Annotated in this window: 189 protein-coding genes and 4 tRNA genes (2 of these 193 only partly in view); 91 read left to right on the top strand and 102 right to left on the bottom strand. The window is 45.3% G+C overall.

What is annotated here, in order from left to right; translation table 11 throughout:
• Nucleotides 1-1,023, top strand: the end of a protein-coding gene (locus tag F3I09_RS28960) for a BamA/TamA family outer membrane protein (RefSeq protein WP_149698543.1). 2,649 nt of this gene lie to the left of the window's left edge; the window shows 1,023 of its 3,672 coding nt (coding positions 2,650-3,672); the start codon falls outside the window, past its left edge; its stop codon occupies nt 1,021-1,023.
• A 73-nt stretch (nt 1,024-1,096) separates the two neighbouring features.
• Here F3I09_RS28960 and F3I09_RS28955 read toward each other — a convergent pair whose 3' ends face one another.
• The 4 genes from F3I09_RS28955 to F3I09_RS28940 all read right to left on the bottom strand — a co-directional run bounded on the left by F3I09_RS28955 (nt 1,097) and on the right by F3I09_RS28940 (nt 6,816).
• Nucleotides 1,097-3,433 carry a GAF domain-containing protein gene (locus F3I09_RS28955; RefSeq protein WP_149698542.1) on the bottom strand — a complete coding sequence of 779 codons (2,337 nt, stop codon included), beginning with the start codon at nt 3,431-3,433 and terminating at the stop codon, nt 1,097-1,099.
• A 222-nt stretch (nt 3,434-3,655) separates the two neighbouring features.
• Complete coding sequence (gene lysA, locus F3I09_RS28950; protein WP_149698541.1) at nt 3,656-4,876, bottom strand: diaminopimelate decarboxylase; 1,221 nt, start codon at nt 4,874-4,876, stop codon at nt 3,656-3,658.
• A gap of 98 nt (nt 4,877-4,974) precedes the next feature.
• Nucleotides 4,975-5,370, bottom strand: a complete 396-nt coding sequence (locus F3I09_RS28945) for an RNA-binding S4 domain-containing protein (protein WP_149698540.1) — start codon at nt 5,368-5,370, stop codon at nt 4,975-4,977.
• 75 nt (nt 5,371-5,445) lie between these two features.
• Complete coding sequence (locus tag F3I09_RS28940) at nt 5,446-6,816, bottom strand: dipeptidase (protein WP_149698539.1); 1,371 nt, start codon at nt 6,814-6,816, stop codon at nt 5,446-5,448.
• Between the two features lie 175 nt (nt 6,817-6,991).
• Here F3I09_RS28940 and F3I09_RS28935 point away from each other — a divergent pair, with 175 nt between their 5' ends.
• The gene (locus F3I09_RS28935; RefSeq protein ID WP_149698538.1) at nt 6,992-7,348 is read left to right on the top strand and encodes a hypothetical protein; all 357 of its coding nucleotides are present in this window, start codon (nt 6,992-6,994) and stop codon (nt 7,346-7,348) included.
• Between the two features lie 56 nt (nt 7,349-7,404).
• A complete protein-coding gene (locus F3I09_RS28930) occupies nt 7,405-8,640 on the top strand; it encodes a FecR family protein (protein WP_149698537.1) in 1,236 nt (411 codons plus the stop codon).
• Nucleotides 8,641-8,652: 12 nt separating this feature from the next.
• Here F3I09_RS28930 and F3I09_RS28925 read toward each other — a convergent pair whose 3' ends face one another.
• Nucleotides 8,653-9,117: a response regulator gene (locus F3I09_RS28925; RefSeq protein ID WP_149698536.1), complete on the bottom strand. Its 465-nt coding sequence runs from the start codon at nt 9,115-9,117 to the stop codon at nt 8,653-8,655.
• Between the two features lie 426 nt (nt 9,118-9,543).
• Between F3I09_RS28925 and F3I09_RS28920 the strand changes: the two genes are divergently transcribed.
• Genes F3I09_RS28920 through F3I09_RS28910 form a run of 3 tightly spaced genes read left to right on the top strand, consistent with a single transcriptional unit; the run spans nt 9,544 to nt 11,437 of the window.
• Nucleotides 9,544-10,134 carry a LemA family protein gene (locus tag F3I09_RS28920; protein ID WP_149698535.1) on the top strand — a complete coding sequence of 197 codons (591 nt, stop codon included), beginning with the start codon at nt 9,544-9,546 and terminating at the stop codon, nt 10,132-10,134.
• 12 nt (nt 10,135-10,146) lie between these two features.
• Entirely contained in the window at nt 10,147-10,602 is a 456-nt protein-coding gene (locus F3I09_RS28915; protein ID WP_149698534.1) for a TPM domain-containing protein, read from the top strand.
• A gap of 37 nt (nt 10,603-10,639) precedes the next feature.
• The gene (locus F3I09_RS28910; protein ID WP_149698533.1) at nt 10,640-11,437 is read left to right on the top strand and encodes a YgcG family protein; all 798 of its coding nucleotides are present in this window, start codon (nt 10,640-10,642) and stop codon (nt 11,435-11,437) included.
• A gap of 61 nt (nt 11,438-11,498) precedes the next feature.
• Here F3I09_RS28910 and F3I09_RS28905 read toward each other — a convergent pair whose 3' ends face one another.
• The 4 genes from F3I09_RS28905 to gap form a co-directional block, all read right to left on the bottom strand.
• Nucleotides 11,499-14,654, bottom strand: coding sequence for a two-component regulator propeller domain-containing protein (locus F3I09_RS28905; protein WP_149698532.1), 3,156 nt, complete (start codon nt 14,652-14,654; stop codon nt 11,499-11,501).
• Nucleotides 14,655-14,666: 12 nt separating this feature from the next.
• Nucleotides 14,667-15,929, bottom strand: coding sequence for a C4-dicarboxylate transporter DctA (gene dctA / locus F3I09_RS28900; protein WP_149698531.1), 1,263 nt, complete (start codon nt 15,927-15,929; stop codon nt 14,667-14,669).
• An 84-nt stretch (nt 15,930-16,013) separates the two neighbouring features.
• Nucleotides 16,014-17,210, bottom strand: a complete 1,197-nt coding sequence (gene pgk, locus F3I09_RS28895) for a phosphoglycerate kinase (protein WP_149698530.1) — start codon at nt 17,208-17,210, stop codon at nt 16,014-16,016.
• A gap of 114 nt (nt 17,211-17,324) precedes the next feature.
• On the bottom strand, nt 17,325-18,341 hold the full coding sequence (gene gap / locus F3I09_RS28890; protein WP_149698529.1) for a type I glyceraldehyde-3-phosphate dehydrogenase: 1,017 nt from the start codon (nt 18,339-18,341) through the stop codon (nt 17,325-17,327).
• Between the two features lie 167 nt (nt 18,342-18,508).
• Between gap and F3I09_RS28885 the strand changes: the two genes are divergently transcribed.
• The 7 genes from F3I09_RS28885 to F3I09_RS28855 all read left to right on the top strand — a co-directional run bounded on the left by F3I09_RS28885 (nt 18,509) and on the right by F3I09_RS28855 (nt 24,062).
• Nucleotides 18,509-18,583, top strand: a tRNA-Glu gene (locus F3I09_RS28885).
• 105 nt (nt 18,584-18,688) lie between these two features.
• Nucleotides 18,689-19,234, top strand: a complete 546-nt coding sequence (locus F3I09_RS28880) for a hypothetical protein (protein ID WP_149698528.1) — start codon at nt 18,689-18,691, stop codon at nt 19,232-19,234.
• 120 nt (nt 19,235-19,354) lie between these two features.
• The gene (locus F3I09_RS28875; RefSeq protein ID WP_149698527.1) at nt 19,355-20,524 is read left to right on the top strand and encodes an ATP-binding protein; all 1,170 of its coding nucleotides are present in this window, start codon (nt 19,355-19,357) and stop codon (nt 20,522-20,524) included.
• A gap of 214 nt (nt 20,525-20,738) precedes the next feature.
• Nucleotides 20,739-20,813, top strand: a complete 75-nt coding sequence (locus F3I09_RS34845; protein WP_149698561.1) for a helix-turn-helix domain-containing protein — start codon at nt 20,739-20,741, stop codon at nt 20,811-20,813.
• 601 nt (nt 20,814-21,414) lie between these two features.
• Nucleotides 21,415-22,005: a hypothetical protein gene (locus tag F3I09_RS28865; protein WP_149698526.1), complete on the top strand. Its 591-nt coding sequence runs from the start codon at nt 21,415-21,417 to the stop codon at nt 22,003-22,005.
• A 331-nt stretch (nt 22,006-22,336) separates the two neighbouring features.
• Entirely contained in the window at nt 22,337-23,482 is a 1,146-nt protein-coding gene (locus F3I09_RS28860) for a papain-like cysteine protease family protein (protein ID WP_149698525.1), read from the top strand.
• Between the two features lie 70 nt (nt 23,483-23,552).
• Complete coding sequence (locus F3I09_RS28855) at nt 23,553-24,062, top strand: hypothetical protein (RefSeq protein ID WP_149698524.1); 510 nt, start codon at nt 23,553-23,555, stop codon at nt 24,060-24,062.
• A gap of 16 nt (nt 24,063-24,078) precedes the next feature.
• Here the strand turns inward: F3I09_RS28855 and F3I09_RS28850 are convergent, their stop codons facing one another.
• Together F3I09_RS28850 and F3I09_RS28845 are read right to left on the bottom strand one after the other, a co-directional pair.
• Nucleotides 24,079-25,674 carry an RICIN domain-containing protein gene (locus tag F3I09_RS28850; protein ID WP_223233425.1) on the bottom strand — a complete coding sequence of 532 codons (1,596 nt, stop codon included), beginning with the start codon at nt 25,672-25,674 and terminating at the stop codon, nt 24,079-24,081.
• Nucleotides 25,675-25,855: 181 nt separating this feature from the next.
• Entirely contained in the window at nt 25,856-26,632 is a 777-nt protein-coding gene (locus tag F3I09_RS28845) for a type 1 glutamine amidotransferase domain-containing protein (protein WP_149698522.1), read from the bottom strand.
• Nucleotides 26,633-26,760: 128 nt separating this feature from the next.
• Here F3I09_RS28845 and F3I09_RS28840 point away from each other — a divergent pair, with 128 nt between their 5' ends.
• From F3I09_RS28840 to F3I09_RS28825, 4 genes are all read left to right on the top strand, one after another.
• Nucleotides 26,761-27,324, top strand: coding sequence for a Crp/Fnr family transcriptional regulator (locus F3I09_RS28840; protein ID WP_149698521.1), 564 nt, complete (start codon nt 26,761-26,763; stop codon nt 27,322-27,324).
• 362 nt (nt 27,325-27,686) lie between these two features.
• Nucleotides 27,687-28,463: a glycoside hydrolase family 16 protein gene (locus F3I09_RS28835; protein WP_149698520.1), complete on the top strand. Its 777-nt coding sequence runs from the start codon at nt 27,687-27,689 to the stop codon at nt 28,461-28,463.
• A 69-nt stretch (nt 28,464-28,532) separates the two neighbouring features.
• Nucleotides 28,533-28,916 (top strand): DUF5995 family protein, encoded by a 384-nt coding sequence (locus F3I09_RS28830; RefSeq protein WP_149698519.1) that lies wholly within the window; start codon nt 28,533-28,535, stop codon nt 28,914-28,916.
• Nucleotides 28,917-29,167: 251 nt separating this feature from the next.
• On the top strand, nt 29,168-29,572 hold the full coding sequence (locus tag F3I09_RS28825; RefSeq protein WP_149698518.1) for a response regulator: 405 nt from the start codon (nt 29,168-29,170) through the stop codon (nt 29,570-29,572).
• Nucleotides 29,573-29,576: 4 nt separating this feature from the next.
• On the opposite strand, the gene F3I09_RS28820 is transcribed toward F3I09_RS28825, so the two are convergent.
• Entirely contained in the window at nt 29,577-31,184 is a 1,608-nt protein-coding gene (locus F3I09_RS28820) for a PAS domain S-box protein (RefSeq protein ID WP_149698517.1), read from the bottom strand.
• A gap of 147 nt (nt 31,185-31,331) precedes the next feature.
• Between F3I09_RS28820 and F3I09_RS28815 the strand changes: the two genes are divergently transcribed.
• A complete protein-coding gene (locus F3I09_RS28815; RefSeq protein WP_149698516.1) occupies nt 31,332-32,174 on the top strand; it encodes a dienelactone hydrolase family protein in 843 nt (280 codons plus the stop codon).
• Between the two features lie 86 nt (nt 32,175-32,260).
• Here F3I09_RS28815 and F3I09_RS28810 read toward each other — a convergent pair whose 3' ends face one another.
• Together F3I09_RS28810 and F3I09_RS28805 are read right to left on the bottom strand one after the other, a co-directional pair.
• Nucleotides 32,261-33,559, bottom strand: a complete 1,299-nt coding sequence (locus F3I09_RS28810; RefSeq protein WP_149698515.1) for a hypothetical protein — start codon at nt 33,557-33,559, stop codon at nt 32,261-32,263.
• Between the two features lie 525 nt (nt 33,560-34,084).
• A complete protein-coding gene (locus tag F3I09_RS28805; RefSeq protein WP_149698514.1) occupies nt 34,085-34,471 on the bottom strand; it encodes a response regulator in 387 nt (128 codons plus the stop codon).
• 100 nt (nt 34,472-34,571) lie between these two features.
• On the opposite strand from F3I09_RS28805, the gene F3I09_RS28800 reads away from it, so the two are divergent.
• Nucleotides 34,572-34,643 (top strand) — tRNA-Glu (locus tag F3I09_RS28800).
• A gap of 78 nt (nt 34,644-34,721) precedes the next feature.
• Here the strand turns inward: F3I09_RS28800 and F3I09_RS28795 are convergent.
• The 3 genes from F3I09_RS28795 to F3I09_RS28785 form a co-directional block, all read right to left on the bottom strand.
• A complete protein-coding gene (locus tag F3I09_RS28795) occupies nt 34,722-35,927 on the bottom strand; it encodes an ATP-binding protein (protein WP_149698513.1) in 1,206 nt (401 codons plus the stop codon).
• Between the two features lie 417 nt (nt 35,928-36,344).
• Nucleotides 36,345-37,250 carry an AraC family transcriptional regulator gene (locus tag F3I09_RS28790; RefSeq protein WP_149698512.1) on the bottom strand — a complete coding sequence of 302 codons (906 nt, stop codon included), beginning with the start codon at nt 37,248-37,250 and terminating at the stop codon, nt 36,345-36,347.
• 63 nt (nt 37,251-37,313) lie between these two features.
• Nucleotides 37,314-38,120: an SDR family oxidoreductase gene (locus tag F3I09_RS28785; RefSeq protein WP_149698511.1), complete on the bottom strand. Its 807-nt coding sequence runs from the start codon at nt 38,118-38,120 to the stop codon at nt 37,314-37,316.
• A 357-nt stretch (nt 38,121-38,477) separates the two neighbouring features.
• Between F3I09_RS28785 and F3I09_RS28780 the strand changes: the two genes are divergently transcribed.
• The gene (locus F3I09_RS28780) at nt 38,478-39,083 is read left to right on the top strand and encodes a TMEM175 family protein (protein ID WP_149698510.1); all 606 of its coding nucleotides are present in this window, start codon (nt 38,478-38,480) and stop codon (nt 39,081-39,083) included.
• Between the two features lie 216 nt (nt 39,084-39,299).
• Here the strand turns inward: F3I09_RS28780 and F3I09_RS28775 are convergent, their stop codons facing one another.
• Complete coding sequence (locus F3I09_RS28775) at nt 39,300-40,061, bottom strand: porin family protein (protein WP_149698509.1); 762 nt, start codon at nt 40,059-40,061, stop codon at nt 39,300-39,302.
• A gap of 229 nt (nt 40,062-40,290) precedes the next feature.
• Nucleotides 40,291-40,881: a Crp/Fnr family transcriptional regulator gene (locus F3I09_RS28770; protein WP_223233424.1), complete on the bottom strand. Its 591-nt coding sequence runs from the start codon at nt 40,879-40,881 to the stop codon at nt 40,291-40,293.
• Nucleotides 40,882-41,072: 191 nt separating this feature from the next.
• On the opposite strand from F3I09_RS28770, the gene F3I09_RS28765 reads away from it, so the two are divergent.
• The 10 genes from F3I09_RS28765 (at nt 41,073) to F3I09_RS28720 (ending at nt 53,240) form a co-directional block, all read left to right on the top strand.
• The gene (locus F3I09_RS28765) at nt 41,073-42,965 is read left to right on the top strand and encodes a chloride channel protein (RefSeq protein ID WP_149698507.1); all 1,893 of its coding nucleotides are present in this window, start codon (nt 41,073-41,075) and stop codon (nt 42,963-42,965) included.
• 302 nt (nt 42,966-43,267) lie between these two features.
• Complete coding sequence (locus F3I09_RS28760; protein ID WP_149698506.1) at nt 43,268-44,938, top strand: thiamine pyrophosphate-binding protein; 1,671 nt, start codon at nt 43,268-43,270, stop codon at nt 44,936-44,938.
• Nucleotides 44,883-46,436, top strand: coding sequence for an AMP-binding protein (locus F3I09_RS28755; protein ID WP_149698505.1), 1,554 nt, complete (start codon nt 44,883-44,885; stop codon nt 46,434-46,436). Before F3I09_RS28760 ends, F3I09_RS28755 begins: the two co-directional genes overlap by 56 nt.
• Nucleotides 46,426-47,625 carry a citrate/2-methylcitrate synthase gene (locus tag F3I09_RS28750; RefSeq protein ID WP_149698504.1) on the top strand — a complete coding sequence of 400 codons (1,200 nt, stop codon included), beginning with the start codon at nt 46,426-46,428 and terminating at the stop codon, nt 47,623-47,625. Before F3I09_RS28755 ends, F3I09_RS28750 begins: the two co-directional genes overlap by 11 nt.
• Nucleotide 47,626: 1 nt before the next feature.
• Entirely contained in the window at nt 47,627-49,015 is a 1,389-nt protein-coding gene (locus tag F3I09_RS28745; RefSeq protein ID WP_188133993.1) for a Gfo/Idh/MocA family oxidoreductase, read from the top strand.
• The gene (locus F3I09_RS28740) at nt 49,008-50,147 is read left to right on the top strand and encodes a MalY/PatB family protein (RefSeq protein WP_188133992.1); all 1,140 of its coding nucleotides are present in this window, start codon (nt 49,008-49,010) and stop codon (nt 50,145-50,147) included. The genes F3I09_RS28745 and F3I09_RS28740 overlap by 8 nt, the downstream gene beginning before the upstream one ends.
• Nucleotides 50,144-50,698, top strand: a complete 555-nt coding sequence (locus F3I09_RS28735; protein ID WP_149698501.1) for an adenylate kinase — start codon at nt 50,144-50,146, stop codon at nt 50,696-50,698. Before F3I09_RS28740 ends, F3I09_RS28735 begins: the two co-directional genes overlap by 4 nt.
• A complete protein-coding gene (locus tag F3I09_RS28730) occupies nt 50,695-51,927 on the top strand; it encodes an MFS transporter (protein ID WP_188133991.1) in 1,233 nt (410 codons plus the stop codon). Before F3I09_RS28735 ends, F3I09_RS28730 begins: the two co-directional genes overlap by 4 nt.
• Complete coding sequence (locus F3I09_RS28725; RefSeq protein WP_149698499.1) at nt 51,924-52,379, top strand: hypothetical protein; 456 nt, start codon at nt 51,924-51,926, stop codon at nt 52,377-52,379. The genes F3I09_RS28730 and F3I09_RS28725 overlap by 4 nt, the downstream gene beginning before the upstream one ends.
• Before the next feature lie 210 nt (nt 52,380-52,589).
• Nucleotides 52,590-53,240, top strand: a complete 651-nt coding sequence (locus F3I09_RS28720) for a response regulator transcription factor (protein WP_149698498.1) — start codon at nt 52,590-52,592, stop codon at nt 53,238-53,240.
• 11 nt (nt 53,241-53,251) lie between these two features.
• Here the strand turns inward: F3I09_RS28720 and F3I09_RS28715 are convergent, their stop codons facing one another.
• The gene (locus F3I09_RS28715; protein WP_149698497.1) at nt 53,252-54,022 is read right to left on the bottom strand and encodes a CHAD domain-containing protein; all 771 of its coding nucleotides are present in this window, start codon (nt 54,020-54,022) and stop codon (nt 53,252-53,254) included.
• Between the two features lie 201 nt (nt 54,023-54,223).
• Here F3I09_RS28715 and F3I09_RS28710 point away from each other — a divergent pair, with 201 nt between their 5' ends.
• The 4 genes from F3I09_RS28710 (at nt 54,224) to F3I09_RS28695 (ending at nt 58,773) form a co-directional block, all read left to right on the top strand.
• A complete protein-coding gene (locus tag F3I09_RS28710; protein ID WP_149698496.1) occupies nt 54,224-55,561 on the top strand; it encodes a Gfo/Idh/MocA family protein in 1,338 nt (445 codons plus the stop codon).
• A gap of 101 nt (nt 55,562-55,662) precedes the next feature.
• A complete protein-coding gene (locus F3I09_RS28705) occupies nt 55,663-56,217 on the top strand; it encodes an RNA polymerase sigma-70 factor (RefSeq protein ID WP_149698495.1) in 555 nt (184 codons plus the stop codon).
• A gap of 26 nt (nt 56,218-56,243) precedes the next feature.
• Nucleotides 56,244-57,248 (top strand): FecR family protein, encoded by a 1,005-nt coding sequence (locus tag F3I09_RS28700; RefSeq protein WP_149698494.1) that lies wholly within the window; start codon nt 56,244-56,246, stop codon nt 57,246-57,248.
• A 25-nt stretch (nt 57,249-57,273) separates the two neighbouring features.
• Nucleotides 57,274-58,773 carry a porin family protein gene (locus F3I09_RS28695; protein ID WP_149698493.1) on the top strand — a complete coding sequence of 500 codons (1,500 nt, stop codon included), beginning with the start codon at nt 57,274-57,276 and terminating at the stop codon, nt 58,771-58,773.
• On the opposite strand, the gene F3I09_RS28690 is transcribed toward F3I09_RS28695, so the two are convergent.
• The 3 genes from F3I09_RS28690 to F3I09_RS28680 all read right to left on the bottom strand — a co-directional run bounded on the left by F3I09_RS28690 (nt 58,761) and on the right by F3I09_RS28680 (nt 63,474).
• Nucleotides 58,761-59,807, bottom strand: coding sequence for a Gfo/Idh/MocA family protein (locus F3I09_RS28690; RefSeq protein WP_149698492.1), 1,047 nt, complete (start codon nt 59,805-59,807; stop codon nt 58,761-58,763). The genes F3I09_RS28695 and F3I09_RS28690 overlap by 13 nt on opposite strands.
• 3 nt (nt 59,808-59,810) lie before the next feature.
• Nucleotides 59,811-60,887, bottom strand: coding sequence for a radical SAM protein (locus F3I09_RS28685; protein ID WP_223233423.1), 1,077 nt, complete (start codon nt 60,885-60,887; stop codon nt 59,811-59,813).
• A 295-nt stretch (nt 60,888-61,182) separates the two neighbouring features.
• Nucleotides 61,183-63,474 carry a sigma 54-interacting transcriptional regulator gene (locus tag F3I09_RS28680; protein WP_223233422.1) on the bottom strand — a complete coding sequence of 764 codons (2,292 nt, stop codon included), beginning with the start codon at nt 63,472-63,474 and terminating at the stop codon, nt 61,183-61,185.
• 258 nt (nt 63,475-63,732) lie between these two features.
• On the opposite strand from F3I09_RS28680, the gene F3I09_RS28675 reads away from it, so the two are divergent.
• The 5 genes from F3I09_RS28675 to F3I09_RS28655 all read left to right on the top strand — a co-directional run bounded on the left by F3I09_RS28675 (nt 63,733) and on the right by F3I09_RS28655 (nt 71,517).
• Nucleotides 63,733-64,638: an AraC family transcriptional regulator gene (locus tag F3I09_RS28675; RefSeq protein ID WP_149698490.1), complete on the top strand. Its 906-nt coding sequence runs from the start codon at nt 63,733-63,735 to the stop codon at nt 64,636-64,638.
• 129 nt (nt 64,639-64,767) lie between these two features.
• Complete coding sequence (locus tag F3I09_RS28670) at nt 64,768-65,772, top strand: alpha/beta hydrolase (RefSeq protein WP_149698489.1); 1,005 nt, start codon at nt 64,768-64,770, stop codon at nt 65,770-65,772.
• A 425-nt stretch (nt 65,773-66,197) separates the two neighbouring features.
• Complete coding sequence (locus F3I09_RS28665; RefSeq protein ID WP_149698488.1) at nt 66,198-67,604, top strand: ATP-binding protein; 1,407 nt, start codon at nt 66,198-66,200, stop codon at nt 67,602-67,604.
• 55 nt (nt 67,605-67,659) lie between these two features.
• A complete protein-coding gene (locus F3I09_RS34690; protein ID WP_149698487.1) occupies nt 67,660-69,330 on the top strand; it encodes an FAD-dependent oxidoreductase in 1,671 nt (556 codons plus the stop codon).
• Nucleotides 69,331-69,375: 45 nt separating this feature from the next.
• Nucleotides 69,376-71,517, top strand: coding sequence for a DNA topoisomerase 3 (locus F3I09_RS28655; protein WP_149698486.1), 2,142 nt, complete (start codon nt 69,376-69,378; stop codon nt 71,515-71,517).
• 3 nt (nt 71,518-71,520) lie between these two features.
• On the opposite strand, the gene F3I09_RS28650 is transcribed toward F3I09_RS28655, so the two are convergent.
• The gene (locus F3I09_RS28650) at nt 71,521-72,801 is read right to left on the bottom strand and encodes an acetyl-CoA C-acetyltransferase (protein WP_149698485.1); all 1,281 of its coding nucleotides are present in this window, start codon (nt 72,799-72,801) and stop codon (nt 71,521-71,523) included.
• A gap of 64 nt (nt 72,802-72,865) precedes the next feature.
• Between F3I09_RS28650 and F3I09_RS28645 the strand changes: the two genes are divergently transcribed.
• Entirely contained in the window at nt 72,866-73,756 is an 891-nt protein-coding gene (locus tag F3I09_RS28645; RefSeq protein ID WP_223233421.1) for a DUF4349 domain-containing protein, read from the top strand.
• A gap of 109 nt (nt 73,757-73,865) precedes the next feature.
• The gene (locus F3I09_RS28640; protein ID WP_149698484.1) at nt 73,866-74,291 is read left to right on the top strand and encodes a SufE family protein; all 426 of its coding nucleotides are present in this window, start codon (nt 73,866-73,868) and stop codon (nt 74,289-74,291) included.
• A 53-nt stretch (nt 74,292-74,344) separates the two neighbouring features.
• Here F3I09_RS28640 and F3I09_RS28635 read toward each other — a convergent pair whose 3' ends face one another.
• On the bottom strand, nt 74,345-75,061 hold the full coding sequence (locus F3I09_RS28635) for a 3-ketoacyl-ACP reductase (RefSeq protein ID WP_149698483.1): 717 nt from the start codon (nt 75,059-75,061) through the stop codon (nt 74,345-74,347).
• Nucleotides 75,062-75,102: 41 nt separating this feature from the next.
• Nucleotides 75,103-77,637: a phosphocholine-specific phospholipase C gene (locus F3I09_RS28630; RefSeq protein WP_149698482.1), complete on the bottom strand. Its 2,535-nt coding sequence runs from the start codon at nt 77,635-77,637 to the stop codon at nt 75,103-75,105.
• A 133-nt stretch (nt 77,638-77,770) separates the two neighbouring features.
• On the opposite strand from F3I09_RS28630, the gene F3I09_RS28625 reads away from it, so the two are divergent.
• The gene (locus tag F3I09_RS28625) at nt 77,771-79,204 is read left to right on the top strand and encodes a cation:proton antiporter (protein WP_149698481.1); all 1,434 of its coding nucleotides are present in this window, start codon (nt 77,771-77,773) and stop codon (nt 79,202-79,204) included.
• A gap of 58 nt (nt 79,205-79,262) precedes the next feature.
• Here the strand turns inward: F3I09_RS28625 and F3I09_RS28620 are convergent, their stop codons facing one another.
• The 11 genes from F3I09_RS28620 to F3I09_RS28570 form a co-directional block, all read right to left on the bottom strand.
• On the bottom strand, nt 79,263-80,135 hold the full coding sequence (locus F3I09_RS28620) for an SdpI family protein (protein ID WP_188133990.1): 873 nt from the start codon (nt 80,133-80,135) through the stop codon (nt 79,263-79,265).
• Entirely contained in the window at nt 80,122-80,424 is a 303-nt protein-coding gene (locus F3I09_RS28615; protein ID WP_149698479.1) for an autorepressor SdpR family transcription factor, read from the bottom strand. Before F3I09_RS28615 ends, F3I09_RS28620 begins: the two co-directional genes overlap by 14 nt.
• Nucleotides 80,425-80,520: 96 nt before the next feature.
• Nucleotides 80,521-81,867 (bottom strand): lytic transglycosylase domain-containing protein, encoded by a 1,347-nt coding sequence (locus F3I09_RS28610; RefSeq protein ID WP_188133989.1) that lies wholly within the window; start codon nt 81,865-81,867, stop codon nt 80,521-80,523.
• A 13-nt stretch (nt 81,868-81,880) separates the two neighbouring features.
• Nucleotides 81,881-83,320, bottom strand: a complete 1,440-nt coding sequence (gatA, locus tag F3I09_RS28605; protein ID WP_149698477.1) for an Asp-tRNA(Asn)/Glu-tRNA(Gln) amidotransferase subunit GatA — start codon at nt 83,318-83,320, stop codon at nt 81,881-81,883.
• A gap of 199 nt (nt 83,321-83,519) precedes the next feature.
• A complete protein-coding gene (locus F3I09_RS28600) occupies nt 83,520-83,756 on the bottom strand; it encodes a twin-arginine translocase TatA/TatE family subunit (protein WP_089834277.1) in 237 nt (78 codons plus the stop codon).
• A 191-nt stretch (nt 83,757-83,947) separates the two neighbouring features.
• On the bottom strand, nt 83,948-84,295 hold the full coding sequence (gene rplS, locus F3I09_RS28595) for a 50S ribosomal protein L19 (RefSeq protein ID WP_149698476.1): 348 nt from the start codon (nt 84,293-84,295) through the stop codon (nt 83,948-83,950).
• A 110-nt stretch (nt 84,296-84,405) separates the two neighbouring features.
• Nucleotides 84,406-85,077: a tRNA (guanosine(37)-N1)-methyltransferase TrmD gene (gene trmD / locus F3I09_RS28590; RefSeq protein ID WP_149698475.1), complete on the bottom strand. Its 672-nt coding sequence runs from the start codon at nt 85,075-85,077 to the stop codon at nt 84,406-84,408.
• Nucleotides 85,078-85,133: 56 nt separating this feature from the next.
• Entirely contained in the window at nt 85,134-85,655 is a 522-nt protein-coding gene (gene rimM / locus F3I09_RS28585; protein ID WP_149698474.1) for a ribosome maturation factor RimM, read from the bottom strand.
• Between the two features lie 77 nt (nt 85,656-85,732).
• Nucleotides 85,733-86,173 (bottom strand): 30S ribosomal protein S16, encoded by a 441-nt coding sequence (rpsP, locus tag F3I09_RS34685; RefSeq protein WP_089834281.1) that lies wholly within the window; start codon nt 86,171-86,173, stop codon nt 85,733-85,735.
• Between the two features lie 131 nt (nt 86,174-86,304).
• Nucleotides 86,305-87,630: a signal recognition particle protein gene (gene ffh, locus F3I09_RS28575; RefSeq protein WP_149698473.1), complete on the bottom strand. Its 1,326-nt coding sequence runs from the start codon at nt 87,628-87,630 to the stop codon at nt 86,305-86,307.
• 207 nt (nt 87,631-87,837) lie between these two features.
• Entirely contained in the window at nt 87,838-88,707 is an 870-nt protein-coding gene (locus tag F3I09_RS28570; protein ID WP_044218015.1) for an RNA polymerase sigma factor RpoD/SigA, read from the bottom strand.
• A 369-nt stretch (nt 88,708-89,076) separates the two neighbouring features.
• Between F3I09_RS28570 and F3I09_RS28565 the strand changes: the two genes are divergently transcribed.
• On the top strand, nt 89,077-89,457 hold the full coding sequence (locus F3I09_RS28565; protein WP_012788999.1) for an START-like domain-containing protein: 381 nt from the start codon (nt 89,077-89,079) through the stop codon (nt 89,455-89,457).
• Between the two features lie 4 nt (nt 89,458-89,461).
• Here F3I09_RS28565 and F3I09_RS28560 read toward each other — a convergent pair whose 3' ends face one another.
• The gene (locus tag F3I09_RS28560; RefSeq protein ID WP_149698472.1) at nt 89,462-90,073 is read right to left on the bottom strand and encodes a hypothetical protein; all 612 of its coding nucleotides are present in this window, start codon (nt 90,071-90,073) and stop codon (nt 89,462-89,464) included.
• Between the two features lie 150 nt (nt 90,074-90,223).
• Here F3I09_RS28560 and F3I09_RS28555 point away from each other — a divergent pair, with 150 nt between their 5' ends.
• From F3I09_RS28555 to F3I09_RS28545, 3 genes are all read left to right on the top strand, one after another.
• Nucleotides 90,224-91,666 (top strand): LptF/LptG family permease, encoded by a 1,443-nt coding sequence (locus F3I09_RS28555; RefSeq protein ID WP_149698471.1) that lies wholly within the window; start codon nt 90,224-90,226, stop codon nt 91,664-91,666.
• A 159-nt stretch (nt 91,667-91,825) separates the two neighbouring features.
• Nucleotides 91,826-92,488, top strand: a complete 663-nt coding sequence (locus F3I09_RS28550; protein ID WP_149698470.1) for a phosphatase PAP2 family protein — start codon at nt 91,826-91,828, stop codon at nt 92,486-92,488.
• 30 nt (nt 92,489-92,518) lie between these two features.
• Nucleotides 92,519-94,144, top strand: a complete 1,626-nt coding sequence (locus F3I09_RS28545) for a glycosyltransferase family 39 protein (RefSeq protein WP_149698469.1) — start codon at nt 92,519-92,521, stop codon at nt 94,142-94,144.
• A gap of 76 nt (nt 94,145-94,220) precedes the next feature.
• Here F3I09_RS28545 and F3I09_RS28540 read toward each other — a convergent pair whose 3' ends face one another.
• Nucleotides 94,221-94,958, bottom strand: coding sequence for a superoxide dismutase (locus F3I09_RS28540; protein ID WP_149698468.1), 738 nt, complete (start codon nt 94,956-94,958; stop codon nt 94,221-94,223).
• A gap of 415 nt (nt 94,959-95,373) precedes the next feature.
• On the opposite strand from F3I09_RS28540, the gene F3I09_RS28535 reads away from it, so the two are divergent.
• From F3I09_RS28535 to F3I09_RS28515, 5 genes are all read left to right on the top strand, one after another.
• A complete protein-coding gene (locus F3I09_RS28535) occupies nt 95,374-96,477 on the top strand; it encodes a ThiF family adenylyltransferase (protein ID WP_223233420.1) in 1,104 nt (367 codons plus the stop codon).
• Between the two features lie 107 nt (nt 96,478-96,584).
• Nucleotides 96,585-97,295: a hypothetical protein gene (locus tag F3I09_RS28530; RefSeq protein WP_149698466.1), complete on the top strand. Its 711-nt coding sequence runs from the start codon at nt 96,585-96,587 to the stop codon at nt 97,293-97,295.
• Between the two features lie 20 nt (nt 97,296-97,315).
• On the top strand, nt 97,316-99,442 hold the full coding sequence (locus tag F3I09_RS28525; RefSeq protein ID WP_149698465.1) for a 7TM diverse intracellular signaling domain-containing protein: 2,127 nt from the start codon (nt 97,316-97,318) through the stop codon (nt 99,440-99,442).
• A gap of 67 nt (nt 99,443-99,509) precedes the next feature.
• A complete protein-coding gene (locus F3I09_RS28520; RefSeq protein ID WP_149698464.1) occupies nt 99,510-100,607 on the top strand; it encodes a hybrid sensor histidine kinase/response regulator in 1,098 nt (365 codons plus the stop codon).
• Complete coding sequence (locus F3I09_RS28515; protein ID WP_149698463.1) at nt 100,591-101,007, top strand: two-component system response regulator; 417 nt, start codon at nt 100,591-100,593, stop codon at nt 101,005-101,007. Before F3I09_RS28520 ends, F3I09_RS28515 begins: the two co-directional genes overlap by 17 nt.
• Before the next feature lie 57 nt (nt 101,008-101,064).
• Here the strand turns inward: F3I09_RS28515 and F3I09_RS28510 are convergent, their stop codons facing one another.
• A complete protein-coding gene (locus F3I09_RS28510) occupies nt 101,065-101,799 on the bottom strand; it encodes an SDR family NAD(P)-dependent oxidoreductase (protein WP_149698462.1) in 735 nt (244 codons plus the stop codon).
• A 175-nt stretch (nt 101,800-101,974) separates the two neighbouring features.
• Here F3I09_RS28510 and F3I09_RS28505 point away from each other — a divergent pair, with 175 nt between their 5' ends.
• Nucleotides 101,975-102,337 (top strand): helix-turn-helix domain-containing protein, encoded by a 363-nt coding sequence (locus F3I09_RS28505; RefSeq protein WP_149698461.1) that lies wholly within the window; start codon nt 101,975-101,977, stop codon nt 102,335-102,337.
• A gap of 183 nt (nt 102,338-102,520) precedes the next feature.
• Here the strand turns inward: F3I09_RS28505 and F3I09_RS28500 are convergent, their stop codons facing one another.
• Together F3I09_RS28500 and F3I09_RS28495 are read right to left on the bottom strand one after the other, a co-directional pair.
• Nucleotides 102,521-104,812 (bottom strand): histidine kinase dimerization/phosphoacceptor domain -containing protein, encoded by a 2,292-nt coding sequence (locus tag F3I09_RS28500; protein WP_149698460.1) that lies wholly within the window; start codon nt 104,810-104,812, stop codon nt 102,521-102,523.
• A gap of 685 nt (nt 104,813-105,497) precedes the next feature.
• Nucleotides 105,498-107,930 carry a CshA/CshB family fibrillar adhesin-related protein gene (locus tag F3I09_RS28495; protein ID WP_188133988.1) on the bottom strand — a complete coding sequence of 811 codons (2,433 nt, stop codon included), beginning with the start codon at nt 107,928-107,930 and terminating at the stop codon, nt 105,498-105,500.
• An 821-nt stretch (nt 107,931-108,751) separates the two neighbouring features.
• On the opposite strand from F3I09_RS28495, the gene F3I09_RS28490 reads away from it, so the two are divergent.
• Nucleotides 108,752-109,060 carry a hypothetical protein gene (locus F3I09_RS28490; protein ID WP_149698458.1) on the top strand — a complete coding sequence of 103 codons (309 nt, stop codon included), beginning with the start codon at nt 108,752-108,754 and terminating at the stop codon, nt 109,058-109,060.
• A gap of 271 nt (nt 109,061-109,331) precedes the next feature.
• Here F3I09_RS28490 and F3I09_RS28485 read toward each other — a convergent pair.
• Nucleotides 109,332-109,405, bottom strand: a tRNA-Ala gene (locus tag F3I09_RS28485).
• Between the two features lie 156 nt (nt 109,406-109,561).
• On the opposite strand from F3I09_RS28485, the gene F3I09_RS28480 reads away from it, so the two are divergent.
• From F3I09_RS28480 to F3I09_RS28470, 3 genes are all read left to right on the top strand, one after another.
• On the top strand, nt 109,562-110,119 hold the full coding sequence (locus F3I09_RS28480; protein WP_149698457.1) for a GNAT family N-acetyltransferase: 558 nt from the start codon (nt 109,562-109,564) through the stop codon (nt 110,117-110,119).
• A gap of 33 nt (nt 110,120-110,152) precedes the next feature.
• The gene (locus F3I09_RS28475; RefSeq protein ID WP_149698456.1) at nt 110,153-111,481 is read left to right on the top strand and encodes an amino acid permease; all 1,329 of its coding nucleotides are present in this window, start codon (nt 110,153-110,155) and stop codon (nt 111,479-111,481) included.
• A gap of 261 nt (nt 111,482-111,742) precedes the next feature.
• On the top strand, nt 111,743-115,060 hold the full coding sequence (locus F3I09_RS28470; protein ID WP_149698455.1) for a carboxypeptidase regulatory-like domain-containing protein: 3,318 nt from the start codon (nt 111,743-111,745) through the stop codon (nt 115,058-115,060).
• Between the two features lie 321 nt (nt 115,061-115,381).
• On the opposite strand, the gene F3I09_RS28465 is transcribed toward F3I09_RS28470, so the two are convergent.
• Nucleotides 115,382-117,313, bottom strand: a complete 1,932-nt coding sequence (locus tag F3I09_RS28465) for a gamma-glutamyltransferase family protein (RefSeq protein WP_149698454.1) — start codon at nt 117,311-117,313, stop codon at nt 115,382-115,384.
• A 183-nt stretch (nt 117,314-117,496) separates the two neighbouring features.
• Here F3I09_RS28465 and F3I09_RS28460 point away from each other — a divergent pair, with 183 nt between their 5' ends.
• Complete coding sequence (locus F3I09_RS28460; protein ID WP_149698453.1) at nt 117,497-117,979, top strand: hypothetical protein; 483 nt, start codon at nt 117,497-117,499, stop codon at nt 117,977-117,979.
• Nucleotides 117,980-118,095: 116 nt separating this feature from the next.
• Here F3I09_RS28460 and F3I09_RS28455 read toward each other — a convergent pair whose 3' ends face one another.
• Entirely contained in the window at nt 118,096-118,455 is a 360-nt protein-coding gene (locus tag F3I09_RS28455) for a SnoaL-like domain-containing protein (RefSeq protein WP_149698452.1), read from the bottom strand.
• 424 nt (nt 118,456-118,879) lie between these two features.
• On the opposite strand from F3I09_RS28455, the gene F3I09_RS28450 reads away from it, so the two are divergent.
• The 9 genes from F3I09_RS28450 to F3I09_RS28410 all read left to right on the top strand — a co-directional run bounded on the left by F3I09_RS28450 (nt 118,880) and on the right by F3I09_RS28410 (nt 127,664).
• Nucleotides 118,880-119,884, top strand: coding sequence for a helix-turn-helix domain-containing protein (locus F3I09_RS28450; protein ID WP_149698451.1), 1,005 nt, complete (start codon nt 118,880-118,882; stop codon nt 119,882-119,884).
• Nucleotides 119,885-119,900: 16 nt separating this feature from the next.
• Nucleotides 119,901-121,070: a M20 family metallopeptidase gene (locus F3I09_RS28445; RefSeq protein ID WP_149698450.1), complete on the top strand. Its 1,170-nt coding sequence runs from the start codon at nt 119,901-119,903 to the stop codon at nt 121,068-121,070.
• A gap of 36 nt (nt 121,071-121,106) precedes the next feature.
• Nucleotides 121,107-122,306 (top strand): MFS transporter, encoded by a 1,200-nt coding sequence (locus F3I09_RS28440; RefSeq protein ID WP_223233419.1) that lies wholly within the window; start codon nt 121,107-121,109, stop codon nt 122,304-122,306.
• A gap of 377 nt (nt 122,307-122,683) precedes the next feature.
• Nucleotides 122,684-123,601 (top strand): arginase family protein, encoded by a 918-nt coding sequence (locus tag F3I09_RS28435; protein WP_149698449.1) that lies wholly within the window; start codon nt 122,684-122,686, stop codon nt 123,599-123,601.
• Between the two features lie 105 nt (nt 123,602-123,706).
• A tRNA-Leu gene (locus F3I09_RS28430) sits at nt 123,707-123,788 on the top strand.
• Nucleotides 123,789-124,021: 233 nt separating this feature from the next.
• The gene (locus F3I09_RS28425) at nt 124,022-125,398 is read left to right on the top strand and encodes a trigger factor (RefSeq protein ID WP_149698448.1); all 1,377 of its coding nucleotides are present in this window, start codon (nt 124,022-124,024) and stop codon (nt 125,396-125,398) included.
• Nucleotides 125,388-126,089, top strand: coding sequence for an ATP-dependent Clp endopeptidase proteolytic subunit ClpP (gene clpP, locus F3I09_RS28420; RefSeq protein ID WP_149698447.1), 702 nt, complete (start codon nt 125,388-125,390; stop codon nt 126,087-126,089). The genes F3I09_RS28425 and clpP overlap by 11 nt, the downstream gene beginning before the upstream one ends.
• 108 nt (nt 126,090-126,197) lie before the next feature.
• Complete coding sequence (clpX, locus tag F3I09_RS28415) at nt 126,198-127,433, top strand: ATP-dependent Clp protease ATP-binding subunit ClpX (protein ID WP_149698446.1); 1,236 nt, start codon at nt 126,198-126,200, stop codon at nt 127,431-127,433.
• 21 nt (nt 127,434-127,454) lie between these two features.
• Nucleotides 127,455-127,664, top strand: a complete 210-nt coding sequence (locus F3I09_RS28410; protein WP_149698445.1) for a hypothetical protein — start codon at nt 127,455-127,457, stop codon at nt 127,662-127,664.
• A 405-nt stretch (nt 127,665-128,069) separates the two neighbouring features.
• Here F3I09_RS28410 and F3I09_RS28405 read toward each other — a convergent pair whose 3' ends face one another.
• The 9 genes from F3I09_RS28405 to F3I09_RS28370 form a co-directional block, all read right to left on the bottom strand.
• Nucleotides 128,070-129,695, bottom strand: a complete 1,626-nt coding sequence (locus F3I09_RS28405; RefSeq protein WP_149698444.1) for an NADP-dependent glyceraldehyde-3-phosphate dehydrogenase — start codon at nt 129,693-129,695, stop codon at nt 128,070-128,072.
• Between the two features lie 266 nt (nt 129,696-129,961).
• Nucleotides 129,962-131,101, bottom strand: coding sequence for an acyl-CoA dehydrogenase family protein (locus F3I09_RS28400; protein WP_149698443.1), 1,140 nt, complete (start codon nt 131,099-131,101; stop codon nt 129,962-129,964).
• Nucleotides 131,098-132,093 (bottom strand): helix-hairpin-helix domain-containing protein, encoded by a 996-nt coding sequence (locus F3I09_RS28395; protein ID WP_149698442.1) that lies wholly within the window; start codon nt 132,091-132,093, stop codon nt 131,098-131,100. The genes F3I09_RS28400 and F3I09_RS28395 overlap by 4 nt, the downstream gene beginning before the upstream one ends.
• A gap of 137 nt (nt 132,094-132,230) precedes the next feature.
• Nucleotides 132,231-132,386, bottom strand: a complete 156-nt coding sequence (locus F3I09_RS34225; RefSeq protein WP_188133987.1) for a hypothetical protein — start codon at nt 132,384-132,386, stop codon at nt 132,231-132,233.
• 152 nt (nt 132,387-132,538) lie between these two features.
• The gene (locus F3I09_RS28390) at nt 132,539-132,901 is read right to left on the bottom strand and encodes a hypothetical protein (RefSeq protein ID WP_149698441.1); all 363 of its coding nucleotides are present in this window, start codon (nt 132,899-132,901) and stop codon (nt 132,539-132,541) included.
• A gap of 16 nt (nt 132,902-132,917) precedes the next feature.
• The gene (locus F3I09_RS28385; protein ID WP_149698440.1) at nt 132,918-133,274 is read right to left on the bottom strand and encodes a hypothetical protein; all 357 of its coding nucleotides are present in this window, start codon (nt 133,272-133,274) and stop codon (nt 132,918-132,920) included.
• A 40-nt stretch (nt 133,275-133,314) separates the two neighbouring features.
• The gene (locus F3I09_RS28380) at nt 133,315-134,079 is read right to left on the bottom strand and encodes an MBL fold metallo-hydrolase (protein WP_149698439.1); all 765 of its coding nucleotides are present in this window, start codon (nt 134,077-134,079) and stop codon (nt 133,315-133,317) included.
• Nucleotides 134,076-134,423 (bottom strand): hypothetical protein, encoded by a 348-nt coding sequence (locus tag F3I09_RS28375; protein WP_149698438.1) that lies wholly within the window; start codon nt 134,421-134,423, stop codon nt 134,076-134,078. The genes F3I09_RS28380 and F3I09_RS28375 overlap by 4 nt, the downstream gene beginning before the upstream one ends.
• Nucleotides 134,424-134,454: 31 nt before the next feature.
• Nucleotides 134,455-136,008, bottom strand: coding sequence for a response regulator (locus F3I09_RS28370; RefSeq protein ID WP_149698437.1), 1,554 nt, complete (start codon nt 136,006-136,008; stop codon nt 134,455-134,457).
• A 294-nt stretch (nt 136,009-136,302) separates the two neighbouring features.
• Between F3I09_RS28370 and F3I09_RS28365 the strand changes: the two genes are divergently transcribed.
• The 10 genes from F3I09_RS28365 (at nt 136,303) to F3I09_RS28320 (ending at nt 147,069) form a co-directional block, all read left to right on the top strand.
• Entirely contained in the window at nt 136,303-137,529 is a 1,227-nt protein-coding gene (locus F3I09_RS28365; protein WP_149698436.1) for an HD domain-containing protein, read from the top strand.
• 100 nt (nt 137,530-137,629) lie between these two features.
• Nucleotides 137,630-138,679, top strand: a complete 1,050-nt coding sequence (gene lpxD, locus F3I09_RS28360; RefSeq protein WP_149698435.1) for a UDP-3-O-(3-hydroxymyristoyl)glucosamine N-acyltransferase — start codon at nt 137,630-137,632, stop codon at nt 138,677-138,679.
• A gap of 33 nt (nt 138,680-138,712) precedes the next feature.
• Nucleotides 138,713-140,128, top strand: coding sequence for a bifunctional UDP-3-O-[3-hydroxymyristoyl] N-acetylglucosamine deacetylase/3-hydroxyacyl-ACP dehydratase (locus F3I09_RS28355; RefSeq protein ID WP_149698434.1), 1,416 nt, complete (start codon nt 138,713-138,715; stop codon nt 140,126-140,128).
• A gap of 9 nt (nt 140,129-140,137) precedes the next feature.
• The gene (lpxA, locus tag F3I09_RS28350) at nt 140,138-140,932 is read left to right on the top strand and encodes an acyl-ACP--UDP-N-acetylglucosamine O-acyltransferase (protein ID WP_149698433.1); all 795 of its coding nucleotides are present in this window, start codon (nt 140,138-140,140) and stop codon (nt 140,930-140,932) included.
• Nucleotides 140,929-141,546: an ATP-binding cassette domain-containing protein gene (locus F3I09_RS28345; protein ID WP_149698432.1), complete on the top strand. Its 618-nt coding sequence runs from the start codon at nt 140,929-140,931 to the stop codon at nt 141,544-141,546. Before lpxA ends, F3I09_RS28345 begins: the two co-directional genes overlap by 4 nt.
• Before the next feature lie 80 nt (nt 141,547-141,626).
• Entirely contained in the window at nt 141,627-142,928 is a 1,302-nt protein-coding gene (locus F3I09_RS28340; RefSeq protein WP_149698431.1) for an MFS transporter, read from the top strand.
• Nucleotides 142,929-142,963: 35 nt separating this feature from the next.
• Nucleotides 142,964-143,803, top strand: a complete 840-nt coding sequence (locus F3I09_RS28335; protein WP_149698430.1) for an MBL fold metallo-hydrolase — start codon at nt 142,964-142,966, stop codon at nt 143,801-143,803.
• A gap of 100 nt (nt 143,804-143,903) precedes the next feature.
• On the top strand, nt 143,904-144,254 hold the full coding sequence (locus tag F3I09_RS28330; RefSeq protein WP_223233418.1) for a co-chaperone GroES family protein: 351 nt from the start codon (nt 143,904-143,906) through the stop codon (nt 144,252-144,254).
• Between the two features lie 151 nt (nt 144,255-144,405).
• A complete protein-coding gene (locus F3I09_RS28325; protein WP_149698429.1) occupies nt 144,406-145,968 on the top strand; it encodes a helicase HerA-like domain-containing protein in 1,563 nt (520 codons plus the stop codon).
• 54 nt (nt 145,969-146,022) lie between these two features.
• A complete protein-coding gene (locus F3I09_RS28320; RefSeq protein ID WP_149698428.1) occupies nt 146,023-147,069 on the top strand; it encodes a Gfo/Idh/MocA family oxidoreductase in 1,047 nt (348 codons plus the stop codon).
• A 69-nt stretch (nt 147,070-147,138) separates the two neighbouring features.
• Here F3I09_RS28320 and F3I09_RS28315 read toward each other — a convergent pair whose 3' ends face one another.
• Together F3I09_RS28315 and F3I09_RS28310 are read right to left on the bottom strand one after the other, a co-directional pair.
• The gene (locus F3I09_RS28315) at nt 147,139-149,043 is read right to left on the bottom strand and encodes an ATP-dependent DNA helicase RecQ (protein WP_149698427.1); all 1,905 of its coding nucleotides are present in this window, start codon (nt 149,041-149,043) and stop codon (nt 147,139-147,141) included.
• 52 nt (nt 149,044-149,095) lie between these two features.
• Complete coding sequence (locus F3I09_RS28310) at nt 149,096-151,201, bottom strand: cation-translocating P-type ATPase (protein ID WP_149698426.1); 2,106 nt, start codon at nt 151,199-151,201, stop codon at nt 149,096-149,098.
• Nucleotides 151,202-151,396: 195 nt separating this feature from the next.
• On the opposite strand from F3I09_RS28310, the gene tsaE reads away from it, so the two are divergent.
• Together tsaE and F3I09_RS28300 are read left to right on the top strand one after the other, a co-directional pair.
• Nucleotides 151,397-151,819, top strand: a complete 423-nt coding sequence (gene tsaE, locus F3I09_RS28305) for a tRNA (adenosine(37)-N6)-threonylcarbamoyltransferase complex ATPase subunit type 1 TsaE (RefSeq protein WP_149698425.1) — start codon at nt 151,397-151,399, stop codon at nt 151,817-151,819.
• A gap of 67 nt (nt 151,820-151,886) precedes the next feature.
• On the top strand, nt 151,887-153,104 hold the full coding sequence (locus F3I09_RS28300) for an alanine dehydrogenase (RefSeq protein WP_149698424.1): 1,218 nt from the start codon (nt 151,887-151,889) through the stop codon (nt 153,102-153,104).
• Here F3I09_RS28300 and F3I09_RS28295 read toward each other — a convergent pair.
• From F3I09_RS28295 to F3I09_RS28280, 4 genes are all read right to left on the bottom strand, one after another.
• A complete protein-coding gene (locus F3I09_RS28295; RefSeq protein ID WP_149698423.1) occupies nt 153,101-154,348 on the bottom strand; it encodes an outer membrane beta-barrel protein in 1,248 nt (415 codons plus the stop codon). The genes F3I09_RS28300 and F3I09_RS28295 overlap by 4 nt on opposite strands.
• 73 nt (nt 154,349-154,421) lie before the next feature.
• Nucleotides 154,422-155,222, bottom strand: a complete 801-nt coding sequence (locus F3I09_RS28290) for an undecaprenyl-diphosphate phosphatase (RefSeq protein WP_149698422.1) — start codon at nt 155,220-155,222, stop codon at nt 154,422-154,424.
• 96 nt (nt 155,223-155,318) lie between these two features.
• Nucleotides 155,319-155,585: a DUF3098 domain-containing protein gene (locus F3I09_RS28285; RefSeq protein WP_149698421.1), complete on the bottom strand. Its 267-nt coding sequence runs from the start codon at nt 155,583-155,585 to the stop codon at nt 155,319-155,321.
• Between the two features lie 25 nt (nt 155,586-155,610).
• Complete coding sequence (locus F3I09_RS28280) at nt 155,611-156,486, bottom strand: ABC transporter permease (RefSeq protein WP_149698420.1); 876 nt, start codon at nt 156,484-156,486, stop codon at nt 155,611-155,613.
• 139 nt (nt 156,487-156,625) lie between these two features.
• Between F3I09_RS28280 and leuS the strand changes: the two genes are divergently transcribed.
• A complete protein-coding gene (gene leuS / locus F3I09_RS28275; RefSeq protein ID WP_149698419.1) occupies nt 156,626-159,397 on the top strand; it encodes a leucine--tRNA ligase in 2,772 nt (923 codons plus the stop codon).
• Between the two features lie 76 nt (nt 159,398-159,473).
• The gene (locus tag F3I09_RS28270) at nt 159,474-160,148 is read left to right on the top strand and encodes a peptidoglycan DD-metalloendopeptidase family protein (protein WP_149698418.1); all 675 of its coding nucleotides are present in this window, start codon (nt 159,474-159,476) and stop codon (nt 160,146-160,148) included.
• Nucleotides 160,149-160,150: 2 nt separating this feature from the next.
• On the opposite strand, the gene F3I09_RS28265 is transcribed toward F3I09_RS28270, so the two are convergent.
• Nucleotides 160,151-161,452, bottom strand: coding sequence for a M28 family metallopeptidase (locus F3I09_RS28265; RefSeq protein WP_149698417.1), 1,302 nt, complete (start codon nt 161,450-161,452; stop codon nt 160,151-160,153).
• A gap of 101 nt (nt 161,453-161,553) precedes the next feature.
• On the opposite strand from F3I09_RS28265, the gene ruvB reads away from it, so the two are divergent.
• Entirely contained in the window at nt 161,554-162,579 is a 1,026-nt protein-coding gene (gene ruvB, locus F3I09_RS28260) for a Holliday junction branch migration DNA helicase RuvB (RefSeq protein WP_149698416.1), read from the top strand.
• A 197-nt stretch (nt 162,580-162,776) separates the two neighbouring features.
• On the opposite strand, the gene F3I09_RS28255 is transcribed toward ruvB, so the two are convergent.
• From F3I09_RS28255 to F3I09_RS28225, 7 genes are all read right to left on the bottom strand, one after another.
• Nucleotides 162,777-163,688: a bestrophin family protein gene (locus F3I09_RS28255; RefSeq protein WP_149698415.1), complete on the bottom strand. Its 912-nt coding sequence runs from the start codon at nt 163,686-163,688 to the stop codon at nt 162,777-162,779.
• A gap of 20 nt (nt 163,689-163,708) precedes the next feature.
• A complete protein-coding gene (locus F3I09_RS28250) occupies nt 163,709-164,188 on the bottom strand; it encodes a hypothetical protein (RefSeq protein WP_149698414.1) in 480 nt (159 codons plus the stop codon).
• A gap of 159 nt (nt 164,189-164,347) precedes the next feature.
• Nucleotides 164,348-165,721, bottom strand: a complete 1,374-nt coding sequence (locus F3I09_RS28245) for an ATP-binding protein (RefSeq protein WP_149698413.1) — start codon at nt 165,719-165,721, stop codon at nt 164,348-164,350.
• Nucleotides 165,718-166,422, bottom strand: a complete 705-nt coding sequence (locus tag F3I09_RS28240; protein ID WP_149698412.1) for a response regulator transcription factor — start codon at nt 166,420-166,422, stop codon at nt 165,718-165,720. Before F3I09_RS28240 ends, F3I09_RS28245 begins: the two co-directional genes overlap by 4 nt.
• A gap of 101 nt (nt 166,423-166,523) precedes the next feature.
• A complete protein-coding gene (locus tag F3I09_RS28235) occupies nt 166,524-167,225 on the bottom strand; it encodes a response regulator transcription factor (RefSeq protein ID WP_149698411.1) in 702 nt (233 codons plus the stop codon).
• A 121-nt stretch (nt 167,226-167,346) separates the two neighbouring features.
• Nucleotides 167,347-168,135 carry a DUF3108 domain-containing protein gene (locus F3I09_RS28230; protein ID WP_149698410.1) on the bottom strand — a complete coding sequence of 263 codons (789 nt, stop codon included), beginning with the start codon at nt 168,133-168,135 and terminating at the stop codon, nt 167,347-167,349.
• A 9-nt stretch (nt 168,136-168,144) separates the two neighbouring features.
• Complete coding sequence (locus F3I09_RS28225) at nt 168,145-169,104, bottom strand: lysylphosphatidylglycerol synthase domain-containing protein (RefSeq protein ID WP_223233427.1); 960 nt, start codon at nt 169,102-169,104, stop codon at nt 168,145-168,147.
• A 64-nt stretch (nt 169,105-169,168) separates the two neighbouring features.
• Between F3I09_RS28225 and ruvC the strand changes: the two genes are divergently transcribed.
• Both ruvC and F3I09_RS28215 read left to right on the top strand, forming a co-directional pair.
• On the top strand, nt 169,169-169,729 hold the full coding sequence (gene ruvC / locus F3I09_RS28220) for a crossover junction endodeoxyribonuclease RuvC (RefSeq protein WP_223233417.1): 561 nt from the start codon (nt 169,169-169,171) through the stop codon (nt 169,727-169,729).
• A gap of 156 nt (nt 169,730-169,885) precedes the next feature.
• Nucleotides 169,886-170,590 (top strand): response regulator transcription factor, encoded by a 705-nt coding sequence (locus tag F3I09_RS28215; protein ID WP_149698407.1) that lies wholly within the window; start codon nt 169,886-169,888, stop codon nt 170,588-170,590.
• Here F3I09_RS28215 and F3I09_RS28210 read toward each other — a convergent pair.
• The 4 genes from F3I09_RS28210 to rsmA all read right to left on the bottom strand — a co-directional run bounded on the left by F3I09_RS28210 (nt 170,568) and on the right by rsmA (nt 173,380).
• Nucleotides 170,568-170,963: an HIT family protein gene (locus F3I09_RS28210; RefSeq protein WP_149698406.1), complete on the bottom strand. Its 396-nt coding sequence runs from the start codon at nt 170,961-170,963 to the stop codon at nt 170,568-170,570. The two genes, F3I09_RS28215 and F3I09_RS28210, sit on opposite strands and share 23 nt — an antisense overlap.
• A gap of 91 nt (nt 170,964-171,054) precedes the next feature.
• Nucleotides 171,055-171,528, bottom strand: coding sequence for a transcription elongation factor GreA (gene greA / locus F3I09_RS28205; RefSeq protein WP_149698405.1), 474 nt, complete (start codon nt 171,526-171,528; stop codon nt 171,055-171,057).
• Between the two features lie 176 nt (nt 171,529-171,704).
• Entirely contained in the window at nt 171,705-172,634 is a 930-nt protein-coding gene (locus tag F3I09_RS28200; RefSeq protein ID WP_149698404.1) for an NAD(P)-dependent oxidoreductase, read from the bottom strand.
• Nucleotides 172,631-173,380 carry a 16S rRNA (adenine(1518)-N(6)/adenine(1519)-N(6))-dimethyltransferase RsmA gene (gene rsmA, locus F3I09_RS28195; protein ID WP_149698403.1) on the bottom strand — a complete coding sequence of 250 codons (750 nt, stop codon included), beginning with the start codon at nt 173,378-173,380 and terminating at the stop codon, nt 172,631-172,633. The genes F3I09_RS28200 and rsmA overlap by 4 nt, the downstream gene beginning before the upstream one ends.
• A gap of 113 nt (nt 173,381-173,493) precedes the next feature.
• Here rsmA and pdxA point away from each other — a divergent pair, with 113 nt between their 5' ends.
• Nucleotides 173,494-174,567 carry a 4-hydroxythreonine-4-phosphate dehydrogenase PdxA gene (pdxA, locus tag F3I09_RS28190; RefSeq protein ID WP_149698402.1) on the top strand — a complete coding sequence of 358 codons (1,074 nt, stop codon included), beginning with the start codon at nt 173,494-173,496 and terminating at the stop codon, nt 174,565-174,567.
• Nucleotides 174,568-174,634: 67 nt separating this feature from the next.
• Here pdxA and F3I09_RS28185 read toward each other — a convergent pair whose 3' ends face one another.
• From F3I09_RS28185 to F3I09_RS28135, 11 genes are all read right to left on the bottom strand, one after another.
• On the bottom strand, nt 174,635-175,486 hold the full coding sequence (locus F3I09_RS28185) for a class I SAM-dependent methyltransferase (protein ID WP_149698401.1): 852 nt from the start codon (nt 175,484-175,486) through the stop codon (nt 174,635-174,637).
• 183 nt (nt 175,487-175,669) lie between these two features.
• A complete protein-coding gene (locus tag F3I09_RS28180) occupies nt 175,670-176,233 on the bottom strand; it encodes a hypothetical protein (protein ID WP_149698400.1) in 564 nt (187 codons plus the stop codon).
• A 138-nt stretch (nt 176,234-176,371) separates the two neighbouring features.
• Complete coding sequence (locus F3I09_RS28175) at nt 176,372-178,522, bottom strand: carboxypeptidase-like regulatory domain-containing protein (RefSeq protein ID WP_149698399.1); 2,151 nt, start codon at nt 178,520-178,522, stop codon at nt 176,372-176,374.
• 187 nt (nt 178,523-178,709) lie between these two features.
• On the bottom strand, nt 178,710-180,287 hold the full coding sequence (gene atpA / locus F3I09_RS28170; RefSeq protein WP_149698398.1) for a F0F1 ATP synthase subunit alpha: 1,578 nt from the start codon (nt 180,285-180,287) through the stop codon (nt 178,710-178,712).
• 87 nt (nt 180,288-180,374) lie between these two features.
• Complete coding sequence (atpH, locus tag F3I09_RS28165) at nt 180,375-180,935, bottom strand: ATP synthase F1 subunit delta (protein WP_149698397.1); 561 nt, start codon at nt 180,933-180,935, stop codon at nt 180,375-180,377.
• Between the two features lie 96 nt (nt 180,936-181,031).
• Nucleotides 181,032-181,526: a F0F1 ATP synthase subunit B gene (gene atpF, locus F3I09_RS28160; RefSeq protein ID WP_149698396.1), complete on the bottom strand. Its 495-nt coding sequence runs from the start codon at nt 181,524-181,526 to the stop codon at nt 181,032-181,034.
• A gap of 116 nt (nt 181,527-181,642) precedes the next feature.
• On the bottom strand, nt 181,643-181,924 hold the full coding sequence (gene atpE, locus F3I09_RS28155) for an ATP synthase F0 subunit C (RefSeq protein WP_012788904.1): 282 nt from the start codon (nt 181,922-181,924) through the stop codon (nt 181,643-181,645).
• 48 nt (nt 181,925-181,972) lie between these two features.
• Nucleotides 181,973-183,109: a F0F1 ATP synthase subunit A gene (gene atpB / locus F3I09_RS28150; RefSeq protein WP_149698395.1), complete on the bottom strand. Its 1,137-nt coding sequence runs from the start codon at nt 183,107-183,109 to the stop codon at nt 181,973-181,975.
• A gap of 127 nt (nt 183,110-183,236) precedes the next feature.
• Nucleotides 183,237-187,004, bottom strand: coding sequence for a DUF3857 domain-containing protein (locus F3I09_RS28145; RefSeq protein ID WP_149698394.1), 3,768 nt, complete (start codon nt 187,002-187,004; stop codon nt 183,237-183,239).
• A gap of 52 nt (nt 187,005-187,056) precedes the next feature.
• A complete protein-coding gene (locus tag F3I09_RS28140) occupies nt 187,057-188,730 on the bottom strand; it encodes an ABC transporter ATP-binding protein (RefSeq protein ID WP_223233416.1) in 1,674 nt (557 codons plus the stop codon).
• A gap of 161 nt (nt 188,731-188,891) precedes the next feature.
• Nucleotides 188,892-191,087, bottom strand: a complete 2,196-nt coding sequence (locus tag F3I09_RS28135; RefSeq protein WP_149698392.1) for a hypothetical protein — start codon at nt 191,085-191,087, stop codon at nt 188,892-188,894.
• Between the two features lie 125 nt (nt 191,088-191,212).
• On the opposite strand from F3I09_RS28135, the gene F3I09_RS28130 reads away from it, so the two are divergent.
• The 3 genes from F3I09_RS28130 to F3I09_RS28120 all read left to right on the top strand — a co-directional run bounded on the left by F3I09_RS28130 (nt 191,213) and on the right by F3I09_RS28120 (nt 194,011).
• Entirely contained in the window at nt 191,213-191,959 is a 747-nt protein-coding gene (locus F3I09_RS28130; RefSeq protein WP_149698391.1) for a DUF1003 domain-containing protein, read from the top strand.
• Nucleotides 191,960-192,130: 171 nt separating this feature from the next.
• On the top strand, nt 192,131-192,814 hold the full coding sequence (locus F3I09_RS28125; protein WP_106600547.1) for a response regulator transcription factor: 684 nt from the start codon (nt 192,131-192,133) through the stop codon (nt 192,812-192,814).
• A gap of 150 nt (nt 192,815-192,964) precedes the next feature.
• A complete protein-coding gene (locus F3I09_RS28120; protein ID WP_188133985.1) occupies nt 192,965-194,011 on the top strand; it encodes a cell wall metabolism sensor histidine kinase WalK in 1,047 nt (348 codons plus the stop codon).
• A gap of 3 nt (nt 194,012-194,014) precedes the next feature.
• Here F3I09_RS28120 and F3I09_RS28115 read toward each other — a convergent pair whose 3' ends face one another.
• The 17 genes from F3I09_RS28115 to F3I09_RS28035 all read right to left on the bottom strand — a co-directional run bounded on the left by F3I09_RS28115 (nt 194,015) and on the right by F3I09_RS28035 (nt 221,730).
• Nucleotides 194,015-195,322: a porin gene (locus tag F3I09_RS28115; protein WP_188133984.1), complete on the bottom strand. Its 1,308-nt coding sequence runs from the start codon at nt 195,320-195,322 to the stop codon at nt 194,015-194,017.
• Nucleotides 195,323-195,394: 72 nt separating this feature from the next.
• Nucleotides 195,395-196,879 (bottom strand): MBOAT family protein, encoded by a 1,485-nt coding sequence (locus F3I09_RS28110; protein ID WP_149698389.1) that lies wholly within the window; start codon nt 196,877-196,879, stop codon nt 195,395-195,397.
• On the bottom strand, nt 196,876-198,150 hold the full coding sequence (locus F3I09_RS28105) for a GDSL-type esterase/lipase family protein (RefSeq protein ID WP_149698388.1): 1,275 nt from the start codon (nt 198,148-198,150) through the stop codon (nt 196,876-196,878). Before F3I09_RS28105 ends, F3I09_RS28110 begins: the two co-directional genes overlap by 4 nt.
• On the bottom strand, nt 198,122-199,549 hold the full coding sequence (locus F3I09_RS28100) for a hypothetical protein (RefSeq protein ID WP_149698387.1): 1,428 nt from the start codon (nt 199,547-199,549) through the stop codon (nt 198,122-198,124). The genes F3I09_RS28105 and F3I09_RS28100 overlap by 29 nt, the downstream gene beginning before the upstream one ends.
• A 44-nt stretch (nt 199,550-199,593) precedes the next feature.
• A complete protein-coding gene (locus F3I09_RS28095) occupies nt 199,594-200,124 on the bottom strand; it encodes a glucosaminidase domain-containing protein (RefSeq protein ID WP_149698386.1) in 531 nt (176 codons plus the stop codon).
• Between the two features lie 210 nt (nt 200,125-200,334).
• Nucleotides 200,335-202,083: an aspartate--tRNA ligase gene (gene aspS, locus F3I09_RS28090; RefSeq protein ID WP_149698385.1), complete on the bottom strand. Its 1,749-nt coding sequence runs from the start codon at nt 202,081-202,083 to the stop codon at nt 200,335-200,337.
• Nucleotides 202,084-202,170: 87 nt separating this feature from the next.
• Nucleotides 202,171-203,226 carry an FAD-binding oxidoreductase gene (locus F3I09_RS28085; RefSeq protein WP_149698384.1) on the bottom strand — a complete coding sequence of 352 codons (1,056 nt, stop codon included), beginning with the start codon at nt 203,224-203,226 and terminating at the stop codon, nt 202,171-202,173.
• A gap of 27 nt (nt 203,227-203,253) precedes the next feature.
• Entirely contained in the window at nt 203,254-205,626 is a 2,373-nt protein-coding gene (locus F3I09_RS28080; protein WP_149698383.1) for an ABC transporter permease, read from the bottom strand.
• A 4-nt stretch (nt 205,627-205,630) separates the two neighbouring features.
• Nucleotides 205,631-207,025 carry an alpha/beta hydrolase-fold protein gene (locus F3I09_RS28075; RefSeq protein ID WP_149698382.1) on the bottom strand — a complete coding sequence of 465 codons (1,395 nt, stop codon included), beginning with the start codon at nt 207,023-207,025 and terminating at the stop codon, nt 205,631-205,633.
• A 194-nt stretch (nt 207,026-207,219) separates the two neighbouring features.
• Nucleotides 207,220-207,936 carry an HNH endonuclease gene (locus tag F3I09_RS28070; protein ID WP_149698381.1) on the bottom strand — a complete coding sequence of 239 codons (717 nt, stop codon included), beginning with the start codon at nt 207,934-207,936 and terminating at the stop codon, nt 207,220-207,222.
• A complete protein-coding gene (locus tag F3I09_RS28065; RefSeq protein WP_149698380.1) occupies nt 207,933-209,240 on the bottom strand; it encodes an AAA family ATPase in 1,308 nt (435 codons plus the stop codon). Before F3I09_RS28065 ends, F3I09_RS28070 begins: the two co-directional genes overlap by 4 nt.
• Before the next feature lie 98 nt (nt 209,241-209,338).
• Nucleotides 209,339-215,458 (bottom strand): alpha-2-macroglobulin, encoded by a 6,120-nt coding sequence (locus F3I09_RS28060; protein WP_188133983.1) that lies wholly within the window; start codon nt 215,456-215,458, stop codon nt 209,339-209,341.
• Between the two features lie 220 nt (nt 215,459-215,678).
• Nucleotides 215,679-216,560: a succinate--CoA ligase subunit alpha gene (gene sucD, locus F3I09_RS28055; protein WP_149698378.1), complete on the bottom strand. Its 882-nt coding sequence runs from the start codon at nt 216,558-216,560 to the stop codon at nt 215,679-215,681.
• Nucleotides 216,561-216,624: 64 nt separating this feature from the next.
• Nucleotides 216,625-217,428 carry an ABC transporter ATP-binding protein gene (locus tag F3I09_RS28050; RefSeq protein ID WP_149698377.1) on the bottom strand — a complete coding sequence of 268 codons (804 nt, stop codon included), beginning with the start codon at nt 217,426-217,428 and terminating at the stop codon, nt 216,625-216,627.
• Between the two features lie 77 nt (nt 217,429-217,505).
• A complete protein-coding gene (locus F3I09_RS28045) occupies nt 217,506-218,249 on the bottom strand; it encodes an ABC transporter permease (RefSeq protein ID WP_149698376.1) in 744 nt (247 codons plus the stop codon).
• Nucleotides 218,250-218,305: 56 nt separating this feature from the next.
• Nucleotides 218,306-219,337: a hypothetical protein gene (locus tag F3I09_RS28040; RefSeq protein ID WP_149698375.1), complete on the bottom strand. Its 1,032-nt coding sequence runs from the start codon at nt 219,335-219,337 to the stop codon at nt 218,306-218,308.
• A gap of 110 nt (nt 219,338-219,447) precedes the next feature.
• Nucleotides 219,448-221,730, bottom strand: coding sequence for an NADP-dependent malic enzyme (locus F3I09_RS28035; protein ID WP_149698374.1), 2,283 nt, complete (start codon nt 221,728-221,730; stop codon nt 219,448-219,450).
• A gap of 121 nt (nt 221,731-221,851) precedes the next feature.
• Between F3I09_RS28035 and F3I09_RS28030 the strand changes: the two genes are divergently transcribed.
• Nucleotides 221,852-222,292 carry a DUF4293 domain-containing protein gene (locus F3I09_RS28030; RefSeq protein ID WP_149698373.1) on the top strand — a complete coding sequence of 147 codons (441 nt, stop codon included), beginning with the start codon at nt 221,852-221,854 and terminating at the stop codon, nt 222,290-222,292.
• A 110-nt stretch (nt 222,293-222,402) separates the two neighbouring features.
• Here the strand turns inward: F3I09_RS28030 and uvrA are convergent, their stop codons facing one another.
• On the bottom strand, nt 222,403-225,219 hold the full coding sequence (gene uvrA, locus F3I09_RS28025) for an excinuclease ABC subunit UvrA (protein ID WP_223233415.1): 2,817 nt from the start codon (nt 225,217-225,219) through the stop codon (nt 222,403-222,405).
• Between the two features lie 311 nt (nt 225,220-225,530).
• On the opposite strand from uvrA, the gene F3I09_RS28020 reads away from it, so the two are divergent.
• Nucleotides 225,531-226,112 carry a sigma-70 family RNA polymerase sigma factor gene (locus F3I09_RS28020; RefSeq protein ID WP_170117377.1) on the top strand — a complete coding sequence of 194 codons (582 nt, stop codon included), beginning with the start codon at nt 225,531-225,533 and terminating at the stop codon, nt 226,110-226,112.
• A gap of 272 nt (nt 226,113-226,384) precedes the next feature.
• Here the strand turns inward: F3I09_RS28020 and F3I09_RS28015 are convergent, their stop codons facing one another.
• Nucleotides 226,385-227,587 (bottom strand): acetyl-CoA C-acyltransferase, encoded by a 1,203-nt coding sequence (locus F3I09_RS28015; protein ID WP_149698372.1) that lies wholly within the window; start codon nt 227,585-227,587, stop codon nt 226,385-226,387.
• A 685-nt stretch (nt 227,588-228,272) separates the two neighbouring features.
• Between F3I09_RS28015 and rlmN the strand changes: the two genes are divergently transcribed.
• Together rlmN and F3I09_RS34490 are read left to right on the top strand one after the other, a co-directional pair.
• Nucleotides 228,273-229,316 carry a 23S rRNA (adenine(2503)-C(2))-methyltransferase RlmN gene (gene rlmN / locus F3I09_RS28010; RefSeq protein WP_149698371.1) on the top strand — a complete coding sequence of 348 codons (1,044 nt, stop codon included), beginning with the start codon at nt 228,273-228,275 and terminating at the stop codon, nt 229,314-229,316.
• 34 nt (nt 229,317-229,350) lie between these two features.
• Nucleotides 229,351-230,686 carry the 5' portion of a pseudouridine synthase gene (locus tag F3I09_RS34490; protein ID WP_223233414.1) on the top strand. 275 nt of this gene lie beyond the right edge of the window, so only the first 1,336 of its 1,611 coding nucleotides appear in the window; it begins with the start codon at nt 229,351-229,353; the stop codon falls past the right edge of the window.

The raw sequence follows: 230,686 nt of genomic DNA, 5'->3' as shown, positions 1-230,686 counted from the left end.
TTTAACGCGGATGATGGCCTGTCGCTTGGCGCCGGCTTCCAGTATACTACACAGGGCTTCCGTAAACGCCCGTTTGCAACAAGGCATACCGTGCTGGCAGGTCACTCGCTGGGTACCGATGCATGGCAGTTCCGTTATCTGGGTGAGTTCACCGATGCCATCGGCAATTCTGATCTCACGATCACAGCCAATGCAAAAGCGCCCAATAATACGATCAACTTCTTCGGCTTCGGTAACGAATCAGTTTTCGATAAGTCACGGACTATCCGTTACTACCGCACCCGTTTCGCACTGTTCAACATTGAGCCTTTACTGAATACCAAATTATCACGGAATGTAGAGCTGTATTATGGACCCTCACTTACCTATTATAGTCTTGATAAAGATGAAACAGCAGGACGTATTATTTCAGATTTCCCGCACAATGGACTGGACTCAGTGTCCGTTTACCGGCCAAAGTCTTATGCCGGTCTGCGCCTGGGATTAAGGATAGACACCCGTGACAATGCCCTGATACCGACAAGAGGTATCAGCTGGAATACTTCCGTGTATGGCAGCCAGGGACTGAATGAAGAGAAACGTAATTACCTGCAGGCGCAAACAGACCTGAGCATCTATACCAACTTCCATGTGCCTACCAGTGTTGTACTGGTAACCCGTTTCGGAGCGAATAAGATCTGGGGCAACTATGAATACTTCCAGGCAGCGGCGATCGGTGGTGTGCAGAATCTCAGGGGGTATCGTAATTACCGTTTTACCGGTAATGCAGCCGTGTACAACAATGTTGAGCTGCGCATTAAACTGTTTGATTTCCGTTCCTACCTTTTCCCAGCCAGTGTGGGTCTGCTTGCCTTCAATGATGTGGGCCGGGTATGGTTTCCCAGCCAAAAGTCAGCTATATGGCACGATGGCTATGGTGGAGGTATTTATTTCACCCCTGCTAATCTCGTAGTACTGTCAGCAATAGTAGGCCGTTCTGATGAAGGTGTGCTACCATATATTACTTTCGGATTCAGGTTCTGATATCCGGACAAATAACAAAGGCCCGCTCTCATGATAAGAGCGGGCCTTCTTTCTTATATTAAATCCTACAGTCCTAATCCATATTCACCTTCACACGTACCGCCCTCAGACCGCTTACCCCTTGCAGGTCTTCCAGGTCCAGCATTTCCACTTCAGATGCTAATATTCCTTTATTCTGCAGGAAGGTGATATACTTCAGGTATTCTTCCATTTCTTTCGCATAGGCATATACGATAGAAATAGTACCGGGTTGCGTCAGGCGTTTACCAGTCTGGCGGATATGTACTTTATCAATCCGTTTCTTCATGATCTCATAACGGATGTTATAAGCGCCCTCCACATCAAATCGGCGTTCATCCTGACGGAAGCTGATATCTATCGGATTGCTGTGCACCAGGATCAGCTGTGTGGTCTGTAAAGGCACTTTCAATGTGTCTTTCAGTTTATTCGTCATCTTCGCGATCTCTGCCATGGAAGAAAGTTGCCACAGACGGAGGTTACGCAGGTACAGCAGATCGAACTTACGGTTCTGGGCAATAGCCTGTCCTATATAGATATTGTACTCCACACCATCAGTACGGTACTTCTCAAAATAACAAGGGAAAGAATGCTGAATGTTCTCTTTCTCCTTATCCAGGTATTTATTGATCTTGGCATTGATCTTCGCCAGGCTCTCTTCATATTCCTGACGGTGATGCAGGATATGACCTTCTGAAGTATCTACCAGGGAGAAATACCGTTCCAACACCGGCTGCAACTCAGAATGACTTTCATGCAGATGACGGAACAATGGTCCGATCTCTTCATCCAGATAGTTGTTGGTCTTCAGCTCATCTTCTGACAGCATGCCACTGGTGATACCGGTGATCAGCTCATCGTTTTTGAACTTCAGTTCCTCCAGCAATGGCAGATAGATCGTATTGCCGATATAGTCAAGTGTTTCCCTGATCAGCAGTAACTGTTCCCGCAGGTCTTCATGGATCGCATTGCTGCGTTCTGTAGAAGAGTTCCTGATGTCAACAGCACCGTATAAAGGATAGACATCTTCAAAAGAAATGTTCCCGATGTCCTTACGATCCTCTTTTGGTGTATGCAGATAATGCCAGGCGGCATCTGTAAACTTCCACTCTACCGCAGACTGGAGGGCGGTGAACTGCTCCTTGATAACCTGGACGATGCGGTTATTCACGATATCGGCCCCTCTTGTCAGTAGCATCATCACCTGCTGATGCGCAGGATACGCTCTGCCAATAGTTTCTGCAGTGATCTTATTCGGCTGGGAAGACGCTATTTCGACAATACCCAGCAGTTGACCTTCATACCATATAGGCGCCATCAGATAGCTCCTGATACCTTTCAGTGGCAGGTAACGCAGGAAAGGATAAGATAGCAAAGTAGCATCTGTCACTTCCGGGATCAGCAAAGGATCTTTCTGTAACATCAGATGTTCCAGCAGTTGCTGAAATAATTGCTGCTGTTGTTTGCCATTATTGATCACGCCCAGCATGATGCCGCTTTCGCAAAGCTCACACTCGAGCACATACTTACCATTGATCTTAGGGATGGGAACAATATGCACGCTGACATCTTCCTGCTGTATCAGCGACTCCAATTCCTCTTCCGTCCGGCGGTAGGTTTGTTGTTCATTGCCGTCGTGCATGTTGAGGATCAGGTTCTTCATGGTGTTCTGCACCTCATCCTTTGTAACATCCTGTATGGTCCAGATCACAAAACCTTCCAGCGCAAAATTGCTCAGCGGCAGCAGTTCCTGTAAAGTTTCAAGTGAGAAATGCTGCTGACAGATATTATCATATCTCAGGTTGGGGATTTCTCCTTTTACTTTTACATCTACGAAGCGGGCATCAATATGCAATTTCACATACTTCTTCAACCCGTTACTTTCAGGCAGGGTTACATGATGGATGATCTCATTCTGATAATCCATCGGGAACCCATAGACTTTTTCAAGTAAGAGCTTGTATAACCATTCCAGTTTGTCTCTTTTTACTTTCTCAACAGAGATGCCATCCGGCACAGCCAAAAGCTTATCGCCGTTAGCGGCAAAGAGCTTCTTAAACAGGTCGGAGTAGTAAAAGATGGCAAACTTGTGCGGAACGCCTATGCCATATATATCCTTATCCATGTCAACAGTGACAGGGAAAATGGTGGCGATAACGAGGTCGAGATACTCCTGGTAAGCAGACAGATCGTCCGCACCGGCGATGGGGCCCAATAAAGCAGGGTTACCTTCAAACTGTTTCACTATCTTCTGATAGTAAGCAGCACGCGCATCCGATGTCTTAGCAGCCTTTTCTTTCAGAAACTTAACGTAAGGTCCAAATGAGATATGGCTGTCTATCATTACTTCCTCTTCCCTGAACACCTCGGAGTTAGCAGATAAAACTTTCATAAACTATAATGTGTAAAAAATACTCATCCTATACTTATATAACAGACGAATGGGATAATAAAATATTTTATGGCTAGCAGAATAGACAGTGTGCAGGTAAAAGCAGGATCATAGCGAATGATTCTGCAAATTTATGTTAAAACTTGTTACAACACTTCAAAAAAAATGCAGATTTGCTTATACAAATCTGCATTAGTAAGTTAAGTATTAACTATTTAGCTATTATAACTCAATCTGGTTACGCAGCAGGTCTTCCAGCGTGTCCCGTTTACGGATCAGCTGTGCTTTGCCGTCCTGCACCAGTACTTCGGCCGGTTTCAGGCGGGAATTAAAGTTGGAGGACATTTCAAAGCCATAGGCGCCGGCATTGTAAAATACCAGGTAATCTCCTTCTTTCACCTCATTTATTTTACGGTCCCAGCCGAAAGTGTCTGTTTCACAGATATTTCCCACCACGGTATAGATGCGCTCCGTTCCTTTTGGATTGGAAATATTACGGATCAGGTGGAAAGCGTCGTAAAACATTGGCCTGATCAGGTGATTAAAGCCTGAATTCACCCCGACGAACACGGTAGCTGTTGTCTGCTTGATGATGTTGGCTTTCACGATGAAATAGCCGCACTGGCTTACCAGGAACTTGCCTGGCTCAAACCATACCTGTAAAGGACGACTATAGGTCTGGCTGAATTTATTGAAGGCGTCTGACAGCTTTCTGCCCAGCTGGTTAATATCTGTTTCCGGATCACCGGCCTGATAAGCCACTTTAAAGCCGCTACCCAGGTCAATGAATTCCAGGTCAGGGAAATGTACGGCCTGTTCGAACATGATCTCCACGCCGCGCAGGAATACGTCCACATCCTTGATCTCAGAACCGGTATGCATGTGCAGGCCCGTCACTTTCAGCTTGGTACTTTTCACGATACGCTCGATATGGCGCAACTGGTGAATGGAGATACCGAACTTGCTGTCCACGTGCCCGGTAGAGATCTTATAGTTCCCACCAGCCATGATATGCGGATTCAGGCGGATACAGATAGGATAAGTATCACCGAAACGATTTCCAAACTGTTCCAGGATAGAGATATTGTCTATATTGATATGAACGCCCAGTTCTTTTGCAGCGATGATCTCGTCCAGGTCCACACAGTTGGGGGTGAAGATGATGTTATCGGGTGTAAACCCGGCTTTCAGCCCCAGCAACACTTCCTGGATGGATACGGTATCCAGTCCGCAACCCAGAGAGTTGATATACTTCAGGATGTTGATATTGGTAAGTGCTTTACAGGCGTAGAAAAAGCGGGCATCCGTTTTATGGAAAGCGCCTTGCAGCTTTTCGTACTGGATCTTTATTTTTTCAGCATGGTATACATACACCGGTGTTCCAAATTCTTCTGCCACTTTCACGAGGAAGTCGGCTGAGAGAAGATCGCTTTGCTTAGACATTTATGGATAATGATTTACAAATTTTCACATGCAGACAGCTGGTTTTCTGCAAAGGCTGCCTGAAAAGTCTGCGAATTTACTACTGAAACCGGAGATTTTTATAAATCTTCTTCTCCGCCCATGAAGTCGTCCAGCTCGCGGCGTTCCTTTTTGGTCGGACGGCCGATCTTGCTGGGACGCTTACCTGTCTGGAACACAGAGGCCTCGCGTTGCTGCTGCTTATCTTCTTCAGGGGTGATATCATTGTAATACTTTATCGCTTCTGTGAATTGTACACGGTTAGCCAGCAGGCCGGTCACCTGTATCACCCACTTACGGCCTTCCGTTCTGATCTCGTAAACGTCGTTTATGGCTACGGAACGGGCAGCTTTTACCGCTGCTCCATGCATTTTCACCCGGCCTGATTCACAGCCTGCAGAGGCCAGAGAGCGGGTCTTAAAGATCCTGATAGACCAGAGGTACTTGTCAATACGTACTTTTTCTACTTCTTTCATCTTTGAGATATGTATAAGGCCGGCCCGTTAGTAACGAGCCGGCCTTCAAATTTATCAATAAATAGCGTTATCAGGCTATTTGCTCATTTCTGCGAAATACTTGTGGAAGTATGGGATGGTCTCAATTCCTTTGTAGAAGTTGGCCAGGCCATACTTTTCGTTTGGTGAGTGCAGGTTATCACTGTCCAGACCAAAGCCCATGAGGATGGTTTTCAGGCCCAGTTCCTTCTCAAACAGCGCTACGATAGGAATACTTCCACCGCCGCGCATTGGGATAGGACCTTTACCGAAGGTGGACCTGATAGCTTCGCTGGCTGCCTTGAAAGCAACATGATCTGTAGGGGTTACGTAAGGGCTGCCACCATGATGGGTGGTAACCTTTACTTTCACGCTTTTCGGAGCGATCTTTTCAAAGTGCGCCTGGAACATTGCGGAGATCTCTTTCCAGTCCTGATTTGGCACCAGGCGCATGGAGATCTTGGCAGAAGCCTTGGATGGCAGTACTGTTTTAGAACCTTCTCCGGTGTAACCACCCCAGATACCGTTCACTTCCAGGGTAGGACGGATGCCGGTACGCTCGATAGTGGTATATCCTTTTTCACCCCACAGTTCATCCACACCCAGGTCAGCTTTATATTCCGCTTCGTCAAAAGGAGCGGCGTTCAGTGCTGCACGTTCTTCTTTTGTCAGCTCCTGCACTTTGTCATAAAAGCCGGGGATGGTGATGTGATTATTTTCGTCGTGCATGGAAGCAATCATCTTACACAGAATGGTGGCCGGATTGGCTACCGCACCTCCGTAAACACCGCTGTGCAGGTCACGGTTAGGACCGGTCACTTCCACTTCCATATAGGAGAGACCACGCAGACCGGTATCCAGTGAAGGATTTTCCAGGCTGAGCATGGCAGTATCGGAGATCAGCACTACGTCTGCCTTCAGTCGCTCTTTATTCTCCTTGATGAAGATGCCCAGGTTAGCAGATCCAACTTCCTCTTCTCCTTCTATCATGAATTTGATATTGCAGGGTAGGGTATTGGTTTTGGACATCGTTTCAAATGCCTTCACGTGCATGTAAAACTGTCCTTTATCATCCGCGCTGCCGCGTGCATAGATCTTTTCGTCTTTTATAACGGGTTCAAAAGGCCCGCTATGCCAGAGTTCCAGCGGATCTGCAGGCTGTACGTCATAGTGTCCATATACCAATACGGTAGGCAGTGCAGGATCTATGATCTTTTCTCCGTATACTATAGGATGGCCCGCAGTAGGGCAAATCTCCACTTTCTCGGCGCCGGCTTCCTGCAGGCGCAGTTTCACAGCTTCCGCACAGGCTTTAACATCCGGGCTGAATGAGGAGTCAGCACTAACAGAAGGGATGCGCAGCAATTCCAGCAGTTCTTCGAGGAAACGATCTTTGTGTGTAACCTGGTAATCTTTCCAAACTTGCATGTTCCAGTAAATTAACTTTTAGAAAGGTGCAATTTAAGGGAAAGTCGGAAATATTGATTTGTCTGTTTCAGCTGATCAATTTGAACACATTAACACCGCATTAACAATTTTGTTGAACTTTTGATCGAACTTAACTATATCAAAACCGGTATACACTACACCAATCCCAAATAGTATGCAAATCAGCGAGGACATTACAATGTTATCTGCCCTCCAGAAAGATAACAGAATTGAGGCTTATCAATACTTCTTCATGAAATACTATAAGCCCCTTTGTTTTAAAGCCTGCCAGATGCTGGGGAACCAGGAGCGTGCGACAGAGGTAGTGCAGGAATTATTCATCGAAGTATGGAAAAAAAAGATCTACAGGCAAATAGCCCATTCTCCCGGAGGATTCTTTTACCAGTTGTTATATGAACGATGCCAGAGGATACAACAGGCAGCACCCAGTACTTGTCCGCCCTGCCGGACGGGACCTGCTCTTGTACCCCAGGCATTATCCTCGCAACTGGCAGTATTACTCGACTCGTGACCCATTATTTTCAGAACACAACTATATATCACCCTCAATAATCCTCTCAGCACAAGATGAAATACGACCAAGAGTATATATACACATTACTCCTGCGTAAGCAACTGGGCGAATTAAGTGAAGTGGAAGATACGTTGCTGCAAAATGTCATACACACCGATGAACAGGTTCGTAAATGTTATTATGAACAGGAAGAAGCTAAGCTATATACTGACAATGCTTTTCTCGACGATCTGCGGATAGAACATGACTGGTGTAAAGTAGCAGCTATCCTGGCCCCTAAACCCTTACACACGAGAATCTTTTTGTTTGCAAAACGGCATAGCGCTGTTGCAGCAGCCTTTATTACGGGTGTTGCATGTACAGGCAGCTGGCTGGCCTACCAACAGGGCTACTTCCAGGCGCCGACCGAAGCGCCGGCGTATGCCTCCATGGTATATCATCAGGCGCCACCGGTAGTAAAGAAAACAGCACCGGCTGCCCAGGTATTACCGGCTGACACCACCGTTTGCGTTACAGCTAACCCTGTACTTATTGCCGGTAATATGCCAGCAGTAACCGATGAAGATACCGCGGCCGCCGCCGCAGGCATACATCTGGTGGGCAAACAGATCACGCACGACAGCATCTACCAGAGCAGTACCATTGAGTGGAACACACTAACGGTGCCGCCCAGAACCGATTACAGGATAGAACTATCCGACGGAACGGAAGTACACCTGAATGCCAGTTCCTCCCTACGGTTCCCGTTCATATTCCCTGGCAGGACCCGGGAGGTTTACCTGGAAGGAGAGGCATTCTTCACCGTAGCGCATGATCCAAAGCACCCTTTTATTGTGCATACGGGTACCACTTCCGTAATCGCGCTGGGCACGGAGTTTAACGTAAATTCTTACGATCATAACATCATCACAACCTCCCTTGTCACGGGCAGTGTGGTAACAGATGTAGGTGATAGTCTGGATGTAACCCTGAAACCGGGTTATGAGGCCATTTACAAGCCGGGCGAACGTTTTAAGGTAAAACGTTTTGACGAGAATGTTACCCTGGGCTGGAGAGACGGGATCTTCCGCTTTCAAAATAAACCGCTGGAAGATATAATTCCGGTCATGAAACGCTGGTTTGGCCTGAAGGTATCATTTGCAGCACCTGGTATGGCCGACCTGCTTATTTCCGGTGATCTTGATAAGGATAAACCCGTTGCTGACTTTCTGAACGCAATCTGCCGGGAAAGAGGTCTTGACTGCAAGATCTATGACGGCACCATTCACTTTACCGTCCAGAAACAATAGGCGGAGAACAAATCAGGAAATCAGTTTCTGCCGTAGCAGGAATTCAAGTTTCTCGTTCACATCCAGCAACTTGGCTGTTAGCTCTTTATTCTCTTTCCGGAGAGAGTAAACTTCGTATGCCTTATCTATATTCTGCTTCAGCTCATCATCGTTCCAGGGCTTAGAGAAGTATTTGTATACCTGCCCTTTATTGATGGCATCTATTACAGCATTGATATCAGCATAACCGGTTAACAACATCCGGATCGGTTCCGGATATTTATCGAGAATGGATTCGAAGAATTCTATTCCCGTCATTTTGGGCATCCGCTGATCAGAAATGATGATTTGTATTTCCTGCTTGGCCAGCACCTCTTCCGCCTCCTCTGCCGAAGTAGCCGTAAACACTGTGTAGAGCCTACGGAAGGATGCCTTAAAAGCATTTAAATTGTGTATCTCATCATCAACATACAGGATATGGATGTGTTGTGCACTCATTGACGCTGCCTTGGATTTCAAATAATTAAAAAAACGCGTTACAAACGAATGAAAGAAGGATAGACACTGAAAAACAAGCGCTTATATTGGACCCATCATGGATAACTTCTTTAGATACAAGCTGTTCCGTACCTTGCTACCGTGAAATATTAGTAAAATTATAGAGAAACGCACACACCGCTGCCGTTTTTTTTGACAATGACGATATCTTTTCTGTGAAAGTGAAATAACGCCGTTTTATCGTTTCCCACTACGCCCTTGAAGATTAAAAAAAAGCAACTATGTTTGCTCTTGCTATCCAGTTTATTTCATGGAGGTCTGACCGGATGCCCCCAAATTGCATTCTAAGTTACGATAAACCAAAGTGATATAGTACTGTTGTATTTTAAACTGCAAACCATAGATTAAACTTAAATCCTTATTGACATGAAAAAAAACACGCTTGTTATCTTAATTATCATAGCCGTAATCGTAATACTCGGCGGTTGTGGTGTTTCTAAATATAACAGTATCGTGGGACTGGATGAATCTGTAAAAACATCCTGGGGTACCGTGCAGAGCCAGTATCAGCGCAGATCAGACCTTATCCCGAATCTTGTTGCAACTGTAAAAGGTGCTGCCAACTTTGAGCAGGAGACACTGACCCGGGTGGTAGAAGCACGTGCCAAGGCTACATCCATCAACGTGAATCCGGAAGATCTTACTCCTGAAAAAATGCAGCAGTTCCAGCAGGCGCAGGGTCAACTCAGCACCGCGCTGGGAAGATTACTGATGGTAACCGAAAACTATCCTACCCTGCAGGCTAACCAGAACTTCCGTGACCTGCAGGCACAGATAGAAGGTACAGAAAACCGTATCGCTGTTGCCCGCAAAGACTTCAATGAAACTGCAAGAGTATATAACAGCACCATCCGTACTTTCCCGAACAATATCGTGGCAGGCTTCGGCGGCTTCCGGCAGAGACCTTATTTCGAGGCACAGGCAGGTGCAGAGAATGCTCCTAAAGTGCAATTCTAAACACAATCCTGTATGAGCATATTCCCATTCAAAAAAAAGGAACTCCTGACAGAAGCTGAAAAACAACAACTGGTGCAGGCTATACGTGATTCCGAAAGGCTTACCAGCGGAGAAATCAGGCTGTATGTGGAAAGCCGTTGCAAGTACGTCAGCCCCATGGACCGTGCACAGGAAATATTCCTGCAGCTGGGCATGGACAAGACCAAACGCAGTAACGGTGTGATTGTGTACATCGCTATGAAAGACCGCCAGTTTGCCATCCTGGGAGACCGGGGCATTCACGAGAAAGTAGGCGGCGACTTCTGGGTAAAAGAAGGAGAACTACTGGTCAGCCATTTCCAAAAGAATGACTACGTTGGCGGTATTGAAGCCTGTATCAGGGAAATAGGAGAATCGCTTTGCAAGTATTTTCCTTTTGAAGGGGACGATGACAATGAATTACCCGACGACATAGTGATTGGAAGATAAGCGGCGGGTGATAATCCTCCGCACTGAAAAATTTTATATGATGAGGAAAATATGCTGGTTATGGCTGGTTATACTGTTGTTCACCGGATGGCATGTACAGGGGCAGGATATTCCGCCCCGTCCTAATCCTCCACGGCTGGTAAATGACCTGGCAGGCGTATTGTTGGGCGACGAAGCAGAAACGCTGGAGCATAAGCTCCGCGCCTATTATGATAGTACCTCTACACAGATCGCGATCGTAACGATGAACACCATCGGCGACTACGAAAGCAGTGAAGTGGGTTTAAAGATCCTGCGTGATTGGGGTATCGGTACCAAAGGCAAGGACAATGGTATCCTGATACTGGCTGTCATACAGGACAGGAAGGTACGTATCGAGACCGGCTATGGCATGGAAGGCGTAGTGCCTGACGCTATCGCCAACCGTATCATAGACGAAGCGCTCAAACCTAATTTCCGTCAGCAGCACTACTACCAGGGCTTTGACGAAGCAACAGACAAGATCATTGCAGCTGCTGCAGGAGAATACAAAGCAAGTCCCGGCAGCCGCGGAGGCAAAGGGAAAGGCAGCAATGCGCTGTTCATGATCATCTTTGTTATTATCATCATTATCCTTATCATGAGAAACCGCGGTGGTGGTGGCGGCACTACCATCAGCAGAAGAGGTTCCGGCGGCTGGATAGGCCCTATAGGAGGCCTTGGCGGCCTGGGAGGCTTTGGCGGTTTCGGTGGAGGTGGAAGTTCCGGCGGTGGCTGGGGCGGTGGTGATAGCGGAGGCTTCGGTGGCTTTGGCGGTGGCTCCGGAGGTGGAGGTGGCGCCAGTGGAAATTGGTAACAACATTAAATACCTTATAAAGAAAGAGGCTGTCCGTTGTAAGTGCGACAGCCTCTTTCTTTTATACCTCTGTCAGCGGGAACCAGACACTCACCCGCGTACCACAGGGTTGCCCGGCTTCGTCGTACCGGTCTTCTATATCAAATGTGGCATCCAGGTTAAAGCGCCTGTTATACAGCGCCAGCCTGTCTCTTGTGATCTGTAGTCCGCGGGAATGATGTTCATTTCCCTGCTGCCGCTGTGCAGCGGCTTTCTCCCTGCCAATGCCATTGTCTTCTATCACACACAACAGGCTCCCCTCCCGCTGATAGAAAGTGATAGACAGGCGGCCATCTCCTTTTTTATGTAGCAACCCATGCCAGATGGCATTCTCCACAAAGGGTTGTAAGATCATGGTGGGAATATCTGTAAAATCGGGATCCAGCCCATCATCTACCGTAATAGTATAACTGAACTGATCTCCAAACCGCAACTTCTCCAGTTCCAGGTAGTTTTCCAGCATCTTCAGCTCCTTCGATATAGGAATGCTGTTTAGCTGTGAATTGTCCAGTACATTCCTGATCAGTCTTGCAAAACGGCTCAGATAAGACAATGCCTGCTCCGTTTCCCGCTTCATCATGAAGGTCTGGATAGAGTTCAGGGCATTAAAGATAAAGTGAGGATTCATCTGCGCACGCAGCGCTTTCATTTCCAGCTGTGCTATCTGCTGCTGGATGACCGTCCGCCGGCGGGCTTCCTTCTTAATAGCGTTCACCCGGAGTTTAAAATAGATGTAGATCAGCACTATGATCAGCAGTGTGCATAGTATCCGGAACCAGGCCGTTTGCCAGAAAGCGGGTAATATATTGATCGTAAGGGTGGTAATACCGGTTGAAAATGTTCCGGCGGCATTCACGCTACGCACCTTGAACCGGTAACTGCCAGGCGGCAAATTGGTATATCTTGCCACCAGCAATCCTTCTGCTTTTACCCATTCTTCGTCAACCCCTTCCATCTGATACAGGTACCCGACCGATTCATGATGATACTGCAGGCTTTTGAATTCAATACTGATAAAGTTCTGCCGGTGCGACAAGGTTAACGGCGAATACCGGCCACGTTCCGCTCCTATATTTATCACACTGTCCATGGCCCGGAAACTGAGGATAGTCACATCCGGCGGAGGTGGCGCCACCTCCAGCGCCCCCGGGTCAAATATTACAAAATGATCCGAAGCACCGACCATCAGCCGGCCATCCCGTAACTGGCTCACGGAACGGCGCACCTTCCTGTTATTATCTATGATATCTCCCGACTGTACGAATGTTTCAATGGTTCCCTGCTGCCGGTTGAAGCGGTAAAAACCATACTGGGTAGTGAACCAGACACCTATCCTGCCAATCACCTGCAGGTTCAGCACCCATTCATCGAAAAGAGCGCCATTGATCATTAAGGGTCTTCCCTTTGCGTTGATGGTATTATAGATCCAGAGACCGTGATCTGTTCCCGCTATCAGCGTACTATCGTCCAGGAATTCAATACAGGTGATATTGCTGACCGTTAGTTTATCCTGCAGGAAAAGCGTGGAACTGCTTACCTTCCCTGTTTTAATATTAAACCTGATCAGACCCGCGTCGCTGGTAGCCATCCACAACAGTGAATCATGCTGCCGGGCTATATCCATTACAGTTATAGGCCGTCTTACATACTCCAGCAGCCCGGGGTAAGGCATAAATTCATTCGTACGGGTGTCCCATCTGACCAATCCTCTCTTATACAATCCTATCCAGACGGCAGTATCTTTTTCCGGCAGCATCGTCATTAGGGTCTGCTCTCCAAACGTCGGGGAGTGATAGTGACTTACAAACATGCCTTTCTCCGGATCAAATACGGAGAGATGGCCATTCTCCTGTCCTATCAGTACTTTTCCATCCTGCATTTCAGCAAAACTCCAGACAAGACTCCGCTCTTCCGGCAATTGGTAAGCGGGGCTCCTGGCATTATGCAGGAATTGACCCTTCAGTTCCAGCGAGGGATTTAACCAGCTAAAGCCTTTTCCCCAGTATCCGGCATATACATTCCCCCTGCTGTCCTGGAATAGTCCGGTCACTTCCGCCCTGGGTAAACGTTCAGGAGCGCCCTTGAACTGGGTGCGGTGGTCCATGATCCGAAAAGAATTGTCCGGCATATTTAAGATGTTAATACCCAGATCCGTTCCTACCCACAGGCGACCGTTTCGGTCGTTCAGGAAACAATTCACCTCAAAATCATAGTGCAGGCTCTGATCGTCTTCGTTATTGGCGCGGATGTTTGTGGTGAATTTACCGGTGCTTTCATTAAACCTGTAAATACCTCCGATTTCGGTGGATACCCAGATATTCATCCCCTTGTCTGCCACTATATCCGTCACCATATTCCCATCGCCTGCAGGCAATGAAAAAGAAAAGGCCTTCAGCTCGCGGGTATCAGGACAATATTGATAAAGTGTATCTCCTCCCCTGGCGGCCACCCAGATGCGTTGCTGGCGGTCTATATAAAATCTTTTGATGCTGCTTCTGATAGCGAGCAAGGGGTTACGATGGGGATTATTTGCATGATAATAGAGGTGCTTTCGGGGAGGATCGAACATATAGATGCCATTACGTCCGCTGATCCACAAGTTACCTTTTGCGTCTTCAATGATCGTGCTGTACAGGTCTTCCCGTATGGCCTCGGGGATATTGGCGGGTTTGATGAAGTGGCGGTGCGCCTCATCATACTGCAACAGCCCTTCCTGCGTAGTGGCCCAGATCACACCGGCATGGTCCTGTATGATACGGCTGCAATGCAGACTGCCGTGTAAAGAGGGAGGGATATCGATCTTCAGTACAGATACCGCTGATGCAGCGGGGTCATAATACCGGATATTATCCGGAGCGCCCATCCAGATCCGCCCTTTGTTGTCTTCACACAGGCAGATATCATCATAATAGATAGATCCGGGTACCTTATCAAAACTGGCGATGGTCACCAGGTTAATACCATCATAACGCTGTAGTGCGGTACTCGCGATCCATATAAAACCTTTGCTGTCCTGCAGGATGGCGGAAACGTGATTGCTGGCCAGGCCATCTTTACGGTCGAGGTGTGAGAAAGTATAAGCGGTGCCTTGTGCCTGCATATCCGAACAGTACAATGCCATCAGCCATAGCAGCAGGACTGAGACAGATAAGTATTTCGATAAATGCAGTTTCTTCAAGTCGTGAAAGCATTAAATTGTTTTTTGTCCCCTGGCAATACCGACAGCAGCCTGGTATTTACCTTCATCAAAAGCATTTTCACTTTTAGCCATCACGATGGTGGCTACGCCGTTCCCGATAAGATTAGTAATAGCTCGCGCTTCGGACATAAAGCGGTCTACACCGATCAGAATGCCCAATCCTTCGATGGGGATTACCTTAATAGCTGTAAGAGTAGATGCCAGTACAATAAATCCGCTGCCAGTAATACCGGCAGCTCCTTTTGAGGTTATCATCAATATGCCGATGATGGTCAACTCCTGCCAGATGTCCAAATTTACACCATAGACCTGAGCCAGGAATATCACCGCCATAGAAAGGTAAATACTTGTGCCATCGAGGTTGAAAGAATAGCCGGCCGGTACCACCAGGCCTACTACCTGGCGGGCGCATCCCAGTTCTTCCAGCCGCGCCATCAAACCTGGCAGTGCGGATTCAGAAGAGGAAGTACCCAATACGATCAGTATTTCATTGCGGATAAATTTAAGATAATGCCACAAACTGAAACGATAAATACGCGCAATGCCCGCCAGCACTACGCCTATGAACAACAACATGGTAAGATAAACGCAGCCCATCAGCTTCAGCATGGGGTATAAAGAAGCCAGTCCGAAGCTGCCTACCGTATAAGCCATTCCACCAAAGGCGCCCAGCGGGGCCAGTCGCATGATAAATTTGAGGATGTTGAAAAACACTTCGGATAATTTCTCGAAAGTAGCCAGCAGCGAATTACCGACGCCATTCATTTTGGTAACGCCGTAACCAAACAATACGGCAAAGATCAGTACCTGCAGGATATCTCCTTTTGCAAAAGAATCCACCACATTGGAAGGAACGATATGCATGAGAAACTCCGACCACTTAAACTCCTGGGCCTGTTCCTGGTATTTCGCCACAGCGGCAGTGTTTATATTCTCAAACGCCCTTCCCACGCCAGGCTTCAGCCCGTTGGCCACTATCAATCCTATGGCGATGGCCAGGGTGGTAATGATCTCAAAGTATAGTATGGCTTTCCCTCCTACGCGACCCACTTTCTTCATGTCTCCCATGCGGGCAATACCCAGCACGATGGTCAGGAAGATGATAGGTGCGATCAGCATTTTGATGAGGTTAATGAAGACTTCACTCATTAACTTACCTGTAGCAGCGATGGAAGGGAATAGGGCGCCGGCGAGTATGCCAAGGATAATTGCAACGACTACCTGGAAGTACAAATGCCTGAAAAGTTTGCTCATACAGTCAAGATACAAAAAAACGCTTAACGCTGCATGCTATTTACATACATCGTCAAGCGTTTTATAATATAATGATATTTACGATTATCCTTTGATAGCGGCAATACCAGGAAGGGTTTTACCTTCAAAGAATTCCAGCATAGCACCGCCACCGGTAGATACGTAACTTACTTTTTCAGCCAGGCCAAACTGGTTCACCGCAGCTACGGAGTCACCACCACCTACCAGGGAGAATGCACCCTGTGCGGTAGCAGCCACGATAGCATCAGCTACGGCTTTGGTACCATTCTGGAAAGCTTTCATTTCAAAAACCCCCATAGGACCATTCCACAGGATAGTTTTTGACTGTTGGATTGTTTCGCTGAACAGTGCCACAGATTTCTCACCTATGTCCAGTCCCATCCATCCGGCAGGGATGTTGTCGTTGCTTACGATCTGGGTGTTGGCATCGGCAGCAAATTTATCAGCAGCAACTGAATCCACAGGCAGGATCAGCTGTACACCTTTCGTTTTTGCCTTAGCCAGCAGTTCCAGCGCCAGTTCCAGCTTATCATTTTCGCAGAGGGAGTTACCGATCTCTTTACCCTGCGCCTTCAGGAAGGTATAAGCCATACCGCCACCGATGATGATGTTGTTGGCTTTTTCCATCAGGTTTTCAATGATCAGGATCTTGTCGCTCACTTTAGCACCACCCAGGATAGCGGTGAAAGGTTTACCAGCGCCGTTCAGCACTTTCTCAGCGTTACCTACTTCTGCTTCCATCAGCAGACCGAACATACGTCTGTTTGCAGGATAGAATTCAGCAATAACAGCTGTGGAAGCGTGTGCGCGGTGAGCGGTACCGAAAGCGTCGTTCACGTATACGTCGCCGAGTTTGGACAATTTTTCTGCAAAGGCTTTATCACCTTTTTCTTCTTCTTTATAGAAACGCAGGTTTTCCAGCAGGAGCACTTCTCCGGCCTGCAGGCTAGCGGCTGCGGATTCTGCCACAGGACCGATACAGTCTTCAGCAAATTTCACTGTAACGCCATCCAGCAGTTTTACCAGGTGGTAAACCAGGTGTTTCAGGGAATACTTCTCGGTAGGACCATCTTTCGGACGCCCCAGGTGAGACATCAGGATCACGCTACCGCCATCTTTCAGGATTTTCCTGATAGTTGGCACGGCAGCCGTCATACGGGTATCGTCAGTGATCTCGTATTTATCATTGAGCGGCACGTTAAAATCAACACGTACCACTGCCTTATGGCCGTTGAAATTGAAGTCGGAGAATTGACTCATTTGCAATTATTTTAAAGATGCAGAAGTAATCTGAGAATAAAATGTAAGTGGTGAACAGTGAATGGTGTGTATAATCACCATTTACCATTCACCACTTACAATATAGCAATAAGCTTATTTGCTGATCAGACCGGCGAAGTACTTAACTGTACGTACCAGCTGAGATACATAGCTCATTTCGTTATCGTACCAGGATACAGTTTTAACCAGTTGTTTGTCGCCCACAGCAACGATCTTGGTCTGTGTAGCATCAAACAGGGAACCGTAAGTGATACCAATGATATCGCTGCTCACGATTTCGTCTTCAGTATAACCGAAAGACTCGCTGGAAGCAGCTTTCATAGCGGCGTTGATTTCATCAACAGACACTTTCTTCTTCAGAATGGTTACCAGTTCAGTCAGAGAGCCGGTGATAGTTGGAACACGCTGTGCACTACCGTCCAGTTTACCTTTCAGGCCAGGCAGTACCAGACCGATTGCTTTAGCAGCACCGGTGCTGTTAGGAACGATATTAGCGGCAGCAGCACGGGCACGGCGCAGGTCACCTTTCGGGTGAGGAGCGTCCAGTGTATTCTGGTCGTTGGTGTAAGCGTGGATAGTGGTCATAGTACCCAGTTCGATACCATAAGCATCATCCAGTACTTTAGCCATTGGAGCCAGACAGTTAGTAGTACATGAAGCGCAGGAAATGATGGTTTCGCTACCATCCAGAATATCGTGGTTCACATTGAAAACTACTGTTTTCAGATCGCCGGTAGCAGGAGCAGAGATTACCACTCTTTTAGCACCAGCAGTCAGGTGAGCGGCTGCTTTATCTTTGTCTGCAAAGAAACCTGTAGATTCAATCACCACATCAATACCATGCTCTTTCCAGGGAATTTGTGAAGGATCTCTCTGTGCGTATATTTTTACTTCATTTCCGTCAACTGTGATGGCGTTTTCAGAATGTTTAACTTCTGAATCGAAACGACCCTGAGCAGAATCGTACTTCAACAGGTGAGCTAATACAGCGGGACTTGTAAGGTCATTAATAGCTACCACGTCTATACCTGGCATCTTGTAGATCTGACGGTATACTAAGCGGCCAATACGACCAAAACCATTAATACCGATTTTTAGAGTAGTTCCCATTTTACACTGAGTTTGTTGAGATTGAAAAAAATTGAGTAGCGAATTTACAAGCTATAGCGGGATAAAGCAATATAAATTTAAGTTAAGCAAGTTTTTTTTGAAAATATCAAAATTGAGATTACCTTTGCAGTCCTCTAAACATGGAGATCATGTCAAAGAGGGGATTAGCCGCGTTGGTCAATCGGCTAAGACGCCTCCCTTTCACGGAGGAATGACGGGTTCGACTCCCGTACGCGGTACCAAAGAAAGGAACATCGAATGATGTTCCTTTTTTATTTTTATGCCTCCCCAAATTTTTCTATATTAGAAATAGTTAACCATATTGTTTTACCCAAACTCCATGTCTTATGAATGACCAGCAAATGTTTGACAGAAACCTAAACATTTTTGCGAGGATAGCTATATGGCTATTTAAAGCCCTTGTTTATTGCCCGCTTATTTTCACTTCATTCTATATTGTATTTTCATTTATGAAGGAAGAAACCTCTAGCCTCATGGGATTAGGACTTGTTATTCTTGTTAGTTTTATATTATACTTCATCGTCTATTTCCTAAAAGGAGTGATCATCTGCTTAAAAGGCAATAATAGAATACTTTGGATGCTGCCATTTATCATTTGTGTTGCATTTACCTGTATTTTACCTGTCTATATTGTTCTTGACCCTATAGGCAATTTGGTAAAAAGTTCCAGCCATTCTCAAACAGAACATAGTACAATCAAATGGATTTTTTCAATAGCATTTGGTGTATATGTATACTTTAGATATGACTTCCTTACTAACATTGCTCCGTCTATTGCATTTCCTGCATATCAGGCCGGAATCGATTTTACAACAACTATACTAAAGCACTCGTATCGTGTTAAAGCGCAAAAATCTAATGAATCGATTTAAAACAGCCAATATATAAACATATTAATGCAATCAAATTAATACAAACATTATCAATTACTTACGATAAAAATCAGAAAAATCATCCTTGCAAATCGAACACTTAATATTACATTTGCAAGGATGATACCACGTATAGCACAATATGAAACGATTCAATTATTAGAGGAATTCCCGGCGGTTGCCGTTTTGGGTCCAAGACAGGTAGGTAAAACTACATTAGCTGAAGCCATAGGCTCTTCAATATCAACAGCGCCAATTTACCTGGACCTGGAAAGCCCTTCTGATAGAGCAAAGCTGAATGAACCTGAAGCTTACTTTGAATTACATAAAGGGAAGCTTATAATTCTTGACGAAATTCAACGCGTTCCTGAATTATTTCAAATTTTACGAGGAGTTATAGACAAACATCGCAGACAAGGCCATAAAAATGGGCAATTCCTGATTTTGGGCTCTGCATCCCTTGATCTTTTGAAGCAATCATCTGAATCACTTGCGGGCCGCATTGCATACAAAGAGCTATCAGGTATACTTATTTCCGAAATAGATCGCTCAGCCCAGGATCAGCTATGGCTTCGGGGTGGTTTCCCTGACAGTTTTCTTGCCAGAAATGATCAGGCTAGTATACGATGGCGAGTGAATTTTATAGCTACATACCTTGAAAGAGATGTACCTCAATTTGGGCCACGAATCCCGGCTACTACTTTAAGGTTACTCTGGACTATGCTAGCTCACAGTCAGGGAGGGCAACTAAATACAGCTCAAATCGGAGCAAACCTTGGTGTAGCACCCCCTACTGCAAAACGTTATATTGAATTACTGGAGGATCTGCTACTGGTCCGTACATTAAGACCGTGGTCAGGAAACCTTGGCAAACGGCTGGTAAAAGCGCCGAAGATATATATACGCGATAGCGGACTAACACATGCCTTATTAAATATAACATCCATTGACGACCTTTTAGGGCATCCCATTGTAGGCGCTAGCTGGGAAGGATTTATTATTGAAAATATTTTATCGTGCATCCCAATAGGGGCATCCACCTGGTTTTATCGTACATCTGCAGGAGCTGAAATAGATCTTGTAATTGAGTTAGGCTCAAATAAAAGGTACGCGATTGAAATCAAACGTTCGCTGGCACCAACACTATCAAAAGGTTTTCATTTAGGATGTGAAGACATTCAAGTTACTGATAAATTCATTGTTTATCCTGGGAAGGAACGTTATCCTGCAGCTCACGATGTGACTGTAATACCTCTAGTAGATATGATGAATGAATTGAAAAATTCGTGAAATCTTCCATCCAATAGTTCGACATCTGTCCCCTTCCCTGTACTTAACGAAATGTTAATAATTTTAACATTTAGAATAAAAAAAGCTCATCTTACAGATGGGCTTTTTTTTATTGGTTTACAGCTAGTTATTCGGTTCGAAACCTATAGATGGCTACCCTTTTATATTGCTGAAATCATTTTCATTTCCATCCCCAATCGTATAATGTCTTGTATTGAAATTTCAGCTTGGTTCAATTTGCAAAGTGCTGGATTGTCAGCCAGGTGATATTCTGGAATATCGGGAGTAGATAATACATATAGTCTTAAAATCCCCACCCAAAAGTTCGACACTTGTCCGCCCCGTTGTACCAACGGAAATAAAAAAGGGGTTGCTCATTGAGCGACCCTTCTTTATTTTACAGGCCTCCTACATCTGTTCCATACATCTACTTTTTATCATTTCGCGCTCCCCACAATAGTGAATAGAACGGATTGTCAGGCATTTCCACCTTTTCTCCTTTTGCTTCCTCCGGCATTTCCTGGGTCGGCGTTTTTAAAGAGTTCACCCTGATTCCTTTTTTAAGATCCATTATTGCCCCACAGGAGCATGATCAATAAGCGCTTTTGCTGTCCTTTCTTTTTTGTTCACTTATTTGTTTCCTTGTGTTTCCCATCAACACGTTCCAGACCTCCGGTTCCCTGTTTGACAATACCACCACTCCTGACATTGGTGTCCTTATTTACAAGGATAATATCTGCCTGGTTGTATGTGACCTTACCTTAACCCGACCATCTGTTTGTTACAGCAGTGGTGTCACCGGCAATTTTCAGATCAGCAGAGTCGGCTGGGCAGCACATGTCACACATTCAGATATATTATTATCTTCACATATCAATTCCCTAACTAACATGAAAAAACTCTTCTGGTTTATGCTTTTACAACTTGCAGCAGTGCAGGTTTTTTCTCAATCAATGATCTATCAAATAGAAAACGGCAATGGTGAGGATAGAACAATGATGTTCCGTCTTCAGATACAAGACGCAGAGTTTTGTGCAAAAGGAAAATTATCGTTTAAAAAAGCATCTTATCTCAAGTTCAGCCCAAGCAGCAACATCAATTTAGACAGTCTGGACAAGGCTGCTATTCCATTCAGCCGGGCCTTTCCAAAAAATTATTGGAGTGAAGGTGCTTCGGTTATCCACATGAATACAAAACCCAATGAGGACGGACATATCTGGTTTGAATATGTTTATGTTGAAGAAAAAAAAGAGAACGATATCAAACCAGTAGCAGCCTTTAAGGTGGTCTTTGAAGGCAGCAATGCTGAAAAGGAAAGAGTATCTCCAAAGATCCAGGAAATCATCATGACTTCAGATCCAACAGCACTTAAAAAATATATTGCTGTTATTAAACGATTGAAGCGCGAAAACAACGTTAAATCTGCAGATGTTATTAAGGCGAAAGCTGATGGTCCGCCACCACCTATACGGAATCTGTAAAAATTGTTCACACAACAGACCTGAACAGGCTATTCAAATCCGCACGGCAACTGCACTATATTATACTAAGGAAATGGGAACAATACATCTGTGTTACTCCCGTTTTCATTTTCAGCCAGTACCTTCCGGCTCGTACCTCTATGTTTTGCTGCGGAGTCAGGCATTCATCATTTGCTGGTCTGATAACTCTGCCAGCACAATGAGGATCATAACGTTCTGCCTGGCATAAATCAGGTATTTCTACGCTTTTCAAAAATTATTGAAGCAGGTAATTTTGCTCTTACAATTCCACAACGAGCTGCTGATTTTTCAACCCCAAACATTATACATCATGAATTTCACAAATCTTCAGGAGCAGGTTATTCAAAAACCTTTCATAGACGAATTGATCATCTGGAATCGATTTTACTCAAGTACAGTGCTTAACTTTAACATGGAAGCGCAGACACAGTCCAACTGGTGCTGGGCGGCGACTTCCAAAAGTGTGTCCTTTTTCTATTCAGCACTGCTAAATCCCTGGACACAATGTAAAATCGCATCTTCAGAACTCGGACAGACCTGCTGTACATCACCCGTTCCCGGCCCTTGTAATGTACCCTGGTACCTTGACAAGGCACTTACCCGCACCAAGAACTTTGTTGAACTAAGAAGTGGTACGATGACCTGGGAAGCTGTTAAAGAGCAAATCGATGCCGGCCTCGTGGTAGGTACCCGCATAGGCTGGTCTGGCGGTGGCGGACATTTTATGGCTATCTACGGTGTGTCAAAAATATTTAACACAAAGTATTTCCATATTGACGACCCCATCTATGGCAAGAGCGTACTCACCGTTAGCCAGTTTTCCACCAACTATCAGGGCAGCGGTTCCTGGACACATAGCTACATCACAAAAAAACATTTTTACTTTATGTGGATCAAAGACCTCGTATTCAAACCGGAATTACTCAAGCCAATCCCTGAAGTTCGTCCGCTGATTCGCTTACAGCGTCCTAATCTAAAGGCTGACAAGAGCGCTGCCGAGCTGGAACTGAGCTTTGCACATCACGCATATGTCATCGGACTAAAAGACATCGATAAGGATATTACGATTCCTGAAAGACCTAGTTCCCTGCGCGTGATAGAACTGGATCAGAAGAAACCTGTAGCACTCTATGACCTTGCTACCACAGAAGACGATCCGCAGGTATTACAGGTAAGTACTGACGACGATTACCTCAATCGTATCGAGAATGGCATGGAAAAAATAAAATCCAGCTTACGGGAAAAAGAGATAGAAGGAGAAATGAGAGTGCTGAAATTCCCTGCGCTGAACCTGGAAGCACTTTGGTTGCGTACAGAGAATAAAGAAAATGACCGCTACTACCTGCTCCGCCATTTTGGCCAGGAAGATAACGTACTCAATGAAGGCAATTTCAAAGAGTTGGTATTCAGACAGAAAGCTGTCACAGAAAAACAAGACGACCTTATGGGCGCCTAATGTGGTAAATCGCCAGCCTGAAACGGGCTGGCGATTATATTTTATCACGCCCTTTGCTTATTTTTAGAGTATGCTTATCCCTATCCTGCCAACCCTGATCCTAGCCTATAGCATCTCTACCGTATGCTTCCTCGTGATGTCTATCTTCAATAGACATTTAAGAAAAATGAGGCCCGGGTATTTATCCACGGCAAATATCATTGTCGCACTTGCTGGTTTTCTAATGCTCGTATTCCTGGTCATTGACGTTCGCAAAGCCTGGCAAATGGATGCAGACAAATACCGTAGCGCCAGTTTTCTGCAAATCATTATTTTCCAGCTGGCAGCCTGCCTGTTAACACTTTCCCGTAAACTGCGACGATCTGTTCTCTTTACATTGATACTGGTTGTGATTTATTGCTTTTTCATTTTTAAAGAAGCCATATACCACTTTTTTACAAGTTATTCCAGGGATACACTGCCTTCCAGCTGGCCTTATTACCACAGTACTTCAGATCTATACATCCTTGTTTATGCAGCGGTCTATTTAGCCATTTGCTATTTCATTGCTGCAAAACCAAGCTCCGCCCGGCGTCGGTAAAGATCAGGAGACGGCGTTAAAGACCAATCTTTGAATATGGCACCCTTATCCCCTTCACCCGGTAGTAATACGGATCCAGGTATTCCCCATCACAGGACTCCAGCCTACACGCTGAAAAGTTCAGACAGTAAGTCAGCAGCAGCTCATTCCTGCCATTGTCAAATACGGGATGAACAACAGGTGTATAGTACCGTGCATATTGTCCTTTAAAATATTCCTTTATTGTATAAACCAGCGTTTGCCCAGAAAACGGCCCTATGGGGGAACTAGCTGTGGCGATGTAAATATTCCTGGCGGTATCACAATCAAAACCCTGATCCATAGTCATCAGGATATATTTCCCATTCAGATAGGCAATACTCACAGTTCCTCTCCCATCCGCAATCTTAGCAGCATTACCGGGGCTCGGACTACTGGTCCACGCACTGCCATTGTAATATTCCCATTGCAATGGGTTAGCCTCCCGGAACCTGGCTACATGCACATAACTGGCATAATTGAAACTTACGCCCTCCTTGCCAAAAACATACACATATCCATCTCCAGGTTTAACCATACCACAGGAATAAGTGATGACCTTCTGGCTATCCAGTCCGTTGGGCAGTGCACGCTCTGCCCTCCATTCAGTACCTGTGCTTTGCGTCAGGCGATAAAGCGACTGACCGGTAATATCCAGGCCCTGCCCTTCCCCGCAATGCACATACACTTTGTCGCCAAGCTCAATACCAGGGCCAGCCCAACTCCATGAAGTGCCTGATTGTATGTTGAAAACCTGTCTGGGCTTGCCGGAAGTACTATTATTGATCGTCATATTTGGCGCATGTTCAGGATCCCAATTCGTTTTTGCCGGCTGAATCAACACTGAATTACTATACCGGTGAAAATCACCGCATTTGAACATTTTGTTAGACTGCAACTGAACCCCATCCCACGCATCCTGCGTTACCCAAAGCACTTTTCCATTATTAGCACTCCAGGTGAGAGGAATACTATTCCCCTGATCAAAGGCAGCTGAACCTTGTGTAGTATTATTCCGGTTAAAGAAACGCACTACCGCATCATCACGATAAGTATCGTCAGGAATCACGTTGAGCATCCAGGACTGTCTGCCATCATTCGCTATTCTATCGAGGATCACTTTCACGCCGTTGCCTGTCGCACCTCCTTCAAGCGATAGCGCCAATCCACTTCCTTTATTATATATCCTGTATTGTCCGTTGCCCTTATCCTCTAATTTCCATAGCTGCCCGTCACCTGGTTGCGGAAGCGCCGCAATCTGCTGCACAATGGTCCCATTTGCATCGATCAGTTTACCACTGTGTAGGTTCCGGATATAGTAATACCTAACACCATTAGCAGTAGCATAATAGATCACATGCCATTTCTGCCAGCGGTCCATTTCACCGCGTGAGGTCGAGAGCTCCCATTGCTGCAAGGCAATACTGTCTTTGTATTTTTCGTTCTGAAAAGGATTTCCACTTACCTCCATGTACTTATTGCTCTTTACATTTCTGAGCGTAACAGTAACATAATCCGGAAGCATCTGCATTTTTGCCATTGCCAGATGCAGGTTACAAAACAAAATGGATAGCAATACAATGAGTGTTTTCATGATACGTGGCATTTTGAGCAGGGTCAATTATATACCAATATATAAAACAAAAGCCATCATTTCTGATAGCCTTTTGTCCACACACGATCTAATCTATGTTCCACCCTTTCTGCAATACATGCCAGGTTACTGGCATTCTCATCTACTGACCTGCAGACATTCCGGAACACGGTAAAAATGGTTACTTAGCATTAAGAGCAGCCACCAATTTTTCAGCTGTAGCCTCAGATGAAGCCGGATTTTCACCTGTTATCAGCAAACCGTCCTGGACTGCAAAAGAAGTCCATTTTTCAGAAGCTTTCTTATAATCCGCACCTCGTCCCTTCAGCATATCCTCCAGCGAGAAAGGAGCCTTGTTAGATGTTTGTCCTGCTATTTCTTCATCGTTGGAATATCCGGTTACAGTTTTACCCTTCAGCAGATATTCCCCGTTTTTGGTCTTTACATTTTTCAATGCTGCAGCGGAATGGCACACAAATGCAGTTGGTTTCTGCTGTTCCACAAATGACTGGATCAATGCAATAGATGCAGTATTATCAGGCATATCCCAGAGTGGACCATGGCCTCCCGGATAAAACACCGCGTCGTAATCCTTAGCTTTTACAGTACTCAGTTTAATAGTATTGTCAAGTTTACCCTTGCCTTCAGGATCGCTCAGGAGTCTTTTGGAAGCAGGTGTAATGAATTGTTCATTGATGCTTGCAGGATCTATAGGTGTTTTTCCACCTTTGGGAGATGCTATTGTCACCTGTACGCCGTGTTCTACCAGATAATAATAAGGAGCAGCAAATTCCTCCATCCAAAGTCCTGTTTTAATATCTGCGCTCACTGTTTCGAAAGAGGTTACTACGATCAGCACCTTCTTTGCTTTTTTGGTCTGGGCGCTTACTGTCATGCCGGAAAAAGCCAATGCTATCAAAGCCATCAATGCCGTCACATATTTGATCTTCGTTTTCATATATTTGTTTTTTGTTTCACAAAGCTAGGCTCATACAGGCCCTCAGCCCAAGGACCTGGCTCACACATTTGATGTGATGTAGATCACACCATATTTTTCATTAAGTTTGAAGCATTTAAGAGATCTGTATGCATCCAGCGCTTAGAAAACACTTTGAGGAATTAGTCAAACTGACCGATGCAGAATATGAGCGTATAGCCCCCTGTTACCATCTCAAGAAATTTAAAAAACACTCTATCCTCCTTCAACCCGGAGATATTGTCAACCATGAATATTTTGTTTTAAAAGGACTACTGAAAACATTCACAATTGACGACAGCGGGAAAGAACACATTCTGCAGTTTTCTATGGAGAACTGGTGGGTGTCTGATTATATGGCACTGCATACCGGCGGAAAATCATCCTTTATCATTCAGTGCCTGGAAGATGTAGAACTGCTATATATATCATACGCCGACAGGCAGCGATTATGCGATGAGATACATCAGTTCGAACGTTTCTGCAGATTAAAGATCACCTCAGGATTTGTCAGCATGCAGAAAAGAGTGATGGCATTAATGAAGAATGACGCTCAATCCAGGTACCAGCAATTATTGGAACAATACCCCTCCCTCTTCCAGCGTGTACCTAAAGCTATGATAGCTGCATATTTAGGTGTTTCAAGAGAGACGTTAAGCAGGTTGCATGTTTAATATTCCGGAGAATACTCATCTCCGGATGTATCCTCAATAACAGCTGTAAAAACAGCACCTGCATTGGCGGTACACTACCCTCCAGGATGTTTTACCCGGTAAATTCCATAAAGAGACTGATAACTGGTTCAACCTTCAGAAACTAAAAATCAGGAGCGTAGCTATCAGGCATCAGCACGAACTTATCATGCAATCTATTCCTGAAGGGTACATTCCTGGTCTCTCATTTCTAACCCATTGTAAATGAGCCCCTTTATTTTTTTCCAAAAAAAATATCTCTTTCCCATCAAAGTCCCCCCTCTCCTCAGTTGTCATTATACTGGCTAGCCAAAATTTTTGATCCTTCAAGTAAACCATTATTTATGCAAAAACTCACAATCATCATTGCGGCACTAGCCATTTTTACCAGCTGCAGCAAAGAAACTGCAACAAAAACAGATACCCCTTCGACAACTATCGCCACGGATGGCGGCGCCCGTAAAGCGGCTGCCACAACCATCAGTTTCAGCGGTTATACATGGGAAGTAAGAGATCAGGGTTCTTCCGGTCCCGGCCCTAACTACTGGAGTTCCAGCAATGTATGGGTAGACAGCGAAGGTCACCTGCATCTGAAGATCAGGAAAGATGCCGCTACCGGCAGATGGTTATGCGCTGAAGTAACTTCCCTGCAAACTTTCGGATACGGTTCTTATATTTGGAAAGTAGAAGGTGCTGTAGATAAATTGGACAAAAACATCGTATTGGGCCTGTTCAATTATAAAGCCGGTGATGACGGCCACCATGAAGTAGACATCGAGTTTGCCCGCTGGGGAAACAATGCATGGCCTAACTTCAATTATACTGTATACCCTGCTTCCGGTTCCGGCAGTGTATCACAGACCAATGAGCTGGCATTGAACGGCACTTATACTTCTTATAAATTCGTTCGCAACAGCACTTCAGTGTCTTACAAAGGCTACCATGGTCACGGCCTGGATGAAGCTAATTCCTTCTTCCCATGGACAACCCCGGCAGGCTTCAATGTGAGCACATTATCTTTACCAGTACACATGAACCTCTGGCTGTTTAACGGTAATGCACCGTCTAACCTGCAGGAAGTTGAAATCATTATACACTCATTCACATTTACCGCTGCGTAAGTGTTGTAAGTCTTGTAATGGAGAGGGTTACGCCAGGAAGGTTTCTACCTTCCGGTTAACCCTTTTCTTATGAAAATATTTTACATTTACGGCCTACTATCCCAAAATGCTTATATGGCCGCCGACACGATCAATGAAGTCATTCAGCAACCGGAAGAAATTATCAACTCCGTTATAGATACCGGCAACAGGATTGGCTACTTCGCAGCCCTCTACCACAAAGTCACCGTCAGGGTAAAAGAAGGCATCCTCAATAATGAATTTGAAAACGGTTCCTGTATGGAAAAGCCGGACGTCGTCTTTGCCAAACGCTACCTGGAAGCCGTCACACAATACAAACACGAGCGCCCCAGCGGCTCCTGGCTTACTGCTTTTGAAGGTACAAAGAAGGTATCCGTACTGGTACTGCAGCACCTCCTCAGGGTTCACTGTATGGGTCATTCACCTATTTGAATGGAAAAATCCACGGAAGATTGTTGCAACGCTATACAAGTCAAAAAAGGCTTACATACGTATATCACCTCAACTGCAACCGGCATAAGCCGTCGGGGCGCCGGACTCTACGAGGCAGAAAGCACGGCTGTCGTACGGTCAGAGCACAGTACATTCATTATCATGACATTTCCCGCAAACAATCTTGCCCGAAAGAACTTTATGTTAAAAAGAATCTATAATTTAAGTACTGTAAAACTGTAATAAAGAATATGGATAGTAAGGCTAAAATTATTTTTTTAGCAGACGATGATCCTGAAGACCAGGAAATTCTGAAAGATGCGATTTTAAGCTTAGATCCCACAGCAGACATTCATTCGGTAGTAAATGGTCAGCAAGCCATTGAATATCTACTCAATTGCCCGGATAACTGTTTACCGGCGCTTCTCATTTTGGATTATAAAATGCCTATTTACAACGCAATAGAGATATTGGAAAAAATCCAGAATGTGCCGCGCCTGAAATCCATCCCCAAGGTGGTATGGAGCACATCCAACCTGGCAGAACACGTCAGGAGCTGTATCGAGAAAGGCGCCCTTCAGTATTTTGTAAAGCCTACCAGAACGGAGGAATTAAACAACATCGCCAGGCAAATGCTGGACGCGATTGATAACTGAGATCTTATTCACATGGAATATAGATATCAAATCTGGCGCCCTGCCCGGGGGTTCCGTGTGCTTTAATGACGCCATGGTGATTCAGTACGATCTTCTTGCAGATAGCAAGTCCTATTCCCGAACCAACAACGCCGGGTTGGCTATGTAATCGTTGGAAAAGCTCAAACAATTTATCTGCGTAATCGGGTTCAAAACCGATACCATTGTCAATTATAGAGAGCCTGTAATAACAGACTTCAGTAAGGTCTGCATTTCTGCCGTTAGGAGGCCCTGCTATTTTCTCAGCATTAATGATAATATGCGGCTGACGTTCCGGATGCCGGTATTTCAGGGCATTTCCCAGCAGGTTATCAAACAGCTGAGCGAACTGGAAGGGAATAACACGCATGGTGGGGAGCTTATCCACATCAATCACCACATCATTTTTCTCAATGGTGTCATGATGTGAAGAGATCACCTCACTGATCACAGCATTCAAGTCTGTGTTCACCATTTCCTGTGAGAAGGAAGACGCCTGGGAATAAGTCAGCAGATCATCAATGAGTCCACGCATCCTGGAGGCTGCGCTAATGGACCGGGTTAAATATTCCTGCGCTTTTTCCGGCAATAGCTGCCCGGTATTTTCGGAAATATAATTATTGTAAAACTGGATCTTCCGGAGCGGCTCTTTCATGTCGTGTGCAGCTGCGTAAGCGAATTGTTCCAGTTCTTTGTTCTGAAACTCCAGTTCATTAGCATATTGTCTGATCTTGTCTTCCGCCAACTTTTTTTCCGTCAGGTCACGCGTTACTTTCGAAAAGCCAATAATGTGAAATTCTGCATCATGCAGCGCTGTTATAACAATACTTCCCCAGAACCGGCTGCCATCTTTGCGTACCCGCCAGCCTTCGTGTGCCGCTTTCCCCGTCCGGGTAGCTTCTGCAATCAACCTGTCGGGAAGATGTTTCGCCCGGTCTTCCGGCAAATAGAAAATACTAAAATGCTTTCCGATGATCTCTGACTCGTGATATCCCTTGATCTTTTCCGCACCTTTATTCCAGTTCTGGATCATGCCCGACCTGTCCAGCAACAGGATTGCATAATCTTCCACCTCTTCGATCATTTTATGATAGCGCTCTTCGCTCCTTTTCAGCTCTTCATTCAGCTTTTTATAACGGGCAATATGTTCGTCTATTTCCTGCAAAGAGGCACTGGTCCCCGCAACTTCCTGAAAACAATGAAGAACAGCGACCGTGACACCAAATTTATCTTTCAAAGGAAGAAGGTTTCCTTTAATAAGCACCCTTGATTTGTCAGGACGTTCCAGCACCGCCTGCCAGTCATGGCAGGGCGCGCCTTCTTTTATCAATGCTGTAAGCGTAGCCGCGTCGTGCGATAAATATATCCCATCTGCCGTGTAACACGGAGAAGCTGCATCATAAACATCATCAGCCTGCATTAACGCCGGGTTTCTTCCCCATAAACTGGTAGCAGCTTCATTGTAGACCATCATTCCTCCGCTGCCATTATATATGCAGGCAGCTATTGGCAGCAACTGCAGGAGATCCAGTTGTAATATTCCTGCATCTGTGAGAAAAGCGTTTGATATGGCTGTATTAAATCCACGATCCATTCCTTGAAATTAGGTAATAGTAAGCTAATTTTAGTACGATATACCAGAGGTACATTATTTGATAGGCGGCCACCAGCCTAAACCGTATAATGTCTACCTTTATCTCCTTATATGTATCTCCATTATAACTAACTCAATAACTATCACATGAAATTCAACTTTGCAACAATTATCGCGCCTGCTGCTATTGCACTCTGTATGACAGCCTGCAACAATCAGCCATCAACATCCGGGCACGCGTCCGACAGCACTGCCGCACAGCCAACCATTACAGAAGAAACTGTTGCCATCCAGGCAGACAGTGTAACAATGAACAGTATTGTTGCTTTCAGCGATGACACCACTGCTAAAAAGCCGATCGTACTAATCGTACCTGAATGGTGGGGCCTTGATGATTATATCAAAGGCAGGGCCAAACAGTTTGCCGAACTGGGTTATCTGGCTATTGGCATAGACATGTACGGTGGTAGCAAACACGCCGACAATCCGGACCAGGCTAAAGCGTATGCAACACCATTCTACAATAATCCACAACTGGGTTTCAGCCGACTGCAGGCGGCGCTGGCAAAAGCCAAGACTTATCCTCAGGCAGATACTACCCGTATTGCAGCGATTGGTTACTGCTTCGGCGGTTCTATGGTGCTGAATGCCGCCAAACTGGGTCTTCCTGTAAACGGTGTGGTAAGCTTTCACGGCGGACTGCAAGGTGTACCTCCTGTAAAGGGCCTGACTAAAGCGCAGATCCTGGTATGTCAGGGTGGAGCTGATCCATTCGTACCTGCTCAGGATGTTGCTACTTTCAGAAAGCAGCTTGATTCTCTGAATATTCCTTACACATTCAAGGAATATGCTGGCGCTACCCATGCATTCACCAATCCGGCATCTACTGCAAATGGCAAAAAATTCAACCTGCCAATCGCATACAATCCTGCAGCTGATACTGCATCGTGGAACGATATGCGCGCCTTTTTCGGCGTAATATTCAAGTAATATTTAAACATAAAAATAAAAGGAGCGTCCCGGTAAGAGACGCTCCTTTTATTTTTTTATACATTATCCGATCGGCAACAGGCAGCTTAATAACCGTAGCCTAATTTATCAGAACGTCTTTCTCCCAATACTTTATAGTCCATTTTGTCCAGCGCTTCAACCACTTTAGCCCTGTCTTTATACAGTGACCTGTGCTGGAAATTAAAGATACCCAGACCGATGTGGAAGAAGATGCCACTGATGATAATGATCCGCAGCAATTTCATGACGAATACCTTCTTTGACACCAGCCACTCATAACAATAGAACGAGTAGATCATCGGCAATGGCAACAGCATGCAGAAAGTATGCGAGGATGGTCCTTTGATCGAGAAAAAGAAGCTGGCAAATACCAGCAGGAACGTGAACAGGTTCAGCCATCTCATTTTCTTCCACTCTTCATTATCTGTTTTGATGAAATAAGAAAGAATGAACAGTCCCACCTGCGCAAATCCAACTATCAGCAGGAAAAACAGGAATGGTACAACCCACATCTGTTCTTTCATCAGCTGCCACTTTTCCTCAGAATTACCTACTACATAGGGAACCTCAAAAGAAGCGAAAGACCAGTACCTTGTCAGGATGGTCACAATATTTTTGATATTCTCCCAGTTGAATACAACATTGGCTCCTACCCTACCCGCTTCAGGATCGGGGTGCAGCCAGGTGGGGATGAGCGTCAGGGCCCCTACGATCAATCCTGCCAGGTATACCATCACGCGTACGGCAGTACTTTTTATTCCTGCCAGCCGGTAAGAGAACAGCAATGCTACTCCGGCATATGGCAACAACAGCACCCAGGATAGATGTAACTGCATGATCATAGTGGTAGTGAGCCCCATTACGAAGAAAGCCAGTCCGGGAGGGATAAACTTGTCCTTACTCATGGGCAATACCTCCAGCAGGCAGATAAAGAAAGGAATAGCCAGCGCCATTGTGTAGGAGGGGTTCACTACCCTGGTGGGGTAGTACATGGCCCATGGAGTGGTCATACATAACACCCAGACCATCCAGGCGGGAATCCCCTTTATCCGGCGGGTAATATAGTAAGCCAGTAATGAAAGGCTGGCAAAAGATAAAATATTCAGTATGAGTGTAGGCATCTCTGGCAGCTTCGCAATATAAAAACCGGCGCTGACCAGCAATCCCTGTAGGGCTCCGGGGATCTGTGTATTGGTATATACGACATCCGGGCCATAAGTCGGCCAGGTACCAGTGGTATAGGACTTCAGTCCGATCAGGTAGATCTGTAATTCATCAGGGAACCAGAATTCCGAGCACAATCCATAAATAACCCGGAATATAAAAAGAGCTAAAAGAAGCAGAAATAGGTTCTTCCTATTCATAAGTAATCGTTTGTTAATTGAGGAGGGGCCAAATTACATAACTTTCTCAATTGTTCGCCCTGGATTTACGCGAAGGCCACGGCATGATCTCTGGCAACGTGTTCTCCACCAACGCACCTCATATAGCGTTTATTCTCATACGATCCAACCATATAACATTATTACCTACTATAAAATAACGTCTTAACTAATCTATAATACAATAGGCATTCTAATATAGCATTGTAAAGGCGCTACTACGGTGCATTCCCGGAGATAACCCATATATAACCCATATATAAGCCATATATGACCCATATATAACCCATATTTGAGAGGTATGGGTTATATATGGGTTATATATGGCTAGCTTATGGTTTGTGTATGAGTTACAGTAAATAGACGACCAAGATCTCACCCCGTTTTGAGGCGGATATAGGCAACAAAAAAGCCATGACTTGGATGTCATGGCTGAATGCAGTTAGTATAAAAGTATTGAACGCCAACCCGGAAGGAGTTGGCTAGCAGTGTGGCATGTGGAATGAATTATTCCCCGAGTAACAGGTCATACAGTTCTTTGGCCATTTTCTGGTAGCCAGGCGCGTTATCAGGCTTGATGAAGTGTTTTAAAGCGCCCATTTGCTGGCACTTCTCCTCCTCGCTACCGCTATCGAAGGCAGAGTAGGTTACTACCGGAATTTCCCGGAAAGCATCACTTCTTTTAATGTAATACAGGACATCATAGCCATGTCCTGCAGCTGACAGGATCACATCCGGGAACAGGATATCGGATTCCTCCATGATATCTTTCAGGATCTTTCCATCTTCTGCCACCGCCACCACATTAAATAGCCCTGTATCGGCAAATGATTCCTGTATCAGGACCTTACCATTTGCATCGTTTTCTGCTATAAGTATGTTTAGTTTTCCCATAGTATTACAAAGGTGGGGTATTCTCTGCTTTTTGAAAATATTTAAAAAAAATTTTGCTGAATAAACAATTTTCCTACCTTTGCAATCCCAAACGGGAAAGGCCGCGTTGGTCAATCGGCTAAGACGCCTCCCTTTCACGGAGGAATGACGGGTTCGACTCCCGTACGCGGTACGAAAAAAGGAACATCGAATGATGTTCCTTTTTTATTTTAAGCCAATTCCCTTACCGGCCTGATATCTTACCTTTATTTTAAAGCTCACTTGTTAAAAAGTCCATCAGGTTTTTTTGAATTATTCCATCATTATCTTGACCAATTAACACATCATTTAACGTAATTACATACTTGGGATAATTATCTTCGATTTTCAGCAGATTACCAAATTCTCTGTTGGCCGTGTTTTCATCATTGATAGTAAGGCAAACTTGAACATAGATTTTGGCCCCGTTCTTATCTGCAACAAAATCTATCTCCTTATCACCTAACTTCCCTACAAAGACTTTATAGTTTTGCTGTTTTAAATATAAGTAAACAGCATTCTCCATAAGCTTATGAATGTCTGCACGCTGATTAAAGCCAACGATTGCATTACGCAGACCAAGATCTTCAAAATAATATTTCTCCCCGATTTCAAATATTTTCAGTCCTCCAATTTCTGATCTTACCACTTTGTGTACAAAGAAAGTGTTGCATAAAGCTCGTAGGTAGTTAATAGTGAGCTGCGGGGAGATATCAACCCTTTGGGATTTAAGATACTTGCTGATATTGCTGGCCGAAAACAAACCGCCTGTATTGTCTGCGAGATAAGTTACCAGATTTTCTAAAAATGAAACATTCCGAATATTTTCCCGGGCCACAACATCTTTTAATAAAATAGTGGAGTAAACATTGCGCAGATACTCATATGGCAGATCATCCTGCAGTCCGATATTACTCAAAAACGGCATACCGCCATACCTGAGATAAAGTACGAGCGATTCAAATTTATTTTCAAGCTGGTGAAATTGCAAAAATTCCTGGTAACTGAGACTATGGATATTAAATACCAAATATCTGCCAGATAAAAACGTAGCCAATTCACCGGATAACATATTGGCATTACTGCCAGTACAGTAAATATCGCAGATTCCCTTTGCCAGTAAACTGCGCAGGGTTCTTTCGAATTCCTGTACCTCCTGCACTTCATCTATAAAGAAATAATTGTTCTTATCTTCAACGAACTTATCTTCAATGTAAGCACTTAAATCTGTATGCGTTTTAATATGGATATAATTATCCAATTCCATATTAATATAAACAATGTTGGCGTTCTGATCAGTATTGCGGATATGTTCCATCAATTGAAGCATCACATAGCTTTTACCGACCCTCCTTTGCCCAGTCAGCACCTTAATTACCTGCTTATTAATAAACGGAATTACCCTTTCAGTATATAATGGTCTTTGTATAAGTTTCATGTATATCGTAAACTTTACTTAAAGATAGCAAAGTTTCATGTATATCGTAAACTTAATTCGTTGGTATAGATTTAATGCTTTGGCCTTGTATGACCGTATAATTATTCAAGTATTAGCCTTATCATATTAAAATCACAGACCCAAATGTTCGACATCTGTCCGGCCCGTTGTACACGAAATATAAAGCCTTGTAAATGAAAGTACGTGGCTTTTTTAATCTCCTGATGGGTAAATCGAACCTGGGATCTTTACAATATTAACTACTATTCCTTAGCAGCATATAAATAATATTACGCGCATCAGGGTTCAATTCAATCAAATCTTCTTCAAAGACAGATCCATCCCTCAGTTGAGCAATTAGTATCAGCAGATAAGTTGATCCTTTCACATTATCATATCGTGTGCTATGTGGTTTTGTTAATTAAACGTTTGCCGGAACTCTAAAGGCGATATACTGGTTTTTCTTTTAAACAGCTTATTAAAAGATTGCGGATACTCGAAGCCTAAATGATAAGCGATTTCGGCAACTGACAGACTGGTTACCGATAAATATTCCTTCGCTTTTTCGATTAATCTTTCCTGAATATGTTGCTGTGCGCTTTGGCCGGTAAGTGAACGTAAAAGATCGCTTAGATAATGTGGTGAAAGATTCAACTGATTCCCTAAGAACTCAACCGTAGGAAGTCCGGTCTTTTGGGTTTGGTCCCCATCAAGATACTCGGTTAACAGCTGGTCCACCTTTGACAATATATCGTGATTAACAGCCTTCCTGGTGATAAATTGTCTTTCATAAAAACGATTACTATAATTCAATAACAAATCGATCTGGGAAAGAATGATATTCTGTGTATGCTTGTCTATATGCTGATACTCCTGATCAATCTTCAGAAAAATATCCTCAATATCTTTTTCCTCCTTTTCTGAAAGATGCAGCGCTTCATTAATGGCGTAGGAAAAGAACCCATAATTTTTGATAGTAGCTGCAAGCGGATGTTTGTAAAGAAAATCAGGGTGGATCAGCAACGCATACCCTGATGCTGGGTTAAGTATATCAGTTTGCGAAGCATCAAGTGACATGATTTGCCTGGGAGCAATGAAAGTCATTACACCTTTATCGTAGTCGTAATATTTCTGGCCGTATTTCGTTTTTCCGCCAATATTTTTTTTCAGTGATATGCAGTAAAAATTCACTGAAAAGTTTTGCCATACAGCAGGATCTGTAAAACGTATATCCGAAATGCGGATGACACTTACCAACGGGTGCAATGGCTCTGGCAAAGATAACAGGCGATGTTTTTCGGATATGGAATTGATAACCTTCATTTGACTTATTTTACAAATTTACAACCGGCAACCGGCTTTTCGGTGAGTTGCCGGTGTTTTAAATCAATAACCTAAGAATTGCTTTCTGATCTCTTTTCTGAATTCTTCACTTCCAAGCTCCAAACGGCGTGTGTAAATCGCTTTTGAATCTTCCCCTGCAATATATCGAATCTGGTCCTTACCATCTGTGGCAGCTTCATAAACGATCTCTGCAATTTGTTCGGGAGATGCCGCCGCATGCATCATTGAATCGGTCATAGCGAATAACTTATCCTCTAAACTTTTATAGGCCGGGTGTAAGTTCCTGTCAAGGGATCTGTTTAAAAAATCAGTTGCGATACCGCCCGGAGCAACTGTTTTGATGCCAATATTATGCAAACCCAGTTCAAACGACATGCTTTCAGACCAGCCTTCAATTCCAAACTTGGTAGCATGGTAAATGGAATGTAAAGGAAATCCCAAAAATCCGCCCATGGAGGTTGTACTGATAAATAATCCGCTTTTCTTTTCCCTTAAATGAGGGATAAAAGCATGTGTTACCCGTATTACACCCAACAAGTTAGTGTTGATTTGCCTTAAAATCTGTTCATCGCTAAATGCCTCCATGGCGCCCATTAAACCGTAACCTGCGTTATTAAACACTACATCAATCGCATATAATGAAACGGCTTTTGCAACGGTGCTGTTGATTTGCTCAAGGTTAGTCACGTCCAGCGGTAAAAGTGTTATATTTTCAAACTGACTAAGCTCAGTTTCTTTTTCCGGATTTCGCATAGTTGCGATAACATTCCAACCTCTTGATTGAAATAGTTTGGCAGTAGCTTTACCCAAACCTGCTGAAGCGCCTGTTATAAATATGGTTTTGTTCATTTTCGCAGTATATATTTACATTGCAAAAATCCGGCAATTATCATCGGGGTGTGTTTCCAAACCGGGTATAGTTGTATCCAAATTGCAGGTTGTTATTTATATTGACTTCTAAACGGAACATCTGTTGCATGTACGTGGCGGGAGACCATTAAGTATTCTTAACTAAGAGGATTGGCTGGAGGGAACTGCCATAAGACGTGCACTATAAAACTCAATCTCCCCCAAAAAATTCGACAGTTGTCCGGTCCGTTGTACCAAAGAAAGAATCCCAGGCTGAAAAGTCTGGGATTTTTGATTTTGGAGAAACAATCTCATTATATTTTGCTTAGCTTTCCTGAACTAACATTAAATTTTATAATGAAAAAAGCAAGATTAGAAGCATTTAGCGACGGTGTACTGGCCATCATTATTACTATTATGGTGCTGGAAATAAAAGTGCCCCACGGTGAACAGTTTTCCGATCTGAAAGGGATTATTCCTATTTTTCTGAGCTATGCATTAAGCTTCCTTTACATTGGTATCTACTGGAATAATCATCATCATATGGTGTCTACCGTTCACCTGGTTTCTGGCGACATACTCTGGGCAAATTTGCATCTCCTGTTTTGGTTGTCATTGGTACCCTTTGCAACCGGATGGATAGGCGAAAACCATTTTTCTGCAGCTCCTATGTCCCTATATGGGTTTATTCTTTTAATGGCGGGCATCGCCTATTACATTTTACAAAGCCTGATCATTAAGAATGAAGGCAAGGATTCGCTGCTAAAAAAGGCTATCGGTAAAGATTTAAAAGGAAAGATTTCGCCTTTCCTGTATATCGCAGCCATTGGCTTTTCCTGGCTGAATCCTATTATTGCAGGTTTAATTTACGTTATTGCTGCTTTGATATGGCTTATACCTGACAAGCGCATTGAAAGACTTCTCCGCCAAAATAAAGAAGCAACTACCACAAACGATTTTTAAAGTGTTATTCCCATTTTAAATTGTACATCATTCGATGATCGCTCCTGTTCTGCAGGAATAGGCTCGGCATTTGTTCTACACGTTGCACAAGGAAAGGTTGCTCAGATGAGCTACCGTTTTTATTGGCTTTTCCAACCAGCATCAGGCAAGGGTGATAGTTTTACAGAGAAATTTGTTGATCCCCTACGCAAGGGGCATCCTAATTTGCTTAGTCGTTCACAGGCGAAAGGCATACCCCAACACCACAACTGCTGCACCCGTTTTATTTGAGCCATTCACATTATCTTTCTGGATGTTAATAAAACCATAGTTACCGCCGCCCTCAATAAACACATTGCCTTTAGCTAAGTTATAGGCCAATCCTATATGACCGTTGATACCAGCATTGAAACGATGCAGGTCATCCTTTATGTTCTCTGTATTATCAAAAGACTGCGCGCCAATAGGTAATGCCTGTTGATGCCCGCTGTCCAGATAAACTTCACTTGTACCACTGGTTTCATTTTTAGCAGATACGACTACACTTGCAAAAGGACCTGCCGCGATATAAAGGTCCCAGCGTGATGGCAGATGAAAATGATACTTAGCTAGTATTGGCAACATCAGATAGTTAATCTTAGCCTCGCTTTTATAGTTGGCGTATAAGTATTGTGGCACCTGCCCTGGTGGAAATAATGCTTCCATTTCCGCAGGCACGGCAAATGCCTGATTTCCATTTTTTTTACCACCCTGGGAAGAATACTCGAATTGTGGCTGGATTGAGAAGCGCTTTGAAAGATGGAATTCAGCGTGTACAGCCACATCTGGCCCTAACCGGGAACCATAACCTCTATTGATAGGATTATCTCCATCACCCGAAGTCAAATTTGGAATACTTAATCCTGCCTTAATCCCTAAATCAATATGGGTTTGAGCAAAAGAATTATGCATGAGAAAAAATGGAATGCAAAGCACAAGCTGGTTGATAACTCTTTTCATCCTTGTTTTTTTAAAGTTTATAGTAAACTATACAGACCCATTAAAGTAATGTATGGAGTATATCGGGATTAAATGTCTGTAGTTGATTGGAAATTTTAAGTACCTGAAGATAAGCAAAAGCCTGGCATTCCGCACCATTTTTTGGGGATATCCTCAGCATTCACGTTACAATATATTATGATTAGTCACATTTAGAGATCTGCATGTGAAGATTTCCGCCTGCCTGTTACTACCCCTTCTTTATAATTGAAGATAATTTCTCCCTGTTCTTAATAATGATCGTTTTTCCTGAAAGCTCAATGATATGATCGCCCGTGAACTCGTTCATTACCTTAAATATTGTTTCATACGTTGTTCCTGCATAAGATGCAAGATCCTGCCTGGTTAGTGTACCTTTAATAGTTCCATCTTTATCGCAACCAAATACTTCTGCGATTTTTAGTATGGTATCCGCAATACGGCTTTTTACATCCATGTGCACCATATTACGCATCCCCTTTTCAGCCTCCTGTAAATCGTGGGCATAATAAAGCATTAACTGATAAGTAAGTTCAGGATTTATTCTGAGCGTAGTTTTAAGAAACTCTGTGGAAATAAAACAAACAGATGCATCTTCTATGGCAGTAGCAGAGACAGGATAATGCTGATTTGCACCTATCCCCCTGTGCCCAAGTACATCACCTTCTTTTGCCAATTTGATGATGAGTTCCTTATCATCGCCCCACCTTTTATGTATTTTAACCTTTCCTTCATGCAGAAAATAAAATCCTGTAACAGGATCATCCTCCCGGAATATTGTCTGCCCTTTCTTGAAATTCAACAGCTTTGAATTATTGTCAATAGCAACTTCCCATTCAGGTAAAGCATACTTTTTTAGAAAGCAATTGGTATGTTGGTGCATAATCAAAGATAGAAAAACATTGCCTATGCAATGTTTTTAAAGTATTTTTGATAAATAAATTTAATAAAATATTGTTTTCGCAATACTTTTGTAAAAGAAAACGACATTTTATGTACAATAAAGATACTGACGAGTCTATTTCAATAGCACCGTCCCTCGACCTTATTATTGATAAGGAACAGGAAGAGAACCGGCCGCCGGTTTCCAAAAGGATTTTATACCTGAGCATTCAGGTAATATTTAATGCCATTATAATAGGTTTTATCGCAAAGGCACTGGTCGCTTTGATCAGCCTTATCACGAATCTTTCATTTTACGGAAAGTTTTCGATTGAAGAAAGTAGTCCGGTACACAATCAACTTGGCTGGCTGGTAATCATTATACCGGTAATGGGCGGTCTTGTGGTTGGTATCATGGCGCGTATCGGGTCTTCAGCCATACGTGGACATGGCATACCAGAGGCTATGGAACAGGTGCTTATAAATAAAAGCCGTATAAAGCCCATCATTACCTTATTAAAGCCGCTTTCTGCGGCTATTTCGATAGGCACTGGCGGTCCCTTTGGTGCGGAAGGCCCTATCATTTCTACCGGTGGTGCATTTGGTTCACTGACGGGACAGATCATGCACATTTCCCCCAATGAACGGAAAATTATGCTGACCGCAGGCGCCACAGCTGGTATGGCCGCTATTTTCGGCACTCCGGTAGCAGCAGTATTACTTGCTATCGAATTGCTGCTGTTTGAGTTTTCGCCCCGTTCTATTATACCTGTAGCTTTGGGCTGCGCAACAGGCGCGGCCATGCATTATGCTCTTTTCAGTGATGCTCCCGTGTTTTCGATGCCCGCTATTCCTCCTGCAGGGTCAGAGGCGATGATCTGTTATGTAGCTATGGGGGCAGTTATAGGTCTGATTGCGGCTTTTGTAACCAAAAGTATCTACTTCATTGAAGACCTGTTTGAAAAACTTCCTGTGCACTGGATGTGGTGGCCGGCAATAGGCTCTCTTGCCGTGGGTATAACAGGTTATTTCGCTCCATACACCATGGGTGTCGGTTATAGCAATATCTCTCAGCTGCTGAGTGGCAACATCAGCGTTCAGCTTATACTTGGACTCTGTTTTCTTAAATTTATTTCCTGGTCAGTTTCTTTAGGAAGTGGCACTTCAGGAGGAACACTTGCCCCACTGTTAACTATCGGCGGAGCTACCGGTCTGGGGCTTGGCATTATTGTGACATCGCTGTTTCCGCAGATTAACATCAGTCTGCCTACCTGCGCGCTCATAGGCATGGCCGCTATGTTTGCAGGATCAGCAAGAGCGCTGCTTACTTCGATAGTTTTTGCCTTCGAAACTACCTTACAACCACATGGCTTATTACCATTACTGGGTGCATGCACCGCTTCCTACTTTGTTTCCTTCTTTATGATGAAAAGCTCTATCATGACGGAGAAAATTAACCGCAGGGGTGTGCCAACACCTGATGCCTATGAACCGGATATTTTACGGGAACTGAATGTGGAAGAGGTAATGGATAAAAATATTCCGGCTGTAAGGTTGGATGAAAGTATCAAAGATGTATTAGAAGCATCAGACGCAAAAATACAAAACGGATATGGCGCAATTATTCTTGACAAAGAGGATAAGGTATGCGGAACAATAAATTTAAAAGTTCTGTATCAGGGAGTATTAAAAGGACATACTACTATGTCTGAGTTAAAATATGAAAAGGTTTTTGTGTTCCCCAACAGCACTTTACTTGCTGCCATTATATTAATGGAAGAGCGTAAATTGGACCTACTGCCCGTAGTTTCCAGGCAAAACAAGGAAAAAGTGCTTGGTGTTATCACAAAAAATCTGATCCTTTCCACTTATCGCAGAAGACGCGAGGATAGTGATGAACATCAACGGGAAATTTCAATAAAGCGAAGCGGCTACAAACTCCTGGCTAGAACGAAAAGGTTGAGACAGGAACAGTCTAAAAGATTTTTCAGAGGAACAAGGTAACCCCTCCATACCGGGGATTGACGGCAGCAGTACAGATGTATTGCTGCCGTTTTTTGTATTAGTAATTTCCCCGCCAGTGCTGTCAATGCTTCGTGCAGACAAGGCTAAATCAGACGCTAACTGAAGGTGTGATCGGGAAATGCTTCGATATGATAACCCTGCTATTATATCTATTTCCCCCATTGCGTATTTCCGCAAAATAATTTGGTAGCTGCCGCAACATAATTTGATGTTCTTGCTAATTACCGGCCGGGGCTTTCCTTCTACATTTACGGCAAATTGATCCACCAAACATTCAAAAGATGAAAGCCTCAAAGTTATTTTTAAAATCAGTTGCTAAATTAGGAATCAGAAAAGTATTCGGCATAGTAGGCGGAGAAGCGCAGGCAATGCAGTTCGATGAAGAAGCATCCCTGGACTTTTATCTCACCCGCCACGAATTTGCCGCCGGTATTATGGCGGATGTATTTGGCCGCATGACAGGAGAACCACAGATGTGCTATTCCACTTTTGGTCCCGGACTATCCAATCTGTCTACCGGTATCGTTTCTGCTATTCTTGACAGATCCCCGATGCTGGCAGTGTCAGCACAGATCCCAAGGGCAGAAGTTCACTTTAACCAGACCCACCAGTGCATAGACAACGTATCCATGATGCGCCCTATCACCAAATTTGCGGCGCAGATAGAAAACATCCTCGAAATACCTGAACTGCTTAAAACAGCGCTTGAAATAGCAGTTAACGATATTCCCGGTCCTGTGTACCTGAGTTTCCCTACTGATGTAATGGAACAGGAAATGCCTGATGAAGAAGCAGAAGCCCTGCTGCAAACCCTTTCCCCGGTAAAAAGAAAATCTGCTCCTCTTCCAGACTTCCGTCAGTTAGACACAGTGCTCAGCAAAATAAAAGACGCCAAAAAGCCGCTGGTCATTGTTGGCAATCAGCTGATCAGAGACAATTGCTGCGAAGAACTGTTAGCATTTATAGACGCACTTAACATACCCGTTATCTCCACGCTGGCATCAAAAGGTATTGTTCCTGAAGATCATCCATTGTTCATTACTCCCTGCAATAAGTACATAGACAAAATATATCATGAAGAGCTTGTATCCCAGATCTTTGATAACAGTGATCTTCTGTTACTGATCGGTTACGACTTCGGAGAAGACCTGAAGTCCAGCCTGTGGAAAAATAAGAAGGAGACCATTGTTATCAATACCCATTATAATGATATGGGTAAGGTATTTCAACCGGATATCCTTTTCACCGGCGATCTGAAACAGGTACTCCCTTATATCATGCAACAGGGAATAACTCCTAAAGAAGACAACGAAGCATTGCTTGAATTAAAACAACTTTTCGATAAAAGAGCTCCTTTTGTAAGTGAAGAGTTTTCAAATATTCCGCTGATCATTCAGTCTGTCAGGAATGCATTAGGTGAATCAGGAGTGCTGTGCAGTGATATCGGATTACACAAACAATATGCAGGATTACTGAGCAAAACCTATGAACCGGATACTTTTATGTGCTCAAATGTATGTGGTACATTCGGCTTTGGTCTGCCTGCAGGCATGGGCGCTAAACTGGCCAGGCCTGCTGAAAGAGTAGCCGTTATCTGCGGAGATGGAGGATTCCACTCTACCAGCCAGGACCTTGAAACAGCTGTCCGTTACAATATCCCTATTGTGATCGTTGTGCTGAAAGACAATGCCTTTGGTCTGATCAAATACTACCAGTTCCTTGAAAGAGATGAGATCTTTAAGCGTAGCGTTGAATTTGGTAACGTAGACTTCGTAAAACTGGCAGAAGCGAATGGTATGAAAAGCATACAGCTGGAAGCACCCGAGCAGCTGGAATCAATGATGGAAGTGGCATTTTCCACCAACAAACCTATGCTGATTGAAATTCCTATTGTATATGACTACAGATTCAGAGAAGTTGCAGTACCTGAAGAAATGGAAATCAATGACTAAGTATATTGCCAATTATAGCCCCCTCACTCCCCTATTGTTCCTCGAAAGAGCTGCTGCCTTTTATAAAGATAAAACAGCCGTTGTACAGGACAATATCAGAAAAACATATGGAGCATTGTACAATGATTGTACCTGCACTGCCATGCGTTTCAGGGAACTGGGGGTGCAACCCGGGGACCGCATAGCTTACATCAGCAGGAATAATCACCAGCTGCTGGAAGCACATTATGCGGTTCCCATGTGCGGGGCCATCCTTGTTCCCATTAACTACCGGCTGAATGAAAGGGAAATCAGCTATATCCTGAAACATGCAGCCGTAAAGATCCTCGTTTCCGAAGAACAGTACTATCACGAATCTTACAGCGATATCGTTGAAGTGCATATGTTCATCAACAGTGAAGATCTTTATAAAAACGAATCGATCTACAAATATAAAGCCCCGCGGATCAGCGAAGACGACACCATCTCTCTGAACTACACCAGCGGTACAACCGGGCACCCGAAGGGAGTAATGTACTCTCACCGGAGTACCTATCTGAATACGCTCGGAGAATGCATCACGGCTTCGCTCACAGCCGACTGTAATTACCTGTGGATACTTCCCATGTTCCATTGTAACGGATGGTGTTATACCTGGGCTGTGACAGCGATAGGAGGAACACATTTCTTTATAGACAGTTTTGACCCTGAATATATTGTCTCCTATATCACCAGTCAGCAAATCACGCATCTGTGTGCCGCACCTACCGTGCTTATACAGCTGCAACAGGCCATTAACTTTTCTCTGCTGGGAAGCTATGGTAAACTAACCATCATCACGGCAGGCTCCGCACCCGCGCCTGATACCATCAGAAGATTTGAAGAAAATGATGTAAAGATCATTCATGTATATGGCCTGACGGAAACACATGGTCCTCATTCCGTTTGTGAAACCAGCGACAGGTCAAGACAAGGCATTGCCAGTGTACATGCGGTGTTCATGAACGTTGTAGACGATCAGCAGCGTTCTGTAGCGTGGGATGGTAAAACGATCGGAGAAGTGGTGGTACGCGGTAACAATATTATGCAGGGGTATTATAAGGATATAAAATTAACCCGCCAGGCGTTCAAAGGCGGCTGGTTTCATACAGGCGATCTTGCTGTGATCCATCAGGATGGACATGCCGAAATAGTAGACAGGAAGAAAGATCTTATTATCAGTGGTGGAGAAAATATCTCATCTATTGAAGTGGAGAACGTACTGTATCAACACCCTGATATCCTGTTGGCCGCCGTCATCCCCGTACATGATCACAAATGGGGGGAGATACCCCAAGCTGTCATTGAACTAAAAAAGGGAAGGATCGTTTCGGATAAAGAGATCATTGCATTCTGCAGAGATAAACTGGCACACTACAAATGCCCCAAAGCTGTCATCTTCGATACAATCCCCAGGACCAATACAGGCAAAGTGCAGAAAAACAAGTTAAAAGAAAAATATTACTATCATGGAAAATAACACCCTTCAAACACAACTTACGGATCTTTTTAACATTACCGGCAACAGTACTCACCAGGTACTGGAATTTAAAAAAGGCATCAATAACGTTATTGTATTTGACCCCGGCGCTAACCACACCAGCTTCTGTAAAAGCAGTATCAGCCGTATTGATGGCAAAACAGGCCAGTTATTCTATGGCGCCACCCCCATTGAAGAAAAGATCAGCGAAACGGACTTCGAGGGACTCGCATTCCAGTTAATTACACAAAGTGATAATAATCCCTCCGGAGAGCTACAGTTCAGCAGAGGTATGCACCGCTATTTTGTATTAGACGCAGAGATACAGACAGTACTGCAACATTTACCCTCATCCATACATCCTATGGATTTTCTGCTGGTGGGTGTAACCGCCCTGTCAGGCATTGAAGAGAAATACCTTCCCGGCAATGAAGATCCGCTGGTACAGGCACAGTTCATTATCGCCCAGCTTTTTGTGATCGCAGCATATTATTATCAGTTGCAAAATAAGATTACGTGGAACAGCAGCACATCAGAGCAACCTGTTTATCATCGTTTTTTACAACAGGTATCTCCCGAAAAAGCTGACCTGTATGCGCCGCTCTTTAATATCATCCTGATGTTGCATGCGGAACATGGGCAAAACTGTTCTACAGCAACCGTTCGTAATATCGCCAGTGCAGGAGGAGATATTTATACAGCGATAGCCAGTGGCATTGCAGCATTTAAAGGTAGGTTACATGGTGGCGCCAGTCAGTATGTATCACAGATGTATAACGAGATCATCCAAAGAGATATCAGCGCCAGCGAGTTTATTGCCGAAAAGATGAGTCGCAGGGAAGTGATCTATGGTTTCGGACACCGCATCTATAAAAACTGGGACCCAAGAGCAAGGATCATGTATAATATGTTACAGTCTGATGATCCTGTATATGCCAGCGTAGATGTGATCAGAAGATTAGCTTTTGAACTGACAGATCATGTAAGCAACGATACCTATTTCAGCAGCAGGTTCATCTTCCCTAATCCGGACCTGTTCAATAATGTATTCTATACATTGTTCGGCATGCCTTCTTCTATGAACACAGTAATGCTATCACTCAGCAGAGTAGCCGGCTGGATCGCACATTATTATGAGAACCTGTCCGACCGTCTCCCTATTATCAGACCACAGGAATTATACAAATAACGTGAGCAGAAAAATACAGCATATTATAGTAGTAGGATGCGGGCTGCATTTCAGAGAGCGATACTATTCTGTACTGCAGCAGCAAGCGGGAATAAAGATCAGTATGGTGATAGATCTTGAGGCGGAAGAAGAGCGCATCCGGCATTTCTTTTCAGGCAAATCACTGCTTCCTGAACAGTATCTTTTTCTTCCCGATCAGTATCGTAACGATCTTACTCCTGAAGAACTGGATAAACTGTTATGCGGCAGGATAAATAAAAAATTAATAGATGCGGTGATCATCTGTACAGAACCCAAGGCCCATAAAGCGTATGCTATATGGGCTGTCAGGAATAACATACATGTGTTCACAGACAAACCGCTGACCGCTTTTTCGTCAAGACAACCATCGGAATCGCTGTTGCAGGACTTCTATGATATTACGGGAGAGATCCGGAATGACCAGCTGAACTTTGTTATCTCCTGTGAACGGCGTGCACATACCGGTTATAATTATGTCAGACAGTTTCTTTCAGAGCTGATCAGTACTTACCGTGTGCCGATCACATTTATAGATATCCATTTCGGCGGAGGTATGTGGAATATGCCGGATGAACTTTTCTATCGGGAAAATCATCCATATAAATACGGATACGGTGTAATGCTGCATTCAGGCTATCATTATATTGACCTGTTGTTCAGCCTGATGTCGCTCAACAAAGTCCTCTATCCTGATATGCATGCATCCACTCTTCATGCGTTAGAGATCTCTCCTGCCGATCATCTTGGGATGATCGATCAGGCAGTATATGAAAGATGTCTGCATACAGACCGGTTCAGCGAATACTTTCAACCTGAAAATATCAGCCGCCTGCATGATTTCGGAGAGACGGATGTTACGCTGACAGGAGATTTCAAAAGTAACGGTAAACGGATCTCTCATTATTGTCTTAAGCTGATGGAAACCTCTGCCTCAAACAGGGGCTGGCATCAGCTGCCCGAGAATACGTATATCAGCAATGGCCGGCTCAGACAGGAATCTATAATTATACATGTGGGTCCTCTCTGTTCTGTTCACATCAGCAGTCATTCGTTGTCCAAACAGCAGTCGGCAGATAAAACAGAACATTTTACAATAGAGATCATCAACAATACAAATGTTACAGGTCATGCCGGTTACATACAGCTAAACAGGCAGGATATTAGTGAGATGTACCCGGAAATGCCGTTGAATAAAGGCATGAATGTAGCTGCCCGCCAATGGCAGCTGCAAAACTTCCTGCAGGGTGGTGATGCACATTCTTCATTGTTATCTCACAGGGAAAGTATTGCCTTTATAGATAAAGTTTACAGACAGCTTCAAACAAATATGGAATATGATAATGCCGCAAACGAACGGATACATGTTTGATACAGTATACGACAGACGGTTTACGGATTCCCATAAATGGGATAAAATACCGGAATACAGCTTATCGATGTGGCTGGCCGATATGGATTTCAGAACACCAGCCCCTATACTGGATGCCCTCCGGCAAAAAGTATCCACAGGCTTTCTCGGTTATCCTGCAATCAATGAACAGTATATGGAAACAGTGTTAAACTGGTTCACAGCTTTTCATCACTATAATACAGAAGGGATCAGCATAAGCCCTGTAACCGGTATTATCCCTGCCCTATCTGCCATTATACAGCGATACACTTCCGAAGGTGCTGAAATTATTATCCAGGCGCCGGCTTATTACAGGTTCATGGAAATCACACAGAACCGGACCATTTTATTCAACCCTTTAAAAATTGATGAAGACGGTCAGTACCAGATGGATTTTGAACAGCTGGACTCCCTTTTACCTTTGCAGCCACAGATCTTCGTGCTCTGCTCTCCACATAACCCTGTAGGCAGAGTATGGAGTTATGAAGATCTGCTGCGCATTGCGGAATATTGCCTTGAAAATGAGATCCTGCTGATTGCTGATGAGATACATTGTGATCTCGTATTACCAGGTTATCATTTCACGTCGGTAGCCACCTTGCCAACACGTTATTTACAGAATACCATTATCCTTCATTCTTCCACAAAAACTTTTAATATTGCAGGGCTGAGAGGCGGGCATGTAGTTGTATTTAATCAACGGATGCAAAGGGAACTATCAAAGGTTTTTGATCTTTATGGTATCAATAAAGTGAATACTGCTTTTCTTACAGCAACAATGGCAGGTTACACCCATTGCCGCGATTGGACGATCTCATTAAATAAATATATTGCCAATAATTATCATTACGTCCGGACATTCATACAGGAGCATATTCCGCAGTTAAAAACATTTCAGCAGGAAGCCACGTACCTGATGTGGATTGACTACCGTGCATTACAGATCAGCGAAGATGATTTCTTCTCCACACTGGACCGGGAGCTTATTGTATCAAAAGGAACAATATTCAGTGAATATGGAAAAGGCTTTTTCAGAATGAACATTGCCTGTCCACTGGACATTATAAAAAAGGCAATGCAGATATTACACACTCAAATACACCATTTATGAAGATCCATATTGTAGGAGCATCCTGCTCGGGTGTTACCAGCCTCGGAGAATATCTTTCAACAACACTCAATGTGCCATACTTTGATACGGACGAATATTTCTGGGAGAAAAGCGATCCCCCTTTTACTGTAAGAAGAGATCCGGCAGTACGGAATAATATGATATTACAGGAGCTCAATCAACATAAGAGCTGGCTACTGGGAGGTTCTGTTATCAACTGGCAGCTGGATACCGCATTTGATCTGATCGTTTTCCTGTGGCTGCCGCAGGATATCAGGATCAGCCGGCTGAAAGCACGGGAACTGGAAAGATATGGAGATGTTATCTATACTGATGCTGACAGGAATAAACAATTTAATGAGTTTATTGACTGGGCATCGGGATACGATGATAATACGGCCCGCGGCAGAACCTTAGAGGCGCATCAGCAATGGCTGGCAGCCTCTCCGTTTCCGGTACTGGAACTGAAAGGAGATCTGTCCATCCAGGAGCGCACAGCAAAGGTGATGGAGAAATTATCCGCCATACAGCAAGAGATGTCTTCGAAATGAATACAACTTATCTTGCAAAGACATTCTCCAGCCTGATCCGGCACAGGAATTACAGACTGCTTTTTTTCAGCCTCAGTATATCTCAGATAGGCACCAGTATACAGGACATTGCACAGTCATGGTTAATTCTTGAAAAAACGCATTCTGCACAGGCTATTGCCTTGCTCACTGCCTGCCTGTTCATGCCCTATGCCCTATTGGGTCTGATCAGTGCACCATTGCTGGAGAAGTTAAACCCACGGATAACGATGATCATCTGTCAGTCTTTATCCATGTTATCTGCCATTGTATTGTCGCTGCTCTGCTTTACAGGCCAGATCGAATTGTTCCATCTTTACCTGTTGGCCCTGCTGAGAGGATTTATTGTCGTCATTAATAACCCTGTACGTCAGTTGCTGATCCGTCAGTGTGTGGAAAGGTCGCAGGTACCCAATGCCATTGCCCTGAATACTTCGGTGTTTAACCTTGCCAAGGTGCTTGGCCCAGCTATAGGGGGACTACTACTGGCAGGTATGGGTGCGGCCTATTGTTTCCTGTTCAACGCAGTGTCTTTTGCATTTGTTATACACAGTCTCTTTATCATGCAGGAGCAGGAGCTGTATCCTTATGCAAACAATAAAACAAAACAGTCGCTGTTGAGCCGTATCAGAAACGCTTTGGGCTATGTTATCAGCAACCGGCAACTGTCTGTACCCTTTGCTGTACTTTTCCTGGTGTCCCTGCTCTGTATTAATTTTTCTGTTATCCTTCCCATCATTTCAGGCATGTTACTACAGACAAATGCGAAAGAGTTTGGCTATATCAATGCCCTATTCGGACTGGGTGCATTTGCGGGCGCCATTGTCTCGGCTTATCTGTCAAAGGTAAACTTTAATTTTATGATGGTCTCCGCAGCAGGATTAGGAATGATGTTCATACTGCTTGCCTTGGCTGGTAATATCTGGCTGACGGGCAGCCTGCTGATCATCACCGGTTATTTTTATACGACCTATACAACTGTGACCAGTGCCTATATTCAACTTCGTTCAGAAGAAGAATACCAGGTCAATACCATTGCATTGTATACCTATATTCTCACAGGCATCAATCCTGCGGGAGCTTTCCTGATAGGTTTTCTTGAAAAGACCGGAGGTGCGGCCACAGCGCTGATCATCCCCGGCATTGTTGCCCTGGTGTCATCCTTCTGCGGATATCTTGCCAATAAATCAACGGTGTTGCGCTTCCCATGAGAGATATCAATCGTACGTTCGAGTTAACAGGTATGGCAGGCAGAAGAAATTACTTCTATTATGAAGCGGATACCGCTCGGCAAATACTTCATCTTCACAACAAAAATCCATTAAACAAAAAAGCAGGTATTACCAGCAACTCATTCTACCTTGCAGGTGGCCGCAAACATATTGTACACGATACGATGACCGTCATTCCCGATATTATCAGGAATGAAATAAATGGTATAGATAAAAGAGCGCAGTCATGGCGCAGGCAGAAACATATCCTGCTGGAATATGCCAATGCACAGCCGGGAGAAGATATGACATTACGCTATACTACTAAAGACGGATCAAGGATTATTATGACAGGTGTTACCCGCTACAGAGACTCCCTTTATATTGTTCTGGACAAAGTAGAAAAACATTACCTGCTTACGGAAAGTTCACTAAACGCCGGCAATTATTAGACAATTAAATTACCATTAAATTGAACAGCTCATCTTGCCTGAAAAAAAATTTCAGGCTATATTACATGTATAAATAATTTACTTTAACCCGTAAATTCCTGTTATAATTGTGTTGCCCGTTAATCCAGAAACAGCACACCCCTCAAGCTAAAATACCACAAAACTCTAAGCCTGTAATTTAAACAATACTCATCCTTAGTTCTTATTTTTATGCCAGCGACACACATTAAATTAGCCATTTTAGATAACTATACTCTATTTATCAAAACATTAAAAAGTTATCTCTCAGAAAGAAAAAATATTACCGTTGCTATTCAGTCGTCCAATGAATATGACCTGCTGCAACAACTAAAACATACGCAGATAGATGCGTTACTGGTAGATATACTAATGCCTACACTCACAGATACCATTATATTGATCCGCCAGGAATATCCCCGTATAAAAATACTGCTGCTTGGAACCGACAAAGATATTCATCTCATGTGCGACCTGCTGGAACTGGGGATATATGGCTTCATTTCCAAATCAGGAGATCCTGAGGATCTGTTGCAGGCAATAGATGCTGTAAAAGAAAACAGGGTTTACAGGAACAGGTTATTTACCGATGTATTGTATGAAAATACGCAGCATTTGAATGGTCGTAATAAAACAAAAAACGAGGCCACGCTGAATGAGAGAGAGAAAAAGATCCTTCAGTTGTTATGGGACGAAAAAAGTAATAAGGATATAGCTGCTCAGTTGTTTGTAAGCATCCGGACAGTAGAGAAGACGCGACAGGACTTGAAGGATAAGTTAGGGGTGAGGTCTACTGTGGGGATTCTAAAGTATGCGATAAAAAACAAGATAATTGTGAATTAGTTTGGTACATATCAATCCTGCTTAACAACTTTATCCCAAAAACCATCACTCATTTTATGAATAGCGTTACCAGCTTTATCCTGCTCTTTTTGCAGCCTGGTAATCTTTGTCTTATTCCCGGAATTATGAGCAGCCAGCAGTTCAGCGGCTACCGCTGTATCATGCCATTTACCTATGGCATCCTGCATCTGATCCAGATAGTCGATATTTAATGTCAATGAAGAGACTAAGGGTTTGTTAAGTATACCGTGAACATATACGAGGTTTTTTATTCTCTTGCGGGCTTCATGAAGTTGATCTGTGGATGTTGTAGTTACAACAATGGCTATTTTTTTTAACTGCCGGTTAACCCAATGTTTAATGTCGCTATTGCGAACAGGGTGTAATGATTTAAGAAAGGAGCTCATTGCATTCCTGACATCGTCATTATAGTCGGTTTTATGTAAACGGAACTTCGCTGTTTCTTTCCGGATCGTATCAGTTGCTTCGGCGTTAAATGCCGGATGATGAATATCAAACTGCTTTATCATTTGCAGATTAATATTGGCATCCCTGATAACTCCTGCGCGGTGAAATATTCTCTTTATATTTTTTTTAATAGTAACCTCATGCTCCCCCTTATATAATTCTGTCATTTTTGAAAAAGCTTTCAGCTTTTTGATCTCCACGCGTAGTTTATGCAATGCTTCCTGGCTTCCGGATGCAGCAAAAGTTTGCAACTGGTCTCGCAGTTCCAGACACCGTTTAACGAGGTATTTCCGTTGTCTTTTCCTCTTAAGCATACCCACTACTTTATAGTTAAAGTTACCACTAATTCCCCACTGGTGCGTCCTCTGCTATTGTTCGGGAGCTTCAAAAAATTCCGCCGCCCTTTTCACTCATCAAAAATTCTATAAACCCCATATTTATTTTTTTACATTAGGCAGCCCATTCTAAACTTCTATCTGCAAAAAATATTAAATCTATAAACAGGTCACATCGTTATGAAAAGGAGAGATTTTATTAAAACCGGTGGTCTTGCTGGCGTAGGGGCAGGCTTAACCATCCTCAACTTCCCGGTATTCGGGAAAAACGCCCCCAGCAATAAACTGGTATTAGGTGTAATGGGTGTCAATTCCCGGGGGAACTGGCTGGCACAGTGTGCAGCTAAACTGCCAGGTGCAGAGATAGGTTATATCTGCGACGTGGAAGACGGCGCTATTGCCAAAGGGTTAAAGGCTGTTGCCAGCGCCCAGGACCGTAAACCTACTGTTATTAAAGACATCCGTCAGCTGCTGGAGCGTAAAGATTTTGATGCGCTGTTTGTTGCGACCCCGGACCATTGGCATGCACCAGCGGCAATAATGGCCACAGCGGCAGGTAAGCACGTATATGTGGAAAAACCCTGCGCCCACAATCCGGCAGAAGGGGAATTACTGATTGCAGCAGCAAAGAAATATAACCGTCTGGTACAGATGGGGAGCCAGCGCCGTTCCTGGCCCAATATGCAACAGGCTATAAAAGAAGTCAGGGAACAACAGGTGCTGGGTAAGATATACTATGGAAAAAGCTGGTATACCAATAACCGTCAGCCTATTGGTATTGGTAAGAAAATAGCCGTGCCGGATACCCTGAACTGGGATTTATGGCAGGGGCCAGCTCCACGCCGCGACTACCTGGACAATATCGTTCACTATAACTGGCACTGGCGCTGGCACTGGGGTACCTCAGAGACCTGTAACAACGGTACCCACGAACTGGATTGCCTGCGTTGGTTCATGGACCTGGAATTTCCTACCAAAGTGACCTCTGCCGGCGGGCGCTATGCCTATCCGAAAGACGACTGGGAAACACCAGACACTCAGACCCTCAATTTTGAATTTGAAGGTGGCAAAGCTATCTCCTGGGAAGGACGCAGCTGCAGTTCATTCAACCTGGAAGGCAGCGACCGCGGCTTTGCCATTTTCGGAGATAATGGCACCCTGTACAACTCCGGAGGCGACAGCTACAAGCTAGTAGACACCAAAGGCAAGACCGTTAAAGAGGTGAAACAGGCTACCAATACCAATCAGAGTGCCGTTAACACGGTTAGCCCTGCCGGCGAGTACTACGATGCAATACATATCAATAACTTCCTCGAAAGCATCCGGGGCAATGCCAAACTCAATGCTGAAATAAATGTCGCCTTCCGCAGTACACTGCTTCCCTTGCTCGGCAATATTGCCCAGCGCACAGGCAAGGTATTACATACTGATCCTTCCAATGGACACATCCTCAATGATGCCGAAGCCATGAAATTGTGGAAAAGAGAGTACGAAAAAGGATGGGCTCCAAAAGCCTGAAAAAGGGATTGAAAACTTTTTTGACGTTCGCGTAAGGGTATATTCGACCCTTCGTGTTATACTATTGTATCATTGTGCCAACAAGCGGGTAATTAACGGTATTGAAGAAACGAGATAAATCTGAACTGTTCCTGCATCTTTTTCATAGCTGCCATGAAAAGTTGCACCGGTATGCCTATACATTACTAAGGGACAGCGATGAGGCCAATGATATTGTACAAACTGTATTTGCCCGGCTGTGGGAAAAACGGGAAACCGTTGTCTTTGAAGAAGATATAAAAGGCTATCTGTATCGTTCTGTTCACAACCTCTGCATGAATAATATCCGGAAAGACAGCGCCCGGGACAGGTACCTGTCCTACAGAACCGGAGACAGGGATAACTTCATGCAGGGTGGAACAGAACAGCAAACGCTGGCCAGAGAGCTTGAAAAACACATAGCACAGGCTACCGGCGCCTTACCAGAGCAGTGCAGGGTCATATTCCTGAAAAGCCGGGAAGAAGGTAAGAAGTATGCCGAAATAGCGGCGGAACTGGACATTTCAATTAAAACGGTGGAAGCACAGATGAGCAAGGCGTTAAAACTGATGCGGGAAAAGCTGGCCGATTACCTCCTCACAATTTTGTTGATATTGCATATAAATCATCTTTTGTAAAAGCCGGCATGAAATAACTGTTACCATTGAGCAAACAACAAAACATAGCGATATCTGAAGCACTGCTGATAAAATACCTGGCAGGAGAAGCGAGCCCGGAAGAAGCGATCGCCATTGATGAATGGGTAGAGCAGACTCCGGACAACAACCGGCTGCTGCAGCAATATCTGCAGTTATGGTCGCATGCCGGCAAAGAAGGAGCTTATCATGCACCGGATCTTCAGGAGGAGCTGCGCCGGCTCAATATCGATGCTTCTCTTCCAGCTGAGAATCGCAAAACACCTTTACTACGCACACTATTCATCCGCCGGGCAGTGGCGGCTATATTCATTTTAGTCCCCGGTGCGGCCCTTCTGGCCTTCCTCCATCCCTGGAGAACCACAAAAGTCCCTGCCGTACTGGCGCTTACATCATCGCATGATATTCTCCGTGATACTTTGCCCGATCATTCAGTTGTAACATTAGTACCAGGTAGCCGGCTGGAACGCTCCGCTTCATTTGATGGCCCTGACAGAACTGTAAAATTGCAGGGGGAAGCCTATTTTTCCATTGCACCTGATGCAGACAAACCTTTCATTGTACATGCAGGAGCTGCAGATATTAAGGTGATCGGTACTGCATTCAATGTTAGGGCCAATAAAGATAGTGTTACCGTACAGGTGGATAATGGTGCTGTACTTTTCTTTGACAGTCATGACAGTGTCCATCTAAAAGGGGGCATGGAGGGTATATACCTGGTGGATACACCTCACTTCTCCGTAACAAAGATGGAAGGCGCCAATGACTATGCCTATGCCACCAAAACATTCCGGTTCCAGGCTACCCGACTGGAATCAGTGGTTAAGGTCCTGGAAAAAGCCTACAACGTAAAGATCGTACTGGAAAATAAAAAACTGGCTGACTGCACAATCACGACCTCATTTACCGATATGCCAATTCAATATGTAATGGAGGTTATCACAGCATCCTTATCTATTCAGTACCGCATGGAAGGGTCTACCATTTATATGAAAGGGAATGAATGTAATTGAGTTATTTAGGAAAGCATGCCTCACAATGATATGTGTATTGTTGTCTACAGGCGTGAAGGCACAGACAAACCCGCCATCATTGGACAAACAGGTGCGTGTACCGTTGAAGGAAGTGAATATTACTACACTGGGGGATATGATAACAGCCCAGACAGGCTTCATACTTTCCTTTAATGCACAAACAATAATAGCCCAGAAACAGCTGCTGCTCCGGCATCCATCCTATTCCATCCACCAATTGCTCACAATCATCAAGGAAGCGACGAGCTCCGAGTATACCATCATCCAGGACCATGTTATCTTTCGCCGGGTAAAAAACAAAGGGGTTGTTACCAGAACGGCGACAACCAGTCATACTACTAAACAGGAAATTGGGCAGCGCCTGGCAGGTATAAACAGGCCGCCTGTTGCCACCGCAGGCAAACAGATCCACATAACAGTAACCCCAAAAGCCGGTCATATTGCTTATCATCACAATACTACACCTCTCCCACATATGGGCCGTACGGCCGGCCAGACGAAGAATCGCACAGGACTGAAGGCCGCTGTACCATCGGGCAGATCATCTAATAAAAACAATAATATTCACCAGAATATTATTACAAATAAAGAAACAGGTATTAAAACAGACAATACTTCTAGTGCGCCAACAACAGCGCCTACAACAGATATTACAGTGCAGCTTATACCTGATACTACAAGGGCTGTAACTAAAACTGGTATTGTAATGGAGCTTATACCTGATAACATGAGCGCTGCAAATAATACTGGCATCACAGCGGATGCTACAACAGGTACCACATCTGCAGCACCAATAAATGTCATTGCAGGTAACAGTAAAGCCGCCGGCAATTCATTGGCGTACATAGGACCATTAAGGATTACCATTCCTACTATAAAGCCTGCAGCGCCAGCATTACTACAGGTTACTCCACCGGCAAAGCGACAAAAAGAGCGATATGTATATGAAAAGCCAGGTCTTTTCAAACCATTTGTACAGGCAGGCTTTGCTGCAGACGAAGCGCTTTATGCCAACCTGCAGGCAAAAGCAGGCATAACGTTGGCATACGGCATTGTGTCCTGGAGCACTAATTTTTCCGTATCAGGCTTTCGCTATGGAGCGGGCATCAGCTATCCTTTAAATAATGGCTGGCTGATAGAGCTGGAAGCTACGACCGGTAAGCTCTTTAAAGAAACCCCTGTACGCATGAATGATGACACTACCACAACCAAGCCTCCTCTTTATGCGAACAGCCGGTTACAAAGGATCAGTCTTTTTGCGCAGAAAAGTATCGGCCCACACTTGTCAGTATATGCCGGCCCTGTATTCAATCATCTGAAAAGTACTTATCAACTGAGAACCTGGCCCTTAAATCTGGCCAGCCTCAGAGTGATAGTATCAACCCCGGAAGAAGATTATGTGACTATCAGCCCCCTTTATACACTCCATAGGTCTCCAGCGGAAGAAACGGAAGATATCATGACATGGATTGGTTTTCAGATTGGCATAAGTTACCGGCTCTGACTCATCGCCAGTTTCAATTCATCCAGCAAACGGAACGTATCGGCAAATGTCCCGGGCGCTGCCCGATGCAACATTTTACCTTGTTGTACCTGTGTTACGAAATAATGAATCTCATCGCGGTAACCATATTGCACTACAGGATTATTCTCCGCTACCGGTGTTGCAGTTGTATAGCTACTTTCACTCATTTGACGCCGGCTGTTAAAGATCTTATCAAACGGCACTCCTGCAAACTGCCTGCCCAATGGCGTGATACGGAAACTACCCGGATAGTTTATTTCAATTACATCACGGGGAGTAAGGCACTGCAGTGTATCGGCAAACAATGACCAGGAATAACAGCTGGACAGTTCCAGCATACCGGTTGCCTGCCGGTGTTTCACCAGCAATTGCAGATGTATGCCTCCATTCATACCCGAATGATGTAACAGGGAATATTGCTCAACCGGTCCAAAGAACTCTAATATATTATTGATGGGATGGCAGAATAACTCCATTACGGCATCTCCTTCCGGATAGGCCCCTGTAATATAACGGGCCTGATAACTATAGGCATCAGCAATAGTCTTCTTCAATTGCCGGTTCAAAGGACTGAAACGCTTATTGAACGCGATCATACATTTATCTGCATGAGGATGACCCATCAGTTGCTGCAGGGCTGCATAACTGTTAACAGCCGGCTTCTCCACAAACACGTATTTGTCTGCATCCAGACAATCCTTTACCAGCGGGAACTGGTGTTCATTTTTCATACAGATAAAAACACCCTGTACTGCCGGATCTTTTAATATAACAGATAGCTCTGACACACCTGTGCATCCGGGGAAAAGACGCGCCGTTTGTGTGGCAACCTGTAACTGACGGGAGTAAAGGTATTTGATGCGGACTCCCATATTTAATATTACGGGATATAAATTGTCAATACTATGCTGCCCTACCCCTATAAAAGCGAAGGACGGGCCGTCGCTAAATAGCCCGTCTAACATCTTCATTCTTCGCCATTGTTTATATGCATTGATAACCAGTTCCAACATGTGCTACACTTTAGCCATTACAGTTTTAAAAGTCTCTTTTTGTTTATTCCATTGATAGTCTCCAAACAATTTCTCTGTGATCAGGTTACCCAGTAACCGTTCTGATTGCCGGAGCAACGTAATATCGTATTTACGATGGAAGTTGATCCAGCAACCATTACAGTTATGACAGTGATGCTTTTGTGCAGCGTTGGTAGCGGCATCATTAAAGATATGATCGAGTGAATGGTTATAGATATTTCCCAGCTTCAGGTCCAGATTCTGACAAATGGGAACATCTCCGTTTGGCAGTACTACAAGGCTATCGAAAATAGAATAACAAGGCATTTTCAATTCACCCTGCTGCCAGTATTTATACAGTTGTAGGAAATCAAGGTTCTCGTCAAATCTCTGCAGGCTGTGAATAATATCCACTGGTATTTCAAGGCGGTCGGCAGTAGCAGCAGATACTTCACTGGCTATGACATTTTCAGTGTGCGCTGTTTCTACTGTATCGAAGTAAGAGATATTATTGTAAATGCCAATCCGAAGATCTGTTCCATATTCAGCACACACCTGCATTACATGGCGCAGGTCGTCAAAACTGTTATAAGGTGACAATGTGAACATTACGGAAATATCCTGCTCTTTATGCAGCTCTTTGATCACACGTAACACTTTATCATAGCCGTCCTTACCCCGCATGAACTGATACGTTTCTTTGTTACCATCCAGGGAAATGAACAAGCGTTTGGGGGCATATTCTTTTGCCGCTTTAATTACTTTTGCGGGGTCCAGGCAATTTGATAAAAGATCATATGAAGGATGAAATCTGCTGAACCAGTGTAAAATCTCAAAAGCCTGCGGATGCAGCAGGAATTCGCCTCCTTCCAGGCCTATATTGGTAGATTTGCTGATACAGTCACTCTGCATGATTTCCACAATCTTCTCCATCGGAAGATGTACAACCGGTCTCTTTGCCCATATCAGGCAATGCTTGCAGCGTGACTGGCATAGATCTGTAGCATAGAGCATCAGGGTAGATAACTTCTTCGAAGTAGGCTGTAGCTGGTTGCGCACGAACCTTGTGGCCCGTGACATATAGTCGGCAGTGGTATACATGAATGTTGCTTAAGAGAGCGAATAAATAAGAATAGCTATGATTGCGATAAACATAAAACTTAAAAAAGGCAGCACCAGGTAGCACAGCATTTTTGCAAGTATCTCATGCTTCTGATGTTCTTCATATTCCATAGGTCAGTCATTAAATAGTAATTAACACGCAGTCTTTACTATAACAACACAATGGGTGATGTATACCCTTATGCGGGAGAGAAAAAAATAAAAGCCGCCCTGTGACCGGACGGCTGCAGCTTTATCAGATTTGTAATGCTGTTTAGTGCTGTGACACTTTTATAAAATACTTATGCTCTTTGTGAATACCCAATTTCCTGATCCGGTGGTTCAGGGTTGATACGTGCAGTCCTAATATCTCTGCCGCACCTCCTGGCCCGAATACTTTTCCGCTGCACTTATTCAGTACTCCCAGGATATAATCCCGTTCAACTTCCATTAGCTTTCTGCTGTAATCCTCATCTGCTTTTGTTCTATTTTCTGCCCCCGCTTGTGGAGAGGATAAATGAACTTCCCTGATAATATTGCCCTGCATGAGCAATATGCTTCTTTCCAGCACATGTTCCAGCTCGCGGACATTACCCGGCCAGTTATATGCTTGCAGTTGCTTCATGGCCGTACTCGATAAGCGAACATTTTTCTTACCGGCAGTACGGGCGAAACGGTCAATAAAATGAGCCACCAGTAATGGTATGTCTTCTTTCCGTTCCCGGAGTGGAGGCAATACTATGGGGAATACATTCAGCCGGTAGAACAGATCGCTCCGAAAACGACCTTCCGCCACTTCTTTCTGTAGATTACGGTTTGTTGCGGCAATGATCCTGACATCTATCTTAATAGTATTCTTGCCTCCTACCCTTTCAATCTCTTTTTCCTGTATAGCGCGCAACAGTTTTACCTGAAGTCCCGGAGGTAATTCACCTATTTCATCCAGAAACAAGGTGCCATGATTAGCCAGTTCAAATTTTCCAATCCTGCGTTCAAGGGCACCGGTAAAGCTACCTTTTTCATGTCCGAACAATTCACTCTCGATAAGGTTAGGTGGCAATGTCGCACAGTTGACTTTTACCATCAGTTGATCTCTGCGAGGGGAGGAATTATGAATGGCTCGCGCGATCAATTCCTTTCCGGTGCCTGTTTCTCCAAGTATTAACACGGTACTCTGGGAAACAGACACCTGGGATAACATATAGAATACCTGTTGCATCTCCGGTCCTGCACCTATAATATCCCTGTAAGTATACCCGCTGCTAATTTCCTCCTGCAGGTACAACTTCTCCTCTTCCAGTTTCTCTTTATATCCTTTGATTTCCTTCAACTGTTGTTTTATCCTTTCATCAGCGAGGATATTGGCCAATGCTACCGCCAGCTGATCTGAGATCCCCTGCAATAAACGCAGGTCTGTATCCCGGAAAGCATTCCTTTCTTCAGAAAGTATCATTAAAAAACCTATTTCCTCATTCTGATTCACCAGCTTTACACCGGCTAACTCTTTAATGCCGTGTTCATAAATGAATTGAAAACCGGCATGTTTAATGGGACAATCCATGAGCACTTGCCCAACATCAAAGACCTGAGGGCTGTCTGAGGCCAGCAGTATATCATGAACACCATCAGCCACAGGGTATTCTGCGAAAACGAGCCCCTGGTAAGCAGGATGGGATGAACGTATCTCTGCTGTGTCTTCTACTATCACTTTAAAGTGGTCTTTGTCGCTGCCAAGGAGACTAATAGTAATATCATTGAAATGAAAGATACTTTTCAGCCTGTGTCGCAGAACAGTGATCAGATCACCCATTCCTCTCATTCTGGCGATGTCCGCACTAAGCGAAAGCAGAATTTCCTTTTCTTTTTCCCGCTGCCGGATAGCCTCATTGGTGAGTATATTTGCCAGGGAGCCTGAGAGGTGATAGGAGAAACGCTCTATCTGGCGCAGATCTTCCTTAGAAAATGAATCCGGAGTTTCTGATAAGAGCGCCATTCCTGCAAACACCTCATTGTTATGCATGAGCCGTATACCTGCTATTTCCGCAATACCTGCTGCATGGAGGAAATCGAATTGGATAGCTCCCTGCTTTTGCAGCTCAGGCACGGAAAATAGTACAGCCGTTTCCGATTGCATCAGCACATTGTGCAATCCATCTCCCAGCGGATACTCCCCGGAGGCCATCATCTCAAAATCATCGTGTTGCCGGACCTTTTCACAATCCTCCAGGAAAACCTTATAAACATATTTCCTAAGATCATACTGGACAATAGCGATATCAGAGAACCGGAGGAAGGTTTGTAAAGATTTCTTAATAATGTGGATGAGTTTTTGCTTTTCTTCAGGGCTGGCTATTGTATGACTGACAGAGAGCAACCTGGCTATATCTGTAGTAAGTGATAACAGTACTCTTGTCAGCATAATATCGTCTCTGCCAGATATTTCCACGATATCTGGCAACTCCTGTGGCATGTCAGATTTTTGCAGGCCCATAATTATAGTTGGCTTTGTGAGGGTGAAAAACGGCATGGTGAACTCAGCAAGTGGTGTACCATTCTCATAAAACATTGACGCATACTCCGTTAATTAACAAAAAGCTCATACAATTGTTCATATATGAACAACCCGGCAAAGGAATCAGCGATATATGAGCAGGCCTCTAAGCAGCTGTAGACTGGCGAATCCTGAAATAACAATAATAGACCGGTCAATTAGTCATATATGACTAAGAATTTTAGGCGCCTAATCATATAATAACATACGATTCAACAACTTATAGCATGGCACCAGATTAGCACACTATCAATTGAACTGAAACCTCATTTTATGAACGCCACTACATACGTGTTACCCGATGCATCCCTGCATGTCAAGGCCGAAAGGAACAGTTATTTTGAGATACATACACTGGAAGAAATGAAACGTAAGGGGCTCTGCCTGAATGAACAACCTGAGAGACTGCAACATTTTGAGATCATCTGGTTCAAGACAGGAAAAGGGCAGATCACTATCGATACTGTTCAGCATTCTGTCGGGCATAATATGATCTACTGTCTTACTCCGGGGCAGGTGAGGATCTGCCGGCTGCCGGGAGCTGCTGAAGGATATTATATTTCCTTTTCGCAGGATTTTATCTATCGCTGGGCCACCTATACAATAAACAGCGCCTGGCTGGATACCAACATTTATGGCATGAGTATACCGGCCATAAAAGCCGATGACGAAATGAAGGATGAAATGGAAGACCTGATGGAGAAAATGGAAAAGGAATATACACATCATTATCTTTTACGTTCGGAAATACTGGCGGGACTGCTGAATATACTGGTGATCTATATCACCCGCAAACTGCAACTCAGGGTATATGAACAGGCCCAATCCAAGGAAATTGAGCTGGTACAGAAATTCATCGCCCTGGTAAAAGTGCATTTCAGGACCATGAAATTTGTGGCGGATTATGCCGGAGAACTTTTTGTGACGGCCAATCACCTGAACCGTATTGTTAAAAAGATTACGGGCACACCAGCCAGTTCACATATCCAACAGCATATTATCATGGAGGCCAAAAGACAGGCGCTGCATTCAAATGTGAGTATGAAAGAAATTGCTTATCTGCTCGGGTTTGAGGATCATTCTCATTTCAGTAAATACTTCAAGAATAACTCTGGTATGAACTTCTCCAGTTTCAAGAAAGGGCTGATAACAGATCTTGTTGCTGCAGCGCACGACTGAGTACCCTGCTCATCCATTCTTTTACCCGTAATTATACAACGGACGCCGTCATTCTGCCATTGACGCCAGTATATCTATGCGATAGATTTGTGGGTACCCGTATTATTAAACCCATAAAAAGATAACTATATGACCGAACATTTAATTGCTGTTGGCGACACTATTGCTGTGTTAGACCCTGCTATCGACCCGGCTATTGATACACGCATCAAAGCCTTTTTAAATGTGTTAAACAGTGCCGGCGGTGATCCTATGGAAACAATGACGCCTGGCGATGCCCGTAAAGTACTGGAAGGAGCTCAAAAATCCGTGGAAGTGGATCTTTCCGGAGTGGAAGTAACTGAAAAAACGATCAGTGAGGACGGATTGAGTGTAAAACTGTTCATCGTACGTCCGGCGGGACAGACCGGCGTACTACCTGCTTTCATGTTCATTCATGGAGGTGGCTGGGTATTGGGAGATTTTCCTACGCACCAGCGTTTTGTCAGGGACCTGGTGGTTCATTCCGGACTTGTTGCCGTATTTGTGGAATACACCCGTTCTCCTGAAGCGAAATATCCTCAAGCGCTCAATGAAGCCTATGCTGCTACAAAATGGATCGCTGCGCATGGGGCGGAACTGAATATTGATGGAAAACGCCTGGCGGTGGTAGGTAATAGCGTCGGCGGTAATCTGACTGCGGCCACTGTATTAATGGCGAAGAACAAAAAAGGTCCTGAGATCAAATTCCAGGTACTTTTCTGGCCAGTGACCGACGCGAACTTCGATACTGTTTCCTACCATCAGTATGCGACTTCCCGTTTCCTGACAAGGAATATGATGATCTGGTTCTGGGATAATTATATGCCCGACGGACCACAGCGTAAAGAGATCTATGCGTCTCCTTTACAGGCGGGTGTGGAAGAATTGAAGGGATTGCCGCCTACATTGGTGCAGACAGCGGAAAATGATGTGCTGAGGGATGAGGGCGAAGCGTATGCGCGGAAAATGGATGAGGCAGGGGTGCCGGTTACGCTTGTTCGTGTTCAGGGCATGATTCACGATTACGGTTTGCTGAATCCGATCGCGGATGTGCCGGCGGTGCAGTCTGCTTTGAGGTATGCGGCGAGTGAGTTAAAGAATGCGTTGAAGTAGTTTTTTTTACAGCGGTTTTGCAGGTGGGACCACTGGCTATAGTTCTTTGAAGTTCCTTGCTATATAGCATTAGGATGGCGTGTTGAGCATTGGTATATTTATTTAACCCCTACCAGGGCGCGTCAGCATACTTCAATAGCTAAAGCCAGTGGTTTCCACCTGCAAACCGCTGATACTTCCGGATGTCCTATTGGAGGCACACCGGCTTCCCGTTTTAGAGACAGCAGTTATATTAATCAGGCATTATTTATAATGCTCGTTGGATGTTATTACCAGATCCGTTGAATGATCTGTTTTTTGAGAACCATGTTTATAGTGCCTCACCGTTTTGAGTATTTAAACCTATTTAGACATAAATCCGACAACTATCACTGTGGGAAGGTAGCCGAATTATAAGTATCTTTCTGGCCAATAATCATCCTTCCATGACTAATATTACCGTTGAATGGATGCGCTCCATTGAGACACTTCAGGGCGTTCCCGACAACCAGTTGCAATGGTTCATAGACAATAGCGAGCGGAAAGAATACCCTGCCGGTACTTATATGTTCAAAGTCGATGACATGATGCAAGGCACCCAGCTGATTGTATCCGGCCTTGTGAGAATATGCCAGATGCAGCATAATGAGCTACGTGAATTGCTTATAGTAGAACCTGGCAAAATAGTAGGCTATCTCCCTTTTTCCAGAGGAACTGTATACCAGGTTGCAGGAGAAGTAATTGAAGATACGGTAGTCCTCAATCTGCCCATTGAGAAAATACAGGAACTGATCCGCAACCATTTTGAGCTGACACAGGCCCTCGTACATATTATGACTAACCGTGTGAGGGACTATACTTCTTTCCTGCGGCAAAGTGAAAAAATGATGGCGTTGGGTAAATTGTCTGCAGGGTTGGCCCATGAGCTGAATAATCCGGCGGCTGCCGTTGTAAGGGGCGCTCATTCCATGAAAAAACACCTGCAGTTGCAGCCGGAGTTCTTCAAGCGGATCATGGAGATCCGAATGGATGCAGCCGCTATTGATCTTGTCAAGGAGAAAATGTTTGAAGTGCTTTCACAACACAAGTCACAGCAATCCACGTTGACACTTGTACAGCGCTCTCAGAAAGAAGATGAATTAACGGAGTGGCTGGATGAACTCAATGTGGAAAACAGCATGGAACTGGCAGAGAATTTTGTGGAATTTGGGTTTACCAAAGACCGTCTCGATGAGTTCAGACAGCAACTGGGCGCCAATGATATTTCTCCTGTGTTCAACTGGATCAATAATAATTTGGTTACGGAAAAAATTGTATCTGATATTGAGGAGGCATCTAAACGTATTGCAGACCTGGTAGGTTCCGTAAAATCATTCACCCACATGGATAAGGGCTATGACAAACAACTTACCAATATCCATGATGGCATCCGGAATACACTTTCCATTCTACAGTATAAGTTGCGCAAAGGAAATATCGAACTGGTAGAACAATATGATACCACGCTGCCTCCCCTTCGCGCACTGATCGGGGAACTGAACCAGGTGTGGACCAATCTGATCGATAATGCGCTGGATGCTATGGAGGAAAATAAGAGAGGAAAACTCATTATCAAAACTGAACGTGACAAGGACTGTCTGAAAGTCATCATTATCGATGATGGCCCCGGTATACCAGAAGATATTATTGCCAAAATATACGATCCGTTCTTTACAACAAAAGATCCGGGTAAAGGCACAGGACTGGGACTGGATATTGTATCGCAGATCGTCCGTCAGCATAAAGGTTATCTGAATGTAGAATCGAAACCGGGAGAGACCCGTTTTATCGTGTCGCTTCCCATTCATGGATAATCGTATTTATAAGTTAATTTTGAATTGACTTATGCCATTCTAAGAACAGAACAATATGAATCACAATCCGCCTTTTATTCTCTGTATAGACGACGATGCACAAGTGTTACGTGCCATTGTGAGAGATCTCAAACACCAATACCGCGATAACTATAAAATAATAAGCACGACCGTAGTTAGTGAAGCACTGGAATCTTTACTGGAGCTGAAGAATAAAGGTGAAACGGTGGCCATGTTCATTTCAGATCAGCGTATGCCTGAAATGGAAGGTGTGGAATTCCTGGAGAAAGCGATGGAATTTTATCCGGATGCAAGACGTGTACTGCTGACTGCCTATTCTGATACAGATGCTGCCATCAGGGCCATTAACTCCGTGCAACTGGACTATTACCTGGTGAAACCATGGAGTCCTCCAGAAGAGAAATTGTACCCTATCATCGATGATCTGCTGGGTAACTGGCAGGCAATATACCGTCCGGATTTTAAGGGCATCAAGGTACTGGGGTATCAGTTCTCGCCAAAGTCACACGCTATCAAAGATTTCCTGGCAGGTAATCTTATTCCCTATCAGTGGCTGGATGTACAGGCATCAGAAGAAGCTGCGCGCCTGCTGAATGTCAATAACCTTTCCATCAAAGACCTGCCCGTGGTCATCTTTGATGATGGCGGTTGTCTTTCCTGTCCGTCGATCATTGACATAGCCCGCAAAGCTGGTCTGAATCCACAGGTGAAGCTGGATGTTTATGATGTCGTGATTATCGGTGCAGGTCCGGCGGGCCTTGCGGCAGGCGTCTATGGTGCTTCCGAGGGATTGAAAACATTGCTGATTGAAAAACGGGCTCCCGGCGGACAGGCAGGTACCAGCTCACGTATTGAGAACTACCTGGGTTTCCCAAGCGGGCTAAGCGGCGCTGAACTAACGCGACGTGCTATTGCACAGGCCACCAGGCTGGGAACGGAGTTCATTACACCACAGTCGGTAAAAGATATTAAACAGAAAGACGGCTATAAAAAGATTGTACTGGAAGACGGTACAGAGATCAATACACGCAGTGTGATCATTACTACCGGCGTGGATTATCGTCAGCTGGAAACCAAAGGGGTGTCAGACTTCACCGGCGCAGGCATTTACTATGGCGCTGCAACCACTGAAGCAGCAGCCTGCAAAGATAAAGAGGTATACGTTGTGGGCGGAGGTAATTCAGCCGGACAAGCTGCCATGTACCTGTCTAAATTTGCAAAGAATATTTATATCATCATCCGCAGAGAGGACCTGACCAGCACCATGTCTGCCTACCTCATAGAGCAGATTGCCGGTACGCCTAATATTACTGTATTGCCGAAGACGGAAATTGCCGAGGCAATGGGTGAAGAAAAACTGCAACAACTCTGTCTCTGCAACATCGATACAAAAGAGCGGAGACAGGTGAATGCCGATGCCCTTTATATATTCATAGGTGCTAAACCATTCACTGACTGGATTGAGCTGGACATCATAAAAGATGATAAAGGCTTTATTGAAACCGGCAGGGACCTCAAAAGCTACGACTCATTCAATAAGGTCTGGAAACAGGACCGTGATCCTTACCTGCTGGAAACCAGCTGTCCCGGCATCTTTGCCGCCGGAGATGTACGCGCCCATGCCATGAACAGGGTGGCCGCGGCAGTAGGCGAAGGCTCTATGGCTATCAGCTTTGTGCATAAATACCTGGCAGAAGTTAAGTAGCTTTCTGTCTATTTATACGACATTTGCCTCCCTGTTTAATTAACTATGAAGGTTTGCATTGCTGAAAAGCCAAGCGTAGCCAGAGATATCGCAGAGATTATCGGCGCTAAACAACGTAAGGATGGATATTACGAAGGCAATGGGTACCAGGTAACCTGGACCTTCGGGCATTTCTGTACCCTGAAGGAACCACATGACTATACAGAACAATGGAAGTTCTGGCGGTTGGAAGACCTTCCCATCATCCCATCCAGCTTTGGCATCAAACTCATAAATAACAATGGTGTAGAGAGACAATTCAAGGTCATAGAACAACTGGTACAGCAATGTGAAGAAGTGATCAACTGCGGGGATGCCGGGCAGGAAGGGGAACTTATCCAGCGCTGGGTATTGCTCAAAGCACAATGCACCGCTCCTGTTAAAAGATTATGGATCTCCTCCCTGACAGAAGAAGCCATCCGTGAAGGTTTCCAGAAACTGAAAGATGCTGACCAGTATAATAACCTCTATGCCGCCGGTAGCGCCAGGGCTATCGGGGACTGGCTGCTGGGCATGAACGCTACCCGGCTGTTCACCAAGAAATTCGCGATGGGGAAAACGGTACTCTCTATCGGAAGAGTACAAACCCCTACCCTGGCTATGATCGTAGCCAGGCAGAAAGAGATCAATGCCTTTGTGTCTGAAGAGTACTGGGAGTTAAAAACTGTGTACCGGGAAACCGAGTTTACCGCGACCATCGACCGTATCAAGGTACTTGACAGGGCGCAAAAGGGATTGGCTTATCTGAAAGAACATCCTTTTGAGATCACTTCCTTTGAGAAAAAAGAAGGTAAAGAGGGTAATCCCCGCCTGTTTGACCTCACGGCATTACAGGTAGAGGCTAATAAGAAATATGCTTATTCTGCGGACGATACGCTGAAATATATTCAGAATCTTTATGAGAAAAAGCTGGTCACTTATCCAAGGGTGGACACCACTTATCTCTCGGAAGACCTGCATCCTAAAATTGCGGGCATCCTGCAGGATATGACGCCTTATGCAGCATTAACAGCACCTGTTCTCGCCAAGCCTATTCCTAAACTAAAGACCGTCTTTGATGATAAGAAGGTAACAGATCACCATGCCATCATTCCGACAGGCGTATATCCGGCCAACCTGGGCATGGAAGAAAAACGTATTTACGACCTGGTGGCAAGGCGTTTCATTGCAGCCTTTTATCCGGAGTGTAAGATCTCCAATACTACCGTATTGGGTAAAGTGGGACAGGTAGAGTTTAAAGTGACCGGCAAGCAGATCCTGGAGCCCGGCTGGAAGGAAGTTTATGCCAATGATGTTGCGCCTAAAAAAGAGGGCGAGGAAGAAGAAAAGGTCCTGCCGGTATTTGTGGTAGGAGAAAGTGGTCCTCATACTCCCAGGATACATCAGGGGAAAACTTCACCTCCAAAGGCCTTTACAGAAGCGACCTTATTACGTGCGATGGAAACTGCGGGCAAGCAGGTGGATGATGAGGAAATGCGTGAGCTATTGAAAGATAACGGTATTGGCCGTCCGTCCACACGTGCGAATATTATAGAAACCCTCTTTCGCAGGAAATATATAGAGAAACGTAAGAAGAATATTTATGCTACGCAAACCGGCATAGACCTCATAGATACTATTCAGACAGAAATGCTGAAAAGCCCGGAGCTGACAGGTATATGGGAGCGTAAGTTGCGCCTCATTGAGAAGGGCGAGTATACCATGGAAACGTTCAAGCAGGAACTGATCCAGATGGTAATAGATCTGACCAAAGAGGTGAAGACGGCCAATTATAAGGTGATTACCATAGCTCCTGATCAACCGGCGGAAAAAGAGAAAGAGAAGGAGAAAGAGGAAAAGCCGAAAAAAGAGGCAAAACCTAAAGAGCCGAAAAAGGCTGTTGTTATAGAAGAACAGCAGTGTCCAAAATGTAAAGCACATCTGCTGAAGAAGGGTAATACAGCCTATGGCTGTGCCAATTTCAAAGTATGCGGATTTAAGGTGCCTTTTGAAGTATTTGGTAAAAAGCTGACAGATAAGCAGATTGCAGACCTCTTAACCAAGGGGAAAACCGGTAAAATAAAAGGTTGGAAACTGACAGGCGCTGAAAGTGAAACAGAAGGTAAACTGATCCTGAATACCGCTTTTGAACTGGCAATAGAGCAATAGGGCTTACTTTTCCATGATGAGGGTAACGCCTTGTCCGCCGGCTGCGCAAACAGATACCAATCCCCTGCCCGATCCTTTTTCGTTCAACAGCTTAGCCATTGTGGCGATTACCCGGGCGCCGGTAGCAGCGAAGGGATGACCAGCAGCCAGGCTGCTGCCATTTACATTCAATTTAGACAGATCTATACTGCCCAATGCTTTGTCGTACCCAAACTCTTTCATCAGTTCAGGACTTTCCCATATTTTCAGTAAAGCCAGTACCTGTGCGGCGAAGGCTTCATGGATCTCGTAAAAATCGAAGTCCTGCAGTTGCAGTCCTGCTTTCTGCAACATTCTTACTGAAGCATAGACAGGTGCCAGCAGCAGGTTATGCTGATGCTGAACATATTCAATTGCTGCAGTTTCGGCAAAGGTAATGTAGGCTAATACCGGCAATCCCTGTTGTTTTGCCCAGTCTTCACTCGCCAGCAATATACAGGAAGCACCGTCTGTCAGCGGAGAGGAATTGCCTGCTGTCAGTGAGCCGTTCACTTTGTCAAAAGCAGGTTTCAGTTTAGCCAGTTTTTCCAGGCTGGTGTCCCTTCTTAGATTATTATCCAGTTCCAGCCCGGCAAAAGGCGTCAGCATATCATCAAAGAAGCCATTATCATATGCCCGGGCCATTTTCTGATGGCTTTCCAGGGCATACCTGTCCTGTTCTTCTCTTGATATCTTATAATATTTGGCAGTGATTTCTGTATGCCCTCCCATCGAAAGTCCGGTGCGGGGCTCCATGTTCATTGGGGCTACTGGTGTCAGGTCTTTGAGCCTGATCTTTGCCAGCTCTTTGAAGCGCTGTCCGAAGGTTTTCGCCCTGCGGGCTGCCAACAGACGCTTACGCAACCCTTCTCCCAATACCAGGGGTACATCGCTGGAAGAATCCACTCCGCCGGCAATACCCGCCTCTATTTGTCCCAGTGCTATTTTATGAGCGATGTACAGAGATGCCGCAATACCGGTATTACAGGCCTGCTGGATATCACAGGCAGCGGTGGCATGATCGAGGGATGATCCCAATACACATTCCCTCATCAGGTTAATCTCCCGGCTATGTTTGATCACGGCGCCACCTGCCACTTCGCCCAGCAGCATACCACGCAGGTGGTAGCGGTCTATAAGGCCATTGAGGGCAGCCGTCATCATATCCTGGTTACCCTTGTCAGTATAGAAGGTATTCTGCCTGGCGAAAGGGATCCGGTTGTAGCCTACAACAGCTACCCTGCATGATTGTTGGTCGGAAAGCATGTACTAAATATACAACTATCCGTCACCAAAATGTTTTATCTTACATACATAATTTATACCCTATATGATGAAAAGTTTTAAAGCCCGCATCTGGGGACTGGTGCGTTTGGCGACCCTTGTTTTCCTCGTGCTGTTCATTTTCAGGTTCATTTATGGCTATGTTGCTCCCGATGGCCGCCAGTCTGGCGACTACAGCAATGACTTCTTTGAGAGCATCGGCAATCTCCGGAAAAACTATGCTTCTGAAAAGATGCAATACAAAGGCGAAGCCAGTCAGCATCAGCCAGACATGGCCATTTCTCCAAGCCAGAAATACGAGAAAACCGCCTCTGTTAAAACGAAGTCTTCCCACTTTGAGCAGGACAATAAACAGATCGCTGCACAGACAGAAGCCTTCAAAGCCATCGTGCAATATGAACAGGCGCTGGGGCTGAAAGGCAGCAGGGAATTACACCTGATGATCGGTGTGAACCCGGAAGCATTTGATTCTTTTTATCTCGCTGTTCAGAAAATAGGTGTGATCAAGGCTACCCAGATCACCAAAGTGGATAAGACCAATGAGTATCGTCAGCTGAACGCACAAAAAGCATCTCTGCTGAAAACACTGGAATCGCTCAATGAACTAAAATCTAAACCAGGGCCGATTACTGACCTTGTAGCGTTGCATGACAAAATCCTTGAGACAGAAGGCAAACTACAGGATTTAGGTGTAGAACTGGGCAATTTCGATACAGAGAACGAGTTCTGTACAGTGAAGCTGTCATTGTATGAAGGCGCAACAGAAAAGAAGATCAGTCTTATACACAGAGTGAGAATAGCATTGGAATGGACGATACATTATTTTACTTATCTGGTGTTTGCAGCATTGGGTGTGTTGTGCGCGGCGTTTGTGTTGCTGGTGATTATTGACAGGTTGAAAGTGATCAGTAAGATTGCGAAAAAACTGGAGGAGTAATTGGTCTATAAGCTTTGCTTTCTGTCACCTTAACAACATTTTCCGTTTTGGAGTTTTCATCCTCGGCATATATTCTTAATTTCATATTGTCACCTTAAAACGAGAGTCTATGTCAATAAATGAAGCACAGGATAAACTGATCGAGGACGTTCTCCTTTTGGAAGATGAAGAAAGCCGCCAGCATTATATAGAGAATGTTGCCAAATCACTACCGTTGATAGAAGATAAATATAAACACGATCATTATCGTGTACAGGGCTGGATTTCCGATATGTGGGTGCGTGCCGTCTATATCAAAGAAAAAGTATGGTTTACTGCATGGTCCAGTGATAAAGATAGTAATGGCCTGCTGGCCATGTTCAGCCGGATATTGTCCGGCAATCATCCTAAGGATATTGCTGACGCCGATATTTATTTCATGAACGAGATATCCGGACTTTTCCAGCCATTCTTATCTGTCCAATGGCCATTAATATTACGCAAGATGAAATCGCAGGCGGTTGCCTACCAGATACAGTTATTGCAACATATGTAAAAATAAAAGGTCCCGCAGAAAGCGGGACCTTTTAAACAATATGATAAGATTAATCACGGGTTGGTAGACCATAAACCGGCCTCCTTCACAAACGTCCGCCTGTTCAGTTTTAACTGCATTACGATCAGCTCTGCGAAATCTTCGGGCTGCATTACCTTTTCAGGATTACCGTCTGTCAGTTTCAGCTCTATCGCCATATCGGTTGCAATTGTACTGGGCGTTAATGTAGTTACCCTTATATTGGATTTACGTACTTCCTGCATCAGCGATTCGGACATACCTATCAGTCCGAATTTAGATGCACTATAAGCACTGGTCACCGGTGCTCCTCTCTGTCCTGCAGTAGAAGATATATTCACAATGTCACCGCTCTGACGGGACAACATACCTGGCAATACCGCACGTATTACATAATAGGCGCCAAACAGGTTCACCTTTATTACCTGCTCCCATTCCTCGGGTTCCAATTCCAGGAACTTGGCAAACTTTCCAATACCTGCATTATTGATCAGGATATCAATACTGCCAAGTGCTGTGCTCATTTTCTCTATTGCTGCTTCTACTGCTTCTCGGTCAGCTACATCAGCAACAGCATATACCACTTTTACACCTGTTCCTTTCAACTCATCTGCAACGGCTTGCAGATCTTTTTCAGTGCGTGCCAGCAAAGCCAGGTTCACGCCTTCTGCTGCCAGTTGTTTTGCTACTGCCCTTCCTATTCCCTTTCCTGCGCCTGTTACCAGCGCATTTTTACCTTTTATTGATTCCATGTTTACGTATTTGTGGTTTCGCTTGCAAAGGTACGGTTCTGTTATAACTTAACTCTGCCCATCGCAGGGTCACTAAATGTGACTTTCCCATTTTCCACATGTCCGGCGTATCTTCTTTCAAATGTCTTATTGCCAGTGATCCGGACGCTGAAATCGTACCAGCCGTAGCTTTTGCTGAGGTCGAGCACTATTGAAGATTTCCCTCCGGTAGTCAGCACCTTTTTATGGTCACCACTTTTATATGCGTGATCATTGATCTCTACAGTATATACATGTGTATTATCAAGATTGTTTAACTGTAGAGAAACATTGCCTGTAAACGCTTTGCCTTTCCGTTCATATCCACATTCGATATCTACCAGCGGATCCTTGTCATCTCCCATGAATTCCCTGTAAAAGCCATTGGGCCCATATACCCGTAGATGATACAGCCCGTTTTCAAATGATGCTAAGGGCCATTTGTCAGTCAGGCTATCGCCTGCTTTTACTGCATAAGCCCATGTTTTTACAGCTTCAAAAGTACCTTTATCTGCAGACAGGTACTTGCCAGGTGCATATACATTAAATGGTACACCGGCAGACCGTTTGCCTGCCAGTTCAGTACCGGCGGTGAATTTTATTTCGAAGGATTTCCTGTCACTGCCAGGTTTCCCATCTACGTATAACTCGTATGGCAATGCACATGCCGGACGAACGCCTTCTTCCTGTCTCGCCATATGAGGAGCAGTAGTATCCTTGTTAATAGCTGCAATTTCTGCCGCTGTCAGCTTTTTAAAGCCAGAAGGCACTTCTTTAAACTGTGCCTTGTGGATACTTTCAATAAAAGCGTCTTTGTCGCCAAACGCAGGCAGGGGTATTTTCTCCCCGTTATATGGACGGAATACGGAGGTCAGGTCACCACACACGGTACGGCGCCAATCGGTGATGTTGCTTTCAACGATAGACTTACCGGTTTTATGAGTCAGGAAATGTTCCATGAACTGCAATACAGATGTGTGGTCAAATACCTCTGAACAGGCCATGCCTCCGCGACTCCACGGAGAAGCAATGATCAGTGGTACGCGGTATCCCAGACCAATGGGACTTTCTCTCACATCTTCTTCATTCATGCCTTTTTTCCTGAGTTCCTGCTCACGAGTCACATATTCCACGCCGGTATCTATGCCGGCAGAGGCGAGTCCGGTGCCAGGCCCGTGCGGTGGTACAAAAGGCGGCACGTGGTCAAAGTCTCCGTCATTCTCATCATACGCAAGAATAAAAATCGTTTTCTTCCATACCTCCGGATTCTGTGTCAGGATATCCATTACCTCCGCAAGATACCATGCACCATACCAGGGAGCTCCCGGGTGATCAGAGAAATTCTCCGGCGCCACTAGCCAGGATACGGTAGGCAGTTCTCCCTTTTTTACATCGTCCCTGAACTGATAAAGAACATCGCCTTTAGGCACGTTCATAGTACGTTCCGTATTACCATCATGATACTGCAGAGTAGTTAGCTGATGATAATCCGCATCCTTTTCGTTGGTGACAAATGCTTTTCTGTGTATGTTCTTTTCCTTTTCGGAAAGCAGTTCAAATTTCTCAGGACGCCATTTAACTTCTTCCTCTTTGTACCTGTCTAGCTGCGCCCGCTTCTCCTCCAATTCTTTACTCAACTCTGCAGTATTATTGCCAGCCGTGATTTTGCCTTCCAGTGTTTTGATAGCGCCTGTTAGACGGGGGATGCTTTGTTGTAAATGCTTATAGTGAGCTATCGAAAACTGAGGTCTGTACTGTGAGAAGAATTCAAGCGGATTATCAGTAAAATTAGCCAGCCAGGCATCTTCTTCACCATTGAAACCAACACCTACACTCAGTTCGTTCTGATATACTTTCCAGCTGATGCCATGCTCTTCCAATCTTTCAGGAAAGGTGGGCCAGTTGGCGGGAACAGGATAATCCACTTCTGAATTACGCACATTAGGTGCAGCATCCGGACTTTGCTTTTCACGGATGGTTCCAGTCCAGAAGTATAGCCTGTTTGGAGTTGTGCCAGTCAGAGATGAGCAGAAATTCTGATCACACACTGTAAATGCGTCTGCCAGGGCATAATAGAAGGGAATATCTTCCCTTGTGTAGTACCCCATTGTAAGAGGCAGGTCTTTATATTCTTTATTGCCGGATTGTTTTACATCCAGCCACCTATCATACTTTCCATCATTGCGGGCATCTACCTGGTTTTCCCAGGAATGCGGGAGGGAACTCATCCAGGTAACTTTCGAATCCTTAATATCCAAACGGAAAGGAGCATACGTTTCTCCTGCAGCATTTGACTGCAACCATACAAGATTTTTGTTGGGCAATGTAATCGCACGCGGATCATTAAAACCACGTACCCCTCTCAATGTGCCAAGCGCATGATCGAAGGATCTGTTTTCCTGCATTAGTAACACGACATGTTCTGCATCCAGAAAGGTGCTTCCTGCAGCGGGATTAATAGCCAGTGCCCGTTGAATGGATGCGGGCAATACCCCTGCCAGTCCTGTACCACCTGATAATAAAGCGGCCTTTTTGATAAAGTCTCTCCTTGTATCCATAGTGCCAACAATATACATAACCTCTGTCAAGCTGATGCTATATCACCATAACTTTCAAAGTAATTTAATACTACATTAGTGTGATGTACCCAGATATTATTATTATCTTTCGTGCAACCAACCGGTATTAATTATGAATAAGAGACTGTTGTTTTATCCGCTGATTATCGGCTTTTTCGGATGTCTGATCTGGTTTATTATCAGACAGGGTAACCATCTGACAATAGATCCAACTTCACAGACAAATAAGGTTGCAGTAACTGCAACACCGGCACCTGCTGCCTCAGCAGAAGGTATATGGACGTCGCTTGTACATAATGTACAACATCCTTTAGCATTGCTATTGTTACAGATCATACTGATATTGCTGACAGCCAGATTATTTGGATGGCTGGCGAACAAAATCGGGCAGCCATCAGTTGTTGGCGAAATAGTAGCCGGAATCTGCCTTGGGCCTTCGTTATTTGGTATGATCTGGCCCAGTGGAAGTGCGTTCATTTTCCCTACAGAAGGTTTTAAGAACTTACAGTTCCTTAGCCAGATAGGATTGGCGTTCTTCATGTTTGTAGTAGGCATGGAGCTGGATACACATAAGATGAAGAACAAGGCACATGACGCTGTGATGATTAGTCATGCCAGCATTATTTTCCCTTTCTTCCTCGGCGTATTACTGGCATATCATATTTATCCACAGTTTTCACCAGCCAATGTAAACTTCCTGTCTTTCGCTTTATTTATGGGTATTGCTATGAGTATAACAGCTTTTCCCGTACTGGCGCGTATCGTACAGGAAAGAAAACTGAGTGGCACTCCACTTGGTTTATTGGCCATCACCTGTGCTGCTGCTGATGATGTGACTGCATGGTGTATCCTCGCCGTAGTGATTGCCATCGTAAAGGCCGCCAGTTTGTGGAGCGCAGTTATCACAATGGTGATGGCAATTGCATTTCTCGGCGCTATGTTATATCTGCTGAAACCCTGGCTGCATAAAAAGATTCTCAAACTACATGCAGCGAATCAAAACAAATCAGTTGTTGCAGTAGCCTTCATGACCTTACTATTCTCTGCATGGGCTGCGGAAGTGATCGGTATCCACGCATTATTCGGGGCTTTCCTGGCAGGTGTGATTATGCCTGCGGAAGTATCTGTGCAGAAGCTCCTGACGGACAAACTGGAAGATGTAAGCGTACTGTTATTATTGCCTATTTTCTTTGTTTTCACCGGTTTACGTACCCAGATAGGCCTGCTGGGACAGGGGCAGCTCTGGGCAGTGTTTGGTTTGATCATGCTAGTGGCAGTAGGCGGAAAACTGGGCGGCAGTATGTTGACAGCCAAACTGATGGGGCAGTCCTGGACTGATTCACTGGGAATAGGTGCGCTGATGAATACCCGTGGACTGATGGAACTGGTGGTGCTGAATATAGGCTACGACCTGGGCATTCTCTCTCCGGAGATCTTCGCCATGCTGGTGTTGATGGCATTAGCGACCACATTTATGACGGGTCCTTTGCTCGATATCGTGAAAAAGGTGGAAGAAAGCCGCTTACATGCAAGCCAGATAGGATAATGCATTGTACAATATAAATCAGGAAAGCCGTCATATACTGACGGCTTTCTTATTTATATCAATGTGTAACGATCTTACGATACAACCAATAGGAATAACCGATACTGACAACGCCGATCAATATCGCCACAGCTGGGGTTAGCATGTGAAGCATTTTTTCCGGGGCAAAAATGCAAATGACAAACCCGGCGATACCTGCAGCAAAACTCCATATTCCGCCTACATGGTGAGTTCTTCTCCACACTTCTTCATTACGTAATGTCCAGGGCGTTCTGATCCCCATATATCGATTAGGCCTAGCATTATAAAGCAGGTTTCCGCATATGGCGATAAAAAGCATTGTCAGCTCAGGTATCAGTCTTTCCGCGCGAATACCCTGGGATGAAAGAATTACCAATAGTGGTCCAGCACTGGTTACTATATGTGTACCCACCCAGATGATCTTATAATATTTTTCAGACACGGGTTTGGGCATATCCTTGTTCACTCTTGAGAAGAGGAAATACAGGAATGCATTAAGAATGACCAGCAGCAGGATCATGGATGCATTGGCGATATTGGCATCGGAAAAGTCTGGTAACTTATGGCTCGCAGCAAGTAAGGAATATGTTGGCAGCATAAGCATAAAGGCGATTATTACCAGCTTGAAATAATACAGCCAATGTTTCATACCTGTGCTCATTTCCGGACGGGCGCCCTTTAGTACCGCCGGTAAAGACATGGCAATATATACGACTATAGCGCCAACATACAATCCCGCCAGCAATCCCAATGGGGAAGAATATCTGTCCGCTATCCATTTTCCGTCTTCCACGGTATAGTGCGAAGCTATCTGCTCCGGCAATTGCACCCCGAGCAGCAGGTATACTATCCAGGGCATTAAAAACAACAGTATAAAAGGAATTTCTCTTCCAATGTTATTGACCTTCATAACCCAGTTTTTTATTTTCAGATTTTTTATTGGCATTCGAGGAAAACTGCAATACCCATTTCAGCAGCTCATCTACCACCGTAGTGTTCAGTGAATAAGAAATGAACTGACCTTGTTTTTCGCTGACAATCAGCTCTGCTTGCCTTAGCAGGTCCAGGTGATGCGAAATAGTAGGTTTGGAAAAATTGAAGTGGTCGGCTATTTCACCGGCCGTTTTATCCCCTTCTTTCAGGAGCTCCAGGATATCCCGCCTGGTTTTATCGTTTAGTGCTTTAAATACAGTATTCATGTTATTATATATTTAGACAAACATCTAAATACAAATGTAATAAAAAAAGAAAAAGCCTGATCAAATGATCAGGCTTTTCTTTTTTGTGAATTATGTTTAACGAAGTGAGGTCTTCTTCAAAGTCGTTTTTTTAGTTACCGGCTTCTTAGCAGTTGTTTTCTTCGCTATTGTTTTCTTTTTAGCGGTAGCTGCTTTGCTTGTTTTACCTTTTGCTGTTGCTTTAACCTTAGCAGATCTGGTAGATTTAGCTTTAGAAGCAGTTACGGTCCTTTTGGCTTTAGCTTTAGCTTCAGCAGGAGCAGCGATTTTTGCTGGTGCCGGGAAGCGTGACTTGTCGAAAGTGGTAGCCTTATCATCCAGCATCATCTGTAAGGATTCCTTCAGGATCTCCTCTTTCTCAGCCTGGAATTCCTTCATTTTATCTTTAGGGATTCTCAGGTCATAGCTGTTTTCCGGGCTTGCCATCATTTTGGCGAAATCCGGGTTCAGATGCTCCAGCTCTGCCATTTCCATGTTCAGTTTCTTTGCAATAGCATCCAGGCGGTACTTGCCGGAGATATTGAATTCCACTGTATTGAACATTTCTTCTTCTGTCAGTTCACTAGATGAATAAACCGCGCCTGGCGCTGCAACAGCGTTTACCGCGGTGTTATCCATGTCATCACCTACACCGAAGAAGTTATTGAACCTATCGAGGATATAACCGGTAGCGATGAATTTGTAAACGTGATTACGGGACTCTGCGGGCAGGAAGTACTGCATACCCCAGAAATCTGTACGGCCGCTGGCATTCATAGCACGTTGTACGCCGCCGGGCCCACAATTGTAAGCAGCCACTACCAGTAACCAATCACCGAACTGGTTGTACAGTTCATTCAGGAACTTGGCAGCTGCCACAGTAGACTTATAGAAGTCTTTTCTTTCGTCCACTTTTTTACCCACACTGAGACCGAAGATACGCGCTGTACCGGACATGAACTGCCAGGCTCCAACGGCACCTACACGGGAACGTGCGTTAGTATTAAAGCTGGATTCGATTACGGCGAGATATTTCATTTCTTCAGGAATACCATGTTCCCTGAAGATTTTCTCCACCATTACAAAGTAAGGCTGGCCCCTGGATACCATTACCTGCAGATGTTGACTGTATCTGCTGGCAAAGTTGTTGATGTATCCAGCTACAATGTTGTTGTTGATCTGTTCATAGACCTTGGGGCTGCTGATGCTGGACGGTAGACTCTGAGCATTCTTGCGCACAGTCTGTGACGTTTCCGAAGGCACAACTACCGTGTCTTTAGGTAAACGTATTTTGTGGTTCAGTACCATAGTATCCGGTCCTCCATAGGGAGTAACCATCTCTTTAGGTACACCATTGCCACCAATCGCTTCAAAATTCCCTGCACCCAAAGTTGGCAACAGCAGTAGTAAAAAGATTTTCCTCATACACATATTTATTTTAAACAGGAGTAACCTTCCGTATCTGCATTACATGTTCCGCAATGCTTAACAGGTTTGCTTCGCTAAATTGCTTTGTGATGATCTGTACACCATATGGCATTCCGTTTGAATGCCGCTGCAAAGGTACGGAAATTGCCGGTACCCCTGCCAGATTTGCCAGTACCGTGTAAATGTCTGCCAGGTACATGGCTATTGGATCGTCCGCTTTTTCACCTATTTTAAATGCCGTTGAAGGCACTGTTGGCATAATAATCGCATCATACTGGGATAAGATCTCTGACAATTTATCTACCACCAGTCTTCTAACCTGTTGGGCCTTAGTGAAGTATGCATCATAATAGCCTGCACTAAGTACAAAAGTCCCCAGTAATATACGCCGTTTTACTTCTTTTCCAAAACCTTCAGACCTGCTTTTCTTATAAAAGTCTGCCAGTTCCAGGTTTTTAAGTGAAGTCCTGTGTCCGTATTTTACTCCATCAAACCGTGAAAGATTGGATGAAGCTTCTGCGGTAGTAAGCACATAATATGCTGGAACTACATAATCAAGATAAGCGAAATCAGCTGCTGTGACTGTATCCCCTGCTGCTTTAAGTTCTTCAAAAAAGCTGGTATATCCTTCCTTCATTTCCTCATCGAGGCCGGGGTGGAACAACGCATCCTTTAAATACGCTATTTTCCAGGATTTATTGTGCATTATCTGATAATCAGGTACTTCTTCTTTAGAAGCGGTACTATCATATCCATCAGGCCCTGCGATTATTTGTAGGATCCTTGCCACATCTGCAATATTCCTGCCAAAAATGCCTATCTGATCAAAGGATGAGGCATAAGCGATCAGTCCATAGCGGGATATACGGCCATAAGTCGGCTTTAATCCTACAATGCCACAGAAATCAGCTGGCTGCCTTACAGATCCTCCTGTATCACTTCCCAGACTCACCATGCAAAGATCCGCCTGTACTGCCACAGCCGAACCGCCAGATGATCCACCTGGTACACGGGTATTGTCCAATGCGTTCAACACCGGTCCATATGCTGAATTCTCATTGGTAGATCCCATCGCGAATTCATCACAGTTGAGATTGCCAATAATAATAGCATCTTCCGCCAACAGTCTTTCCACAGCTGTTGCAGAATATAGGGAAGTAAATCCCTCCAGTATGCGAGAAGCGGCGCTTACTTTATGTCCTTTATAACAGATAACATCCTTAATGCCTATCACAATGCCCGCAAGCGCTCCCACAGGCTCCCCGTTCTTTATACGGGTATCCAGTGCATGCGCTTTCGCAAGGGCTTCTTCCTCAAAAACTTCCAGAAAAGCATTCAGGTGTTTTGTCTGTTCAATTCGGTACAGGTAATACTGTACCATCTCCGTACAGGTTGTTCTGCCGGCGTATAATGCTTCTTGAAAAGCCGATATACTGCTGAATTCAGACAAAGCCAAACCAGTTAATTTCTTATAAAATAATTGCTAGGTCAAACTTGAAAGCCGAAACCGAATGACGGTTCAGTTGGCATACTGGTATATAGCAGCTAATAAGTGATTGATGCAATCCTCTTCACAGGCACACTATTCCACTTCACGTTTGAATCAAAGAAACGAGAAATTCCAATTTTCCTGCCAGGCAGGATACTAATTAGGCATTCTTGTGGTCAGTCGTAGCTGGCTGATCTTTCATACCATCTTCGATCTCTTTACGCACATTATTCTTTGCGTCGTTGAACTCACGGATACCTTTACCAAGGCCACGCATCAGTTCTGGAATTTTTTTACCACCAAACAACAGCAATACAACCAAAGCGATCAAAAGTAATTCTGTCATACCTAATTCCTGGAATAATAAAAGTGGTGATTTAACTATAACGGCAGTCATTTTCTCAGTTTTAAACGTTAAGCAAACAAAGATAGGTAAATATATTCGGGATTTAGGTATACCTGGAATGACCTGCAAAGTTTTAATTCTATTTTAAGAGTTCTCCTCTACGTGGCATCCGGTTTTCATAGACATGAAAAAAAACGGGAACCGGAACGGTCCCCGTTATCACTAATTTCCCTGTATTTATACTAAACCCTTTTCTCTTTGATACGGGCAGCTTTACCAGCACGCTCGCGCAGGTAGAACAGCTTAGCCCTTCTTACTTTACCAACCTTATTCAGGACGATTCCGTCGATATGAGGAGAGAACAGAGGGAATACCCTTTCTACACCTACACCATCAGAGATTTTCCTTACTGTAAAGGATACGGTTGCACCAGTACCCTGTACTTTCAAAACATCACCTTTGAAGGACTGGATTCTTTCCTTGTTACCTTCAACAATTTTATAGTTTACAGTGACGTTGTCACCGGCTTTAAACTTCGGGTATGATTTCTTACCTGTCAGTTGCTCGTGAACAAAAGAAATAGCGTTCATCTTTCAAATATTTATCGGAGTGCAAAGGTAACTGAGAAATACACAACTTCCAAATAACAACTCCTTTTATTAAAGAATATTTTTTCAATGGATTGACAATCAACCCTACTTTATAACAGATCCGGACGGCGTTCCTTTGTGCGCTCCAGCGCCTGGTCATGCCGCCAGTTATCAATTTTCTTGTGATCTCCACTTAACAGCACATCTGGCACGCGCCATCCCCTGAACTCCTCCGGCCGGGTATATACAGGGGGCGCCAGCAGGTTATCCTGGAACGAATCCAGCAAAGCAGACGTCTCATCATTCAGCACACCAGGTATCAGCCTTCCAATGGCATCTACCAGCACGGCAGCCGCCAGCTCTCCGCCAGACAATACATAATCTCCTATGGAGATCTCTTTTGTAACAAAGTGAATACGGATGCGTTCGTCAATACCTTTGTAGTGGCCACATAACAGCAGCAGGTTTCCTTTTAGGGATAACTGATTAGCGATGCGTTGGTTCAACGTTTCCCCGTCGGGCGTCAGATAGATCACCTCATCGTATTTCACCTTCGCCTGCAGGCTCTCAATGGCATTTACCATTGGTTCCAGCATCATTACCATACCTGCTCCCCCTCCAAACTGGTAGTCATCTACCTGCTGATGTTTGAGCGTAGAATAATCCCGCAGATTATGTGTATGTACTTCCAGGAGTCCTTTTGTCTGAGCCCGCTTCAGTATGGAATGTGAAAAGGGACTTTCCAGCAACCCCGGTTGTACAGTAATGATATCAATTCTCATACTTAATGACTCAACCAGCCATTTTACAGGCCATAGTGAACAATAAATCCCCTCTCCTACTCCAGATAGATATCCAACAAGCCATCTGGAAGGTCTACATGCACGATCTGGCGCTTTTTATCCACTTTCACAAGCGATTGCTCATTGAGTGGCAAAAGCATCTCTTTCTCCCGGAAAATGACCTTTACCAGCACCTGCATCGGCATTTCTATTACTTCTTCTATCACACCCAGTTCTCCCTGCTCTTTGTCATGCACCATATACCCGAGCATAGACAATGGCGAGGAAGAGGCTGCCTGCTTCTTAAAGTCATCTTCTTCCAGATAAACAGGCACCTGTACCAGCTTCCGGGCTGCTTCTTTCGTATCTATTCCTTCCAGCTTGACAAACACATGCTCATGGTCCTTCACATTGGTCTTCTGAACAAAGTATGGAATAAAGCTATTCTTGCGTTCTTCCAGGAACAATGCTTCCACTCCGGGCAGGGATGTTTTTTTCCCCAGGCTGTGCTTAAGGATCAATTCTCCCTGTAGGCCAAATACCGATACCAGTTTCCCTATGCTGAAGTAATTATTCATATGTGTCCTTCCGGCTATGAAAAAGGGAAATATTTGCGTACAAATATTTCCCTTTCAGTATGATTCAAAAGCTTAGATTATGCTTCACCACCTTCTGGCTGAGCAGGACTATCTTCTACTCTTCTTACGATTGGAGTTGCAACTCTAGCTTTTTTGTGACTGTCACGACGGGCAGCAACTTTCTGCTCGTGTTCAGCCTGCCATTGTTCGAATTTCTGGAAAGCGGTAGGCTCATCGAACAGACCCAGTTTCACACCTCTCAACAGGTGTTTCAGGTAAAGAACACCTTTAAATGACAGGATTCTTCTTACGGTGTCTGTAGGCTGTGCACCCTTCTGCAACCAACGCAGTGCCTTTTCTGTATCAATGTTGATAGAGGCAGGAACAGTCAGCGGATTGTAAGTACCGATTTTCTGGATGAATTTACCATCTCTTGGCGCGCGAGCATCGGCAACTACGATAAAATAAAAAGGTCTCTTCTTAGCGCCATGACGTTGTAGTCTGATTTTTACTGGCATAAATAATTCGAATTATTTTTTTGCGAGTTATGAAAAAATATTTAATTGGGGCAGCAAAGGTAATTTTTAAACCCGACAGTTCAAAATATTTTCTGTTAAAAGTCTACAAATTGTAGAATTTCTCCTAAATTTTATCTGCCCAAAGCTCTCAGCCCTTTACCACCAGCTCCAAACTTGTTCATCATCTTCATCATCTGACGCATCTGGTCAAACTGCTTCATAAACTGGTTCACATCCTGGATATCTTTTCCGGAGCCTTTAGCAATACGCTTGCGACGGCTGCCGTCAATAATATCGGGGTTATTCCGCTCGTACGGCGTCATGGAACCGATCATCGCTTCAATACCCTTGAATGCGTCGTCACTGATGTCAATGTCTTTTATAGCTTTTCCGACCCCGGGAATCATTCCCATCAGGTCCTTCAAGTTACCCATTTTTTTGATCTGCTGCAGCTGTTCGCGGAAATCTTCAAAGTCAAACTGGTTCTGACGGATCTTCTTCTCCAGTTTCTTTGCCTGCTCTTCGTTGAACTGCTCCTGGGCACGCTCTACCAGGGTAGTGATATCACCCATCCCCAGAATACGCTGCGCCATACGTTCAGGATAGAATACATCCAGCGTATCCAGCTTTTCACCCATACTCACAAACTTGATGGGCTTTTCTACCGTGTACTTGATAGTCAGGGCCGCACCACCACGGGTATCACCGTCTAGTTTGGTCAGCACCACCCCGCTGAAGTCCAGGCGATCATTGAACGCTTTGGCCGTATTCACAGCATCCTGACCAGTCATGGAGTCTACTACAAACAGGATCTCGTTCGGTTTTACTGCAGCCTTTACATTAGCCACTTCGGTCATCATCACTTCATCAACCGCCAGACGACCGGCGGTATCGATGATGATGATATTATTCCCCTGTTGCTTTGCATGCTGGATAGCATTCTGTGCAATCTTTACCGCATCCTTGTTCTCAGGTTCATTGTATACTTCCACCCCTATCTGCTCGCCCAGCACTTTCAGCTGATCAATCGCCGCCGGACGGTAAATGTCGGCGGCTACCAGCAGAGGTTTCTTGCCTTTCTTTGTTTTGAGGAAATTAGCCAGTTTACCGGAAAAGGTTGTTTTACCGGAACCCTGTAACCCTGCAATCAGTATTACAGTAGGATTTGCCTTCGTGTCCAGTTCAGCTTCACTACCGCCCATCAGTTCAGCCAGCTCATCCTTCACGATCTTCACCATCAGCTGTCCGGGAGAAATAGCGGTAATTACCTTTTCACCCAGGGCTTTCTCCCTTACACGATCTGTAAAATCCTTAGCAATTTTATAGTTAACATCAGCATCTACCAGCGCCCGGCGTATTTCCTTCACTGTAGAAGCTACGTTGATTTCACTGATACGGCCTTCGCCTTTCAGTTGTTTAAACGCCGAGTCGAGCCGCTCTGATAATGATTCAAACATTTTTGATCTTGTTTAATTTTTTGCCGTTCTGCTGTCCGTCCTATACGGACTGATAGCTTCAGGGGTTGCAAAAATAATATAAAGTAACTTCTAAACCACCAGAAGGCTGCAAATAACGAAAAAAGGTGAATATCTACCCGATATTCACCTTTTTCTTATATAAAGTCTTTATCTTTTTTAGGATTATTGCGTTGAAAACGATTGTAATCAACTTCCCAGGTAATTTCTCAGCAGTTTGCTGCGGGAAGTGGTACGCAATTTTGTAATCGCTTTATCCTTGATCTGACGTACTCTTTCACGGGTCAGGCCAAATTTCTCACCTATATCTTCCAGTGACATCGGATGTTCAACTGCTATACCGAAGTACAGAATGATCACATCTTTCTGCCTGTCTGTAAGAGTGGACAAAGAACGTTCTATTTCGCGGCGCAGTGAATCGTGGTGATCCAGTTCTTCATCTGCGTTTACTGCATTTGGATTAGCGAGTACATCCAGCAGAGAGTTATCTTCCCCATCGATGAACGGAGCATCCATAGATACGTGACGGGCAGCAACACCTAAAGTGGCTTCTACTTCTTCCGTATTGATCTCCAGGATGGTGGCCAGTTCGTCAGGAGACGGCTCTCTTTCAAATTCCTGCTCCAATTGAGAATATGCCTTACTGATCTTATTGCTCAAACCCACTTTATTCAGCGGCAGACGTACGATACGGCTCTGTTCTGCCAATGCCTGCAGAATAGACTGACGGATCCACCATACGGCATAGGAAATGAACTTAAACCCGCGGGTCTCGTCAAAACGCTGTGCAGCTTTGATCAGGCCCAGATTACCCTCATTGATCAGATCACTAAGCGATAAACCCTGGTTCTGATACTGCTTTGCAACAGACACCACAAAACGGAGGTTAGCTTTAGTAAGCTTTTCCAACGCTCTCTGATCCCCTTGCTTAATGCGGATAGCCAGGTTCACTTCTTCCTCCGGAGTAATTAAATCCACCTTCCCAATTTCCTGCAAATACTTTTCCAGGGACTGGGATTCCCTATTCGTGATGGATTTCGTGATTTTGAGTTGGCGCATTGACATAAAGAATCGGAACAGTTACAGGTTAATAAAATGTTACCCTATTTGATGAATGCCAGACAAAAATAAGTTTTTTTAGATAGCTCCCAAAAAAAATAATTGGTTATTAAACCATTTTCAAGCAAAAACGTTTCATCATTCACAACTTATTATTGGAACCTTCAAATAGGAGTTTTCCCACAAAAAGCTGTGAAAACAAACGGTGCATATTGCTAATGTATTTATAATTTTCCTAATAGAATTGTTATTTATAAAGTGTATAAGATTTTAAGCAATTATTAAAAAAAAATGCAAAATAATTTTGACAGAATAAATAATTTTCTATAATTGCAGCCAGATGCTATTGATTTACTAATTACTTGAGCGATGTCTAAGAAAGTGCAATATGAGTTGGAATATCCGGTACGGTGCTCACCAAGTATCTTATACGAATTCCTTTCCACTCCCGCAGGTCTGCAGGAGTGGTTCGCAGATAAAGTAGATTACAGGGACAGCGTCTTCTCCTTTTCATGGAATGGTTCCACAGAAGAGGCTGAAGTGCTTGAACAGGAAGAAGATGAATTTATCCGTTTACATTGGAAACATGCGCCCAAGGAAGAATTCTTTGAATTTCGCATACAGATCTCCGAGGTGACTAATGAAACAATTCTGATCGTTAGAGATTTTGCAGAAAAGAAAGAGATAGCCGACCAGAGCCAATTGTGGGACTACCAGGTTAAAGACCTCTTCCACAGGATAGGTAACTAACCGGTCAGTCAGTATTGACCAGTACCTGTAGCAAAAGAGCGTAATCTCTTACTACCTCCGGAACTATCTTTCCCCATTCTTCAAAACTGTAAGGTTTAGCAAGTTTAATAAAAGAACGCCGGGCGATCAGCTGCTTGAATTCCAGTACCGGTATGGCTGATATTAATTTGTAATTCCCATTTTCTAAATCGTGATGCCAGGGGTCTTCCTGAAGGTAGACCTGAAATTGATGCTCTGCCAGCTGCTGCCAGGCCGAAGTTATCGCGTCACTATATTTTTCTTTCTCCGCCCCCGCCAGATGCAGGGTGGCAACGAAGTAATGTCCCCACCAGAACATGGTGCGGAATGCGAAAATATTGTGCCTGCTGAAAAAACGGGGATAATCCAGTATGATATAAGGCAATTCCTTATACCGCTCTCCCCGGGATATTTTTCCTCCCGCCTGTAACGTGTGCTCCGGAAAAGGAAATATTTTTGTTCCCGGATGCGTCTCCAATGCCCTTTGTAACTGCCCCATCAATGCCATTACTTTCTGTAAAACATTGTTTTTCAGATACAACCAATCCGCATTAACAACCAACGCCTGCTCTTCCGCTGTCAGTGAAATTATTTCCATCCCATAAATTTACGCCAGCGACTCCCATTCGCGGGAAATTTAACTGTAATTTTAATCCTTACTTGATATCACTTTCATAAATGATATTAAATTTGTGCGCTTCATGTACGAATTAACGTCCATGTAACATCGAACTAACATACGCAGGAAGTGAAAAAACTGGATAAGCTCATCATTAAAACATTCATGGGGCCATTCGTGGCTACCTTCTTTGTTACCCTGTTTGTACTGGTGATGCAATTCCTGTGGAAGTATATCGATGACCTGGTAGGTAAAGGTCTTGATACACCGGTGATCATGGAGCTGATCACCTATACCAGCGCTAACCTGGTATCGCTGGCCCTTCCGCTGGCCGTATTGCTGTCGTCCATCATGACTTTTGGTAACCTGGGAGAAAGCTTCGAGCTGGTAGCACTGAAATCGTCCGGCATATCTCTCACCCGCTTTATGCGTCCGCTGCTCATGGTCTGCAGCACTATCGCTGTTCTGGCTTTCCTCTTTAACAATTACGCCATGCCAGTGGCTAACCTTCGGGCTAAGTCACTTTTGTATGATATTACTAACTCAAAACCTGCCTTCAATATCAAAGCAGGTGTATTCTATACCGACATTCCCGACTACACCATCAAAGTAGCACAGAAAGAGAACGACAATAAAACCATTCACCAGGTAATGATCATCGACCACACACCGGGAGGAGGCGATAAGGTTATACTGGCAGAAAAAGGGACCATGCTGCTTTCTCCTGACAAGCGTTTCCTGTACTTCATACTGGAAAAAGGATGGCGATATGAAGAACGCAATAACCGTAGTTCCACCACGCCGGGAGAACTGATCCGTCTTGGTTTCAGGGAATACAAAAAAGCATTTGACCTCAGCTCCTTCGCGTTCAGCAGGCTGGACATGGGCCTGTTTGCATCTAACCAGCAAATGCTGAATGTAAGACAACTGGACAAGGCTATAGATTCCCTGTACAAGGAAGAAAAACTGTTTTCGCGTACTGTTAATGCCTATATTACTACCCGTTATCCTTTCTATAAATGGGAAGATACAGGCTGGCTGGCTAAAGCGACGCCTTTAGCCGCTAATACCACAAGCTTTAAGGATGTTATTCCTGAGAAATCTCTCCGCTATGTAATGGAAAGAGCTGAACAGAACATCCGTGACGGACAGAATAACCTGGAAGGACCTGCGAGAGAATTTGGTGATAAGCACAGCACTTTACTACTCCATAAAGTGGAATGGCAGCGCAAATTCACACTGGCCTTTTCCTGTATCGTGATGTTCCTGATAGGCGCTCCGCTGGGTTCCATTATCCGGAAAGGCGGTCTGGGTACACCTTTGATATTTGCTGTTGTGTTTTTTGTAATTTTTAACATATTTTTCATGGTCGGAGAGAAGATGGCCAGAAAAGATGTGATGACCACCTGGAGTGGTATGTGGCTCTCCAATATTGTCCTTATGCCTATTGCTATGTTCCTGATATACAAAGCATTGAATGATTCTCAATTGTTCAACAAAGAGTTTTATTTCAGGATATTCAATAAAATAAAAAAGCTCTTTCAAAGATTTAACACAAAGCCTACAACTTGACAGCCATAAGCTATTAGCTATCCGCTTCAAGATTTTCAGCACTATTTTCCGGGCAGACCTCATTTGCCGGGCAGGGACTAACCTGTGCCCCCACTAAGGGAAAATGTCTGAACTTCCTGCGCATAGCTCTTTCTTGTGGGGGGGGCACAACCTACAACTATGAAAACACTAATAACACTGTTAGGAAAGAACGCTAGCTTCTTTTTACCATTCCTTTTATGGATTGTTGGAGGAGCCCTGTTACAGGCCTATTTCACACATGAAGAATTATTCCTGGCCATCAACCATGCACACGCGCCATGGGCTGATGTAGCCATGACGGGTATTACCTACATCGGAGATGGTATTACCTTTGCACTGATGTTGGCCTGTATCCTGGCCTTCAGAAAATACAAACTGTTCCTGAGCGCCGGCACGATACTGCTGCTGGTAACACTCGTCGTACAGGTGGCCAAGCATTATTACAACGAGCCAAGACCGTCACTTTATTTTGCTGATACAGCTGTGCTGGTACACACTGTAAAATGGGTACCTGTGCATGGCTCCTGCAGTTTCCCCTCGGGGCATACAACCACAGCATTTGCCATGTTTACTTTTTTAACGCTGATCTGCAGGAATAAATTAGCAGGATTTGCGTTCTTAACACTGGCATTATTAGCCGCTTACTCAAGAATTTACCTGGCACAGCATTTTTTCGTGGATGTGTATACAGGAAGCATTATTGGCACAACGAGCAGCCTGGTTGTTTACTCATTGTTCCACCAGAGAAGGATGAAATCATCCCCTGAAGTGGCTGCAGAACCAATCATTGGTCTGACCTGATTTAGTTATTATTGTTGACTTGGACGATTTATGAAATACCTGTTGATTGCTATAGCAGCTGCCATTCTTTTTATACCCTTCCTCGGGGCGGTGCATCTGTTTGACTGGGATGAGATCAATTTTGCTGAAGCCGCAAGAGAAATGATCGTCAGCCATAACTATTCACAGGTACAGATCGACTTCCAGCCTTTCTGGGAAAAACCACCTTTGTTTATCTGGCTGCAGGCTGCCAGTATGCATATTTTTGGTGTGAATGAATTTGCAGCCCGTTTCCCGAATGGTGTGCTTGGTATTGCTACGCTGGTGACGCTTTACGGTATCGGCAAAAAGCTGGCCGACGAAAAGCTGGGCTTATGGTGGGCGTTAGCTTATGCCGGCTCCTGGCTGCCCCACTTCTATTTCAAATCAGGTATCATAGATCCCACTTTCAACTTTTTCATATTCCTGGCCGTTTACTGCGCCTTCCGTGTGGCCTATGCCACTAAGCCATCCCGGATGGCTATTCTGAGCGGTATATTCCTGGGCCTGGCAGTGCTGACCAAAGGTCCGGTAGCCATCCTGGTTACTATACTGACACTGCTCTTCTACTGGGTATATAAAAAAGGTAAGATCGGTATCAGTCTTGCTAAGCTCGGACTAATAGCGCTATTTGCATTCATCACTACCGCTCTGTGGTTCGGATCTGAACTCATCGTACATGGCTGGTGGTTCATCGACCAATTCGTTACCTACCAGATAAGACTGCTTACCACCCCTGATGCCGGTCACGGCGGTTCTTTCTTCTATCATTGGATAGTATTGCTGATAGGTTGTTTCCCCGCCAGCCTTTTCCTGTTCACTTATATCAGGGGACGTAAAGGCAAATCTATCTATACCGGTTCTGCTCCGGCAGAAATAAAGGACTTTAAAATCTGGATGTGGGTATTGTTCTGGGTAGTATTGATCCTGTTCTCTATTGTAGAGACCAAGATCGTCCACTATTCTTCACTCTGTTACTTTCCGCTCAGTTTTCTGGCTGCCTGGCAGCTATACAGGATCGCAGAGAATAAATTGCAGCTGCATGCCTGGAATATCGTATTCATGCTCCTGACCGGCCTTGTGATCGGTCTCACCATTGCCCTGCTCCCTTTGGTGGGTCTTTATAAAGATGTGCTGATTCCTCATATTAGCGATAAGGTAGCGCAGGCCAATCTCCAGGCCCAGGTACCCTGGTCCTCCTGGGAAATTGCTTACGGCGTAGGTTATATGCTGCTCATCATTATAGCGTCCGTTCTCTTATTCCAGAAAAAGGTGAAGGCAGGGCTGTTATGTATGTTCCTGAGCACTATAGCCGCTATACAGGTCACCATCGTGCATTTTACGCCCAAAATAGAGCAGTACTCGCAGGGGGCAGCCATTGACTTTTTTAGGACATTTGAACGGAAAGACAGCTATGTACAGGTCCTGAAGTACCACAGTTACGCCCATTTATTCTACACGAAAAAACTGCCACCGGCCAACAAGAACTATTATAACATGGACTGGCTGCTAAGCGGTCCCGTAGACAGACCTACTTTTTTTGTCTGCCGTATAACCGACAGCGAAACATGGAGAAAAGACCCTAACCTGGAGGTAATTGGAGAGAGGAATGGCTTCGTGTTCTTTAAAAGAAAATAAGATACATTATATATAAAGAGAGAAGGCGTTCTGTTATAACAGAACGCCTTCTCTCTTTATATATAATGTCCACGGACTATTTTACAGCTGCTGTATATAATCTATCTACCTCATTCCAGTTCACAACATTCCAGAAAGCAGTAATATATTCAGCACGAACGTTATGATATTTCAGGTAGTAAGCATGTTCCCATACATCCAGTCCCAGGATAGGTGTACCACGTTCCTTCACGATGTTTTCCATCAATGGGTTGTCCTGGTTAGGTGTTGATATAACGGACAATTTCTTACCTGGTGTTACGATCAGCCATGCCCACCCGGAGCCAAACACTCCTTTAGCGGCAGCATTGAAGCTGTCCTGGAACTTTTCAAAAGAGGTAAAAGTATCGTTGATAGCGGTTTTCACTTTATCTGAAGGCGTTGTTTTCTGAGGAGACAACAGCTTCCAGAACAGGGAATGATTATAATGGCCACCCGCGTTATTGCGTACGGCTTTATCGTCAGCTTTTACTTTCGCGAGGATCTCTTCAAGTGAAAGATTTTCGTAAGATGATCCCTTTACAGCGTCATTCAGGTTCTTAACGTAGGCGCCATGGTGTTTGTCGTGGTGGATCTCCATCGTTGTCTTGTCAATATGCGGCTCTAAAGCGTCGTATCCATAGGGTAAAGGTGGTACCTCAAAAGGAGCTTTTGCATTGCCGTCTAAAACGGACACCCCTCTACGGGCCGCAGGAGCAGCCACTATACCTGAGGGATTGCTTAAAGCTGCTACACCGGCCAGACCGGCCAGCTTTATAAATTCTCTCTTGTTCATATACTAAGGCATTAAAATTATGATGAATAAAGAACTTCAATGGTAAAGCCAAAACAGCAAATTCTACACCAATATTATAGAAATTTATTTCATGAGTTGCACCGGCCATCGAACAATTGTCATTAAAACACAGATTCTCACTAAAATAACGACGTCATTTCACAATCTTTTCAAATTAATTGTTATTTTACCATACGCTTTCATGTGAAACTTTAACTTTTTCTTTACTTGTGTACTATAAACAACATTTATCCCGGACTACATAGTGAGTATATGATATATGTAGTGAATTAACGAGCTTGCCTTTGTCACCAGGCCCTTACCATGCAAGAATACACTAAACATACTAACTAATTGACCATACATAACCATTTTGAATTGCCATCATTGTTCATAAAATTATATGCCAGGCAAAATGACAGAACTAGAGCATTATATCAGTAAGCAACGGACAGAGCCGGATAATTATACACCAGTATTTTATCGATTGCAGCAGGAAGAACAATATGCCGATTTACTGGCTTTATTAGCGGCTAATCCTCATATACGCGTATATGACCAGATTCATTCCCAGCTAAGGGAGCTGATGAAAATCCGCAACCCTACCAAACGGCTTACGGAAGAAGAATCTGAACAAAAGATCAGCGAATATGTTGGTACTACACCGCTTCATGCCTTTGGCGTATGGGTGTACTACCCATGGTCGCACAGGGTGGTACATATTGTCGACGAAAAGGATTTCATTGAACTACGTACCAGCAGGAATAAACAAAAGATCACCGATGAGGAGATATCCATGCTAAGCGGTAAGAAAATAGGCGTTATTGGCCTTTCTGTAGGTCAATCCATTGCGCTTACCCTGGCGATGGAAAGAGTATGCGGAGAATTAAGGCTGACCGATTTTGACAAGGTTGAGCTGACCAATATGAACAGGATCCGTACCGGTATTCACAGCATACAGGTTCACAAAGTGGTAATAGCAGCCCGGGAAATAGCGGAGCTGGACCCATTTATCAAAGTTGTGATTTACACGGATGGCGCCACCGAAGAAAATCTGGATGACTTCTTTACGAAAGACGGTAATCTCGATATCCTGGTAGAAGAATGTGATGGTATAGATATAAAAATATTGAGCAGGATGAAAGCCAAGTCCCTTGGCATACCTGTTGTGATGGATACCAATGACAGGGGCATGGTGGATGTAGAACGTTTTGACCTGGAACCCGACAGACCCTTATTGCACGGCTTTATACCCGATATAGATTTAAAGAGCCTTCGCGGGCTTACGGATGCAGAGAAACTACCCATATTTCGCCCTATGGTTGCATTGGATGACATGTCCGAAAGAATGAAATACTCTTTAGGCCAGATAGGAAAGACTATTACGACCTGGCCTCAACTGGCATCTTCTGTTGTACTGGGCGGAGCCGTAGTAACGGATACTTGCAGGAGAATACTGCTCGATCAGTTCAAAAGCTCTGGCAGGTATTATGTAGATTTTGAACAAATAATTGTTTAATAATTCGGGGTGAGCGGAAATAGATGTCCTTTGCAATCGAAATCGCAACAGCCGGTCCGCTCATTTCCCGGCCTGATCTTTTTTAAGGAGTACCCAGATGCAATATCATGATTACAGTAAGGGCTTTTAAAGCGCCAGATGATCCGGAGGCTTGTCTTCGTTTTTATAATGGCCATCTCCGGTTATTGGAAATATACTTTGGCATTGCTAAAATCACATCCGGCAGTGCGGACTGGATGCACCATGAAAATAGCATCGTGATTATTGTAGAGGATGAAACACGCACCAAAACATACGGCGGCGCCCGCGTACAACTGGCTGACGGCATATTGCCGCTGCCTATAGAAACTGCTATCGGCAAATACGATCCGAAAATATATGATGTTGTCAGAAACGGCAGCGCAGAGATCTGTGCTATGTGGAACTCAAAAGAAGTAGCCGGCATGGGTATCGGTAGCCAGGTGCTGGCCAGGGCAGGCGTAGTACTGGCAACGCAGATGCCTATCGACAATTTCCACGTTTTATGCGCCCCGATCACCACCCGTATAGGCAAGAGGGTCGGCTTCACCATCGATGAATCATTGGGAGATAAGGGCACCTTCTTCTATCCCAAAGATGACTTCATTGCCACGGCAATGCTCATTAACGATGTTAATAAACTGGAAAATGCAGACCCCAAGGAACGGGAGCTGATCTACGATCTGCGCGAAAATCCGATCCAAACCAAAACAGAAGTTGGACCTAAAGGGTCTTATGAAGTGAGCTATAACCTTGAAATTGCTAATTTGCAGTATTCCAATGTGAAGAGTGAACGGTGAATTTTCTATAAATTTAACGCATGTTCCGATTTATCGCTCTATTGCTCCTTACTCTCTTTGGTTTCCAGCAATTGGAGGCAGCCCCTCCTTTCGTGTTCCAAAACAATATGCCCCTAACCAGGATCGGCAAGAACCTCGAAATATACACCGATAAGACTAACAAACTGGATATCAAATCGGTAACCAAAGCACCTTTTACTTCTCCGGATGAAAATGTCCCCAATCTCCAGATCACGCCCTACACCCACTGGGTAAGGTTTACTATCACAAATGAATCTGACCTGCATGAGTTGCTGCTGGAAGTAGAATACCCTACTATTGACGATATTACCCTGTTTGAGACACAGCCCGATGGCAGCTATAAAACAACCCATCTGGGCGAGTTTACCAGCTATTCCAACCGGCCTGTGGATCATCAGAACTATATATTCCCCCTTGCCATACGGCCTCATACCACCAGGCAGTATTACCTGAGGGTGGTAGCGGGAGAACAATTACAACTACCTATTTTTGTAGGTACCCGGGACCAGATAATGGAAAAAAATGACTACCGGGAACTCATATTTGGCTTATACATCGGGGTTATACTGGCCATGTCCTTTTATAATCTTTTCCTATACATGTCCACAAGGGATACCAGCTATCTGACCTATGTATCCTATAACGTATTTGTAGGCCTCACACAGGCTACACTACAGGGCTTTACCTTCCGGTTCATCTATCCCAACAGTCCCTGGATGGCCCAGCATGCTACCGTACTGGTCCCCATAGTAAACGGATTGACAGCGTTATGGTTCATCCAGCAGTTCCTGCTCACCAAACAATACTATAAGCCCGGACACCGGCTCATTAATATACTTATCTACCTTTATATCGGCTGTTTCATCCCCTCCCTGCTGGATATGTATATCGTTGCCCAGATCTGGGTGCAGTTGGTTGTAGGCGCCGCGGCCATCAGCGTATTATATATATCGGCACGCATGACCCTTATGGGCTACAGCTCTGCCAGGTTTTTCCTGATCGCCTGGTCCATATTCCTACTCAGTGTACTGGTATTTGTGCTTCGGAATGCGAATGTGCTGCCGTACAATGAATTTACCTATTATGCCCTGCAGATAGGTTCTGCCATGGAAGCCCTGCTCCTGTCCTTTGCACTGGCCTATAAGATAAACCTGTTCAAGGCGGAAGCACTACAGGCATCCCAGGAAAATGAACGCCTGGTAAGGGAACAAAATATCATACTGGAAGACAAAGTGCATAAACGTACAGAAGAACTGCAAACCAGTAACGAAGAACTCAACATAGCCATGAAGAACCTGAAAGATGCACAGACTCAATTGGTGGAAAGGGAGAAAATGGCATCTCTCGGTCAGCTGACCGCCGGTATCGCCCATGAAATAAATAATCCGATCAATTTTGTCACTTCTAATATAAAACCACTGAAGCTGGATATCCAGGATATCAAAACGCTGCTGGAAAAGTATGACGCATTGCCAGCGTCTCCGGATATTCATGGCGCGCTTCAGGAGATTGCCGCTTTTAAAGAGGAAATAGATATTGACTACATCCATGATGAAATATCTTCCCTCATCAAAGGAATTGAAGACGGCGCTACCAGGACATCGGAAATTGTTAAAGGATTGCGTACCTTCAGCAGGCTGGACGAAAGCGATCTTAAATCCGTAGATCTGCACGAAGGGCTGGACAGTACACTGGTACTACTCAAAAACAGTATACCACCTAATGTCAAAGTAATAAGGGAATATGGCTCTTTGCCCAAAATAGAGTGCTATGCCGGTAAAATGAACCAGGTGTTCATGAACATACTGACCAATGCCTTTAATGCCATAAAAACAAACAACAAAGACCGTGAAGAGATGGTAACCATTACCACCAAAGAGGATAACGGTCTTGCCCTCATCAGTATAAAAGACACAGGCCCCGGCATGACAGAAAAAGTGAAAGAAAAGATCTTCGACCCTTTCTTTACTACCAAAGATGTGGGTGAAGGCACCGGACTTGGACTTTCAATTGTATTTAGCATTATCGAAAAGCACAGCGGGCGCATAGAGGTAATCACTGCTCCTGACAAAGGTGCAGAATTTATTATATATTTACCTATGAGCATAACGGCTCATGCGTCTTAGTATACCCACGCAGGAAAATCCATTTGATCAACCTGAAAGTTGAACCTGCGGACAAAAACCAAAATGGATGAAAGACAACCGTATCAGGATTTTGTACATTGACGATGAAGTTCATAACCTCAATGCTTTTAAAGCCGGGTTCCGCAGAAGTTATGAAATTTATACCGCCAATTCTGCCCAGGAAGGCAAACAGCTATTGAAAAGCATTGATGTACACATCATCATTGCCGACCAGAAAATGCCCGTGTCCACAGGGGTTGAATTCTTTAATGAAATAAAGGATACCCTCCCCGACCCCATGCGTATACTCCTGACAGGTTATACGGATGTAGAAGATATCATCGATGCTATCAACAAAGGACATATCTTTTCCTACATCAAAAAGCCCTGGGATGAGCATGAACTGCATCGTACCATCAACAATGCATTCGAAATATATTCTACCCGCAAACAGCTGAAGGAAAAAATCCTGGAACTGGAAAAGATCAATGATGAGCTGAACCGCTTTATCTATTCCACTTCGCATGACCTCCGTTCTCCGTTGATGTCTGTACTCGGTATTATCAACCTGAGCCGTCTTGATAACTCGGTGACCGACCCTAACGGTTATCTCAATATGATAGAAGCATGTATCCTCAAACTGGATGGATTCATACAGAAGATCATAGAATACTACCGCAATTCCAGGTTGGATGTGGAATATGAAAAGATCAACTTTGAACATCTCATCCAGGAGTGTATTGCATCTTTCCGCCATCAGAACACGGCCATCGAGTTCCAGGTGAACGTAGACCAGCCGGTAGATTTCAAAGGAGATACTTTCCGTATCAGTGTTATTCTGAATAACCTGATCTCGAATGCTGTGAAATACCAGAAACCGGATGAAAGCAATCCGAAAGTGTTACTGTCAGTGAAGGTAGAGCCGCATAAAGCGACCCTGTCCATCGAAGATAACGGGATAGGTATACTTAGTGAGCATCTCAACAACATCTTCAAGATGTTCTTCCGTTCAAAAAATAATAATAAACCAGGAAGTGGTATTGGTTTGTATATTGTAAAAGAAGCGCTGAATAAAATTGGCGGTACTATCAACGTTGAATCAAAATATGGAGAAGGTACACAATTTGAAATAAGCATTCCCAACAGAAATGATTTCGATTCCTGATTTACGTGTAATACTCATAGATGACAATGAAGTAGATCTGCTGCTGCATGAGCGACTTATTACGCTGCAACAGATCAGCAGAACTGTGCTTGCCTTTAACAACGCAAACAAAGCGCTTGAATTCCTGTCTTCCAATATCACCCTACCCAAGATACCGCCTACCGTTTTGCTACTGGACATACAAATGCCGGAGATGGATGGTTTTGAATTCCTGGAGGCGTTTTACAGCTATCCTGCCAAGATCAAGTCGCAATGCCATATTATCATGGTATCATCTTCTCTTGACTATGGAGACCTCAGCCGTACCTATGCCAATCCGATGGTGCTGAAATTGCTAAAGAAACCTTTACTGGCTTCAGAATTGAAAAGCGCAATTGCTGAAATTTTTAGAGATATGTGATCCATACAGTGAAAATAAAAAGCCCCTGCAGGGGCTTTTTATTTTCACTGTATGGCATTACCAGGGCAATGACTTCCCATCACGGAAGAAACCTCCCGTAGGCCCGTCTGCCGGTAATGTAGCAGCCCACACAATGCTTTTTGCCCCCTCTTCCACTGGTCTAGCGCCTTGCTCTTTCAATCCTTCATAAGTGGCAGTAAAACCCGGACATACCGCATTCACCAATATCCCTTCATCTTTCAACTCTTTAGCGGCCTTTACTGTCAGTGCATTGAATGTTAGCTTCGTCAGTGCATATGTTGTCAGCACTCCGGGGAAATGATGCAATCCAAAATCAGGATCGTCATAAGAGCCCATACCACTGGTGACATTCACAATACGCGGTTGAGTGCTCTTCCTGAGCAATGGCAGGAATGCCTGTGTTGCCTGCCAGGGGCCAAACACATTGCTGTCAAAGCATGCTTTCACAACGCCCAGGTCAGCAGTAGCGATAGTAGAGGTAAAATCTGTCATAACGCCTGCATTGTTGATCAGTACATCCAGGCGACCCAATCGTTCTGTAACATGTTGTACACACTTCGTAATGCTCTCTGCATTGCTGATGTCCAGCTCCATAGGTACAACATCCAGTTTATCCTCTTGCATAGTTGCGGCAAGATGTGCTGCCTTCTGGTAATCCCTGGCGGTGATGATCACCTTATAGCCCTGCCCTGCCAATTGTCTGGCGGTTTCATATCCCAGACCTTCTTTTCTGCTTACGCCTGTAATTAAGACAATGTTTCTGGTTTCCATAATTATCCTCATTGATTTATTGAGGCGCAAACATAGAATAGCGGAATGGTCCGGATAAGTACACGGGAAATTGTTAATTACTTACAAAACAGTAAGAATTGAAAGTATCGGATACTTTATAATTATCTTTGAAGAACAGGATTGAATTTGTTAACTACTAACAAACATGTTAGAAATGAGAAAAGCTACTTCGACAAATGCACTTAATGCAACAGAACTTTATGAAACATGTGGAATGGCCATTGCATTGCGAATACTCGGAGGCCGATGGAAACCAGGTATCATCTGGCATCTGGGTCACAGGAGAATGCGTTACAGTGAATTAAAAGCCCTTATCCCGAATATCTCCGAGCGCATGCTTGTGCAGCAATTAAAAGAGCTGGAAAAACATGGCTTCGTGGAGCGCTTTGTATTTCCGGAAGTACCTCCGCGCGTGGAATATGCGTTAACCGAGGAAGGGAAAACATTGGTTCCCATCGTCCGGTCACTGGCGGCATGGGGGAATACTCAGCGTGAAAAAATAAAATTGCCAGTATAGTCAGATACTGAAAACAACTCCTGTCATCACAATCATCCCCGGCCCAAGTGGTACAATACAACAAGCATTATGTAAAAAGAAAAAAGTCTTTATGACTTATATTCATAAAGACTCTTGCTTGTGCATTACTGCAACATATTAATACCGATATCTACAACAATCTTAACAGGGCTTCCCAATTTTTCACGCATAATCGGCAACCCTCTCCATAAGCACTACAGGCTTATCAAAAGTTTCTTTCTCCTCGTATCTAAAGCTGACAGTAATAGTAACGCCGTTACGGCTCTGAATATCCAGAACCCCATCTAGCTGTTCAGCCAGGGTATGCATCAGCATCATACCCATTGAACCTCTCTGAGTAGGTATTTCACCTTCAGGAAAGCCCTTGCCGTTATCAGCAATAACAAGCGTCAGATAGCCCGTATCTGCAGGCTGTAAGGAAACAATGATAGTACCATTGCCGGTAAACGCATATTTGATAGCGTTGGTAATAGCTTCATTCAGGATCAGGCCCACCGGTACAGATTGTGATACATCAAGTCTCACCGGCGCTATCTGAAGATCAAATTTTATCCTGCTGACATCTGAGAATCCATCTTTCAGAAATACCACAAGCTCGTTAATATACGTGCGCATATCTATTCTCGCCATATTGTCTGACTGATAAAGCTTCTGATGAATAAGTGAGATGGCCTGCATCCGGTAACGGCTTTCCCGGATAGCATTCAACGCGTCTTTGTCATCAAGAAAGGCTGCCTGTGTATTTAACAGGCTCATAACGATCTGAAGGTTATTTTTCACACGGTGATGAATTTCCTTAACCAGCCATTCCTTTTCATCCAGCAATTTATTCTGCGAAGCGATCAACTCATGCAGGGACAGGTTTTTGCGGTTAATTTCGTCCTGCTGTTGCTTTAGCTGCCGGTTGCTGCGCAACTTCAGCTGATAACGATTGTAGCCTAACAGCAGCAGCGCCACCAGCATACCGGCGCCGCCAATGATCACATTCCTGGTGAAACGGGCCTCCTGCGCTTCCTTTGTGAGCAGCTCAATATTCCGTTCTTTCAGCGTTAGCGCCTGATCTTTCTGCTCAGTCTCGAATTCCACCTGTAAATAACCGATCTTCTGCATTTTGGCTATATTAAACAAGGAATCATTAGCCTGTTTGTACAACCGGAAATGCTCAAGTGCTTCTTTATAGTTGGCCATAGCAGAGTCTGCACGATAAAGGAAGGAGCATGATTTTGCGCGGAAAGACAGATTACCACTCTTGCTTGCTACTGCCAGCATTACCTGGGCATACTGGTGCGCCGTATTGAATTGGTGAATGCCGAGGTAATAGTTGACCAGCGCAGTATAGACATATTCCAGATAAGCATCGTCGGGATACATCGTATGCCGCATATCTTCCAACTGCTGGGCGTAAGGAGCCCCACGCTCAAAATCACCCAATAAGCAATAGGCATTTAAGATACTTTCTAACATCAGTATCTTTTTTTCCGGGCTTGTCGGAGGATAATAACGTTCTTCTTCTTTAAGGATCTTCAATGCTTCCGCGGGTTTATTCATCTTCTGGTAAGCCTGACCGATATTTCGGGCCAGTATCTGCATAGAGGGAGTATCCTTTAGTCTCAATGCAATTTCCTCGGCCTTCCGAAAGCTTTGCATTGCCTTAGTAACATCCTCCACCCTGATATAGATCATCCCTAACCTGTTATAGATCGTACAAAGCTGCGTAGTACTGTCTCCGACTGCCTGAGCTGTTTTTAATGACATCAACCCATATTTCAACGCATTATCAGAGTCACCCAACTGGCTGCAAATTGCACCCAAAAGGTTATATATCCCCTGCAGTTCTTTAACATGTAACTCTTGAAAAATGGGCAATGCCTGCAGCAAAACCTTTTTCGCTTCATTATAGTCAGGCAGGAAGGAATAATAGTCGCCAAGCCTGTAAAGCGCATTTGCCTGTTTTAATTTCAAACCCAGCTCTCCATAGATCACCGCAGCCTCCCGATAATACTTAAGCTTGACATTAAGACTTTCAATATCTACCGGCTGATAGTAGTCACACAGTTCCATGTATGTATCTGCGAGCAGTTCCTTTTGTTGATGTTCCTTAAAAACAGCTTCCGCTTTCAACGCATAGCTCTTCCCCCTTACAATATCGTTCTGTTCCCGCAAAATCTTTGAAAAGAGTAGATAGCTTTGACCTTCCCATACCTTGTTGCCTATGCTTACAGCAGATTTAAGCACTTTTGCAGCACATAATGCAGCACTATCCATGTCGCCAGGTTCAATACCAGGCCTATCGACATACGAAATACCTGTGTTAAACAGCATCCGCAGATCATTTGTATCAGGACGTTCCTTCTTCAAAAGCTGTTGCAGGACCAATGGAGGCACTTTATCCTGTGACAGACAGGGGATCAAACAACTCGTCATACAATAGAAGAGCATGAGTAATCTGTTCATAACTTAATTTATTTTACTTCTCTATTAGGTCAGTTGGTAGCGCCGCAGGACTTAATTGTTTTTCATACAGTTAAAAAGAATGGTATTTGCCATGCTCTCTGCGAACTTAACTTCATGTTAAGCCTTTCGTTTTCTACAGCTGTGGTTCGGTTCAATGAAAATTTTAATCTGCTCTATTACCTCATATCAGGCTTGCCCTCAGGTTGTCTGGAAAACGCTTCAATAAGCCAGACACCAATATTCCCTTAGATATGGCATGAACTCTCCTGTAATCCTTTTTTATTATCGGCATATGTCAGCGTGCGCGAATCATTTGTTCCACCTCCTGGTTGATATATTCAAAATTTTCGAAAAGTCGCCCCTTTTTTTTGGAGGATCCCACGCCCCAAAAGTCATCTAGATCTTACTGGAGTTCAATTATTAGGGATGAAGATACAAATCTCTTTTAAACTTTTTAAATCCTGCCCTATCATGTGTAATAAGCGTCTATCAAGAATGGCAAACCATTCTTAGCTGCCTGACAGCTATTTTAATGCCTTTCGCAATTTCATTTGCGATCATTTTGCAAAGTCAAAGTCAGGACATTAAAGGAGGCGAAAAGTAGATTAACAAACTTCAACTATGCATAAATACAAAAGCCCTGTAAATTTCTTTACAAGGCTTTTGTATAGAATACCGGGATTTCTTATTGTACTAAGGTTACTACGCCTTTCCGCTCTATTTCACCACAAAGTGTTTTAGCTTTTATATAGTACACGTATGCACCTACAGGTTGCAATACCCCTTTAAAAGTGCCATTCCAGCAGGCGCCGGCATCTTGTGTGCTGAACACCAATGTCCCCCAGCGATCAAATATCCTGAATTCAAGTGCCTTTACACCTCCCCAGTATTTCAAACCAAAGCAATCATTCTTTCCATCCCCATTAGGTGTAAAAGCTGATGGCATCGGGTATACACTCAGCCCGGCACTTAAATCCACAGATACAGTGATCGAATCACGGTTAACACAATTATTATCATCCGTTATGGTCACATAATAAGTGGTCGTTTCTGTTGGCGATACCATCGGGTTAGCAATCTGCATATTACTGATCGTTGTGGCACTGTCCCAGACATATCTTGTTCCCCCAATAGCAAAAAGCATCGAGGATCCATGGGAACAATCAATACCATTCGTGCTTGTGATGGCGGTATTAGGCAGTGCATTCACCCTTACCGGTATCACGAAATTTTTGTTTACACTGCAGGTATTGTTAGTAATGTTAACTGCATAAGTGGTAGCCTGATCAGGTGATACAGTGATAGAATTACTTGTTTCCCTCAGTGCTACGCCATTTTCCAGCCATTCATAAGTATCTCCACCTGTTGCCTGTAAGGTGAGCGGCGTTCCTTTACAAATAGCAGTATCAGCAGGTGTTACAGACATTGAGATATCCAGAACAGTTATCAGTACTGAAGCCTGACTAATGCAGCCGGTACCATTATCTGCAGTTACAGTATAACGGGTGGTAGAGGCAGGCGTAGCCACAGGGGATAATATACTAGCGTCATTCAGTCCTATTGCAGGCGTCCAGATAAAAGTTGTACCATTATCAGAAAGTGTAGTCAGCCGCACCGGATTGCCACTACAAACTGTTGTATCCACACGGGTAACAGCATCCGCTATTTCATTTACAACTATTTGTACATTCCCTTTTCCCCCGCAACCACCTGCGTCTGACACTGTTACTTCATAGTTGGTAGTAGCGATTGGAGAAGCGAGAGGATCGGAAATATTTGCATCGGATAATCCGGCAGTCGGACTCCAGTTATAAGTACTACCTCCCGCTGCCTGCAATTGCACCGAATTGCCGGCACAAATAGCGGTCGCAGAAAGGTTAGTAGTAATAGCACAGGGCGAATTTACCCGTGCCATATAATCTTCCACCTCTCCATCCTCTGCCGCGATAGACACATCTTGTGTAGCAGCACGGTTAGAAGATAAACGAAACCTGAAGGCAAACAGTCCGCCCTTACCAGTAATAAACTTCCCAGGTAGTCCCGTCCAGTTCAATGTGGCCGTTGTTGCATTAGGCAGTACAGCAACCGTCACTGCTTCATTCGCATCAAACACTCCGTTTCTGTTATAATCAAAACTCCCGGTCAGCCAGGCATCAGCACCTGTTGTATTAGAAAGGGGCAGCTGAAGACTGTAAGAACCATTACCAGTATAATCCGGAAACGCCGTAATGGCATCTTCATCAACGCCGTTGAGATTATCGTCTATATTATCAGCACCATCTGCATCCGCTACAGTATTTCCGAGTTTCAGACTTTCATCCGGGGTAAGGGCAGGAAAAGGAGGATTGAAATTACAACCGTTACTACGTACATACTTTAACAGGTGCCTCGCATATCCATAACCGCCGGGCAGGTCACCTCTGTCCAGTGGTGCATAAACACCAAATGCCACGCCCATTCCACCCGGCACCGTTCTTTCCATTTTGACACCTACTGTTAATATCCCATTAGCGGGAGCTACGGTGGCCATTAGAGGATTCTGTCCAACAGGAGAGCCATCCATAGAACCCTGTGTATCCGTAATTACGATCTGCTGCGTGCCGCACCCCGTCACAGGATTACCGGTCTGTGATGAATTTCTGAAGAAGTCCAGGAAACTCCAGCTTCCCCCGCTGGTAGTAAAAGTGGTATACTCTACCGGACTCAGACTCCCCTCTGCATCTGCAGCCAGAAAGGTAAAGGGAACCGGCTGGCCCTCACGCGTAGCGGTAACAGTCATGGTAAAATAAGAGTCCTCTCCCTGGGTATAATTATAAAAAGCAGGCATCTTCGTCGGGTCAGAGAAATCATACAGGAAATGAAGTACAGCACCTGACCATGTATTCATCACCTTTGGAGCAAGCGAAGGGCCACTTACCTGCGAAAAAGTAATCTTTACATTCAAACCATCATCGGTGGTGAAATCACGGGATGCACCGTTAACCAACGCAAATCCATTCCAGTTAAACCACCATATGTGATTTTTAATAACACCACTCCCCATATCTGCGTACTGAGCGGAGGCATCTGTAAATACACTTGTAACGAGAATAAGGAGAAGGACTATTTTTCTTAACATTTGAAGCAAATTGATAGGGAATATGTTGGTCATCTTAAATAACAGAAAAACAATACGAGAGAAGTTTGCCCAAAATCAAAAGAATATACTACCACTAACAAACATAAATACCCCGGGGAATAAACATCTTTCTCAATAGGCTCAGGGACCGCGCTGGCATTTGGGTAAACAAGCCAGCACCTTGTTAGATCGACGCAAGATAAAACTAAAACCTGTACAAACAAAAAAGCCTTCAAAATCCTTATTACCAGGAATTTCCAGGGCTTTTACCCTGTGGAGTCCGCCGGCAAGTTGTCGCCCCAATTACTGAATTTTCTAATTCGTATTAACAGTGCAAAAAATTACTAAATACCTTCCCGATAATATTAGCTTTAGTATGGTATTTTAATAATCTTTATGTATATAATTGTTGGCCACACAACACCCCGCTCCGGACAGCACACTAATATCCGGTGGCCGATACTTTTAATCCATCTATGGAATTTTATTGATTGACCCCCATAATAAGAATGAGGATGCTATACAGGCTAAAAGTCTTAATCTCCGGGAATTTAATATCATAGCACTAAAATTCGCTTTCTTTTAAAAACAAAAGGATTTACCAGCTTGTATATATTATATCATAAGGCTTCTTATTCTTAACCCAATCTGGTTGACAGAAGCTTTAAAGTCATTGCGTGAATGGTCGGGAATAATAGCTACTTGTTATCAATGACAAGGGACACTCTTTGCTGCACAATATGATTACGACCAATTTTACAACATAAGGGCTTGCTCAATTTCTGTATAACATTTTATTTAAAAATCAAAACTATAATAACATGCGTACAATGTTAAGAGTGACGATGGATGTAATTGCGTCAAACAAAGCTATCAAAGATGGTACACTCAGCGAGATTATCAATTCCACTATGGACAGAACCCACCCTGAAGCCACCTATTTTACGGCTATTGATGGATGCAGAGCCTGTATAATGGTTTTTGATCTTCATGACCCATCCGACATCCCTTCTATTGCAGAACCATTTTTTGTCAACTTGAATGCAAAAGTTGAATTCTCTCCTGTTATGAATGCGGAAGATCTGAAGAAAGGACTTGAAATATCGGCGAAATCTTTCGCAATGGCTTAGTAAAAGAATTTATACAATTCTTTACCGGAACTGAGTAATTGTACATGAGTAACTACCAAGCAGCAGGCGGCATGATGTAAGGTGGTGCATAACGGAACAGAACGGAACCTACTGGTTGTGGTAATTGGACTTTGATGTAAACCAGAGAGGAACTGGCAGTTATCTTTACATGCAAAGGTAACTCATACACTAGAAATGTATAAATCATTAATACATCTGACTGCACAAAAAAACCCTGCAAATTAATGATTTGCAGGGTTTTAATTTTTCGTGGAGAATACCGGAGTCGAACCGGTGACCTCTTGCATGCCATGCAAGCGCTCTAGCCAACTGAGCTAATTCCCCGCATAATTGGAGTGCAAATGTATACTTTTTCCTGAAAACGTCAAATTTTACCCCTCAAATTCAATTTTCCACTAAAAATAGCCAGTACCCCTATTAGGGGATACACTAATCTTCCTCATTTTTGTTTCTTTACACCATCGGAAATCAGCGTAACCTATGTACACAACTAAATTTATTAGTTCGGACAATGAATTAAGACAAGTTGCCGAACTATCCAGGCTAAATTCAGCTGAGAGTCTTACAGAAGACGTTAAAGCCGAACAAGGCTATGTTTCCTGGAAATATACTTTTGAAGATCTCAAAGCGCTTCATGAAATTGCACCATCCGCGATTATAAAAGACGGCGACAAAGTAATCGGCTATCTTTTGGTATTGGTGAAAGAATCGGCCACTGTATATGCGCCGCTTAAAGAGGCGCTGAACCTGTTTGACGGTCAGGTTTACAAGGGGAAAATGCTTATGGACTACAACGTATATTTTCTTGGGCAGACCTGTATTGACAGCAACTACCGCGGCAGAGGACTCTTACGACAATTGTACCAGTTTCATAAAGATAACTTCGAGTCAGTGTACGACTTTGCGCTTAGCTCCATTGCAAGAGACAATCCAAAGTCTATGATCGTACACGCCAGGCTGGGATTCCGTACGCTTTTCCCTTTTACTGATGGCGGAAAAGAATGGGATATTGTGATATGGGATTTTAATCTGGGATAATCCGATATTTACAGCCAATATACACCCTGCCGTATGAAAGAAACAGCTAAGGAAAAAAACAAGCTAGGCCTCTGGACAAGCACATCCCTCATTGTTGGTAACATGATCGGAGCCGGGATCTTCCTGGCGCCCGCTGCGCTTGCCTCATTCGGCAGTGTTAGCCTGTTGGGATGGGTGATTTCAGCCATTGGCTGTTTCTTCCTGGTAAAGGTGTTCGGTAATCTCAGTAAACTTGTGCCCAATGTAACAGGTGGTCCATACGCCTATACCCGCCGCGGCTTCGGCGACTATATGGGCTTCTCTATAGCCTGGGGATATTTTCTGGCAGTGTCCTGCGCCAATGCGGCTATCACCATAGGGTTTGTCAGTGCGTTAAGTACCTTCGTCCCGATATTGTCCACCAATACCTTAAGTGCTGTAGGCACTGGTCTCGGCTCCATCTGGCTGCTGACCTGGGTCAATAACAGGGGCATCAGGACTTCCGGTTCCGTGCAGATGGCAACGACCATACTTAAGCTGATACCATTATTTCTGGTGGCTTTCGGGGGATTGTTCTTCATTAAAGCAGCCAACTTCCCTGCATTCAATAGTAGTGGCACATCCCTGTTCACAGCCCTTTCCAACACAGTTACCTTTACCATGTTCGCCTACGTCGGTATTGAATCTGCTACCATTCCGGCTGAGAAAGTACAAAATCCGCAGCAGACCATTCCACGGGCTACCCTGCTGGGGCTATTCATAGCTACAGTAGTCTACGTTTTAGGAACAGTCAGCGTGATGGGTATCATTCCATCAGCGCAGCTAAAAAAAACGGTTACCCCTTTCGCCGATGCAGCTGTCATTATGTGGGGGAATAATGCCCGCTACTGGGTAAGCGCAGGTGTGGCAATAGCAGCATTTGGAGCACTGAACGGCTGGATGCTGATACAGGGACAATTACCTTACGCTATTGCAAAGGATAACCTGTTTCCGCAGATATTCAGTAAAGAGAATAAAAGAGGCGTTCCCTATGTCGGTACCCTCTTCAGTAGTGTATTGATTTCCATTCTCATGGCAATGAACTATACCAAAGGCCTGGTAGAACAATTCAAGTTCCTCGTTTTGTTGTCAACCTTGTCAGTTTTGATACCCTATCTGTTTTCAACAGCCGCTTATTTTATACTGAAAACTAAAAGCGGACCGCTTAAAACAAACGAGTGGATACAATGTATCTTACTATTCGCCGTTTCGTTTAGCTATGTACTTTGGACAATTGCCAGCGCCGGGCAACAGACTATATACTACGGATTTCTCCTGCAGATGATCGGGATACCTTTGTATTTATGGATGGCAGCCAAAAAAGAAAGCTCCTTATTTCAGTAAGAACAAAGATCCCCACTACTACTGAAATAATGAGTAGTCAGACAAATACTCATAAAAAATGCACCACTCAGCGATGTACTTTTCCCTTCCGCAGATTTACCGCTAACGCCCCTCCGAATTCAGCTAACTTGCTTCCAAAATCTCTTTCGTAAGCGCAATTCTGAAGACAATCTGTCGAATCAAAATCTAAATAATTTGTTAACGCATTAACTTCTGTTTTGTGCGTTTTTTTTGAGTATTTCGAACAATAAATCTAACTGCATGCTTTTCAAAAAATGTCTGTCGGCCATCATCGGGCTGATAAGCCTACCTATGCTATTACTCGCCCAGGAAACTACCTCCGAGATCCATGGGCAGGTTAAGGATGGGCAAACGGGAGTACCCGGCGCTGTCATTATCGCACTACACAACCCAACTGGTACAAAGTACATGACCACAACCCGTAAAGACGGGCGCTACAACGTACCAAACGTTCGCGTGGGGGGACCTTACACAATTTCCGTATCCTATATCGGATACAAAGACCAAAAGATCGAGAATGTCACACTCTCCCTGGGACAGGAGTATACCGGTGACTTCAACATTGTGCCTGATACAAAACAACTGAATGAAGTGGTGGTAAAATCAGGTAAACAAGACAAAACATTTAATAACAACCGTACAGGTGCACAGGAGATCATCAGCCGTGATCAACTGGAAAAACTGCCTACTATCAACAGGTCTGCACAGGATTTTACAAGACTGGAGCCTACCACTTCCAGCCCTATCGGCGGACAAAGCTTTGGCGGCCGCAGCAACCAGTACAACAACTTCACCGTAGATGGTGCCAACTTCAATAACTCATTCGGGTTATCAGGTACCCTCGGCGGCCAAGCAGGCGCACAGCCTATTAGCCTGGACGCGATCGAACAGATTCAGGTAAATCTTGCTCCCTACGACGTACGCCAGGGTGGCTTCTCTGGCGCGGGTGTAAATACCGTTACAAAAAGCGGTACCAACACCTTCAGAGGAACCGTTTACACTTATTTCAAAAATGAAAACACACAGGGTTACAAAGTAGAGAACGCAGTTGCACCTAAAACTGATCTCTCCTTTAATATCCGTGGTGCTTCCATCGGCGGACCAATCATTAAGAACAAATTATTCTTCTTCGTGAATGGTGAGTCATCCCGTCAGACAGCTCCTGCTACCAGCTGGATCCCTTCTGATGCTTCACACGCCCCCAGCAGCCCAGGTGGTGTTTCCAATGCCAATGCAGACACTTTAGCGGCCCTGGCTACCTTTCTGAAGGGTACTTACGGGTACGATCCCGGAGCTTATTCCGGCTATTCCTTCAAGACAAACAGTGATAAGATCACTGCAAAGATCGATTGGAATATCAACGATCATAATACCCTTACTTTAAAGTACAACTACCTGAAATCAATGTCTGACCAGTTTGCAAGTACCAGCAGACCGGCAGGGCAAACAGGTGGCCAGCCAGGCTTTAACTCAATGCCTTTCTATGGAAGCGGATATGTGATCAACAACAACTTCAATATCTTTATTGCAGAACTGAACACCCGTTTCGGTAACACTGCCTCCAACAAATTCCAGGTTGGATACACAGCACTGCGTGACTACCGAACACCTCATTCCAGTTCCTCCACAATGCCGCTGGTGGACATCCTGAACGGCGGTAACATCTACACCACCTTTGGTTATGAGCCGTACACTTATAACAACACCCTGAATACTGACGTATTCCAGATCTCTGACATCTTCACCTTCTACAAAGGTGCACATGAGATTACAGTAGGTACGCAGGATTATTACAGGAAATATAAGAATGCATTCGCTCCTGGTTACCAGGGTGCCTATCAGTTTGCCAGCCTGACTGATTTCTACAACAGCGCCAGGAACGGTGCACTGAATGCAAAAAGCTATTACCTCCAGTATTCTGCATTATCTGATGGATCCTTCCCATGGGCATATGCAGGTTCTACAGAACTGGGTTTATTTGCACAGGATAAATGGCGTGTATCAAACAACTTCACGCTCACCTACGGACTGCGTCTGGATATGACTATCTACAAGCAGGACTTTGAAGACAACCCACAGTTCAATGCATTGAAGTTCAAAGATGGTAAGAGCTACGATATCGGAAAAGCTCCCGGTAATGCATTGCTGATATCTCCTCGTATTGGCTTCAACTGGGATGTACTGGATGATAAGACCTTACAGGTTAGAGGTGGTTTAGGTATCTTCTCCGGACCTCCGCCATTTGTATGGATCAGCAACCAGGCCAGTAACAACGGTGTACAGTGGGGTTCCTTCACCAAAAGTGGTGTAGCATTCAGTGCTGATCCTAATCAGTACCGTCCTGAGTCAGCATCTGCCAACACAGCTTATCTCGTTGCGCTGACTGATAAAAACTTTAAATATCCTTCCGTGCTGAAAACAAGCCTTGCTGTTGATAAAAAACTGCCAGGAGACTGGGTATTCACAGTAGAAGGTACTTACTCCAAGGATATCAACGCTGTATATTATCAGAACATTAACCTGAATGAAACCAACGGTTATGCACTGACTAATGGAAGTGATAACAGGATGCGTTATAACACATCCCTGACCACTTCTCTGAATACCAGCAATAAATATTATTCCGCAGGTACCTCCCTGGCTGATCCTAATATTGGTAACGCTATCCTGATGAGCAATACCAGCAAAGGATATGCTTACAATGTCACCGGTCGCGTGCAGAAAACATACAAGAACCTGTATGTAAGCGTTGCCTATACACATGGTGATGCACGCAATACAGCAGAAACGGGCAGCACCGCTTCCTCACTGTGGAGCGCCCGTGCTGTAAGTGCAGATCCAAATGCAGCAAACCTGACATATGCTTCTTACAGGCTGCCCAACCGTATTATCGCAATGGCTTCCTACAAAGTATCCTATGCTAAATACTTCGCTACTTCCTTTGGTCTGATCTACGAAGCAGCACCCGCAGGTGTAACTTCTTACATCTATAATGGCGACCTGAATGGTGATGGTTTCAATAATGACCTGATGTATATTCCTACCAGCGATAAAGATATTAATCTTATCAACGTAGGTTCTTACAACGCCACTACCCACACGGGTAGCACTACAGGTACTTCAAACGACCCAAGAACTGCTGCCCAGATCTGGACACAGCTGAACAACTTCATCAGCCAGAGCGGTTATCTGTCTTCACACCGTGGACAAGTAGCAAAAGCGAACGCGGTAACTCTCCCATTCTTTAAAAAAGCGGATGTCAACATCACTGAAGACATCTCTGTTAAAACCGGTAAAGAGCGCCACACACTGCGTTTATCCCTGGATATCATCAACGTGGGCAACCTGTTGAATAAGAACTGGGGGATCGTAAAGTCTGCTACAGTAACCAACCCGCTGAAGTTTGAAGGTATCGCTGCTGATGGTAAGACTCCGTTGTTCTCCTTCCCTTATGCGGATGTTAACAACCAGGTACACTACTCAAACAGCTTTGCCAACAACACAGGTATTACCTCACGCTGGCAGATGCAATTTGGTGTAAGATATCTGTTCAACTAATATCAATATACACTAAAGATAAAAAGCCGTCTCATTCTCATGGGACGGCTTTTTTACTATGGATATGGCGAAAAAAAACAGTCCCGCATAAATGATGCGAGACTTTTGATCTAATTCAGGATTGTTTAATTTGAGGTTGAACATACAATACTCTACAACTTGTTCTTACAACTTTTACCAGTTGATTCATGCAGTTGAACACTGTGTTAATTGCTGATACAAAAATGATAAAAACCAATGCCCGCTCAAATGATCTAAGACAAGAAAGCCACTTGACATTTATCAAGTGGCTTTCTTACAGTTATTAAGATCGTCTTCAAACTACCATCCAATGCCGTAATCCTCTCCATGATTACTACTTCCTCCCCATAGGGAGCCGTGCTTACTATCCAGAAAAATAGCATTCACAGGACCGCTTGTACGCTCACCGAAAGTGGTAATATATCCCATCTTCTTTAATGTCTCTCTCACTGATTCCGGCGTATTACTGTTCAGCAATATGCTACCGGGATGCGGCATACGTTCTTTTGTACTCGTGCCTCCCAGCGATAACCACAGCTGATTGGTATTAATATTGGCGGCTTCTGTGGCCTGTTGTACCGTCATACCAAATTCCACTACATTCAGGAAGAACTGCAGCAGGTTCTGATCCTGGGTATCTCCACCCTGTACTGCAAAAGAAAGATATGGTTTACCATCTTTCAATGCCATAGATGGCGTCAGGGTCACCCTTGGACGTTTCCCGGGTGCTATTACGTTGAAAGGGCACAAAGTGCTGTCCAGTACAAAACTCTGCAAACGCTGGCTCATGCCCACACCCGTACGCCCTGCAATACATGCCGGCGTCCATCCACCGCTTGGCGTGACAGATACCACCCAGCCCTCTTCATCAGCCGCTTCCACGCTGGTAGTACCCCTCCACAGACGGTCCATATAGAGGCTGTCTATATTATTGGCAGCGTACATCTGATCAGTAGCCGGTACGGTCAGCAGGCTGGCCGCATCATGCTTCGGAACGAATCCTTCCGGCTTTTTCTCAAGAGACGTATCTGTCAGGGAGCTGCGTTGCTTTAGTAACCGCAGGTAAGGATTAGTTTTGCCCTCGAAAGGATAAGGATCCCCCGGCGCCGCAGCCGGGTCGTTATGATCAGGATTGATCTGTTTGGCCCTCTCCTTTGCATATGCTTTGCTCAGTAGCCCCTGAATAGGCGTTTTAGGCGTGAAATAAGGATCTCCATAATAGAAGTCCCTGTCCGCAAAGGTCAGGTTCATTGTTTGGTACAGGGTATGGATATATTGGGCGGAATTGTATCCCATTCCCTTCAGATCAAAATTTTCCAGGATATTCAGGCTTTGCAGCAGCATAGGTCCCTGCGTCCAGGATTGCAGTTTATACACTTCAATGCCTTTATAGTTCACGTGCAGCGGTTCCTCCTCTATCGGTTTCCACTTTGCCAGATCCTGCTCTGTGATCAGCCCTCCCTGTTCCTTACAGCCGCGTACAAATTCCTTTGCAATATCTCCCTTGTAAAAGCGGTCGTAAGCAGCCATAATAGCCTCTTTACGGGACTTTTTGTTCTTCAGTGCCGTCTGCTCCGCTTCTATCATTTTGGTGAGGGTAGCCAGCAGGTCTTTCTGTACAAAGATCTCTCCCGCTTCCGGCGCCTCTCGTTTCTCGCCCGGATGGGTCAGGAATACCGCTTTGCTGTAAGGCCACTGTTTCAGACGGTCTTTACTCTTTTCCATACTATTGGCGGTCTGAGCCTCGATAGGGTAACCGGCTGCCATTTCCATAGCTGGGGCCAGTACTTCTTTTAGGCTCAGGGTACCGTATTCTGCCAGCATGTAGCACAGCCCGCCTGGAGTGCCCGGCGTTACAGCCGCCAGCGGACCATATTCAGGTGGAAAATTGTACCCCTTGCTTTTGAAAAATTCCACGGTAGCACCGGTGGGCGCTACGCCCAGGGCGTTGATAGCAATAACTTTTTTGGTTTTAGGATTGAAGATCAGGGCCTGCGTTTCCCCTCCCCAGCTCAATACATCCCACATTGTACAGGTGGCTGCCAGCATGGCACAAGCCGCATCCACGGCATTACCGCCTTTCTGGAATATCATCGATCCAGCCGTAGCTGCCAGAGGTTTTCCGGTCACCGCCATCCAGTGTTTGCCATGTAACGGAGGTTTTTGAGTTTGCTGTGCTCTCGTTGCCAGTCCCAGGGAAATGAGGGCGGCAAGAAAAAGAAGACGTTTCATAAAATAATATGCGATTTAGAAATGTTATTATTCTGGTCATCGACAAAATAGTAAAATAGGAGTTATACCAGGAAAATATGGGATGAACTTTGCTATTACTCCGTTGTTATAGTAAAGGTGCGCACGTAAATACATTGATTATGCCTGGCGCACTTATTCCACGACATCGTAAATCTGTCTTTTATGAACGCAACAAGATTCTGGGAAATCATTGAAACCGCGTGGACAACAGATAGAGATTTATATAATTTAAGAGAAAGAGCGCTTACGACCAATGATCCCATTTTAATCAGGCAACTTGGAATGATCGTTTCCAATGACATTGCCAGCTATATCAGGCAACAGCTCCTTTATATGGATGAACGGGAGCTCACCAGGTTCAATCACGTCATGGAAGAAAAGCTCTTCCATATAGACCGTGAAGAAATCCACGAACGCGTCAACGGTTCAGATGAGGGATTCCTCCACCGACGATGCTTTATAGTGGGCATGGGAGAACGGTACTATAACATGATTGATGAAAATCCGGCCGCCGCCACGATGAATGTCCCCGCAGGGGACATCGGATTTATTGGCTACAGTGTATATGAGGAAAAATTCGGGGAAGAATTTGAACGATATTGTCTTCATTGTATTGAATCTGGCTCCAATTCGAGGGGCTGGTAACAACGAAAAGGGGCCGCACTGATCTGCGGCCCTTTTTTATGCTTTTTATCAACAGTAACCATAGCTACCGACACTGCCCAGGCTGATCACACATACCGGATGTGTTTACATTTCCACTACATGTAGAACTGTTCTGAAATTACTTTTCCTTCCTTTGTAATGTATACACAAAGTTCCTGCATCTTCATTCTGCCCTGCCCTTTCATAGTCATATCCATCGTCAGCACAAGGGCAAATGAATTCCCTGCAACCAATGGTGCAGAGACATCTATTCCATGAACATCCTCTACCATGGACATAAATTTGTTTCCCTTTTCAAAGATCTTGTCAAGGCCCTTCGTTTCCTTTGCAAATTCAGGCGTTTCCTCAGGCTCAATACTGATTGCATCCTGAGCATACAATTCTTTCTGTGCAGTTTCGAATTCTCCTTTTTTGCAGAGCTCCGCAAGGCGGGTTGCGATTTCTTGTGTAGTCATAATGCTGGTGGATTTTGGAGTTTGAATTAAGTTAACACATCCCCGAGGGGTATTGTTGTGTGAATAAATATCCTTAATTCACAAAAGGCGCGCCAGGGCGCCTGCTCCTTACTATGAATACAAGCACTTATGTACCCGCTCCACATATCGCTTCAGATATTCCACGCTGCATGTAATAAAAAATTTACCTCTATTAATTGTACTGATGACATCCTTCGCTGCAATAACTCAGCAAAAGGGGGAATGAGCTTGTTGTGCTCTACAGAAAGTATGAAACAGCATGAACAAAAATCCAGCGGGAAAATATGATAACGAATAAGCCTTATCGATCTGAAGTTTCATCGCAGTACCGGGGCATATATTTGGGTAGTAACCTGAATTTATACAACCAGAATTATTACAGTCACCGGTTAAATGCCTGAACATGACCTCCAGCTTATATCCCCCTGCGCTGCACTTTGGGATACCCGAAAAAATGCAGCCACATGTCCGGGTGTCCGCAAGCCTGCCGGACAGATATCAGCAATACCGGCTCGCACAATCAACAGATACCACGTATGTAGAAGCACCTTTCGGCAGTTACATCACACAGGAAATAAGAGATCCTGACTGGATTATCAGCTGGCAACAATGCTTTGTAAAGGAAAAGATCAGATTGCGCCCCTCCGTTACACAACCCATGCTGGCAATGTGCTGCATCCTGCAGGGTAATATTTCCTGCCGTTTGCAGGGAAAAGGGAAACTGATGCTGATTGAAAAGGAATTCGGTATCTATTACCTTCCTTCTCAGTCCCAGAATATCGCAGACCTGCGGCCGGGATATTATGAAATGATCTGTATTTCTTTTTCTCCTGCCTTCTTCCGGAAATTCATCGCTCATCATCCGTCCTTTGAAGAAATCTATCAGCAACAGCAGCGGCAGGCTCGCAGAGCAGCCCTGTTGCCCGCCATCAGGATGGACGTGTCGGACCTGAAAGTACTGCATGAAATGCGCCAGACGCCCGAAGCAGATCAGGCACTGAAGCCCTATCTGGAGTCAAGGTTGAATGAACTGCTATCACTGTATTTCAGCGCGCTCACCCCTAAATATCTTCAGAACGGCGATCAGGCCCAGAAACTACGCCAGATATGCATTTACATCCAGAACCATTATCATCAGCCACTAAGTATAGCTGAACTGAGCAAACAGGCGGGTATGCATATCAACACTTTTGAACGGGCTTTCAAAGAACTGCTTAGTGTTTCTCCCCGCGGATATATTGAACACCTGCGCTTAAAAAAAGCAGCCTCTCTCCTTTCCCAGACCACACTCAGCATCAAAGAGATCAGTTACAGCACCGGCTACCGGGGCGCGAATTATTTCACCGCTGTTTTCCGTAAGCGTTACCGTTGTTCTCCCAGAGAATATCGGAAAAACCGCTTAACTTGACGGAAAATGCTGATTGATGGACGCTCAATTAACGGACAGGCTTATTGATATCAGAAGACAAATTCATGCACAACCAGAGTTAGGCTACGAGGAAGAACATACTTCCACCCTGGTAAAACAGGAACTGGATCTGCTGGGAATAGATTACATCTCCAACATCGCGGGTACTGGCGTCATTGCCTCCCTGACACGCGGGCATGGTCCCTGTGTGGCTATCCGTGCAGATATGGATGCCTTGCCAATGCAGGAAGAAACAGGCCTGCCCTTTGCCTCTAAGGTGAGCGGAAAAATGCATGCCTGCGGTCACGACCTCCATACAACCATGCTGATAGGCGCTGCCACGCTGTTAAAACAAACTGACTTCCAGGGAACGATAAAACTACTCTTTCAGCCCTCTGAGGAAGGGCCCAGCACTGACCCGGAAAAGAAAAGCGGTGCACGCCGCTTTGTGGAAGCGGGGCACCTGGACGACGTACAGGCGGCCTTAGGCTTGCATGTAGATCCATCCATGCCCGTGGGACAGATCTCTTACGCTATCGGTCCTGCCCTGGCATGTACGGGGTTCTTCACCATAGAAGTGAAGGGCAGAGCGGCGCATGCCGGCGCATCTCCCCAGTTGGGTATTGATGCGGTGGTCATCGCCTCCCAGCTGATACAGGCGGCACAAACCATCATATCCCGGCATACGCCTCCCATGGAAACGGCAGTGCTTTCCTTTACCAAGATCAACGGGGGCGTTGCACCCAATGTTATAGCCGACAGAGTGGTACTGGAAGGAACCATCCGGGCGCTGAACCTGGACGTTTACGAAGAGGTGATAGACCGCCTGCAAAAGCTTGGTGAAGGGCTGGGGCTTATCCATCAGGCAGCCATCATTTTTGACCTGTATTTCAGCATCCCCAGTGTGCTCAATAACGGAGACGTGCATGGCAAACTGCAACGCAGCCTGAAAGGCGTATTCGGCCAGCAGAATGCCCTCGAGAAGATACCTCTGCTGGCAGGTGAGGATTTCTGCTATTATTCCCGCAAAGTACCTTCCATGTTTTACCTGCTGGGCGCACAGGACCCAACGTCTCCCGGTTACTATCTCCATCATCCTAAAGTGATCTTTAATGAGCAATGCATCCCACTGGGAGCATCTTTCCTGGCTAAAGGGGCTGTGGAGCTACTCGAAGGCTTCCGCTAATTGTTGTAACTTGCGGCCTCATTTGATCGAAACAGGATGGAGCAGAAACATTTAGGAAAGGGAGATACGGCGTTTATGGCGGCTTGTACAGGACTTATTGTTGCCAACATTTACTATTGCCAGCCTTTAATCGTTCTAATTTCAAAAGAATGGGGATTACATGAAAGCGTAGCCGGCAGGGTTACCTATCTTACCCAGATAGGATATGCACTTGGGCTACTGTTGATCGTTCCCATGGGAGATATCCTGGAACGGCGGAAACAGATCCTTGTCAGTACCGGAGTAACCGTAATGGCATTGTTACTGGCAGCAAGTGCTCCTAGTTTTGTCATCTTACAGATTGCCAGTGTGCTCATTGGCATTTCCACCATTGTTCCGCAGCTTATTCTGCCACTGGCCGCGCATCTGACACCCGACAACAAACGGGGCAGTACCATCGGTACTATTATGGCAGGTTTACTGGTCGGCATCTTAGCCTCCCGTAGTCTCAGCGGGGCTATCGGGTCTTTATATGGCTGGCGGGCCATGTATTATATCGCCGCAGGTGTATGTCTGATCCTGCTGGTATTGATGCGGTTACGTTTCCCTAAGAGCCAGCCGTCATTCAACGGGCATTACGGACATCTCATGAAGTCAGTAGCACATTATGCCATGACACAGCCTTTACTACGGCAGGCAGCTATCACCAATGCACTGTCGTTCTCGGTAGTAAGCGCCTTCTGGGTAACTATGGTGCTTTTCCTGTCTGTGCCGCCATTCGGGTTTAAATCGTTCGAGATCGGCCTTTTCGGCCTGGCCGGAGCAGCTGGCGCTCTCGCCGCTCCCCTGATCGGCAAGATCAGCGATGGCAGGGACCCGCGGAACAACATTATTATCGGGTTGATCTGCGAGTTGCTCAGTTTTATAGGATTTTATTTTACCGGCAGTGGCATATTCCTCTTACTGGCCGGCATTATCATACTGGATGTGGGACACCAGTCCGTCCAGGTCACCAACCAGACCATCATCTACTCTATTCTTCCTGAAGCCAGGAACCGCTTTAATACCGTCTTTATGACTTCTACCTTCATAGGAGGCGCCACCGGCTCTGCTTTCGGGCTTTTCCTCTGGAATATCGGTCATTGGCCTGCAGTATGTGTGGGCTGTAGCGGAGTAGTCCTGGTGAACATCTTTCTCTTCTTCAGAAATAAGGCAAAAGTAGCCCGTAACGCGGAGCTCGCCGTTCAAAAAGCCTAAAATAACAGCAGCGTTTGCCAACCAGGGTTCGCTCTGGTATTGGCTGAATCTTGCTTTGTCTATATCACTTCACCGGCATTTCCATATCACTTCAGGCTCATTTCTATATCGAAGGGATATACATATGTCGGTGAAGTGATATCCAGATGACGGTATGGCGATATGGAGATATAGGAATCAAGTCAAAGCCATACACAGTCTACGTTGTACGCAAATGACGTTTTGCACTCCTGGCGGGGATTCCGGCCGGAGGTAATTTTTCCACTTTTCGCAGCCTTCGGAAATTTCTATGGACTGCGTCCTTGTTTTAGCAGAAAGCCCTTATCTTCGGTTTGCAACCAATTATTTGCCCCAAACGGATCCAAAAACAATCACGCATGCGCCATTTCATGATCATTGAGGCCCCATCCAACCTCGGTTTGAAGGAATTACGCCCAGGTGTGGAACCAGGTGTCAGACTACTGCCGGAGGCCCTGCGTAAAACAGAACTGGCCCTGGAAACCGGCATTTCCCATGTCATTTGTGTACCTACACTCCCTTATAGCATGGACATAGACGAGGAAAGCGGCGTGCGTAATGCGGAGGCAATAGCTGCTTATAGTGATAAACTGGCGGCGAGAGTAAGAGAAGCCGTAGAAAAGGATATCATCCCCATTGTGATAGGTGGAGACTGTAGTATACTAATTGGCAATGCTTTAGGATTGAGGAGCACAGGAAAGCACTACGGACTGTTTGCCATGGACGGCCACCACGACTATATGTGGCCTGAGCATTCCGGCACAGCCGGAGCAGCGGGAATGGCCCTGGCCATTATATCGGGCAAGGGACATCCGAAACTAACAAACATCCGGCAATTAAGCCCATATATAAAGGAAGAACATATTTATGCATATGGCAACCGGGAGCTGGATGCCGGCTACGTGCAACTGATCACTGACAGTCGTATTCATTATTACGACCTGCCAGCCATCCGGGAGCAGGGTGCACACGCCATCACTTCCCGGTTCCTGACAATGATTGGTCATGCTGGGCTGGATGGCTTCTGGATTCACCTGGATGTGGACGTGCTGGATAATGATGTGATGCCCTGTGTTGACAGCCCGCAACCCGGGGGCCTGTCTTACCTGGAATGGGAGGAAACCCTGCAGCCGTTACTTGCCTCCCAGTACTTTAAAGGCATGAACATTACCATCCTGGACCCGACGATGGACCGGGACAACAGGTATACTAAGGCCTTCTCTGAACGGTTGGCAGGCCTGTTAAGGCCGGCAGTTAAGGGTTTGAGTAACAGCTAAAAAAACTGGTCGGTACGATTTTTTTAATTAATAAAAAACAGTACCTTCGCAATCCTTTTTCCAACATATGCATGTTGGGAAATAAAGTTCTTATAAATACTAAATGCGGGTGTGGTGAAATTGGTAGACACGCCAGACTTAGGATCTGGTGCTTCACGGCATGTAGGTTCGAGTCCTATCACCCGCACTTTTTTGACGCTTAATGCCCGATGCCGACCGCTTAACGCAGACTCTGCCTCAGCATTAAGCGTTTTTTTTATGTCCGGCAACCCGGTGCCCGGCTTCAAATAATTGCCATTAAGGCGCTAAGTCACCTAGTAACTCCCACATAGCTGCCATTCCTTCGTGCCTTTGTGACTTCATGGCAGAAAATACAAACAAGGAATTATTATTGCTTCATACAAGAACATTTAAACAATTATGGCAACCGTTATCAGAGAAAACATCGGTTTATTGAATGATAAGATCACTGTGAAAGTGAGCCAGGAAGATTACCTTCCCAATTTTGACAAAGCAGTAAAGCAACTCAGCAAAACCGCTAATATACCTGGATTCCGTAAAGGCATGGTGCCTGCTGGCATGGTGAAGAAAATGCACGGTCAGGCCATTTTTGCAGATGAAATACTGAAAACAGTTGAAAAAGAGCTGATGGGATATCTCCAGACTGAAAAAGTAGAAATATTTGCCCAGCCGCTCTCCCTGGATAAAGAAGCTAAAACTTTCGACCACAATAGTCCATCTGAATACAATTTTGATTTTGAAATCGGTCTGAAACCTGCGTTCGAGGTTACTCCGCTGGAATCAGGTAAAACTACCCTGACCCGCTACAAGATCAAAGCTACCCCTGAAATGCTGAACGAAGAGATCGAGCGTCTGCAGTTAAGAGGTGGTAAATCAACTGAAGTTGAGTCCGTTAGCAGCGCTGATAACGTTCTCGGCCTGAATGTTGTTGAAACAGATGCTCAGGGCACTGCTGTAGAAGGTGGTCTCCAGAAAGAAATCTCTTTCCTGGTGAAAAACTTCTCCGCTGCTACCCAGTCCCAGCTGCAGGGTAAGAAAAAAGACGACAGCATCGTGGTACAGGCTTCTGCAGCCATTGACGCAGACAAGCTGACCTGGTTCCAGCATGACATACTGGGCCTCCACGAGGATATAGCTGCCAAATATTACAAGCTGACTATTACCAAGGTAGAATTAATAGAAAAAAGAGAACTGAACGAAGAGTTCTTCAAAGAAGTATTCCCTGCTGAAGAAATAGCTACTGAAGCAGCCTTCCGCGAAAAACTGCAATCAGAAATAGAAAAATCCTGGGATGCCGAAAGCCGCAACCGCCTGCACAACGACCTGTTCGAAGTGCTGGTTCACGAAACGCCGATAGAGCTGCCTAAGGATTTTCTGAAACGTTGGCTGCAAACCGGCGGTGAAAAACCCAAAACCGCTGAAGAAGCTGACAAAGAATATCCAGGTTTTGATCATCAGTTACGCTGGACATTAATCAGCGATAAACTGATCCGCGAAAATCAGCTGGACGTTTCTTTCGACGAAGTGAAAGAAGCAGCCAAACAGAAAGTACTGGGCTATTTCGGTGGCGCTGCCGCTACCGATGGTGCAGACTGGCTGGATAGCTACCTGGAGCGCCTGCTGCAGGATGAAAAATTCGTGGACCAGACCTACCGCGAGATGGTGACCCAGAAATTGTTTGATTGGGCAGAAAATAAGGTAAATGTGAAGGAAGAGGAAGTAACAGCCGAAGAATTTGCTAAATTACCTAATAAACATCACCATCATGAACATTAATAACGAATTCAGGAAATATGCCATCCAGCATAGAGGGATCAGCAGCCTGGTAGTAGATAGCTATACCCGTCATCAGATTAATGCCTTAACGCCAAACATCATCGAGGAACGCCCGATGAACATGGCGATAATGGATGTGTTCTCACGTTTGATGATGGATCGTATCATTTTCATGGGAGACCCTGTAAATGACTACGTAGCCAACATTATCACCGCTCAGTTGCTGTTCCTGGAATCTACCGACCGTACCCGTGATATACAGATGTATATTAACAGCCCCGGTGGTAGCGTTTATGCAGGTCTTGGTATATATGACACCATGCAGATCATCGCTCCTGATGTAGCTACTATCTGTACCGGTATGGCCGCTTCTTTCGGCGCTGTACTGCTGGTAGCAGGTTCAAAAGGTAAGCGTACTGCACTAAAACACGCCAGGGTTATGATTCACCAGCCTCATGGTGGTGCAGAAGGCCAGACTTCCGATATCGAAATCACTGCACGTGAGTTCGTTAAGCTGAAAAAAGAGCTGAACGAAATCATCGCTACCCATTGCGGCCAGCCAGTGAAGAAAGTTGAGAAAGACTCTGACCGTGACTACTGGATGACAGCGGATGAAGCAAAAGAATACGGCATCATCGATGACGTACTCAGCAAGAATCCAAGAAAACAGCAGGAAAACAATCCGCAATAACAGATTACGGAAAAAGTAAATTGAAAAAGGGTGCGAAATGTCTTTTTTGCACCCTTTTTCATTTCATGAAGTTCCCCCTTTCCCCCATTTAATGTACCTTTGTAAGCTATGAAAGAGTCTAAAATCCGTTGCTCATTTTGCAACCGTTCAAAAGATGAAGTGCAAATACTGATTGCCGGTGCAGAAGGTCATATCTGTGAGAACTGCGTGGCAAACGCGCAAGAGATCATAGAACAGGAACTGTTTCAGCAGCAGGGCAAAAAAGCCCCGTCCCACTTTGTTCCCAAAGTGGCGAAACCTGTTGAAATAAAGAAGTTCCTGGACGAATATGTGATTGGTCAGGATGATGCAAAGAAAATACTGGCAGTAGCCGTTTATAACCACTATAAACGCCTGAACCAACAGGTTGGCGATGACGATGTGGAGATCGAGAAATCAAACATCATTATGGTTGGCGAAACCGGTACAGGTAAGACCCTGCTGGCTAAATCCATCGCCCGCCTGCTGAATGTACCTTTTACCATCGTAGACGCTACCGTATTTACAGAAGCCGGTTATGTAGGTGAAGACGTGGAAAGCATCCTCACCCGCCTGTTGCAGGTTTGTAACTACGACGTGGAAGCTGCTGAAAGAGGTATCGTATATATTGATGAGATAGATAAAATTGCCCGTAAGAGCGATAATCCTTCCATCACCCGCGACGTAAGCGGTGAAGGCGTGCAACAGGGTCTCCTGAAACTCCTGGAAGGTACAGAAGCACTGGTTCCCCCGCAAGGTGGCCGTAAACATCCTGAGCAGAAACTTATCAAGGTAAATACACAGAATATCCTGTTTATCTGCGGTGGTGCGTTCGACGGTGTGGATAAGATCATCAGCCGCAGGGTACAGACCCATTCTATCGGTTTTAACGTGAATACTGACAAGGAAGAGGAAAACAAAAAACACATCCTGCGCTATGTAAATTCACAGGACCTGAAAGCCTTCGGATTGATCCCTGAATTACTGGGACGTTTGCCGGTGGTTACCTACCTGAACTCTCTCGACTCCGATGCACTGAAAGCGATCCTGACAGAACCTAAGAACGCCCTCGTAAAACAATACAAGAAACTGTTCAAGGTAGAAGGTATTGAACTGGTGATCGAAGACGATGCACTGGATTATATCGTGGAAAAAGCAATGGAATACAAACTTGGCGCCCGTGGCCTCCGCTCCATCTGTGAAGTGGTACTGAGTGACGCAATGTTTAACCTGCCTTCATCCAATGAAAGTACGTTCGTACTGACAAGAGGTTATGCAGAAGAAAGACTGGATAAATCCACGCTTGTACAGCTGAAAGTAGCTTAAAATAACTCAAAGCAATACGATATGGACCTCTTAAAAGAACTTCAGGAAAAAGCAGGACTCTCCAATGAGCAGGCCTTAAAAACCTTCGAGATACTCAAAGAATATGTGAGGGGTAAAGTGCCCGGTTTTCTGTCTGGTACTGTTGAAAAATGGTTTGCCGACATAGAAAAAAGAGCAGGCGCCCAGGGCTCAGCGGAAGAGAGTAAAGACAACGACTTCCTGGAACACTAGAAGATATTCAAAAACTAAAAGGCCGATCTGTCCATGACAGGTCGGCCTTTTAGTTTTTACGGGTGTCCGGTCGTAAATAACATACCAGGGACAAATTGAACAGTTGAAGATCGTGACATTTCGCTTTCTCAAAAAAAAACATCCGCTTATTCAGCGGATGCTCTTCTTGGGTTGCGTAAAAATGTTTCGATTGTCTTTCTTTGTTGAAGGTTGATAAATGGTAAAGAGTGATGAATTAACCCAAATTTAACGTTCTTAATCCACAATTCCATCACCCGGATCAACTAATACTCATTTTTCTGTAAAAAAGTACGAAAGGCAATCTTACATTAATATTTTATCACATAATTAAAACGTTCTTGTTTAACTCCGTAATACGCTTTTCAGTCACTAATATAATTTTGACTAAAAGATATATTTTGTTGACAAAAAGTTTGAAGTCTGATCATTTACGATCTCATTCAACAGATTTTTATTCTGTTCAGTTTGTTTTGTAGCCACCATTGAGCGAATAGAGAATGCACGCAATGCATCAGGTACGCTCAGCGTTCCTTCTGCAGAATCCTTTCTACCGGTGAATGGATATACATCCGGGCCACGCTGACACTGACAGTTGATATTTACACGGCTTACCTGGTTTACCAGCGGATCTATCAGGGATGCCAGCTCGCCTGCATCATTGGAAAACAGGCTTACCTGCTGTCCGTGATCAGATGCTATCAGGTACTCGATCGGTGTTTCAATATCGTCAAACGGCAATACCGGTACCAGCGGTCCAAATTGTTCCTCTCTGTATACCTTCATCTTGTTATTCACCGGGTATAAAACAGCCGGATATACGAAAGATTCGAAGATAGATCCCCCGTTTTCATTGATCACTTTTGCACCGTTGGCGATAGCGTCGTCAATACATTCCTTTAAGTAAGCCGGTTTCTGAGGCTCGGGCAATGGTGTCAGGAACACGCCTTTCTCCCATGGCATACCCATTTTCAGCTGGCTGATGGCAGCGCTCAGTTTCTGCAGGAATACATCGGCCACTTTACTATGCACAAAAACGATCTTTAAAGCCGTACAACGCTGTCCGTTGAAAGATAGTGAGCCAAGTACCGTTTCCTGTACTGCAAGGTCAAGATCAGCCTTATCTGTGATAATAGCGGCATTCTTGGCGTCCAGACCCAGGATAGCCCTCAGGCGGTTCACCTTCGGATGCATCTTTTTCAACTGGTTAGCTACTTTGCTGCTGCCTATTAATGTCAGCACATTGATCTTGCCGGACTCCATCAGTGGGCCGATAATCACATTACCACGACCGTAGATCGTATTTACCACTCCTTTCGGGAAACAGCTGGCAAATGCTTCCAGCAGCGGGTAGTGTAATAAAGTACCATGCTTCGGAGGTTTGAACAACATTGTATTCCCCATGATCAGCGCCGGGATCAATGTAGTGAAGGTCTCGTTCAGCGGATAGTTGAATGGTCCCATACAGAGCACTACGCCTAAAGGAGAACGCCTGATCTGGCCGATAATACCCTGCTGTATCTCGAAACGGCTGGAGTTCCGGTCCAGGTCTTTTAATGCATCAATGGTGGTATTGATGTATTCTACTGTACGGTCAAATTCCTTGATGGAATCTGTGTATGATTTACCGATCTCCCACATGATCAGTTTTACGATCTCCGCTTTCTTACCGATCATCTTGCCGGTAAACTTTTCCATACAGGCAATACGTTCAGATACCGTCATTGTCGGCCATTCCCCACGGCCGTCATTGTAAGCCAGTACTGCCGCATCCAGGGCAGCCATTGCTTCTGCCTCACCACATAAAGGATAAGAACCGATCACTTTTCGCTCCAATCCTTTCGGTGTCTGTATACAGATAGGTGATAATACCGTATGCACATCGCCATTCCATGGTTTCATTTCGCCACCTGACAAATATTCCCGCTGGTGTACTTCTGCCGGCAACTGGTATTCAGCCGGGATAGCGTCTGCTGTGGGGAACATGTGGTGTAATTGTTCTTCAAAGCTCATGACATAGTTATTTAATTGGTTGAAGATAATAAAAGGACTTTTAAGACTATGATACTCAATTAACCTCTTTGAAATTCATAAGAAAATCCTCTTTTTATGCAACTGAGACAAATGTAAATGGGTTCAGGGGAAGAGAGCGATAGCAAAAATTGATAGGTCTATTGATTAAAATAAATGGCAAAAAGAAAGCCCGTGAGTAAATTCCCACGGGCTGACAATATGCTGTAAACAACGAAATGCTTTAACGATGATGGGCATCTGATCACTTATTTCAGCGCCTCACGGGCGATGACCAGTTTCTGAATTTCAGAGGTACCCTCTCCTATTGTGCACAATTTCGAATCACGGTAAAATTTCTCTACAGGAAAATCTTTCGTATAGCCGTATCCTCCGAAGATCTGTACAGCTTCATTGGCAGTCTTCACGGCTACTTCAGATGCGTAGTACTTGGCCATCGCCGCCTGTTGTGTTACTACGCCACCCCTGGTCTTAGTATCAGCGGCCTGCATGGTCAGTAATTCTGCCGCCATGATCTCCGTGGCCATATCGGCCAGCTTGAACGAAATACCCTGGAAACTGGCGATTGGTTTATCAAACTGATGACGTTCCTGCGCATACTTCAGCGCCGCTTCATAGGCGCCTTTGGCAATACCCAGGGATAGGGCCGCAATGGAGATACGCCCACCGTCCAGCACCTTCATGGACTGTATAAAACCTTCACCTTCATTTCCCAGCATATTAGCAGCTGGTATACGGCAATTGTCAAAGATCATTTCAGCTGTTTCGGATGCGCGCATACCCAATTTATTTTCCTTCTTGCCACCGCTGAAACCGGGCGTACCACGTTCTACCACAAAGGCGCTCATACCATGGCTATCGCGAACGTTGCCGGTACGGGCTATCACTACTGCCACATCTCCGCTTTTGCCATGGGTGATCCAGCATTTGGTGCCATTTATGACCCACTCGTCGCCGTCTTTATGCGCTACACATTTCATGTTCATGGCATCAGAACCGGTATTGGGCTCCGTCAGGCCCCAGGCGCCTATCCATTCGGCGCTGGCCAGTTTGGGGAGATAGCGTTGTTTCTGCTCTTCTGATCCGAATTGTAAGATATGGCCGGTACACAATGAGTTATGGGCGGCCACACTCAATCCGATGGCGCCACAGATCTTAGCGATCTCGCTGATAACAGTCACATATTCCAGGTAGCCCAATCCGCTGCCGCCATATTGTTCAGGAACCAGTACCCCCATTAGTCCAAGTTCGCCCAGCTGTTTAAACAAAGGCGCCGGAAAGGTTTGATTTTCATCCCATTCCAGTACATAAGGCTGTATGTGAATTTTTCCAAAGTCGCGTATCACTTGTGTAATCTGTCGTTGCGTTTCTGTAGGCTCAAAGTTCATAATGGGGAATTTTCTGTTTTGATGTAATGTTCAATTTTACGATAAATACTATCATCTACCAATGGTATTCCAAGAAGGTCCTCTGGCTGCCTGAAAGGCCCGTGGTTACTGCGATACAGTACTATTAACCGCGCCAGTTTGTATCGTATGTATGGATGTTGCGCCAAAGATTTTTCATCCATGTGGTTGAGGTCTATTTTTTTTAGTGAAACCTTATGCAATCGCAGGGAAGCTTGAATTTTATTAAATGTGCTATCTGCCAATCCGTAGGTTTCTCCTACCTGGCTGATAGAGTAAAAGCCTCCCAGCTTCTCCCTGAATTTTACAATGCGGGCTGCCAGCACAGGTCCTATTCCGGGCAGAGATTCCCATAGTGTAGAATCCGCCGTATTAATGTCGAGTAAAGGTAATCTATTGTTATATCCTTTTCTGCCGATGCTTTCCTCCTGCGTATACCGGGCATTCCTTCCATACACCCCATACAACGTATCCCGCCTGTAGGGCCTGTACCCGGCGTAACGCCGGAATGTATCCGGCTTATACTGCTGTCCGGCGATCCGTACATAGGGCATCAATTCATCATAAAGCCGGGGAGATAGTCCATAGATCCTTTGCAGATCTTCCTTCCGGCGGAATCTTCCACCTTTGGTCAGGTAGCGCTGTATATTACTGATCACCCTTTTTTCCAGTCCCAGGGCCTCCCATGCTGCAGCGTCAATTGTATTCGGATCAAAGGTGAACCGGCGGAAGTGTATACTGCTGTCAGCATCCCCCGGGAAAACCTTCGTACTACTCAACAGCGCCTTACGGAAGGCTGCTACTTCGGCGGACAGCGCACTATCAGTCGTATACATTTCAGCCGGGAGGGGAACGTAACGCTCCCATAAGGCGGGCGTAACCAGACAGATGCCTATCAGTATCAACAGGAATAAAATACCTTGTCTTTCCTTCCGGGAAAAGCTGTTGTACGCTTTCCACAACGCCTGCTTCATGGGTTAACGTTTAAAGCCCGGCAAGTTATAGCATAAACAAAGAAAAAGGGTTAATGAGAAGTTAATCTCATCGAAGTCCGATAGTTGCCGTCACTGAAGGGATACATTCCATTATGTTACACCTGGCAACAGGTTCATCAGGCACCACAGTCAACGATGTCTCCTGTATTCAATACCTGGTCAGTACCTGCCAGGTGTGCATCAAATACATGTTCATAACGCTGCTGATTATGACAATTGGTACAGGGGCACACCCATCTCCCGATTAGTGATCCTGATAACCGTTGTTGCACAGGATGTATAGATAACGATCCCTTTCAGCCCGGTGGCATAAGGCATACGGCATATGTCTTATGCCTTTTTCCGGCAGCTGGAGACATACATACACAGGCATAAAATAAATAGTAGAACAGACCTCGGGTGCATAGTACGGGTATTAAAATGACTAGTCACCTGTAATCACGATCGTGGCAAATGTAGGAGGATTACAATCCAGCATATCACATCTGAATTCCGGCTCATCCTCAACAATGTTGAAACTGAACTCCACTCCTGCCGCTAAGCTGTTCCTGTTCACAATATTGGCATCAATTACATGTTCATATATCTTCTTGTCCTGACAGCTTGTCCACTCCGTACCGATATCCTTGTTAAGCACCTGGACAGCCGTCGTAGCGCAGGAAGAATACAGGATCTTTCCTCTCAATCCTTTTTGCAGGATCGGTCTTCCGCTTTCTTCATTTTTCCGGCAGCCAGCGGAAAGTATGAACATGTATATTGTGCACAGTAATACAGGGACAGGTTTCATGACAAAGAATATTTGATCAGTCTTTTATGATAGCAATCGTAAAGGATTGTGAAGGCCCGCAATCGGCCATTGCGCATCTGCCATATGGTTCCGTCTCTACAATATCAAAAGTGAACTCCCCTTGAATGGGCCATGTATCCAGGTTTGTAATCATCACATCGATCATATGCTGATACGTTTGCTGATCGTGACAGTTAGTCCAGCCGGAGCCTATATTTTTATTTAATACCTGCACTGCAGTGGTAGCACAGGAAGAGTATATGACCTTTCCTCTCAGTCCCTTTTGTGATACAGGATGACGGTCATCTTTCCTGCAACCGCAAAAGAGTGCAAACAGGCATATTGCAGATAACAATACAGATGTAGATCGCATAAAAGGGGTTTCCTGTAAAACGGTCACCTCCCAGGGAAAGTTACAGTGTCACTTCCAGTCCATCATAGGCCAGGGCCATACCTGCAGGCAATTCTGCAGAAATCTCTTCGTGTTGCCCCAGCTGATGACTGATATGGGTAAAATAGACCTGCGGGATCTCGAGTTCACGGCCAATGGCTATTGCTTCATCCAGCGTAAAATGGGAAATATGTTTTTCTTTTCTCAGCGTATTGAGTACAAGTACTTTAGAACCTTTGATCTTCTGCTTTTCCTCTTCCGCTATGAAATTGGCGTCTGTGATGTAGGTAAAATCGTTGAAGCGGAAACCCATCACCGGCATGCGATGATGCATCACATTGATGGGAGTGATATCCAGTCCGTTCACATTAAAAGGCGCTGTACCAATGGTGCGCAGGTTCAGTTCGGGAATGCCAGGGTATTTCTGTTCGGTAAAGGCATAGGAGAATTCATTACGGATGACCTGCTGTGTAAATTCCGTAGCATAGATATCAATAGCCCGCTGCTGGAAATAATTAAAGGCGCGGATATCGTCCATGCCTGCAATATGATCTTTATGGGAATGGGTGATCAGCACTGCTTCCAGGTGTTTTAATCCTACCCTGAGCATCTGATAACGGAAATCCGGTGTCGTATCGATAACAATGTTACCCGCAGGCGTATCAGATATCAGGATACTGCTGCGCAGGCGTTTATCTCTCGGATCTGACGAAGTACAGACCCGACAACTACAAGCTATAACGGGTACGCCCTGCGAAGTGCCTGTTCCTAAAAAGGTGACTTTCAATTCTCTGAAGGTTGTTCTGGTGAAGGTGGTAATGGTGTCTCATGGTTGTTGTCGGCTGCTGCTGCCGCATCTGCCGCGTTTCTGTTGTCGACGATCTGTCTGTACAGCTTCAGCGACTCAGGAGTCAGCATGGTTTCATCCAGCACCATCGTGGAAAGGATATCGAGTAAGGTATTGATACGCCCTTCCAGGTTCAGGAATTTATTGATAACAACCACCTTCTTGTGCTCAAGTACACAATAGCCGGAGTTGAACGTTCCTTTTTCGAAACGCAACTCATACTTGGCCTCTCCAAAGATCTTTTCGAGGCGGGTCAGGTTATTGGGTGTGACTTTAAAGTTCATTCGACAAAAATAAGGAAAAAGCCCGGAGTCCCTATTTACTCACCAGTCTTGCTACCGGCACAATCACTTCTTCCAGTGAAATACCGCCGTGCTGGAAAGTATTCCGGTAGAAATTAACGAAGTAATTATAGTTATTGGGATAGCAGAGGTAGCCATCTTCTTTGGCGAAAATGTAGGAGGAATTCACATTCGGCCTGGGCAGACCAGCCTCCTTCGGATCACGGAAGGCCAGCACCTCCTTTGCATCGTAGTTCAGATTACGGCCATGCTTATACCGGAGGTTGGTAGTGGTTTGCTTATCCCCTATCACTTTTACCGGTGTTTTCACTCTTACGTTGCCATGGTCGGTGGCCACAACCAGGTTGATCTTTTTGTCTGCCAGTTTACGGAGCGCCTGATGTAAGGGCGAGTGCTCAAACCAGCTGGCGGTAATAGAGCGATAAGACATTTCATCGGCGGCCAGTTCTTTCAGTACTTCCATTTCTGTACGGGCATGACTGAGCATATCCACGAAATTATACACGATCACATTAATCGGGTATGACATCAGGTTATGGATATTGTTGACCAGGTGCTGTCCATCGTTATGGGTGGTCACCTTGGTATAAGAGAAGCGGGTATCCAGCTTCAGACGGCGGAGCTGGTCGGCAAAGAAAGTTTCTTCATGCAGGTTCTTCCCTCCTTCCTCATCATCATTTTTCCATTCTTCCGGAAAGCGCTGTTCGATATCTATCGGCAGCATACCGGAGAAAATAGCGTTGCGGCTGTACTGGGTCGATGTAGGCAGGATGCTATAAAAGGTATCTTCCTGTACCAGGCGAAAAGACTCCAGGAAAATGGGCAGTATCGCCTTCCACTGGTCCCAGCGGAGGTTATCTATTATAATGATAAAATTAGGTACGTCATTGTCAAGGGCAGGTACAATCTTGTCCCGGAACAGGGTATGAGACATTACCGGCGCTTCTTTTGATTTTGGGCTTACCCAGCTGGCGTAGTTCCGGCTGATAAATTTGGCGAACTCGGTATTGGCTTCCGCTTTCTGGGAGTTCAGTACTTCCAGCATTTCAGGGCTGTTGGTTTTGCCCATTTCCATTTCCCAGTATACCAGTTTCTTGTAGATATCCATCCACTCGTTATAATCCGGATTGGAGTTCAGGGCCATGAACAGTGTACGGAATTCCTGCTGGTAGGCAATGGTGGTCTTTTCGGCCACCAGGCGTTTATTGTCAATGATCTTTTTCAGGGAAAGGAGTACCTGGTTAGGGTTCACCGGTTTAATCAGGTAGTCGGTGATCTGGGAGCCGATAGCGTCGTCCATCACATTTTCTGCTTCATTCTTGGTGATCATCACCACAGGGATCTGCTGATCGATCTCTTTGATCTTTCCCAGGGTTTCCAGACCAGTTATACCCGGCATAGATTCATCCAGCAGCACAACATCCACCACCTGCTCACGCAGGAATTCAAGGGCGTCATACCCATTAGTGAGGGCTGACACTTTATATCCCTTGGTTTCCAGGAACATGATCTGTGATTTCAGTGATTCTATTTCATCATCTACCCAAAGTATATTTATTTGACTCATTCAAGTAAGGTGTTTATGATAAAGCAAATTTTAGTTGGCAGTGACAACTATCCTACTCAAGTTACGATTCTATGTTGTCAAAAACCGTTCCCGGTAGCTCATCCGGGCACAATAAATTGTTAAAAAACAATATGTTCTATCATCAGTGATTAAATATTAATAATTTCGATCATAAAAATAGGGAAAATAGTGTGGAAGATAGGGGGATTCCTTTCCTCCCGCGTCTATACATTAGAAAAAGTTACAGATAATAATTCCTTAACGTAGCTTTGTCTAGCTAAAGGAGAACGGTAAATGGCAGAACGCAAGCGTAAAATTGTGAACGATCCGGTATATGGCTTCATTACGATTGACCATCCGTTGATCTTTACATTAATTTCCCATCCATATTATCAGCGTCTGCGCAGGATCCACCAGATGGCCCTGGCACACCTGGTATATCCGGGCGCAATGCATACCCGTTTTCATCATAGCATGGGCGCTTATCATCTGATGTGTTTTGCCTTAATGGAACTTAAAGCCAAGGGGGTGCAGATCACTGCAGAGGAAGAGGTTGCTACAAAGATGGCCATACTTTTGCATGATATAGGTCACGGACCTTATTCACATGCCCTGGAGAATGGCATTATTGAGGGGGTATCACACGAAAAGATCAGCCAGTGGCTGATGGAAGAGTTGAACAGGGAAATGGACGGGGCACTAACGCTGACGATAGAGATCTTTAACGGCCGTTATCACAAAACCTTTCTGCACCAGTTGGTTTCCAGCCAGTTAGACGTAGACAGGATGGATTATCTGAACCGGGATAGTTTTTATACAGGCGTTTCTGAAGGAGTAATTGGATACGACAGAATAATAAAAATGCTGACAGTACACCGTGATGAGCTCATGGTGGAAGAGAAAGGGATCTATTCGATAGAAAAGTTCATCGTAGCGCGCCGCCTGATGTACTGGCAGGTATACCTGCATAAAACGGTGCTGAGCGCGGAGAATATGCTGGTAAAAATACTGCGCAGGGCGAAAGAACTGGCTTTACAGGGCGTATCGCTGTACGCCTCGCCTGCTTTGGAGTATTTTCTCTATCATACTATCACAGCTGCCAACTTTGAACAGGAACCAGCATGCCTGCAACAGTTCTGCCTGTTAGATGATTATGATATCATGGGGGCTATCAAGGTCTGGGCTCAACACCCGGATAAAATATTATCGCTGCTTTGTAACTGGCTCATCAACAGGAATTTATTCAAATGTATCCTGAGCAATGAAGCCTTTGACGCGGAAAGTATTCACCTCATGAGGCAGAAAGTACAGCAGGAGTATGGCATTAGCGGTAAGGACCTGGACTATTTCGTTTTTACAGGTACAGCAAGTCTCAATGCTTACAATGTGAATAATGAGAAGATCAATATTCTCTTTAAGGATGGAACTGTAAAAGACATTTCCTCCATTGACAATGCATTGGTTAGTCATACGCTGGCTATACCCGTAAAAAAATTCTACATTTGTCATCCAAAAATCTGATGAATGGCTAATTATCAATTACAAATTCCGGAAATACGAGTTGTGGAATAGGTATAAGTTGATAGCTGGTCTGGTCGGGTAACATTATTAATTAATAACTATGCAGTTTAGCGCATTACAATTGGCTACCATGCTGGATGGTAAGCTGGAAGGCAACCCGGACGTAAAAGTGAGCAACATCGCCAAGATTGAAGAGGCCGGTGAAGGGATGCTCAGTTTCATTGCCAATCCTAAATACGAAGAGTTCATTTATACTACCAATGCTTCGATACTGATAGTGAATGAGAGCCTTGTAACGGAAAAACCTGTTAAGTCAACCCTGATCAGGGTAAAAGATGCTTATAGCAGCTTTGCCCTTCTTCTGGAAAAATATAAACAGATGGTAGGTAACAAGACCGGTATTCAGCAACCGTCTTATGTGCCTGCATCAGTTAAAACCGGCCAGAACGTCTTTATCGGCGCTTTTGCCTACCTGGGTGAGAATGTGGTGCTTGGAAACAATGTTAAAATATATCCCGGCGTATACCTTGGTGACAATGTTACTGTAAAAGATGATACTGTCATCTTCCCTGGAGTAAAGGTATATGACAACTGTATACTGGGCAGCAGGGTTATCCTGCATGCGGGTTGTGTGATCGGTGGCGATGGTTTTGGCTTTGCACCGCAGCCTGATGGAACCTATAAGAAAGTGCCGCAGATCGGCAACGTGATCATTCACGATGATGTGGAAATAGGGGCTAATACCACAATAGACCGCGCTACAATGGGTTCCACCGTTATCCGTCAGGGCGTAAAACTGGATAATCTGATCCAGATAGCGCACAATGTGGATGTGGATACCAATTCTGTAATTGCGGCACAGACCGGTATATCCGGCAGTACCAAAATCGGCAAAAACTGTGTGATAGGCGGACAGGTAGGCCTGGTGGGACACATCCAGCTGGCAGACGGCACCAAAATCAATGCGCAGAGCGGTTTGTCTAAATCGATAGCGGAACCCAATACAGCACTGATGGGATCCCCTGCCTTTGATTACAAAAGTTCGCTGAAAAGTCAGGCAATTTTTAGAAATTTGCCGGACCTTGAAAAACGCGTGAAGGAATTGGAAGATATGGTAAAACAACTGCTTTCCGTGCGGGAAGGTGTTTGAAGAACAAAGTAGGATAAACAGTTATAATAAAATATGGATAGTCAACAGTCGTCTAACCAACATACGATAAAAGCCCCTGTTACAATATCGGGTGTTGGTTTACACACAGGAGCGCATGTAAACATGACCCTGAAGCCGGCCACTCCCGGTTACGGTATTAAATTTCAGCGTGTAGATCTGCCTGAACAACCTGTAGTTAAAGCCGATGTCGATTATGTCGTGGATACTGCACGCAGCACGACCCTCGAACACAACGGCGCCCGCGTAAGTACGATCGAGCATATTATGGCTGCCCTGGTAGGAACAGGGGTCGATAACGTACACATCGAGATCGATGGTCCTGAAATTCCTATTATGGATGGTAGTTCCTATCCCTTTATCCAGAAGATAGAGGAAGCCGGTATTGCCGAACAGGATGCTAAAAAGGTTTGGTATTCCATTGACACCAATATCAATTACTACGACGATAACAAGAACGTAGAAATGGTAGCGCTGCCTGCAGTGGATTATCGTATTACCTGCCTGATCGATTTCAATTCTCCTGTTTTAGGAACGCAACATGCTAATCTGAACAGCCTGCAGGACTTCAAAGAGGAAGTAGCGCCCTGCCGTACTTTCGTGTTCCTGCATGAACTGGAATACCTGATCTCCAACAACCTGATCAAAGGCGGTGATATCAACAACGCTATCGTGATCGTTGACAAAGCTGTAAGCGAAGAGCAACTGGGCGGTCTCGCCAAAGTGTTCAACCGTGAGAACATCAGCGTAGCACAGAGAGAAGGCATCCTCAATAACATACAGCTTCACTTCCCGAATGAACCGGCGCGCCACAAGCTGCTGGACATCATAGGTGACCTGGCGCTGGTAGGCGTTCCTATTAAGGCGCATATCATTGCAAACCGTCCGGGACATGCTTCCAACGTGGAGTTTGCCCGTAAGATCAAACAGTATATCAAGAAGAACAAGCACATCAAGGATGTGCCTGTATACGATCCTAATAAGCCAGCTATCTTTGATCTGCCACGTATTGAAAGAACGTTGCCGCATCGTTATCCGATGCTGCTGGTAGACAAGATCATCGATCTTACTGATTCACAGGTAGTAGGTATCAAAAACGTTACCTTCAACGAGCACTTCTTCCAGGGCCACTTCCCGAATAATCCCGTAATGCCGGGCGTATTGCAGGTAGAAGCACTGGCACAGTGCGGAGGTATTCTTGCACTCAACACCGTTCCCGATCCTCAGAATTACGATACCTATTTTATCAAGATCGACAACTGTAAGTTCAAGCAGAAAGTATTTCCAGGAGACACCATGATCCTGAAGATGGAATTGCTGAGTCCCATCAGAAGAGGCATAGTAGAAATGAGAGGAACCGTATTTGTAGGTAACAAGGTAGTAACTGAAGGGGACCTGACCGCTCAAATCATTAAAACAAGAGAAAGCTAAACAATAGCAATGATCCATCCGCTAACTTACATTCACCCGGACGCCAAAGTTGCGCCAAACGTAAAGATCGATCCTTTCACTGTCATTCATAAGAATGTTGAAATCGGAGACGGCACCTGGATCGGCTCCAATGTCACCATTATGGAAGGCGCCAGGATCGGTAAGAACTGCCGTATCTTCCCCGGGGCTGTAATTTCCGCCATTCCGCAAGATCTCAAATTTGCAGGCGAAGAAACCACAACTGAAATAGGAGACAACACCACGATCAGAGAGTACGTAACCATAAACAGAGGAACCAAGGATAAATGGAAAACCGTTATCGGCAAAAACTGCCTGATCATGGCATACAGTCATATTGCACACGATTGTGAAGTGGGCAATAACTGTGTATTTTCCAACAACACTACCCTGGCTGGCCATATCACTGTGGGCGACCACGTCGTACTGGCGGGCATGGTAGCCGTTCAGCAGTTCTGTAAAATAGGCGCACATGCCTTTGTTACGGGTGGTTCCCTCGTGAGAAAGGATGTACCACCTTACGTAAAGGCAGCGCGTGAGCCATTGTCATACGTAGGCGTGAATTCTATCGGTCTTAAAAGAAGAGGTTTCTCTCTTGAAAAGATCAATCACGTACTGGATATCTACCGCATCATATTCGTGAAAGGATACAAGCTGTCAAAAGCCATTAGTATCATTGAAGCGGAATATCCTGCCACTGATGAAAGGGATGAGATACTTTCCTTCATCCGTGAATCCGGCAGGGGTATTATGAAAGGTTATACGTCACTAGCCAGCGACGAATGAAAATAACGCTGCACCAGACAGGCAAACGATTTAATTACGACTGGATCTTCCGTCGTGTATCCGCCACTTTTGAAGCAGGCGGAAGGTATGCCATACTGGGTCCCAATGGCTCGGGAAAATCTACTCTTTTACAGGTTATCAGCGGACACCTGCATCACAATGAAGGTTCCGTTACTTATAGCACACCGGAAGAACTGCTCAGTCCTGATCAGTTTTTCCGGCATTGTGCCATTGCTGCTCCTTACCTCGAACTGGTAGAAGAATTTACACTGGCAGAAAGCCTGCAGTTCCACCTACAGTTCAAACAATTCATTCCTACTATTACTCCTGCAGATGCTGTAGCCCTGGTGGGCCTGGAGAAATCCATGAACAAACAGATCCGCTATTTTTCATCCGGTATGAAACAGCGACTGAAACTGGCATTGACCATTTTCTCTGATGTTCCCGTGCTGCTGCTGGATGAACCCTGTACTAACCTGGATACCTCGGGTATTCAGCTCTATCAGCAACTTATTACCGATTATAGCGGCGACCGTCTTATCATTGTTAGTTCCAATGATGAGCAGGAATACTTCATGTGTCAGCACCACATCAGAATACAGGATTATAAATAAGCGTACCCGCTTTACCGAGGCCGCATTGATTCAACAAGCTCCATATACCTTATTTTTGATTCATTAACTTACTTACTCATATGCAAACTGCCAGTAAAAAAGTAATCAATGGCTGGGCAATGTATGACTGGGCCAACTCGGTATACAACCTGGTAATTACCACCACTTTTTTCCCTATTTATTTCACTACTATTACGCACTCTGATACCAACGGTAACAATGTAAGCTTCTTCGGAAGAACCTTCGTGAACTCTGCATTGTACGATTACTCTATGGCTGCCGCTTTTATACTGGCAGCACTGTTGTCGCCCATACTCTCTTCCATTGCAGATACAAGAGGTAATAAGAAAAGATATCTCATGCTGTTCACCTGGCTGGGAGGATTAAGCTGTTGCGCTTTGTTTAACTTCACAGGACCGAATCCCAGTGTTGAATACGGCGCCATCTTCTTTATACTGGCCACGCTGGGATATTGCGGCGGGTTAGTATTCTACAACTCCTATCTGCCCGAAATAGCCGTCGTAGAAGACCGCGACCGCATCAGTGCGAAAGGTTATGCGATGGGATATATAGGCAGTGTGCTGTTACAGCTGATCGGCTTTGCCCTTGTAGTAGTGAAGCCATTCGGTATTGATGGTGGTATGCCTGTACGTATTACTTTTCTGTTGACAGGCCTCTGGTGGATAGGCTTTGCACAGATCACCTTTATACGCCTGCCGGCCTCTAAGGCAACTGTACAGCAACATAGCGCCAGCGCGCTGACAGAAGGTTTCCGGGAGCTCAAAAAAGTATTTGCACAGGTAAGCGGGATGCCTGTACTGAAAAGATTCCTGCGTGGATTCTTCTTTTACAGCATGGGCGTTCAGACAGTGATGATGGCCGCTACTATCTTCGGCAGTCAGGAACTGGGATTGCCTGCTGACAAATTGATAATGGCCGTGGTAGCCATCCAGATAGTAGCGGTACTCGGCGCCTGGGGAATAGCCAGACTATCGGGCAAATTTGGGAACCTCCCTGTATTAATGGTGGTGGTTGTCCTGTGGGTATGCATCTGCCTGGCAGGATATCGCATGCAGACGGCTACAGACTTTTATTTGCTGGCCATAGCGGTAGGTCTGGTAATGGGTGGGGTACAATCCCTGAGCCGTTCTACCTACGCCAAACTGATGCCTGAAACAGACGATACCGCTTCATTCTTCAGCTACTATGATGTGGTAGAGAAATTGTCTATTGCCATAGGGATGATCACTTTCGGCTATATCCATGAGCTGACAGGTAGTATGCGGAACTCTGTACTGGCACTGATCGTATTCTTTGCGATAGGTTTGATCTGGCTCTATTCAGCACTGCAAAAACAAAAAAGGCTTGCTGCCGGAAACTGAAATTCACGAACTTCAGCATCCAAACTGATCCAATCATGAACTTATACAGTATAGATACAGGCCATTTTAAACTGGACGGAGGCGCCATGTTTGGCGTAGTGCCTAAAAGCATCTGGAACAAACTGAATCCGGCAGACGAGAACAACATGTGCTCATGGGCCATGCGTAGCCTGCTGATAGAAGACGGCGACCGCCTGATCCTGATAGATACCGGTATTGGCAATAAACAGGACGAGAAATTCTTCAGCCATTATTACCTGCACGGAGATGCCAGCATCGATGCATCCCTGGCAAAACATGGCTTTCACCGTGATGATATTACCGACGTATTCCTGACACATCTGCACTTTGACCACTGTGGCGGTAGTATAGAAAGACAGGGAGATAAACTGGCACCTGCCTTTAAAAATGCCAGTTTCTGGAGCAACCAGGAGCATTGGGACTGGGCAACCAAGCCCAACGAGCGGGAAAAAGCCTCTTTTCTGAAGGAAAATATCCTGCCTATACAGGAAAGTGGACAGCTGAAATTCATTCCCCGCGAGGAAGGCATTCCTTTCAGTAATGATTTCAATATCCGCTTTGTATTCGGACATACAGACTCCATGATGCTGCCGCAGATACGATACAAGGACAAGACTATCGTTTATATGGCCGACCTCCTGCCCAGCACGGGGCATATCCCTATCCCTTACGTAATGGCATACGATATGTTCCCGCTGACAACCCTGCAGGAGAAAAAGAGCTTTTTACAAGAGGCTGTGGAGAACAACTACGTTCTCTTTTTTGAGCATGACCCCGTTACGGAGTGTTGCACCCTGCAATTGACAGAAAAAGGTATCAGAGTGGCCGATACATTCCGGCTGGCAGATGCATAACTGTGCCATATTGGCACCGCATACTCCTGCTGCACGCATTTTGTAATACCTTTGGCGGAGGTATATTACCATGGCTATACATTTGACTCAAGACAATAAATTGAAGAAGCTAATAGTTGTAGGAGACCGGGTGCTTATTAAACTAACCACTCCTAACGAACGCACAGACAGTGGCTTATATCTTCCTCCCGGCATGCAGGAAAGGGAAAAGGTACAGCAGGGTTATGTGATCAAAACCGGGCCTGGTTATGCATTGCCATTACCCAGCGAAGAGGATGAGGCATGGAAGCCGGAAGAGGAGAAAGTGAAATATATTCCCCTCCAGGCAAAAGAAGGCGATCTGGCCATCTTCCTGTTAAGCGGCTCTACAGAAGTATCCTATCAGGGCGAGAAGTATTTCATCGTTCCCCAGGGCGCTATCTTATTGCTTGAAAGAGAAGAAGAACTATAAGGCTGCCAGCAAACGGCAAAAAATAACATCAGGAACTAAGCATGAAGAATAAATGCATCTGCATTATTTTTTATGCGTTGTTCCTGATTTTTTTATTCCCCCTTTTGTCCAAAACCGCTTTTCCATATCTTCAACAAAAATTTTATACACCATGGCAACGAAAGAAGCATTTCTGGAGTACATACAGGATGGTTATTCCTTTAAAGGTGAACATATTAAACTGGGATGTGCCATGCTGGATGGCGAAGTAATAGCCGGAGCAGATGTTTCCCTCCCCCTGAAAACATTAAACAGACATGGTCTCATAGCCGGCGCCACCGGTACTGGTAAAACCAAAACCCTGCAGGTGATTGCAGAAGCTTTGAGCGACGCCAGCGTACCTGTACTGCTGATGGACATTAAAGGAGACCTGAGCGGTATTGCTGCTGCAGGAACCGGCAATCCCAAGATCGATGAGCGTTACCAGAAAATAGGCGGTAGCTGGTCACCTTCAGCTTATCCAACAGAACTCCTTTCCCTTAGTAAGGAAAAAGGCGCCCGTCTCCGAGCTACTGTGAGTGAATTCGGGCCGGTGCTGCTCTCCAAGGTACTGGAACTGAACGATACCCAGGAAGGTCTGGTCTCCATGATATTCAAATACTGTGATGATAATAAACTGCCACTGCTAGATCTGAAAGATTTCAAAAAAGTGTTGCAGTATGTGAGTGATGAAGGCAAGGCTGAAATGGAAAAAGACTACGGAAAGATCTCCACCACATCGGCAGGTACTATTCTTCGTAAGGTGGTTGGTCTGGAACAACAGGGCGCAGATCTTTTCTTTGGAGAGGCGTCTTTCGAAGTAGATGATCTGATGCGTATCAGCGATGATGGCAGGGGGATTATCTCTATCGTAAGGGTAGCCGACATACAGGATCGTCCGAAGTTATTCTCCACTTTCATGTTAAGCCTGCTGGCTGAACTTTATGCTATACTACCGGAAGAAGGCGATCTTGAAAAACCTAAACTGGTGATGTTCATCGATGAGGCTCACCTCATTTTCCAGGAGGCCAGTACAGCATTGCTACAGCAGATTGAGACTATCATTAAGCTGATCCGTTCCAAGGGAGTAGGCATTTTCTTCTGTACACAGAACCCGATGGACGTTCCACCGTCTGTGTTGGGGCAGCTGGGTATGAAAGTGCAACATGCATTACGCGCTTTCACTGCCAATGACAGAAAGTCCATCAAACAAACAGCAGAGAACTATCCGCTGTCTGAATTCTATAAAACAGATGAATTACTGACACAGATCGGTATAGGGGAAGCACTGTTCACCTGTCTGAATGAAAAAGGGCAACCAACGCCATTGGCGGCTACCATGCTGGTAGCACCACGCTCCCGTATGGATGTACTGTCGGATGCAGAGGCTGATGCTATCGTCAACTCATCCAAACTGGTAAAGAAATATAACCGCGAAATAGACGCTGAAAGCGCTTATGAGATACTGAATGCCAAACTGGAGGAAGCAGCCGAAAAAACGGCTCAGGAGAAGGAAGAAAAGACATCCCCGAAAGGCGGAGGCAGACAGAAAGAAGAAAAGGGCATTCTTGAAACCGTGCTGACCAGTTCTGCTGCACGCCAGGCCGGCCGTACTGCGGCAAACATCATTACCCGCAGCCTGCTGGGAGCACTGGGACTGGGTGGTAAAAGCAGTAAGAAAAGCAGCTGGTTCTAAGAAATACCGAATATTCACTATCTTATTGCCCTAACAGACCAAAACCAGGATTTCATGGAAAGAATTATCAAGACCGGTATATGTGCATATGGCATGTCGGGCCATATTTTTCACGCTCCTTTTATTCATGTGCATCCCGGGTTTGCATTCACGGCCGTGGTGGAAAGAAGTAAACACATGGCGCAGGAAAGGTATCCGGATGTGAAGGTTTACAAGAGTGTGGAAGAGATGCTTCAGGACGATTCCCTGGAACTGATCATCGTCAACACGCCTAACTATACACACTACGAATATACCAAGGCTGCATTGAATGCCGGTAAACATGTGATCGTGGAAAAACCATTCACTGTTGCATCTGTGGAAGGGCAGGAACTGACGGAACTGGCCAAAAGCAAGGGACTGTTACTGAGCGTATACCATAACCGCCGTTTTGATAGTGATTTCAAGATCGTACAGCAGGTAATTGCCAGCGGCGACCTGGGAGACATCCTGGAGGCAGAGATTCACTATGACCGTTTCCGTGAGGAATTAAGCTACAAGAAACACAAGGAATCCGCTTTACCAGGTACCGGCGGCCTGTACGACCTGGGCTCACACCTGGTAGATCAGGCATTACAGTTATTCGGTTTACCGGAGGCTATATGGGCGGATATCCGCATCATCCGTAAAGATTCTCTTGTAGATGATTATTTCGAGTTGGTATTCTTCTACGATAAATTACGTGTACGTCTGAAATGTAGTTACATCACCAGGGAGCCTATCCCCTCTTACCAGTTCCATGGACGTAAAGGCTCTTTCATTAAGACAAAAGCCGATACACAGGAAACCATGCTGCAACAGGGCCTGCTGCCGGGCGCTCCCGGATGGGGCGTGGAAGGTATTCATGAATGGGGCCTGATGCACACAGAGAAGGACGGTCAGGTGATCCGGGCATACCTGCCTTCTCCTAAAGGCGACTACCTGGAATATTTTGACGGTATGCACAAGGCGCTCACCAAAGGCGCACCGGTACCTGTAGAGCCAGCAGATGCCGTAAATGTGATCCGTGTGATTGAAACTGCTTTCCAGAGCAGTAAAGAAGGTAAGATCATCAAGCTCTAACAGCAACGATATAAAGCAAGATAGGCCGTATCAAATACCTGATACGGCCTATCTTGCTTTTATAAGTACTTACAATAAATGTACTCTCCCAAGGGCATCTCTCCCCGCTCTTCCTTCCGCTATCAGGAACTGCATCACTTCCAGCAATGCGTCTTCTTTTACTGATGATAACCTGTTACACACATCTACCCACTCCGTCGGCTCAGGCTGCAGTTGTGCCATCAGTTGTACCGCTATTTCTTCTGCTGCCTTTCCTTCCAGCGGCTTTTTCTTCTTCTCTATACATACATCGCAGATGCCACAGTCAGCTGTGTACTTCTCTCCAAAATACCGTACCAGTGCCTGTGTACGGCATACATCCTTATTCCGGATATAATCCAGCATGGCGTCCAGCCGCTCCTTGTAAACCTTCATCCTCTCTTTTATTCTGGCGCTGTCAATACGCAAATGTTGTGCAGAAACACGCTCCTGTGTAAAGCATAACTGCGGTTCTTCTTTGCGTTGATTATACTTCAGGATACGACGCTGATGTAACTGCTGCAGCCATTCTATGATCTGTGATTCCGGCTTTCTCATCAGCCTCGCTACCTGCCTTTCATATATTGGTACAGGCGTATCAAAAATGCCTTCATAAGTACGCAACAACGTTTGCAGCAAGGCATCGAATACGGGCTGCATATCTGTAAAATCATACAGCGTCTGCTTGCTGATAACAAACTCAACACGGGAAGGCATAAACACACTTTCACTCAGTTGCAGGATACCTTCCTGCTCCAGTATCTTCAATGCACTATATGTAGTCGTAATATTCAGTTCAAACTTCCGGACAAAATCATTGATGTCAAAATCATAGTAAACACCTTCTGCACTACCTACTGCCACCTGGAGGTAATTCACGAGACATTGGTACACCTCACGGATCTCTGTCACCTCAGGAAACTGTAGTACCATCATCCTGACCATCTCTGTCAGTTCCTGCTGCTGGTACATCAGTACTGCATATGCCTTCTTTTCATCTCTTCCGGCGCGGCCTGCTTCCTGGTAATATGATTCCAGTCCATCAGTAGCATCGTAGTGAATCACCACACGCACATCGGGCTTGTCTATACCCATACCAAAGGCATTGGTGCATGCCATTACCCTAATCCGGTTGTTTAGCCATAACTCCTGTCGCACAGTGCGCTCCTCCCCTGTTAATCCGGCGTGATAATAGGTAGCAGCAATACCACTCTGCTCCAGCATATCAGCCACTTCACGCGTGCGCTTACGGTTACGGCAATATACAATAGCGCTGCCTTGTACACGTTGCAGGATATGCTTTAATTTCTCCGGTTTATTATCTTCTTCAATGACGCTATAGGAAAGATTATGGCGGGCAAAACTTTTGGTGAATATGGCCGGCTGTTTCATCAGCAGCTTCTCACAGATGTCCTGCTGTACTTTGGGAGTAGCCGATGCGGTCAGTGCCAATAAAGGCACTCCCGGGAAATAAGTCCTGATGGAGGCAATTTCAAGATAGGCCGGCCTGAAATCATATCCCCACTGGGAGATACAGTGGGCTTCATCAATAGCCAGCAGATTCACAGGCATGCCGTCGCAATATTCCAGGAAACGCTTGCTTTGAAGACGTTCAGGAGAGACATAGAGAAATTTGTATTTCCCTCTGCGGGCCTCCTCCAGCAGTCTTTCCACATCCTGGTAATACATGCCGGCATAAATAGCTACTGCCGGTATATTCCGCTTTTGCAGATTGGCCACCTGGTCTTTCATCAGGGCGATGAGTGGTGTGACTACTATACATACACCTTCCTTCAGCAGGGCCGGTACCTGGAAACAGATGGACTTCCCGCCACCTGTCGGCAGCAGGGCGAGTGTGTCCGTTCCACTGCTGACAGATTGGATGATCTCTTCCTGTAAAGGACGGAATTGTGTATATCCCCAGTATTTTTTGAGTATGTCGGATGGATTGGCCATATCAGTGCAGCTGTAAAAATAAAGAATTGCTCACATCTGCACACGCCAGCTGTCAGATCACTTTCTTATAACGCAGTCTCACAGAATTCACTGCCAGTACAATGTCAGAAAGCGCCATGACGCCTGCTCCGGATATAGGGCTTAATACTCCGAAGGCGGCAAAAGGAATAGCGATGATATTATAGATGAAAGCCCAGAAAAGATTCTGTTTGATGGTAAGATAGGTGTGACGCCCCAGTCCCAGCGCAAGCGGCAGGGAAGAAAGGCGGTTGTTTAGTAATATGACATTGGCGCTCTGCATGGCCACATGAGTAGCATCACTCAGGGAGATACCAATACTGGCCCTGGCCAGTGCCGGTGCATCATTGATACCGTCTCCCACCATGGCTACGGCAGCCTCTTTCATGAGGGCGTCTATCTTTTGTAACTTCTGCTCGGGAGTTTGTCTTGCAAACACTTCCGTAATACCTGTCTGAGCAGCCAGTTCCTGGCATTTACGCTCAGTATCCCCACTCAATAATACTGTTTTAATCCCACCTTGCTGTAGCTGTTTAACCATTAGCGCAGCATCAGGCCTTATCTCATCCGTAAAATCGATCCACCCAGCCAATTGCCCGTTCTTCAGCAGATAGATGTTATGACTGTCATCTGAGATGACCTTTTCTGCCATTACAAAAGAACCCAGCTGCCACTCATTACCTGCTGCGTCTTTGGCTTGCATACCCCGGCCTTTTATCTCCCTTACCTGTTGTAAGGGCGTTTCTCCCTCTCCTTTCCATAAGCCGGAAAGAGAGCGGGCTATAGGGTGAGAAGAGTATTTCTCCAGGCTATAGACCATCTTTTTGAACTCCTGTTCTGTCATTCCTTCAAAATGATAGTTACCTATCTGCAGTTTACCAGTAGTGAGGGTACCGGTTTTATCCAGCACCACATATTTAATATCCTTAAATGCTTCCAGTGTATTGGCGCCTTTGATGAGTATACCGTTGTGGGCGGCACGTCCCAGCCCGACCATTACTGCGGCAGGTGTAGCCAGGCCCATGGCGCAGGGACAGGCAATTACCAGCACTGCGATGCTTTTCATGATGGCTTCACCGGTGGTCACATTACCAAAAATGGCCCATCCCAGGAAGGTGACAATGGCAATACCCAGCACCAATGGTACGAAAATGCCGCTGATCCTGTCTGCCAGCTTTTGCATATTGGGCTTCGCGCTCTGCGCCTGTTTTACCAGTTCTATGATATAGGATAATACGGTATCCTTACCGGTGGCAGTAATGAACATTTTGATACTGCCTTCTTCCAGGATGGTGCCACCGATGACCTTATGCTTTTCGCTTTTGGCCACAGGAGCGCTTTCACCGGTTATCATAGACTCATTGATATGGCCGCTGCCCCAGTAAATAGTGCCGTCCATCGGAATCTTGTCGCCGGTATTTACCAGTACTTTATCTCCCGGTTTCAGGGTCTGGTTATCGACAATATGAATATGTTCATGATTGCCATGTTCCTGGATCAGTCTTGCGGTGGTGACCTGCATTCTTGCCAGATCGGCAATGGCGGTAGTGGTTTGCTTTACGGAGCGCTCTTCCAGCAGGTTCCCCAGGAATACCAGGGTTATAATAGCTGCTGCTGTTTCGTAGAACATATAATCGCCGCCCAGGTGCAGCAGGGTACCTGTAAGGCTGTACCCGTAAGCGGCTGTGGCGCCCAGTGTGATCAGGACGTCCATATTGGCCAGCCTGTTCACCAGTGATCTCCAGGCGCTACGGCCGAAGTGCCACATCCCCATGAGGTATACAGGAGTAGCCAAGGCCAGCTGTACATAGGTATTATGCAACCAGGCCCAGTTCACCCACATATGCAATAATAAGGGAGCGGTAAAAACAGCGCTGAAAAAGAATTTAAAGGTCAGGGTTTTCAGGAACAGATTTTTGGGCTGAGGTTGGTTCGGCAATATAATCTGGTAGCCCATCTGATTAATGCCGTTCAGCACATCACTGGCAGAGGTGATACCCTCTGGTAGGGTAAAGCTCAACTCTTCCGTGGCGAAGCTCACGTTCACATCCTGCATCCCTTTATTTTCCAGGTATCTTGACACCGATTGCGCGCAATTGGTGCAATGCATACCTCTAACTTTACAACTGATCGTTTCCATGATTCAGCGAATAATATTAATATCAAAATACCTTACACAAAAGTACCAAGCACGGTTTTACGTGAATAAAATATTAATGCAACGGGGTATCGACGCACCCGCTTATTGTACAGATTATCAACTCGTTCCGGTTGGTTCAACTTTTAATGCAACTCGGTAGCAACCAATGATATAGTAATTAGCTAAATTTACTGCATGGAATGGACATTTTCTCATGAAGAGCTGCCGGCAACCGCAGAAAGCTTCTGGCAATATTACAAGGGGCAACATATATTCACCCTGGAAGGGCCGATGGGAGCAGGTAAGACCACTTTCATAAAGGCGCTTTGTACTGCCAGAGGCGTGGAAGATACCACTGCCAGTCCTACTTTTTCAATCATAAATGAATATGCTTTCCGGGAAAACGGTCAGGAATATACCATATATCACCTGGACCTCTACCGGCTGAAGGACGAGGAAGAAGCTATAGCAGCAGGCGTTGAGGACACAATATACCACGATCATGCAATCAGTTTCGTAGAATGGCCTGACATCATTAACGACTTACTGCCACCGGATACTGTCCGGCTGCAGCTATCAGTATTACCTGACAAAAAAAGGCGCTTACGCGCCGGATAATGCTTTGAACAAATGACGTATCTTTGGATACGCGGAAAAAATCACCCGGACCAATCTTGATAATCATATGGAGCAAAGGCAAAAACCTGTTGTGAGTGCTGGCTTTACGTATTCACCACTGGAAGAAACGTTAGATATTCCACAAAAAAACTCCCGTTTATTTATTGGTATACCTAAAGAGACTTCCTTCCAGGAGAACCGCATTGCATTGACACCAGATGCAGTCAGTATATTAGCCAGCAATGGTCATCATATTGTAGTAGAACATAAAGCCGGCGACGGCTCACATTTCTATGATACCGATTTCTCAGAAGCAGGCGCCGAGATCCTGTATGACAAGAAAGAAGTATTCAAAGCAGAGATCATCGTAAAGTCAGCTCCGCTGAATGATGAAGAAATAGAGCTGCTGCATCCTCATCAGATCGTTATTTCTCCCATCCACCTGGCGGCTCTGAAGATAGAACAGGTCCAGAAAATGATGGAGAAAAGGATCACACTTCTTTCTTTTGAGAACCTGAAAGATGATGCGGGCACTTATCCTATCGTAAGGGCTATGAGCGAAATAGCCGGTGGTGCAGTGATGTTGCTCGCAGGTCAGTACCTTAGTAATGGTAATAAAGGGAAAGGTATTCTGCTGGGTGGGGTGACCGGCATCCCTCCTACCAAGGTAGTGATTATCGGGGCTGGTATTGTAGGCGAATTTGCAGCCAGAACTGCGATGGCCTTAGGGGCTTCTGTAAAAGTATTTGACAACAATATCTACAAGCTGAAACGTCTGCAGAACAATATCGGCGTACGTATATTCACTTCTGTTATGCAGCCTAAGGTGCTGGCAGAACAACTCCGTAATGCCGATGTAGCCGTAGGCGCATTGTCGTCCCAGAGTGGCCGTACACCTATTGTTGTAACAGAAGCGATGGTCAGCAATATGAAAGCGGGATCAGTAATTGTGGATGTCAGCATCGACCGTGGCGGCTGTTTCGAAACCTCAGAGATCACCAGCCATGAGAACCCCGTCTTCAAAAAATATGATGTCGTGCATTATTGCGTTCCCAACATCCCATCAGGATTTGCCCGCACCGCATCAGAAGCGATCAGTAATGTACTGATGCCTCTGTTGCTGGAAGCGGCCGATGATGGCGGTTTTGAAAATCTTGTTTGGATCAAGCGCGGTGTACGTAATGGTATCTATCTCTACAAAGGTGCCCTCACCAATTACCATCTCAGTGAAAAGTTCAAACTGAAATATACCGACCTGGAATTGCTGCTGGCAGTAAAAGGTTAGAAACCGTAAGCCGCCAGGATCTGGAAGCTGTGAATACCGGTTCTTCCTGCCGGATAAGGAGAGAAGCCGTTGCCTGTTGTATATCTTACTTCAGCATTCACCTTGTAGATCTTTACGCCTATGCCACCTACCAGTGTCTGTTCATATTTACGGGGCCCGTTAATTGCCTCTTCCCACTCCCTGTCGGGACTTCTCTTCATTCCGTTCTCATTTGTTTTAACTATGAATCCATTTCCTATTCCGACATTGATATAAGGCCTTATAGCGGTTTTAGTAGGATAAGTATAACGGAACAATGTATTCACCTGCAGATAGGTAAACGCAAATTTTACAATAACACCACTATAAGTACCATGCAAAACCCCGTTTGTCTCCAGCTTTTTATATAACAGCTCCGGTACAAATGAAATATTACGTCCGTTACGGCCCAGGGGAATATCCGCCCAGATACCACCTATAGGGCCTTTGGAGTTTTCATATTCACCCAGTCCTATAAAAGCGGAACCTTTGAAAGGATAGCTGGTAAAAGCCATTCCACCCATGATGCCATATGTAACTGGCAGGCGCTTTTTCTTCTGCACGGTTACCGGTTCCTTTGGTCCGGCTCCTGGTTCCTTACTGTTGTTGTAGGCGAGGAACAGCTTTTTCAGATTGGCTTCCCGATAAGATATCTGCCGGGCCTTTCCTGCCAGCGCTGCATTATCTGCAAACAGAGCCGCCAGCTGATCCTTATATTTTTCTTCCGTAAAAATACCACTGTTGCCAGAAGAACGCTCTACATACTGTTGCACATACTCCAGTTCAGTTGCCGGCACATCAGCTGCATCATACACGTAGTGAACCCTGGAAAATTTATCGATATACTCGTACAGATTGTAACGTCCTGTTACTATTCTCATCAGGAATACCGGTGTATCCTGTACGATACGTTCAGTTTTTTCATTCAGACTGTTGATGTCCTGCTTAGTAATATCAATACGCAATTTCCGGCTTACATATTCTACTTCCGGTTCGGCTACTTTAAACCCATTGATATCTGTAGGTTTAAAGCGTTGTTCACCTGCGTTCGACAGGCTCTCCTTAAAGACTATTTCATTGGGAGACTGATACCAGTTGCGGAAATCTATAAAACCTTTCAGTGAATCATTCTGCGGGGTAATGATCACTCCAGGAACATAATTACGTTGCGCTACGACAGCATAGGTCATCAGCATACAGCACAGGAAGAGGGAAATAACTCTCATATAGGTAAGGGTGATTAATAATAAAGTCCCGGACCTCGCGATCCGGGACCTGCCTTTTATCTTAAATTTAATTTTATACTGATAATTTGTAACCCAGTCCGATAGCTGCCAGGATAGCGATACCCACCACTATACGATAGTATCCCCATACCCTGAAACCGTATTTCTTCAATGCGTTTATGAAGAATTTTATGGCAATCATTGCTACGATGAATGCCACGATGTTTCCTACCAGCAGGAGCTTCAGGTTGTCAGTATTGGACATCAGCAGTTCACGGCCTTTCAGCAGTTTATAACCGGTGGCTGCCGCCATGGTAGGTACTGCCAGGAAGAAGGAAAATTCTGCGGCTACATTGCGGGTCAGCTTTTGCTGCATACCACCGATGATGGTAGCGGCGCTGCGGCTCACACCAGGTATCATGGCCACACATTGCCAGAAACCGATGCGCAAAGCCTTGAAGAGGTTCATCTGCTCATCCTTTTCTACTGTTGGCTGAGTAAACCAGTTGTCTACAAATAACAGCACAATACCACCCAGCAACAAGGTGATACCTACTACCAGCGGACTTTCCAGCAGCGCGTCAATGCGATCTGCAAATAAGTATCCGACGATCAGCGCTGGTAATACGGCCACGATCAGTTTAACATAAAAACTAACCCTGTTTTTATCGAATACCAGGAATTTTCTCCAGTATAAGACTACCACCGCCAGGATGGCACCCAGCTGGATACAAACTTCAAACAGTTTGGTGAATTCGTCTTTATTGAGCTTTAACAATGCACTGGTGATCACCATATGACCTGTTGATGATACAGGTAAGAATTCGGTTAATCCTTCCACAATCGCAATAATAATCGCCTGCCAGATGTCCATGACAATTAGAAAAGTTTAAGGTTCTGAAGTACTGTTATCAAAAAAAAGGCGATGAGCATTTCATCGCCGTGAACATTCAATATTTTGTATCCGCCCTTATTTAGGCTTACGCATGATAGCATAAATCTCTACGATCAGTCCCAGCACAATAACAATCGGCGCCAGGGTGATACGGCGGAAGCTATATACTTCTTCAGGTTTGAATGAATTAGGATCATCACTGTTACCTCCCATCATCAACAGGAAGCCTACAACAACGATAGCCAGTCCGGCGATCATGAATTTGTAATTCTCTTTTGCAAAAACAGCACGTTCTTCTACGCCTGCTTTTTCAACGGTGATATGCTTGGATGTTTTACTCATAGTATCGTATGGTGAAATTATCAGATTAATATAGATCGTCCAGTTTCAGACGTAGATATTTCATTACTGAACGATGTGTACTTACCAGTGAAATACAGATCCCGATGACGGTCATGCCGATAAACAGTATCGCCATCATGAAATAGTCCCTCATGCCTGCCAGTTCGGGCAACAACTGGTCTGCACCATACACAATGCCTATCACACCGCCAATGGCGAGAAATGCGCTCAGGGCCCCGTTAATGATGCTGCGCAGGTCAAATGGCTTGGCAATGAACCAGCGGGTAGCGCCTACCATCTGCATGGTCTTGATCAGAAAACGGTTGCTGAACATCGCCAGACGGATCGTATTGTCGATAAGTACTATCACTACCAATGAGAGCAATATACAGATACCGAGTATCACGAGGCCTATCTTCCGTACATTCTCATTCAGTTTGCTTACCAGCCCTCTTTGATAGGAAATCTCCCTGACAATGTTCTGTTGGGTCAGATTAGCCTCGATCACTTTCAGGCTGTCAGGATTCACATAACGCGCATTCCCCTTGATGTTGATGCTGGCATACAAGGGGTTATATTGCAGGAGGTTGATAAAATCCTCTCCAAATTCCTTTTTAAAGCGCTCGGCGGCCATATCCTTGGATACGTATTCGATAGACTTCACATAAGGACGGGAAGCGATGGAATCACGCAGGGCGATAGCCTGTTCTTCCTTCACATTGTCCCTCAGAATCACCTGGATCTCAATACTTTCCTTGAAAAATTCGCTAAGTTTATTGGCATGTATAACAATCAGGCCGAGTGTTCCCAGCAGAAAAAGCACTAAGGCCACTCCAATAATAGAGTAGAGATAGGAAGGTTTGGATTTTTTTGATGATGATTTGCCGGGTTGCTGCGCCATTAATCTACCGTTTAATGGCGAAAATAATAAAAATTAGCAGTTATGTTTACTTTTGTCGTCCTTTAACGTTATTTTAAGCTCAGCGCGTGGGCGCTAAACAAAGCCCATGTTCAGATAAGACAGATTATTTAATTATTATATGGAATACAATTTCAGGGCGATTGAGAAAAAGTGGCAGGCACACTGGGTAAACACAAAGGCTTACCAGGTTAGCAACAACAGCCCCAAACCCAAATGTTATGTACTGGATATGTTTCCCTACCCATCAGGGGCGGGACTCCATGTGGGGCATCCACTGGGGTATATTTCATCCGATATTTATGCCCGTTATAAAAGACTGAAAGGCTTTAACGTGCTTCATCCGATGGGCTGGGATGCCTTTGGCCTTCCGGCAGAGCAGTATGCCCTGGAAACCGGTCAGCACCCCGCAGTTACTACAGCTAACAACCTGGCGGCCTTCCGCAGGCAGCTGGACAATATAGGATTCAGTTTTGACTGGGATCGCGAAATAAAGACCAGCGATCCTGGCTATTACAAGTGGACACAATGGATCTTCCTGCAGCTGTTCGACAGCTGGTTCAACCGTTCCCTGCAAAAAGCAGAACGCATCGAAACACTGATCGCTGCTTTTGAAAAGGCAGGTAATAAGGCCTATGAATGTCCCGGCGATCGTAATATCAGCTTTACAGCAGACGAATGGAAGCAATTCGGCGAAATACGCCAACGCGAGATACTTATGCACTACCGTCTGGCCTTCCTGGCCTTTGCGGAAGTGAACTGGTGCCCTGCCCTGGGAACCGTACTGGCCAATGACGAAGTGGTGAACGGTGTAAGTGAGCGAGGCGGCTACCCTGTTATCAAAAAGAAAATGAGGCAATGGTTCCTCCGTATTACGGAGTACGCCAACCGCCTGCTGGAAGGACTGGAAACCGTCGAGTACAGTGATGCCATGAAAGAAATGCAGCGCAACTGGATCGGAAAGAGCCAGGGTGCTGAGGTCACTTTTGCATTTGATGGCATTACAGACAGCTCCGTGACTGTATATACTACCCGTCCTGATACCATCTTCGGTGTGGATTTTATGGTACTGGCGCCTGAACACGACCTGGTAAGCCGCATCACTACGGCAGATCAGAAAGCAGAAATTGAAAAGTACCTGGACTATGTACAGAGCCGTTCCGAACGTGAACGCATGGCGGAAGTAAAACAGATCACCGGTTGCTTTACCGGTGCATATGTGCTCAATCCGTTCAATGGACGCCGTATCCCGGTATGGATCTCTGAGTATGTACTGGCCGGATATGGTACCGGCGCCATCATGGCGGTGCCTTGCGGCGACCAGCGTGACTATTCTTTTGCCAGACATTTCAATATCCCGATCACCAACATTATCGGAGATGCTTTCAACGGAGAAGAGGCTAATCCTACCAAGGATGCCATTCTGCAACACAGTGACTTCCTGGACGGCATGACTATGCGCGCCGCCATGGATGTGGTAGCTGACAAAATAGAAGCACTGGGCATTGGCAAACGACAGATCAATTATAAGATGAGGGATTCTGGCTTCAGCCGCCAGCGTTACTGGGGTGAGCCATTCCCGATCGTATATAAGAACGGTGTTCCTTATGCACTTGAAGAGAAAGACCTCCCGGTTACCCTGCCACATGTGGAGAACTATAAACCCGGGGAAGAAGGTGAAGGCCCGCTGGCCAACATTACCGATTGGGTAAATATTGATGCTGATACCAGACGCGAAACCAATACCATGCCCGGTTATGCCGGAAGCAGCTGGTACTTCCTGCGTTATACTGATCCTCAGAACACAGGAGTATTTGCAGACCGTGCAGCAACAGATTACTGGAACCAGGTTGATGTTTATGTAGGAGGTACAGAACATGCAGTGGGTCACCTGCTGTACTCACGCATGTGGACAAAAGCACTGTTTGACCTGGGGTATATCAGCTTCCAGGAGCCATATAAGAAACTGATCAACCAGGGTATGATCGGAGGAAGTTCCCGCATGGTTTATCGTGTTCGCGGTACTAATACTTATGTTTCCCATGGCTTGAAGGATAAGTACGAAACTGACGAATTACATACCGATGTAAACATCGTAGATGGTCTGGAACTGGATATAGTTGCTTTCAGGAACTGGAGACCTGCCAATAAAGATGCGGAATTCATATTGGAAGACGGAAAATATATCTGCGGTGTTATGCTCGAAAAAATGAGTAAAGGAAAATACAACACCGTGAACCCGGATGATGTAGTGGAGAAGTTCGGTGCTGATACTTTCCGCATGTATGAAATGTTCCTCGGACCTGTGGAACAGTCTAAACCATGGGATACCAAAGGTATTGAAGGAGTACACCGCTTTCTGAAAAAGCTGTGGCGCCTGTTTGCCGACGAACAGAAGGGCATCATTGTGACAGATACTGCAGCTACGCCTGAAGAGCTGAAGATCCTTCACAAGACCATTCAGAAGATAGATGCTGACACAGAAAACTTCTCTTACAATACAGCAGTCAGCCAGTTCATGATCTGTGTAAATGAACTGAGCAGTCTGAAGTGCAATAAGCGCAGTGTACTGGAACCGGTATTAATATTACTGACGCCATATGCACCGCATATTGCCCAGGAACTGTGGCACCAGCTGGGCAATCCTACCAGCATCCTGGATGCTGCTTATCCTGTATTTGAAGAAAAATACATTAAGGAGAGCGCCTTCACCTACCCGATAGCTGTCAATGGTAAAACACGTACTGAACTGAGCTTCCCGCTCGATGCAGACAATGAATCCATTGAGAAAGAGGTGCTGGTCAACGAGGCCATTCAGAAATGGATTGACGGCAAACCTGTAAAGAAAGTAGTGATTGTAAAAGGCAGGATGATCAACATAGTCACCGGCTGATGAAGATAGAAAAGAAAAGGCCACGGTACGTACCGTGGCCTTTTCTTTTTATATTTGACGCTCTCAACCCATCAGCATGTTAGAAAAGATCCTCGAGCGTTATCAGCCCTTTCAGCCAGTCGTATTATTTGATCCGGAAAACGACAGCCTGCTGGGCATGGACTTCACTGACAGAAATACGACCCTCACTGCGGAAATACTGGATGACACCCAAAAGTTCACAGATTATGTGAACCAGCTACTGACCGATCATCAGTGCATTTTCGGCATAGGAGGCTATGCGGAACACCGGACCATCTATGCCCGCAGCGAGCATTTCTCTACTGCTGATGAACCCCGCCGTCTGCATCTGGGTATTGATATATGGGGAGCGCCCGGTACGCCGGTATTTGCCCCATTGGACGGCACCGTCCATAGTTTCCGGTTCAATGATATACATGGCGATTACGGCGCTACTATCATTCTTCGTCATCAACTGGAGGGATATGTTTTTCATACCCTGTATGGCCATCTTTCCCTGCGTGACCTCGAAGGCTTACATGAGAACATGCGGATCGTAGCCGGTCAGCAGATAGCCCATTTCGGGGATATCCCGGAGAATGGCCATTGGCCCCCTCACCTGCATTTCCAGATCATCACTGATATGGAAGGCAACAACGGAGATTATCCCGGCGTATGCCGCTACAGTGAAAAGGAAAAATACCTGGCCAACTGCCCCGATCCGAACATTATCCTCCAGATGATACCTTAAGGCTATCTACGGCTGCTGACAGCTGCTTTGTCTATGCGGGTAGGCGTATCCTTGCCATCCACAATGGAAGTGGCGCTGGTCGCTATCGCCTGGATAATGCTGGTGATATTGTCAAAATCCATGCTTTCTATCTCATCTTTCACACTGTGGTACAGCGTGTCTTTGTCGATTTGTGTTGTAGAGATTGTATGTGCCGGCACTCCCAGTCTTGCCAGGGTAGCGTTGTCAGAACGATAAAAAAGCTGCTGCTCAGGATAAGGATCAGGGTAGAAATGGAACACGGAAGACTCCAGGTTGCGACCTAATATCTGCCCGAAGTCAGAACGCTCATAACCGGTGATAAAGGCACTATTCTTACCGAATTTAGACTCCTTACCGATCATTTCTATGTTAAACATCGCCACGATCTTTTCAGGGTCCAGCTGGCGGGAGAAATAACGGGAGCCATAACCGCCGATCTCTTCCCCTGTAAATGCCACGAACAGGATACTACGTACCGGAGGATGCTTTTTAAAATATTTCGCCAGCATCAATACTGCGGTAACCCCACTTGCATCGTCGTCAGCACCATTGGCAATGCTGTCCTGTTCTACCGGTGTCAGGATCCCGATATGATCGTAGTGACCGGAAAAGATCACATATTCATCCGGTTTACCGCTGCCGGCGATCATACCAGCTACATTACAAAGGGGCAGACGGGTAACTTGTTGTGAAACCTGAACTGACCATGTACCAGCATCGTCAGATGCCTGCTGTTTTAAAATAAATACAACAGTAGCAGTACTGTCCTGTTTACTGGTGCCATGTAGCTGTATTTCGCCGGTATACTGATTAAATTTTTCAATCTGCGTACTGTCTACCCATACAAGGGTATTATGTGAAGCTCGTTTCAGCTCCCGTACCTTGTTACCGAAATTATCGCCCGCGTTGATATGGGCTATTTCCACTTTAGTGTCCTGTGTCCAGCTGATATTACTTTCCACGCCGGTTACAAACACTACCCCAGCCCGGGCAGCCTTTCCATTCAGTACCACCTTCTGTTTTACCGGTTGGGTATCATATTGAAAAAATGATTGCCTGAAGTCGTTATCTCCTTCCAGCGGCTGCAGTCCTGCAGCTGCGAATTCCTTTTCGAGGAATGCAGCGGCCTTTTCCGCACCAGGTTTGAAGGTTTCACGTCCCTGCATGTCATCTGCAGCTAGTGTGGATAATATGCGTTTTACTTCTGATTTTTTGATCTGCTGCCCCTGGGTCATGAGGGTGATCAGGCATAGGGCAGGTAGTAGAGTATAATACTTTCTCATATTGCTATCCGGGTTAAATTTTGCGGTGCTGCATAAATATACCACACAATGTATTACCAGCGTCTTGCAACAGCTATATTTTTGGTAACTTTCGCCCCGATATGTCTAATCCGCTAAGACCAGAAGAAAACCGCCAGAGCGCGGCAGAAAAGGAGTTTGAGAATAGCATCCGGCCCCGGGAGATCGTAGATTTCTCCGGGCAGGACCAGATCATTGAGAACCTGAAAATATTTATCAAGGCCGCCAAAATGAGAGGGGAAGCATTGGACCATATTCTGTTCCATGGCCCTCCCGGGTTGGGGAAAACAACTCTTTCCCGCATTGTGGCCAATGAGATGGGGGTGAACATCAGGGAAACTTCCGGACCGGTGATAGAAAAACCCGGCGATCTGGCAGGCCTGCTCACCAACCTGGAAGATAAGGACGTGCTCTTCATCGATGAGATCCACCGCCTCAGTACTGTGGTGGAAGAGTACCTGTACTCAGCCATGGAAGATTACCGTATCGATATAATGATCGATACCGGCCCCAGTGCACGCTCCATACAGATCACGCTACATCCTTTTACACTGATAGGTGCCACCACCCGTTCAGGGTTATTGACTGCGCCACTCCTCTCCCGTTTTGGTATCAAATCGAGACTGGAATATTATAACGCCACTACCCTGCAAAAGATCATCTGGCGGGCAGCGGGATTATTACAGACAAAGATCACTTCAGATGCGGCGATGGAAATAGCCCGTCGCTCAAGGGGTACTCCGCGTATTGCCAATGGCTTGCTCAGACGTGTACGCGATTTTGCGCAGGTGGTAGGCAATGGCGTTATCGACCTTGAAATAGCACAATTCAGCCTGAAAGCATTGAATGTGGATGAATACGGCCTGGATGAAATGGACAACCGCATTCTCCAGGTGATCATTGAGAATTTCAAAGGCGGTCCGGTAGGTATTACCACCATTGCTACTGCTGTAGGAGAAGAAGCCGGCACCCTGGAAGAAGTGTATGAGCCATTCCTGATACAGGAAGGTTTTATCAAACGTACGCCACGTGGCAGGGAAGTTACAGAGAAAGCCTATATACATCTGGGCAAAGCACCCAGGAGTGGCGGTAGCGGCATGTTATTCTGATCATACTGTATGAAAAATAAAAGGGAGCGAAAGCTCCCTTACTTGTTTCCTCCATATAACACTCTATATCCATGTTGGAATGACGTCCGGCGCTGTAGTAATCCTTCTGTAATCCTTGATTGAGCTATTGTTCGTATGCACCGGAACGTTATCCCTTCTCCAACAGAGTAAAGTAAGTGTAGGCTTTAAAACAGTTATTACATCACATAGAATTTGTGTTCTGCGTTGATAGTTTCAGGTAAATGATGATCATTCAACATCTGCTTCAGATCACGTTCAATATTCCTCGATATTGCCGTCATCGGCGTATCCGTAGGTTTATTGTCGAACGGATCCTGCAGGTGGATCGCCATCTTTTCTATCAGCAGGAAAGAAGCCGCAATCGCAACTACCATAGGCACTTCCACCAGTCCGAAATACTCTATCAGGGCAAACGGCAATAACAGGATGAAAAAGTTCAGTGCGAAATGGATGTAAAGACTGTAAGTAGCCGGAAAGACCGTATTCTTGATACGCTCGCATTTACCCATTCCATCACATAAACGGCTCAATGTCTGATCCAGCTGTATCTGCTGGTATTCATTGATCCATCCCTGTTTCAATGCATAGTTCAGATCACGTGCGTGCAATTCCAGCAATGCCATAGGTACGTTGGTGTACCGGCACACATGTGATATCTCCCTCTTGGGGATATGCCTGTCAAGCCCTTCCCGGGCGTCCAGCCCACGCAGGGACTGGCTGAGGGCATAACACCAGGCTATCTGCCGGCGTACTATACGTTCTCTGAAATGCCCTATCTCTTCACCATCATAAGAACTATCTATGAATGAAAGCACTTGTCTTGAAAACGTACGCGAATCATTTACAATAGCTCCCCATACCGTTCTTGCCTCCCACCAGCGGTCATACGCCTGATTGGAACGAAAGGCCAGCAACAAGGAAATAACAGTACCCATGATCATAGGCACAGACAGGGGAATGGCCATGTCTTTCAGATTAAACCTGTCGTGCAGTAATACTATCACCAAAGTATATACCGCTACGAGCAGGATCTCATACTTTATTTTCCCGAAAACATATTTTAACGGGATATTCTTCTTCAGTAACATCTTGTAACGGTTTTATGGTTCTACACTTCAAACAACTCCGACATTGCGGATACCAGGTATTTCTCTTTTCTTGGCGCCAGTGGTATATGATGTACAGGGTATTTGCTCTTTCTGATCAATTCTGCGGGGTTGTAGCTGCTTGCGCCTGCTTTGCGGAATTCGTCCTTTGCAGCGCATGCTATCACATCGATGTTATGATATAACAGGAAATTCCTGAACAGCCCTTTACCATTACCGATCAGGAATTCAGTTTTCAGCGATTGAATAACAGAGGCGTATTTATTTTTAATGATCTCACAGGCATCTTTATAATCGGCTGTAATGAGATCGTAGTAAGATGACCTTCTGGACAGCATCATCAGGTCCATGATAGAGCCGGGCATTTCTACCGCGTGCATCAGAACAATATTAAGTGGTTCACCACCAAAGCGCTCAACCACACCGTGCACTACGCGAAGAGACCGGATAGAAAAATCTGTTGGAATCAATACATGCTTCATGGGTAATTCTTTTAACACAAAACTACCAGCACGGGGTTAGGAACAGGTAAATACCGGATAAGAGGAATCTAAAAAAAGAGTAAAAATGCTATAAGAAAATGCCGTTAATGTAAGAATGAGGTCAAAAAGAAGTAAGAAAACGGTAAGAATGGAATATTACTACGAGCGCATATATGTTGGCAATATAATCCGGATCTCGGTTCCCTGGTTCTCTTTACTATTGACGATGATATTGCCGCCATGCAGACGGATAATATTACGCGCCAGCGGCAGACCGATACCATAGCCCTTATATCCGCCGGTATTGGAAGCACGGTAAAAAGGATCGTAAATAAAAGGCATATCCTGGACGGGAATACCTATACCATTGTCTTTGATAATAATGATATTGTTCTTGTCTGTAGCCGCCAGTGCTACAGATGCAGGGCGATTATCAGAGTATTTACAGGCATTCTGAACAATGTTACTTAATGCCAGTTGCAGGAGCTGCGCATTCCCCAATATGACGAGTTTATCTTCTTCTTCCGGCAGCATGGTATAATCGATCGCTACCTTGTTTGCCGGGTTGATACGGTCTATTGTTTCCTTTACGGTAAAGATCAGTTCATCTGTTCGTATCTTCTCCAGCTGTTGTCTCTTTCCATCAAAACCTGTCTGGGCAAGGCTTAGCAGACTTTTGGTAATATGCTCCAGTCTTTCTGCTTCTTTCAGTATTACTGATAATGATTGCCGGTACTGTTCGTCATTGCGTTGTTTATTCAGGGCCAGTTCAGCCTCTCCGATGATGGCTGTCAGCGGAGTGCCCAGCTCATGAGAAGCATTACTTACAAAGTTGTTCTGTGTTTCAAAAGCCGTTTCCAGGCGGTCCAGCATGTTGTTGAAAGTCTGGGCCAGTTCCGTCATTTCATCTTTGCTGGTAGGTGTGTCCAGCCGCAGGTGCAGGTTATGCGCCCGGATGTCTTTTACGCGGGAAGTGATCTGGCGAACGGGCTGCAGGATATAGCGGGAAAAGAAAAGCCCTGCAGTTACTACTACTACGGCGGCAATGGCCATGCAGATTATAAGGGTCCTTCTCAGTTCGGTCATAAACTGCTGACCATATACATTACTGGCTGAAACGATCACGATATATTTACCGGCTTCATTCTCGAACAATACGCCCTGGTAAAAAGTATCTCTGTAGCGGTAAGTAGCCTTCCCTTCTGTCTTTACCCTATCATAGAAATTTTGACGCAAAGGCTTAAGACTGGGAGCCGGAGCAGGACTGGCGGTGGTATCTATTCTTATGAAATATTCTTTTTCGTGCGGAAGACGTTCCAGGTGCTCGTTCCGGATCTCGGCATAAGCAGCACTATTGTCTTTATCCTGCGTCAGCCTGGCCCTGGCGGCAATATATGCCCGTATCTCCAGCCGTTTATAGAAGTCATCGAAAGACTGGCGACTGACTAGAAAATAAGCGAAAGCCGCCATCATCAGGATAATGGAGACGGTGAGCGCTATGAATAAACCTAATATCTTATTACGTATGGTCATTCTTCTTCTTTCAGCATATATCCCATTCCCACTACGGTCTGGATCAGGGCAGGCTGCTCTTTACGGTTTACTTTCTTCCGCAGATAATTAACATAAACGTCCACTACTTTGGTGTTCATATTAAAATCAATACCCCATACATTTTCCAGTATTTCCATCCTGGAAAGCACACGGCGGGGGTTTCTCATCATATATTCCAGTAGTCTGTATTCAGTAGCGGTCAGCACAATGTTTTCGCCGTAACGGCTGGCGCTTTTAGTATTCAGATCCAGTTCAAGATCGGCTACCTTCAGCACATTGGCATTATGATTAACGTTAGTCGTGGTATTAGCAACACTATCAGGATTACGGCGCAACAAGGAGCGTATGCGCGCCAGTAACTCTGCCTGTTTGAAAGGCTTAACAAGATAGTCATCAGCGCCGCTGTCCAGACCGGCCACTACGTTCTCGGTAGAACCCAGGGCTGTAAGCATCAGGATGGGAGTTGCATCGTTCTGTTTGCGCAGTGCTTTACAAATGGCTATTCCGTTCATACCGGGCAACATCACATCCAGGATGATCAGCTGAAAACTATGTTCAGTGGCCATCTGCAGACCAGAATGGCCGTCCATCGCCACGCTTACGTCGTACCCCGCTTCTGTAAGATAACGGTGTATGAACGATACTACTGATGGTTCATCTTCAATAAGTAAAAGTTTCATACATCTCTGATATGATTTGCCACAAACAGAAAGCTCCAGGCGGAGGCCAAAACGGTCAGGTCTCTTCACCGGGAGCTCTCCCAATAACTATCTTAATATGATCAGTCCTTTACTACCAGGCGGAAGCCGTTACCATGGATATTGACAATCTCGATATCCGGATCTTCTTTCAGGTATTTACGGAGTTTTGCGATATAAACGTCCATGCTGCGTCCATTGAAATAGGTATCACTGCCCCAGATCTTCTTCAGCGCCAGTTCTCTTGGCAGCAGGTCATTCTTATGCTCGCACAGCATACGCAGCAATTCGTTCTCTTTAGGAGACAGTGTATGAGAATCGCCGTCCCTTGTCAGGGTACGCAGGCGGGCGTTGAACGCATAACGTCCGATCCTGAATTCATGCTGTTCCTCCTCTTTATTGTTGAGCTCCTGGTTACGTTTCAGGATGGCCTTTATTTTCAGCAACAACAATTCGCTGTCAAAAGGTTTGGCGATATAGTCATCAGCTCCCAGTTTATAACCATGGATCACATCTTCCTTCATTGTTTTGGCCGATAGGAAGAACAGCGGGATGTCAGGATCCACATCACGGATCTCCTCTGCCAGCTTAAAACCATCCATATTGGGCATCATGATGTCCAGCAGGCAGATATCAAATTTCTCGCGTCTGAAAGCAGCCAATGCAAGTATACCGTCGCGACACAGCTCTACATCATAGTCATTCAGTTCAAGATAATTCTTCAATACCATCCCCAGGTTGGTATCGTCTTCCGCCAGCAATATTTTTGGTTTACGTTCTTCCATATTCAATAAAGTATTAATGTGCAAACAAATATAGGTATTATTACAGTGTGCCAATGCCAGGCCCTTGCATACAGAAAGTTAAAATTAGGTAAAAAGGGGTATGAAGGTGTCTGTCCCTGGGTTATTTACTGATCAGGGAAGTAAAGTTATAACGCAGGTTCTTATAAGCCACCATATCGACCTTTATGCTGCCAACAGAGATAGGACTGTCAACACGCAGGGGTACTTTGTTGGCGTCATCACTTACCCATACTGTCATTTTTTCGCCTCCCTCGAACATGGTCCCCTGAATAAGCAATGGCGCGAACTTGATAGCGCGGAACTTGCCAAACTTGGTTTCAACAGTCTCTTTGCCTATATAACGGATATAGATATTGTAGATCTTATCATCCAGATACATGTCAAAGGGGATTTTGTCTCCTGGTTTATATTTATCGAAATTGATATTCCTTGCATAATAGATAGCACTGATCACATCCTGCACACAGGTGGGGGTTTTAATGGTAGATTTGTCACTGATAGCGGTATTATGCGTGTGATCGAAGGTAACGTTGGCATATATCTTATAGCCACCTTCATCTACGTTCCTGATGAAGCGTTGAGGCAACAGCGTGGTAGTATCAATATAACTTTCGTACTTATCCCTTACTTTGAAGAACCAGTCATAGGTACGGAACGTTTTACCATCACCTGTTACGTGATAGACGTCTTTTCCGTTTAATTTTTCCAGCTGGCAGTTAAACACAGCTTCGCCGGCGCCAATAAAGAGCTTACCGAGGTTATAATAAACTTTGAATGTGATACTTTCCCCGGCTCTGAAGCTGGTATTGGTAATTCCGCAGAATTCGTTCTGTGCAATTGCGGGGCGGATAGCGGCCAGACTAATGATAATCAGTAGAAGACACCTCATTGATGAAAGCTATTTTTCCTTAAAAATCTTTATTCCCAGCAACAACACACTTCCCAGAATGGCTGGCAAAACCAGGTTGATAAACCAGATGCATACAGTGGCTGCGATAATTCCGGGACCATTGGCACTCAGTAATCCCATAAAGTACAGGCTGACTTTTCCTCTGAGTCCAAGTTCCGCAATAGCGATAGTAGGTACCAGGGCCATTACAAGATAAACAACAGCATTCATCAAAAAACCTTGCCACCAAATCATCTCCACGCCCAATGTGTCAAGCAAAATCAAATACTGTGCCGAGAAGACAATGTATCTAATGGCGGAAAGCAGCAGTAGATGCTCAAGGTCGCCGGCTGAGTAACGAACAATGATCTGGACAAATACCCGGGCTTTTCTCAACAATGGGATCTTTTCAAATATCGCCAGGATGATCTGCAACCGAAAATATAACAATATGACCAAGGCGCAAATAACTATTAGCAATCCTAACAGGATTTTCTCCCAAAAATGGGGGGCAAAATAGCCGTTTCCCTTTACCAGCGGGAATTTGTTGATGTAGTAGCACAGGCCAGTTAACCCAAAGATAATAGTGACGATAAGCTGGCTAAAGCTACCTACCATAGTGGCGGCAATAGCTTTCAGCTTACTTCTGTTATTCCTGAGGTACAGTACTCTACCGCCGTACTCTCCGATACGGTTAGGGGTATTAATGGAAAAGGACACCCCCGAGAGCACCGCGCTGAACGCCCGTGGGAAGGATATATGTTGTAACGGCTTGACCAGCAACTGCCATTTACGGGCTTCCAGGCCCCAGTTCAGGAACATGCCAGCCACCACCACCAGCAAAGCCACGCCACCCCTGGTTTCCAGGGTATTTAACATTTGCCACAAAGATGCCTTCAGATTAGGACGATGTAGCAATTGTGTATAGATAGAATAGGCTAACCAGGTAAAAAGCACTGCTCCCAGCAGGTAATTGAGAATTATTTTGGTATTTTTGTTCAGACATCAAGATTTTGGCAAAAATAAACTGTGGTTGGCAAACAAGTCAAAAATAATTCTGGGCATTGACCCCGGTACACTTGTGATGGGTTACGGACTGATATTGGTGGAAGGATCTAAAGCCAGCCTGCTGGAAATGGATGTGCTGAAGCTGTCCCGTCATAAAGACCACTACGAAAGGCTACAACTGATACACGCCCGTGTAAATGAATTGATACGAGTGCACAAACCGAATTCCTGCGCAATTGAAGCCCCCTTCTTTGGTAAGAATGTGCAAAGTATGTTAAAGCTGGGCCGTGCTCAAGGCGTAGCTATTGCCACTGCAATGCAGGCAGGAGTGCCTGTCACCGAGTACTCTCCCAAAAAAGTAAAACAGTCCGTTACCGGCAATGGTAACGCAGACAAAGAGCAGATTTGGCAGATGTTACAAAGAATACTACATTTCAAAGAGCGACCTGAATTTCTGGATGCTACAGATGCTCTCGCTGTTGCGGTGTGTCATTTCTTCCAGGAGTCCAGCGTCTTACCGGATACACGCAAAGCCAAGGGCTGGGAACAGTTCCTTCAACAGAACCCCGAAAGAATAGCAGAATAATCATTGCATGACAGATAATTCCAGGTTTAAGGCTGACGTTTTTCCAGAAGTTGATAAATTGTATTTACTTTGAATTAAAATCTTCATAAACGCTCCCAGACGGTAATTGGGGCTTTACACCATGAATTATGGTATTTATAATCAGCATCACAAGCTATGAAAGCAAGAATCCTATTGGTGGAAGATGATCAAAATGTTGGTGCGGTAACAAAGAAACGATTAGAAGAAGCGGGCTACGATGTGGTACATAGCACAGACGGACAAATGGCCTGGGAACAGTTCCAGTCACGGACCTTTGACATATGTTTACTGGATGTTGTTATGCCAAAAAAAGATGGCTTTACACTGGCAGAACAGATCCGTAGAAAAAATGACTTCATTCCCATACTCTTTCTGACCTCGAAAGCGCTGGATGAGGATAAGATCAAGGGCTTCAAAACCGGCGCAGACGACTATATTACCAAGCCTTTTAGTATGCAGGAACTCCTGCTGCGCATTGAAGTATTCCTGAAAAGGAGTAAAACTGCTAACAGCTCAGCGGAAAAGCGTACCCAATATAGTATTGGTAAACTGACCTTTGACTATAATGACCTCATACTCCGTGAAAAGAACGGAGAAGTTTCCAGCACTCTTACCCAAAAAGAGGCCGACCTTCTGAAATATCTCTGCGATAATGCCAATAAGACCCTGAAAAGGGAGGAAATATTATTTCACGTATGGGGCAAAGATGACTATTTCCTTGGCCGCAGCATGGACGTATTCATTACCAAGCTCAGAAAACATTTCCGGTCAGACCCCTCCATCAAACTGGAAACCCTCCATGGAGTAGGTTTCCGATTCAACGTCCCAGGTCAGCTGTAATCTGCTGCTGTATTGCCTTGAATTCTTCTTCCGACAACTTCAGCTTGGGACGTGAAAAGTTCATGTCATCCGCCGTATTGATAGGTATCAGATGCATATGCGCATGTGGTACCTCTAAGCCGACAACGCTTACACCTACACGATTGCAGGGGAAATGACGCTCTAAGGACTCTGCAATAGGCTTTGCAAACAATAACCACTCTCCCAACAGATCATCCGTCACATCAAAAAACTTGTCTATCTCTACTTTAGGTACGATCAGGGTATGGCCTTTCACTAAAGGGAAAATATCCAGGAAGGCATAGAAGCTTTCATTTTCGGCTATCTTATAACTGGGGATCTCTCCTTTGATGATCTTTGTAAAAACAGTCATGGTCCTCATTTTTAATGGACATAAAGGTATAAAAAAAAAGCCCGCCCCTGTTGAACAAAGGCGGGCTTCTGATTATAATGATCTTATACCTTTATACTGTAATATTCTCAACCTTAAACTTCATACTACCATTCGGGGCCTGTACATCTGCGATCTCGCCTACGGCCTTGCCTAACAGGCCTTTCCCGATAGGAGAAGTCACAGAGATTTTGTTCAGTTTCAGATCAGCTTCCTTCTCGGAAACCAGCTGATAGGTAACTGTCTTCTTATTAGCCATATTTGTAATAGTTACTTTACACAATATGGATACTTTAGAGGTATCAATGGAATCAGCTTCCACTACTCTTGCGGTTGCAATCGCACTCTCCAGTGAGGCAAGTCTTGCTTCGTGCATTCCCTGCGCTTCCTTGGCTGCATCATACTCAGCATTTTCTTTGAGGTCACCTTTTTCCCGCGCTTCTGCAATGGCTCTGGCAATCTCCGCCCGACCTTTAGTCTTGAGGTAGTTGAGCTCTTCCCGCATCTGGTCCAGGGTCTCTTTGGTAACGTAGTTTATACCAGACATAACGTTATGTTTTAGAATAAAGAAAAAAAATCAACGCCCCCGTTTGCACAGAAGCGTTGTAAGATTGGTATACCGCAAATATAATATTTTTTACATCACCTTGTTGAAATACCCCCAATAAATATTGTCATATTTACAGTATTTATAATAGAAGAGGCTGAAATGTAAAATAGCGATCAGATCACATGCAACTTTTCCAGTACGATCCTCGCCATTTTTACACTGGCCTCATGGGAATAACCGGCGATATGTGGAGTTATGATCACATTGGGCATATGTAAAAGCTTTTCGAACCGTTCTTTTTCTGCCTGACTGTAAGTAGACAATTTTTCGTTTTCCAGCACATCCAGACAGGCTCCGCTTATGGTTCCTGCCTCGAGCGCGCTAACGATATCATCTGTGTTTACAATCTTTCCTCTGGCAGCATTAATGAACCATATAGGTTTCTTAAAAGCCTGAAGAAAAGCTGTATTCACCAGGTGATGCGTTTCTGCAGTGAGCGGCAGGTGTACGCTTACTACATCTGCTCTTTCAAACAGCTGGTCCATCGTTGCCTCCTGCACATATTTGTCACTAAAACCGGTCTTGTATTTATCATATGCCAGGATCTCCACGTCAAAACCCCTTAATTTGCGGGCAAAGGCGCCTCCGGTATTACCATACCCAATGATGCCTACTGTCCTTCCGTTCAGCTCAGAACCACGGTTACCATCCCGTTCCCAGATGCCCTGCCTGAGCTCCAGGTTGCTTTTCTGAATATTATTCATCAGGCTCAGTAACATGCCCAATGCCTGCTCTCCTACTGCATCACAATTCCCCTCAGGGCTGCTGGCGCAATGAATGCCCTTGCTCTCTGCATAAGGCACGTCAATCAGCTCCATACCACTTCCCAGCCTACCGATCCATTGCAGCTGGCCGGCGCGGTCTATTAGCCCTTTATCTACCTTTATCCTTGTGGTTACGATCATTCCCATAAATTCAGGGATCGCTGCCACTACCTCATCATACGCGATGGAAGGCCGGTAGCTTACTTCATATCCTTTTTCTTCCAGTTTGTTGATTAAATAATCGTGCACCTTTGCGGTGATCAATACTTTCCTGCTCATATCATCTTATGGGATAATGCTGCAAAATCTGCTATGCTCAGCTCTTCTGCCCTTTTATTAAAAATACTGTCCTGAAGATATTCTTTATCGAATAACGGTTTTAACGGATTGCGCAACTGTTTACGACGCTGGCCGAAAGCCGTTTTTACCAATACAAAGAACTTACGGTCGCTGGCAATATCATATGGCTGCTCCAGCCTGTGCAGCCTGATCACTGCCGACTTTACCTTGGGGGGAGGATTGAAACAGTTTTCATGCACCTCAAACAGGTACTCCACCTTATAGTAAGCCTGGATCAGTACGCTCAATATCCCGTATTCCTTTCCTTTCGTAGCCGCAATACGCTGCGCCACTTCTTTCTGGAACATGCCCACTACCATTGGCACCTGCTGCTTCCATTCAAGGATACGGAACATGATCTGGGAGGAAATATTATAGGGGAAATTACCTATCACTGTAAACTGGCCTTCATAAGGCGCTGGCGTATCCAGGATGCTTTCATGTATGATCTTTCCCTGTATGGCAGGATACGTCTTTTCAAGGTACTGAACCTTTTCAGCATCCAGCTCTACAGCCTTAAAATGCACATCAGGTATTTCCAGCAGATATTTGGTAATGGCGCCCGCTCCGGGGCCTACTTCCACTATCTGCTGACCAGGAATTACAGGTAAGGAGTCCACAATCTTCCTGCAGATGTTCTCATCCTTCAGGAAATGCTGTCCCAGCGATTTTTTGAGTGTATACATGGTTAGCCTGCAAAATTAAGGAAAACTTAGCGCAATGCTGCAAGATACCGGGAGGCTCCCTGTACAGCTTCCCGGCTATTATTCTTATATTTGCCCATTATTCTCAAATAAACATGAGTAGCAACACCCATACAAATAAACCGGTAATCGGCATTACTGTCGGCGATATCAACAGCATCGGCGCAGAGATCATCATCAAAACCTTTGCAGACAACAGGATGCTGGAGTTTTGCACCCCGGTGATATTTGCTTCCAATAAAACCATCAACTTCTACAGGAAGCTGATGAATGAGAACAACTTCAATTACCAGAGCCTGAAAGACTTCACCCGTCTGAACCATAAACAGGTGAATGTCTTCAATTGCTGGGAAGAAGAGGTACAGATTACCCCTGGCGTTCTGAATGAAGTGGGCGGTAAATATGCAGCCCGCTCCCTCGCAGCCGCCATTGAATGCCTGAAAGAAGGCACTATCCAGGGCCTGATCACCGCTCCTATCCACAAAAAGAATATCCAGAGCGAACAATTCAATTACACCGGCCATACTCCATACCTACGGGACGCTTTCGAAGCGAAAGATGTGCTCATGTTCATGACGGCTGAAAATATGCGGGTGGGCCTGCTCACCGAACACGTGCCGGTAGCAGAGATCTCCAAATACGTAACAAAGGAAAACATACTGGCCAAGCTGCAGATGATGAAGGAAAGCCTGATCAAGGATTTCGGGATTGACAAGCCCCGTATTGCTGTACTGGGCCTGAATCCTCATGCGGGAGACGACGGCCTGATAGGACAGGAAGAGATCACGGAGATCATTCCCGCTATCCAGCACGCGAAAAACAATGGTATTCTCGCTTTCGGCCCTTACAGTGCCGACGCCTTTTTTGCCCGCGATATGCACAGTCAGTTCGACGGTGTGCTGGCCATGTACCACGACCAGGGCCTGATCCCATTCAAATCACTGGCTACCGGCAGCGGTATCAACTATACGGCCGGCCTGCCTATCGTACGCACCTCTCCAGACCACGGTACTGCATTTGACATTGCTGGTAAGAACATGGCAGACGCCGATTCTTTCCGTCAGGCCATCTTCACCTGCCTGGACATCCTGGAGAAAAGAGAAACATATGCGGAGAATACCGCCAATCCGCTGAAGAAAATAGAGCTGGTTTCAGAAAAGTTAGCTTAACTTATATAAATTATAAAAAGAAGGGAGTGCCGTTCATACAGCACTCCCTTTCTTTTTACAATCAGATTCAGATATGAAAGGAAATAATTTCCAGTAAGCCTTTCCGCTCGCCGCGATAGATCTTATTCTGACCGTTGAGCTGATATTCCGAGGCCTGCATATCATAGATATCCAGCTGGTCGGCATCCAGCAGCGAAAGCAGATTTTGTATCTTTTTACGGCTGAATTGCTGCAAACGGCTACCTATATAACTCTCCATTGTATCCAGCATTTCTTCGGCCTTAGTTGACGAACCTTGCGGCAATCCTTCTGCATGAACCATATAATCCATGATCACGGCATTCGTTTTCGTTCTTGAACAGAAGTTCCGCATAATGCTCAGGAACTGTTCTTCAGAAATGTAATGTATAATGCCCTCAAATATGATCAGCGCCGGTTGTTGCGGATCATACCCCGCTTCAATCAATGTACTCATCAACTGATGAGTATTATTGATATCAGCCTGTAATGTGTGTAATCTTTCATCATGGAAGGAGATCGCTGCATATATCTCCTGCTTTTCCCGCATATTGGCGCTATCTACTTCATAGATACTGGCAAGTTGCTGCTCAGGGAAATATTCTGTCAGCTGCAGGGCAAGAGGGTCCAGGCCAGCGGCCAGTATACACACCTGCTGCCGGGGATGCTGAATCATCAATTGTTTGATCAGGTACCTGATCATTCTTTTTCTTAGTAATAATGCTTCGCGGAATAAGGGAGTAATACGGCTCAATTCATCGGCCAGATTCTTTACCTGACTAAAATCAATATGGGCAAGATATTCTCTTCCCAATCCTTCTTCATACAAACTTTTGACATAGGTCAGTACCAGTGCAGAAGTGGATGCCACGCTCAGCTTGTTCACACCACCAGTTTTCATTGGAATTTACTTTTCAAGGTTAACAGATGACAGGGTTAATTTGTTAACGCGTCTGATTAAAGATAGTCCGAATAACTGATATCGTATTGCAGGGCGGGCCGAACTAACAGTAAAAAGCCAGGAATTAACGGAGAGATATTCCCACGTTACATTCCTGGCTCATGATGTCTGATTTCCGGTCTGTTATTTTATCTGTGCCAACAGCCCTTTTGTATATGCTTCTCCCCAATGAGGTGCAATACTGCTGGCTGGTTTAAACGTGCTAAACTTCTGTAGTGCAATCTCAAATTTCTTTTTTGCTTCGGTCTTGCTGCCTCCGAATTGTTCTGGTGTATAGAACAGGGATTGTCCCTGTAGCATATACACTCTTGGATTCTCCTGGTTAATCTGGCTGGCCTGTACTAATAAATCGGCTGATTCCATACCATACTTCATACCTCTGGTAGGTGGGTCTACACGGATGCGGGAAGTAGCTACCAATGACTTGATACAATTGATCTCATCATTTTTAGGACTGATGGCTTCTGCCTGCTCAATATTCACTGCTGCCTTATCAGCCAGGTCATCTACCTTGTCATTATCCCGCTGCATGAATGCACTCATTACGTAGCAATAACTTGCATAGTAAAATGGCAACCATTGTGTTTTTTCAGCTGCAGCGATACGTTCAAAAGTGTTACCGATTTCGAGTAATTTGTCGGGGTTAAAGTTCGTGGCGTCGTCCAGCAACGCAACATTTTTTGTCATAACGTCCTCGTATTGAGCACTCTGTGCCATAGATACTGATGCAAGGCCAACGAACAGACAAATGGAAAACAAAATACGCTTCATTGTAAAAGTGTTTAAGTGTTAATTGTGGTTTTATAAAAATGGTTCTAGAATGGGCTATAGATTATTGATCACATCCTGCCTTCTGTCTATTCCGAAGTTCATGAACATACCGAGGTAAATGAACCGGGGAATATTAGGCACGACCTCTTCTCTACGCAATTTATCCGAAGAGTAACGGTAACCATATACCTGTTTGAAGTTCGGAGCATTGGATACTGACAGCACAAATATGGTAAACGCCTTACGGATGGATGTCAGGTAGCTGGCGCTTAATCCGATGGAATTGTAAGTCATCGTTTTCTCTGACATGAACTTACTTTCCGGCAAATTAGGATTGTAATACGGTCTTCCGGTTGCGAAGCTGTATGTAATACCTAAGTTGGTGGAGATAGCAGAGATATTATACTTATACACTACGCTGAAAGTATGCTTCGCTGCGAAATCGGGCTGTACCTGGAAAGGATAATTCAGATAATTACGCTTTGTATCCAGGTAGGAATAAGAGATCCAGTAATCGGTGTTTCTGATCGTTTTACGGTCGCGCCAGAACAACTCGATACCTTTTGCATATCCCGTTCCGGAAGTAGTCGTATCAGGGCTGGTTTTAACCAGGTCATGATATTTCTTGTAAAAAGCTTCCACCCTCAATGTATAGTGCTTGGCCACCCACTGATAAGTTGCGATATAATGCGTGGCCTTCATATAACCCATATCAGGTTTGAAGCGAAGGTATTGCTGTTCCGGTTTCTGGTAAAAGTCGCCGTAAGCGAAAGATACCTGGCTTAAACCTGTCAGTTTATAAGCCAATGACACACGAGGCGCTACATTAGCTTTATCAAGTATAGAAGAGTATTCCACCCTGCCTCCGAAACGGCCTACTAATCTCGGCGTAACATAGATATCACCTTCCACGAATCCCGCAGCATAATTGTCTACATAATTTGCAGGCCAGTTATTGAAGGCTGACTTCTCCACACCATACTGGTATTCTCCACCAAAACGCAGCAGGGAATATTGTCCCAGTCCTTTTGTCAGCATAGCTTTCACCTGCGCCAGTTCTGACTGGTTCTTCACTTTTGCCGGTGTGCTTTTATTCAGTGTGTCCAGGTCTATTTTATCAACGTTCACGCTGTAGGATAATCCCGCATTGAACTTCCAGTCATTGCCCAGGCTTTCTTTGTATGTCAGGTTGGTATAAATGTTATGGTTCCTCAGTTCAAACTGCTCTTCATAACCGGGATGTTCCAGACTTGGACGGATAGTGCCCATATGGGTCTTGTTACCATATCCATAGAATTTCAGCATACCGGTTTTTGAGGTCTTCCTGCGGAAATTAGCAGAAGCCCCCATTATCTCAGGGTCCGCACTGAACCTGAACTTAGGTTTCAGTACGCCCAGGTAAGGCCCCAGGTTGGTATAATCGGCTTCGAGACCATAAGAACCCTTTTTATCTTTAGACAGTTCTTCCAGCCCACCGCTTACTCCGATGACAGAAGCACCCAGGGAATAAGAAGAACGCTGAGGCAGATCTGTCGATTCCAGGATCAACGCAGAAGACAGCCCCTGACCATACTGGGCGGAATATCCACCGCTGCTGAAGGTCGTACCCTTGAACAGGAAAGGTGAGAAACGGCCACGGCCGGGTTGATCGGGAAGGCCGGAGTAAAAAGGATTACGCACCATCATTCCGTCTATATAAGTCTGTGTTTCGTAACCGGTACCTCCACGTACGAACAGCCCTTCCCTGTCGTTTGTCTGCTGCGTACCTGGTAATGTTTTCAATGCGTTGACGATATCAGCACCTGCACCTGCGGTGGTCACAATATCCAGCGGTTTCAGCACGGTGGTCTTTCCCTCGTCACTGGCTTCAAAACTGCCGGCGGTGATGGTCACCACTTTCAGATCATTGACATTATTACGCATGATCATATTCACTTCCAGTGCCCCGTTAATGAACACCTTCTGTTCCTGTGCGGTATATCCCAGCAGGGTGGCGGTAATGTACTGAACGCCTTTCGCATCGGTAGTAAAGGAGAAACTGCCATCGGCGGCAGTGGTAGCCCCATCGTAGGTGTCTTTTACAGCAATATTCACCCCTTGTAAAGGACGTTTTTTGCCATCGGTGATCTTTCCGGTAATGCGCTGCTGTGCCATCATGCAGACCGGTAAGAATAGTGTAACCAGAATTAGGTTGAGTTGTTTCATGGGGGATTTGATATTTAACAGAACAAAACTACTCGTACACTCGTCCCTTTTCAATCCATAAAAGGTAAAAACAGGGAAGATTGTCGGTAAAAACAGGGGATTTGTCGGCAGGAATCGAATGTAAAGGTAGGGAATAAAAAAAGCTCACCGGCGAAACCGGTGAGCTAGATAAAAAGATGTATGCTGATTAAGCGAATCTTGGTTTCAGTTCGTTTACCAGAGTTACCATACGTTTGAGGCCGTCTTCAGGCAGGTTACCCTTCTTGAACTCACCCAATACTTCTGGCAGGCGCACTTCCATTTCATGCAGGAAGGCCTCTTCGAATGCTTTCACATTCTTTACAGGTACTTCACGCAGTAAACCGTTGGTACCCAGGTAGATCATTGCAACCTGTTTTTCCACGGAGTATGGAGCAAACTGAGCCTGTTTCAGGATTTCCACGTTACGGGCACCCTTGTCCAGAACTACTTTGGTAGCAGCATCCAGGTCACCACCGAATTTAGAGAACGCTTCCATTTCACGGTATTGCGCCTGGTCCAGTTTCAGGGTACCTGCTACTTTCTTCATGGATTTGATCTGAGCGTTACCACCTACGCGGCTTACAGAGATACCCACGTTGATAGCAGGACGGATACCAGCATTGAACAGGTTGGATTCCAGGAAGATCTGACCATCGGTAATGGAGATCACGTTGGTTGGGATGTATGCAGATACGTCACCAGCCTGTGTTTCAATGATAGGCAGCGCAGTCAGGGAACCACCACCTTTTACCAGGTGTCTGATAGATTCAGGCAGGTCGTTCATCTGTTTAGCGATTTCATCCTTGCTGATCACTTTCGCAGCACGTTCCAGTAAGCGGGAGTGCAGGTAGAATACGTCACCAGGATAAGCCTCACGGCCAGGAGGACGACGTAACAGCAGGGATACTTCACGGTAAGCAACGGCCTGTTTGGACAGATCATCATAGATGATCAGGGCAGGACGGCCGGTGTCACGGAAGAATTCACCGATAGCCGCACCGGCGAACGGAGCGTAGAACTGCAGAGGAGCAGGATCGGCAGCAGAAGCTGCAACGATGGTAGTGTAAGCCATAGCGCCGGCTTCCTGCAGGGTTTTCATTACACCTGCAATAGTAGACGCCTTCTGACCTACTGCTACGTAGATACAATAAACTGTTTTACCAGCGTCGAAGAATTCTTTCTGGTTGATGATGGTGTCGATACAGATAGCGGTTTTACCGGTCTGACGGTCACCGATCACCAGCTCACGCTGACCACGGCCGATAGGGATCATGGCATCGATAGCCTTGATACCGGTCTGCAGTGGTTCTTTTACTGGTTCACGGAACAGAACGCCCGGAGCTTTACGTTCCAGTGGCATTTCATACAGTTCACCAGCGATAGGGCCTTTACCATCGATGGGAGCACCCAGTGTATTTACAACACGGCCAACCATGCCTTCACCAACTTTGATGGAAGCGATCTGACCGGTACGGCGTACTTTATAACCTTCTTTGATCTCTCCGGATTCACCCATCAATACCACACCCACGTTGTCTTCTTCCAGGTTCAGAGCGATGGCTTTTACCCCGTTTTCAAACTCCACCAGTTCTCCATAACCAACGTTGTTCAATCCATATATACGAGCGATACCGTCTCCCACCTGCAATACAGTACCCACCTCTTCCAGGTCGGCAGCAGCATTGAAGTTGCTTAGTTGCTGGCGTAATATCGCCGAAATTTCATCAGGTTTTATCTCCACCATAATGTATGCTTTTTATAAAAGGTCGTTAAAATGATTAAATATAACGACAACAGCTTTGCGTGTACGCAGCGGCTGCTGTGAATTGTTTTATTTGATTGCAGGTACGTAAATGTTCTCTGCAAACTGTTTTCTGATATCATTCAGATCGCGCAGTATGGAAGCATCAAACAGATTGTTATTTGTTTCCAGTACAAAGCCACCGATCAGGTCAGCATTCACGGCTGTTTCCAGCTTTACCTGCATATCTGTTCCGGACTGTACTTTAGTTTTAATCAGCTCCAGTATAGATGCGTCCAGCGGAACGGCCGTAGTGATCTTCACTTTGCTGATGTTTTTCAGAATATCATACTGTTTGCCGAACTCCTGCGCAATTTCCGGCAGGTTGCTTTCCCTTCCCTTTACTACCAGCAGCCTCACGAAAGCAGCGGTGATGGCATTTATCCGGCCTTCAAAGATGGCAGCGAGGATCTGCTGTTTCTTGTCAGGCTTAACAATAGGGCTTCTCAGCAGCACAACAACGTCTGGATTGGTTTTAGACAGTTGCTGCATGAACAGCATGTCGGCATTTACCGCTTCCAGCTGCCCTTTTTCAGAGGCCAGATCTACCAGAGATTTTGCATACCGGGATGCTAAACGGGGATTCTGCATATTTATATATCTTTTGGCTTTTCAAGGGGAAAGCTACAGAGGAAAGACAATGCTGTCATCTATCTCCTGTAGCTTCCGGCTTGCCAGCCTATCTCTTTAGTTTAATTTGATTTCTCCAGCCAGTTCTTTGATGTAACCTTCCTGAGCTGCCTTGTCAGACAGTTCTTTACGTAACACCTTCTCTGCTACCTCTATCACCAGTTTACCTACCTGATTCTTAACGTCTGTCAGAGCAGCCATTTTCTGGTTGTCGATAGCCGTATAAGCCTCGCTGATGATCTTTTTAGCTTCCAGTTGCGCCTGTGCTTTCGCCTCGCTGAGGATCTGATCTTTAGCATCTTTTGCCTCCTTCAGAATCTTGCTTCTCTCAGCTTTCGCTTCTGCCAGTACATGCTCATGTTCAGCTTTCATCTGCGCCATTTCATCCTTCACTCTTTCTGCAGATGCGATAGCGTCAGAAATAGAAGTTTCTCTTTCTTTCAGCGTAGAAAGGATTGGTTTCCACGCGAATTTCTTGAGGATGAGGAATACAATAATGAATATGAGTAATGAAATGATAAACAAGCCTAACGCTGGCTGTAACAGATCCATGATTATGAATATTTATTTGGTTCGCAAGTTAATTGATAAGCAATCCGGATACACATCTTAGTAAAACATTACTGCATCCCTTGCCCTGTGCGCCGGATGCAGTAAAAAGTTTAGCCTTACAGCACTACTGCCAACAGACCAGCGATAACGCCGAACAGGGCAACACCCTCTACCAGCGCCGCAGCCAGGATCATGTTTGCACGGATGTCGTTTGCAGCTTCTGGCTGACGAGCGATGGACTCCAGCGCGCTTTTACCGATGTTACCTACACCGATACCAGCTGCGATAGCAGCGATACCAGCACCAATAGCACCACCAGCCTTAGCCAGACCTGCTGAAGCAGCAGCAGCTGCAGCAGCTTCAGGAGCAGCCTGCAATAAAACAGTTAAAATTGCCATAATGAATGTGTATTTATATTTGATTACTAATTTGTCCTATAATAATTATTAATGGTGCTTACCGCCGTCATGGTGATCATGATGAGGTACTTCCATACCCTGGCCGATGAACACTGCTGTCAGGTTAGCAAAGATGAACGCCTGGATAAAGGCAACCAGCAGCTCCAACATCATCATTACGATGTTGAACAGTACAGTGATCGGTAAGAAACCGTATCCTGCCGCTTTGTTCAGAGAACCGAAGATAAATACCAGGGAGATAATGCTCAGGATAATGATGTGACCAGCCAGAATGTTGGCGAACAGTCGTATCATCAGGGAAACTGGCTTCGTGAAGATACCAATGATCTCTACCGGCACCAGTATCGGTTTTACCCATCCTGGTACAGGAGGATTCAGAATGTGCCCCCAGAAATGTCTGTTTGCACTGACAATCGTAGCTATAAAGCTGATCAGGGCCAGGGCGAAAGTAACCGCAATGTTACCGGTAACGTTAGCTGAACCTGGCAACAATCCTAACAGGTTGTTGATCAATATAAAGAAGAAGATAGTCAGAATGAATGGCGTATAACGCTCAGCGCTCAAACCCGGGATGTTTGGTTTTACCACTTCGTCACGGATGAAGATAATCACCGGCTCCAGGAGACTTTGCATGCCTTTGGGCGCTTTCTTGGCGCCTCTGGTGGTATAAGCTTTCGCTACGCTGGTCATCAGCCAGATCAGCAGGATAGCCGCCAGGATCATAGAAGTAATGTTCTTGGTGATGGACAGATCGTAGATCTCCGCACCGGTAGGATTATCGTTGGCGTCTACCGCAATGATTCTCCCATCAGGGTATTTAGCCTCTTCCAGGCCTTTTTCCTCACGGTAATGCTTGTTTACCAGGCGATAACCATCGTGAGACTCATGGCCATGATGAAAAGCGGAAGATGAAAAGGTGGAAATTCCTTTATCCTTGCTGTAAATGATAACAGGCAGCGGAAGAGTAACATGTGTTTCTCCCAGGCTGAACAGATGCCAGTCATGTGCGTCCTTTACGTGACCAAGAAGCACTTCTTTGGCATCAAAACCCTTCTTCTCCTCTTCATGAGGTTCAGAAGTATTCGCAAACGTACTAAAACCGCTTATGCTAAGTGCAACAATAAGGGCTACCAGTCTATATTTGGACAGATTGTAGGAAATCACCGCTTTCTGAAATTTTGCGCAAAGATAGCAGTTTTATTATCAAAAAGGTAAGCGACTACAAAAAATATGTACAACTAAAGAGGGACCGTAAAATACGGTCCCTCCCCTTCATAACATATTGAATTATTTACTTAAATGAAACATATTTCTGCTCAGCAGCTACAATCAGATTGAAGAAATCCTTCATTTTCGGGAAGGCATCCGGTTTTATGTTGTCACGGATATTTGTCTGAAATATACGCTTGATTAACAGCTTATTAGGCGCCGTCTTCACATATATCAACTCATATTTCATATCTCCGAAGCTGGCCTGCACATTACCCGGTACCTGGTCGAATGCTTTCCCTACAGGCAACTCGATCTCCACTTCTGTATTATAATGGTCCACGTTCTCATATCTCCAGTACTCAAACGGATATTGACGGGGTTCATTATTAAAGATATCAGCAGTCGCTACTATATCAAGTAATGGTGGTTTCACCATATTCAGATCGCCCACACTGATCACATCATTCTTTACCGTATAGGTTGCATCCATGATCACGGTGTCTTTCAGGTTATCCAGGTTGCTGAAAGAGAACTTCTCCAGGGTAACCGGGTTCCTGAATTGACCAGACACCGACTCCTGCAGATCCTTCTTCAGCTCATCCTGCGCCTTGTCCCCATAATTGCTACGCAGTCCTGAGGCAACTTCCCCATTGGCCGTCAGGATCGTATTAATATGCAGGTCGGTATTGTCCACCAGGATCCTGCTCTTCCTGTTTTTGGTGACATCAAAGTGCCCGGCAGGCTCAAACAACCGGATCATCTCCCCTGTCTTGTATTCATAAGGAATATTCAATACCTGTGCGCCTACCAGGCTTTGCGGCATTGCATTGAAAGGCAGATGATTATCAGTCAGTTCCAGGCTACGGTAACTATTCCCGTCTTTATATCGCACTATACAGTGATTGAACTCCATAGACGGTAAACGCATGCCCTGCTGACCATTGCCACGGGTACTCACCAGCACCAGGTTGGCGTCCATCCCTGCCTTACGCGCAAAGGATACAAACAGGGCGGACAGGTCCTTACAATCTCCCAGGCGGGTATTCAGTGTTTTAGACGCGCGCTGCGGCACATAAGCCCCCTGTCGGAAGGAAACAGAGCTGTAACTGATATGCTGCTCGATATAACTGTAAATACGCTGTGCTTTTTCATTATCGCTCAAACCGGCTACCCCATCCGGGAACACTTCCTTGTAGGCAGCATTGACATCAAAGTCTTCTTTAGACTGGATGCGGGTGATGTCACTGTACCACTCCGCAATAAAATCCCAGGACTTCACGGTGGACACATGTAACACCTGTCCTATATCGTTGACGCTGGGACTATACCCTTCATCTTTAAATGCAGGTATATTACGCATCTCCCAGGTATACAAACGGAAATTCTCATGTTTGCTTTCAACTGGTTTAACGCCCTGGCTGTTTGTCAGCTCATAATACATCGGTAACTGGTCAGCCACCAGGATGCTGTACCTGGCCATCAGTGTCGGACTGAAGGTAGAAAAGTAAAACTTGTCCCAGTATTCACGTCCCAGACGGCCAATACCATAGTTGCTCACCTTATAGTTCAGGTACACCACGTCTCCCGGTTCCAGGCGTGTATACACCACTTCATTGTCATATGTCTCCGCAGGTACTTTTGCACCACTTGCCTTTACTACCTCCGCTTTGATAATAGTCATATCCTGATATATGCTGTTATACGGGATACTCACTTCTTTCCAGCGCTCAAGGCCATCTTTATTGTTGATATAAACAGCAATGTTATTTACCTGCTCACTTGCGCCTTCCGCATACAGCACGACCTTCTTCTCATTGAAGATGTAATAATAGCTCTTGGAGGTATCTTTCTTTGCTTTCAGGTTTTTATTGATCTCAGCGTAATAATCCTGCTGAGGAAAATAGCTGAATACATCCGGTTTGTTTTCCAGCTCCCGGATCTTTTCCCTGTAGGTATAGCCGCCCGCATAAAGCTGTAAGGCCTGCTTGTAATATTCCAGTGCTTTTTTCTTATCGCCCATCTGCAGATAGCAACTTGCAATATCTCCCAGCGCCTGATGCTGATAAGGGCTGATCTTGTGTTCTATTTCCAGGTAATGTATGGCGGAATCGTATTGCTGACGGGCAAAGAAATGTGATACCAATGGTGCATAGGTATTGATATCATAAGGCGCAGACGCTATAATCCGTTTCAGCGTAGCAACACCCTTTACAGGATCATTCTGCTGAAAATAAGCCTCTGCCAGCGCTTTCATCATATCATATTCGTAGTACTTATCCAGATATTTTTCCAGTACTTTCAGCCCTTCCACCGGGTCTTTCAGCATCTGTTCATGATACTGGGACATAGCAGCAGCAAACTGTGGATTCTCCGGATATTTTGCATACGCTTCTTTCAGCAGGTACACCATGCTGTCCACTCGCTGCAGATAAGCGTTCAGGTACAAGCGTTTTGCAACAGACCATACCTTAGCACCGTTCTTTGCATCCATCTGGTTAATCATATCCATCGCTTCTGAATACTTCTTCTCTTTCTCCAGCTGATCTTCGTTATTCTGCATCACCTGGTAGTTCTCAGGATCCATCTGTTTGATCTTCTCCGTGAGCTCAGCCAGGGCTGTCCTGTCGTATTGGTAAGACATGCAGTCCATGTACTGATAAAGCACCAGGGCATTGTCCGGGTATTTTTTATACAATCCGTACATAGTGGCTTTCGCCTTATCACGTTCCTTATTACGTGTATATACTTTGGACAACAGAATAGGATAGATAGGATCCTGCGGATATTTCGCTATCTGCGCTTTAAAATATGTCTCCGCAAAATGAGGCAACGATTTAGGCGCATCCATACTCTTATCCGGCTGGTATGATTGTACATCGCTACTGATACTGATACCTTTCAGCGTTTCATACTTTTCATCTGCCAGGCGCACGATAAAGTTTGGCATCTCATCACTGGTATATCCTATCTGAACCAGGATACGGTTATATCCTTTATTGAGGTGACACTGTACATTGTATTGATCCAATTCTGTTGCGCGTTCCTCTTCTTCCGCAATCAGCAGCTTATCGTTTACCCATACTTTCAGTGAGCCCCTGCCTCCCAGACACAGAATGGCCTGTTTGTCAGCATCCGCATTTACAAAGGTTTGTGCATAACCAACCGCCGTATTGGCCGGAAATAACGAGCCCACAAATACCCAGCCCTGCTGGGTTATCAGTAAGGGCCTGAACCAGTCGATAGTAGTGTTGTTGTAGGAAGAGAAGCCTTTGCCGGCGGCAGGCTCCTTTATGGGGCCATATTCTTTGTTGAAGCCACTACCGCTGATATTATCGAAGGCGCCGACAAACTGCCAGCTTTCCAGTGCGCCTATCTTTGGAAAGGCCAGTGCGGCACTATCCATCATTTGCCCGCTGAAATAGTGAAAGCCTTTAAAATAGTTGGCAGCCGCTTTCAGAGAACCATGAAAACGGGGATCTGTCAGCACCCGTTCCAGGTTAGCCCGCTGTTTACCGGTTTTCACACCATAGTCACCCAGGATGGCATCATTGAACCACAGGGCATACACGTAAGGATTAATGTCAGTAAAAACGTCCAGTGGATTGGGATACCTGTCCAGGAAGCCGGCGCTGTTTATTTCGTAAGCCTCCAATAGTATCAATGCCGCCATGGCATTACTTTTACGGGCAGGGTCGCTTTTCAGCGCTTTCCTGAAATACTCAATTGCGTGAGGTTTGTCGTTCTTATTCAGTGCGTCCCAGCCTTTGTCATAGTCCCCGGCGAAGGTAACAAACGAAAAAAGTGACAGCAGTGCACAGACAATAATAGATTTTTTAGAGCAGCTCATAAAATAGGAAGGGATTATAATTATTTCACTACTCTAATGTAGTGAAACTAGCTCACATAACCCCTGTCTGCTTGAATTGCATGCTATGTAACTTCTGATAAAATCCACCCAGTTTCAGCAATTCTTCATGAGTTCCCATTTCCCTGATCTCACCTTTATCCAGCACGATAATCTTATCGGCCTTACTGATGGTAGACAGTCTGTGTGCGATAATAATAGAGGTACGGTCGGAGATCAGCTTATCTATGGCCTGCTGGATCAGCATTTCTGATTCCGTATCTACAGAAGAAGTCGCCTCATCCAGGATGAGGATAGAGGGGTTATACAGCAGTGCGCGGACAAAAGAGATGAGCTGCCGCTGTCCCAGCGAGAGGGTACTTCCCCGTTCCATCACCTGGTAATCATAACCATCCGGCAGTTGCATAATGAAGTCATGCATGCCTATTAACCGGGAGGCCTGTTCCACCTGCTCCCTGGTAATAGCGGGATTACGAAGCGTTATATTCTCATATACAGAGCCGGCAAACAGGAATACATCCTGCAATACCACTCCTATCTTGCTGCGGAGTGCTGACAATGAATAATCTCTGATATCAGTACCGTCAATCAGGATCCGGCCTTTCTGTATTTCATACAAACGGTTCAGGATACTGATGATAGTCGTTTTACCCGAACCGGTATGCCCTACAATGGCGATGGTTTCACCCGGACGGGCGGCGAAGTCAATATCTTTCAGCACATACTCCGCGTCTTTATATGCAAAGTAAACATGGTCAAAAGTAATAGCGCCTTTCATGCCTGCAGCATCTTTAGTGCCCGTATCGGCAATATGATCATCGCTGTCCATGACCCTGAACACACGCTCACTGGCTACCATTCCCATCTGCAGTGTATTGAACTTATCAGCCAGCATACGCAGCGGACGGAATAGCATGTTCAGGTACATAATGAAAGCGATCATTACCCCCTGGGTCACCTCATAGTTCAGTACCTTGTTGGCCCCCCACCACACCATCAGACCAAGAGAAATGGCCAGGATGATTTCCACTACAGGAAAGAATACGGAATAAGCAAAAATGGCGTCTATGTTAGCAGTCCGGTGCTCCTTATTAATCTGACGGAAACGGGCATACTCACGTTTTTCACCGGTAAATGCCTGTACAATCGCTACACCTGTCAGGTGTTCCTGTACAAACGCATTCAGGGCCGATACGGCATTCCTCACACGGTAGAAAGACTTGTTCACGCTTTCCTTGAAAATATAAGTAGCAATGATCAATATGGGGAAAGGCGAAAGGCTGATCAGCGTTAACCGCCAGTCTTCCATAAACATTACCACAAGGATTGCAATGATCATCAGCATGTCTGCGATGATGGAAATCAATCCCTCGGAGAAAACATCATTAATAGCTTCAATATCATTGATAGTACGGGTAGTGAGTGTACCGATCGCTGTTTTGTCGAAGAAGCCCAGGTTAAGATGTACGATCTTCTTATACACGGTGACCCGCAGGTCTTTTATCACAGATTGTCCGAGCCAGTTGGTGAGATAGGAGAAGTAAAAGCGCATCACAGTTTCCAGCAGCAGTAATAATACCTGGATAGCTGTGATAATGATCAGCATCTGCATAAGCTGACCGGCTATATATTTGTCTACTGTTAGCTGTATCAGGTATGGCCTCATAGGCGATATAACGGCAAGTAACACCGTCAGGAACATCGACATATAGAACGAGCGCCTGTATGGAACTGCAAAAGTGAATATCCTCCTTAATAAGCTAATATCAAAAACCTTCTTGACCGCTGTATTTTCCACCTTACAAAAGTATAAAGAAAAAGCCCTCCGGCAATATTGCCGGAGGGCTTTTTCTTTATTTCACAATTCGTTTATTTATCCTCTTTCATGATCTGCTTGTAGGCCTTGATAAATATAGCGCCCAGGTTCTTGTGCGGTGGCACATAGTCGCTGAACAGCTCCTTATTGCGTGCATCGGCGGCAAACCGTTTACCCAGGGCAGCCCACATCTGTACCCAGTCTACATTTTTACCACTGCGGATGGTTTCGTCCAGGGTACGGATGATCGGTTCATTGACAAAACGGGTTCCTACCTGTTTGGAAGAAATGATATGCGCCTCCGGCGATTTCTGCAATACGATAGCCAGGTTATGGTAGCCACCACAAGAGCCCAGTACCACAATCTTGGCTGAACTCTGCAGGTTGTCCAGGGTTGTATTCACATGATAACTATGACCACGGTGAATGAATACGGTCGGATGGATATCGTTCTCGTCCAGGTATTCGCTCAGCTTCTGGATAGCAGTTTTATCTTCCGGCTCTTCCAGCGGCAGGTTGGCATAAATAGTCACCGGTTTGCCCTTGGTAGACTGGATAGTAGTCCAATACTTGTTTCTACTGGTCTTCCACTCTCCTGCAGGGAAGTTGCTCATGAAACTTACATAAGAGTCGTGACCATCTTTATCGCCATAGAAGAACACCTGCTGATATACCATACCGCTATCGCTCAGCAATGCATTATAAGTCACGAAGTTAATCGGAGGCAGCTGCAGTTTCGCGGCCATCTCGCTGGCTTTTGAAGAATCGCTGCCTTTCTCCGTTTCCGTATCAAACAGGCTTCCCAGCAATTGGTAGATAACGGTACCTCTTCTCTCTTTCTTACGGGATACGAAAACGTAATTCTTCTGTACTTCCTCACGCAGGAAGGCTAGTAGTTTCGGATCGCGGATACTGCCGAAAGAGTTGGCTACGTCCACCGCATCTTCCAGGTCTTCCGTTTTTTCCAGGCTGCTCACGTATTTCTTCATCAGATAGTTTGCATTCTCAGGAGCCATGGATTTCAGGAAGTTGTCCAATGTATTGAAACCGGCTGCCATCGCAATGAACTTCTTGAACCTGTCAAACTCCACCAGCATCAGCAGACTGTCTCCACGAGGTGGTTTCATACGCGCCATCATCTGGTCGTAGATACCTGCATTATTGTGGTTGGTATAACTGGAAGTATACAGTTCCTCCTGGCCATTTATGATCAGGTAATAAAGCTCTTCCGGTGTAAAGTCTTTTACTATGCGGAAACGTACGTTTGCCGGCTCCTCGTGCAGGTCATTTATCTCGCGGATATAATGCAGGGAACGGGCCTGCAGGTTTTCCAGCATCGCTTTCAGACCGATGATATTTTCTCCGTTATTCTTGCGGTTCTGTAATTTGATAGCACTTTTCACCAGTTGTTTGAAGTACATGTCTTCATTGTCAACAATAGCAGACAGTTTCTCAACTGTGGTAGTGCCAGCCATGAGCTCATCAATGAAAGGCAGTATCAGGGTAGATTGTCCTGAATTACCTATCTGAACGATCAGCTGAACGATCGGGTCCTGGTTCTTTTTAATGGCAGTAGCCACCGGTGTATAAGAAGTAGCATAAGTCAGTACCTGGTTGGGATATTTCCTGGCCACCGCTGCTATTATTGAATCCGTAGCGGGATATTCCAGGTAATTGCCTATCTGCGACATTACAGTACTCAGATTATTGAAAGCATATTTCGCAAATAATACTCCACGGGCATCCTTATAGCCGGGATTATCGCGGAAAGGCTCTATCATCCTTTCTCCGGCATCGAATGACAGATTCTGTACATAAGGCAGGATGCTGGCACCCCTGATATCAGCCTTCATCATATCGCGATAAGCCTGTACCATGGAAGGCGCTTCTTCCGGCGCTATTCTGCGGTAGCTACGCTTGATATTATAGTCATGGATCATTACATACAGACCTGAAAGATATTTGATCTTTAAACGGTGGTCCAGTGCGGAATCCAGCTCAATCTGGGTCTGCATGTCGTCTATCTGTTTGATCAGTGCATCAGTGACCTGCAGATTGATGGTCTGGTCGTCTGATACGCGTACAAGATCGTCTGCCTTGCCGTCAAATTTCAGGGCTGCTGCCTGTTCTCTGTCAATATTATCGTGGAAACCGATTCTTCCAATAGGTATTTCAACTTTTTGCGTTTGAGCATAGAGCAGGTCCTGTAGGGAGACCAGCAATAAGATAATAGTTATAATTCTTTTCATTAATATAAATATGCTTTACTCTTACATACTAAAGCCAGTATAGCAAATTTACTACCAAAATACCACAGCTCCGCATTTCCGGCCTATTAAGCGTACTTTTACGCCTCCAAAACAGTGAGTTTCATATGCAAACGTTTATTAGCGATATATCGGGAAAATCGTTCCCAACTTCAGAAAAAGTACACTGCCGAAGCGTCAGTAAAAATATCCTGGAGCTGGTTCAGAAAGAGTATCCACATATCACCTCCACATCCCACCTGGCCGTTTCCGAACTCAATGAATACCGGCAAAAATACCTGGAACACCTGTTTGCCAGGGAAATAGGAGAATTGACCGAAATGGAAAAGATGGTCCTGCAAAAACTGAAAGAGCACGAGACCCTCACCGATAAACTGGAAGAGACGGATAATCCTCTCAATTTTACCCTCGGTCAGCGGTTAGCAGACAGAATAGCCATTTTTGGAGGCAGCTGGACTTTTATCAGCCTGTTCCTGCTGTTCATCCTGGTCTGGATAGCCATTAACATATACTGGCTGACCAATAAGGGATTTGACCCCTATCCATTTATTCTGCTGAACCTCATTTTATCCTGTCTGGCAGCGTTGCAGGCGCCTGTCATTATGATGAGCCAAAACCGGCAGGAAGAAAAGGACAGGCAGAGATCTAAAAATGACTACATGATCAACCTCAAATCTGAGCTGGAACTAAGGATCCTGCACGAGAAAATAGATCATCTCATCATGCACCAGCAGCAGGATATGATGGAGATACAGCAAACACAGCTGGAAATGCTGAATGAAGTGAATCAAACATTAAAAAGAATGTCCGGAAACCATAATAATCATCGACATACGGATAATGATAAGGTGTAATGATACTATCATAACATAAACTGTCCCAAGGAAAAATAACGTACTTTTGCATAACCGGTATTCCTTTGCTGTTGTGCATTACATCCGAATTAACAATTAGATAATGTTAACTTTTCATTAATAGCGGAGACGACGTTATAATTTTGTGCCGTCTTTAAAAAGTCAATATATATGATAGACCAAGCGGTTGCAGGTAAAATATTGGTGGTGGATGACGAGATCGATATTCTGGAAATCATCAGCTATAATCTTAAATCAGCCGGATATGATACGATCACGGCTAAAGATGGCAGCGAGGCTGTTCAGAAAGCGAAAGTATTCCGCCCCGACCTTATCATGCTGGATATCATGATGCCGAATAAAAACGGTATTGATACCTGTCGCGAGATCAGGAAGATCCCCGAATTTAAAGATACCATGGTGCTGTTCCTCACTGCACTGAATGACGAAAAATCAGAGATCGACGGTTTGAACATGGGTGCTGACGACTATATTGCCAAGCCTATCAAACCAAAATTGCTGGTAAGCCGCATTAACGCGCTTTTCCGCCGCCTGCACAAACCTGAAGATATGCAGGTACAGCTGGGCGATCTGATCATTGACCGCGAAAAATTCACAGTAACATACAAAGGCCAGGAAATCATCCTGGCGAAAAAAGAGTTCGAACTGCTGCAACTGCTGGCGTCAAAACCCGGCCGTGTATTTCTCCGCAATGAGATACTCAATCAGGTATGGGGTACAGAAGTAATTGTCGGCGACCGTACCATCGACGTGCACATCCGTAAAATACGCCAGAAAATAGGTATTGACCTCATTACTACAGTGAAGGGCGTGGGCTATAAGTTCGAAATGTAAACCGCACCAGCTCACAGGCTTACCATTTAACCGCTATTTCTTCTACTCAGAGATACGCAAACGGGCATTGCGTATCCAGCTTTGTGTGTTATGTCAAGTGAAAAATTTGGTTTAATTTCCCGCTATTATAACGATTACTCATTATGGAGTATGTTTAAAGCCAAGAATCTTTCTCCACAAAAACTGGCAGGATTTACTGCCCTCATACTTTCAGTTATTATCACACTGGGCACCCTGTTGATTAATGCTCATTGGAAAATAGTGCTGATTGCGTTTGTACTCACCTTCCTGGTGTCATATTACCTGTATCTGTATACCCTGCAGAACTTCATTTACAGGAAAATAAAGCTCATTTACAAATTCATTTACCAGACCAAGGCCTCCAAACGGGAAGAGTTCTTTAACAAGAACATCCTGCCGCTGAAGACCATTGAAGAGGTAAGTGAAGATGTGGAAAAATGGGCCAGCCAGAAGAAGGAAGAGCTGGACATGCTGCGCCGTAATGAAGAATTCCGTAAGGAGTTCCTCCTCAATCTCAGCCATGAACTGAAAACGCCCATCTTCGCCGTACAGGGATATATTCATACCCTTCTCGACGGTGCATTGGAAGACCCGAACGTCAATAAGATCTTCCTGAAAAATGCTACCAAGAACATTGACAGGCTTTGCCGCCTGATTGATGACCTGGATGAGATATCCAAGCTGGAAAGCGGGGAAATGACCATTAACGGTGAGAATTTTGTTATCCAGGACCTTATCAGAGATGTCTTTGACACCTTGTCACTTAAAGCCAATACCAAGGGTATTAAGTTTAATGTGAAGAAAGGCTGTGAAGCGCCGATCCATGTGCTGGCCGATAAGGAAAAGGTAAGGCAGGTCCTGATCAATCTCGTGGACAACTCCATCAAATATGGCCGTCCTGACGGACATACAGTGGCCAGTATCTACATAATGGACGATAAACGCGTACTGATCGAAATATCAGATGATGGCATCGGTATTGCAGAAGAACATCTGCCCCGCGTATTTGAACGTTTCTACCGTACAGACAGGGCCCGTAGCAGAGATATAGGCGGTACCGGTCTGGGCCTCGCGATTGTAAAACACATCGTGGAAGCCCACGGTCAAACCATCAACATCCGCAGTAAACCGGAGATAGGTTCCACCTTCGGCTTCACCCTGGAGTCCGGCGAATAAACCTTAAAAACGGTATTGGAGCCTGCAGGTGAACACATTGTCCGGTAGGTCCGCGGTATAACCCTCCAGGGAAGTGGATTCATTTTTAACAAAATCATAGTACAACATCACCTTCATATTCGCATTGAAATAATGCACCAAACCGGCGCCCAGGGTATTATACCGGATGTCTGCCGGGCTCATTCCGCTATTTGCAGCACCAATTTCCTTTCCTTTTACTTTCCTATTGGGATCGTACCAGTCGTATTTCACTACGAAAAGGTCCATTGGGCTGCCAAGGTTTTGTAACAGGTACAGATAAGCTCCATCAAACTTTCTGATATAAAGAGGGGCATTCACACTTCCATTCACAGGTATCGTGCCGGGTGTTTCAGAAGTAGATGCCGTTGCAGTTTGTGTACCACGCATATATTCCAGCCTGATCTCTGTAGCACCCTTATTTTTCCCATTAGGTACCCTGAGCTGAACATCTGCGCCATAATAGTGACGGGGAGCAATCTTGCCCTGGTTAGTGGCTGAAGAATCCACATAATATGCCGACTTTCCTGCAGCCTGCCCCATTTTGTAAATATACCGGGTGAATTGTTCCATTCCACCGTACAACATGGATACTGCCCCCGACAAGCGCCAGTTTGCGCTGTTCAGTTTAACAGGTTTTACCGCCACACGGGTAATGAAGTCTTTATGGCTGTCAAAGTCACTGGTAGCTGTCAAACCCTGTCCGTTAAACAGACCGGCGTCAATCCTCAGAAATCTTAAAGGGTGGTTGGGACGACGGGGTTCAAAAGAAACCATAGCGCCTATATCACGTTCCGTCTTCATCAGGATCTGTGACATACGTCCTCTTTCGGGTGTTTCACGATCTCCTGAAGAAAGGTTCACTTCATAACTGAAAGGACGGGCAAACATACCGGCAGCCAATGAAAAGACATCCCACTTATTCTCGAAAATACGGCCAAAGAAATCACGGATAAATACCCCTCTTTCTGTACCATCAAATTGGAAGGCAAACTGTACCACAGGCATATGCGCCTCGTCGTAGCGGGCATAATCAAGACGGAAACGGCCACGACGCAGGGTAAACCTGTTATCTACTTCTTTAGGAAAGTTTCCGCCGGCATAGCTTTCTATTCCTTTTGAGCTGGCATACTGGAACTGGGGCTGAATATACCCGCTGAAACGCACTGCGTCATACTTCTGATACAATGAAAACATACCTTTCCCTACGCTGGTAGTGGTATCTATCATGTCCATCAGAAACTGTGCTTTGGCAATACCGGAAGATAACAAAGGCAAGCAAATGATTGCCATATGTTTAAGTCGCATTCAGGAAAATTTGCGCAAAACAACGGAAAAAGAAAATGATAACAAAAATATAACGCGTTAAAACTGCAGATAAATAGGCATCATCGGTTGAGAAGACTTCACCTGGACCAATAACCAGATAAATACCACCATGATCACAACGCTACCCACTACAGGAACGCGGGATAAAGCCTGCTCCGTGAACTGCTCGGTACGTTTGGGCAGAAAATGCAGGATGAAGCCCAGCAACATAACCCAGAATACTGCTGTGTAACCGTTATACAGCTCGAGCCATACTCCCGGCTGGAAGTCATACACGACCTGGTGCAGCAGTGCCCAGGAATCCTGAAAAGTAGCCGCCTTAAAGAACACCCAGCAGAAGCATACAAAGTGGAAAGTGAGCAGTATACCGCCTATTTTCAGCAATGTAGCCGCCCAGCCGCTTACTACGCTTCCCCGTTTCTTCAGCCAGTCCAACCTTACTTTATCCACCGCCAGCGCGCTGCCATGCATAGCTCCCCAGAAAATGAAATTCCAGCTGGCGCCATGCCAGAAGCCGCCTATCAGCATGGTTAGCCCCAGGTTAACATACTGGCGCACCTTGCCTTTACGGTTACCACCCAATGGGATGTACAGGTAATCTCTTAACCAGGAGGAGAGTGAAATATGCCAGCGCCGCCAGAATTCTGTAATACTGGAGCTCTGGTAAGGAGAGTCAAAGTTCGGCGGAATCTTAAAACCGGTCCACCGGGCGATGCCCAACGCCATATCAGAATAACCGGAGAAGTCGCAATAGATGATCATAGCATAACCATACACACCCAACAGGCATTCCAGCCCTGTGTGTTTGGAGGGATCATCAAAAATATACTGAACGAAGTTCTGGTTAATGAAGTCTGAGATCACCACTTTCTTGAACAATCCCCCTATGATCAGGTACATACCTTTACCAATATCTTCGGAATCAAGCACATAGGGCTGAGATATCTGCGGAATGAAGTCGGCAGCCCTCACAATCGGTCCCATCATCAGCTTGGGGAAGAAAGACAGAAAGAACAGGTAGTCCATAAAATTGTCTACCGGCTTTATTTCCCGCCTGTACACATCAATAGTATAGCTCAGGTTTTCGAATGTATAGAACGAAATACCAATAGGCAGGAGTAGCTTCAGTGGCTCTACCTTACCCAGGTGCAGATCGTTGACGATTCCAATGAAGAAGTCGGTGTATTTGAAGAAGAACAGCAGTCCCAGGTTGAGAATAATACTGATGATCAGTAATCCTTTTTGCTGCCGCTTACTCTCCGAATCGTAGATGTACCTGGACAGGTTAAAATCGACGATAGCCGAAAGGATCACCAGTCCCACATACATGCCGCAGGCCTTATAGAAAAAGTAAAGTGAAAAGATAGTAAATACCCATACCCTTCCCTCTTTGCTCCGGCCTACCGCCAGATAACATAGCAGGAAGAAGGCAAAGAAATAAAAGAAAAAAGCGCTGTTGAACAGTATAGGATCATCTTTCTGGTAAAGTAAGATATCCAACAGCTTATTCACATCTATCATTCGGCTAGGTTTTTATGGGTCTTTTCTACTTTTAAAAATTTATCATAGCTATTACGTAGTGCCTCATACAACAGTTTCCCCTGCAACTGGTAACCCCTTGCATTGAAATGGATATGATCTCCGGACCATCCGCCGGCAAAACTTTTTGCCATTGCTTTGTTCACACCATTAAAATTCCAACAGGCCAACCCATTTTCCCGGCAGTAACTCATGATCTGCTGAGTCACAACGGCTATGTAAGGATTAGGATAATATGCTACACGGTAATAGGTTTTGTATTTCTTCCCCACTTTTCTCCTGTACGGCCGTTTGCTCACACGTTTGCACTCCGGTGGCGTTGTCAGTACAATAGACGCTTTAGGCTGATATTTCCGGACCACCTTCACTGCCTCGTCAATCTGTTCGCGGAATGCTGCCGAATTCAGACTGCCATAGGCTTCATTAGTACCAAGGGATATGATCACCAGCTGCGGTTGTATCACTTCCATTTCTGCTATCAGTGTACCGTTATTCTCATTGTAATGCTGATACATGGCGCCATTGATACCTACAGCGCTGTACAGCACTCCATTGTGCCCATTTTGCAACAGGGCGCCATAAAACCGGAATGGTTGTGCATTCTGCCTGTCCCACCTTACCTGGAAAGCCTGAACGGGCGACGCAAATGTCAGCGATGCCTTTCTTAAGGTAGGGGCAGCGCCTTCGAAGGGGGCAGTAGAAATATCCACACCAGCTCCGGGTACACTGATGGTAGAATCGTCAGTGCCCGGATCAAAGAACAATTCGGCCTGGCGGATATTGTTATCCATCCGCTCATCGTCCTGCCGGCCATTGAATGCCAATGTTGGCGCATCATTCCTGGAGGTCAGCACTATTGCGCCTGGCCCCAGTACATCCGTAGATTTATTCCTGTCTATAATCCTGTCCACGTCCCATCTGCCAGTACTATTCCAGCGATAGTCGGAAGGACCATTCGTATTAGCGAGATTATACGGGAATACCCATCCCCTGCCGGCGCTTCCAAAATCCTGTTGCAGGAAGAAGGCTGTCGTGAATGGAAAAAAGCCCGCTTGTATGTGAGAATCGCCCAGATGTAAAACGGATATAACATCACTATCAGATTTATGCAGGGCTGCAAAGAAACGGTACAATGACGTATCCTGTGATATGCCGTTGTTTTGCCCCACAGCAATACTGCTGATGGTGGTCAATACTCCCGTGAATAAACTGATAATCCCTTTCTTACTCGTGTTCCAACTGCTTATATTCATCCATCATCGCTTTATACAGCAGCGCTCCCACCCTGGCCGCTCCCTGTCTGTTAAAATGAGTGTAGTCCTTATTCGCCAGCACCGGATCGCCTTCTACCCAACGGATCATGGAGTTCTCTCCACCCATGGCAGCATACAGGTTCCAGTAAGCAGCGCCATGTGCCTTGGCCAGTTCATGCTGCACCTTCAGCAATGCGGTCACACCTGGTGCGGTGACATAATTTCCACTTTTCTTGTATGATTTATCGGCTGTACTTATTACGAGAAATGAAGCATTTGGCAGATCATTACGCAGGGAGTCCAGGACTTTTTTCATAGGACTTCCATACCATTTATAGTCGGTCAGTTCAGGCTTCCACAACACATTTGCGCCATAATGCAAAACGATCAGGTCATAGGGATGTTCAGACTGCATTTGCTGCAACAGCTGCCCGGACAGCTTACCGAGCTCTATTCCGCTGATACCACGGAATGAATAGTTATCTACATACACACCGGTATCTCCTTCAAAACATACGCCATAGAACGGCGCTGCACTACCACCAGCCCACTTGATCATGACCTGTTTGGCGGAATCCAGGTGAAGGGACAGCTTATTGACAGCCCTATTTCCGGAAAGTGCATATGCTTTGTCATTCACTGAAATATTACCGGAAGAGACAGGACCATACAGCACGCTCACCTGTGCAAACCTGTTCAGGCCGCGCTTTTTAACTGGCTGATATTTGATCCAGCTGGCCCCTCCGGGCACAAAAGTATGTCCTGAAATACCCAGGAAAAGATTGGAAGGCGGCAACTGTTTGTAGCTATAGTCTTTCCAGTCTTTTGAAAAAGTATGTGTGATCGTGGTCCGGAATCCGGCCACTACTGAAGTAACCGGTACAAACCCCACACCCTCTCCGCCAAAAAGATACTGCAGGCTGTCCCGCAGGTCTTCTGTGATCAGGTCTCCTTCTATCATGGAATCGCCAAAGTAAGCGATACGTACTTTCTTTCTTTTCTTCGCTTTCAGCTCATCCAGCGCGAGGAGGAAGTGTTGCAGACCTGCTTTGGCAGTGCTGTCAGCTCCTGCGGGAGGCAGGTAGTTGATAATACCAGTATAGGTAGCAAAATTAAATAAGTGATCAGGGTCTGGTATTGCAGGCAATGCCGCTCCTGTGGAATCAGTAGCAACTGCAGTAGTATCTCCGGGTAAGTCAGCTGCTATCAGCGTGCTGTCAGTATCGATATCTTCAGGGGCAACCGGGGCATCTTTTCTTACGTCGGCTAAAAGATCCAGGGGCCGGGTTGTAAAATCATTGTAGGAGAAGCTGTTATTTACCAGTGACAGCGCCACTAAACATAATAGAGTCCCCGCGATGATGTAAAAAGGATAGGCAGATTTGTTTTTGCCGGGCATAGATTACGGAATCTGATTTGTTTGTATAAACTACAGACTATAAATTAACTCCCCGTATATGCCATTTGCTCATCCAGTTTGTATAATTTATAGCGATTGATCATGCTTGTTACTCTTTTCACCCATTCATGTCCTGCAGTGGAATAGCCTGCATGATTCATATGTTTGAGCCAGAGTTTGTATTCAACGTTTCCCTTCATTGCAGGGAACCATTTTTTGTGGGTTACCATATTGGCAAAGTAGTCAAATGAAGCCTCTGCGTTGGCAAACTCTTTATACCGTGAGCGATAGGCGGCTCCTTTTTTCTTGCGGAGACTATTACGTCCCACAATTCCAAAATGGTTATACAACAATCTTGCATTCTTACTTGTCCCCATCCCCGATTCCAGCATAGCAATACCTAATATCACACTTGCAGGGATACCTTTCTCATTCATAATGCGCATAGCAACCGGCTTGTATTTATTCACATAGTTAGTGGCATAACGTTGTGAAAAAGCAGTACTACTGATAAACAAAAGTATACCCAACAAAGCACAAAACCATCCCCTGCAAAACATTTTCTTAGATGTCATGGCAGAATTGTTTTTTGTACTGGCAATATAGTTGAAATAATTGTACAATATGACGATAACTTATTAAAATTTACTAATCTATTCTTTATTTAAATCCTGTCAATTAGATGCATTCCTTAGTTTGCACCAATCCCCCTTAACACCGTTTTTACAGCATCAAGGGGGATTCAGTTCTATTTTGCTACCCACAAAGACAAAGTCCGTGCCAATCTATTTCACCAGACCGATCTTTAGCTCATTCAACTGAGCCTGGTCGATGGCGCTAGGCGCGTCCAGCATGACGTCGCGGCCGGAATTGTTCTTAGGGAAGGCGATAAAATCACGGATTGTTTCACTACCACCCAGCAGCGAGCAGAGGCGGTCGAAGCCGAAGGCTATACCTCCGTGTGGAGGTGCTCCATATTCGAAAGCACCCAGCAGGAAGCCGAATTTGTGATTGGCTTCTTCGGGACTCATACCCAGCGCAGCAAACATTTTTTCCTGCAGGTCGCGCTGGAAAATACGAATGGATCCACCACCTACTTCTGTACCATTCAGCACTATATCGTATGCATTTGCCTTGATGTCTGCGTACTTGGACAGATCAGCCATCCAGCTGATGTGTTCCGGCTTGGGTGAAGTAAAAGGATGGTGACGGGCTACCCAGCGGTTTTCCTCTTCTGCATACTCAAACAATGGGAAGTCGATCACCCACAACGGTTTAAATACATTTTTGTCTCTCAGACCCAGGCGCTCACCCATTTCCAGGCGTAACTCACTCATTGCCTTACGGGTACGTTCTTCTTTACCGGCCAGCACCAGGATCAGGTCGCCTGGCTGCGCCTGGCATTTTTCGGCCCAGCCTTTCAGTTTCTCTTCATCAAAGAACTTATCAACCGAGCTTTTTATTGTTCCATCGGTATTATATCTGGCATAAATCAAACCGCTCATGCCTATCTGCGGGCGTTTTACCCAATCAGTCAGCTCATCCAGCTGCTTACGGGTGTAATCTGCACAGCCTTTTGCACAGACAGCAACTACCAGTTCAGCCTCGTCAAATACTTTGAAGTTATTTCCCTTAACAGTATCTGACAGGTTCACCAGCTTCATTTCAAAGCGGATATCCGGCTTATCGTTACCATAGAACTCCATGGCATCTTCCCAGGTCATACGGGGGAATTTGCCATCGAAAGTGATCCCTTTGATCTCCTGGAAGATATACTTCAGCATATCCTCAAAGTTGTTCAGGATGTCTTCCTGCTCCACAAAGCTCATCTCACAGTCTATCTGGGTAAATTCCGGCTGACGGTCAGCACGGAGGTCCTCATCACGGAAACATTTTACGATCTGGTAATACCTGTCGTAGCCGCTCACCATCAGCAACTGCTTGAACGTCTGCGGAGACTGTGGCAGTGCATAGAACTCATTGGCATTCATACGGCTAGGCACCACAAAGTCGCGGGCGCCTTCCGGAGTGGATTTAATGAGGAACGGCGTCTCAATATCCATGAAGCCCCTGCTATCCAGGTAGTTACGGGCAGCCCTGTTCACGCGGTAGCGCAGTTCCAGGTTCTGCTTTACGATATTACGACGCAGGTCGAGGTAGCGGTATTTCATACGCAGCTCATCACCACCGTCAGTATCGTCCTGGATGGTGAAAGGAGGCGTTTTGGCGCTGTTTAATATTGCAAACTCCCCGATAGTGATCTCAATGTCACCGGTAGGGATATTTGGGTTCTTATTAGAACGTTCGGTTACAGTACCCGACACCTGTATAACGAACTCACGACCCAGCGGCTGATTATCCAGCTGCTGATTCAAAGACTCTCCAAACAACAGCTGCGTAACACCATAACGGTCACGCAGATCCACGAATGTGATGCTTCCGAATTTCCTGACTGCCTGGACCCAGCCAGACAATGATACCTGTGTGCCTTTATGCTCCAGTCGTAGTTCGCCGCAAGTGTGCGTTCTGTACATATACTTATATTATAAAGTTCAACTTTTTGTATTTCCGGGGGTCGAGGCCCAAACGGTCGGCAAAGATACATTTTGCCGCCTGCATTTCTATCCCCTGTACCTGTTAAAAAAGCGTTTAATATCTGTATCCGCCTGCAGTGGCTCACTTTGAAGGACATGAGCAACAAATTCAGCTGCCATGGCGGGAGCCAGGGAAGTACCTTTGGTTCCCAGCCCATTAAATACGCCCAGAGAAGGATACGCGGGGTGTAATCCCATAATCGGACGGCGGTCGGTACCTGAAGGCCTCACGGCGGCCAACTGATCCAGTACCTGGTAAGGGACCTTCAGTAATTGCTGCAGGCCTTTTTCCAGCACCTCCCGCTTCTCGGCTGTAGGAGCTTCATCGGGGTAATCCCAGGCAAATGTAGCTCCTACCCAATAGGTATCTTCCCCTTGCGGAACGAGCGATACGCTCCTTTTGATAATATCAGGAGTAGAAAAACCAGGGATCTGCACCTGCAGGACTTCCCCTTTATTTAACAGAAATGGGATGTAATTAAACCAGGGGTTATTCACAATGGCTGCGCCCTCACAAAAGATCAGGTAACGGGCGCTGATGTCAGCATATTTTACGCCTTCGGGGCTGATTTCCAGGCCGGATAAGTCCAGCCTTTCCTCCCGCAGACTGTTATGACGCTTCAGATAATTCCTCCAGGCGGGTAAGAGGTTATGTAACAATACAGTAGCCCCTTTTACAATGGCTGCCCCAAAGGGCTGTTCCAGCCATTGCCCGTAAGCATTTACTTTTTCCTCCGACGGTTCTTCCATATAAGACAACCCGCTGGTACGCTCCATAAAGGCTTCCTTCAGCTGCTCAGAAGGTAATACATTATAGATATCCCGGGGTTTGAATACCGGTACTCCAAGCAATTGCTCCAGCCCCCTGTACACCTGAACCGCCACAGGATAGATCTGGTCATATTGCCAGGCTACTGTGAAGCGACGGCCGGAAACAGGGTTGATCACGCCTGCCGCTATCAGCGACGCACTACCAGGTTTATATTCATCCATGACCAGCACAGACTGTCCTGCCTGCATCAAGGTGTAACTTAACACGGTACCCGCAATGCCCTGCCCTATGATCAAAAAATCTACTTTCATTTGGGCTGCAAAATACGATACCGCTGCTTATTCCGCTTTAAGGCTTTTTATAGGATTTGCCAGTGCTGCTTTTACAGATTGGAAACTGATCGTGATCAATGATATGAGCACAGCTGCGATACCTGCCAACAGGAATACCCACCAATGAATAGCCACTCGATAAGCATACTGCTGCAGCCAGGAAGACATCGCCCACCAGGCCAGCGGGAAAGCTACTGCACAGGAAATGATCACCAGTTGGAGGAAATCCCTGGACAATAAGCTGGTTATACCAGCTACACTGGCACCGAGTACTTTTCTGATGCCAATCTCTTTTGTCCTGCGTTCTGCCGTATAAGCAGCCAGGCCAAACAAACCTAAACAGGAAATAATAATAGCCAGTCCCGCAAATACGCGTGATAATCTGTTTACCAGCATCTCTGCCTGGAACATATTATTGAACTGATCATCTACAAAAGTATATTCAAACGGATAGCCAGGGTTCGCTTTGGTTATTACTTTTTCGATGGCAGCTACTGCTTTTACAGGATCAGCAGTCCCCTTTATACGCAGGTACATAATGTTCCCCAATTGTGTCATATTATAGAACAGAACAGGATCCGGCGAGGCATACATGTCACCATACACGTAATCTTTTACTACACCTGTGACTGTCAGGAAAAGTGACGGACCATTGGTCGGCGCCTCAATCTTTTTCCCTAATGCGCTTCCTTCTCCCATCATTTTGGCCAGGGAAGATGTGATAATAACGTTCTGTGAATCTGTGTTCGCTTCGTTAAAATCCCGACCTTCAATCAACTGCATTCCCATAGTGGACATAAATCCTGAACTCGCCAGTCTTGTAGAGATCAGTATATCACTATTCTCTGGTTTGCCCTGCCATTTCAACGCACCAGTGTTGTTGCCACCATAAATAGTAGTATGATCTGACAAGGCGACATTCTCCACCATCCCCGTATTCAACAGATCCTGCCTGATAGCGCTGAAATTATTCAGCATATTTGCTTTCAGATCTATACTCAGTAAATGTTCTTTATTAAATCCCAGGTCTCTGCTTTTTACATGTTGGATCTGCTGATAGATGACTGCGGTACAAATGATCAGCATAATAGATATGGAGAACTGTAGTACTACTAAGCCTTTCCTGATAAATGCGGCTCCTCCTGTTTTTGTTTTCAATCCTTTCAATACCGCTACAGCATTAAATGAAGAGAGGTATAAGGAGGGATAACTTCCTGCTACAAGCCCGCAGATGAGCGTAATCACCAGCAATGCCAGTATATGTACCGGTTCCTGCAATCCCAATGTCAGGTTCTTTCCCATCAAGGCATTTGTTAGAGGTAGTACCATCCATATGACCAACACTGCCAGTACACAGCTAAACATTGCCATTAGTAACGCTTCACCTATAAACTGTACAATCAATCCGCGCTTACCGGCCCCCATCACCTTACGTACCCCTACTTCACGCGCCCGCTTTTCGCTGCGGGCAGTAGCCAGGTTCATAAAATTGATACAGGCTATAAAGAGAATGACCCATGCAATGAGAGAAAACATACGAACATAGGTGATACGTCCTCCGACCTGTTTTCCATTCTCAAAATTCCCGTGCAAACGCCAGTCATTCATACTGAACAGGAACAGATGATTAATCGCTTGGGGATTTTTCTGCTGAATAAAATTGTACAGCTTTTTATCAATTGCCGCCGGATCCGCATTAGGCTCCAACTCTACATATGTATAAGGTGAATTACTTAACCAGTCGGATAATGATTCTTCCCTCCGCTGGAAATAGATCTGGAAAGGCGCCACCCAATCAAACTGCAGTGTCGAATTTTCAGGCATGTCTTTCAGCACACCAGTTATCTCGTACTCCTGCTGATTATCCACCTTTACTCTTCTGCCAACGATATTTTTATCATCACCAAAAAACTTCTTTGCCGTCTTTTGCGTAATCACCATTGTATTAAGATCCTTAAACGCAGTTTTTGCATTCCCTTCCACAAAGGGCAATGTGAACATATCAAAGAGCGAAGGATCTGCATATCGGCCGCTGGCATAAATTGCCTTCTCACCTATATTGAACAGCAAAGAAGCCGCAAAATCTGTCATGCGGCAGGAATTGGCGATACCCGGGATTTCTTCTTTTATAGCAGGCCCCGTCAACCCCGGCGTGGAAGAGAACGTACGGATACTTCCTTCATAATTCCAGTTCGCCTGCAAAGAGTACAACCTGTCCTTCTTCACATACGTGTTGTCAAAATTAACTTCGTCTTCCACCCATAAAAAGATCACACCTGCACAAACAATCCCTATCGCTAACCCGAAAATATTCAGGAAGCTATAAGTCTTATTTTTCCAAAGATTACGCAGTGTGGCTTTCAGATAGCTCTTAAACATCTTGTTATTTTTTGTGGTTGCCTTTTCCGGTATGATATTGTATGTCTGTAGGGATTGACGATGGATCTTCTTTTCCGGGCGCTAAAAACAACAGCCTGGGTATATTTGCGCCAAGGCTATAGGTCATATCTAATTGATAAAAACCTTTATCCAATGGTACAATATAAGACTGATCATCATCATCGTCCTTATTTGCTTTATAATCGATCAATACATGTTTATCCAGAGATAAGGTAGCATCCACACCCGGGCTTATTCCAAAAATATAGTATCCTGGTTCTTTCAATTCTATAAAACCAGTAATCTGACCACCCAGTGTATCCAAACCTCCCTGTAATATTTTCTTTGGTTTATCCGTTCCATGCCACATCTCTCCCATTACAAAAGTCCCTTTTTTTGTTCTCGCATATCCATCCCTTGCCGCCAGCACTTTTACCGTCAGTTGCACAGGCACTGTAATTTGAGACTCACCCGCTGTCAATCTGGGCGATGCTGCTGTAGGTTCGGTTCCGTCTGTTGTATAATGCACATCCAGATGTTCTTCAGGGAAGCAATACAGGTTAAATGGTTTGTCTTTCAGGATAACGCCTGACATCGGATGATAGCCGAGGTCTCTGGTCATATAACCATTGTATGTGTACTTAAATCCATCATACACAGTTTTAAAGATCATGGAATTGTGTGTCTCTCCGCTATAGACCAGGGTCTTCCAATGCAATGCTGCTGGCGCCTTTACGTGAAAGATGGAATCCATATCCTTAATGCCCATTCCCTTCAGCGGCTGTCCCTCTCTTCCGGTGAACAATAATGTTCTATCCGGATTAGGTAAAGATGGCAAACTGTCTCCTGCCATTTTCATCAGGAAACCATTTCCCCACCAGAAAGCAGGATCCGCCAGTAAGTAAGACTGGAATAGCTGCGGCTCTTTAAAAAAGGCATAGAGGCCAAATAATCCCCCCAGTGAGCCACCAAAAAACGTTCTATATCCTTTAGTCGGATATTTCTTTTCTATGTAAGGGATCAGTTCAGTTTTCAGGAATGACAGAAAATCGTCTGCCCCTCCGGTTAGCTTATTATCAGGGATCTTGTATGGCGTAAAGTCCCTTATACGATAGTTTTCTTTGTTTACATAAGTATTTGGCAGACTTACAATAATATTCGGCGGCATGAACTGGATCTCCGCGAAACGTTGCAATTGTGCTACTATCTTCGTGTTCCACTCCCCATCTGTTACATAGGTCACTTCAAATCTTTCCCCGGGTTTGTATTTATCCGGCATCACCACTTCTATTTTTCTTTGTTCTTTCAATATATTGGAATAAATAGAATCTTTAGTGATCTCCTGTGCAGAGACAGTGAAACATGAAAGGATGAGAAATGCAGTGACAATCTGTTTCATAGATGGATCAATTTTGGAGTGACAAATAACAGCTTAAAAATAGCAATTACTGTCCGTATTTGTAACTCATGGGGAATGTGATCCTAAAAGAATGCCACGTCATCACATTATTGATTATCAATTATTTAATATAATACTGGAGAAGATAAGTGTCCGGTTTTGATACAGGGATGTCCGGTTTCAGAAAAAGCAAATTATACCGGATCTTCCGTATTTTTCGGATTACGGGGAACAGGACTGCAATTAACAGCATCAAAACAGCTGGTCGCCGTTCCGGGAAAAGACTGAATTAGTAATTCCCTTACGGCCCTGTGCTGATGATAGACAGCATACCAGACAGAGAAAAAACCTCTCTGTCGGGCAAATGAGACAATATCTTCAGCGTTCAGCCTTCCTGATTCGAAATCGGGTAAATATTTAACCGCCAACTCCCAGGCTACCCTTCTGTGGTTCCATCTGGTATCATTAGCATTATGCTTCGCATATTTGATGTTACCAGGGAATTTATCCAAACCAACAAGGTTTAGCATCGTTTCTGCGGCTATCGCAGATGCACCTTCCAGCAACGGATTAACACTAACATACCCACCTTCCTGATAAGTGAAAGAGAGAAAAGTGTTATTCCTATGAGGAAAATGCGTTGCATTCATATCAACCGCTTTAGAAGCCTTATTATCTCTTCCATTACACCTGCCACATGCCAGTAGAAAATTATCCCAACTACATTTTAAAGCAGAATCCTGATGCCGGGAAATAACATGTTCTACTTCCAGATCAGAGCTGAACACTTCACAATAGCTGCAATAATATCCAAGATTATTTTCGAGGTCACCTCTGGCAAGACTATGCTGTTTATAAACTTTATTGCTGCCATTTACTTGGGGGCAACCAAACTTTTCTACAGGTCTCATAATCCTTTAGCCTTTCTTTCAATTTTTAATGATGCTACAAACGCCGGATCTTCTCCAAATCGCTCCTCCAATTCATTTAATTGATTCCTCAATTGACTTACGCGTTCATCATTATCACTTGTATTTCCTTCCTGTATTAACTCAAAATATTCCTCTGCAACCTCCTGCATCTTTAAAAACTCGATACTCCTGGGCACATTCTCTACTCCCATTTCCTCCGCCGCCACAGCCTCAATTGTTTTTCTGAACGGATCACTCCCTTTTTGTATCTCATCGTCGATAATGATCAACTCCTCGGAACGTATACTTTGTACAATAAACGCCGAGTGAGTAGTGACAATAAACTGAATATTGGGGAAAGCCTGTTTAAGATCCCTGATCACATGCCGCTGCCAATTAGGATGTAAGTGCATATCCAGTTCATCTATCAGCACAACCCCCTTTGTCTGGATAATCGCATCGCTGCCCAAATACCCGTTAAGGATCACGCACCGGAAAGCTAGTTCCGCTACCAGATTTAACATGGCAATAAGTCCATCACTCATATTAGAATGAGTTTTTCTGCCAAAATCCTTATCGTCAATTTTAACAACTGCTTCCAATTCTCTATAATGAGTATTGAACCCAACATCTTCCAGATACGGAATTGCTACAGAAATGGCTTCAAACAAAGCTTCCCTTGTTCCTGCAAATTCACGGTCATACTTCAACTCATTATCATAGTTATATAACCATTCTATCACCCCATCGAAGTCCACTTTATCAGAAAGCGCTGCCAGATAACCCTTTTCCATCCGGCTCCTGCGTTCCTGCGCCCTTTTTCCCTTCCTCTGCTGCGCCATAGTGCGCTCAGTCCCAAAACTGGCGACCACCGGCAAAACTGCTCCGCTGATCTGTTTTCTCTCTTCCAGTATTCCGGCAACAGCATCCATTAATTCCCCGACATGCTTTTTGCTATGACTTGTCATTCCATTTGCCAACATTACCCTTGACCATTCAATCTGATCACTATTAAACTGTGAAAACACCTTGATTAAGGTCTCCTGTTCATTGGCACTATAGTCCCGATCACCGTCATTCCATCTTACAAACACCTCCTGCTTTCTGAACTGACGCCTGTAAACAGCCGACGCTGGTATTGGCAAACATTGCAGGTATGCGCCCAACGCTACCTGCAGTGCATGCAATAAGGAAGACTTTCCTAAACTATTATCTCCTATAACGACTGTGAATCCCGGGTTAAAAGAAATCTCTTTCTGCTCAAATCCTTTAAAATTCTGGATATACAGATAATTGATCAGCATGAATGTGAATTATGGAGAAGCAATATAACGATAAAACGCTGATCTGGAGGGCAAAACCCTTTCCAGATCAGCGTTTTATCACACTGAAATTATAGTGATCACTCCACTACCTTCACCCTTATCCCCTCACTATGCGCACTAAATTCCGGCGCATACATACACTGTGCAGTAGTGATACCATTACTGAAATTACCCTGATGTGTCACGAACAAAGTATACTCAAATACATAAGTCCCCTTTCTCAAACTGCTAAAGAAGAAATTAGTACTTGCATCCTTAGTGCTTTCATAATAACTCACACCATTCTGCCACTTACATTCGCTGATCACATTCTGCGGTTCAAAACAAGCTGCACGCATGTCTTTCAGGTGTATATACTCCATATCACGGTCTGATTTCATCACAATACGCACTTTCACTTTATCCCCTACTTTGAGACTGTTGCCATCTTCAATAGCAGTCAGCACAGGGCCATTACTTGTATTCCTTTCTATGAACAATTGTTTCTCCAGTTTCAACGGAGTTTCTGCCGGAGTGATCTTATCCAACTGTTCGAAATACTGCCAGTATACAGCGCCCCAGGATGGCTGACCTTTACTGTCTTTTACCGTTACGGAGATGTTACCCATAGCAGGTTTCACTTCATTGGTATTGAAACGTTTTTTAAAGTAACCGGTCCCGGCCTCTGTTTTCTCCTGTGTACTGCTCACGGTAACACTACCTGCTTTGATATCTATCTCCGGTGTAGCTGCTAACCAGTTGCTACCACCCAACAACATTGCATAACATGCATCAGCTGTCGCTTTAGTAGTATTCCAATTGTTGGTTTGTTTATTTTTCAGCAACCATGTCTTCATATCACCAACAGCTGTAGTATCGTTAGTCACTTCTTTGAAAGCAGCGATCAGCATCGCCTGCGATTCCACAGGTGCCTGATACCACCAGTAACCACCGCGCAGCTCTTTCCAGCTCATGCCCAATTCATCATTGGTAATAGCGCGTTCTTTCAATGAGTTGATGATCTCAGTAGCGGTTTTAACATCGCCTCCTTTCTTCAGTACAATTGCCAGCATTGCCTGTGGATATACATCCATTTTCATCCAGTATTTCTTAGCCTGTGTGAGATAATACTGGTATGCTTCACGGTACTGAGCAGGAAGTTCTTCACCTTTAAACAGACTGCGTGTATACAGATAATGTGCTTCAATATACCCGATCTGCTGAGCGTTCATATCTGCCTTATCTTGTTTCAGACTGCGATAAGTTACATCAATCGCTCTGTCAATATAATTGAGACCTTTGACGATCATGTTTCTTGATTCACCCATGTCCAGCGTTTTCCATGCACCCACTTCGCGTAAACGACCGAAACCTGCGATGATGTACTGTGTGATGTAACGATCTTCCCACATACCATTAAACCATGGGAAAGCACCATTAGCCATCTGACGCTCCTGCAACTGATTCGCTGCTCTTTGCTGTTCGCTGCTCATACGTTGCAGATCGAACAGAAGGGCGATGCGTTTTTTCTGTTCCGCTTCATTCTTTGCTTCCAGTACCCATGGAGTTTCCTGTAACAATACGGCTTTCAGCTCTTCATTCTTCTGAAGATTGCTCTGTAATGCAGAAGTATCAGTAGTACGCCATTTCTCGAATATGTTCTTCACACCTGGCAATGCATTGGCAATGTAAGTAGCCAGTGTATTTGCATAGAACCTGTTGAAGATCTGTTCGGAACATTCATATGGATATTCCATCAGGTAAGGCAATGCCTGTACGGCGTACCAGGCGGGATTACCAGAGAACTCAAGTGTGAAAGAATGCTGTTGTAAAGTTTCAGACTCACCACTCTTCAGCAGCTTAGGCATGGTGAATGTACGGGTACCATCACCACGCATAGACAATGGTAATGTCTCGGTTACCAGCATATTGTTTGTCAATACCGGCAGTGCATTTTCCTCACCATCACTATAAATGCCTGATTGTGCTACCACACGGTATACCAGTGAACTATTGAAGTTGAATGGGATCTGTACGGGGAAACTCACCGCGGTGCTCTGCCCTTTCTCTACAGTAAAATGCTGTACAGGGAACAGGTTCTGCAACCATCCATCCACCGGCTGCATAGTTGTTGCATCCAGCAGTTCCAGTCTTGCTTCTCCTTTCTGTGTGCTGTCCGCCAGGTTGCTGATCTTTGCAGAGAACTCTATTTTGTCCCCTTCACGCATAAAGCGCGGTGCATTAGGCTGAACCATCAGCGGCTTCTGTGTTACAATGCTGGCTTCTGCCATGCCGAAAGCAGCATCTTTAGTATGTGCAAGAGACAGGAAACGCCAGCGGGTCAACGCTTCAGGTACTGTAAAGTCGAAGCTGATATTACCATCTTTGTCTGTATGCAGTTCGGGCAGGAAGAATGCTGTTTCATTGAAGTTTTTACGTGGCTGAATATTGTCGGCAGGTTTAGTCGTACCACCACTTCCCTGAGCCAATGATTGTTTTGCATCGTCTTCTGCTTTCTCTTTTTTAGTACTGTCCCATGAAGCGACTGCCTTGTTCGCAACAATTTCTTCATCGGCCTTTACCATCGCCGGCGCCGGCATGGCCTTTGTCATAGCAGCTTCAGCCATCACTCCCGGAGCTCTTCCAGCCAGTACACCACGTATTCTGCGCAATCCTTCCGAATACCCCACAATGCTCACTTCCTTATCGTCCAGCAATATATATGCGCCTGTCAGGTACCAGCCAAACCAGTTCAGGTTATCATATGCGAAGGCTGGCACTTCGGGTCTGCTCTTACGGGTAATATCATCCCGGTTGATAGACATTGTCTTCTTGAAATTATCCTCGGCTACCCAGAAGCGGAAAGCGTCCAGCTGCGGTGTTACTGAGGGCACATACCAGTCTTGCCTGCGGAATTCATCCAGAGACGCATCAAACATAGAAGCCACCATTTCGGCAGCTACCTGCTCTCCTTTATAGCCCTTAATCCTCACCTGCCACTTCTCCTTTTCACCAGGCAATAACTTATCACGATGAGAAGCAATCGTTACATCCAGTTGCTTATTGGACCATGGCACATTTACTGTTTCTGCCAAAGTATATACCCTGTTATCTTTCACAAAAGCATACTGAAACACCACATTGCCTCTGTCGGTTTCCAATGCCGTATAGTCCCTGTTCTCAATCGTTCCGTTGATGTTAAAACTGCTGAATGTCTCTTTATTCTCTGATTGTGTTAACAATTGCAGTACATGTACATCCGTGGCTGAAGAACCAATGCGGATCTGCTTTTTCTCTCCCGGCTCTACACTCTTTGTATCCGCATATTTCCATGCGTATACAGGATAAGACAATTTCTTCTCCGACAGATCTACTACTTCAAATACCTGTTTCTGCACTACTTCCTCACCGTATTTATCTTTGGTGCTAGCTTTCAGTTCATACCATCCCGCAGGTAATTTTTCTTTCGCGAGACTGATATTACCTTTTTCACTGGTCGTAACAGATTGTGTCAGTACCGCCTTTTCCCTTGTCCAGCTTTCATGGTTATCTTCGTCATTATAAACATCATGCGGGAATGCTTTTTCATACTCTGCCTGTGGTATTACAAACTGATCAGGTTTAGCCCAATATCTGCTGCGCAATAAACGTGCAGGTGGTTTTACAGGACTTACATTCACTGCTACTTCTGCAGACTCGAATGAGCCATTAAGATTTTGTGTAATGATCTTAACAGAATCCAGGTCTTTCTGTAATACAGTAGCCGGCAAAGCCACTTTTATTTCCAGGGCCTGGTAGCCGGCGCTTACCATTTGGTCTTCGCTATGTGTCTCTCCGTTGATATCAGTAACAGTAGCAGAAACAGCATATGTAAATACAGGCTTCAATGCAGCAGGTACTTTGAGATCAGGCAGGGCAGGGAAAGTAATATTGAAAGTACCATCCGCAGCAGTCTTTACTTCTCCATGAATGATCTCACGGGACTCACTCCGGAAAGGCATTCTCCACATCAGCCATGGATAAGGGAAACGAGCCCTCCTTGTTACGCGATATTGTACCTGTGCTCCGTCTATGTTGTTACCTGCATACGCCAATGCTTTACCCCTTACTTTCACGGAATCATTCACGCGGTAAGTACCTTTCACCGGCTCAAATTCCACATAGAATTTCGGACGCTTGTACTCTTCCACCTGGAAGGCGGTATACGCTATGCCACCGGTTTCCTGCAGATGGAATTCTCCATTCAGGCGTCCGGTAGGCAGTGTGAACTTACCAACGTAAGCACCGTATTCATTCGTTGTTACTTTCACCGTATCCACCAGCTCTCCGTTCACATCATACAACTCAACGGTTGTTTTCAGTCCTGGCATCACTTTGCTCTTTGCACCACCAGGATTGGCAGTCAGCACAATACCTTTAAAGTAAAGCGTCTGACCAGGACGGTAAATAGCCCTGTCTGTGAAAATAAAGCTGTTATGCTGGTCTTTTAACTCATTTGACTGTTGCTGATACTTATAGCTGTATACGTACTTAAAATCGTCTATAAACAGCTGATCCTCGCCATTCTTCCATTCCAGTCTTACATTCTGACGTTTGTTATCCCATTTTACGTCTATAATACCGTCTTTGTTGGCGGTGTAAGTCTGCACCTGTGTTAACTTACCGGACCGCCCGGATTCATTCCGGCCCCAGACTGTCAGCTTTGTATCCGGCAGCGGCTGACCGGTTTGCCTGTGTAATGCGTAATACCTGCTGGTGATATCATTTCCGTCGTATTCACGAAGTATATAACTGATGTTCGACACATGGATGAACTGTATCGCCAGCAGATTCTCACGCAGACCAAAGTCCTTGTTCACACTGGCCAGCAGCATATATGTACCCAGCGGTAAAGCATCTATTTTTATCTCTGCAGCATGCTCCCTGAAATCGGCTGATCCTGTCAGGGACTGTTCCCATGTTTTCAATGGCTGCTTACCTACGATTGAACGCCAGTATTTATTGGTCGTATCCCGGTAGTCTTCCTGTGCCTCGCGCAGCGAGTTACGGAAAGCCTCATCTATACGTACAACTCTTACATAGATCTTATCTGTATTCCGGTAGGTCACCAGGGTGCGGAAAGGCATTCCCGGCAGATTGACCAATTCCGTTTCCAGCCTGAGCTCCTTTGCTTTGATGCCCTGCAGCAGATCAAAACAGCTTGCGCCGCCTACAGAAACAGGAGCCAGCGCTATCGCCTTTTCACAAAGTGTTTTCGCCAGCTGCATAGCTGCCGCAGGAGTCATACCTTCTGCTACGCTCGCTTCTTTCTTACTTCCTTCATTAAAGTAATAATAGGCCAGCAGGGACATCACCTGTGTCACCTCTTTTTCCCCTTCATAGGCCTTCTCCTGGACCTTCAGCAACTTTACATACAGCGCTTCCTTATCAGGCATCACTGCTACCTGGTTCATATAGGCCGTTCTTTCCAGATCAAGATCCAGCAGTGCAGCCTTGTCACCTGCATGGAAACGCATCAGGTCCTGCAGCAGTAACAAAGCCTTATATTGAAGGGAGGCCGAATCTGTAGTAACAAACTTGTGTTGCATGAAAACATCCGCAGTAGCGAAAGCAGCGGGATCTGTCAGCTCAAACTGATTTTCAGGACTGGTGATCTGGCTCTCGCCAGACTTATAATAATCCAGGGCGCGATGTGCGACCAGGTCATACAAAGTAGGACGCAGTTTCCGGCCATTCCCCTTGCCGGCTTCCAGGATATCCTCGTATTTGCTGATATCCATCTTCTTGAGCGCAGGAACATCCTGTAAAGAGGCTTCATAAGCAGCGGTTATCTCCCGGTGAAGACGGGCCTCACTCCAGGTAGAAACATCTGTCGAAGTATCGCCTTTGATATCTGTACGCTCGTATAATTGAAACCTGTTATTTTCCAGGTAACGCTGCAAGGTCTCCCCCTGCAGACTTTTCATAATGGCCCGGGCAGTTGGCGAAAAAGACTGTGTATTCCAGCTCACATTCTTGTCCTTTTCATTTTTCTCCGTCTCCAGGCTGGCCACATACTTGATGCGGTAGAAGTAGGTCTTCAGTAACTGTACCTCATTCTGTTGCTTCGCAGCATTGTCAGAGATGACGTCGAGTTCCAGCAAAGCTGATCTGAACAGGCCTTTTCCATCCAATTCCTGTACCTTCTTCCAGTGGGTGTCATAGTTAAACTGGGCCATAACAGTTTTACAGCTTAAAATTGAAAAAATAAAAACAGCTACGATAAGACGCATATGGGATAGCATTTGAATTTCATTTATCTCCGGAATAGGATGCGAAAAAAACGCCTATTCCACAGGGTTCTGGTATAAAAGTCAACAAAATAACTTCGGGGACAAAAAAAATCCTCCCGACGGCTTCACCCGCGGGAGGATAATATATTACATAACTTTCTGATTATTATGCTTTCACAGTTTTCAGCACCTCTGCCATTGTCTTACCAATGTTAGCAGGGCTTGCTACTACGTGAACACCACATTCCGCCATGATCTTCATCTTGGCAGCTGCGGTATCGTCAGCACCACCGATGATAGCACCGGCATGGCCCATACGACGGCCCGGAGGAGCTGTCTGACCTGCGATGAAACCAACTACAGGTTTGGTACCATGTTCTTTGATCCATTTTGCAGCCTCAGCCTCCATGCTACCACCAATCTCACCGATCATGATGATACCCACAGTTTCAGGATCGTTCATCAGCAGTTCAACCGCATCTTTGGTAGGGGTACCAATGATTGGGTCACCACCGATACCGATAGCAGTAGAAACACCCAAACCAGCCTTAACTACCTGATCTGCAGCCTCGTATGTTAAAGTACCGGATTTAGATACGATACCAATGTTACCTTTCTTGAAAATGAAACCCGGCATGATGCCTACTTTAGCTTCTTCAGCAGTGATTACACCAGGACAGTTAGGTCCGATCAGACGGCTCTTACGGCCAACCAGGAAGTTTTTAGCCCTGATCATATCCTGAACGGGAATGCCCTCAGTGATACATACGATCAGTTCAATACCGGCTTCAGCAGCTTCCATGATAGCGTCTGCAGCGAATCCTGGTGGAACGAAAATGATAGAAACATCAGCGCCGGTAGCTTTTACAGCATCATCTACTGTATTGAAAACCGGGCGATCCAGGTGCTTGGTGCCGCCTTTCCCCGGCGTAACGCCGCCTACTACCTGCGTGCCATATTCTATCATCTGTGTGGCATGGAATGTGCCTTCTGTACCGGTAAAGCCCTGTACAATCACTTTGCTATGCTTATTAACTAAAACACTCATCGCGCTTGGTTTATTGTTTTATAATGATATCGGCAAAATTAAAGTCCTAATCCCAAATTCCAAATCAATCTTTTTTGAGCTGATTCCGCCAGTTCTGATCCTGGAACATTTCCATCTGCCTCATTTCTTTCGCCTCCCGTAGGAACTCGGACGCGAAGATAAAGTCATTCAGCTTCTCATCTTTACTGAAAACGATGTCTTTACTACTTCCTTCCCACTGCTTACGCCCCTGGTACATATATACAATATGATCCCCGCTTTCCATTACGGTGTTCATATCATGCGTATTGATCACAGTGGTGATATTATACTCCAGTGTTAATTCTTTGATTAGCTTATCTATCAGCAGGGAAGTCTGGGGGTCCAGACCAGAATTGGGCTCATCACAGAACAGGTATTTGGGATTTAACACGATAGCACGGGCTATTCCTACTCTCTTTTTCATGCCCCCGCTGATCTCAGCCGGGTACTTTTTTGCCGCCTCCTTTAAATTTACCCTTTCCAGGCACTCCATCACACGGGTCTTCTTTTCCCTCAGCGTACCTCTTCCGAACATGTCCAGCGGGAACATTACATTCTGCTCGACCGTCATACTGTCAAACAGGGCCGATCCCTGGAAAAGCATACCTATCTGCTGGCGGATCTCCTTCTTCTCGTGATCATTCATCCCTGTAAAGTCCTTTCCGTCGTACAACACCTTACCGGCATCCACCGGCATCAATCCTACCATACATTTCATCATCACCGTCTTTCCGCTGCCACTGGTACCGATGATCAGGTTCACTTTCCCGGTCTCCATGACTGCAGATACATCCGGCAGAATGATCTTATCTCCAAAGCCTTTCTTAATATTAACCAATTCAATCATAAACAATTACGAATTATGAATCCGGGGCTACCAAACCGGGACTACTCCCTTCCTGTTCTCTGTAGCAGATGGATTACTTATAACAATAGCGCCGCCAGCAGGTAATCCATGAATAATATCAGCACGCAAGTTACCACCACAGCGCTGGTGCTTGCTTTACCGATCTCTAAAGCGCCGCCCTCCACATTATATCCATAATAGGAAGGTACGCTGGCAATAATGAAGGCAAATACGAACGATTTGAACAGCGCAAAAAAGATATTATACGCCTTGAATTCCTGTCTGAGTCCCTGCCAGTATTGATCCGAAGATAAAATACCTCCCAGTTCACCTGCTTTTTCTCCTCCCCAGATACCCAGGAAGCCGGCAATAGAGATCAGACAAGGTATCATGATCAATGCTGCCAGTATTTTGGGCAGGATCAGGTACCCTTTTGTATTGATACCCATGATCTCCTGTGCATCTATCTGCTCAGATACACGCATATTACCCAGTTCTGATGCTATCTTGGAACCTACTACACCTGCCAGTACAATACAGGTCAGTGTAGGCGCAAATTCAAGAATAATGGTATCCCTCACCACCTGTGCAATAGTAGATTTGGGAATGAGTGGGCTTACCAGCTGATAAGCGATCTGCAGGGTGGTCACCCCTCCCATGAACAGCGAAATGATAAATACAATGCCAAACGATCCGATACCTATATCCACACACTGCCGCATAAACTCCCGCCAGAACATTTTCATGTTTTCCGGGCGGGAAAACATGCCTTTAAGCATAAGCAGGTAGCTTCCGAAATGATGAAAGAATCTAAACTCCATAACTGGCCAAAGATAGCGAAAAATAGTCGGGACTACATAGCCCGGACGCTATCCACTCATTTCAGACTTCTTACCAGCAACCGCTTCAGACTGCGTTCAATGATCTCACCCATTGTTTTACAACGGGAAAAGGCAGGATCATCATAATATTCTGCCAGCTCGTGACCCAGCTGAGAAACTTTTTCCGGGAAAGATACCTGGTCTGTCATGATCACATCCCTGAGATCTTTTATGCGGTGCCGCTGCGTCTTGATCCTACGGGCTATCACAGAACGCTCCTCCTGCTGATACTGCTTCACCACTTCTGCATTCAGGTGTTTCATGGCCAGTTCCACAAAGACCCGGTTCTCTTTGAAGAACTGCGGCATATAGAGCGTCCGTTTGCCTTCATAGAACTGCTGATCAAAGTCGATGGCACGTATACGGAACTGTACATCGTCAAAGTCCTGGGTAATGTCAAAAACGAAGTTATAGGAACGCATGTCTCCCAGTAAACGCACAAAACAACGTTCATTGAATTTGACAAACTCCTTGGCTATACGTTTAGGATTGAACTCGGGCCTATCCAGGTAGTGAAGTATGAACTGATCGCCCGGCACACCGGCAATATGCTCTTCTACCAGCGTATTGCCATCGATCATGAAGTTGATCCAATAGGGAGATAATATATGTTCCAGCTCCAAACCGTAAATACGGGAGGCATCTGCTATCTTAACATAAAAGTAATCGTACACGTCATTGTACGTATTCCGGATCCTGATCCGGAAAGGATGGGAATTGCCGAAGGTACAGTAATCAATACGTTCCACTTCCAGGTGCTCTTCTGCTGTCTGATCTCCACCTGCCTTCAGGATGGAATAGATCCGCTTCAAGCCCGCCTGCAACTGGTGGTACATGCTCTGCGGATAGAATACGGATTCCCATAAAGTATCCTTACCATCTTTATCATACACCGGAATACTGTTGTCGAAATAACGCAACTCCTCATAAGATACGGGTAACTTCACCTCTCTCTCATACATTTTGAGGTATCCCCTGAATGCAGGGTTCAGCGGGAAAAAAGCCTTCTTCTTGGATATCTGCTGCATACCCAAATATCAATCAAAAAAATCAGGAATTAAGCATCCGGGATTCAATACTGCGGTGATTACCACTGTATCAGATCCCGGATACTCAATTCCTGATCACTTATTTTTTATTATTTCCCTTCGCAGCACTTGTGCTGAGCATCCACCACGGCAATATTCACCATGTTCACAATAGAACGTACGGTGCTGCCCAGCTGGAGGATGTGCACAGGTTTCTTCATACCCAGCAGCACCGGCCCGATAGCATCGAAGCCCGCTACTTCCTGGAGAAGGTTATATGCAATATTACCTGCTGCAAGGTTAGGGAAGATCAGGGTGTTTACTTCCTGTCCCAGCAATTCACTGAAAGGATAGCTATCCTTCAGGATTTCCTGGTTGAAGGCCATGGCAGCCTGGATCTCACCGTCCACTATCAGGGTAGGATCTTTCTGTTTTACGATATCACGCGCCTTGCTTACCAGCTGCGCTTCAGGAGTTGGACTGGATCCGAAGTTCGAGTAAGACACCATCGCAATACGTGGCGTGATGTTGAACTGCCGTACTTCATTGGCCACCAGCATGGTGATCTCTGCCAGTTCTTCCGCTGTGGGATTGAAGTTCACGGTAGTATCTCCCAGGAACAGGGGCCCACGTTTGGTATTGATGATATACATACCGGCCACACGTTTGGCATTCGCCTCAGTACCGATTACCTGTAATGCCGGACGGATAGTATCAGGATAATTACGTGTCAGACCGGAGATCAGCGCATCCGCCTCTCCTGTTTCCACCATCATACAACCGAAGTAGTTACGCTCACGCATCACCTTCTTCGCTTCATACTGATTGAAACCTTTACGCTGGCGTTTTTTGAAGAAAAGCTCTCCGAACAGGTGACGTTTATCGTGCATCTCATCGCTCTTAGGATCGATGATCACGGTATCTTCCAGCTCAATACCATTTTCAGCAGCCAGGTTACGGATACGCAGTTCATTACCCAACAGGATCGGGTAAGCAATACCTTCTTCCCTCACCACCTGTGATGCCTTCAACACTTTCAGGTTATCTGCTTCCGCAAATACCACCTTGCGCGGATCCTGACGGGCTTTGGTACCAATTACGCGGAACAGCTGGTTATCCAGTCCCAGGCGTTTATTCAGTACTTCTACATATGTCTCCCAGTCGGTAATAGGGTGCTGGGCTACGCCGCTGTCCATCGCAGCACGGGCTACCGCCGGCGCTACATGGCTGAGCAAGCGGGGATCCAATGGTTTTGGAATAATATATCTTGGACCAAAGAAGAGGTTCTTTTCATTGTAAGCCAGGTTCACGATATCCGGCACAGATTCCTTGGCCAGTTCTGCCAGAGCGTGTACAGCCGCCAGCTTCATCTCTTCGTTGATCTGGGTAGCGCGTACATCCAGTGCTCCGCGGAAGATGTAAGGGAAACCCAATACATTGTTCACCTGGTTAGGATGATCGGAACGGCCGGTGGCCATAATCACATCCGGACGGGAAGCAATGGCCAGATCATAGGCGATCTCCGGATCAGGATTCGCCATCGCAAATACGATCGGGTTCTTTGCCATGCTTTTGATCATATTGGGCGTTACCACATTCCCGACGGATAATCCTACAAATACGTCAGCGTCTTTCAACGCTTCGGCCAGCTCGGTCACCTTGGATTTGGTGGCAAACTGCTTATGCATCTCTGACAGGTTAGGGCGGGAAATATTGATCACACCATCCTTGTCAAACATGGTGATATTCTCCCGTTTGGCGCCCAGCGCCACATACAGCTTTACGCAAGCCATAGCCGCCGCTCCGGCGCCATTCACTACTATATTAACCTTTTCGATCTTCTTTTTTACCAGTTCCAGGGCATTCAGCAAGGCCGCGCTGGAGATGATCGCCGTACCATGCTGGTCGTCGTGCATGATGGGGATCTTCAATTCTTTCTTCAGGCGTTCTTCGATCTCGAAACACTCCGGACTTTTAATGTCTTCCAGGTTGATGCCACCGAAGGTCGGCTCCATTGCTTTCACAACCTGTACAAATTCGTCCACATTCTTCGTATTCAGCTCAATATCAAACACATCGATATCTGCAAATATCTTGAACAATACCGCTTTCCCCTCCATTACAGGTTTACCTGCTTCAGGGCCGATATCACCCAGGCCAAGAACTGCTGTACCGTTACTGATCACCGCTACGAGGTTGCCCTTGGCGGTATATTTGTACACATTCTCTACGTCTTTGTGGATTTCCTTACATGGTTCAGCTACTCCGGGAGAGTACGCCAATGAAAGGTCCCATTGTGTCTTAGTGTTCTTTGTAGGTATTACTTCGATTTTCCCAGGCCGCCCCAATGCATGATAGTCTAATGCATCCTGCTTATTCTGTTTTCTTGCCATTTCAATAAAAGATTGTTCTTGGGCGTGCAATATACGAAGTATTAAAAGAACAGGAAGTAGCACAAAAGAGTAGGTTCACAATATTTACTTATTTTTACCACGATTAATCTCCCTGACAAACATGATACAACGCATTCAAAGTCTTTATCTTCTATTAGCCGCAGCGGCCGGTATAGGCACCTGGTTCATGAATATCTGGAAAGCTACTCTAACCGACGGAACCCTGAGTTATTTCAAAGCCCAGTCCAGCTTCGTTGTATTTGTAGTTTATATGCTGATCGTGGCACTGGCGCTCTTTTGCATCTTCCTGTTCAAAAACCGCAAGCTGCAGTTCCGGCTAACCGTATTAAATATTTTCCTGGCGATTGCATCCATTGCGCTGCAGTATTTTGAAGTACTGAATACAGCCAATAAGCTGCAGGAAGGAGGTCGACATATTTCTGATGCATCCTATTTGCCTGGCGCCTTTCTGCCAATATTGATCCTGATCTTCCTCTTTCTGGCCGCAAGAGGCATTTATAAAGATGAGAAGCTGATCAAGTCCCTGGACAGACTCAGATAATAAATCCCCATAAACTGATTAAATAAAAAATAGGCTGTCCGCCAAAAGCGAACAGCCTATTTTTTATTTAATACTTCTTCCTTCTTTATGCTTCTTAATGAAGTAAGGACTTAAAGATATTGACCGGTATAACTTTCCTTCACGTTTTTCAGTCCCTCCGGTAATCCCGCATACAACAGCTGTCCACCGCCGGCGCCGCCTTCAGGCCCCAGGTCTATCACCCAGTCAGCACTACGGATCACGTCAATGTTATGTTCAATGACCAGCACGGTATGTCCCTGATCGATAAGGGCATTGAAAGAGGTCAGTAACTTCTTGATATCATGGAAATGCAGACCGGTAGTCGGTTCGTCAAAGATGAACAGGATATGCCCCTGTGCTTTTCCTTTACCCAGGAAGGAAGCCAGTTTCACACGCTGTGCCTCACCACCGCTCAGGGTATCGCTGCTTTGTCCCAGTTTCACATAACCCAGTCCCACATCGCTCAATGGACGGATCTTATTACAGACATCCTTCTCATCCTTAAAGAATTCCAGTGATTCCTCCACGCTCATTTCCAGCACATCGTAGATGTTCTTGCTTTTATAGGTAACTTCCAGTACTTCATCCTTGAAACGTTTACCGCCACAACTTTCACACAGCAGGTGCACATCTGCCAGGAACTGCATTTCAACAATCACTTCCCCTTCTCCTTTACAAGCGTCACAACGGCCACCATCTACGTTGAAGGAGAAATGTTTGGGCTGGAAACCACGCATCTTGCTCAGCGGCTGCTTTGCATACAGGTCACGGATCTCATCATATGCCTTGATGTAAGTAACTGGGTTAGAACGGGATGATTTACCGATCGGGTTCTGGTCTACCATTTCGATCTGGGTGATATCATCCACCGCACCTTTCAGGGCACGATGTTGTCCCACACGTTCTGCAAACTCTCCCTTCAGCTTCATGAGGGCAGGGTACAGTATCTGTTTTACCAGTGTAGTCTTTCCTGAACCGCTCACGCCGCTTACCACGGTCAGTACCTGTAAGGGGAAGTCTACATCAATGTTCTTCAGATTATGCTGACGGCAACCTTCCAGGCTAATGGCCTTTTTCCACTTACGGGTGTGAGCAGGCGGCTCTATGCGGAGCTGTCCGCTCAGGTATTTTCCTGTCAGGCTTTTGGTATCTTTTAATATCTGCTGATAATTACCGGCAAAGATCACTTCACCTCCCAGGTGACTGGCCAACGGTCCCATATCGATGATATAGTCCGCCTCTTCCATCATCATCTCATCATGTTCCACAACCACAACAGTGTTACCCAGATCACGCAGTTCTTTCAGTACGCCGATCAGACGATGTGTGTCACGCGCATGCAAACCGATGCTCGGTTCATCCAGGATATACATCGAATTGGTCAGATTACTACCCAGCGAGCGGGTCAGCTGTATACGCTGGCTTTCTCCACCACTCAGTGTATTGGCCACACGGTTCAGTGTCAGGTAACCCAGACCTACATCCAGTAAGGTCTTCAGACGGTGATCAATTTCCACCAGGATCCTTTTCGCTACCTGCTGATCGTATTCACTCAGCTCCAGTTTCTTGAACCATTCATTGAGATTACTGATCGGCATATCCACCAGGTCGGCCACGTTAACGCCACCCACCTTGATGTACAACGCTTCTTTCCTCAAGCGGCCACCACCACACTCATGGCAGGTAGTACGGCCACGATAGCGGGATTGCAGTACACGGTATTGCACCTTGTAGAGGTTCTGCTCCACCATCTTAAAGAACTCATTCAGTCCGTAGAAATGCTCGTTACCTGTCCACAGCAACTGGTATTGCTCTTCTGTAAGGTCAACTATCGGCTTATGGATCGGGAAATTGAACTTCCTGGCGGCTTTGATCAGCGCTTCCTTGTATTCGCCCATTTTCTCTCCTCTCCAGGGAGCGATGGCGTTTTCATATACACTCAGGCGTTTATCAGGGATCACCAGGTCGGCATCAATACCCAGCACCTGTCCGAAGCCTTCACAAACAGGACAGGCCCCATAAGGGTTATTGAAGGAGAACAGGTTGGGAACCGGCTCTTCGAACTGCAGGCCATCCAGCTCGAAACGGTTGGAGAAGTGTTTCAATTCTCCGCCATCCACTTCTACCAGGCAGTCGCCCTCACTCTCGTAAAACGCTGTCTGCACACTGTCCGCAATACGGTGCAGGTCGTCTTCCTCAAACGCTTTCGCTACCAGACGGTCTACCAGCAGGTATGCCTCCTTAGGTAAAGAAGGCTTTTTCTCGTCCAGCAGTTCCTCGATGCGCAACAGGGTACCGGCGCCCTTCTCTTTCACATACAGGCGGGAGAAGCCTTTCTGCATCAGGATCTGTAATTCCTCTTTCACCTCACGTTTGGCATGACGGCGGAAGGTGACCAACAGTTGTATCTTAGCGCCGGAGGGCAGTTTCTTGATAAAGTCCACCACGTCGCTCACCTCGTGCTTTTTCACCAGCTGACCGGAAATGGGGGAATATGTTTTGCCGACACGGGCAAAGAGCAGGCGGAGATAATCGTATACTTCTGTCATGGAGCCCACGGTAGAACGAGGCGTACGGGTGATCACCTTCTGTTCGATGGCAATGGCCGGGCAGATGCCCTTGATATAATCGACATCAGGTTTGTTCATCCTCATGAGGAACTGGCGGGCGTAAGAGCTGAGACTTTCCGCATAACGGCGTTGTCCTTCAGCATACAACGTGTCCATCGTCAGTGAAGACTTGCCGGAACCGGATACTCCCGTCACGACTACCAGCTTGCTTCGGGGGATACCTACGCTCACATTTTTGAGATTATGAACGCGAGCACCTTTAATGAAAATCTGATCTTGTGTACTAACTGACTGATCGTCAATTATAGTTTCCGTTTTCTTCACTTTAGTTGCCATAATGGATGCAAAAATACCGAAAGTAAACCAATCCGGGGCAATTCCATTCTACCTGAACGTGTTATATACTAAGCGGCAAACGTACAACCATACGTCAATACAACGGATTGCAGTCTATCTTAAAATTGCACGAATGAGGGATTGTTTTATTGAACTATTACATTATATTTGCATTAGATGAGAGAACTGAAGGCCACTTCAGATTCTATTTTACTAAACTAAAAACTACCTATTATAGCATAAACTCTACACATTTTCCTACGACTGTCACAAGTCCTATTTTTATTATAAACCCGCTATTGTAGAAGTTTATGCAAATAATGTACAAACTAAGTGATGAGCAACTGATTACTCTTTTCAAAAAGGGTCACGCTTCCGCATTGGAAGAATTAGTGCACAGGCACAAAGATAAGCTCTATACCTCTATCGTATTACTTGTGAAAGACGCATTCCTGGCTGAAGATATTTTCCAGGATACCTTTATAAAGATTATCGATACCATTAGAGCTGAACGCTATACTGAGAAAGGAAAGTTCCTCCCCTGGGCCATGCGTATTGCGCATAACCTGTGTGTGGACCACTTCCGTAAGATCAAGCGTACGCCTATCATCAAGACCAGTGACGATAAAGACATTTTCAACGTACTGAATTTCAGCGAAAGCAGTGCGGAAGACAAAATGATCACAGCACAAAGCCACGACCGCGTAAGAAGGATGCTGGATATGCTGCCGGAAGAACAACGGGAAGTGATCATTCTCCGCCACTATGCTGATTTGAGCTTTAAAGAGATAGCAGACCTCACCCAGGTGAGTATCAATACCGCATTAGGCCGTATGAGATATGGCCTGATCAATCTCCGGAAGATGATGACGGAGAAGCAGATTTGTTTGTAATCCTTTTTTTGCTTGCCATCAACGGGCGGCCGGGAGACTCCGACCGCCCGTTCTTAATTCCCCAGGGTTGCACCCTGGGCTACTAACACACAGCTCCCGGCGGAGCTGACCTGTGTGACTTTTCCTCCAGGTTTTCAACCTGATCCTACAAACACACAGCCCACCAGGGCGGGCTGAAATGCAGTACCCCTTTCTCCAGCGTTTCAACCTTGATATGGTATAAAACCTGTGTCAGGCAGGCCACGGTACTCCTACAGAAAATATTCCTGAATTTATTTCAGATGCTCGTAGATCATCGCTGCGCCCTGTCCTACTCCCACACACATCGTCGTCAAGCCGTATTTCGCTTCCGGCCGGCGCTGGAACTCGTGCAACAGTGTTGCCGCTATCCTCGCGCCCGTACATCCCAGGGGATGCCCGATCGCAATAGAACCGCCATTCACATTGACCTTCTCAATATCCAGTCCCAGGTCGCGGATGCATGCCAGCGACTGCACAGCAAACGCTTCATTCAGCTCAATCAAATCAAGCTGTCCTACCGTTAGCCCCGCACGGCGGAGGGCTTTCTGCGTAGCCGGCACCGGACCTATCCCCATGATGGACGGATCTACTCCTGCTACCGCCATGGCTTTGATCTGCATCAGCGGTTTGAGATTATACTGTTTCAGGGCCTGTTCAGACACTACCAGCACCACAGAAGCGCCATCGTTGATACCAGCTGAATTACCTGCAGTAACACTACCATCTTTTGCAAAAGCGGGTCTCAACCCGGCCAGTTTCTCCAGTGAAGTCTCTCTTGGCGGCTCATCGTCAGTGATGATCACCTGTCCCTGTTTATTAGGTGTAACAGGTACCGGGATGATTTCTGCAGTCCATTTCCCTGCTGCATATGCCTGTTTGTATTTCAGTTGACTCTGATAAGCAAACAGGTCCTGTTCCTCCCTGCTGATATTCCATTGACGGGCCACGTTTTCGGCAGTTTCGCCCATGGAATAGGGATAATACATTTCCGCCAGTTTGCTATTGGTAAAACGCCACCCAATGGTAGAATCATACATTTCTGTTTTCCGGCTGAAGGCACCGTCAGCCTTCGGCATTACCAATGGCGCACGGGTCATGCTTTCCACACCTCCCGCCAGGAATACATCCCCATCCCCACACATAATCGCCCTGGCAGCATCCATAATGGCCTGCATACCGGAGGCACAGAGGCGGTTCACGGTATTGCCGGGTACAGTTACCGGCAAACCAGCCAGTAAGGCAGCCATCCTGGCCACATCCCGGTTATCTTCCCCGGCCTGGTTGGTAGCTCCTGCTATTACATCCTCTATACCGGCAGGATCGAGGCCTGGATTACGTTCAAGGATTGATTTTATGAGAAGGGCCAGCATATCGTCAGGCCTTACGGAGCTGAGTACCCCGCCATAACGACCTATCGGGGTGCGCACCGCATCTACTATATAGGCAGCTTGCATTGCTTTTGTGGATTGCTTTGGTTAATAAAGGGTGTAAATGTAGGGTAAAGCGTGGTAATACCAATGCAGGCCCCTCGTCTCCCCGCAATAAAGCGCTCATTCGCTTGAGATATACTTGAGATATACTGGAGATCGGGTGGAAGCTATAGCTATAGGCGCTCTACTATAGCTTTATAGGCACTGTTCTATAGCCGAGGCTATACAAAAGCTATTGTAAAGCAGGCCCAGAGCACCTATAGGCTATAGTCTCCATCGAATATCAAGCGAAGTCGGACCGGATTCGAACCGAACTGGAGACAGGAGAATCTGAATTCCAGGAAGACACAACCTGCATTATTATTCGGTTTAGTCCCGTACAAGCTTCGTTTCTCCTATGTCCATCTTACGTTCATCCTAGGTCTTTGAACGTAAGATGAACGTAAGTTGGACATAGGAGAAACGAAGCTTGTACCTGTCTGTATCGAAACCAGGCAATACTTTGATACCAACCCAGTCATTATTCCTGATCATACTACTGAGAGAACAAGGAGAGAACTAGCAGAGTTAAAGCAGAGAAGAAGCAGTATTGAAGATCACCACAAATGTGTCATCAGTACATTATTATGGTCGTGCGTTAAAATACCGTACCTTTGCAGCTTACTACCGACTGCCGTAAGGCAGACATTATCTCATTTAAAGGTCAGGAATGAAATCGGGCAAAACAAATATCCGGCACCTCAGCTTGCCGGAATTACAGGAATACTTTGGGTCAATAGAGGAAAAACCCTTCCGCGCCAAACAGGTGTATGAATGGTTGTGGCTGAAACACGCCGGCAGCTTTGAAGCTATGACCAACATTTCCAAGGACTTACGCAATAAATTACAAGAACACTTCACACTTCCCGCTATTCAGGTGGATACCACCCAGCACAGCAATGACGGCACTATCAAGAGCCGCTTCCGCCTGCATGACGGACATCTGGTAGAAGGCGTACTGATCCCTACAGATACCAGGCAAACCGCCTGCGTTTCCTCCCAGGTAGGCTGCAGCCTGAGCTGCAAATTCTGCGCTACGGGCTATATGGACCGTAAGCGTAACCTGGATTATGACGAAATATATGACGAAGTGGCCCTGCTGAACCAGCAGGCAATGGAAGCCTATGGCAAGAAACTCAGTAATATCGTGTACATGGGAATGGGTGAACCCCTCCTGAACTACAAGAACGTATTACAATCCATTGAACGCATTACTTCTCCTGACGGACTGGGCATGTCCCCAAGACGTATCACGGTATCTACCGCAGGAGTGGCCAAAATGATCCGCCAACTGGGAGATGATAAGGTGAAATTCAATCTGGCGTTGTCCCTGCACGCTGCCAACGACGAGAAACGCAGCCAGATCATGCCTATCAATGATACCAATAACCTGAAGGTATTGATTGAGGCCCTGAACTACTTTTATAAAGCTACGCAGAACCAGATATCATTTGAATATATCCTCTTTAAGGATTTTAATGACTCCTTCAAGGATGCCGATGAGCTGATCCGTATATACCGCCAGGTACCGGCAGATCTGGTCAACATTATTGAATATAATCCAATCTCCAACGCCCGCTTCATGAAACCGGATGAGGACGTTGCCGAGGCATTCATGGAATACCTGACTAAACACAAGGTAAATGCACGCCTGAGGCGCAGCCGCGGTAAAGACATTGATGCCGCCTGCGGACAATTGGCCAATAAAGGTTGATCAGCTACCTGCTAACAAATTCAAAATTTAACAGATGAGAAAAAATACACCTGCTAAGAAAGGATTTTCCCCTTTCAAGGAAAATAAGAACAGCAGTTCCAATAAATCTACCCCGCGTAACGCTTCAGACCGTAAGCGGGGCGATGACGATAAAGCCCGTCCTGGCCGCGGCGATGCTAAAAGATCTGAACGTCCTTTCCAAAGCGACCGCAAACGTGGTGATGATGAAAACGGCCGTCCGGGCCGCAACGATGCTAAAAGAACTGAGCGTCCTTTCCAAAGCGACCGCAAACGCGGTGATGATGAAAACGGCCGTCCGGGCCGCAACGATGCTAAAAGAACTGAGCGTCCTTTCCAAAGTGACCGCAAACGCGGTGATGATGAGAATGGCCGTCCGGCAAAAAGGACTGAAGGTAGGCCTGAACGCTCTTTTTCGTCAGACCGTAAGCCGAAAGATGGTGATACTTTCCGTCCCGGCAATAAAGCAGGAGGCAAACCTGAACGCTCTTTCCCGACCAACCGTAAAGGTAAGGACGAAGAGACTCCCCGCTCACGTCCAGCCCGTAGTACTGACCCATCAGAAATTCCGGGCACCAAACGTACGGAAAGAGACAAAACAGCCCGCAGGCCTCGTATAGAGCCTGTGCGCAAAACTGCCAATGGCAGAACTCCTTTCAAACGCCCTCAGAGCGATGACAGCGCCTTCCACGGCCCTTCAGAACGTAAGGCAGGTAAGCGTGGCAGCTCCCGCGAGGAACGCCCTACCCCCAGCGGCTTTAACCGTAAAAAATATTTTGACTCCACCAACGAGCGGTTTGCCGACAAACAGGACCGTAAATCCGCAGTGAGAAAAGCCCGTCACAGCGAAGACAGCGCTCCATTCAGCAAAAAGCAGTCTAAGAAAGAAGAATCAGGCAATAATACCGGCGAAATGCCGCTGAATAAATACATCGCTCACTCGGGACTTTGCTCCCGCAGGAAAGCGGTAGATTTTGTGAAAGAAGGGAAAGTGACCGTGAACGGTAAGCTGGTAACAGAACCGGCTTTCAAGGTGACGGCTAAAGACGATGTGGCGATCAGCAATAAACGCATCTCCATCCAGAAAAACCTGGTATACATCCTGCTCAACAAACCCAAAGGATACATCACTACCACCGATGATCCGGAAGGCCGTAAAACGGTGATGGAACTGATCGAAGACGCCGTGACAGACGATCAGCGCGTATATCCTGTAGGCCGCCTGGACCGCAATACTTCCGGTCTGCTGCTGCTGACCAACGACGGCGAACTGGCACAAAAGCTGGCGCATCCGAAGCATAACATCAAGAAAATATACCATGTAGGACTAAACAAGCCATTGACCAAAGCAG

Source organism: Chitinophaga sp. CF418, from assembly GCF_900142925.1.
In the GTDB taxonomy this organism is placed as follows: domain Bacteria; phylum Bacteroidota; class Bacteroidia; order Chitinophagales; family Chitinophagaceae; genus Chitinophaga.
Note: the sequence above shows the minus strand (reverse complement) of the source record. Positions and strands in the feature narration are given on the sequence as shown.

Excerpts from the sequence above, each read along its gene's own strand:
- F3I09_RS28955 (WP_149698542.1), bottom strand. The coding sequence starts at position 3,433 with ATGAAAGTTTTATCTGCTAACTCCGAGGTGTTCAGGGAAGAGGAAGTA.
- lysA (WP_149698541.1), bottom strand. The coding sequence starts at position 4,876 with ATGTCTAAGCAAAGCGATCTTCTCTCAGCCGACTTCCTCGTGAAAGTG.
- F3I09_RS28945 (WP_149698540.1), bottom strand. The coding sequence starts at position 5,370 with ATGAAAGAAGTAGAAAAAGTACGTATTGACAAGTACCTCTGGTCTATC.
- F3I09_RS28940 (WP_149698539.1), bottom strand. The coding sequence starts at position 6,816 with ATGCAAGTTTGGAAAGATTACCAGGTTACACACAAAGATCGTTTCCTC.
- F3I09_RS28935 (WP_149698538.1), top strand. The coding sequence starts at position 6,992 with ATGCAAATCAGCGAGGACATTACAATGTTATCTGCCCTCCAGAAAGAT.
- F3I09_RS28930 (WP_149698537.1), top strand. The coding sequence starts at position 7,405 with ATGAAATACGACCAAGAGTATATATACACATTACTCCTGCGTAAGCAA.
- F3I09_RS28925 (WP_149698536.1), bottom strand. The coding sequence starts at position 9,117 with ATGAGTGCACAACACATCCATATCCTGTATGTTGATGATGAGATACAC.
- F3I09_RS28920 (WP_149698535.1), top strand. The coding sequence starts at position 9,544 with ATGAAAAAAAACACGCTTGTTATCTTAATTATCATAGCCGTAATCGTA.
- F3I09_RS28915 (WP_149698534.1), top strand. The coding sequence starts at position 10,147 with ATGAGCATATTCCCATTCAAAAAAAAGGAACTCCTGACAGAAGCTGAA.
- F3I09_RS28910 (WP_149698533.1), top strand. The coding sequence starts at position 10,640 with ATGATGAGGAAAATATGCTGGTTATGGCTGGTTATACTGTTGTTCACC.
- dctA (WP_149698531.1), bottom strand. The coding sequence starts at position 15,929 with ATGAGCAAACTTTTCAGGCATTTGTACTTCCAGGTAGTCGTTGCAATT.
- pgk (WP_149698530.1), bottom strand. The coding sequence starts at position 17,210 with ATGAGTCAATTCTCCGACTTCAATTTCAACGGCCATAAGGCAGTGGTA.
- gap (WP_149698529.1), bottom strand. The coding sequence starts at position 18,341 with ATGGGAACTACTCTAAAAATCGGTATTAATGGTTTTGGTCGTATTGGC.
- F3I09_RS28880 (WP_149698528.1), top strand. The coding sequence starts at position 18,689 with ATGAATGACCAGCAAATGTTTGACAGAAACCTAAACATTTTTGCGAGG.
- F3I09_RS28875 (WP_149698527.1), top strand. The coding sequence starts at position 19,355 with ATGATACCACGTATAGCACAATATGAAACGATTCAATTATTAGAGGAA.
- F3I09_RS28865 (WP_149698526.1), top strand. The coding sequence starts at position 21,415 with ATGAAAAAACTCTTCTGGTTTATGCTTTTACAACTTGCAGCAGTGCAG.
- F3I09_RS28860 (WP_149698525.1), top strand. The coding sequence starts at position 22,337 with ATGAATTTCACAAATCTTCAGGAGCAGGTTATTCAAAAACCTTTCATA.
- F3I09_RS28855 (WP_149698524.1), top strand. The coding sequence starts at position 23,553 with ATGCTTATCCCTATCCTGCCAACCCTGATCCTAGCCTATAGCATCTCT.
- F3I09_RS28850 (WP_223233425.1), bottom strand. The coding sequence starts at position 25,674 with ATGAAAACACTCATTGTATTGCTATCCATTTTGTTTTGTAACCTGCAT.
- F3I09_RS28845 (WP_149698522.1), bottom strand. The coding sequence starts at position 26,632 with ATGAAAACGAAGATCAAATATGTGACGGCATTGATGGCTTTGATAGCA.
- F3I09_RS28840 (WP_149698521.1), top strand. The coding sequence starts at position 26,761 with ATGCATCCAGCGCTTAGAAAACACTTTGAGGAATTAGTCAAACTGACC.
- F3I09_RS28835 (WP_149698520.1), top strand. The coding sequence starts at position 27,687 with ATGCAAAAACTCACAATCATCATTGCGGCACTAGCCATTTTTACCAGC.
- F3I09_RS28830 (WP_149698519.1), top strand. The coding sequence starts at position 28,533 with ATGAAAATATTTTACATTTACGGCCTACTATCCCAAAATGCTTATATG.
- F3I09_RS28825 (WP_149698518.1), top strand. The coding sequence starts at position 29,168 with ATGGATAGTAAGGCTAAAATTATTTTTTTAGCAGACGATGATCCTGAA.
- F3I09_RS28820 (WP_149698517.1), bottom strand. The coding sequence starts at position 31,184 with ATGGATCGTGGATTTAATACAGCCATATCAAACGCTTTTCTCACAGAT.
- F3I09_RS28815 (WP_149698516.1), top strand. The coding sequence starts at position 31,332 with ATGAAATTCAACTTTGCAACAATTATCGCGCCTGCTGCTATTGCACTC.
- F3I09_RS28810 (WP_149698515.1), bottom strand. The coding sequence starts at position 33,559 with ATGAATAGGAAGAACCTATTTCTGCTTCTTTTAGCTCTTTTTATATTC.
- F3I09_RS28805 (WP_149698514.1), bottom strand. The coding sequence starts at position 34,471 with ATGGGAAAACTAAACATACTTATAGCAGAAAACGATGCAAATGGTAAG.
- F3I09_RS28795 (WP_149698513.1), bottom strand. The coding sequence starts at position 35,927 with ATGAAACTTATACAAAGACCATTATATACTGAAAGGGTAATTCCGTTT.
- F3I09_RS28790 (WP_149698512.1), bottom strand. The coding sequence starts at position 37,250 with ATGAAGGTTATCAATTCCATATCCGAAAAACATCGCCTGTTATCTTTG.
- F3I09_RS28785 (WP_149698511.1), bottom strand. The coding sequence starts at position 38,120 with ATGAACAAAACCATATTTATAACAGGCGCTTCAGCAGGTTTGGGTAAA.
- F3I09_RS28780 (WP_149698510.1), top strand. The coding sequence starts at position 38,478 with ATGAAAAAAGCAAGATTAGAAGCATTTAGCGACGGTGTACTGGCCATC.
- F3I09_RS28775 (WP_149698509.1), bottom strand. The coding sequence starts at position 40,061 with ATGAAAAGAGTTATCAACCAGCTTGTGCTTTGCATTCCATTTTTTCTC.
- F3I09_RS28765 (WP_149698507.1), top strand. The coding sequence starts at position 41,073 with ATGTACAATAAAGATACTGACGAGTCTATTTCAATAGCACCGTCCCTC.
- F3I09_RS28760 (WP_149698506.1), top strand. The coding sequence starts at position 43,268 with ATGAAAGCCTCAAAGTTATTTTTAAAATCAGTTGCTAAATTAGGAATC.
- F3I09_RS28755 (WP_149698505.1), top strand. The coding sequence starts at position 44,883 with ATGACTACAGATTCAGAGAAGTTGCAGTACCTGAAGAAATGGAAATCA.
- F3I09_RS28750 (WP_149698504.1), top strand. The coding sequence starts at position 46,426 with ATGGAAAATAACACCCTTCAAACACAACTTACGGATCTTTTTAACATT.
- F3I09_RS28740 (WP_188133992.1), top strand. The coding sequence starts at position 49,008 with ATGTTTGATACAGTATACGACAGACGGTTTACGGATTCCCATAAATGG.
- F3I09_RS28735 (WP_149698501.1), top strand. The coding sequence starts at position 50,144 with ATGAAGATCCATATTGTAGGAGCATCCTGCTCGGGTGTTACCAGCCTC.
- F3I09_RS28730 (WP_188133991.1), top strand. The coding sequence starts at position 50,695 with ATGAATACAACTTATCTTGCAAAGACATTCTCCAGCCTGATCCGGCAC.
- F3I09_RS28725 (WP_149698499.1), top strand. The coding sequence starts at position 51,924 with ATGAGAGATATCAATCGTACGTTCGAGTTAACAGGTATGGCAGGCAGA.
- F3I09_RS28720 (WP_149698498.1), top strand. The coding sequence starts at position 52,590 with ATGCCAGCGACACACATTAAATTAGCCATTTTAGATAACTATACTCTA.
- F3I09_RS28715 (WP_149698497.1), bottom strand. The coding sequence starts at position 54,022 with ATGCTTAAGAGGAAAAGACAACGGAAATACCTCGTTAAACGGTGTCTG.
- F3I09_RS28710 (WP_149698496.1), top strand. The coding sequence starts at position 54,224 with ATGAAAAGGAGAGATTTTATTAAAACCGGTGGTCTTGCTGGCGTAGGG.
- F3I09_RS28695 (WP_149698493.1), top strand. The coding sequence starts at position 57,274 with ATGATATGTGTATTGTTGTCTACAGGCGTGAAGGCACAGACAAACCCG.
- F3I09_RS28690 (WP_149698492.1), bottom strand. The coding sequence starts at position 59,807 with ATGTTGGAACTGGTTATCAATGCATATAAACAATGGCGAAGAATGAAG.
- F3I09_RS28685 (WP_223233423.1), bottom strand. The coding sequence starts at position 60,887 with ATGTCACGGGCCACAAGGTTCGTGCGCAACCAGCTACAGCCTACTTCG.
- F3I09_RS28680 (WP_223233422.1), bottom strand. The coding sequence starts at position 63,474 with ATGTTTTATGAGAATGGTACACCACTTGCTGAGTTCACCATGCCGTTT.
- F3I09_RS28675 (WP_149698490.1), top strand. The coding sequence starts at position 63,733 with ATGAACGCCACTACATACGTGTTACCCGATGCATCCCTGCATGTCAAG.
- F3I09_RS28670 (WP_149698489.1), top strand. The coding sequence starts at position 64,768 with ATGACCGAACATTTAATTGCTGTTGGCGACACTATTGCTGTGTTAGAC.
- F3I09_RS28665 (WP_149698488.1), top strand. The coding sequence starts at position 66,198 with ATGACTAATATTACCGTTGAATGGATGCGCTCCATTGAGACACTTCAG.
- F3I09_RS34690 (WP_149698487.1), top strand. The coding sequence starts at position 67,660 with ATGAATCACAATCCGCCTTTTATTCTCTGTATAGACGACGATGCACAA.
- F3I09_RS28655 (WP_149698486.1), top strand. The coding sequence starts at position 69,376 with ATGAAGGTTTGCATTGCTGAAAAGCCAAGCGTAGCCAGAGATATCGCA.
- F3I09_RS28650 (WP_149698485.1), bottom strand. The coding sequence starts at position 72,801 with ATGCTTTCCGACCAACAATCATGCAGGGTAGCTGTTGTAGGCTACAAC.
- F3I09_RS28645 (WP_223233421.1), top strand. The coding sequence starts at position 72,866 with ATGATGAAAAGTTTTAAAGCCCGCATCTGGGGACTGGTGCGTTTGGCG.
- F3I09_RS28640 (WP_149698484.1), top strand. The coding sequence starts at position 73,866 with ATGTCAATAAATGAAGCACAGGATAAACTGATCGAGGACGTTCTCCTT.
- F3I09_RS28635 (WP_149698483.1), bottom strand. The coding sequence starts at position 75,061 with ATGGAATCAATAAAAGGTAAAAATGCGCTGGTAACAGGCGCAGGAAAG.
- F3I09_RS28630 (WP_149698482.1), bottom strand. The coding sequence starts at position 77,637 with ATGGATACAAGGAGAGACTTTATCAAAAAGGCCGCTTTATTATCAGGT.
- F3I09_RS28625 (WP_149698481.1), top strand. The coding sequence starts at position 77,771 with ATGAATAAGAGACTGTTGTTTTATCCGCTGATTATCGGCTTTTTCGGA.
- F3I09_RS28620 (WP_188133990.1), bottom strand. The coding sequence starts at position 80,135 with ATGAAGGTCAATAACATTGGAAGAGAAATTCCTTTTATACTGTTGTTT.
- F3I09_RS28615 (WP_149698479.1), bottom strand. The coding sequence starts at position 80,424 with ATGAATACTGTATTTAAAGCACTAAACGATAAAACCAGGCGGGATATC.
- F3I09_RS28610 (WP_188133989.1), bottom strand. The coding sequence starts at position 81,867 with ATGAGGAAAATCTTTTTACTACTGCTGTTGCCAACTTTGGGTGCAGGG.
- F3I09_RS28600 (WP_089834277.1), bottom strand. The coding sequence starts at position 83,756 with ATGACTGCCGTTATAGTTAAATCACCACTTTTATTATTCCAGGAATTA.
- rplS (WP_149698476.1), bottom strand. The coding sequence starts at position 84,295 with ATGAACGCTATTTCTTTTGTTCACGAGCAACTGACAGGTAAGAAATCA.
- trmD (WP_149698475.1), bottom strand. The coding sequence starts at position 85,077 with ATGAGAATTGATATCATTACTGTACAACCGGGGTTGCTGGAAAGTCCC.
- rimM (WP_149698474.1), bottom strand. The coding sequence starts at position 85,655 with ATGAATAATTACTTCAGCATAGGGAAACTGGTATCGGTATTTGGCCTA.
- rpsP (WP_089834281.1), bottom strand. The coding sequence starts at position 86,173 with ATGCCAGTAAAAATCAGACTACAACGTCATGGCGCTAAGAAGAGACCT.
- ffh (WP_149698473.1), bottom strand. The coding sequence starts at position 87,630 with ATGTTTGAATCATTATCAGAGCGGCTCGACTCGGCGTTTAAACAACTG.
- F3I09_RS28570 (WP_044218015.1), bottom strand. The coding sequence starts at position 88,707 with ATGCGCCAACTCAAAATCACGAAATCCATCACGAATAGGGAATCCCAG.
- F3I09_RS28565 (WP_012788999.1), top strand. The coding sequence starts at position 89,077 with ATGTCTAAGAAAGTGCAATATGAGTTGGAATATCCGGTACGGTGCTCA.
- F3I09_RS28560 (WP_149698472.1), bottom strand. The coding sequence starts at position 90,073 with ATGGAAATAATTTCACTGACAGCGGAAGAGCAGGCGTTGGTTGTTAAT.
- F3I09_RS28550 (WP_149698470.1), top strand. The coding sequence starts at position 91,826 with ATGAAAACACTAATAACACTGTTAGGAAAGAACGCTAGCTTCTTTTTA.
- F3I09_RS28545 (WP_149698469.1), top strand. The coding sequence starts at position 92,519 with ATGAAATACCTGTTGATTGCTATAGCAGCTGCCATTCTTTTTATACCC.
- F3I09_RS28540 (WP_149698468.1), bottom strand. The coding sequence starts at position 94,958 with ATGAACAAGAGAGAATTTATAAAGCTGGCCGGTCTGGCCGGTGTAGCA.
- F3I09_RS28535 (WP_223233420.1), top strand. The coding sequence starts at position 95,374 with ATGACAGAACTAGAGCATTATATCAGTAAGCAACGGACAGAGCCGGAT.
- F3I09_RS28530 (WP_149698466.1), top strand. The coding sequence starts at position 96,585 with ATGATTACAGTAAGGGCTTTTAAAGCGCCAGATGATCCGGAGGCTTGT.
- F3I09_RS28525 (WP_149698465.1), top strand. The coding sequence starts at position 97,316 with ATGTTCCGATTTATCGCTCTATTGCTCCTTACTCTCTTTGGTTTCCAG.
- F3I09_RS28520 (WP_149698464.1), top strand. The coding sequence starts at position 99,510 with ATGAAAGACAACCGTATCAGGATTTTGTACATTGACGATGAAGTTCAT.
- F3I09_RS28515 (WP_149698463.1), top strand. The coding sequence starts at position 100,591 with ATGATTTCGATTCCTGATTTACGTGTAATACTCATAGATGACAATGAA.
- F3I09_RS28510 (WP_149698462.1), bottom strand. The coding sequence starts at position 101,799 with ATGGAAACCAGAAACATTGTCTTAATTACAGGCGTAAGCAGAAAAGAA.
- F3I09_RS28505 (WP_149698461.1), top strand. The coding sequence starts at position 101,975 with ATGAGAAAAGCTACTTCGACAAATGCACTTAATGCAACAGAACTTTAT.
- F3I09_RS28500 (WP_149698460.1), bottom strand. The coding sequence starts at position 104,812 with ATGAACAGATTACTCATGCTCTTCTATTGTATGACGAGTTGTTTGATC.
- F3I09_RS28495 (WP_188133988.1), bottom strand. The coding sequence starts at position 107,930 with ATGTTAAGAAAAATAGTCCTTCTCCTTATTCTCGTTACAAGTGTATTT.
- F3I09_RS28490 (WP_149698458.1), top strand. The coding sequence starts at position 108,752 with ATGCGTACAATGTTAAGAGTGACGATGGATGTAATTGCGTCAAACAAA.
- F3I09_RS28480 (WP_149698457.1), top strand. The coding sequence starts at position 109,562 with ATGTACACAACTAAATTTATTAGTTCGGACAATGAATTAAGACAAGTT.
- F3I09_RS28475 (WP_149698456.1), top strand. The coding sequence starts at position 110,153 with ATGAAAGAAACAGCTAAGGAAAAAAACAAGCTAGGCCTCTGGACAAGC.
- F3I09_RS28470 (WP_149698455.1), top strand. The coding sequence starts at position 111,743 with ATGCTTTTCAAAAAATGTCTGTCGGCCATCATCGGGCTGATAAGCCTA.
- F3I09_RS28465 (WP_149698454.1), bottom strand. The coding sequence starts at position 117,313 with ATGAAACGTCTTCTTTTTCTTGCCGCCCTCATTTCCCTGGGACTGGCA.
- F3I09_RS28460 (WP_149698453.1), top strand. The coding sequence starts at position 117,497 with ATGAACGCAACAAGATTCTGGGAAATCATTGAAACCGCGTGGACAACA.
- F3I09_RS28455 (WP_149698452.1), bottom strand. The coding sequence starts at position 118,455 with ATGACTACACAAGAAATCGCAACCCGCCTTGCGGAGCTCTGCAAAAAA.
- F3I09_RS28450 (WP_149698451.1), top strand. The coding sequence starts at position 118,880 with ATGACCTCCAGCTTATATCCCCCTGCGCTGCACTTTGGGATACCCGAA.
- F3I09_RS28445 (WP_149698450.1), top strand. The coding sequence starts at position 119,901 with ATGGACGCTCAATTAACGGACAGGCTTATTGATATCAGAAGACAAATT.
- F3I09_RS28440 (WP_223233419.1), top strand. The coding sequence starts at position 121,107 with ATGGAGCAGAAACATTTAGGAAAGGGAGATACGGCGTTTATGGCGGCT.
- F3I09_RS28435 (WP_149698449.1), top strand. The coding sequence starts at position 122,684 with ATGCGCCATTTCATGATCATTGAGGCCCCATCCAACCTCGGTTTGAAG.
- F3I09_RS28425 (WP_149698448.1), top strand. The coding sequence starts at position 124,022 with ATGGCAACCGTTATCAGAGAAAACATCGGTTTATTGAATGATAAGATC.
- clpP (WP_149698447.1), top strand. The coding sequence starts at position 125,388 with ATGAACATTAATAACGAATTCAGGAAATATGCCATCCAGCATAGAGGG.
- clpX (WP_149698446.1), top strand. The coding sequence starts at position 126,198 with ATGAAAGAGTCTAAAATCCGTTGCTCATTTTGCAACCGTTCAAAAGAT.
- F3I09_RS28410 (WP_149698445.1), top strand. The coding sequence starts at position 127,455 with ATGGACCTCTTAAAAGAACTTCAGGAAAAAGCAGGACTCTCCAATGAG.
- F3I09_RS28405 (WP_149698444.1), bottom strand. The coding sequence starts at position 129,695 with ATGAGCTTTGAAGAACAATTACACCACATGTTCCCCACAGCAGACGCT.
- F3I09_RS28400 (WP_149698443.1), bottom strand. The coding sequence starts at position 131,101 with ATGAACTTTGAGCCTACAGAAACGCAACGACAGATTACACAAGTGATA.
- F3I09_RS28395 (WP_149698442.1), bottom strand. The coding sequence starts at position 132,093 with ATGAAGCAGGCGTTGTGGAAAGCGTACAACAGCTTTTCCCGGAAGGAA.
- F3I09_RS28390 (WP_149698441.1), bottom strand. The coding sequence starts at position 132,901 with ATGAAACCTGTCCCTGTATTACTGTGCACAATATACATGTTCATACTT.
- F3I09_RS28385 (WP_149698440.1), bottom strand. The coding sequence starts at position 133,274 with ATGCGATCTACATCTGTATTGTTATCTGCAATATGCCTGTTTGCACTC.
- F3I09_RS28375 (WP_149698438.1), bottom strand. The coding sequence starts at position 134,423 with ATGAACTTTAAAGTCACACCCAATAACCTGACCCGCCTCGAAAAGATC.
- F3I09_RS28370 (WP_149698437.1), bottom strand. The coding sequence starts at position 136,008 with ATGAGTCAAATAAATATACTTTGGGTAGATGATGAAATAGAATCACTG.
- F3I09_RS28365 (WP_149698436.1), top strand. The coding sequence starts at position 136,303 with ATGGCAGAACGCAAGCGTAAAATTGTGAACGATCCGGTATATGGCTTC.
- lpxD (WP_149698435.1), top strand. The coding sequence starts at position 137,630 with ATGCAGTTTAGCGCATTACAATTGGCTACCATGCTGGATGGTAAGCTG.
- F3I09_RS28355 (WP_149698434.1), top strand. The coding sequence starts at position 138,713 with ATGGATAGTCAACAGTCGTCTAACCAACATACGATAAAAGCCCCTGTT.
- lpxA (WP_149698433.1), top strand. The coding sequence starts at position 140,138 with ATGATCCATCCGCTAACTTACATTCACCCGGACGCCAAAGTTGCGCCA.
- F3I09_RS28345 (WP_149698432.1), top strand. The coding sequence starts at position 140,929 with ATGAAAATAACGCTGCACCAGACAGGCAAACGATTTAATTACGACTGG.
- F3I09_RS28340 (WP_149698431.1), top strand. The coding sequence starts at position 141,627 with ATGCAAACTGCCAGTAAAAAAGTAATCAATGGCTGGGCAATGTATGAC.
- F3I09_RS28335 (WP_149698430.1), top strand. The coding sequence starts at position 142,964 with ATGAACTTATACAGTATAGATACAGGCCATTTTAAACTGGACGGAGGC.
- F3I09_RS28325 (WP_149698429.1), top strand. The coding sequence starts at position 144,406 with ATGGCAACGAAAGAAGCATTTCTGGAGTACATACAGGATGGTTATTCC.
- F3I09_RS28320 (WP_149698428.1), top strand. The coding sequence starts at position 146,023 with ATGGAAAGAATTATCAAGACCGGTATATGTGCATATGGCATGTCGGGC.
- F3I09_RS28315 (WP_149698427.1), bottom strand. The coding sequence starts at position 149,043 with ATGGCCAATCCATCCGACATACTCAAAAAATACTGGGGATATACACAA.
- F3I09_RS28310 (WP_149698426.1), bottom strand. The coding sequence starts at position 151,201 with ATGGAAACGATCAGTTGTAAAGTTAGAGGTATGCATTGCACCAATTGC.
- tsaE (WP_149698425.1), top strand. The coding sequence starts at position 151,397 with ATGGAATGGACATTTTCTCATGAAGAGCTGCCGGCAACCGCAGAAAGC.
- F3I09_RS28300 (WP_149698424.1), top strand. The coding sequence starts at position 151,887 with ATGGAGCAAAGGCAAAAACCTGTTGTGAGTGCTGGCTTTACGTATTCA.
- F3I09_RS28295 (WP_149698423.1), bottom strand. The coding sequence starts at position 154,348 with ATGAGAGTTATTTCCCTCTTCCTGTGCTGTATGCTGATGACCTATGCT.
- F3I09_RS28290 (WP_149698422.1), bottom strand. The coding sequence starts at position 155,222 with ATGGACATCTGGCAGGCGATTATTATTGCGATTGTGGAAGGATTAACC.
- F3I09_RS28285 (WP_149698421.1), bottom strand. The coding sequence starts at position 155,585 with ATGAGTAAAACATCCAAGCATATCACCGTTGAAAAAGCAGGCGTAGAA.
- F3I09_RS28280 (WP_149698420.1), bottom strand. The coding sequence starts at position 156,486 with ATGGCGCAGCAACCCGGCAAATCATCATCAAAAAAATCCAAACCTTCC.
- leuS (WP_149698419.1), top strand. The coding sequence starts at position 156,626 with ATGGAATACAATTTCAGGGCGATTGAGAAAAAGTGGCAGGCACACTGG.
- F3I09_RS28270 (WP_149698418.1), top strand. The coding sequence starts at position 159,474 with ATGTTAGAAAAGATCCTCGAGCGTTATCAGCCCTTTCAGCCAGTCGTA.
- F3I09_RS28265 (WP_149698417.1), bottom strand. The coding sequence starts at position 161,452 with ATGAGAAAGTATTATACTCTACTACCTGCCCTATGCCTGATCACCCTC.
- ruvB (WP_149698416.1), top strand. The coding sequence starts at position 161,554 with ATGTCTAATCCGCTAAGACCAGAAGAAAACCGCCAGAGCGCGGCAGAA.
- F3I09_RS28255 (WP_149698415.1), bottom strand. The coding sequence starts at position 163,688 with ATGTTACTGAAGAAGAATATCCCGTTAAAATATGTTTTCGGGAAAATA.
- F3I09_RS28250 (WP_149698414.1), bottom strand. The coding sequence starts at position 164,188 with ATGAAGCATGTATTGATTCCAACAGATTTTTCTATCCGGTCTCTTCGC.
- F3I09_RS28245 (WP_149698413.1), bottom strand. The coding sequence starts at position 165,721 with ATGACCATACGTAATAAGATATTAGGTTTATTCATAGCGCTCACCGTC.
- F3I09_RS28240 (WP_149698412.1), bottom strand. The coding sequence starts at position 166,422 with ATGAAACTTTTACTTATTGAAGATGAACCATCAGTAGTATCGTTCATA.
- F3I09_RS28235 (WP_149698411.1), bottom strand. The coding sequence starts at position 167,225 with ATGGAAGAACGTAAACCAAAAATATTGCTGGCGGAAGACGATACCAAC.
- F3I09_RS28230 (WP_149698410.1), bottom strand. The coding sequence starts at position 168,135 with ATGAGGTGTCTTCTACTGATTATCATTAGTCTGGCCGCTATCCGCCCC.
- F3I09_RS28215 (WP_149698407.1), top strand. The coding sequence starts at position 169,886 with ATGAAAGCAAGAATCCTATTGGTGGAAGATGATCAAAATGTTGGTGCG.
- F3I09_RS28210 (WP_149698406.1), bottom strand. The coding sequence starts at position 170,963 with ATGACTGTTTTTACAAAGATCATCAAAGGAGAGATCCCCAGTTATAAG.
- greA (WP_149698405.1), bottom strand. The coding sequence starts at position 171,528 with ATGTCTGGTATAAACTACGTTACCAAAGAGACCCTGGACCAGATGCGG.
- F3I09_RS28200 (WP_149698404.1), bottom strand. The coding sequence starts at position 172,634 with ATGAGCAGGAAAGTATTGATCACCGCAAAGGTGCACGATTATTTAATC.
- rsmA (WP_149698403.1), bottom strand. The coding sequence starts at position 173,380 with ATGTATACACTCAAAAAATCGCTGGGACAGCATTTCCTGAAGGATGAG.
- pdxA (WP_149698402.1), top strand. The coding sequence starts at position 173,494 with ATGAGTAGCAACACCCATACAAATAAACCGGTAATCGGCATTACTGTC.
- F3I09_RS28185 (WP_149698401.1), bottom strand. The coding sequence starts at position 175,486 with ATGAAAACTGGTGGTGTGAACAAGCTGAGCGTGGCATCCACTTCTGCA.
- F3I09_RS28180 (WP_149698400.1), bottom strand. The coding sequence starts at position 176,233 with ATGACAAAAAATGTTGCGTTGCTGGACGACGCCACGAACTTTAACCCC.
- F3I09_RS28175 (WP_149698399.1), bottom strand. The coding sequence starts at position 178,522 with ATGAAACAACTCAACCTAATTCTGGTTACACTATTCTTACCGGTCTGC.
- atpA (WP_149698398.1), bottom strand. The coding sequence starts at position 180,287 with ATGGTGGAGATAAAACCTGATGAAATTTCGGCGATATTACGCCAGCAA.
- atpH (WP_149698397.1), bottom strand. The coding sequence starts at position 180,935 with ATGCAGAATCCCCGTTTAGCATCCCGGTATGCAAAATCTCTGGTAGAT.
- atpF (WP_149698396.1), bottom strand. The coding sequence starts at position 181,526 with ATGGATCTGTTACAGCCAGCGTTAGGCTTGTTTATCATTTCATTACTC.
- atpE (WP_012788904.1), bottom strand. The coding sequence starts at position 181,924 with ATGGCAATTTTAACTGTTTTATTGCAGGCTGCTCCTGAAGCTGCTGCA.
- F3I09_RS28145 (WP_149698394.1), bottom strand. The coding sequence starts at position 187,004 with ATGAGCTGCTCTAAAAAATCTATTATTGTCTGTGCACTGCTGTCACTT.
- F3I09_RS28140 (WP_223233416.1), bottom strand. The coding sequence starts at position 188,730 with ATGTCGATGTTCCTGACGGTGTTACTTGCCGTTATATCGCCTATGAGG.
- F3I09_RS28135 (WP_149698392.1), bottom strand. The coding sequence starts at position 191,087 with ATGAAAAGAATTATAACTATTATCTTATTGCTGGTCTCCCTACAGGAC.
- F3I09_RS28130 (WP_149698391.1), top strand. The coding sequence starts at position 191,213 with ATGCAAACGTTTATTAGCGATATATCGGGAAAATCGTTCCCAACTTCA.
- F3I09_RS28125 (WP_106600547.1), top strand. The coding sequence starts at position 192,131 with ATGATAGACCAAGCGGTTGCAGGTAAAATATTGGTGGTGGATGACGAG.
- F3I09_RS28120 (WP_188133985.1), top strand. The coding sequence starts at position 192,965 with ATGTTTAAAGCCAAGAATCTTTCTCCACAAAAACTGGCAGGATTTACT.
- F3I09_RS28115 (WP_188133984.1), bottom strand. The coding sequence starts at position 195,322 with ATGGCAATCATTTGCTTGCCTTTGTTATCTTCCGGTATTGCCAAAGCA.
- F3I09_RS28110 (WP_149698389.1), bottom strand. The coding sequence starts at position 196,879 with ATGATAGATGTGAATAAGCTGTTGGATATCTTACTTTACCAGAAAGAT.
- F3I09_RS28105 (WP_149698388.1), bottom strand. The coding sequence starts at position 198,150 with ATGAATATAAGCAGTTGGAACACGAGTAAGAAAGGGATTATCAGTTTA.
- F3I09_RS28100 (WP_149698387.1), bottom strand. The coding sequence starts at position 199,549 with ATGCCCGGCAAAAACAAATCTGCCTATCCTTTTTACATCATCGCGGGG.
- F3I09_RS28095 (WP_149698386.1), bottom strand. The coding sequence starts at position 200,124 with ATGACATCTAAGAAAATGTTTTGCAGGGGATGGTTTTGTGCTTTGTTG.
- aspS (WP_149698385.1), bottom strand. The coding sequence starts at position 202,083 with ATGTACAGAACGCACACTTGCGGCGAACTACGACTGGAGCATAAAGGC.
- F3I09_RS28085 (WP_149698384.1), bottom strand. The coding sequence starts at position 203,226 with ATGAAAGTAGATTTTTTGATCATAGGGCAGGGCATTGCGGGTACCGTG.
- F3I09_RS28080 (WP_149698383.1), bottom strand. The coding sequence starts at position 205,626 with ATGTTTAAGAGCTATCTGAAAGCCACACTGCGTAATCTTTGGAAAAAT.
- F3I09_RS28075 (WP_149698382.1), bottom strand. The coding sequence starts at position 207,025 with ATGAAACAGATTGTCACTGCATTTCTCATCCTTTCATGTTTCACTGTC.
- F3I09_RS28070 (WP_149698381.1), bottom strand. The coding sequence starts at position 207,936 with ATGAGACCTGTAGAAAAGTTTGGTTGCCCCCAAGTAAATGGCAGCAAT.
- F3I09_RS28065 (WP_149698380.1), bottom strand. The coding sequence starts at position 209,240 with ATGCTGATCAATTATCTGTATATCCAGAATTTTAAAGGATTTGAGCAG.
- F3I09_RS28060 (WP_188133983.1), bottom strand. The coding sequence starts at position 215,458 with ATGGCCCAGTTTAACTATGACACCCACTGGAAGAAGGTACAGGAATTG.
- sucD (WP_149698378.1), bottom strand. The coding sequence starts at position 216,560 with ATGAGTGTTTTAGTTAATAAGCATAGCAAAGTGATTGTACAGGGCTTT.
- F3I09_RS28050 (WP_149698377.1), bottom strand. The coding sequence starts at position 217,428 with ATGATTGAATTGGTTAATATTAAGAAAGGCTTTGGAGATAAGATCATT.
- F3I09_RS28045 (WP_149698376.1), bottom strand. The coding sequence starts at position 218,249 with ATGGAGTTTAGATTCTTTCATCATTTCGGAAGCTACCTGCTTATGCTT.
- F3I09_RS28040 (WP_149698375.1), bottom strand. The coding sequence starts at position 219,337 with ATGCAGCAGATATCCAAGAAGAAGGCTTTTTTCCCGCTGAACCCTGCA.
- F3I09_RS28035 (WP_149698374.1), bottom strand. The coding sequence starts at position 221,730 with ATGGCAAGAAAACAGAATAAGCAGGATGCATTAGACTATCATGCATTG.
- F3I09_RS28030 (WP_149698373.1), top strand. The coding sequence starts at position 221,852 with ATGATACAACGCATTCAAAGTCTTTATCTTCTATTAGCCGCAGCGGCC.
- uvrA (WP_223233415.1), bottom strand. The coding sequence starts at position 225,219 with ATGGCAACTAAAGTGAAGAAAACGGAAACTATAATTGACGATCAGTCA.
- F3I09_RS28020 (WP_170117377.1), top strand. The coding sequence starts at position 225,531 with ATGCAAATAATGTACAAACTAAGTGATGAGCAACTGATTACTCTTTTC.
- F3I09_RS28015 (WP_149698372.1), bottom strand. The coding sequence starts at position 227,587 with ATGCAAGCTGCCTATATAGTAGATGCGGTGCGCACCCCGATAGGTCGT.
- rlmN (WP_149698371.1), top strand. The coding sequence starts at position 228,273 with ATGAAATCGGGCAAAACAAATATCCGGCACCTCAGCTTGCCGGAATTA.